The organism is Aliiglaciecola litoralis (genome assembly GCF_039523355.1).
GTDB classification, from domain to species: domain Bacteria; phylum Pseudomonadota; class Gammaproteobacteria; order Enterobacterales; family Alteromonadaceae; genus Aliiglaciecola; species Aliiglaciecola litoralis.
The window spans coordinates 1-230,686 of the sequence record NZ_BAAAFD010000008.1 but is presented as its reverse complement, the minus strand read 5'-3'; the positions used below and the strand labels follow the sequence as shown (position 1 = coordinate 230,686).

The 230,686-nt window shown below is 43.7% G+C and carries 195 protein-coding genes, 3 tRNA genes and 1 pseudogene (1 of these 199 cut by a window edge); 99 read left to right on the top strand and 100 right to left on the bottom strand.

Annotation, left to right across the window (positions count from 1 at the left end; genetic code table 11):
* The 12 genes from ABD036_RS14255 to ABD036_RS14200 all read right to left on the bottom strand — a co-directional run.
* Positions 1-1,510: the 5' portion of a hypothetical protein gene (locus ABD036_RS14255; protein ID WP_343861042.1), read on the bottom strand. It extends 479 nt beyond the left edge of the window; only the first 1,510 of its 1,989 coding nucleotides appear in the window; the start codon lies at positions 1,508-1,510; its stop codon lies off the left edge, out of view.
* On the bottom strand, positions 1,507-3,831 hold the full coding sequence (locus ABD036_RS14250) for a hypothetical protein (RefSeq protein WP_343861040.1): 2,325 nt from the start codon (positions 3,829-3,831) through the stop codon (positions 1,507-1,509). Before ABD036_RS14250 ends, ABD036_RS14255 begins: the two co-directional genes overlap by 4 nt.
* Positions 3,828-4,973 carry a BatA domain-containing protein gene (locus ABD036_RS14245; protein WP_343861038.1) on the bottom strand — a complete coding sequence of 382 codons (1,146 nt, stop codon included), beginning with the start codon at positions 4,971-4,973 and terminating at the stop codon, positions 3,828-3,830. The genes ABD036_RS14250 and ABD036_RS14245 overlap by 4 nt, the downstream gene beginning before the upstream one ends.
* A gap of 30 nt (positions 4,974-5,003) precedes the next feature.
* Positions 5,004-5,906: a DUF58 domain-containing protein gene (locus ABD036_RS14240; RefSeq protein WP_343861036.1), complete on the bottom strand. Its 903-nt coding sequence runs from the start codon at positions 5,904-5,906 to the stop codon at positions 5,004-5,006.
* A gap of 14 nt (positions 5,907-5,920) precedes the next feature.
* On the bottom strand, positions 5,921-6,946 hold the full coding sequence (locus tag ABD036_RS14235; protein ID WP_343861034.1) for an AAA family ATPase: 1,026 nt from the start codon (positions 6,944-6,946) through the stop codon (positions 5,921-5,923).
* 27 nt (positions 6,947-6,973) lie between these two features.
* The gene (locus ABD036_RS14230) at positions 6,974-7,624 is read right to left on the bottom strand and encodes a DUF4159 domain-containing protein (protein ID WP_343861071.1); all 651 of its coding nucleotides are present in this window, start codon (positions 7,622-7,624) and stop codon (positions 6,974-6,976) included.
* Between the two features lie 115 nt (positions 7,625-7,739).
* A complete protein-coding gene (locus ABD036_RS14225) occupies positions 7,740-9,074 on the bottom strand; it encodes a TldD/PmbA family protein (protein WP_343861032.1) in 1,335 nt (444 codons plus the stop codon).
* A 31-nt stretch (positions 9,075-9,105) separates the two neighbouring features.
* The gene (locus ABD036_RS14220; protein WP_343861030.1) at positions 9,106-10,734 is read right to left on the bottom strand and encodes a TldD/PmbA family protein; all 1,629 of its coding nucleotides are present in this window, start codon (positions 10,732-10,734) and stop codon (positions 9,106-9,108) included.
* Between the two features lie 278 nt (positions 10,735-11,012).
* A complete protein-coding gene (locus ABD036_RS14215) occupies positions 11,013-12,170 on the bottom strand; it encodes a retropepsin-like aspartic protease family protein (protein WP_343861028.1) in 1,158 nt (385 codons plus the stop codon).
* A gap of 1 nt (position 12,171) precedes the next feature.
* Positions 12,172-12,678, bottom strand: a complete 507-nt coding sequence (locus ABD036_RS14210; RefSeq protein ID WP_343861026.1) for an acyl-CoA thioesterase — start codon at positions 12,676-12,678, stop codon at positions 12,172-12,174.
* Between the two features lie 2 nt (positions 12,679-12,680).
* Entirely contained in the window at positions 12,681-13,379 is a 699-nt protein-coding gene (locus ABD036_RS14205) for an FFLEELY motif protein (RefSeq protein WP_343861024.1), read from the bottom strand.
* Positions 13,380-13,385: 6 nt separating this feature from the next.
* The gene (locus tag ABD036_RS14200; protein ID WP_343861022.1) at positions 13,386-14,108 is read right to left on the bottom strand and encodes a sugar-binding protein; all 723 of its coding nucleotides are present in this window, start codon (positions 14,106-14,108) and stop codon (positions 13,386-13,388) included.
* Between the two features lie 209 nt (positions 14,109-14,317).
* Here ABD036_RS14200 and ABD036_RS14195 point away from each other — a divergent pair, with 209 nt between their 5' ends.
* The 6 genes from ABD036_RS14195 to ABD036_RS14170 all read left to right on the top strand — a co-directional run bounded on the left by ABD036_RS14195 (position 14,318) and on the right by ABD036_RS14170 (position 18,767).
* Entirely contained in the window at positions 14,318-14,881 is a 564-nt protein-coding gene (locus ABD036_RS14195; RefSeq protein ID WP_343861020.1) for an elongation factor P hydroxylase, read from the top strand.
* Positions 14,878-16,017, top strand: a complete 1,140-nt coding sequence (locus ABD036_RS14190; RefSeq protein ID WP_343861018.1) for an ATP-NAD kinase family protein — start codon at positions 14,878-14,880, stop codon at positions 16,015-16,017. The genes ABD036_RS14195 and ABD036_RS14190 overlap by 4 nt, the downstream gene beginning before the upstream one ends.
* A 3-nt stretch (positions 16,018-16,020) precedes the next feature.
* Complete coding sequence (locus ABD036_RS14185) at positions 16,021-16,329, top strand: YfcL family protein (protein ID WP_343861016.1); 309 nt, start codon at positions 16,021-16,023, stop codon at positions 16,327-16,329.
* A gap of 311 nt (positions 16,330-16,640) precedes the next feature.
* Positions 16,641-17,258, top strand: coding sequence for a FlgO family outer membrane protein (locus tag ABD036_RS14180; RefSeq protein ID WP_343861014.1), 618 nt, complete (start codon positions 16,641-16,643; stop codon positions 17,256-17,258).
* A 13-nt stretch (positions 17,259-17,271) separates the two neighbouring features.
* The gene (locus ABD036_RS14175) at positions 17,272-18,024 is read left to right on the top strand and encodes a FlgO family outer membrane protein (RefSeq protein WP_343861012.1); all 753 of its coding nucleotides are present in this window, start codon (positions 17,272-17,274) and stop codon (positions 18,022-18,024) included.
* Between the two features lie 86 nt (positions 18,025-18,110).
* Positions 18,111-18,767 carry a FlgO family outer membrane protein gene (locus ABD036_RS14170; RefSeq protein WP_343861010.1) on the top strand — a complete coding sequence of 219 codons (657 nt, stop codon included), beginning with the start codon at positions 18,111-18,113 and terminating at the stop codon, positions 18,765-18,767.
* A 73-nt stretch (positions 18,768-18,840) separates the two neighbouring features.
* On the opposite strand, the gene mnmC is transcribed toward ABD036_RS14170, so the two are convergent.
* The gene (gene mnmC, locus ABD036_RS14165) at positions 18,841-20,841 is read right to left on the bottom strand and encodes a bifunctional tRNA (5-methylaminomethyl-2-thiouridine)(34)-methyltransferase MnmC2/FAD-dependent 5-carboxymethylaminomethyl-2-thiouridine(34) oxidoreductase MnmC1 (RefSeq protein WP_343861008.1); all 2,001 of its coding nucleotides are present in this window, start codon (positions 20,839-20,841) and stop codon (positions 18,841-18,843) included.
* A gap of 502 nt (positions 20,842-21,343) precedes the next feature.
* Between mnmC and fabB the strand changes: the two genes are divergently transcribed.
* Both fabB and ABD036_RS14155 read left to right on the top strand, forming a co-directional pair.
* Positions 21,344-22,558, top strand: coding sequence for a beta-ketoacyl-ACP synthase I (gene fabB / locus ABD036_RS14160; protein ID WP_343861006.1), 1,215 nt, complete (start codon positions 21,344-21,346; stop codon positions 22,556-22,558).
* A gap of 283 nt (positions 22,559-22,841) precedes the next feature.
* Complete coding sequence (locus ABD036_RS14155; protein ID WP_343861005.1) at positions 22,842-23,597, top strand: class II aldolase/adducin family protein; 756 nt, start codon at positions 22,842-22,844, stop codon at positions 23,595-23,597.
* A gap of 6 nt (positions 23,598-23,603) precedes the next feature.
* Here ABD036_RS14155 and ABD036_RS14150 read toward each other — a convergent pair whose 3' ends face one another.
* Positions 23,604-24,806 (bottom strand): hypothetical protein, encoded by a 1,203-nt coding sequence (locus tag ABD036_RS14150; RefSeq protein ID WP_343861003.1) that lies wholly within the window; start codon positions 24,804-24,806, stop codon positions 23,604-23,606.
* A gap of 236 nt (positions 24,807-25,042) precedes the next feature.
* Here ABD036_RS14150 and ABD036_RS14145 point away from each other — a divergent pair, with 236 nt between their 5' ends.
* The 7 genes from ABD036_RS14145 to ABD036_RS14115 all read left to right on the top strand — a co-directional run bounded on the left by ABD036_RS14145 (position 25,043) and on the right by ABD036_RS14115 (position 38,406).
* Positions 25,043-26,185, top strand: a complete 1,143-nt coding sequence (locus ABD036_RS14145; RefSeq protein WP_343861001.1) for a 4-phosphoerythronate dehydrogenase — start codon at positions 25,043-25,045, stop codon at positions 26,183-26,185.
* Between the two features lie 97 nt (positions 26,186-26,282).
* On the top strand, positions 26,283-27,299 hold the full coding sequence (locus ABD036_RS14140) for an aspartate-semialdehyde dehydrogenase (RefSeq protein ID WP_343860999.1): 1,017 nt from the start codon (positions 26,283-26,285) through the stop codon (positions 27,297-27,299).
* Positions 27,300-27,627: 328 nt separating this feature from the next.
* On the top strand, positions 27,628-31,293 hold the full coding sequence (locus tag ABD036_RS14135) for a FimV/HubP family polar landmark protein (protein ID WP_343860997.1): 3,666 nt from the start codon (positions 27,628-27,630) through the stop codon (positions 31,291-31,293).
* Positions 31,294-32,271: 978 nt separating this feature from the next.
* On the top strand, positions 32,272-32,694 hold the full coding sequence (locus ABD036_RS14130) for a BLUF domain-containing protein (RefSeq protein WP_343860995.1): 423 nt from the start codon (positions 32,272-32,274) through the stop codon (positions 32,692-32,694).
* 53 nt (positions 32,695-32,747) lie between these two features.
* On the top strand, positions 32,748-36,077 hold the full coding sequence (locus ABD036_RS14125) for an ATP-binding protein (RefSeq protein WP_343860994.1): 3,330 nt from the start codon (positions 32,748-32,750) through the stop codon (positions 36,075-36,077).
* Positions 36,074-36,958: a GGDEF domain-containing response regulator gene (locus ABD036_RS14120; protein ID WP_343860993.1), complete on the top strand. Its 885-nt coding sequence runs from the start codon at positions 36,074-36,076 to the stop codon at positions 36,956-36,958. The genes ABD036_RS14125 and ABD036_RS14120 overlap by 4 nt, the downstream gene beginning before the upstream one ends.
* Positions 36,959-37,929: 971 nt before the next feature.
* Positions 37,930-38,406 carry a hypothetical protein gene (locus tag ABD036_RS14115; RefSeq protein ID WP_343860991.1) on the top strand — a complete coding sequence of 159 codons (477 nt, stop codon included), beginning with the start codon at positions 37,930-37,932 and terminating at the stop codon, positions 38,404-38,406.
* A 7-nt stretch (positions 38,407-38,413) separates the two neighbouring features.
* Here the strand turns inward: ABD036_RS14115 and ABD036_RS14110 are convergent, their stop codons facing one another.
* Positions 38,414-39,562: a serine hydrolase domain-containing protein gene (locus ABD036_RS14110; RefSeq protein ID WP_343860989.1), complete on the bottom strand. Its 1,149-nt coding sequence runs from the start codon at positions 39,560-39,562 to the stop codon at positions 38,414-38,416.
* Positions 39,563-39,717: 155 nt separating this feature from the next.
* Between ABD036_RS14110 and truA the strand changes: the two genes are divergently transcribed.
* The 6 genes from truA (at position 39,718) to purF (ending at position 45,652) form a co-directional block, all read left to right on the top strand.
* Positions 39,718-40,515, top strand: coding sequence for a tRNA pseudouridine(38-40) synthase TruA (gene truA / locus ABD036_RS14105; RefSeq protein ID WP_343860987.1), 798 nt, complete (start codon positions 39,718-39,720; stop codon positions 40,513-40,515).
* A gap of 165 nt (positions 40,516-40,680) precedes the next feature.
* On the top strand, positions 40,681-41,529 hold the full coding sequence (gene accD, locus ABD036_RS14100) for an acetyl-CoA carboxylase, carboxyltransferase subunit beta (RefSeq protein ID WP_343860985.1): 849 nt from the start codon (positions 40,681-40,683) through the stop codon (positions 41,527-41,529).
* Positions 41,530-42,810, top strand: a complete 1,281-nt coding sequence (gene folC / locus ABD036_RS14095) for a bifunctional tetrahydrofolate synthase/dihydrofolate synthase (protein WP_343860983.1) — start codon at positions 41,530-41,532, stop codon at positions 42,808-42,810.
* 67 nt (positions 42,811-42,877) lie between these two features.
* Positions 42,878-43,540, top strand: a complete 663-nt coding sequence (locus ABD036_RS14090) for an SPOR domain-containing protein (RefSeq protein WP_343860981.1) — start codon at positions 42,878-42,880, stop codon at positions 43,538-43,540.
* 75 nt (positions 43,541-43,615) lie between these two features.
* Positions 43,616-44,107, top strand: coding sequence for a CvpA family protein (locus ABD036_RS14085; RefSeq protein WP_343860979.1), 492 nt, complete (start codon positions 43,616-43,618; stop codon positions 44,105-44,107).
* 9 nt (positions 44,108-44,116) lie between these two features.
* Positions 44,117-45,652 carry an amidophosphoribosyltransferase gene (gene purF, locus ABD036_RS14080; RefSeq protein ID WP_343860977.1) on the top strand — a complete coding sequence of 512 codons (1,536 nt, stop codon included), beginning with the start codon at positions 44,117-44,119 and terminating at the stop codon, positions 45,650-45,652.
* A gap of 31 nt (positions 45,653-45,683) precedes the next feature.
* Here purF and rnt read toward each other — a convergent pair whose 3' ends face one another.
* The gene (gene rnt, locus ABD036_RS14075; RefSeq protein WP_343860975.1) at positions 45,684-46,307 is read right to left on the bottom strand and encodes a ribonuclease T; all 624 of its coding nucleotides are present in this window, start codon (positions 46,305-46,307) and stop codon (positions 45,684-45,686) included.
* Between the two features lie 200 nt (positions 46,308-46,507).
* On the opposite strand from rnt, the gene ABD036_RS14070 reads away from it, so the two are divergent.
* Positions 46,508-47,368 carry a flagellar protein MotY gene (locus ABD036_RS14070; RefSeq protein WP_343860973.1) on the top strand — a complete coding sequence of 287 codons (861 nt, stop codon included), beginning with the start codon at positions 46,508-46,510 and terminating at the stop codon, positions 47,366-47,368.
* A 23-nt stretch (positions 47,369-47,391) separates the two neighbouring features.
* On the opposite strand, the gene glpQ is transcribed toward ABD036_RS14070, so the two are convergent.
* Both glpQ and ABD036_RS14060 read right to left on the bottom strand, forming a co-directional pair.
* Positions 47,392-48,411, bottom strand: coding sequence for a glycerophosphodiester phosphodiesterase (glpQ, locus tag ABD036_RS14065; protein ID WP_343860971.1), 1,020 nt, complete (start codon positions 48,409-48,411; stop codon positions 47,392-47,394).
* A gap of 328 nt (positions 48,412-48,739) precedes the next feature.
* The gene (locus tag ABD036_RS14060; protein ID WP_343860969.1) at positions 48,740-49,069 is read right to left on the bottom strand and encodes a hypothetical protein; all 330 of its coding nucleotides are present in this window, start codon (positions 49,067-49,069) and stop codon (positions 48,740-48,742) included.
* Between the two features lie 177 nt (positions 49,070-49,246).
* On the opposite strand from ABD036_RS14060, the gene ABD036_RS14055 reads away from it, so the two are divergent.
* Positions 49,247-51,316 carry a glycoside hydrolase family 97 protein gene (locus tag ABD036_RS14055; protein ID WP_343860967.1) on the top strand — a complete coding sequence of 690 codons (2,070 nt, stop codon included), beginning with the start codon at positions 49,247-49,249 and terminating at the stop codon, positions 51,314-51,316.
* 151 nt (positions 51,317-51,467) lie between these two features.
* On the opposite strand, the gene ABD036_RS14050 is transcribed toward ABD036_RS14055, so the two are convergent.
* Both ABD036_RS14050 and ABD036_RS14045 read right to left on the bottom strand, forming a co-directional pair.
* Positions 51,468-51,848, bottom strand: a complete 381-nt coding sequence (locus ABD036_RS14050) for a heme NO-binding domain-containing protein (protein WP_343860965.1) — start codon at positions 51,846-51,848, stop codon at positions 51,468-51,470.
* Positions 51,849-52,255: 407 nt separating this feature from the next.
* The gene (locus tag ABD036_RS14045; protein ID WP_343860963.1) at positions 52,256-54,085 is read right to left on the bottom strand and encodes a winged helix-turn-helix domain-containing protein; all 1,830 of its coding nucleotides are present in this window, start codon (positions 54,083-54,085) and stop codon (positions 52,256-52,258) included.
* Between the two features lie 248 nt (positions 54,086-54,333).
* On the opposite strand from ABD036_RS14045, the gene ABD036_RS14040 reads away from it, so the two are divergent.
* On the top strand, positions 54,334-54,732 hold the full coding sequence (locus ABD036_RS14040; protein WP_343860961.1) for a hypothetical protein: 399 nt from the start codon (positions 54,334-54,336) through the stop codon (positions 54,730-54,732).
* Between the two features lie 104 nt (positions 54,733-54,836).
* On the top strand, positions 54,837-55,448 hold the full coding sequence (locus ABD036_RS14035; protein ID WP_343860959.1) for a hypothetical protein: 612 nt from the start codon (positions 54,837-54,839) through the stop codon (positions 55,446-55,448).
* Positions 55,449-55,520: 72 nt separating this feature from the next.
* Here ABD036_RS14035 and ABD036_RS14030 read toward each other — a convergent pair whose 3' ends face one another.
* The gene (locus ABD036_RS14030) at positions 55,521-56,921 is read right to left on the bottom strand and encodes a M20/M25/M40 family metallo-hydrolase (protein WP_343860957.1); all 1,401 of its coding nucleotides are present in this window, start codon (positions 56,919-56,921) and stop codon (positions 55,521-55,523) included.
* Between the two features lie 866 nt (positions 56,922-57,787).
* Here ABD036_RS14030 and ABD036_RS14025 point away from each other — a divergent pair.
* The 4 genes from ABD036_RS14025 (at position 57,788) to ABD036_RS14010 (ending at position 63,095) form a co-directional block, all read left to right on the top strand.
* Complete coding sequence (locus ABD036_RS14025; protein WP_343860955.1) at positions 57,788-59,416, top strand: Calx-beta domain-containing protein; 1,629 nt, start codon at positions 57,788-57,790, stop codon at positions 59,414-59,416.
* A gap of 560 nt (positions 59,417-59,976) precedes the next feature.
* Positions 59,977-60,465: a GNAT family N-acetyltransferase gene (locus tag ABD036_RS14020; RefSeq protein ID WP_343860953.1), complete on the top strand. Its 489-nt coding sequence runs from the start codon at positions 59,977-59,979 to the stop codon at positions 60,463-60,465.
* Positions 60,466-60,953: 488 nt separating this feature from the next.
* Positions 60,954-61,907, top strand: a complete 954-nt coding sequence (locus tag ABD036_RS14015) for a GlxA family transcriptional regulator (RefSeq protein ID WP_343860951.1) — start codon at positions 60,954-60,956, stop codon at positions 61,905-61,907.
* Positions 61,908-61,919: 12 nt separating this feature from the next.
* A complete protein-coding gene (locus ABD036_RS14010; RefSeq protein ID WP_343860949.1) occupies positions 61,920-63,095 on the top strand; it encodes a hypothetical protein in 1,176 nt (391 codons plus the stop codon).
* Between the two features lie 52 nt (positions 63,096-63,147).
* On the opposite strand, the pseudogene ABD036_RS14005 reads toward ABD036_RS14010, so the two are convergent.
* Positions 63,148-63,396, bottom strand: a pseudogene (locus ABD036_RS14005) (endonuclease III); the annotation flags it as partial.
* An 826-nt stretch (positions 63,397-64,222) separates the two neighbouring features.
* Between ABD036_RS14005 and ABD036_RS14000 the strand changes: the two are divergent.
* Positions 64,223-67,387: a PAS domain-containing protein gene (locus tag ABD036_RS14000; RefSeq protein WP_343860947.1), complete on the top strand. Its 3,165-nt coding sequence runs from the start codon at positions 64,223-64,225 to the stop codon at positions 67,385-67,387.
* A gap of 304 nt (positions 67,388-67,691) precedes the next feature.
* On the opposite strand, the gene nth is transcribed toward ABD036_RS14000, so the two are convergent.
* The 9 genes from nth to ABD036_RS13955 all read right to left on the bottom strand — a co-directional run bounded on the left by nth (position 67,692) and on the right by ABD036_RS13955 (position 74,691).
* Positions 67,692-68,324: an endonuclease III gene (nth, locus tag ABD036_RS13995; protein WP_343860945.1), complete on the bottom strand. Its 633-nt coding sequence runs from the start codon at positions 68,322-68,324 to the stop codon at positions 67,692-67,694.
* 28 nt (positions 68,325-68,352) lie between these two features.
* Positions 68,353-69,051 carry an electron transport complex subunit E gene (locus ABD036_RS13990; RefSeq protein WP_343860943.1) on the bottom strand — a complete coding sequence of 233 codons (699 nt, stop codon included), beginning with the start codon at positions 69,049-69,051 and terminating at the stop codon, positions 68,353-68,355.
* Positions 69,052-69,714, bottom strand: a complete 663-nt coding sequence (rsxG, locus tag ABD036_RS13985; RefSeq protein ID WP_343860941.1) for an electron transport complex subunit RsxG — start codon at positions 69,712-69,714, stop codon at positions 69,052-69,054.
* 2 nt (positions 69,715-69,716) lie between these two features.
* Entirely contained in the window at positions 69,717-70,829 is a 1,113-nt protein-coding gene (gene rsxD / locus ABD036_RS13980) for an electron transport complex subunit RsxD (protein WP_343860939.1), read from the bottom strand.
* A gap of 6 nt (positions 70,830-70,835) precedes the next feature.
* Positions 70,836-73,160 (bottom strand): electron transport complex subunit RsxC, encoded by a 2,325-nt coding sequence (gene rsxC / locus ABD036_RS13975; protein ID WP_343860937.1) that lies wholly within the window; start codon positions 73,158-73,160, stop codon positions 70,836-70,838.
* Between the two features lie 12 nt (positions 73,161-73,172).
* Complete coding sequence (gene rsxB / locus ABD036_RS13970) at positions 73,173-73,727, bottom strand: electron transport complex subunit RsxB (protein WP_343860935.1); 555 nt, start codon at positions 73,725-73,727, stop codon at positions 73,173-73,175.
* Positions 73,727-74,308, bottom strand: coding sequence for an electron transport complex subunit RsxA (gene rsxA / locus ABD036_RS13965; RefSeq protein ID WP_343860933.1), 582 nt, complete (start codon positions 74,306-74,308; stop codon positions 73,727-73,729). The genes rsxB and rsxA overlap by 1 nt, the downstream gene beginning before the upstream one ends.
* 208 nt (positions 74,309-74,516) lie before the next feature.
* Positions 74,517-74,593: transfer RNA gene (locus tag ABD036_RS13960), tRNA-Asn, on the bottom strand.
* A 21-nt stretch (positions 74,594-74,614) separates the two neighbouring features.
* Positions 74,615-74,691 (bottom strand) — tRNA-Asn (locus tag ABD036_RS13955).
* A 1,104-nt stretch (positions 74,692-75,795) separates the two neighbouring features.
* On the opposite strand from ABD036_RS13955, the gene ABD036_RS13950 reads away from it, so the two are divergent.
* The 3 genes from ABD036_RS13950 to ABD036_RS13940 all read left to right on the top strand — a co-directional run bounded on the left by ABD036_RS13950 (position 75,796) and on the right by ABD036_RS13940 (position 80,241).
* Positions 75,796-77,181, top strand: a complete 1,386-nt coding sequence (locus ABD036_RS13950) for an MATE family efflux transporter (RefSeq protein ID WP_425542578.1) — start codon at positions 75,796-75,798, stop codon at positions 77,179-77,181.
* 3 nt (positions 77,182-77,184) lie between these two features.
* Entirely contained in the window at positions 77,185-79,203 is a 2,019-nt protein-coding gene (gene uvrB / locus ABD036_RS13945) for an excinuclease ABC subunit UvrB (RefSeq protein ID WP_343860931.1), read from the top strand.
* Between the two features lie 114 nt (positions 79,204-79,317).
* A complete protein-coding gene (locus tag ABD036_RS13940; protein ID WP_343860929.1) occupies positions 79,318-80,241 on the top strand; it encodes a LysR family transcriptional regulator in 924 nt (307 codons plus the stop codon).
* Between the two features lie 91 nt (positions 80,242-80,332).
* Here ABD036_RS13940 and ABD036_RS13935 read toward each other — a convergent pair whose 3' ends face one another.
* Complete coding sequence (locus tag ABD036_RS13935) at positions 80,333-81,970, bottom strand: M28 family metallopeptidase (protein ID WP_343860927.1); 1,638 nt, start codon at positions 81,968-81,970, stop codon at positions 80,333-80,335.
* A 72-nt stretch (positions 81,971-82,042) separates the two neighbouring features.
* Here ABD036_RS13935 and ABD036_RS13930 point away from each other — a divergent pair, with 72 nt between their 5' ends.
* Positions 82,043-82,918 (top strand): DUF3025 domain-containing protein, encoded by an 876-nt coding sequence (locus ABD036_RS13930; protein ID WP_343860925.1) that lies wholly within the window; start codon positions 82,043-82,045, stop codon positions 82,916-82,918.
* Here the strand turns inward: ABD036_RS13930 and ABD036_RS13925 are convergent.
* A complete protein-coding gene (locus ABD036_RS13925; protein ID WP_343860923.1) occupies positions 82,845-83,564 on the bottom strand; it encodes a YIP1 family protein in 720 nt (239 codons plus the stop codon). The genes ABD036_RS13930 and ABD036_RS13925 overlap by 74 nt on opposite strands.
* Before the next feature lie 205 nt (positions 83,565-83,769).
* On the opposite strand from ABD036_RS13925, the gene ABD036_RS13920 reads away from it, so the two are divergent.
* Both ABD036_RS13920 and ABD036_RS13915 read left to right on the top strand, forming a co-directional pair.
* Positions 83,770-84,549, top strand: a complete 780-nt coding sequence (locus ABD036_RS13920; RefSeq protein WP_343860921.1) for an ABC transporter ATP-binding protein — start codon at positions 83,770-83,772, stop codon at positions 84,547-84,549.
* Between the two features lies 1 nt (position 84,550).
* The gene (locus ABD036_RS13915) at positions 84,551-85,744 is read left to right on the top strand and encodes an ABC transporter permease (RefSeq protein ID WP_343860919.1); all 1,194 of its coding nucleotides are present in this window, start codon (positions 84,551-84,553) and stop codon (positions 85,742-85,744) included.
* A 76-nt stretch (positions 85,745-85,820) separates the two neighbouring features.
* On the opposite strand, the gene ABD036_RS13910 is transcribed toward ABD036_RS13915, so the two are convergent.
* From ABD036_RS13910 to putP, 6 genes are all read right to left on the bottom strand, one after another.
* Entirely contained in the window at positions 85,821-87,548 is a 1,728-nt protein-coding gene (locus ABD036_RS13910; protein ID WP_343860918.1) for an SLC13 family permease, read from the bottom strand.
* Positions 87,549-87,570: 22 nt separating this feature from the next.
* Positions 87,571-88,980, bottom strand: coding sequence for a sulfate adenylyltransferase subunit CysN (gene cysN / locus ABD036_RS13905; RefSeq protein WP_343860916.1), 1,410 nt, complete (start codon positions 88,978-88,980; stop codon positions 87,571-87,573).
* A 3-nt stretch (positions 88,981-88,983) separates the two neighbouring features.
* Positions 88,984-89,772 carry a 3'(2'),5'-bisphosphate nucleotidase CysQ gene (gene cysQ / locus ABD036_RS13900; protein ID WP_343860914.1) on the bottom strand — a complete coding sequence of 263 codons (789 nt, stop codon included), beginning with the start codon at positions 89,770-89,772 and terminating at the stop codon, positions 88,984-88,986.
* Positions 89,765-90,367, bottom strand: coding sequence for an adenylyl-sulfate kinase (gene cysC, locus ABD036_RS13895; protein ID WP_343860912.1), 603 nt, complete (start codon positions 90,365-90,367; stop codon positions 89,765-89,767). Before cysC ends, cysQ begins: the two co-directional genes overlap by 8 nt.
* A complete protein-coding gene (cysD, locus tag ABD036_RS13890) occupies positions 90,367-91,281 on the bottom strand; it encodes a sulfate adenylyltransferase subunit CysD (protein ID WP_343860910.1) in 915 nt (304 codons plus the stop codon). Before cysD ends, cysC begins: the two co-directional genes overlap by 1 nt.
* A 175-nt stretch (positions 91,282-91,456) precedes the next feature.
* Complete coding sequence (gene putP, locus ABD036_RS13885) at positions 91,457-92,962, bottom strand: sodium/proline symporter PutP (protein ID WP_343860908.1); 1,506 nt, start codon at positions 92,960-92,962, stop codon at positions 91,457-91,459.
* 113 nt (positions 92,963-93,075) lie between these two features.
* Here putP and ABD036_RS13880 point away from each other — a divergent pair, with 113 nt between their 5' ends.
* Positions 93,076-93,546 carry a GNAT family N-acetyltransferase gene (locus ABD036_RS13880; RefSeq protein WP_343860906.1) on the top strand — a complete coding sequence of 157 codons (471 nt, stop codon included), beginning with the start codon at positions 93,076-93,078 and terminating at the stop codon, positions 93,544-93,546.
* 160 nt (positions 93,547-93,706) lie between these two features.
* Here ABD036_RS13880 and ABD036_RS13875 read toward each other — a convergent pair whose 3' ends face one another.
* The 7 genes from ABD036_RS13875 to ABD036_RS13845 all read right to left on the bottom strand — a co-directional run bounded on the left by ABD036_RS13875 (position 93,707) and on the right by ABD036_RS13845 (position 102,514).
* A complete protein-coding gene (locus ABD036_RS13875) occupies positions 93,707-96,622 on the bottom strand; it encodes a prolyl oligopeptidase family serine peptidase (RefSeq protein ID WP_343860904.1) in 2,916 nt (971 codons plus the stop codon).
* Complete coding sequence (locus tag ABD036_RS13870; RefSeq protein WP_343860903.1) at positions 96,619-97,185, bottom strand: hypothetical protein; 567 nt, start codon at positions 97,183-97,185, stop codon at positions 96,619-96,621. Before ABD036_RS13870 ends, ABD036_RS13875 begins: the two co-directional genes overlap by 4 nt.
* Positions 97,186-97,459: 274 nt before the next feature.
* Positions 97,460-98,551, bottom strand: a complete 1,092-nt coding sequence (gene ychF, locus ABD036_RS13865) for a redox-regulated ATPase YchF (RefSeq protein ID WP_343860901.1) — start codon at positions 98,549-98,551, stop codon at positions 97,460-97,462.
* Between the two features lie 50 nt (positions 98,552-98,601).
* Positions 98,602-99,186, bottom strand: a complete 585-nt coding sequence (gene pth, locus ABD036_RS13860) for an aminoacyl-tRNA hydrolase (protein ID WP_343860899.1) — start codon at positions 99,184-99,186, stop codon at positions 98,602-98,604.
* Positions 99,187-99,191: 5 nt separating this feature from the next.
* On the bottom strand, positions 99,192-99,860 hold the full coding sequence (locus tag ABD036_RS13855; protein WP_343860897.1) for a 50S ribosomal protein L25/general stress protein Ctc: 669 nt from the start codon (positions 99,858-99,860) through the stop codon (positions 99,192-99,194).
* A gap of 322 nt (positions 99,861-100,182) precedes the next feature.
* Positions 100,183-100,566 carry a hypothetical protein gene (locus ABD036_RS13850; protein ID WP_343860895.1) on the bottom strand — a complete coding sequence of 128 codons (384 nt, stop codon included), beginning with the start codon at positions 100,564-100,566 and terminating at the stop codon, positions 100,183-100,185.
* 187 nt (positions 100,567-100,753) lie between these two features.
* Positions 100,754-102,514 carry a beta propeller repeat protein gene (locus ABD036_RS13845; protein ID WP_343860893.1) on the bottom strand — a complete coding sequence of 587 codons (1,761 nt, stop codon included), beginning with the start codon at positions 102,512-102,514 and terminating at the stop codon, positions 100,754-100,756.
* Positions 102,515-102,613: 99 nt separating this feature from the next.
* Here ABD036_RS13845 and ABD036_RS13840 point away from each other — a divergent pair, with 99 nt between their 5' ends.
* Together ABD036_RS13840 and ABD036_RS13835 are read left to right on the top strand one after the other, a co-directional pair.
* Entirely contained in the window at positions 102,614-103,222 is a 609-nt protein-coding gene (locus ABD036_RS13840) for a hypothetical protein (protein WP_343860891.1), read from the top strand.
* The gene (locus tag ABD036_RS13835; protein ID WP_343860889.1) at positions 103,219-105,195 is read left to right on the top strand and encodes an alpha/beta hydrolase family protein; all 1,977 of its coding nucleotides are present in this window, start codon (positions 103,219-103,221) and stop codon (positions 105,193-105,195) included. Before ABD036_RS13840 ends, ABD036_RS13835 begins: the two co-directional genes overlap by 4 nt.
* 111 nt (positions 105,196-105,306) lie before the next feature.
* On the opposite strand, the gene ABD036_RS13830 is transcribed toward ABD036_RS13835, so the two are convergent.
* Positions 105,307-106,614: a class II fumarate hydratase gene (locus tag ABD036_RS13830; RefSeq protein ID WP_343860887.1), complete on the bottom strand. Its 1,308-nt coding sequence runs from the start codon at positions 106,612-106,614 to the stop codon at positions 105,307-105,309.
* A 487-nt stretch (positions 106,615-107,101) separates the two neighbouring features.
* Here ABD036_RS13830 and ABD036_RS13825 point away from each other — a divergent pair, with 487 nt between their 5' ends.
* Positions 107,102-108,334 carry a Vgb family protein gene (locus ABD036_RS13825; RefSeq protein WP_343860886.1) on the top strand — a complete coding sequence of 411 codons (1,233 nt, stop codon included), beginning with the start codon at positions 107,102-107,104 and terminating at the stop codon, positions 108,332-108,334.
* Between the two features lie 142 nt (positions 108,335-108,476).
* Here the strand turns inward: ABD036_RS13825 and ABD036_RS13820 are convergent, their stop codons facing one another.
* The 3 genes from ABD036_RS13820 to lolB form a co-directional block, all read right to left on the bottom strand.
* Positions 108,477-109,424, bottom strand: a complete 948-nt coding sequence (locus ABD036_RS13820) for a ribose-phosphate pyrophosphokinase (RefSeq protein ID WP_343860884.1) — start codon at positions 109,422-109,424, stop codon at positions 108,477-108,479.
* Between the two features lie 103 nt (positions 109,425-109,527).
* The gene (gene ispE / locus ABD036_RS13815) at positions 109,528-110,427 is read right to left on the bottom strand and encodes a 4-(cytidine 5'-diphospho)-2-C-methyl-D-erythritol kinase (protein ID WP_343860882.1); all 900 of its coding nucleotides are present in this window, start codon (positions 110,425-110,427) and stop codon (positions 109,528-109,530) included.
* Positions 110,412-111,014: a lipoprotein insertase outer membrane protein LolB gene (gene lolB, locus ABD036_RS13810; RefSeq protein ID WP_343860880.1), complete on the bottom strand. Its 603-nt coding sequence runs from the start codon at positions 111,012-111,014 to the stop codon at positions 110,412-110,414. The genes ispE and lolB overlap by 16 nt, the downstream gene beginning before the upstream one ends.
* Before the next feature lie 128 nt (positions 111,015-111,142).
* Between lolB and hemA the strand changes: the two genes are divergently transcribed.
* From hemA to kdsA, 7 genes are all read left to right on the top strand, one after another.
* Positions 111,143-112,417, top strand: coding sequence for a glutamyl-tRNA reductase (gene hemA, locus ABD036_RS13805; protein WP_343860878.1), 1,275 nt, complete (start codon positions 111,143-111,145; stop codon positions 112,415-112,417).
* Between the two features lie 15 nt (positions 112,418-112,432).
* Positions 112,433-113,521 (top strand): peptide chain release factor 1, encoded by a 1,089-nt coding sequence (prfA, locus tag ABD036_RS13800; protein WP_343860876.1) that lies wholly within the window; start codon positions 112,433-112,435, stop codon positions 113,519-113,521.
* A gap of 5 nt (positions 113,522-113,526) precedes the next feature.
* Positions 113,527-114,375 (top strand): peptide chain release factor N(5)-glutamine methyltransferase, encoded by an 849-nt coding sequence (gene prmC / locus ABD036_RS13795; protein WP_343860874.1) that lies wholly within the window; start codon positions 113,527-113,529, stop codon positions 114,373-114,375.
* A 103-nt stretch (positions 114,376-114,478) separates the two neighbouring features.
* Positions 114,479-116,044 carry a DUF3369 domain-containing protein gene (locus tag ABD036_RS13790; RefSeq protein ID WP_343860872.1) on the top strand — a complete coding sequence of 522 codons (1,566 nt, stop codon included), beginning with the start codon at positions 114,479-114,481 and terminating at the stop codon, positions 116,042-116,044.
* Between the two features lie 223 nt (positions 116,045-116,267).
* Positions 116,268-116,645, top strand: coding sequence for a SirB2 family protein (locus ABD036_RS13785; RefSeq protein ID WP_343860870.1), 378 nt, complete (start codon positions 116,268-116,270; stop codon positions 116,643-116,645).
* A gap of 85 nt (positions 116,646-116,730) precedes the next feature.
* A complete protein-coding gene (locus ABD036_RS13780) occupies positions 116,731-117,546 on the top strand; it encodes a SirB1 family protein (RefSeq protein ID WP_343860868.1) in 816 nt (271 codons plus the stop codon).
* A 156-nt stretch (positions 117,547-117,702) separates the two neighbouring features.
* Entirely contained in the window at positions 117,703-118,554 is an 852-nt protein-coding gene (gene kdsA, locus ABD036_RS13775) for a 3-deoxy-8-phosphooctulonate synthase (protein ID WP_343860866.1), read from the top strand.
* Positions 118,555-118,648: 94 nt separating this feature from the next.
* Here the strand turns inward: kdsA and ABD036_RS13770 are convergent, their stop codons facing one another.
* Positions 118,649-118,915: a hypothetical protein gene (locus ABD036_RS13770; RefSeq protein ID WP_343860864.1), complete on the bottom strand. Its 267-nt coding sequence runs from the start codon at positions 118,913-118,915 to the stop codon at positions 118,649-118,651.
* A 237-nt stretch (positions 118,916-119,152) separates the two neighbouring features.
* Here ABD036_RS13770 and ABD036_RS13765 point away from each other — a divergent pair, with 237 nt between their 5' ends.
* Genes ABD036_RS13765 through rlmM form a run of 4 tightly spaced genes read left to right on the top strand, consistent with a single transcriptional unit; the run spans position 119,153 to position 122,090 of the window.
* Positions 119,153-120,058 (top strand): transcriptional regulator GcvA, encoded by a 906-nt coding sequence (locus ABD036_RS13765; RefSeq protein WP_343860862.1) that lies wholly within the window; start codon positions 119,153-119,155, stop codon positions 120,056-120,058.
* The gene (locus tag ABD036_RS13760; protein WP_343860860.1) at positions 120,042-120,659 is read left to right on the top strand and encodes an alpha/beta family hydrolase; all 618 of its coding nucleotides are present in this window, start codon (positions 120,042-120,044) and stop codon (positions 120,657-120,659) included. The genes ABD036_RS13765 and ABD036_RS13760 overlap by 17 nt, the downstream gene beginning before the upstream one ends.
* Positions 120,656-121,027 carry a DUF423 domain-containing protein gene (locus tag ABD036_RS13755; RefSeq protein WP_343860858.1) on the top strand — a complete coding sequence of 124 codons (372 nt, stop codon included), beginning with the start codon at positions 120,656-120,658 and terminating at the stop codon, positions 121,025-121,027. The genes ABD036_RS13760 and ABD036_RS13755 overlap by 4 nt, the downstream gene beginning before the upstream one ends.
* Positions 121,017-122,090 (top strand): 23S rRNA (cytidine(2498)-2'-O)-methyltransferase RlmM, encoded by a 1,074-nt coding sequence (gene rlmM, locus ABD036_RS13750; protein ID WP_343861067.1) that lies wholly within the window; start codon positions 121,017-121,019, stop codon positions 122,088-122,090. The genes ABD036_RS13755 and rlmM overlap by 11 nt, the downstream gene beginning before the upstream one ends.
* 57 nt (positions 122,091-122,147) lie before the next feature.
* On the opposite strand, the gene ABD036_RS13745 is transcribed toward rlmM, so the two are convergent.
* From ABD036_RS13745 to ABD036_RS13735, 3 genes are read right to left on the bottom strand one after another with little or no spacing between them, the layout of a single operon-like run.
* Positions 122,148-124,136 (bottom strand): transglutaminase TgpA family protein, encoded by a 1,989-nt coding sequence (locus ABD036_RS13745; protein WP_343860856.1) that lies wholly within the window; start codon positions 124,134-124,136, stop codon positions 122,148-122,150.
* Positions 124,137-124,169: 33 nt separating this feature from the next.
* Positions 124,170-125,141: a DUF58 domain-containing protein gene (locus ABD036_RS13740; protein WP_343860854.1), complete on the bottom strand. Its 972-nt coding sequence runs from the start codon at positions 125,139-125,141 to the stop codon at positions 124,170-124,172.
* A gap of 1 nt (position 125,142) precedes the next feature.
* Complete coding sequence (locus ABD036_RS13735) at positions 125,143-126,060, bottom strand: AAA family ATPase (RefSeq protein ID WP_343860852.1); 918 nt, start codon at positions 126,058-126,060, stop codon at positions 125,143-125,145.
* Between the two features lie 210 nt (positions 126,061-126,270).
* Between ABD036_RS13735 and seqA the strand changes: the two genes are divergently transcribed.
* The 7 genes from seqA (at position 126,271) to ABD036_RS13700 (ending at position 135,020) form a co-directional block, all read left to right on the top strand.
* Positions 126,271-126,864 (top strand): replication initiation negative regulator SeqA, encoded by a 594-nt coding sequence (gene seqA, locus ABD036_RS13730; protein ID WP_343860850.1) that lies wholly within the window; start codon positions 126,271-126,273, stop codon positions 126,862-126,864.
* Between the two features lie 269 nt (positions 126,865-127,133).
* Positions 127,134-128,786: a phosphoglucomutase (alpha-D-glucose-1,6-bisphosphate-dependent) gene (pgm, locus tag ABD036_RS13725; protein ID WP_343860848.1), complete on the top strand. Its 1,653-nt coding sequence runs from the start codon at positions 127,134-127,136 to the stop codon at positions 128,784-128,786.
* Positions 128,787-128,977: 191 nt separating this feature from the next.
* Positions 128,978-131,464 (top strand): glycogen/starch/alpha-glucan phosphorylase, encoded by a 2,487-nt coding sequence (locus tag ABD036_RS13720; protein ID WP_343860846.1) that lies wholly within the window; start codon positions 128,978-128,980, stop codon positions 131,462-131,464.
* A 158-nt stretch (positions 131,465-131,622) separates the two neighbouring features.
* Entirely contained in the window at positions 131,623-132,936 is a 1,314-nt protein-coding gene (locus ABD036_RS13715) for a putative bifunctional diguanylate cyclase/phosphodiesterase (RefSeq protein ID WP_343860844.1), read from the top strand.
* A gap of 302 nt (positions 132,937-133,238) precedes the next feature.
* Positions 133,239-134,264, top strand: coding sequence for a succinylglutamate desuccinylase (gene astE / locus ABD036_RS13710; RefSeq protein ID WP_343860842.1), 1,026 nt, complete (start codon positions 133,239-133,241; stop codon positions 134,262-134,264).
* Positions 134,265-134,274: 10 nt separating this feature from the next.
* The gene (locus tag ABD036_RS13705) at positions 134,275-134,700 is read left to right on the top strand and encodes an HIT domain-containing protein (protein WP_343860840.1); all 426 of its coding nucleotides are present in this window, start codon (positions 134,275-134,277) and stop codon (positions 134,698-134,700) included.
* Positions 134,694-135,020, top strand: a complete 327-nt coding sequence (locus ABD036_RS13700) for a heavy metal-binding domain-containing protein (protein ID WP_343860838.1) — start codon at positions 134,694-134,696, stop codon at positions 135,018-135,020. Before ABD036_RS13705 ends, ABD036_RS13700 begins: the two co-directional genes overlap by 7 nt.
* Before the next feature lie 270 nt (positions 135,021-135,290).
* Here the strand turns inward: ABD036_RS13700 and ABD036_RS13695 are convergent, their stop codons facing one another.
* Together ABD036_RS13695 and ABD036_RS13690 are read right to left on the bottom strand one after the other, a co-directional pair.
* Positions 135,291-135,788, bottom strand: a complete 498-nt coding sequence (locus ABD036_RS13695) for a DUF2244 domain-containing protein (protein WP_343860836.1) — start codon at positions 135,786-135,788, stop codon at positions 135,291-135,293.
* Between the two features lie 273 nt (positions 135,789-136,061).
* Positions 136,062-137,227, bottom strand: a protein-coding gene (locus ABD036_RS13690; protein ID WP_343860834.1) for an IS3 family transposase whose coding sequence is annotated in 2 segments (ribosomal slippage) — positions 136,062-136,960 and positions 136,960-137,227 — 1,167 coding nt in all. Because the reading frame shifts where the segments join, the coding sequence is not laid out codon by codon here.
* A gap of 303 nt (positions 137,228-137,530) precedes the next feature.
* Between ABD036_RS13690 and ABD036_RS13685 the strand changes: the two genes are divergently transcribed.
* From ABD036_RS13685 to ABD036_RS13675, 3 genes are read left to right on the top strand one after another with little or no spacing between them, the layout of a single operon-like run.
* Complete coding sequence (locus tag ABD036_RS13685; RefSeq protein WP_343860833.1) at positions 137,531-138,361, top strand: sulfite exporter TauE/SafE family protein; 831 nt, start codon at positions 137,531-137,533, stop codon at positions 138,359-138,361.
* A 46-nt stretch (positions 138,362-138,407) separates the two neighbouring features.
* On the top strand, positions 138,408-139,235 hold the full coding sequence (gene fdhD / locus ABD036_RS13680) for a formate dehydrogenase accessory sulfurtransferase FdhD (RefSeq protein ID WP_343860832.1): 828 nt from the start codon (positions 138,408-138,410) through the stop codon (positions 139,233-139,235).
* Between the two features lie 30 nt (positions 139,236-139,265).
* On the top strand, positions 139,266-141,557 hold the full coding sequence (locus ABD036_RS13675) for an FdhF/YdeP family oxidoreductase (protein ID WP_343860830.1): 2,292 nt from the start codon (positions 139,266-139,268) through the stop codon (positions 141,555-141,557).
* A gap of 186 nt (positions 141,558-141,743) precedes the next feature.
* Here the strand turns inward: ABD036_RS13675 and ABD036_RS13670 are convergent, their stop codons facing one another.
* The 12 genes from ABD036_RS13670 to ABD036_RS13615 all read right to left on the bottom strand — a co-directional run bounded on the left by ABD036_RS13670 (position 141,744) and on the right by ABD036_RS13615 (position 149,979).
* Positions 141,744-142,142, bottom strand: coding sequence for a hypothetical protein (locus ABD036_RS13670; RefSeq protein ID WP_343860828.1), 399 nt, complete (start codon positions 142,140-142,142; stop codon positions 141,744-141,746).
* 136 nt (positions 142,143-142,278) lie between these two features.
* Positions 142,279-142,401, bottom strand: a complete 123-nt coding sequence (locus ABD036_RS13665; RefSeq protein ID WP_343860826.1) for a hypothetical protein — start codon at positions 142,399-142,401, stop codon at positions 142,279-142,281.
* Positions 142,402-142,550: 149 nt separating this feature from the next.
* Positions 142,551-144,230, bottom strand: coding sequence for a Na(+)/H(+) antiporter subunit D (locus ABD036_RS13660; protein ID WP_343860824.1), 1,680 nt, complete (start codon positions 144,228-144,230; stop codon positions 142,551-142,553).
* The gene (locus ABD036_RS13655; RefSeq protein ID WP_343860823.1) at positions 144,230-144,544 is read right to left on the bottom strand and encodes a hypothetical protein; all 315 of its coding nucleotides are present in this window, start codon (positions 144,542-144,544) and stop codon (positions 144,230-144,232) included. The genes ABD036_RS13660 and ABD036_RS13655 overlap by 1 nt, the downstream gene beginning before the upstream one ends.
* Before the next feature lie 16 nt (positions 144,545-144,560).
* A complete protein-coding gene (locus ABD036_RS13650) occupies positions 144,561-146,039 on the bottom strand; it encodes a monovalent cation/H+ antiporter subunit D family protein (RefSeq protein WP_343860821.1) in 1,479 nt (492 codons plus the stop codon).
* Complete coding sequence (locus ABD036_RS13645) at positions 146,036-147,547, bottom strand: monovalent cation/H+ antiporter subunit D family protein (protein WP_343860819.1); 1,512 nt, start codon at positions 147,545-147,547, stop codon at positions 146,036-146,038. The genes ABD036_RS13650 and ABD036_RS13645 overlap by 4 nt, the downstream gene beginning before the upstream one ends.
* Positions 147,544-147,903, bottom strand: coding sequence for a cation:proton antiporter subunit C (locus ABD036_RS13640; protein ID WP_343860817.1), 360 nt, complete (start codon positions 147,901-147,903; stop codon positions 147,544-147,546). The genes ABD036_RS13645 and ABD036_RS13640 overlap by 4 nt, the downstream gene beginning before the upstream one ends.
* Positions 147,900-148,322 (bottom strand): Na(+)/H(+) antiporter subunit B, encoded by a 423-nt coding sequence (locus ABD036_RS13635; RefSeq protein ID WP_343860815.1) that lies wholly within the window; start codon positions 148,320-148,322, stop codon positions 147,900-147,902. The genes ABD036_RS13640 and ABD036_RS13635 overlap by 4 nt, the downstream gene beginning before the upstream one ends.
* Positions 148,315-148,872, bottom strand: coding sequence for a DUF4040 domain-containing protein (locus ABD036_RS13630; RefSeq protein ID WP_343860813.1), 558 nt, complete (start codon positions 148,870-148,872; stop codon positions 148,315-148,317). The genes ABD036_RS13635 and ABD036_RS13630 overlap by 8 nt, the downstream gene beginning before the upstream one ends.
* Positions 148,869-149,213 (bottom strand): monovalent cation/H(+) antiporter subunit G, encoded by a 345-nt coding sequence (mnhG, locus tag ABD036_RS13625; RefSeq protein ID WP_343860811.1) that lies wholly within the window; start codon positions 149,211-149,213, stop codon positions 148,869-148,871. Before mnhG ends, ABD036_RS13630 begins: the two co-directional genes overlap by 4 nt.
* Positions 149,213-149,527, bottom strand: a complete 315-nt coding sequence (locus tag ABD036_RS13620) for an MrpF/PhaF family protein (RefSeq protein ID WP_343860809.1) — start codon at positions 149,525-149,527, stop codon at positions 149,213-149,215. Before ABD036_RS13620 ends, mnhG begins: the two co-directional genes overlap by 1 nt.
* Entirely contained in the window at positions 149,524-149,979 is a 456-nt protein-coding gene (locus ABD036_RS13615) for a Na+/H+ antiporter subunit E (protein ID WP_343860807.1), read from the bottom strand. Before ABD036_RS13615 ends, ABD036_RS13620 begins: the two co-directional genes overlap by 4 nt.
* A gap of 297 nt (positions 149,980-150,276) precedes the next feature.
* Between ABD036_RS13615 and yoaA the strand changes: the two genes are divergently transcribed.
* The 12 genes from yoaA to ABD036_RS13555 all read left to right on the top strand — a co-directional run bounded on the left by yoaA (position 150,277) and on the right by ABD036_RS13555 (position 162,257).
* A complete protein-coding gene (gene yoaA / locus ABD036_RS13610; protein ID WP_343860805.1) occupies positions 150,277-152,238 on the top strand; it encodes a DNA repair helicase YoaA in 1,962 nt (653 codons plus the stop codon).
* A complete protein-coding gene (tsaB, locus tag ABD036_RS13605; RefSeq protein WP_343860803.1) occupies positions 152,235-152,918 on the top strand; it encodes a tRNA (adenosine(37)-N6)-threonylcarbamoyltransferase complex dimerization subunit type 1 TsaB in 684 nt (227 codons plus the stop codon). Before yoaA ends, tsaB begins: the two co-directional genes overlap by 4 nt.
* A gap of 148 nt (positions 152,919-153,066) precedes the next feature.
* Positions 153,067-153,390, top strand: coding sequence for a hypothetical protein (locus tag ABD036_RS13600; protein WP_343860801.1), 324 nt, complete (start codon positions 153,067-153,069; stop codon positions 153,388-153,390).
* A 127-nt stretch (positions 153,391-153,517) separates the two neighbouring features.
* A complete protein-coding gene (locus ABD036_RS13595) occupies positions 153,518-154,180 on the top strand; it encodes a Slp family lipoprotein (RefSeq protein WP_343860799.1) in 663 nt (220 codons plus the stop codon).
* Between the two features lie 153 nt (positions 154,181-154,333).
* Complete coding sequence (locus tag ABD036_RS13590; protein WP_343860797.1) at positions 154,334-155,188, top strand: alpha/beta fold hydrolase; 855 nt, start codon at positions 154,334-154,336, stop codon at positions 155,186-155,188.
* A 193-nt stretch (positions 155,189-155,381) separates the two neighbouring features.
* Positions 155,382-157,043, top strand: a complete 1,662-nt coding sequence (fadD, locus tag ABD036_RS13585) for a long-chain-fatty-acid--CoA ligase FadD (protein WP_343860795.1) — start codon at positions 155,382-155,384, stop codon at positions 157,041-157,043.
* A 75-nt stretch (positions 157,044-157,118) separates the two neighbouring features.
* Positions 157,119-158,267, top strand: coding sequence for a ribonuclease D (rnd, locus tag ABD036_RS13580; protein ID WP_343860793.1), 1,149 nt, complete (start codon positions 157,119-157,121; stop codon positions 158,265-158,267).
* A complete protein-coding gene (locus ABD036_RS13575; RefSeq protein ID WP_343860791.1) occupies positions 158,267-158,569 on the top strand; it encodes a YcgL domain-containing protein in 303 nt (100 codons plus the stop codon). The genes rnd and ABD036_RS13575 overlap by 1 nt, the downstream gene beginning before the upstream one ends.
* On the top strand, positions 158,566-159,579 hold the full coding sequence (locus ABD036_RS13570) for a lytic murein transglycosylase (RefSeq protein ID WP_343860789.1): 1,014 nt from the start codon (positions 158,566-158,568) through the stop codon (positions 159,577-159,579). Before ABD036_RS13575 ends, ABD036_RS13570 begins: the two co-directional genes overlap by 4 nt.
* A 1-nt stretch (position 159,580) precedes the next feature.
* Positions 159,581-160,264 carry a fumarylacetoacetate hydrolase family protein gene (locus ABD036_RS13565; RefSeq protein ID WP_343860788.1) on the top strand — a complete coding sequence of 228 codons (684 nt, stop codon included), beginning with the start codon at positions 159,581-159,583 and terminating at the stop codon, positions 160,262-160,264.
* Positions 160,254-160,736 (top strand): YcgN family cysteine cluster protein, encoded by a 483-nt coding sequence (locus ABD036_RS13560; RefSeq protein WP_343860786.1) that lies wholly within the window; start codon positions 160,254-160,256, stop codon positions 160,734-160,736. Before ABD036_RS13565 ends, ABD036_RS13560 begins: the two co-directional genes overlap by 11 nt.
* A 327-nt stretch (positions 160,737-161,063) precedes the next feature.
* Positions 161,064-162,257, top strand: coding sequence for an FAD-dependent oxidoreductase (locus ABD036_RS13555; RefSeq protein ID WP_343860784.1), 1,194 nt, complete (start codon positions 161,064-161,066; stop codon positions 162,255-162,257).
* A gap of 333 nt (positions 162,258-162,590) precedes the next feature.
* Here ABD036_RS13555 and ABD036_RS13550 read toward each other — a convergent pair whose 3' ends face one another.
* Positions 162,591-163,571, bottom strand: a complete 981-nt coding sequence (locus ABD036_RS13550) for a transposase (RefSeq protein ID WP_343860783.1) — start codon at positions 163,569-163,571, stop codon at positions 162,591-162,593.
* A 301-nt stretch (positions 163,572-163,872) separates the two neighbouring features.
* Here ABD036_RS13550 and ABD036_RS13545 point away from each other — a divergent pair, with 301 nt between their 5' ends.
* Positions 163,873-164,742: a S1 family peptidase gene (locus tag ABD036_RS13545; protein WP_343860781.1), complete on the top strand. Its 870-nt coding sequence runs from the start codon at positions 163,873-163,875 to the stop codon at positions 164,740-164,742.
* A 189-nt stretch (positions 164,743-164,931) separates the two neighbouring features.
* Here the strand turns inward: ABD036_RS13545 and dsbB are convergent, their stop codons facing one another.
* Together dsbB and nhaB are read right to left on the bottom strand one after the other, a co-directional pair.
* Complete coding sequence (dsbB, locus tag ABD036_RS13540) at positions 164,932-165,456, bottom strand: disulfide bond formation protein DsbB (protein ID WP_343860779.1); 525 nt, start codon at positions 165,454-165,456, stop codon at positions 164,932-164,934.
* A 17-nt stretch (positions 165,457-165,473) separates the two neighbouring features.
* On the bottom strand, positions 165,474-167,057 hold the full coding sequence (gene nhaB, locus ABD036_RS13535; protein WP_343860777.1) for a sodium/proton antiporter NhaB: 1,584 nt from the start codon (positions 167,055-167,057) through the stop codon (positions 165,474-165,476).
* Between the two features lie 261 nt (positions 167,058-167,318).
* On the opposite strand from nhaB, the gene fadR reads away from it, so the two are divergent.
* The 4 genes from fadR to ABD036_RS13515 all read left to right on the top strand — a co-directional run bounded on the left by fadR (position 167,319) and on the right by ABD036_RS13515 (position 170,317).
* Positions 167,319-168,029 carry a fatty acid metabolism transcriptional regulator FadR gene (gene fadR / locus ABD036_RS13530; protein ID WP_343860775.1) on the top strand — a complete coding sequence of 237 codons (711 nt, stop codon included), beginning with the start codon at positions 167,319-167,321 and terminating at the stop codon, positions 168,027-168,029.
* Between the two features lie 187 nt (positions 168,030-168,216).
* Positions 168,217-168,570 carry a phasin family protein gene (locus ABD036_RS13525; protein WP_343860773.1) on the top strand — a complete coding sequence of 118 codons (354 nt, stop codon included), beginning with the start codon at positions 168,217-168,219 and terminating at the stop codon, positions 168,568-168,570.
* 80 nt (positions 168,571-168,650) lie between these two features.
* The gene (locus ABD036_RS13520) at positions 168,651-169,205 is read left to right on the top strand and encodes a hypothetical protein (RefSeq protein WP_343860771.1); all 555 of its coding nucleotides are present in this window, start codon (positions 168,651-168,653) and stop codon (positions 169,203-169,205) included.
* A 359-nt stretch (positions 169,206-169,564) separates the two neighbouring features.
* Complete coding sequence (locus tag ABD036_RS13515) at positions 169,565-170,317, top strand: hypothetical protein (protein ID WP_343860769.1); 753 nt, start codon at positions 169,565-169,567, stop codon at positions 170,315-170,317.
* Positions 170,318-170,578: 261 nt separating this feature from the next.
* Here ABD036_RS13515 and ABD036_RS13510 read toward each other — a convergent pair whose 3' ends face one another.
* Positions 170,579-172,066, bottom strand: a complete 1,488-nt coding sequence (locus ABD036_RS13510) for a DUF3336 domain-containing protein (protein WP_343860767.1) — start codon at positions 172,064-172,066, stop codon at positions 170,579-170,581.
* 272 nt (positions 172,067-172,338) lie between these two features.
* Between ABD036_RS13510 and ABD036_RS13505 the strand changes: the two genes are divergently transcribed.
* Positions 172,339-173,541 carry a DUF445 domain-containing protein gene (locus ABD036_RS13505; protein ID WP_343860765.1) on the top strand — a complete coding sequence of 401 codons (1,203 nt, stop codon included), beginning with the start codon at positions 172,339-172,341 and terminating at the stop codon, positions 173,539-173,541.
* A 106-nt stretch (positions 173,542-173,647) separates the two neighbouring features.
* On the opposite strand, the gene ABD036_RS13500 is transcribed toward ABD036_RS13505, so the two are convergent.
* Positions 173,648-174,415 (bottom strand): ParA family protein, encoded by a 768-nt coding sequence (locus ABD036_RS13500; protein ID WP_343860764.1) that lies wholly within the window; start codon positions 174,413-174,415, stop codon positions 173,648-173,650.
* A gap of 89 nt (positions 174,416-174,504) precedes the next feature.
* On the opposite strand from ABD036_RS13500, the gene ABD036_RS13495 reads away from it, so the two are divergent.
* Positions 174,505-175,170, top strand: coding sequence for a TetR/AcrR family transcriptional regulator (locus ABD036_RS13495; RefSeq protein ID WP_343860762.1), 666 nt, complete (start codon positions 174,505-174,507; stop codon positions 175,168-175,170).
* A gap of 13 nt (positions 175,171-175,183) precedes the next feature.
* The gene (locus ABD036_RS13490; protein WP_343860760.1) at positions 175,184-176,662 is read left to right on the top strand and encodes a wax ester/triacylglycerol synthase domain-containing protein; all 1,479 of its coding nucleotides are present in this window, start codon (positions 175,184-175,186) and stop codon (positions 176,660-176,662) included.
* A 159-nt stretch (positions 176,663-176,821) separates the two neighbouring features.
* Here the strand turns inward: ABD036_RS13490 and ABD036_RS13485 are convergent, their stop codons facing one another.
* Positions 176,822-177,547, bottom strand: a complete 726-nt coding sequence (locus ABD036_RS13485) for a hypothetical protein (protein ID WP_343860758.1) — start codon at positions 177,545-177,547, stop codon at positions 176,822-176,824.
* A gap of 236 nt (positions 177,548-177,783) precedes the next feature.
* Here ABD036_RS13485 and ABD036_RS13480 point away from each other — a divergent pair, with 236 nt between their 5' ends.
* Entirely contained in the window at positions 177,784-179,403 is a 1,620-nt protein-coding gene (locus ABD036_RS13480; RefSeq protein WP_343860756.1) for a GMC family oxidoreductase, read from the top strand.
* 28 nt (positions 179,404-179,431) lie between these two features.
* Here ABD036_RS13480 and ABD036_RS13475 read toward each other — a convergent pair whose 3' ends face one another.
* Complete coding sequence (locus tag ABD036_RS13475; protein ID WP_343861065.1) at positions 179,432-180,040, bottom strand: TetR/AcrR family transcriptional regulator; 609 nt, start codon at positions 180,038-180,040, stop codon at positions 179,432-179,434.
* Between the two features lie 210 nt (positions 180,041-180,250).
* Here ABD036_RS13475 and ABD036_RS13470 point away from each other — a divergent pair, with 210 nt between their 5' ends.
* Together ABD036_RS13470 and ABD036_RS13465 are read left to right on the top strand one after the other, a co-directional pair.
* Positions 180,251-181,123 (top strand): crotonase/enoyl-CoA hydratase family protein, encoded by an 873-nt coding sequence (locus tag ABD036_RS13470; protein WP_343860754.1) that lies wholly within the window; start codon positions 180,251-180,253, stop codon positions 181,121-181,123.
* Between the two features lie 31 nt (positions 181,124-181,154).
* Positions 181,155-183,194 carry an FAD-dependent oxidoreductase gene (locus tag ABD036_RS13465; protein WP_343860752.1) on the top strand — a complete coding sequence of 680 codons (2,040 nt, stop codon included), beginning with the start codon at positions 181,155-181,157 and terminating at the stop codon, positions 183,192-183,194.
* A 97-nt stretch (positions 183,195-183,291) separates the two neighbouring features.
* On the opposite strand, the gene ABD036_RS13460 is transcribed toward ABD036_RS13465, so the two are convergent.
* A complete protein-coding gene (locus ABD036_RS13460) occupies positions 183,292-183,873 on the bottom strand; it encodes a superoxide dismutase (RefSeq protein WP_343860750.1) in 582 nt (193 codons plus the stop codon).
* 310 nt (positions 183,874-184,183) lie between these two features.
* Here ABD036_RS13460 and ABD036_RS13455 point away from each other — a divergent pair, with 310 nt between their 5' ends.
* Positions 184,184-184,528 carry a Grx4 family monothiol glutaredoxin gene (locus tag ABD036_RS13455; protein WP_343860748.1) on the top strand — a complete coding sequence of 115 codons (345 nt, stop codon included), beginning with the start codon at positions 184,184-184,186 and terminating at the stop codon, positions 184,526-184,528.
* A gap of 66 nt (positions 184,529-184,594) precedes the next feature.
* Here the strand turns inward: ABD036_RS13455 and ABD036_RS13450 are convergent, their stop codons facing one another.
* Positions 184,595-184,789 carry a bacterioferritin-associated ferredoxin gene (locus ABD036_RS13450; protein ID WP_343860746.1) on the bottom strand — a complete coding sequence of 65 codons (195 nt, stop codon included), beginning with the start codon at positions 184,787-184,789 and terminating at the stop codon, positions 184,595-184,597.
* A 260-nt stretch (positions 184,790-185,049) separates the two neighbouring features.
* On the opposite strand from ABD036_RS13450, the gene ABD036_RS13445 reads away from it, so the two are divergent.
* Positions 185,050-185,655: a peroxiredoxin gene (locus ABD036_RS13445; protein WP_343860744.1), complete on the top strand. Its 606-nt coding sequence runs from the start codon at positions 185,050-185,052 to the stop codon at positions 185,653-185,655.
* Between the two features lie 72 nt (positions 185,656-185,727).
* On the opposite strand, the gene ABD036_RS13440 is transcribed toward ABD036_RS13445, so the two are convergent.
* Both ABD036_RS13440 and ABD036_RS13435 read right to left on the bottom strand, forming a co-directional pair.
* A complete protein-coding gene (locus ABD036_RS13440) occupies positions 185,728-186,327 on the bottom strand; it encodes a Yip1 family protein (protein WP_343860742.1) in 600 nt (199 codons plus the stop codon).
* 139 nt (positions 186,328-186,466) lie between these two features.
* Positions 186,467-187,471 carry a YVTN family beta-propeller repeat protein gene (locus tag ABD036_RS13435; RefSeq protein WP_343860740.1) on the bottom strand — a complete coding sequence of 335 codons (1,005 nt, stop codon included), beginning with the start codon at positions 187,469-187,471 and terminating at the stop codon, positions 186,467-186,469.
* A 446-nt stretch (positions 187,472-187,917) separates the two neighbouring features.
* On the opposite strand from ABD036_RS13435, the gene ABD036_RS13430 reads away from it, so the two are divergent.
* Positions 187,918-190,260 (top strand): fatty acid cis/trans isomerase, encoded by a 2,343-nt coding sequence (locus tag ABD036_RS13430; protein WP_343860738.1) that lies wholly within the window; start codon positions 187,918-187,920, stop codon positions 190,258-190,260.
* A gap of 93 nt (positions 190,261-190,353) precedes the next feature.
* Here the strand turns inward: ABD036_RS13430 and ABD036_RS13425 are convergent, their stop codons facing one another.
* Entirely contained in the window at positions 190,354-191,106 is a 753-nt protein-coding gene (locus ABD036_RS13425; RefSeq protein WP_343860736.1) for a MauE/DoxX family redox-associated membrane protein, read from the bottom strand.
* 250 nt (positions 191,107-191,356) lie between these two features.
* On the opposite strand from ABD036_RS13425, the gene ABD036_RS13420 reads away from it, so the two are divergent.
* The gene (locus ABD036_RS13420) at positions 191,357-192,034 is read left to right on the top strand and encodes a spermine/spermidine synthase domain-containing protein (RefSeq protein ID WP_343860734.1); all 678 of its coding nucleotides are present in this window, start codon (positions 191,357-191,359) and stop codon (positions 192,032-192,034) included.
* 579 nt (positions 192,035-192,613) lie between these two features.
* A complete protein-coding gene (locus ABD036_RS13415; protein WP_425542577.1) occupies positions 192,614-194,815 on the top strand; it encodes a TonB-dependent receptor in 2,202 nt (733 codons plus the stop codon).
* Between the two features lie 167 nt (positions 194,816-194,982).
* Here ABD036_RS13415 and ABD036_RS13410 read toward each other — a convergent pair whose 3' ends face one another.
* Positions 194,983-195,864: a LysR family transcriptional regulator gene (locus ABD036_RS13410; protein WP_343860732.1), complete on the bottom strand. Its 882-nt coding sequence runs from the start codon at positions 195,862-195,864 to the stop codon at positions 194,983-194,985.
* 95 nt (positions 195,865-195,959) lie between these two features.
* Between ABD036_RS13410 and ABD036_RS13405 the strand changes: the two genes are divergently transcribed.
* Positions 195,960-196,460 (top strand): lactoylglutathione lyase family protein, encoded by a 501-nt coding sequence (locus tag ABD036_RS13405; RefSeq protein ID WP_343860730.1) that lies wholly within the window; start codon positions 195,960-195,962, stop codon positions 196,458-196,460.
* A gap of 187 nt (positions 196,461-196,647) precedes the next feature.
* On the opposite strand, the gene ABD036_RS13400 is transcribed toward ABD036_RS13405, so the two are convergent.
* Positions 196,648-197,142: a hypothetical protein gene (locus ABD036_RS13400; protein ID WP_343860728.1), complete on the bottom strand. Its 495-nt coding sequence runs from the start codon at positions 197,140-197,142 to the stop codon at positions 196,648-196,650.
* A 751-nt stretch (positions 197,143-197,893) separates the two neighbouring features.
* Here ABD036_RS13400 and miaE point away from each other — a divergent pair.
* The 3 genes from miaE to ABD036_RS13385 all read left to right on the top strand — a co-directional run bounded on the left by miaE (position 197,894) and on the right by ABD036_RS13385 (position 201,794).
* Positions 197,894-198,667, top strand: a complete 774-nt coding sequence (miaE, locus tag ABD036_RS13395) for a tRNA isopentenyl-2-thiomethyl-A-37 hydroxylase MiaE (protein WP_343860727.1) — start codon at positions 197,894-197,896, stop codon at positions 198,665-198,667.
* Positions 198,668-198,868: 201 nt separating this feature from the next.
* Complete coding sequence (locus ABD036_RS13390) at positions 198,869-199,903, top strand: hypothetical protein (protein ID WP_343860725.1); 1,035 nt, start codon at positions 198,869-198,871, stop codon at positions 199,901-199,903.
* A complete protein-coding gene (locus ABD036_RS13385) occupies positions 199,890-201,794 on the top strand; it encodes a DUF3857 domain-containing protein (protein WP_343860723.1) in 1,905 nt (634 codons plus the stop codon). Before ABD036_RS13390 ends, ABD036_RS13385 begins: the two co-directional genes overlap by 14 nt.
* Before the next feature lie 110 nt (positions 201,795-201,904).
* On the opposite strand, the gene ABD036_RS13380 is transcribed toward ABD036_RS13385, so the two are convergent.
* The 11 genes from ABD036_RS13380 to ABD036_RS13335 all read right to left on the bottom strand — a co-directional run bounded on the left by ABD036_RS13380 (position 201,905) and on the right by ABD036_RS13335 (position 212,770).
* Positions 201,905-203,983, bottom strand: coding sequence for a M13 family metallopeptidase (locus ABD036_RS13380; protein ID WP_343860721.1), 2,079 nt, complete (start codon positions 203,981-203,983; stop codon positions 201,905-201,907).
* 353 nt (positions 203,984-204,336) lie between these two features.
* Positions 204,337-204,432 (bottom strand): PEP-CTERM sorting domain-containing protein, encoded by a 96-nt coding sequence (locus ABD036_RS19180; RefSeq protein WP_425542579.1) that lies wholly within the window; start codon positions 204,430-204,432, stop codon positions 204,337-204,339.
* A gap of 111 nt (positions 204,433-204,543) precedes the next feature.
* Positions 204,544-204,948, bottom strand: coding sequence for a hypothetical protein (locus ABD036_RS13375; protein ID WP_343860719.1), 405 nt, complete (start codon positions 204,946-204,948; stop codon positions 204,544-204,546).
* A gap of 363 nt (positions 204,949-205,311) precedes the next feature.
* Positions 205,312-206,979, bottom strand: coding sequence for an ABC transporter substrate-binding protein (locus tag ABD036_RS13370; RefSeq protein ID WP_343861061.1), 1,668 nt, complete (start codon positions 206,977-206,979; stop codon positions 205,312-205,314).
* Positions 206,980-207,070: 91 nt separating this feature from the next.
* The gene (locus tag ABD036_RS13365) at positions 207,071-207,376 is read right to left on the bottom strand and encodes a DUF2160 domain-containing protein (protein WP_343860718.1); all 306 of its coding nucleotides are present in this window, start codon (positions 207,374-207,376) and stop codon (positions 207,071-207,073) included.
* A gap of 51 nt (positions 207,377-207,427) precedes the next feature.
* The gene (locus tag ABD036_RS13360; protein WP_343860716.1) at positions 207,428-208,243 is read right to left on the bottom strand and encodes a carbohydrate ABC transporter permease; all 816 of its coding nucleotides are present in this window, start codon (positions 208,241-208,243) and stop codon (positions 207,428-207,430) included.
* Positions 208,240-209,136 carry a carbohydrate ABC transporter permease gene (locus ABD036_RS13355; RefSeq protein ID WP_343860715.1) on the bottom strand — a complete coding sequence of 299 codons (897 nt, stop codon included), beginning with the start codon at positions 209,134-209,136 and terminating at the stop codon, positions 208,240-208,242. The genes ABD036_RS13360 and ABD036_RS13355 overlap by 4 nt, the downstream gene beginning before the upstream one ends.
* Complete coding sequence (locus ABD036_RS13350; RefSeq protein WP_343860713.1) at positions 209,129-210,247, bottom strand: ABC transporter ATP-binding protein; 1,119 nt, start codon at positions 210,245-210,247, stop codon at positions 209,129-209,131. The genes ABD036_RS13355 and ABD036_RS13350 overlap by 8 nt, the downstream gene beginning before the upstream one ends.
* Positions 210,247-211,368: an ABC transporter ATP-binding protein gene (locus ABD036_RS13345; RefSeq protein WP_343860711.1), complete on the bottom strand. Its 1,122-nt coding sequence runs from the start codon at positions 211,366-211,368 to the stop codon at positions 210,247-210,249. The genes ABD036_RS13350 and ABD036_RS13345 overlap by 1 nt, the downstream gene beginning before the upstream one ends.
* A gap of 129 nt (positions 211,369-211,497) precedes the next feature.
* Complete coding sequence (gene lpxH, locus ABD036_RS13340) at positions 211,498-212,232, bottom strand: UDP-2,3-diacylglucosamine diphosphatase (RefSeq protein ID WP_343860710.1); 735 nt, start codon at positions 212,230-212,232, stop codon at positions 211,498-211,500.
* A gap of 43 nt (positions 212,233-212,275) precedes the next feature.
* Complete coding sequence (locus ABD036_RS13335; RefSeq protein WP_343860709.1) at positions 212,276-212,770, bottom strand: peptidylprolyl isomerase; 495 nt, start codon at positions 212,768-212,770, stop codon at positions 212,276-212,278.
* Between the two features lie 177 nt (positions 212,771-212,947).
* Between ABD036_RS13335 and cysS the strand changes: the two genes are divergently transcribed.
* Complete coding sequence (gene cysS / locus ABD036_RS13330) at positions 212,948-214,324, top strand: cysteine--tRNA ligase (protein WP_343860708.1); 1,377 nt, start codon at positions 212,948-212,950, stop codon at positions 214,322-214,324.
* A 95-nt stretch (positions 214,325-214,419) separates the two neighbouring features.
* Here cysS and ABD036_RS13325 read toward each other — a convergent pair whose 3' ends face one another.
* The 5 genes from ABD036_RS13325 to gloB all read right to left on the bottom strand — a co-directional run bounded on the left by ABD036_RS13325 (position 214,420) and on the right by gloB (position 219,374).
* Positions 214,420-214,941 carry an EF-hand domain-containing protein gene (locus ABD036_RS13325; RefSeq protein ID WP_343860707.1) on the bottom strand — a complete coding sequence of 174 codons (522 nt, stop codon included), beginning with the start codon at positions 214,939-214,941 and terminating at the stop codon, positions 214,420-214,422.
* Positions 214,942-215,385: 444 nt separating this feature from the next.
* A complete protein-coding gene (locus ABD036_RS13320) occupies positions 215,386-215,847 on the bottom strand; it encodes a methyltransferase family protein (protein WP_343860706.1) in 462 nt (153 codons plus the stop codon).
* Complete coding sequence (locus ABD036_RS13315) at positions 215,844-216,884, bottom strand: ion transporter (protein WP_343860705.1); 1,041 nt, start codon at positions 216,882-216,884, stop codon at positions 215,844-215,846. Before ABD036_RS13315 ends, ABD036_RS13320 begins: the two co-directional genes overlap by 4 nt.
* An 8-nt stretch (positions 216,885-216,892) precedes the next feature.
* Positions 216,893-218,560 (bottom strand): LysM peptidoglycan-binding domain-containing protein, encoded by a 1,668-nt coding sequence (locus tag ABD036_RS13310; protein WP_343860704.1) that lies wholly within the window; start codon positions 218,558-218,560, stop codon positions 216,893-216,895.
* A gap of 40 nt (positions 218,561-218,600) precedes the next feature.
* Entirely contained in the window at positions 218,601-219,374 is a 774-nt protein-coding gene (gloB, locus tag ABD036_RS13305) for a hydroxyacylglutathione hydrolase (RefSeq protein ID WP_343860703.1), read from the bottom strand.
* Between the two features lie 77 nt (positions 219,375-219,451).
* Between gloB and ABD036_RS13300 the strand changes: the two genes are divergently transcribed.
* A complete protein-coding gene (locus ABD036_RS13300; RefSeq protein ID WP_343860701.1) occupies positions 219,452-220,222 on the top strand; it encodes a class I SAM-dependent methyltransferase in 771 nt (256 codons plus the stop codon).
* A gap of 114 nt (positions 220,223-220,336) precedes the next feature.
* Positions 220,337-221,410, top strand: coding sequence for a methyl-accepting chemotaxis protein (locus ABD036_RS13295; protein ID WP_343860699.1), 1,074 nt, complete (start codon positions 220,337-220,339; stop codon positions 221,408-221,410).
* Between the two features lie 208 nt (positions 221,411-221,618).
* Here the strand turns inward: ABD036_RS13295 and metG are convergent, their stop codons facing one another.
* On the bottom strand, positions 221,619-223,655 hold the full coding sequence (gene metG / locus ABD036_RS13290; RefSeq protein WP_343860697.1) for a methionine--tRNA ligase: 2,037 nt from the start codon (positions 223,653-223,655) through the stop codon (positions 221,619-221,621).
* A 199-nt stretch (positions 223,656-223,854) separates the two neighbouring features.
* On the opposite strand from metG, the gene apbC reads away from it, so the two are divergent.
* The 3 genes from apbC (at position 223,855) to ABD036_RS13275 (ending at position 225,887) form a co-directional block, all read left to right on the top strand.
* Positions 223,855-224,913: an iron-sulfur cluster carrier protein ApbC gene (gene apbC / locus ABD036_RS13285; protein WP_425542576.1), complete on the top strand. Its 1,059-nt coding sequence runs from the start codon at positions 223,855-223,857 to the stop codon at positions 224,911-224,913.
* A 145-nt stretch (positions 224,914-225,058) separates the two neighbouring features.
* A complete protein-coding gene (gene dcd / locus ABD036_RS13280) occupies positions 225,059-225,655 on the top strand; it encodes a dCTP deaminase (protein ID WP_343861058.1) in 597 nt (198 codons plus the stop codon).
* A gap of 155 nt (positions 225,656-225,810) precedes the next feature.
* A tRNA-Pro gene (locus ABD036_RS13275) sits at positions 225,811-225,887 on the top strand.
* 707 nt (positions 225,888-226,594) lie between these two features.
* Here ABD036_RS13275 and ABD036_RS13270 read toward each other — a convergent pair.
* Positions 226,595-229,714 carry a S8 family serine peptidase gene (locus tag ABD036_RS13270; protein ID WP_343860695.1) on the bottom strand — a complete coding sequence of 1,040 codons (3,120 nt, stop codon included), beginning with the start codon at positions 229,712-229,714 and terminating at the stop codon, positions 226,595-226,597.
* Between the last annotated feature and the right edge of the window lie 972 nt (positions 229,715-230,686).

Below are 230,686 nucleotides of genomic sequence, written 5' to 3'. Positions count from 1 at the left end.
GCCAAAATTGGCTGTAAAAGGTCTCCTCGCCACTTAGCTGCCATTCATAGCTATGACTGATTAAACTTACCGCAACTTGGCCTAGTCCCTTTTTCTGGCTAACAATCATAGGGGCATTTTCTTGGTTCCAAACCAGTATGTCGAACTTGTCACCTGCCTTGGGTACCTTGATTTGAGCTGCTAGATAGGGGATGGCTTTTTCACTTTGTATGCCTTGTCCTGCCATTTTTGAGCTAGTTTGAACAGCGCGGCCCTCATCAGCTCGCACGTCAAAATCAAGCCAAGCACCAACGCTATCCTCAGAACCCGATGACCTAAATAAACCCGTTTCTGCAGCAGCATTCATTAACTGCCTGTCAGCCATCAACAGCAGGCCAGCGCCTTGTTCAACGTGCTGTTGTAATTTTTGTTGCTGGGCCGATGATAAGCTTAACCAAGCGCGACCATCCATTATGATCACATCGCTTTGCACCCAATCCGCCTGGCTCGACGGATTATTTTGATGAAGGCTATCTGAGGTCTCAGGATCAGACGATGTATTGACATACTGAGTAATGAATTTGGATTGACTTATTTGTGTCACTATCGTCATGGCAGTATCAAAAGCCGTCGCCCAGTTTTTGAAATGCCGGGTTTCGAAAGAAGGGGCTGATTGGTAAATTGCCACGCTAGGCGGTGTCGGTTGCGACACCTGAAACGCTAGTGGCTCGCGGCTAATAAGCTGATTGGATTGAGCGTCTGTTAACACCAAATTATAGATCCAACGACCGCTCGCTTTGGCAATAAAGCTAAATTTAAAGGGCGCGTTTGCCGTTAATGTTTGACTACTAAGCACGGCGCCAGCAGGATCGACTAATGACAGATTGACCAGACCTTGGTTTGCATCAGACAATTGTAATTTGCCGCTCACCTGCTGCCGTTGCCCAATTGCTAACTGATTATGCCATTTCATATCTATCAGCCCAGCGCGGATTTCGCTGGGGATAAATGCTATTGCCACCGGTTGTTGAAACTTAGACCTTGCGAGGGCTTGTAAGTCCCGCAATTGTGACCCGTTTAATCCATCGCCCATGATGGTCAGTTTTTGCAAGTCATCTAAAGCGATTACGAGCTGCTCAGGCTGGTTAATGACGTGCCAATTGTCAGGTAATCTTAGCTTTTGAGTATGGTGTTTGGATGACAATGCAGCACTGAGTACAAATGTCTTTGTGTCGCCAGAGTGGTTTGCCAACACGTGTTCTATGTTCGTTCCACTAGTCAGTAAAGTCGCAGCGACAATTTTACTGCGAGTGCGATCAATCTCACTGACTAGCAATACAATACACCCAAATACCAAAAGGTTGAGTAGCCCTATCGAAACTCGCCGAGCTGCGCGTTTATCCGCTAAACGCTTAAACACATGCTGTGTTGTCCAAATAAAGCAGACCAATAACAACACTGCAAATGCCCAACGAAGCCAAACTGCCAAATCTGGTAAAAACGTGATTTCTACGCCAGCAAAGATATTCATTGTTGCTGACCTTTTTGTGTGGCGATTGTGCGCAAATATGTTTCGTATTCATGCACATCTGTCCGTGATGGCGAATAGTTCAAGCGGATCTGTGCAGGCGCGGCAATGGGGGCGGGCAATTGTCGCCACAATTCAGCATACAAATCAACCAGGCAATCTCGGCAGTCTGTAATGAGGAGACTTTGCTGTTGCTGGATTTGCTGTAATGAGGTGACGTAATGCATCATTGCGGGGCGTGTTTGCGCTTGCTTAATATAGTATTGTTTAACGCGTTCAATCTGTTGCAGGGATCCCTTGGTCAATTCCCCAGAAAATTGAAGTTCGTTGCCCGCTTGTCCCAATAAATATAATAATGCGCGAAAATCATCGAGTAGTGGATCTGTCGGAGTCGGTTTTTGCTGTTGCTGGTAATCTAAAACGTCGCTCAAGTCCCCCTGATAACGGCGCTTTTCAGAAACCGGTGGTGGTTCAAATCCTAGACGCTTTACGAACACTCGCTCTGCTTTTCGGGCTTGTTCAAGATACACCAATGCTTTTTGCTCATAGGGAAGGGCACGTTCCGGTGCCGATAGCATCAGATGCAGTTCGGCGTCCCACATATGGGCTATCGCTTGTTTCATTAAGGCTTGAGGGCTCTGGGCTCCCATCACGCCGACATCAGTATCTTCGTGATTATGTCCGTATTGAGTAATAACCTGCTGATAACCAGATTTATCGGCGACCTGTTGATTAGCGTGCTGCGGCTCGTGATCATGGTGATCCTCTGCATGTGAATTGCTACTGGTAGTGCCTGCAGCCAATTGCGGTGAATCATCAATCACAGCATCGGGATCATCATTGTGGTCGCCATCTTTGATGTGGATTTCAGGCATTTCTGGACCCGCTTCCATTTGATGACCGCCACGACCATCGTCAAACTCGTCGCCTAAATACTGACCATACTTGAGTTTGAGATCACTTTGCGAGTAGCCCAAAGAACGAGATGTTTGTGAGAACTCGTGTTCAGTGAGTAAATCTTTATCGGCAATCAGTTGTTGAGTTTCAATGATGATCTGCCGCTGACTTTTAAAATAATCGGGCATAAAATCAATGAGGACCCCGTCACTGCTAATGGCGTGTCGGTCGTCGTCAAGCCATCGAAAAATCTTTGTTTGAGAGCGACTCATTTGTGGAGTGGGCTGTTTATTATCCCAAGCTCTAACGGTGAAATAAAGCTCATCACCAGGCTCCATTTCTAGTTCACTCGCTAACCAAGACTTTTCTAACTGTAATATCTGTCCTTGTTGCTCAAACGAATCGAATTCGAAGATGTGATCACGAAATTTGACGGCTTCACCTGTGCCTTTAGCAACAGACGCAAGAATATCCACCTTCGATATAGCAAAATCGTCACTGACCTGTGCTGTTGCGACAAAGAGTGGTGTTGAGAATTTACTAAACTCTGTGATTGTGGGTTTAGGCGACAGCACGCGTACCTGCGGTGCTTGGTCACGGGTGACAGCAATGGTGTGCAATTTAGTCAGTGAGCTGGATTGATCATTAATGCTATATACCTGTGATTGGGTGACCGTTTGGCTGATTTGATACAGCTTCCCCTGTTGATGTTCAAAAGCATGTTGGCTGTTGTCTGTAAATTTCAACCATAGCTCTTCAGCAACATCGGTAGTGGATATCTGCCAGGTGACTGTCGAGCCGCTCAGTATGTTTAAATCTAAACTGGATTGGACTGTTTCTTGACGCTGAGTATAACTTGGTGGAGTTATGGTTACCGCGATATTGGTTATGCTCGGTGCAGCGCTACTCTTGGACGTGACCTGTGGCTTAACATTTACGTCATGCCAGAGTAATGGTTGCAAGGCCCGCAGAATTAGCCAGAGCCCTACAACTAACGCGCAAGCCCACAGGCTTTGCTTTGTTTGATAATGCGGTATCAAATCATGATGTTGTTGCTTGATAAGCGCACTTAGTGCCCGCCCGACTTTTTGACTTTGCAGCGAGTGCAAAATACTCGATCTTGAGTCTTGGACTAACAACTGCGCGCTATGTTCTAGCTGTGGAAATTGAATGTTCAGAAACGCCAGATAATTTTCCCGATCAAATGCTCGCCAACGCTCGCTATTGAATAGCCAAAGTAAACACATCAGCACTGTTGAACCGGCGACTAAGCCACTCATGAACCACGAATCAGTCAGTAAGTGAGAAGCAGCAAAAGCGCTCAGGGCGATAGCAATGCTGCGCCAAGTGAAAAAAACAAGGTATTGGCGTCGAGCACGAAGTACTAAGCCATCAATTTTGGCTAATAATGAATTTGTCAGACTCATACTTGTGGCTCCGAAACCTTAGGCGTATTTGCTGCGCCAAATTTTTCGCTGTACCAACGTTCTAAACAGAACAGCAATATTAACAGCATGCTTAAATACGGCAGCAAAGGCGCACCCTCAGCCGGCGCTGTTAACTGAGCCATATCAATGTCTTTTTTACCCTCATAGGCTGTTTCACTGATTTGTGCCAAGCTTAATTTAACGTGGACAGGCATGCTTAAAGGGAATTTTTCTAATAGCATTTGTGACAGCAATACCGGAAATTCAGCGGTTTTAACGGACTCGTTTATGCGTGCAATCTCAGGTGCACTGGCGACTTGTTCGAGTCTGCTTGGTAATTTAATTGTCCAGTCTGCGTCATTGCTGAGTGGGTTCGGAGGCGCTATCGACCAATCAATCATTAACTCAGGTGCGGCGACATTTTGTAACAGTGATAGTGCGTGTTGCCAATAGGGTAAATATTGGGAATCCGCTGCTGCTTGTATCACTACACTAATTGATTGTTGTTCACTGCTGCTTATCGGGGTTGGCAGGATCTCCCAATGATATTGGGCTTGCAAAGCCGGTTTAGCCCCCAGATATTCCAGAGCTGAATCGGTGGCATAAATGGTGACTTTATTCGCATTCTCAAATCGCCATGTTTGAGCTTGCAGTTGCGCCCACAAGTTTGACGCTAGATTGGCGGGAGCAACCTCTGTCCATTGATGAATTTGCTGTGCGCTTATCCAGCGCGGCTGTGGTGCCAATAATAGCGCTGAACTTCCTGCTAACGCATCAGCTAACCCATGGCGTTGTGTTTCATTAGCTTGAGACAACCAGTGTGCAGATACGGCAATCTGATTTGATTGTTGTGGATTATCGCTGTCTTTTGCTAGCCTCCCATCGGCCAATATCAGTGCTAACACGCCTAACATGCTCAGTCTGAGTAATAATAGCACCCGTTGACGCAGTTGCAGATGAGTCACCGGTTGTTGTTTGGCTAACGGCAATAACTGAGTGTGGGCAATTTTAATTAGCTGCCCTTTACTGTTGCTCAACAAGTGGATCAGCAGCGGGATCGCCATCGCTATCAATGTCATGAACAACAACGACAGGGATAGTGACATGCTCAATCCAAGTGCCGATCCTAGCCAATCAATCATGCTCGACCCTCGTTTGCGGTAGTCATATCCTTAAGCCAGTTTTTGTCGAGCACGCAGAAAATCCAATAAAGTGCTATCCATAGGGCGGTCAATATTGGCACGCAACAACTGAATATGGCTTGCAGTTAATGTGTTTTCCAACTCTAGGTTGAAGCTGTCGCGCGCAGACAAATAGTCTTTTTTGGCGTGCTGGGCCCACAAGAGCGTCTGCTTTTGTGATTCTAAGTCTTCGAAACGAATCTGACCTTTATACGGAAAATCAATTTCATCATCACATTCCAACTGTACGGCAATGACATCTGTTTTGCGGTTGGATAGACCACTGATAAAGGATACCAATTCTTGATTATGTTGATAAAAATCACTGGCGACGATTACAAGTCCTTGGCTTCGCACACTGGCAATATGGGCTCGTAAAGACTCAATATCAGGAAATTGGCCACCACTTGAGATATTGTGCAAATTTACCAGTAATCGACGCCAGTGGCGTTGTCCGGTATTCGCTGGCAAATAGGATACCGCTTGACTAGAGGCACTTAACAGCCCAACAGCGTCACCTTGATGTTGGGCTAAATAGGCGATGGTGGCGAGTAAACTTTTAGCATACTGCAGTTTATTCCAACCGCCTTGCTGCTTGGTTTTTTGGGATATTTGCAACATGGATGCACTCGCATCAAGGATCAGCCAGACCCGAATGTCACTCTCACGTTGTGCTTCGGAGACAAAGTATTTATCCGAACGAGCAAACAACTTCCAATCAATCTGCGCTAAAGGATCGCCAGGCTCATAGCTGCGATATTGATTGAACTCGACCCCAGTTCCTCGTTGTTGACTGGCATGTAAGCCATGCAGAAAGCCATGCGCGAGGGTCTTTGCAACCAGCGGCAAATCTTTAATGCGAGATAAGGTGATAGGATCAAGTAAGGATTGCATCAGGGCATTTTAAATCACAGTGGGCTGGTTGGTTTGGGTACATCTGCCAATAACGCCGAGATAATATCGTCTGTGGTTTTACCTTGCGCTTCGGCTTGGAAATTCAACAAAATACGATGTCGTAAGACCGGATGAACGATCGCCTGTATATCGTCAAGGGTAATGGCAAAACGACCGTCAAGTAAGGCATTGGCTTTGGCACACAGTACCAGAGCCTGTCCAGCTCGCGGGCCTGCACCCCACTGCACAAACTCTTGTACTTGGGCACATTGTTGCGATTGCTGGTCATTTTGGGGTTCTGTTGCCGGTCGAGTTTGTCGAACCAACTCAGTAATGTACAGAAGTAGCGGGTCTGACACAGTTACTTCTCTTACCAAAGATTGCAACATTAAGATCTCTTCCCCTTGCAGTACTTGCATGAGGTTAGTGGTCAAGGAGCCAGTGGTGCGCCTGAGGATCTCTGCTTCTTCATGTTGGTCAGGGTAGCTTACCTGCACAAACATTAAAAAGCGGTCCAGTTGCGCTTCGGGAAGGGGGTAGGTGCCAGCCTGCTCTACTGGATTTTGCGTAGCCAAAACAAAAAACGGCTTCGGTAATGCGTAGTGTTTACCGCCATAACTGATGGTTCGTTCTTGCATTGCTTCAAGCAACGCCGCTTGTGTTTTTGGTGGCGTGCGGTTAATTTCATCGGCCAACAAAATATGGGTAAATACAGGCCCTTTTTGAAATTTAAAGAAGCGGTCTCCACTGTCGTGGTCGGTTTCCAGAATTTCGGTACCGATAATGTCACTAGGCATCAAATCAGGCGTAAATTGCACACGTTTAAAATCCAATGCCAAGGTGTCTGCTAACGTGCTTACCATCAAAGTTTTTGCTAAACCGGGTACGCCCTCTAACAGGCAGTGTCCACCGGCTAAGATGCTGATCAGTAATTGACGAATTACCTGATGTTGACCAACAATCACTTTGCCAACTTCTTCTCCAACTTTACTCAGCGTTGCTAGCGTGTCTGCCAGTTGTTGTTCGCTAATGTTATGCAAAAATTATTTCCTCTAGGCTGTCAAAGTTCATGCCGTCATGGCGTAAACCACTATATTTACTGCGAATTTGGTATTGTCGACTTTGAGCCAACGTTTATTTCGAAAATCATAATCCCATTCGCAACCCAAGTCTTTATTGCTGTAAAGCACGCCAATACGGCCATCTATCTCGATTGCTTTAAGGTACTCATGAACTAAATCATCACCCCAGCCATTTAACTCACCCGAGGTGCGAGGCGGGCCATCAAATTCAAAGAAACAAGAGTAAATAGGGTGGTCATTAGGAATTTTCTGAAGTGCGTCATCACCAAATATATCGGCCATTTGCGCCTCAAAAGAAGTGGCAAACATGCCGTCAATATCATGATTACAGTCATCCACAAACACAAAGCCACCGTTCTCAACGTAGCGTTGAAAATGCTCCCGCTCTTGCTGGGTAAATTGCACTAAACGATGTCCAGCCATGTAACAAAAGGGAGCAGTCAACATGGCGGGGTCAGATAGAGGCACCACACGTTCCCGAATATCCACTCGCAAGCTGGTGTATTCAATCAAAGAATTCAGGACATTGGCAGGCATTCTCTCATCCACCTCCCAATTGCCAGACTCATAAGCAAGGCGAGTGAAATAGAAGTCGTATTTAGGATCACCCAATGCCAATGCAATGCCAGGGAGCATTGCCGCAGATGCCAGTGCACTGGAAGATTTTATAAAAGCGCGTCTGTTCACATTGGGTTCCGGTGTCGCGATAGTTTTGCAGCAAGGCTATTGTTAGCCTTGCTGCAGGTTACCATTAGACCGCGTCAGATAAACTACTAAAGGTGAAGTCTCTGATCTTCATTGGCGGGATCATATTGCCATCGATACGTTGGGGTTTACCCAAGGCTTCAATGTTATTGAGCATGATGATCGGGCTTTCATTGAAGCGGAAATTCTTGATTGGATACTTAATTTTTCCATCTTCAATATAGAAGGTACCGTCGCGGGTTAAACCAGTGTACAACAGGGTTTGTGGGTCTAATGAGCGAATATACCAAAGGCGCGTTACCAAAATGCCGCGACGGGTATTTTTGATCATGTCTTCCAACGACTCAGACCCGCCGGTCATGATCAAGTTGCCGCCTCTGGGGATATATTCCGTCTTGGTCTTCTTAGCCCAGTAGGGGCTATTGAACATATTAGTGATCACACCGTTTTTGACCCAATCAGTGCGCTTTCTAGGGTAACCATCCCATGAAAATGGCGCTGTAGGCGCGGTGGGGTCTTGCGGGTCAGAGTAAATATTGACCCGTTCATCGAACATTTTCTCACCCAGTTTATTGGTTGGGCCTTCTTCACCATCTTTGACTTTCTTACTTAAAAAGCTGCGTCCCTCATCAGCACTACGCTGATCAAAGTTACGCGCCATGTTTTCAAGCAAGGTGACGCTCGCCGCAGGCTCCAAAATCACCGTGTACTTTCCCGGCTCCAACTCTTTGCCATCTACCGAGCCCATGGCTTTTTGAATGGCGATTTGTGACGCTTTAGCGGTATCGAGTTGCGACACGTCGGTGTAATTGCGCGTGACCCAACCCGAGCCTTTGCCATCTTCGGTGCGAATGGTCACCGAAAAATCGACATTAGTAGAGGTATTGTAAGCGAACAGGCCTTTGCTATTCATAATAGCAGTAAAGGTTTCCTCATCTTCGAGAAAGCCGGAGGCAACCAATTTGTTCTTTTTCGACGGAACAATACTGGCCTCTGCTGCGGCAGCTCTATCTGCAGGCGTTACCTTGGCAGTATTGGGCGAATGCGTTTTTGATTCAAGATAGCTTTGCTTACCAAACAACGGCATGTATTCTTCGTTCTCTGGTGCTAGCTTCGCCAGCTCTTCCGAGCGACGGACCACTTTTTCCAGTGAAACATCATCAAATTCGTTAATGGTCGCTACGCCGGTGCGTTTACCAAAGGTGGACTGTACGAACAGTTCCACATCGCTTTCTTCGCCAGCAGTGGAAACGGTGTTTCTAGCATAGCGAATATTGCCAGCGGTTTTACCTTCTAGGCCAACAGCACATTCATCGGCCTTTGAGAACGCCAATACCTTGGTCAATAATTTCTTAGCAGTGTCTTGGGATATCATAGTCATGATTTTGATCTTCCTTCCAATTCTTTACTGATCACACGTTGCGCGCAGTGTTGATAACGTTAATGTTGTTAAAACGTGTGGTTGAACAGCCGTGTGATACGGCGCTGACCTGCGATGGTTGACCTTTTCCATCGAAGAAAGATCCCCCTAAGCGATAGTCGGATTTACCCGCAGTTTGCACGCAGTTGTTCCAGAACTCTTGGGTGTTTGATTGATAAGCGACATCCTCGATTTGATCAACAATTTTGCCATCTTTAATCTCATAAAACAGTTGGCCACCAAATTGGAAATTATACCGTTGTTGATCGATTGAAAACGATCCGCGGCCTGCGATGTAGATGCCTTTTTCAACATCTTTGATCACATCTTCTGCCGAGATATCTTTTTTATTGGGTCTTAAGGATACATTCGGCATCCGCTGAAATTGCACGTCGCGCCAGCTTTGAGAATAGCTGCAACCGTGAGATTCGTTTTGATCAATCATATGCACTTGGTCGCGAGTGGCTTGATAGTTGACTAAAATGCCATCTTTGATCAGATCCCATTCTTTGGTTTTGACGCCTTCATCGTCGTATCCGACATTGCCTAATGAGTAAGGTTGGGTCTTGTCGGCAAACAAGTTCACCATGTCAGAGCCATATTGGAATTTACCGCTGCGCCATTTATCTAACGTAGCGAAACTGGTACCAGCGTAATTCGCTTCATAGCCAAGTACACGGTCAAGCTCCAAAGGATGCCCAACTGATTCGTGGATAGTTAACATTAAGTGCGCAGGATCTAGCACCAAGTCATATTTGCCTGGCTCAACGGACTTAGCGGCTAATTTGGCTTTGAGCTGTTTGCCTGCTGCCGCCGCGTCTTCGACAATATCGTAGGAGTTCTTATAACCGACATTGGCACCTTGGATGCGTATTTTATCCTCTTCAAGGCCGTCTAAATACTCAAAGCCCATGCCCACTGGATTACCAAGGCCTTGACGTTGTTTGAAACCATTTTCGCCAATCGCGGTGGCATAGAACGGGGCCCACAGGCGGTGAACATCTTGATCGATATAGGAGCCTTCGGTAGAAGCGAAATATTTTTGTTCATTGACTACGAATAAGATTGAGGTGATGTAATTAGCCCCATTTTCCATCGCTGCGCTGTTGGCGCTCAGTAACAAATCGACTTTGTCTTTGATTGGTACTTGCATGGCATTTTTCTTGATTGGTGTGTTCCAACTGACCTCGCCTGTGCCTTTAACCGGTGCCAGTTTCACTGGGCTGGTTTGGAATTTAGAATTGGCCATCGCCACTTCGACTGCTTTTTCAGCTGTTTTGGCAACGCTATCTGGCGTCATATTTGAGGTGGATGCAAAGCCCCAAGTGCCGTTGGCGATAACTCTCACCCCGATACCTGCGGATTCGGTGTTGACGATGTTGTCGACTCGCGTCTCCCGAGTCGTCACAAATTGATTTAAATAACGGCCTATGCGGGCATCAGCGTAAGTTGCGCCTTTTGCTTTAGCAGCATTGAGGGCAATGTCAGCAAGCTTCTTTTTGTAAGCCACGTCCATAGGTTTGTCTAGCAGTTGTTCAGCTGAGACTGCGATGCCGGAAATGGGCAACATCAGTGAGCCAACACCGACTCCACCTAACTTAATAAAATCACGTCTTTGCATTTGTTCTTCCTCGGATTTAGGGACTAGTTCCAACTTGTACTAATTCGAAAGGTGGATCAAGACTCGTGAAACATCTTGTACCAATTTAGCAGTATCAATGTTAATCCACCATTTGAGTGAATATGGTGGATTTAGTCAATGTAAACCAACGCTCTAAATCGTAGATTCAACCATTGCACTCTATTTTATTAGGCTTAGTAAAGACTATTAATCAGTATGGATCAATTAAGACAGCGACCGCTAGGGCGACTTTAATGGGTGTTAGTCATGGCAAATATTTAGTCAGCGGTCCGATTAAGCAGTAACTCGGCATTTTGTTGGTCAATTTTAAAGTCAAATTGGCGCAACAAATTCATTCCCAGTAAACCGTCTGCATAACTGAATTCGGGCATATCTAATACGACCACCGCGATATCATCGAGTCGAAAACCGCCTAGAAACACCTGCTTGAGTTGAAACAGTGGTGCGGTTACTTGCCCACCTGCGGTATTGACCTTAAAAGAGCCTATGTATTGGCGTTGATAAGTGTTTGGCAAAGAACTGAACGTTTTCCCGGTGATCACCGTGGTGGAAGCACCCGTATCAATCATGAGGTTTAAGGTACGACGTCCTAACTTAAGGGGCGCAATAAAATGATCGCCAAGTGGTGTTAACGCGACTGCTCGTTCATATTGCAGTAATTTTTCAGGCTGCGGATCATTACTGCTCAATTTCGTTGCTGAACTTTGTGCCGCGAAAATTTGACGTATTTTAGTTGCTTCAATGTCATGTTGTGACAGCGATGCCAATACATTTTCCATTAGAAACTCTTGCCGTTGTCTTGCATATGACTCAGCCAGCGCGAGAATAATCGACTTACGATTCGGATCGAATTGCCACAAAGGCTCTAAAAACGTCGCCAGCACATCCCATGCACGGATAGATTTAAGCTTCTCAATATTGTCGTTGGTTAAATTGGTAATGGTCAGCAACACTTCACCGCGCTGCTGGGTATTGAGTGGCAGATCAAGCAAGGAATAGTAGTGGGCCAGAACTTGGTCGACATTGCTGGTGGCTTTTATCAAATAAGCCTCAAGTAATAAGTACTCGATATTTTGAGGTTGCGCTCGTAATTGTTGTTGGATCGCTTGACGGGCAATGCCGAATTCGCCCGCGGCAATCTGTTGCTTTATACGAAATATCGCCCGCGCAGTAGCAATGTCTATTTGCTCAGAATCTTGCTCCTTCTCCTCACTACCCGATATTGCCCGATTTGTGGAATGCGAGTATGCAGTGCGCTGGCTATCGTCATGATTTTCAGTATTATTCAATAAGTCACTGACTGAAAGGGGAATTAATCTGGGGCGGTTGGGCTGTTCAAGTCGCTGCCATAACATCAGGTTAACCGAAATTGAGATGCTCAAAAACACCAGTAGGCAGCATATCAGCCATTTCATGTTAGCCTCCACTTGACGTTTTAATTGTTAATGTCATTGGCTCAGCGCCACAATCATCCTTATCCAACGAAGCGCGACAGTAGGGTTGGGCAAATTCCTTGGGCATGCGTTTGGGTTTGCCCGTTGATAATGCAATGCACACGAAATCGGTTCTAGCGGTGAGCATAGTGCGTTGGTCAGAGCGACGAATATACTGAAATTGGCGCGACAATTTTAGTCGAGAATCGCATTCGATTATCCAAGTAGCACACAGAAGTTCGTCTCCAAGTATTGCCGCTGCGTGATAATCAATCACGTGTTTACTAATTGCCATCCCTCGGTCTAATTGTTGATAGGTTTTAATATCAAGCCCCAAAGCATTGGAATGCGACCAAGCCACTTTTTCTAATTGCGCCACATAGGCAACGTTATTGACATGATTGTAATGATCAATGTGGTCGGCGGTGATTTGCCATTGCACAATATGTGGATCTGGCAATAACCATGGCAATTCAAGGTCAATAGACATAGCTAATCGATTTCCGGCAGTGGGTTTTCATCATTTTGCGCAAACAAGCCCTCCATGAGCTGCCTTTCTCGGGTCACAATGGGGCCAATGAAATCATCCACATTGCCCAGTCGTTTAAACGATTTGTAACCTGTTTCTAAGAAACTATGCAGGCTTTCAACTCCCGCTACTTTGGCTGGTTTACGCGATAACATCAACAATGCGGAGATGCCCTTAATTTTCACTACATCAGCGAGATCTTCGCCTAAGCCTTCCAGCAACCTTAATTGTTGTTCACGCTGTGCTCTATTGTCACACAAGCGATAGGCCTGCGCGTAGGTCTCTCGAGTGACGGGTTTTCCCACCAAATGTTCGGTTAAGTTTAAATCCATCTCGTGGGAGAGGCTATTTAATTGCAGTGCAGCCTCTAAAGACTGCAAGGCTTGGTTAGGTAAGAGTTTCGCCATTTTGGGTACGACTCGGGCGATTTCTTGATCCCGTTGACTAAAGTCTTTGGGCCCGTACAACTCATCAATAAAAAACTCCATCGCTGGTCGGAATCGCTTGCTCTGCCATAAATCTTGATAAGTGGCCAATAGACGCTTGGTTTGCCAATCTTGCAAAACTCGTAATGCGTCAACCAAGCCTAATGCCTGGGTTTTATGATGTAGTTTCTCAGCGTGTTGCAGGTGAGAAATAATCAGTTCAAGTGTGCTTGGCATGGTTTTCTATTCTCTCAACGTTATGGTGTCAAAGACACTGGCATCGATCCAGCCGCGATTTTTATCACCTGCAAGCGGGACAATGTCTTTAGAATTAATAAAATGTTCACGAAACTCGGAGCCGTCGTTATCACAGTAGGCCAACATAAAACCCAGTTTTTTATCTTTATGCAGGGTGACAGGAACCGCATCTTTATCATCTTTGAAACTGTCATCATATACGCGGATAGCCAGCTCCCATATCATATCGTAAGGTGGATTGGATTGTCGCTGCCAGCGACTGGTCACGTGGCTGTTATATAATTTGGCCGTTTTGTCGGTGGATAAGTCTACTACCTGGTTGTCGAGCGAAACGTGATAGGCAAAGGCATTAAAGTTGTATTGATGATCACCACCTGATGCATCTTCATCAATAAATACTTCTAAACAATCATCACTCCAATAGCCCTCTACAGGATTCGGATTGTTGTCGTACAAGATATTATCGGTGATTTTAGCTTGCAGATAGATCGCCTGACTATCCCATAATAGTCTATATTGCCCCGTAAAATCGGCAGGGTCGAGCTGACCACCAATAATGACCTGATTCAACGGCAACCATTTGGCTTGTTGCCATTGCTTATCCTGATTTAAGCCATCAATTAATGGCGGTGATGCGGTGTGGGATACGTCAATGGCCTGTGCTGTGATGCTCAACATTGACAGTAACGCTAAGTATATCCTTGGCATAGACGCTCCTTCATATCGAATGGGAGTAATAATTAACACAGCGATCTGTTCAAGACGGCTTATTTGTTTAATTTCACTGGAGTTCTTTATTCTTGATTTTCAAATCAGACTGTATAGCTTGTCTTAAACCTGATTTTTAAACAACTCTTGCAATCGATTTTGTTGAATTTCCCGATCAAAGTTGAGTTACCCCCTAGTAGCTAGTTACAATGCGCTTCCTTGTTTTTGTGGTTCGAGGCGCTTTAGTGCATCAATATCAAGATCTCATCAAATTGTTTGATCAATGCTTTGCTCAATCCGAGAATACGCGATTGGTGAAAGGCGATGGTGAGCCAGTTTATCTTCCCGCTAAAGGCAACGAATGCCATCAGGTGGTGTTTGCCCACGGTTACTATGCCAGTGCGCTGCACGAGATTGCCCATTGGTGTATAGCAGGCAAAGCCAGGCGCCAATTAGAAGATTACGGTTATTGGTATTGTCCTGACGGTAGAAATGCGCAGCAGCAAGCCGAGTTTGAGTTGGTTGAAGTGAAACCCCAAGCTATCGAGTGTGCGTTCAGTGAGGCCGCGGGGTTTGCCTTTAAAGTCAGTACAGATAATCTGGATGGTGTGGAGCCGGATCGCATTGCTTTTGAAACTCGTGTGCGCAACCAATTAGCGGAGTATCAAAAAAGCGGTTTCCCAGCCAGAGCCGCCCAGTTTATAGAGGCTTTAAGGCAGTTTTATGGCAGCCAAGAGTGCGCTCACAGCGCTGCCTTGCAGGTTGCAATGTGAGAGCATTTAAATTAGGACTAATCATCAATCCATTCGCTGGTATTGGTGGAGCACTGGCGCTAAAGGGCAGTGATGGAAAAGAAATTCGTGAAAAAGCCTTGGCGATGGGCGCCCAGAAAAAAGCCAATGCTAAGTCGCGTCTAGCCTTACAGCAAATCGATCAATCTGCGGGGGAAATTACTATTTTTACCGCATCCGCAGAGATGGGCGAAGACGTCAGTGTGAGTCTAGGATTTACCACTCATGTCGTGTATCACCCCAACGACAGCCAAACTGAAGCAGTCGATAGCATGCAAGCAGCAAAGGCGTTGATGGCTGAAAAGGTCGATCTGATCCTATTTGCAGGCGGAGATGGCACGGCGCGTAATATCTATGACGTGGTCGGTGATAAAATCCCCGTCTTAGGGATACCCGCTGGCTGTAAAATTCATTCGGGCGTTTATGCCATTACACCAAAATCAGCGGGGCGTGTGGTGAATATGCTGGTGGCAGGGGAGATCGTCAGTCTAAATGAAGCGGAAGTGAAAGACATCGACGAACAACGTTTTCGCGAAGGAAAAGTACACGCTAAATATTATGGAGAGATGCGCGTACCCACTGAGTTACGCTATGTTCAGGCGGTAAAAATGGGCGGTAAGGAATCGCAAGAAATGGTGCTGGCAGATATCGCTGCTTACGTGATTGAGATCATGCAAGAGCATCCACAAACCGTGTTTATAATGGGGTCAGGTTCAACGGTTGACGCCATCATGCAAGAACTTGGATTGCCTAACACACTGTTGGGAGTGGATTTGGTGCTGGATCAGCAATTGCTGTGTCAAGATGCCACTGAACAGGACATTCTGCGCCACATTGCGGACCATGAAGCCAAATTAGTGATTACGTTGATTGGGGGCCAAGGACATGTATTTGGTCGAGGAAATCAGCAGCTTAGCCCGGAAGTTATCACCAAAGTCGGGCGTGAAAATATCATTTTGGTTGCCACCAAAACAAAATTACAAGGCTTACAAGGCCGACCACTGATCAGTGACTGCGGAGACAGTCAATTAGATAGTTCTTTGGCAGGCCTTATGTCGGTTATCACAGGTTATAAAGATCAGGTGTTATATCCACTTAACAGTGAAGAGGTAAATTAATTCGTGCACGCAAATGAATTCGAGCAAAGTGTAGAGCAGATTGAGAACAAATTGGATCAAACCGTAGAGTGGGGCAGTGATGATGAATTGTTTATCTCCAGCTATTTACACGGCCATGTTTCACTGGCGGTGAGTCATGCTGAACTTTCCCAGCAAAAAACTTTAAAACAATTGGATGCCCTAGTCTCAACAAGTCTACAAGATGCCTTTGCCAATAATGAATTAGAGCTTGTCGATCAACAAAAAGTCACGCGCTTATGGTCACAGTTAATAGACCAAGCCAGCAACGACACGATAAACAACGCCAGTTAAATCTCAGACGTGTTGCACACGCCTTGCTTTTGCCGTTAATCGGTTAATGTTTGCCGCTTTTGACGATAGCTTGTCCCGTTAGGGCAACAAAACCTAGCAAGGTAAATGGAAATTACCGGTTTCTGTCGACACACACACTCCTTACGCTCATTAATGGATTGCGAAAGTATGATTGGCTTGGTTTTTGCAAAACTTTCGCAAAGTCAGTTAATTTACGCTGTTTTTTACAAACCATTAAATTGAGTTCAGGTAGTAATTCCTCTATCGGCTCAGGCGAAAGTGTCTCGGAACAGCAAGGAGTGGTATTGAAAATGCCCAAGTATTTTAGGTTAGAACTATTGGCAGTGCCTGCTTTAATCGTGGCGCTAAATGGCTGCTCATCCTTGTATTCTGAAACGCCGTTACAAACCTCAGAGCAACCGGAGCTGGAAATACCGGCTTTGGGGAATGTGGAGTACCACACTTCTCAATTGGCAAACGAACTTTTCTCTATGATCAGAGCGGATCGTGATTATCGATATGCGGTAGTGAATTTTGTGCCAGTGACATCGTTGAAATATAACCGTAACCATCAACATCCACTGATGCTGTTGGGGCACCAATTATCAGATGGCTTGATCACTGAGGCCAATCGCCGCGGATTTATCACTCAAGACTATAAGATTACAAACGATATATTAATAACCGGTGATGCTGAATATGCAATCAGTCGTGACGTTTCTAGATTAGCGCCATTGCAAAATGTGGATTTTTATATCGCAGGTACTATTACTGAACAACAGGAAGGAGCAATCGTGAATGCGCGCATTGTTCATGTAGAAAGCAAAGATGTTGTGGCCTCGGCGACAAAATTTTTTCCAGCAGAGTTGTTTTGGCAGCGAGAAAAAGTGACCACTCGAGGTGGCATGATTTATCGCACAGATACATAAAGAGGTGTCCTTCGTGACTAAGCTATTGGTTCCAACTTTATTGACTATTTTATTAACAGGGTGCGCTAACTCATCGCTGTTTAGCGGCTGGGGAGAAGAGCAAGCCCCCAGAAACAGTCAACAACACAGCGCACCTAAGATGCAAGTTGTTAATGTCATGGCCGATCCAAATGCACCGGCAATAGACTACTCGCAAGCTCAGCAACAAGCCTCAGCAAATTTGTATGGCAATGCGCCTGCCGATGCGCTTTATGGCAACGGTTCGAGTACCAATGCTCGCATGGTGACCAAACATGTGGGGGATTATGTACAGAATATGACCCAAGATTTGATTGCTAATATGGAATACCTCACTGACAAAACTCCGGTGGGCGTGACCAATTTTGCATTGATCGACAGTGACTTGCAGAGAACTAATTTACTTGGTTACCAATTATCTGAGTCGTTTATTCACGAATTACATAAATTCCGCATTCCGGTGATTGACTTCAAAGCAACTAACTATATTCGCGTCACTGAGCACGGTGATTATTTGCTGACGCGCGACTTTTTAGAGTTAACTGAAAAAGCGCCGATTGAATACATTCTGACTGGCACCTTAACCAAACATCAAGGTGGGTACTTGGTCAATGCACGGATCCTCGGGCTGAAATCCAAAGCTGTTGTTGCCACCGCCCAAATGTTGATGCCATTTTACGTGGTAGATGCGCTGTTACCGAGTGAACACAGCATGGTTGATGGTGTGAAACTCACACAAGGGGAGTGAGTAATAACATGAAACACATAGCGGCTTTGATAGCAATTCTAACCGTTCTAACACTGTTAGGAGGATGTGCAAATAGTGGACTTTCTATGTCCAAGTGGTTTTCTGCGCCAGGGGAGTCTGAGCCGGATATGCAGCCTTCAACTGAACCTGAAACTGACATTGATTCTGGCGCTCAATATCGTGAAGAATTGAAAAAGCGTATCGCGCAGCGAAAAGTGAATAGTGCGAGCCGTTCAGAGGTGATTGTATATCGACCACCTAATCGCTTGTATCAACCCGACTTCAGTCACAAGTCCCTTGCGGATTATGCCGAGCAATTGACTATGGATTTGGTCAAAAACGGACGCATGCTAAATACGCAAAGCCGAGTTGGCATTGCCTCTTTTGTCACCCTTGATCACCATTTGCAATATGCCGGCGCGCTGGGAAATCAGTTAGCTGAGTTACTTATCACCGAAGTACAAAGCTTTGGCGTGCCTGTGGTGGATTTCAAAATGACCGATAAGATTGCCGTTGGCGTTGCGGGCGATATGGTGTTTAGTCGTGACGCCAGACGTCTGGCGGCAGGGCAGAACATTGATTACGTACTATCGGGTACCTTGATTGAAAATGAAAAGGGCGTCAGAGTTAATGCCAGAGTCGTCGCAATGGAAAGCAAAGTGGTGGTTTCCAGTGCCACTTTATTAATTCCTCATTTTGTCGTGCAGGCGTTGCAACCAAGGTTCATCGCCGTTGGCGAGTAGCCTTAAGTCAATTTAGTTAATTGCTACTTGCTAACTATTAATTAAGATGGAAAAGGAATACAAAAAGCTATGCTTATCCCTCTTGTCTGCGGATCAAACTCTTAATTAAATAGCGGTTGGGATTTAACGCAGCCAACAATTGGTTATCCAACGGCAAAGCCTCTTGCACTATTTGGCTTGCGACTATCTCTGCCATCAAAGGCGCTGTGGTTAATCCTCTGGAGCCTAACCCTGCCAAAATATACAAACCATTAAGATCTTTGGCCTGCTCGTATTTATCTATTGGCAGCGCTTTATACAAGTCTTTAAATTGGGCTGTTTGCACTTCGGTGTCAAACAATGCACCCGCCACCGGTAAATGATCTGGTAATGAACAACGGATCGCGGCACGACCTGAATTATTACCCGCTAATTCTGCTGCCCATTCGGTTTTTGATAAGGCCTTTTGGTGAGTCTGTAAGTTGCTTTGCTGTTCTTGTTTTCGGTAGGCTCGGCTGGTGTCTGATTTCACGTAGGTTGAACCCAACGCATGTTGTCCATTGAACGCTGGCGTAAGATAGCCCTTATGACACAATACGGTTTTAAGCTGATCCAGTGGTGGTTGGCTGGGTAAAGACTCTACTTGTCCTCGCACTAAGTTAAAGGGTAGGTGCTGACATTGTTCAAATTGCAGGGTATCTGCACCTGTGGCAAATACTACGGCGTCAACTTGAGCCGTTGCGGTGGCATAGTCAACTTGCCAGCCACTGTTGGTGGGCTGCACTTTTTGCACATGGGCATTAAGCACAAGCTGACAGTCGCCCGTTCTTTGCGCGTAAGCGATGGTTGCTTCGACCAGCTCTGGTGGCGATATCCAGCCCCCTTTAGCAATGAGTAAGCCGTCGTAGGGCAGGGGAATACCAGCAATCTGAGTGGCGTCGTTGGGCGAAATCGGCTCTATCAAGGAATTAGGCCAAATCGCGCTACTGACTAAATTGGATTGACGCAGCGCTACTGCGTCGTTGAAAGCCAGTTGGATCACGCCACACCATTGATGACTAAAGTTAAATCCTTGCGCTAAAATTTGCTGGTAACGTCGCTGGGCGAAACCAAAAGACAGTGCTTGCAGCCGACTGGCAATGTTTGCTTGGGCATTTAACTGTGGATAAAAGCCTCCTTGTGGATTCCCCGACGCCCCTTTAGCTAACTCATTGTCTTTACATATTACGCTGACCTTGACGCCCTTTTGCACCAATGACAAGGCGAGATTGGCTGCCGCAATGCCGCCTCCTATGACCGCAACGTGTGGCGCTCGTTGCGGATCAGCTAAATTCAATCCATTGCGCTGGAAGTATCTTTGGGTGGAACGCGTGGTTGGAATATCGGCTATTTCGCCTGCCAACATTTCTCGTTTGCGCCCAAAGCCTTTTACTTTTCGAACATTGAAGCCAGCCTCTTTGAGACCTCGTTTGACCGCGCCAGCGGCGGTGAAGGTTGCAAAGGTAGCGTTGGGTTTACTTAATCTTGCAAGTTGATGAAACAACTGCGCTGTCCACATATGAGGGTTTTTGCTCGGGGCAAAGCCGTCTAAATACCACGCATCAATAAGCCCATTAGGCTGATTGTGAAGTTCAGCAAAAACCGCTGTTGCCTCGCCCATGTGTAAATCAAGTATGACTCTGCCTTGCTCAAAGACTAATCGATGACCTCCGGCTAATACGTCTGGATATGACTCGACCAGCGGGTGCGCAAATTCAGCTAATGATGGCCACGCGGCTAAAGCACGTTCTAGATCATCACGAGTTAAGGGGAATTTTTCGGTGCTGATAAAATGCAAACGTGCTTGGCAAGACGGCTGAGCGCTAAATTGCTGCCAAGTGGCAAGAAAATTTAAGCCAGTGCCAAAGCCCGTTTCACCAATGGTAAAGACGTGCTGCTTGTGAGATGTCCATCTTTGCGGTAAGTGATTTTGTTGCAAGAACACATACTGAGTTTCTGCCAAACCATTGTGATTCGAGAAATACACATCATCAAAGTCTACTGCAACTGGTGTACCTTGCTCGTTGTAATTAATGTTTGCGGGTTTGATTGTCAAGATGTCACCTGTTAAAAGAGCCTTAGTAGCGAAATTAGCTCAAAAGCTATTATTATATATTGACGGTCAAAGCGTATTTAATCTGAACTCTAGGATAATACGTGCCCCTCAATAACGCTCTTTTTACGCTTGTCTACGTTGAGTTTTCTAGCAATAGGCTGGCTATTAAATACGAAAACTCGCTTTGTTAAAGGCAAAAATTGCATCATTGAGGCATGTTTTAGAAGCTTTGTTTTTACTTATCCTCACTAACACTTTGATATAGTTACGTAATATTTATTTTCACGACACATCTTATCCCTCGGTTCAGGTTAACCAGTCAAACCTCGCATCGCGTCCGGAATAGGTCTAGACTGAACTAAATCTCGGCTGCGAAAGTCTGAAGCATTGATTAAATTCATACGTATTATCCCATTTCGCAGAAGAGCAGACCAGTTTAGTCTGCAAAATCATTACTATAGGCGGCAAAATTGTTCTACCTAGAAATTACAAAAGGTGAAATATGAGAAGAGCAGTCATAACAGGAATTGGCATCGTATCGAGTATCGGCAATAACGCCGAAGAAGTGCTAGATTCACTCAAACACGGGCGTTCAGGCATTACTTTTTCAGAAGAGTTCGCCGAGATGGGCCTACGCAGTCAGGTTTGGGGTAAAGTCGATGTTGATTTCAAAGATCATATCGATCGTAAACAACTTCGTTTTATGGGCGATGCGCCTGCCTATGCTTACATTGCTATGCAACAGGCAGTTGCTGATTCTGGATTAAGCGATGATCAAGTTTCAAATATTCGTACTGGGATCATTGCTGGCTCAGGTGGCGCTTCATCTAAGAGTCAAGTCGATGCTGCGGATATTTTACGTGAGAAAGGCGTCAAGCGAGTTGGCCCTTACATGGTGACCAAATCAATGGCTAGCACGGTTTCGGCCTGTCTTGCCACACCGTTTAAAATCAAAGGGATCAATTATTCAATCGCGTCTGCTTGTGCCACTAGTGCGCATTGTATTGGTAATGCGTTGGAATTGATCCAGTTAAACAAACAAGATGTGGTGTTTGCCGGCGGCGGTGAAGAGCTGCATTGGACATTATCTGTCCAGTTTGATGCCATGGGCGCATTGTCGTCAAAATACAATGACAATCCAAGTGTAGCCTCGCGTACCTATGATGCTGACCGTGATGGCTTTGTTAGCTCTGGCGGAGGCGGTATGGTCGTGGTAGAAGAGTTAGAACATGCTCTTGCTCGTGGCGCGAAAATCTATGCCGAAGTGGTAGGCTACGGTGCAACTTCAGATGGTGTTGATATGGTTGCACCTTCAGGCGAAGGAGCCGTGCGTTGCATGAAAATGGCGATGGAAGGGGTTGACTCTAAAATTGATTACCTCAATACCCATGGTACTTCTACTCCGGTAGGTGATGTCAAAGAATTGGCCGCTATCCAAGAAGTCTTTGGCAATGATGGTCCGGCGATTAGCTCGACCAAATCGATGACTGGCCACGCTCTTGGAGCCGCTGGTGTTAATGAAGCTATCTACAGTATTTTAATGATGGAAAACGACTTTATAGCGCCTTCTATTAATATCGATAACTTAGATGAAGCTGCAGCTGGCTTAGACGTCGTGACCGAACCTCGTGCCGCAAAACTGAATACCATCATGTCCAATAGCTTTGGTTTTGGTGGTACTAATGCCACTTTAGTACTTAAAAAGTATGAGGCATAACGCATCCATCTGAAGTTAAGAGTCACCTAACCTTTAGGTGAATGTTATCTTTAGTTAGCGTTTATTTACCTGTTAGAAAGTGAGGCCCTAGTGCCTCACTTTTTCATTACTACTGCATGGATTCTCTGCTGCGGTTAAATATCCCACAACTAATTTTACCTCAATGGGTGCGGTTCTTGGTTTTTTGACTTACTGTTATTGCTTCAAGCCTATTATTTTAATTTAACCGATGTGTTCTATTTAAAATCAGGTTAGTGAGCAAAAATGAGTTGGGAGAAGCTACATGACGATCGCTGTAAAAGATACCGTGAGTGAACGAGAGTGGCAGATGCGCGTTGATTTGGCCGCGTGTTATCGGATAGTTGCATATTATGGTTGGGACGACTTGATTTTCACCCACATCTCCGCACGGGTGCCTGGCCCGGAACATCATTTTTTAATTAACCCCTACGGTATGATGTTTGATGAAATCACCGCTTCAAACTTAGTGAAAGTTGATTTACACGGTAATATTGTCATGGATACCGAATTCAACATTAACCCAGCGGGGTTCACTATCCACAGTGCCGTTCACGAAGCGCGAGATGATGCCATCTGTGTGATGCATCTGCATACGACCGCAGGGGTTGCCATATCCACTTTAAAAGATGGACTGCAAGCCTACAGCCAGCAATCACTATTTGCGTTATCGTCTATGTCTTATCATGACTATGAGGGCGTAGCGTTAAATCCAGATGAAAAAATCAGATTGGTGAATGATTTATCTGATAAGCAATTCATGATCTTGCGTAATCATGGATTATTGACTTGTGCTAGCACTGTTGCTGATGCTTTCTTGCAGATGTTTTTACTGCAACGTTCGTGCGAAATTCAATTGCAAGCGCAAGCGACCGGACAACCTATGATCATGATCGCCGATGAAATATTGAATGGAATTCAAGCACAGGCCAAGCAAGTTACCCGTGCCGCTGGAGGCAAGCTTGCTTGGCCTGGGATTTTACGAAAACTGGATCGTGTTAATCCCGGTTACCAACTATAACAACTCTTAGTTTTCGGGAAGGTGCCGTTGAATGAGTTCTTGATGCAGCGTAATGTGCGATGCCGTTGATGTGAGGTCATACTTATTTAATTTGTATAACATCGACTTATCGATACGGTGTTTACGTAAAAATATTGCAGTTTCTTGCGGTTGAATTCGGCCTGTTTTAAACAACTGACGGTAAAATGCATATGCCCTAGCCTGAAAGAAAATATCAGCCAGTGGCGTAGTGTGATCTGCGTATCCTAGTAAATAGGGCAGGGGGTCAAAATATTCAAAGCCAATATCCTCTAAAATATGTGGCTTGAGGATTTCCTCTAACGATAATACATCCCTTAATAGATCACTGGAAAAATGATAATTTTCGATAACAGAAAGTTTATCTGAGTTGTCTTCACGCACATCTTTAAAAAGAAATAATTGCTCTTCCAGCAACTTCTTTAATTCTACGTTAACCAGGTTAATCAACAAGAACAGCGGAATGATGTTAATCCCTGCCAACACGTAGGTCATCCACTTGTCTTGTAAATCAGCCGGTTCTTCTACCACTAATGATGCAATTGCCCCGGATGTTAAGCGCCCGTATTGGCGCATTCTAGCGACTAATGGTCGCAAAGATACGTGAGTGTTACTGTGCAGGATTTCACTGATGAATCGTGGGATCAACCAGATAAATAACGAATAACCTAACTTTTTCAGTATGGCTCTGACATCATTAGTTTGGGGCAAGTTAAGTATCGGTTGAAACTCTGGATTATTCGCAAATCGTTTAATCTGTGCGACTAGCCAAGGGATAGCCTCGATTTTCTGAAATACCGCATCATTAAATTCGTTATCTTTGCCAAAACTGATGAGAATGGGCTGTAAATCTTTGAATTGTGAGCAAGTAGCAAGTAAGTCATCCTCATTTTCCAAACGGTCATTGATGCGTTTGGCAAGCAAGGTATCTAATTTCGATTTATAACCTGGGTCTGCGTAGCCAGCACATACTTGGGCTAAGCGTTGTTGTTGAGTCACCTCACTTTCTAACAAGATACGAGACACACTGATCGTTTCCGATGCCTTTTGCTCTTCTACGACAGGATTGCTCTCTATCGTATAGAACAACTTTTCGTAATCACCGCCAATCAAGTACAGATAGAAACGTCGTTCTAATTCGCTTAAAATAATCGCGTCGTTGTGCAATTCAGATTCAGTATGGGTATCCATTAACGCTAATCGCCCTCTTCATAAATGTGCTTTTGGCAAACTCTTTTAGTTGATAGGCAAAAAGATAACGCAAATAAAGCACAGATCCTAAATTAAATTTAAAAATGGACTAGAGTAAATGCTTTTCACTGAGTATAACTATCAACAGTTGAACAAAGAGAACACTACCACATGCACCTGCTAGCTTGGTTGAATATTACTAAGGTCATTCTTGCTCCTTCTACTTACGAGTACTCATGAATATTTTATACGAAGATTCGATGCCTTATGCGCAACACTATTTCCCGAAACTAGGCAACGCCCGCGCGTTTTCTAGCCATAAAATTGTTGCTGATGATCTACAGGACATCGATGTGCTGTTAGTTAGGTCAACCACAAAAGTAAATGAAGCTTTATTAAGTAAAGCGAACAAGTTGGTCTTCGTAGGCACCGCAACCGCAGGCTCTGACCACCTTGATAAAGGTTACTTAGATGCTCGGTTCATTCCATGGACGAGCGCCGCAGGTTGTAATGCCATTGCGGTAGCGGAATATGTATTGAGTTGTTTGATGCTTAGGTACGCAAACGAGCTCGACAAGTTAGTAAATAGCACCGTAGGTATCGTTGGGGCCGGTCACGTGGGTACTGCGCTCAATAAGCGCTTAACCGCCCTGGGAATTCAAACCAAGTTGTGCGATCCACCACTACAACAACAAGGTGACCCTCGTGAATTTGTATCTTTGGAACAGATTTGTCGCTGTGATGTAATCAGTCTTCATGTGCCTTTTGTTGATAATGGTCCCCATCCAACGCAACATATGTTCGACAGTGAAAGGCTTGCCATGCTTGGGCCTGAACAACTGCTTATTAATGCCTGTCGTGGTGAAGTTATTGACAATCAAGCGTTGTATCATTGTATCCAACAGGGACGCAGTCCTACCATCATGATGGATGTTTGGGAAAATGAGCCAAACATTTTATTTGATTTAATTCCATTGGTCGATGTGGCCACTGCGCATATTGCGGGACATTCATTGGAAGGTAAGGCCAGAGGAACCTTCATGCTTTACCAGCATTTATGTCAGCATTTTGGTTTAGAGGAGACGTTGACCTTTGCGAGTTGCTTACCCCATGCTACGGCATTGCAGTTCGATCATCTGCATCGACTATCCCCTATGGAGCAGGTAAGAGAGGCTATTTTTGCAACCTATAACGTTGCGCAAGACAGTATGCTATTCAAACAACAGGTGAACAGCGCGGACGCCTTTGTTTATAGCCGAAAACACTATGCTATTCGAAGAGAATTTGCTTCAGTTCCTTTAATTACTGGAAATTTTAATCCAACCGAGGCACTCTATCGCCTTGGTTTCAGGGCGTCGGAGGGATGCCCCGCCAAATAGTTAAAAGTGGGCATATACGGTTATCTAAAGTGTGATTTAACACCTTAATGTATAGCCATATTGCAATATTATTGAATGATTTTGGAGTGAAACGTTAATGTCTCGTGCTTTTGATGTTGCTGTCCTTGGGGCAACAGGTTTGGTTGGCCAGAATATGATTGAAATTCTTGAAGAAAGAGGATTTCCGGTAAACACACTTTATCCACTGGCAAGCAGTCGCTCCGCTGGGGGCAAGGTCACTTTTAAGGGCAAAGAATTGACGGTGTTAGATGCAGACACCTTTGATTGGTCAAAAGTGCAATTGGGTTTCTTCTCCGCCGGTGGCAGCGTTTCCGAAAAGTATGCCCCGTTAGCTGCAGACGCCGGTTGCGTGGTGATCGACAATACTTCGCAATTTCGCTACGAGCCTGATATTCCGTTAGTGGTTCCCGAGGTCAACGCGCATGCCTTGGCTGATTTTAGAAATCGCAACATAATTGCTAATCCAAATTGTTCAACCATTCAGATGATGGTGGCACTAAAGCCTATCCAAGATGCAGTGGGAATTGCACGAATTAATGTATCTACTTATCAATCGGTGTCAGGTGCTGGCAAGTCAGCCATGGAAGAATTGGCTAGACAAACCACGGATTTACTCAGTGGTCGTGAAATCAAACCCAAAGCATTTAATCGTCAAATTGCTTTCAATGCTATCCCGCAAATTGACGTATTCATGGATAATGATTACACCAAAGAAGAAATGAAGATGGTCTGGGAGACTCGCAAGATAATGGGCGATGAAACTATTTTGGTGAATGCTACTGCGGTCCGTGTACCGGTATTTTTCGGGCACGGAGAAGCGATTCATCTCGAGACGCATTCCCCAATTGATGCAGAAGATGTTAAACAGTTATTGTCGGCTGCGCCGGGTGTCACTTTGATGGAGAACCGAGAAGATTTCCCAACTCAGGTGGGTAACGCCAGTGGTACTGACGAAGTCTATGTTGGGCGCGTACGTAATGACATATCCCATCCAAACGGGATTAACATGTGGGTGGTGTCAGACAATGTACGCAAAGGTGCAGCGACCAATAGTGTGCAAATAGCTGAAGTGCTGATCCGCGACTATATGTAAGCTTGTTGGCAAGGAAATTCCCATCCAAGTAATAAAAAGCCAAATATATCAAGATGTTTGGCTTTTTTTATACGCTTAATTTTCCCGTTCGGCTGCCGATAATGTAGTATTGATATGGTTGTAGATCATAATTCTGTTTGGGTTTATATTTAAAGTCTCTGTAGACTTTGTTCCTAGTATTGGTTGGAATGAGTTTTGCAGTGCCTTTATTTGTCATGTTGTTGTCCGCAATCGCTAAGCAAACCAGATTGTGGCATTCAATCTCAAGACACGTGGCCTAGTCGGGGTCAAAATAATAATTATTCTTAAAGGGCGATAAGATAATCAAATGAATGTGCGACAAGGTGTTTTTTTACTCATTGCCTGTATAGGATTCTGGTCAATCAGCGCCAGCCTTGACGCACAGCAAGTGCAGATCCGAGGGCCGAAAACTGGTAGTAGCGAGCTGTCTGGGACTACTTACGGCCCAATTACGCCCGAAGATACCTTGTGGCGTATTGCAAATCGCTATCGACAGAATAAGAACTTGTCGGTCTATCAGGTTATGCAAGCCATATATGATCTCAACCCTGATGCCTTTGAAGATCAGAATTTTAACCATATCAAAGACGGGGCTATTCTTAATCTCCCTTCAGAGCGTTATGTCGCTCGAATTGATCCAAAGCAAGCACAGTTAAAAGCGGAGCAAGATGACAACAGTTGGCAGGCTTTTACCAAAGGCGAAACTAAAACGCTAGTCGTCGCTAAACCCAGTTCTACCGTCAGTAAAGAAGATTTATCCGAAACTAAGCAAGGGATTGAGCAGAAAATCACCGACTTGGATGCGGAACAGAATCGCCAGTTTATGGCAATCCGGCAGCAATTTGCCGAATCTATCGATGGCGTTCAATCGTTATTGAATGAGAATCGCAAATTAGTCGAACGTTTAGATGTGGTCGACCAAGAAATTGGCAGCTTACGTGGTCGTGTAGATGAAGAGCTGCAAGTGCAAATGGATCAAATGCTGGCACTTCAAAACGAATTGTTAGCAATTTCCAGAGAAGCTGAAATGCAGCGCGTGGCTGAAGCTAAGAAAAGTAGTTTCGATTGGCTAACCGATCCAATATTCCTCATTTTCCTATCCATATTGCTGGTTATAAGTGTGCTGGGTGCCTTTGCCATGTGGATGATTAAACGTAATCGCAGTCCTATCTCCTCAGATGAACCTGCCATGGATGCCGCTAGTGCTGCCATTATACAGCAAAGCGACGAGATGGATGATCTTGCCGATGCACTGGCAAACGAATTAAGTGATGACATCGGCAATGACCAAGATGACGATTTATTTGGCGATGAAGACCTACTCGATGATGTGCTCTCTGAAGAATTGGAAGAGTCACTCGATTCTGCCATTGATGAAGAGTTCGACTCTTTTGATGATCTAGATGATGACAGTCTCGACCCAATCATTGATGAGGCAGGTGAATCATTAGAAGACGATGGATTATTAGATCAAGATGATCTAGATAACTTATTCGACGAAGATGACGACGATCTACTCGCAGAGATTGACGGTGGCTCTGATGTCATTGAAGAAGCTCCTAATGATGCCTTAGAAGACGAAACAGTTGATCAATCGGATGATGACTTAAACAGTTTGCTTGATGAAGAAGTAGATAATTTACTTGAAGGTGAAATAGACGATCTCATTGCTGAAGACGGTGATGACCTCGACGATGGCTTTGAGCTGTCAGAAACCGATCTCGAGCAGTCTTTCGATATAGATCTTGATGAAGATACAGAGAATCCTGAAGTTGCTGCGGAACCACAAGAATTTTTAGAGAATTCAGAACCGCTTGAGGAAGCTGAGCAACCAGAGCCTGAACCAACTCCGGAACCAGTCGCTGACCCCGTAATTGATGATGAGCCCGACAAGCCAGAAATCAGTATCGACGAGTTGTTAGAGCAGCCTGAAGTTGAAATTCCTGATTCAATTATCGCCGATAACTCAGACGTAATGAACGAAGAGATGTTGCAAAATATCGATAAGGAAATCGCTAGTCAAAACCAACAAATTGATGGTCTTGCCGATGAACTTTTGAACGAAATCGAACAGCTAGAACAAATGGGCGGGATGCTGGACGAGTTTGGCGCTGATGGCGAAGACGAACCACAAAGCAATGAAAGTCAAATGGGAATTCAGGCTCTTGATGCATTGTCAGAAGATATAGATGAAGACTTATCAGATGAAAATACTGAAATTGACGATCTCGACAGCCTGTTAGCCCCTGATTTGGCAGGCGAGGATTCAACCACTGAAGAGACAAATGAAGCAGCGGATATCGATGACATTGATAACCTGTTAGAGCAAAACCAAGAGGCTGACAGTGGCTTATCTGAGCAAGTCGAAGATGAGACCGCAGATATCGATGATATTGATAGTCTGTTAGAGCAAAACCAAGAGGCTGACAGTGGCTCATCTGAGCAAGTCGAAGATGAGACCGCAGATATTGATGATATTGATAGTCTGTTAGAGCAAAACCAAGAGGCTGACAGTGGCTCATCTGAGCAAGTCGAAGATGAGACCGCAGATATTGATGATATTGATAGCCTGTTAGAGCAAAACCAAGAGGCTGACAGTGGCTTATCTGAGCAAGTCGAAGATGAGACCGCAGATATTGATGATATTGATAGTCTGTTAGAGCAAAACCAAGAGGCTGACAGTGGCTTATCTGAGCAAGTCGAAGATGAGACCGCGGATATTGATGATATTGATAGCCTGTTAGAGCAAAACCAAGAGGCTGACAGTGGCCCTACAACCGACGACTCTGATGATGTACAAGGCCAACAAGACGATCAGCAAGAGGATATGTCGGCCCAACCAAGCATTTCCAACGAGACCGTTGAGTCTTTATCAGCAGATGAGTTACTTGCAGAGCTAGAAAATGGCAACCTTGAAGAGCCTAAAGAGACGGGGGCGCACGACGCTGAGGAAGCCGAAAAAGTCGAAAGTGCCGAGGAAGATGGCTCACCCGCTGTCGATGAACAATCCATTAGCGAGTTTGAAACGTTAGATCTTAATTCGCCAATGCCAGGCGAAATAGAACAACAAGTAGAGCCTAGCGATGCGCTTGATGCTGATATTGAAGAGCTTGATAAAGCGTTACAAGAATTTGAACAAGATGTCACTGATCCAACACTTGCGTTTGACGCTAACCTCGATGAGCAAATCGATGAACAAGTCGATGAAGCTGAGAACCCTGTTGATGAACTTACCTCAGATGACGAGTTAGATAAAAATCTGTCCGAAATGGAAGGGGATATTCCCAGTATTGGTGATTTGGATAGTTTATCGGGCGATGATGACAACGAATTTGACGATGCAGATCTAGATGAAGCACTTAAGGCATTTGACGAGCAGCTAGACCCAGACGAATTGGAAAATAAAGCCAGCAAACCCACTGAGTCAGTTGATTCTGATGTGGAATTAGACGATCTGCCTGGACTCGGAGATTGGTTATCTTCCGAAGAAGCAGAAGAAGATACGTCTATAGATGAGTTGGAAAAGACCAGTTTTGACGAGCTTTTAGATAGCATTGACGAACCTGACGATACAGTCGAAGAAGAACTTGCTAAAGAGCTTGATGAGACAGGTTTGGATTTTAATGCACTGCTTAATGAACCCAGTGATAGCAAGGATGATACCGAAAACGAAGATGATTTTTTAGATGTTGATGATCTGATCAATGAAAGTATGGATGCCGAAGATAGTCCTGAGCTAGATAAAGAATTAAATCTAGATGCCGCATTGGAATCTTATGCCGGTATTGGTGATGCAGAGCCCATTGATGTTGATGGCGATAACGGTGTTGGCGCCAAACTGGATTTAGCCCAAGCATACATTGAAACCGATGACATAGAAGCAGCCACCGAATTGCTTGAAGAAATTATCAGTTCAGGTGATGAGGCTCAGCAACAAGAAGCTAAAGAGTTACTAGTATCACTAAAATCATAAGCACTTAGCTAGCAACACCATTAGACGGCTCATCGTTTGAATCTTGTCTAGTGGTGTTGACCCAGTTCAATACCGCATTAATAAATATTAACCTACGGTCACTCAAACCACCGAAATACAATGGTATCGCTGCGCTTACGCAAACCTTTTCCTGCCAATCTAACCACCTACAAATTCCCACCTCAACACCGCAAAACCAATGATATTTAACAAGGACACCCACCCGTATTTAACAAGGACACCCACTCGTATTTAACAAGGACACCCACTCGTATTTAACAAGGACACCCACCCGTATTTAACAAGGACACCCACTCGTATTTAACAAGAACACCCACTCGTATTTAACAAGGACACCCACTCGCGTATTTAACAAGGACACCCACTTGTATTTAACAAGGACACCCACTCGTATTTAACAAGGACACCCACTCGTATTTAACAAAGGCACTCATTCGAAATTAAAAATGGCATCAATTTATGGCCAAAGAATTTATCAGAACACAAAAGAATCGCAGGTCAACGCTAAAGGCACTGAAAGTCAGCAACTTACTCGACTAATACTGTGTTTGACTATAAAAAGTACTGGTTTTAAAAGTGGGTGTCCATGTTAATCATCTCTGTGTTTGACTACAAAGAGTATTGATTTTTTGGGCTTTAAAAGTGGGTGTCCATATTAATCATGTTATGTTAATAGTGTTTCATTAATAACAAAAAAACAGGTGAGCTAAGGTTTTGCATTAATATAGGGGATTTTCCCTATCTTTCTTGCTTTTATTCAAGGCTAATCTACTCATTGATAAAAGTAGCTGAGGTTAGGTTAAGAGCCTCTGATTGGTTTTTAAATAGTTCAGTGCTAAGTATCAGATTTTATTGACGAATAAGAGAACGGACTCTACATTTAAAGACTAATTCTAATTGTTTAAATTGTTGTCGGTATGACTGTGAAGCCATAAAGTCCAATAATGGTGCATTAATATGAGTGGATTAAAACATCTTTTATATACCAGCGTAGCGAAGAAAGAGCTTGAACAGCACGAACTTGAAGGATTGCTAGCACAATCTCGAGCGAATAATGCCCAAGCTGATGTTACGGGACTGTTGCTCTATCGAAACGGATGTTTTATGCAGGTTTTAGAGGGCCCAGAAAGTAAAGTTGATACTTTATACGCCTCAATAAGCGCCGATACTCGTCATAAAAATGTTTTTTTGCTTTACGAGAGTGCTATTTCTGAGCGAGATTTTGCGCAATGGTCGATGGCATTTAATGGTAATGAAAGTGAGAAGGTAGAGGGGCTATCCGACTTTTTACACCCGTTCAGATCGCAGGATGAAAAACGGATATCTGAAGGTGCAATCAAGCAATTATTAAAAAGATTTCGGCAGATTAATAAACGTTAGTAGCAATTAAGTCGCTGAATAAATTTTACGTTAAACTAGTAAAGGTGCATCAAATGGTAGTAACGCAGCGGCTAAATATGATTATACAAGTTGGACTTTATTTAGCTTTGGGGATGACCCTTACACTTGCAGCCTCAACAATGCTAGGCTGGTTAGCAAATATCCCTGCTCTAGTGCAACTTACCCCAACGTCAGTTCCCATGCAGTTTAATACCGCCTTTTGCTTTTTATGTATCACCATTTCAGCTTTATTATTCTTCCAAAAGCGACGTTGGCCAAAAGTGGTATTTGCGGCAATCGCATTCATAATCGCACTCCTTAGCATCCTACAATACGGATTAGTTGTTGATTTGAATATCGATGAATTATTCGTGGTTCATCATATTACTACGAATACGTCTCACCCTGGCAGGATGGCTCCTAACACCGCTTTGTGTTTTATTCTGTGTTCTGCAGCACAGATATTATTCGCCTACAACTTACGAAACCGATTAATCATTAACACTATCTTGATTTGTTTGACAATAGTCATGGCGCTTGGTCTGGTGTCTATTCTCGGTTATTTATTCAACCTAGAAACGACCTATGGATGGGGGACTTATACGCAAATGTCACTGCAAACGGCGATTGGCTTTGTCGCTTTTTGTGTTGGTTGGTTAGGCTTGATCGCGTTTTATAGCAAGCTTGACAACAAAGGTACTTACCGCATTCCGGTTTTTTGTGGCTTAGCGTTGTTAATTGTTACTTTGATTTTTACCAATGCCCTTAATAAACAATCCATCTCTACGGAGAGCATTATTTCTATTGTTTTTTGGTTTGGTATTCTGATGACCATTAGCGTCGTTTTCTTTATTTCCTTTTTGCAGAGTACTATTGAGCAATCGCGCAAGTGGAAAAAGCAAGAGCAAGACAAGAATAATTTCAAATCTGAACTGGAGCGCTCTCATTTAACCTTAAAGCTCGCGTCTGATGTCGCTGAATTAGGCACCTGGAGTTGGAATGTTGATACAGACGTACTTATTTGGAACGAACGTATGTTCGAAATGTACGAGACGCCTGACAGTGTCAGAGAGAGCGGATTGCTGTTTGATTATTGGTATCAGTCAGTGCACCCAGAAGATCGCGATAAAGCTGCATCAAGTTTGCAAAAAGCGGTTGAAGAAATGCAAAGCTGGCGAACCGAGTTTAGATTACTGTTTGACGGGAACCGAGTTAAATATATCAAAGCATCCGCTATTTGTGTGGTTGACCATGCCACTCAATCAACCTTGGTCATCGGTGGGAATCTAGATGTAACGCAAGAAAGAAAAATGCAGTTGGAGCTGGAAGAGAAAACCCAACAGGCTGAATTAAGTAGTTTAGCCAAAAGCCACTTCTTAGCTAACATGAGCCATGAAATTCGCACGCCAATGAATGGCATACTTGGCATAGGCGATCTTCTTGCAGTGACACGATTAGATTCCAAGCAGTCGGAATATCTTGGAATTATGATGTCTTCCGCCAATAAGTTGCTGTCGTTGCTAAATGATATTCTAGATATATCTAAAATAGAAGCGGGCGAAATGCGACTTGAAACATTGTGCGTGCCATTGGAAGAGGTGATTGGCGATACATTAAAATCCCTTGCCATAGAGGCACATAGCAAAGGGTTAGATTATCACTATATAAAAGATAATAACGTACCGGAATGGGTTTTCACCGATCCAATTCGATTAGGGCAAATACTATCAAATCTAGTCAGCAATGCGATTAAGTTTACTGAAAATGGAGAAGTCTTGGTTGCAATCAAAGCAGAACCGCAACAAGAAGATATTGGAGATACGGTAATCGTAAATTTTGAAGTGTCTGATAGTGGGATAGGACTGGATCAAGCACAAATTGAGTCAATCTTTAAACCCTTTGCTCAGGCCGATGAAAGCACAACCCGTAAGTATGGTGGGACAGGATTAGGCTTGTCCATAGTTCAGCAGATTATCAAATTGTTCAACGGCGATCTTAATGTGGAAAGTGAGCTTGGCAAAGGAACAAAAGTTACTTTTTCAATTCCAATGCATGTTGGAACTCGCAAGGATCTCAGCACGGCAATCACTACAGACTATACTTATTACGTGGAAAATTATGATAACGCTTTGAAATCTATGAATTGCTTGGTGGTCGATAGCAATGAAATCAATCGGAATTGGTTGATATCAATGTTGCATTCTTGGCAATGTAACGTCAGTGGCTGTATGGATACAAATGAGGCTTTGACGTTAGTAAAGGAAAGTATTGCAAAAAAACTTCCGTTTGATGCAATCATTATCGAACAAAAAAAGCAAAGTGATGAAGCCAACAAATGCATTAAAGACGTTAAAAAAATCTATCAGAGTAATAATATGCAAGAGGTCGCCACTATCATTGTGATGACGTCAAATAATATCTCGCAAGGCATAGAATCACCCGATTCAAACACCAACAATTATTGCTTGTTTAAGCCGATCAAACAATCTGAAGTATTTAACGCATTGATGAGTGTGCTAGGTAAAAAAGACTCAACAGCTCAGGCCCTCCAAAGTATTGGGGATGTAGGGGATAATAAACGTCTCAATGTGCTCGTAGCTGAAGATCATGTTGTAAATCAATACCTAATACGTGAAATACTCGAAAAACGTGGTCATAAGGTGACTATTGTTGAAAACGGTAGATTAGCCATAGAAGCGCTCGAAAATGATAGATACAGCGCAATAGTGATGGACGTGCAAATGCCGATTATGGATGGATTAACGGCCACCAAATTGATAAGAAAAGGAAACAACCAAGCAGATATATGCATTATCGGTTTGACCGCCAAAGCATTGAAAGAAGACAAATACATATGCTTAGAAGCGGGAATGAATCATTATTTAAGTAAGCCGACTAATCCCACTGAATTGATTACCGCACTTGAGAGTCTGAGTTTTAATAACAAGGTGAAATTAGATCTTAAAAATGTTAATCAAGTAGATGATAAGAGTGACAATAATAGCACGGCAACTTATCGAACATTGGATATTGAACGGTGTCTGCTAACTACTGGAGACGATACCGAATTGTTGCGTAAAATGCTGCAATTAACGATCGAAAATATAGAACCGATCGTTAGCAGCATTGATAGCTTGAAAGAGCAACATAACTGGCGAGAGCTAGCTAAAGCAGTGCATAAAGCTAAGGGGATGTTAGCTAATTTTTGCACCGAGGAACTGGTTACTGAATTAGAAGAATTAATTGAAAAAGCGGAAGCCAATAATATCAATTATAAAGAAATTATTGAGGACCTAAATCAAGCGACAGAGCAGATTGTCATTTTCAACCTTGAAATTGTCGATTATCTGGAAAACAACAATTGGGAAACGGTATCGCTATGAAAGTCATTGTTGCCGAAGACGATCCAGTTACGCAGTTATTGATCAGTGAAACGTTAAAAAGATGGGACTATCACGTATTAGTAGCAAAAAATGGCCTAGAAGTATTAGCGTTACTTGCCGAGCACGGCGATGTGCAATTGTTTTTACTGGATTGGCAAATGCCGGAACTTGATGGCATTGAATTGTGCAAAAAACTAAAAACCTCAAGGGGGACAAGTTGTTGCTACATTATTATGTTGACCAGCAAGAAAGCCACCGAAAACATTGTGCAGGCCTTGGATTCTGGGGCAGATGACTTTATTTCAAAGCCCTTTTCACCAGAAGAGTTGAAAGTGCGCTTAAAAGTAGGTTGTCGAATTATCGAAACTGAAAATAGCTTGTTGCATCAAGCGCACCATGATGGTCTAACGAATACATTGAATCATCGCGCTATAGTCGATGTTCTAAGTCAACTGTGGTCTCGCTCGGTGCGAGACAAGTCATCTTTGGCAGTATTGATGTTAGATATAGATTATTTTAAGCGAATTAATGACAGTTATGGTCATCAAGTAGGTGATTATGCACTCAAACATTTTTGTAAGTTAGTCAAACAAGAATTGCGCCCCTACGACTCTTTAGGTCGATATGGCGGAGAAGAATTTGCTGTTTGCTTGCCATCGACTGAAGCGGATGAGGCTATGATTGTAGCCCAGCGGATACGCACCTGTGTTGAAAGCCACCCGGTTGAGTATGATGGGCTGAATTTTACCATGACAGTCAGTATTGGTGTGTCAGTATTTAGTGAAAACCAGCAATCATATAAAGAATTGTTATTGGATGCAGACAGAGCAGTTTATGACGCTAAAAGTAAGGGAAGAAACGCGGTTGTATTTGCCAAATAGTAACAACGATAGTAGGGGGTTGCTTTTACTCGTCTATTGATGTTGAACGATGTTCCGTTTCAAGTAATCGAAATGCTTCTCGCAACCTTTCTATTACTTTGGGCTCAGTGCCAATTGAAGCCGCTAAGTCAAGTCTCGTTGCATATCGGGAAGTGGGATTTTGAATCTGAAGTCGCTTAAAGCACTGCTGGATTCACCACAATAAGCGCTAATCTAAGTCTTATTCGCTGATACGAAATCTACGCGCCCTTGGAAGTTATGCGTTGTAAGTGTCAGCAGTATCTCAAACCACAATCATATTTCTATTGCTAGAATTTAACGAGGACACCCACCCGAATTTAACGTAGACACCCACTCGAATTTAACGTGGATACCCACCCGTATTTAACGTAGACACCCACCCGAATTTAACGTGGACACCCACTCGAATTTAACGTGGACACCCACCCGTATTTAACGTGGACACCCACTCGGATTTGACGTGGACACCCTCTCGAATTTAACGTGGACACCCACCCGAATTTAACGTGGACACCCACCCGAATTTAACGTGGACACCCACCCGAATTTAACGTGGACACCCACCCGAATTTAACGTAGACACCCACCCGTATTTAGCATGGGCACCCACCCGAATTTAACGTAGACACCCACTCGAATTTAACGTGGATACCCACCCGTATTTAACGTGGACACCCACTCGAATTTAACGTGGACACCCACCCGAATTTAACGTAGACACCCACCCGTATTTAGCATGTAAACCCACTGTTCACGTGCTAATCAATTACTGTTGGTGTTTCATTCGAGGTAGTCCATTCTGGCCTATTTCAAAAATTTGATGCTGCAGGGTAGTTCACATCTTGGTAGAGTAAGATTCCAAATGAAGGGTTTCAAGCAGCTTTTTAAGCGGTGGGGTTAGTGCCCTACAAATTCTGTTTAGATGTAATGACTAAAACCGGGAAACTACAGTGATAAAACGATTAATGGTAATAATGGGCTGCGTATTGTTTTCTAATCATGTTTATAGTGTAGGTTGCGAGGATCTTGTTAAGCAACAGCTCGATGCTCAGACCCTAGCCGCAGCATTGTTTAAAAATGACAAGTCGTTGTTTGTTGTGATCACCTGTCGCCAATCAGAATTACCAATTTACACCCTGTCATATGCGCAATTGCATGATGCAAGTAAACATAAATACAATGTGCCCACTAGCAGCTTATCTCCGGTCAATTTGCCTATCAATCCCAATGGTCAGAGCAAAACTACGGGCTTTCTTGTTGCCAATAAATCTCCTAACAATAGTTATACCGTTAAATTACGATCGCGTATGGCGACAGGTGAAGCAATTGATATTAATTACACAACTCAGCTAGCCGTCGGTGAATCGGTGCAATTTAAACAGCATGACATCTTTGTCGGCATGGTACGCCTTCCCAGTAGCAGTTGAGATTTGCTTACAAACTCTGTATCACCAGTTCCATGAGCTCGCCTATTTTACTTGGTTCTAGCCATCGAGTGACTACCACTAAGTCGTTTTTTTGGTCGATCACCACAAAATTTCCACCAAACCCAGCGGCGTAAAAAATCTCTTCATTCTCCACCTTGGGCCATTTTCGAGATCCCTGATTTAGCCACCACATGTACCCATAACTTTGCTCAGCGGGTGAGGGCTGAGTAGCCATGTCTATCCACTTTTGTGAAATTAGCTGTTGGCCTCGCCAGTTCCCATCGCGAGCAAATAACAATCCGAATCGAGCTTGGTCCAGTGTGGAAACGAATACGCCTCCGCCAGAATGGCCACCGCCGGTGACCGATTGCATCTTACTTCCATCTACATTTACCCATGCATGATCATAGCCAAACCAGCGCCAGGTTGTAGAGGTCCCAATTGGATCCATTATGTGACGTTTTAACACCTTTGGCAGCGGCTCTCGCCAGATATGCAGAAGTGAATAGGCCAACAGGTTCACTCTGACGTCATTGTATTCCATAACAGAGCCGGGAGTGTTTAAAGGGCGGTTCTTCCAATCATCTATATTTCCTTGATGAGGCGGTCGATCAGCCCAGTCTTTAATACCAAACAGCTCTCCTGACCAATCCGATGATTGATTGAGTAGATGGTCCCATTGGATTTGGCCATTATGTTGACCTGAGAAAGTGCCATCCCAGACATACTTGTCGACCTTATCTTTAATATCATTGATTAGGTTCTGATCAAGCGCTAGCCCTGCAATACTAGATAAATAACTTTTGGTGACACTAAAGGCCATATCAACCCGCTCAAGATCGCCCCATTGGGCTGCGATGAACCCGTCTTTTATGATCATGCCCGCTGGACCACCGCGTTTTTTCGTTGGTCCTAGTATTTGATGAAAGGGTTCGCGTTCGAAACTTTGCAAAATTGCAATACGCAGATCCCGCGGCCCTGAATACTCGTTATCCATGGCGAACTTCACCGCTTGTTCTAACTCGCTTGGCTTTAAACCGAGCTGGCTAGCAGATTTAGATTGCCAAGATTGCTTGCTTGGAAAATAGAGGGGATCAGCGAACGAAGATGTGTTTACAATCCATTGGCAGAGTATGAAGATAATGACGTTTTTCATTGATTTTTCTCAAACAAAACAGAGAAGTGACTTTATGCCCTTTGACCTGTTTTGGTCAATGCCGGGCGCAGTAAATGTCATGTTTTCATAAACTGCTTATGAAATTTCCGCGGTTATTGATTACAATGCGTTTTTTCAATGGGAAGTAGCAAGCAGTGGAACAACAGCAAACGAATCGTATCGCATTAGGCATTGAGTATGATGGGGCGCAATACAGCGGCTGGCAACGGCAGTCCACTGCGCCCAGTGTGCAAATGCATTTAGAGCGTGCGCTGAGTATCGTTGCAAATCAGCCCATATTAGTTAAATGTGCTGGTCGAACTGATGCCGGTGTTCACGCCACTGGACAGGTAGTTCATTTCGACTCTCCGGTTTTTCGTCCTGATCGTGGTTGGACCATGGGCGTTAATGCAAATATGCCTGCCGATATCGCCGTACGTTGGGTTAAATCGGTTCCTGAGGACTTTCACGCCCGTTTCTCGGCGCAAGCAAGGCGCTATCGCTATATTATTTTTAATCACCCATTTAGACCGGCGATCATGTCTCAAGGCGTTACCCATGTGTACACAGCCTTGGATCACGAAAAAATGCATGAGGCCGCCCAGTGTTTGGTCGGGGAACACGATTTTAGTGCATTCCGTGCTTCCTTGTGTCAATCCAAATCGCCGATCCGACGTCTAGAGCATATTGAAGTAACTCGCAAAGGGCAGTACATCATGATTGACGTACAGGCCAACGCATTTGTACATCATATGGTGCGTAATATTGCCGGTAGCTTAATTGTCATAGGCTCAGGAGAACAACCTGTTGATTGGATGAACAAGCTTTTACAAGATAAAGATAGAACCCAAGCCGCGGCAACCGCAAAACCCAATGGCTTATATTTGGTGAAGGTGGTTTATCCAGAGCAATTTGAGATACCTAACACGCCGCTGGGACCCATCTTTGTGTGAGCTGGAAAGGGTAAAAACAAAGCTTCTTGGGATACTTCTTAGACCAGTTTTGTTTTCTACCTGCGAGCAAACTATGCTTTAATATCCAGATAGAGTAAATATTGTCGTGACTTAGGCGAAAATAGCAGCAGTAGCCTGCTGTTTTCTGCAATTAGGATGTGTTAAATGAGTTGGATACAAAAGATTCTGCCAAGAACCCAATCAGCCATTAAAAGTAATGTGCCTGAAGGTATTTGGACCAAGTGTGGCTCTTGTGGAGCTGTACTGTACAAGACTGAACTAGAGAAGCAGCTTGAGGTTTGTCCTAAATGTGATCATCACATGCGCATAAGCGCTCGGGCCAGATTGAATGCCTTTTTAGATCAAGGAGACAGAGTCGAAATTGGTGCTGATCTTGAGCCTCAAGACGTTCTGAAATTCAAAGACTCCAAACGTTACAAAGATCGTCTCAGCGCGGCTCAAAAAGCGACCAATGAAAAAGACGCTTTGGTCGTCATGCAAGGTAAACTAAAAGGTATGCCCATAGTTTGTTGTGCATTTGAATTCTCGTTTATGGGCGGCTCTATGGCGTCTGTAGTCGGTGCACGCTTTGTTAAGGCCGTGGAAGTCTGTTTGGAAAAGAACATGCCATTAGTTTGTTTTTCCACAAGTGGCGGCGCGCGCATGCAAGAAGCGTTGTTTTCTCTTATGCAGATGGCCAAAACCAGTGCTGCTCTAGCGCGTATGTCGAAAAAAGGCTTGCCCTATATTTCGGTACTGACTGATCCCACTATGGGCGGCGTTTCGGCAAGTTTGGCTATGCTAGGCGACATCAATATCGCCGAGCCTAAGGCGTTGATCGGTTTTGCAGGTCCACGAGTCATCGAACAAACCGTGAGAGAAACGCTTCCTGCCGGATTCCAACGCAGCGAATTTTTGGTGGAGAAGGGCGCAATTGACATGATCGTTGATCGACGAGATATTCGTGACAAAATATTTAGCGTACTTTCAAAGCTGCACCACCAACATCACTAAATGTCACAAATACCTCATAAAGAAGATCAGGATAAGCCAAATTTATCCTGGTCTTTAAACCAATGGCTTGAATATCTGTTAAGCATCCATACCCAGTCTATCGATATGGGATTGGAGCGCACTAAAGGTGTATTCGACACGCTAAAAATACATTTTGGCCAAGCCAAAGTTGTGTTGGTAGCGGGCACAAATGGTAAAGGTACAACTTGTAGAGTAGTCGAAAAAGGGCTGCTGCAGAACAATAAGACCGTTGCTGTATATAGCTCACCTCACATCACTGACTTTAAAGAGCGCTTAAGAATAAATGATAACTTGCTTAGCGATGAGCAGTTCATTAGCGCCTTTATGCAAGTTGAAAAAGCACGCGGCGATACGCCATTAACCTATTTCGAATTCACCACCTTAGCAGCAATGTACTTGATGATGAACAATCAGACAGACTTTGTACTGTTAGAAGTCGGCTTAGGTGGCCGATTAGATGCGGTCAATGTTGTCAATCCCGATATGGCTGTTATTACCAGTATAGGCTTGGATCATCAAGATTGGCTAGGTGATACCCGCGACCAAATAGCAATCGAGAAAGCGGGCGTTTTCCGTCCGCATTTACCTGTGATCATTGGTGAGCAGGATCCGCCACAAAGTTTAATCAATGAAGTGGACCGGCTCGCAGCGCAAGCAACATGGCAAGGACGTGACTTTACGTTTCAAGCTGATCAGAATAGCTGGCATTGGCACAATACAAACTGTGACTTTGACGAATTAGTTACGCCTATGATACCCATGCAAAACGTCTCCACGGGTTTAGAAGTATTGCATCGCTTAGGCATCGATTTAAACCAGCACAAAGTGAATCAGCTTATTCAGCAAACCTCGTTGCCTGGGCGATTTGAAAGAGTGTTAAGTCAGCCTGAAGTGATACTTGATGTTGCTCACAACCCTCAGGCTACTTCGCACCTAAAAGAGCGAATAAATCAATGCCAATTCAAACAGCTACGTTTGGTGTTGGCGATGTTGGCGGATAAAGATATATCAGCCAGTATTGCGCCGCTTGAAGCGCTAAATGCCACTTGGTATTTAGCATCATTGACAGTACCCAGAGGGGCCAGTAGTAAAAAATTAAAATCGCTCTTTAATGACGATCAAAAAGTGATAGACTTTGAAACTGTTTCTGATGCACTCAACCGTGCGATAAAAGAGGCTGATCCGCAAGATCTTATTGTCGTGTTCGGCTCGTTTTTCACGGTATGCCAGGCCAAGGAAGCCTTGACTCACCTACGCTAATAGGCAATTTGTCTGGTGATAAAGTGTAGAGTAAATTGAAATTGACAGCTTATGAGAGGGTGTGTGTTTGTCTTCAGCGCTTAAAAATCGATTGGTTGGAACTATCATTATTGTTGCATTGGCAGTGATTTTTCTTCCTGATATTTTGGATGGTAAAAAACAAACCAACCAAGAGCAATTTGTCTCCTTGCCAGAACAGCCGCTCACCGCCGCTATTATTGATGCGCCTGAGTTCCCCGTCGAGCAAGTAAAACAAGAAGTGGATAGTAAGCCCGAAATCGTGCCTGATGTGGCTGAAGATGATTTTGACATGTCAGAATCAACACCAGCACAGACAAACAAAGTCACCGAAGATCAGCAACAAACAGCCTCACCCATCGAATCTCATTCCGTTGCCAGCGAAAAAGCGCAGCAAGTTGATCGACAAGTTTCTGATCCTGCCATTACCGAATCAAGGTCAAGCACCTTGGATGAAAGTTTGCTGGAAGAGGCAGGATGGGTAGTACAATTAGGTGTATTCAGACACCAAAAGAATGTTCGAGAATTGCTTACCAAATTGCGAAAAGCTGGCTATCGAGCATTTAGCCGGCCAGTAAAAACCAGTAGCGGTGAATTGACTAAAGTCTTCGTCGGACCTGATTTAGAAAAAGAATCACTACAAAAAGCGATACCTCATTTGCGCGAGATAACCAAACTTCAAGGTAGAATTACGCCATTCACTGTGAAATGAGTGGTAGAAAAATCTTCTATCTCTGGTAGAATGCGCGCGATTTTATTAACCCAATAGCAGTGTGACTGTGTCATTATGAATTGGATAGACTTCACCATCCTTGGTGTTATCGCCGTCTCTACCGTCATTAGTTTGATCCGTGGATTTATCAAAGAAGCCATTTCCTTGGCGATTTGGTTTGCCGCCTTCTTTATCGCTAGCCAATTCTATCCTTACCTTGCTGTTTACATGACAAAATTCGATGACCAAATGGTCAAAAATGGCGTGTCTATCGCCGTGCTATTTGTGTGTACGCTTGTCCTTGGCGGGCTGGTTAATTATCTCATCGCGCGCTTGGTGCAATTTACCGGATTGACCGGAACAGACCGCGCCTTAGGCTCTGTGTTTGGTGTGATACGCGGCGTGCTCATTGTCAGCGCTGCATTATTTTTCTTGGACACCTTTACCCCGTCGGCAAGCTCAGCGTGGTGGACACAATCGATTCTTATTCCAGAATTCACTCCGATCATCGAGTGGTTCTTTAGTTTTATTCAAGATAACTCCAGTTTTATAACACCGAATGAGTAGGTAAATAGCATGTGTGGTATTGTCGGAATCGTTGGGAAAAGCGCAGTAAACCAAGCTCTTTACGATGCATTAACTGTACTCCAGCATCGTGGGCAAGATGCCGCAGGGATCATGACCATTGATGATGGTATGTTTCATTTGCGCAAAGCCAATGGTCTAGTGAGAGATGTTTTTCATAATCGTCATATGCAAAGACTGACAGGAAATTTGGGGATCGGGCATGCTCGATATCCCACCGCAGGGACGTCTAGTTCAGCAGAAGCGCAACCCTTTTATGTGAATTCGCCCTTTGGTATTGCCTTTGCTCATAATGGTAACTTAACCAATGCCCATGATTTACAAGACGAAGTGTTTCGAATTGCTCGTCGACACATCAATACGACTTCCGACTCTGAGCTGTTACTGAATATTTTTGCCCATGAATTACAAAACTGTGCAGGTTTAACGTTGACGCCTGAAGAAGTGTTCACCGCAGTTGCCAATGTGCATAGCAAGATCCGAGGTGCCTATGCGGTTGTGGCAGCCATTATCGGCAACGGCATGGTCGCTTTTCGAGACCCTTTTGGTATTCGTCCTCTTGCACTAGGTAAACGCAAAACTGAAATGGGTGACGAGTATATGGTGGCCTCAGAAAGTGTTGCCCTAGATGCGGTTGGTTTCACTTTTATACGAGATGTGGCTCCGGGTGAAGCTGTGTACGTCACAGAGGCAGGCGAGCTGCACACGCAGCAATGTGCGCAGAATCCAATGAACGCGCCTTGTATTTTCGAATTCGTATATTTTGCGCGTCCAGATTCGTTCATCGATGGTATTTCGGTTTATGCATCACGAGTCAATATGGGCAAAAAGTTAGGCCAGAAAATCGCTAGAGAATGGGCCGACCTTGATATTGATGTGGTGATCCCAATTCCTGAAACTTCCATGGATGTAGCGTTGCAAATAGCCATTGAGCTGGATTTGCCCTATCGACAGGGTTATGTAAAGAACCGCTATATTGGTCGCACCTTCATTATGCCGGGTCAAACCATGCGACGTAAATCTGTGCGCCGTAAACTCAATGCGATCAAGTCTGAATTTAAGGGCAAAAATGTATTGCTGGTTGACGATTCCATCGTCCGTGGCACAACCTCTGAGCAAATTATTGAAATGGCCCGAGAGTCAGGTGCGAAGAAAGTCTATTTCGCCTCAGCAGCGCCGGAAATCCGCTTTCCAAACGTGTATGGCATTGATATGCCAAGTGCCAACGAGTTAATCGCTTATGGCCGTGATATTGAAGAAATTAGCGAACTGATAAAAGCGGATGGCTTAATTTTCCAAGATATCGAAGATTTGGTTGATGCGGTTAGTCTCGAAAACCCTTCTATTAAGCGTTTTGAGACGTCGGTTTTTGATGGCGATTACATTACCGGTGATGTTGATCAAGCCTACTTAGAGCGCATCGACAGTGCTCGCTCAGAGTGCGCTAAAAATGCGGTTATTCAAACTGAGTTAAGTAACCTTGAAATGCACAATATGGATTCTGATGCGGTGGATGTAGACATCTAACGGCGCTGCTTAGGCTGGCTGTGACCTTCGATTAGTTAGTCCAGCCACCCAAGGCTTTCCAGCGGTTGACCATATAGCAAAACAGCTCAGCGGTTTTTTGAGTATCATAAAGTGCGGAGTGCGCTTCGCGCTGATCAAATTCAATTTGGGCCGCTTCACAGGCTTTCACCAATACTGTTTGTCCTAGTGTTAAACCCGCTAAACTCGTGGTGTCAAATGACACAAAAGGATGAAAGGGCGCACGCTTGATTTTGCTGCGTTCCACTGCTGCATTGACAAAACCCTGATCAAAAGAGGCATTATGCGCCACAATGACAGAGCGCTGACAATCTGCAGCCTTCTGACTCTTTCTGATTTGCTTACATAAATCTTTCATCGCTTCAGTTTCATCAATTGCCCCACGCAGGGCGCAATAAGGATCAATACCATTAAACTCAAGGGCAGCCTGCTCTAAGTTTGCCCCTTCAAATGGTTCGATGTGGTAGTGAAACGTCTGATCGATTTGTAGATCGCCATTCCCATCCATCTTTAATGTAACCGCTGCTAATTCGAGTAGCGCATCGGCTTGCGCATTAAAACCCGCCGTTTCGACGTCAATAACGACCGGGAAATAGCCACGAAATCGTTGACTTAAAAGAGGTGGAGATTGTGACATGAGTGCCTTGCGAACTGCCAGAATAGCTGCGTATTATGGCAATTTTTAGGCGCCTCTTCCAGTTGCATTCGTGCCATAAGCGATAATGTCGCAAAAACAAGCTGCAACAAAGCTTGGTCGGCTGCTAGAATAGCTAAATATTTTTGTGATTTTGTCGATATGCTTAAAAGAGCATTTAATACTGTGGAATGACTGTTGATATGAAAAAGTGCGTGATTGCCATCAGTATGGCTATTAGTTTCTCTGCTGCAGGGGGATTGAGACATTATTCTTCCTCGGTGGAAGCATCTGATTGGCAGCTCATTGAAAAGTCTCGCTTACAATGCACTTTAAGCCACCAACTCCCCGGTTACGGTGAAGCCATGTTCACCAGTTTAGCATCTAAGCAACTCAATATGGAATTTGAGTTAGACATGTTTAAATTACCGCGAAATTACGCTGTAGCTGCCGTTTACTCAGTGCCACCAGCATGGATGCCGGGTCAGATGCAACGTGAAATTGCACAGATGCCGATCCGTAAGCAATACAATGGCGACCTTCCTGAAAAAGCGGCTTGGACCATGTTGTCTGAACTTGAAAAGGGCTATTGGCCAACCTTGTATTATCAAGACTGGTACAGTGATTTTGATAAAATTGCAGTGGCACTCAACGCCAGTAACTTTTCTCGCCCCTACACTGAATTTGCCCAATGTGTAGCCAACTTACTGCCGTTTAGTTTTGAGGATATTTCTTATACGGTGCTCAGTTACCAAAGTAACAGCATTGACCTGACTAAATATTCGAAGAAACGATTGCAGATGATCGGCGAGTATCTAAAAGAAGATACCGACTTAGATTTGATTTTATTGGACGGTTATACCGATAGCTACGGCGGAAGTTGGAACAACAAACAACTTTCTATTCGACGGGCGGTTGAGATAAAAACCTTTTTCAGTGATATGGGCGTTGACCCATCTCGAATTGAAGTTACCGGGCATGGTGAACGCCGTCATGTTGCACCTAATGACAATAAAATGTCACGCGCGAAAAACCGTCGAGTGGTGATCAGGATGGCGAAGTAGACTTCGCCTTTTATATTTCCAGTTTAGAATTCGCTCGGTGACTTAACAGATGGACTTGGTTTGGCCTTTAAATAATCTACTACCACGTCGGTGAAATCACTAAACACCCCGTCTACTTGTAATCCTTCAAACAAAATATCGAGAGTGGCCTGACTGTTTAACCCTTGAGGGAGTTGATCGACCCTGAAGGTGTATGGATGAATAAGTAACCCTTGCTGCTTCGCGTGTTTGGTTAAGTCTGTTGGTTGCAGTGTGTTTAGGTCAAACAATTGTGGTAACCAAGGACCTATGCCTTGTGCTACCCGTGCAATCTCTTTTAATCCCTCAATTGTCTTGAGTCTATCGTAATTGGTGCTGGACTCGTTCCAATCATTTTCGGCAATGAGTTGTACCAGCTTTACCTTGGCCCCAAGCTCGTTACGTAACCTTTGGGTTTCGGTAAAATCAAAACATTGTACAAACAGGTTGCTATCCGCGCGATCCAACTGATATTTGCGTAATAGTTCAAGCACAACCTTGCTGATATCGGCACCTTGTTGACGATGCCAAGCTGGCGATTTAATTTCCGGATACCATCCCACCTGTTTGCCAAATTGACGATTTAATTGCATCACAAGGTTTATATGTTGTTCCAAGGTACTAATTTTAAACGGCGACAAGCCTTGGTATCGGTTTGCATACACCTGATGACCTTGTGGATCAGTGCGCTCATGTTTTTGCAATTGCTGGAGCTCTGCCAAGGTAAAATCAATCGCATAAAAGCGATTATCGGCACGATGTCGGTTGGGAAAAACGCTTTCAACATTAGTGACAGACTCAAGGTGGATATCATGTAACACAATGGGCACGTGATCTTTGCTAAGCACAATATCTTGCTCAATAAAATCGGCCCCTTGGGCATAGGCTAAAATAGCCGCTTCAAGCGTGTGTTCAGGCAAATAGCCCGATGCCCCTCGGTGGGCAATGACAACAGGTTTAGCCAAGCAAAGTGAACTCAATAGTGAGCTTAGGAGAATGAAACAACAAACAGAAATCCGATTCATACTAGTGTCCATTAAAACGATTGTGACGAAAGTACCGGATTTTAGTGCAAGATGACAGTCTGTCGTGCCCTTTAATTGAAGGTCTGAGAAAAACCGGTTTGTTAGTCGATGTTCAAGTTAAAAAATCTGAACAGGCGGGAAAACCAGTTCTGAAGTGTCTGGTAAAACGTTCGCCTCTGCCCAACCAAAACACTTACGATCGCTGTTTTACTTGTATTGCCAGAGTCATCAATGACGACTAACTGAAATTGATACTCGCCCGATCGCAGCAAGCCTTTTACTTCCAGTGTCGGGTGGCAAGTGGTAAACGGCTTACCTAACGTTAATCTTATGGGGTTTTTATCAGCGTCCATACGAATTTAGTCAGTTTGCCTCCGATGTCGATAGAACGTCTACCACTTAATGAAAAGTCCTCGGCAAACCCCACTCGATTCGGTGCATCAATCACCGCGGTAGGGGCTTTATCGTCAGCAATGGTGATTCTAACTGTCGCTGGCGCTGAATTGTTTCCTGAATCGTCAGTAACCACTAACTGAAATTCGTAGGTGCCGGTTGAAAGTGGGTTTTCACTCTCAACGTCAATAGTGAGTAGCGAGTCCGGTGCACTGGCCGAAATTGCCTGATTAATCACAAGATCGCTGGATTTTATGGTTGGCATAATGGCATCACAAGTAAACAGGTGTGTCTTTTAGATTAGTCAAGGTTGTTAATGTCTGCAAACAAGGCGGTTTAACTCATGACTGCTCTGATCTGCCTTAAACGTTTAAGGATTGTCTTTATTTTTATTAACAAGTGTTTAATACTCACCTCACATTATGCACAAAGGAGAGCTGTCATGCGTTTGCCCATTTCACTTGTCTCATTCATTATCCTTGGGTTAAGTACGGTTATACACGCTGCTGAAATCTTAGTTGAGTCACCGGATAAATCCATCAAACTGGTTTTTACCGATCACAATGATCTGGCGCAGTATAAGGTTGTTTATAACGGCAATGACATCATCAAACCGAGCAAACTTGGCTTTATTTTTGTTAATGCGCCTTCCTTTTATAAGGATTTCAAATTATCAGAGGTAAGCCGTAACGCGGTTGATCTAACTTGGCAGCAACCTTGGGGAGAGCAGCGCTTAATCCGCGATAACCACAACGAAGTCGTGGTGAAATTTACTCATACTAAAGATACAGACTTAAGCTTTAATGTTCGCGCTAGAGTGTTTGATGACGGTGTCGGCTTTCGCTATGAAGTAGCCCATCAAGGTGATATTGCCATCACCCGTGAATTAACGGAGTTCTATTTGCCCGACTCACATGAGGCTAAAGCCTATTGGATCCCAGGGCAAGGCAGAGAGCGCTACGAGTACTTATACAATCAAACCCCGCTAAATCAAGTGAATAAAGCACATACTCCGATGACGATTGAGTATCCCAATGGTGTGCATGTGGCAATCCATGAGGCCGCTTTAATTGATTACGCAGGCATGAGCTTGACCAAACAAGAAATGGGCAAATTGACTGCCGATTTAGCTCCCCGTGCCGATGGGGTTTCAGTTCGCAAAAAAGGCGACTTCAACACCCCTTGGCGCACTATTACTATTGGCGATAGTGCGGTTGATCTGATCAACTCCTATATCGCTTTAAACTTAAATGAACCGAATAAACTGGGTGATGTAAGTTGGGTCAATCCGGGCAAGTACATCGGCATATGGTGGGGGATGCACATTGATAAACTGTCTTGGGGATCCGGTAAAAAGCATGGAGCAACCACAGAACGCACAATGGCATACATGGACTTTGCCGCCAAACATGGTTTTGATGGGGTATTGGTAGAAGGCTGGAATGTTGGATGGGATGGTGATTGGATTGCCAACTCAGAGTTATTCTCGTTTACCCAAAGCTATCCAGATTTTGATATTGAAAAAGTCACTGACTATGGCAAAAAGATCGGAGTGAAGCTGATAGGCCACCACGAAACCTCTGGTGGAATAACAAACTATGAAGCTCAGATGGAGGATGGTTTCGCGCTCTATCAAAAAGTGGGCGTTGAACAAATCAAAACCGGCTATGTTGCCCATGGTCAAAATTTAAAACGCCGAGATGAAAAGGGCATCATGAGGTACGAATTCACTGACAGTCAGGATGTGGTGAATCACTTTATTCACAATGTCAGTACTGCGGCCAAGTATCACTTGTCGATAAACACTCATGAGTCTGTCAAAGATACGGGCTTGCGCAGAACTTACCCTAATTGGATCTCTCGAGAAAGCGCAAGAGGTCAAGAATATAACTCTGGTTGGGCGCCGCCCAATCCACCTAACCATATTCCTGTATTAGCCTTTACTCGCATGTTGGCCGGTCCCATGGACTTTACCCCGGGTATATTCGATCTGAGTTACAAGCGTGATCATTCAGGTGGTCCAGAGTGGGGAAACAGTGAATATTTACGACCATTGAGTACCATTGCACGGCAATTGGCACAGTATGTGGTCATTTATAGTCCGATTCAGATGGCTGCTGATTTACCTGAAAATTATGAGAATAATTTGGCGCCTTTTCAATTTATCAAAGATGTTCCTACTGATTGGGAGCTGACTAAAGCACTGCAAGGTGAAGTAGGGCAGTTTGTCGTTATCGCTAGAAAAGAAAAACAGCATCGTCATTATTCGGGGCAGGATTGGTATTTAGGTGCCATCACTAATGAAGATGCGCGAGTTATCGAACTGACACTGGATTTTCTCGATGAAAATGCCAGCTATCAAGCACAAATCTATCGTGATGGAGATAAAGCAGACTATAAGACCAACCCTTATGACATCATTATTGAGAATAAAGACGTTAAGAAAGGCGATAAACTCTCTTTAAAACTGGCAGCTGCTGGCGGAGTCGCGGTTCGATTTAAAAAGCGTTAATAAAACAAAAGGAGCGGGAGAATTTTCACGCAAGCCAAAAGGGCGGTGGAAAAGTTAGGCTGACATTTCCACCGCTCTTTATTTTGAATTGTTTTAGATGCACGCTTTAAGGCGACACCGACCCTGTAACAGACCTATTGCCTGGTAAGCTTTATGCTAATTTTAACAGCTTCTTTGCCCTCAAGGTCGCCAGTTCTTTACTGACCATTCCCGTTCGTTCATAGAGCTGCAGGCAACCTTTAATCAAAACAACCGCCAGATCTTCGAAATGCCGTGATGACAAATAATACATTACCAAAGTCGAGTCATCTGGTGGGTGATGATAGAAACGCGGTAGTTCCGCGTCTGGGTATAGCTTTCTCACCTCAACCTGAATATAGGGATCAATGTTTTTCAAAAACTCAAAGGAGTGGGTAATGTGTTCAAAAAAAGCCGGATACATTAAGCTAAATCTAGCGAATAAATGTTGCCCAAAAGCTTCCAACAAAACTGCTACTGGCAAATTAACTTGCTGACATAAACTACTCGCCATGCGCACTATTTCTTGATGGTCATAAATTCCTACCGAAGTATAGGATCCACCATTAGGTAATTGCTCTGCTCAACTACGTTATCTAGCACATCGGCACAGAAGACTTGCTCGACCATGTCCATGAATTGAGTAAATACGATTCCTTTCACGCTTATTTTCTTCTTTCTAGCGCTTTTTTTGATAAAAAATCCTAAACTCGTTTGCTAGTATCGGATTGGAGCTCCATCAGAATATCGATTAACCATTCAGGATATCAATTTCTTACTTGTCAGGTATAAATCCTGGGGCCGGTTTTCTATTGCGCTGATAAAGGTTATGTTTTGAAGGTCTTCAATTTCGAGGTGAATGTCATAGTCGTGTGCGTGGCACAAGTCGAAAAGAACACTAGGTTTAACCCTAAATTCCACTTAGAAGTATTGTTTTTTAAAGGCTAAATGTTTCTGTTTAGCCAGGGCTAATAATTCCTGAAACTCTGGCTCGCCTCGCACCGAGTCGAAAAAAAACGGTATGCTTTGCAATAAAGGATAATTAAAGTAGCCATTATTTATTGCCCTGCGAAGCAGTTTAAAACAACCTTGTTTGTCACCTAAGGCTGCGTAATAACGCGCATATATATAACTGGCTTCTGCATCATTCATCACTGCTGCTTCCTGCTCCCTTACTTTCTGTAACCCCGTTTCATAATCGCCAGTCATAATCGCCTTTAGTATGACGGCGTCGCCATACCACATACCAATAGGGTTAAGTGTAATTCTATGCTCCGCCAATGCTAGGGCCTCATCCATTCTGCCCATTTGCATAAGTATCGTATTCTTAAAGCTTAACGTATCGGGGCTTTGTGGAAAATGATTAAACACAGCTAAGGCCTGCTCGTATTGTTCGGCGGCCTGATAAGACATCATAATACTGCGGAATCTCGGGTTGTTTGGGTCTATCGCTAATGCTAACTCCATTTCGCTGATAGCTTCTTGTACCATACCTGCAAAACGATAGCTGTATCCCAGTGAAAAGTGGGCTTGGGCGTCGCGTGGATTTAAGGCGATCAATTGTCTCGATAATTCGATGGCTTTACCTGTTTCACCCGTTTCGGTGTAGATATTGGCCAGCCCACTGAGGGCGTTTCTCGACTCGGGATTTAAGCTTAGCGCCTTTTTATACAACGCAATGGCTTTGTGTTTGGAAACATTTTGCTTCAAGTTGAATAACGCTAAATAATTCGTTCTGTAAGCTAACTCCACATAGCTTGGTGCAAAGTCACTATCTAACTCAATGCTTTTTTCCAACATGGCAATGGCTCGCTTGCCGCCTTCAACCGTGATGGGGTAGGCTATCGCTTGCAGGTAAAAATCATAGGCCTTGGCACTGGCCGGTATGTCTTTATTCATAGGCAAGGTTTCAGTTGATGAGAGTTGCAGGTTTAATTGGCCAACCACGGTTTTCACAATCTGTGTATGTAACCCAAAGGCGTCGCCAGATGCACTTTGGATAGTTTCTCGCCAGATTAAATTGTTACCGGCTACTTCGATAAGCTCAACATTGATACGAATAGCGTCATTAAGCTGAACATAATTGCCAGTCAACACATATTCAACATTGAGCTCTTTACCCACCTTGATAGGATCGATGATTTGCATCTCATATTTTCTAACAGAAGAAGACGCTCTTACAGTGACTTGCTCAAGATAGGCTATGTTGCCAATAATTTGGTCAGCAATGGCAAAGCCTAAATAATTGGATAGCGGATCTGCCTTAACATTATTAAAAGGCAATACGGCGATTCTTAAGGAGGGGGTGACGTCTGGATCAGGATTCACCAGATGAATAGTTAGTCCGCCTAGCAGCACTATGCACAGCATGATAATTGCGGTGTATAGCAAACCCTTGTGTCGGTTTGTGGGAGGGGCGGAAATACTTTTAGCTGGGCTGGCTATTTCCTGGGTGTCGGCAATAAATTGATAGCCTCTGCCTCGCAACGTCGCGATCACCGATTGCTCGTGGCCATTATCTCCAAGTATCTTTCGAGCACTATTGATATGATTACTTAAGCTTGTGTCACAGACCACTTGGCCTTGCCATACGCTGTCAAATAACTCCTCTCGCGTCACAGTGCGGTGGCGATTTTTGATCAAATACACCAGAAGATCAAAAACCTTAGGTTCGATAGCCAAAGCTTTATCTTCAGAGCATAACTTGAATTGCACAGTATCAATTTCAAATCCGTTAAAAAGATATCGCACTGAATGTCCTTTACCCTGTTTTTTTGGGCTGCTCTGTAGTGCTGTCAGCTAATTGTAGTAATTAACACTATAGCCATTATCAAATAATTAGCTAATCGTTATCTAATCTTCATGTGTTATTCCGCGAAAATTCCATACTGGTTACCAGTGCTACTGAACAGGAAATTGTTTGGTTCACCTTGGGCCTATACAGGCAATTTATTTTCTATCAGTAATATTTGAAAAAGCGATTTAAAAGGAGTTTTACCATGAAAAAATTCACATCATTATCAGTCATCTTATTGTGTACTTCGATTAGTACATACGCAGCTGAGTACGAGTTCATCGCAGGTGATAGCTCAATTGAAACCAAGACTTGTATCGCGGCGGTAACTAACGATACTGAAGCTATGATCAGTAATTTGAAAATGCTTGGTCGAAGAGGCACGTCATTATCTTATCGTTCATTTGTTAATAGCTTTTGGTGTAATGATCAATATATTGGCAATTTCGCCAAAACCTATCACGCCGAAAATTCGCTTGCCTATTTAGATAAATATACCAATAAGTGGAATAAGAAACGTCAATCCAATATCACGATTAAAGACCTCGCCAGTAAACCCACTTCAGAGGAAGACACCATTGTTGTACTCGTTAGTAGTCGATAAGTGAGTACAACTACGAAGGGGCGTCTGCCCGGTACTTAAGGCTGATGGCACATGTTGTCGCTCTAAAAATAATTTTTAATGCGTTTTTAAAAGGAAATTACACCATGAAAAAGGGTAGTTCGTTATCCATATTATCGATATTAGTGTGTTGTTCATTTAACACTTTTGCAGGCCCGGGAAATACAATGGAACGTGCCGATGTATTTGGCCAGGGGTTAGCCGGCCCAGTTATTGCTGTTGAAGGCGCGCGATTGGTTCGCAAGAAAAACCAGCTGCTGATAAATGTCAGAGTGCCCACCCCAGCACCTGGTTCCTACAGCTACCCACCAGGCAATTCTTGGAATAATGATGCAATCCAAGGTAAACCGGAAGCGTTTTCCTTGTGGGCATTTATTTTCAACGATCCTTCAGCATGTGTGGGAGGCGGTCCGGGTATATGTACAGGGGCGGATGCCAGAAATGGCACACCGGGAGCAGGTGCATTCAACGTAGCAGGACATTTAGTGGCTGGAAGAGTATTGCAACTGAGTGGTAATGTGACCTTTTCCAGCTCGCCTTTTGGTGGCGCGCCCTTGACCGATCCACTCACTGCAGAGGTGCACTTAGCCATTGCGCCTCATGGGGCACTGCAGCCGGAAACCATGCCAAACCAAATCCAAACACCCATAGGCGGCCCAGACTATTGGTGGTTAGCCACTTTTCCACCGGTTGACTGAGTGACAATATGCCCTATCAATGGTGATAGGGCACGTCCATTTAGAAGTGAATTGTTTGCCGTAGTGCGCTTTTTAAGGTTTCAGCTCAACGTCTGAATCGGCAATCAAATAAATGCTTGCTGCATAGGCTGCAATGTTTTGTGCCAACTCAGCGGGATTTATCTTATCCAGCGTATCGTCAGGGGTATGGTGCAAATCAAAATAGTCGTGACCGTTTTGATTTAAACGAATTGTGGGGACGCCTTTGGCGGCCATTGGAATGATATCCGGTCCACCACCAGGTGCGTCTGAACGGCCTCTGACAATACCCAATGGAGATAAAATTTTAGCAATTTCATCGATTAACAACGTGGCTTGTGGATTGACGTTCGATTCCAATTGCCAAATAGTTTGGGCCCCAAAATCTGATTCTGTGGCCAGCACGTGATTCGTTAAATTAGCTTCATGTTGCTTCGCGTAAGCAAACGCGCCTAATAGTCCCACCTCTTCTGCGCCGAACATCACCACGCGAATAGTGCGTTTGGGGCGCTTGGGTAGTTTTGCAATCAACGCAGCGGCGGCGGTGGTGATCGCAATACCTGCACCATCATCTACCGCGCCAGTGCCTAGATCCCAGCTATCTAAATGACCACCAATCAGGACAATTTCCTCGGGTTTTTCACTGCCAATCAAATCTAATACAACGTTTCCACTGCTGACATCGCCTTGCCATTTTGACTCTGAATGCAGTGATATGGTCAGCGGTGTATCTAAGTTGTGTAAGCGACGAAGGTGATCGGCGTCCGGATTTGAAATCGCGATCACAGGGATGCTTGCCCACTTATCACCGTCTTTGCTCATCATTCCACTATGCGGAAACCGATGAGAGTCAGATCCAACCGAGCGCACAACCAATCCAAGAGCGCCGCCGCGCTGTGCATGTTGCCAACCAATTCTGCGGCGCTGATTTGCTTGGCCATATCCTGCGCCCGTTTGACTTTTCACCATGAGATCGCCATCGACGAACGCGATTTTACCTTTTAACGCGCCGTCTTTAACATCTGCCAAAGCGTGGATATCTCTGAAATAAACTATGTCAGCTGTGATCTTCTCTTGGGTAGGCGCTGCGCCGCCAAGGGCTGTGCCGTATAATTCTTGTTGGTAAGGCGAAGTCAGGGCGATATGCAGCTTGCCTCTTTGCCAGAACGGCATGGTAAATTCTTCAATCTGGGCTTTGTCAAAACCCAAACGCTTGCCTAGTTCGACACCCCAATCTCTGGCACGGGCTTCAGCTTCAGAGCCGCCTAGACGAGGACCAATCTCGGTGGTCAATGACGTTACTATTTCCATGCCAAGCTTGCTCTCAAGTGCGGTTTGCATGAGTTGCGTGGCAGTTTGCTTTTGCGCATTGCTCAAAGGCGTTTGCGTCGCCAATAACTGAACACTAAAAATACTCAACATTGCGCCAAGGGCAAGGCAATTGCGTAGTTGCATGGTTTCTCCGATAGGTAAAGGGGTTAAAGGATTGGTCTTCAGACTAGTGCATGTGTTTAAACACAAGCGAGTTCAACAATTATTCGCCTATGATAACTAAAAGGTAACCGTAATTCGACAGGCGAATTGATAATTTACACAGTAGCCATTCGATAGTTTTTTCATTCTAGTGCTAATGGGCTTTATCGTTATACCCCCACAAATAATCTAAAATACGGGCATCACATCTAGGGTGTGCGATGCGCGTTTCCCATCCGTGCGAAACCCGCTTTAGACTCACATCTTGAATAAATGTTATCGATATTTCTTCTAGCATATTTCTTAATAACGATGTTGGAGACCGAGCCTCCAACCGTTGTTTGCTGTGTTAGATTGATCCATAGAATTTCTATTGCTCAGCAATTTTGATTGAGCTCTGCAAGTCGAGCCCTAGACTATTTAGTTTTTTTAAAATCCAGCTCACACAATGTGAAGCCTTAGACCTTGCCATTCATCCCTAGGGTAAAGTTTAACCCTGACGTGAAATGGAATTCTTCTGATGTCATTTCAAAAGTAACGATTAGTTCATCTCGAAACTTCAATTAACCCTACATGAAATGATGGCGCGATTTCTGCTTGAGTGCTTCCTAGTAACGAATAAATGGGTTCGCTCTGTTGGTATTAGAAGGCGTTGCTACCCCATAGTGGTTTACAAAAGTCAATGTGAGCGATTTACAGTTAGCGCTAGGGTAAATGCTATTTATCAAGTAGTTATTAAGCTTTTTTTAACCATGGAACAGCGTCAATTTTTATCCTCCGAATATTTTACGTTCAGTAAGATTCACCGGAAACCTCGGATTAACTTGTAAATGAAAAAAGGCAGTATTATGAACAAATTTTTGTATACGACGTTAGCCTGTGCGGCTTTAGTTTCTGGCAATGCAATGGCAATCCAGTCAGGTGGCAATTCAAGCGTAGGTGTCGCGAACTCATCCCATTCGCCAGTATTGTCTATTCCTAATTTCCCTAGCAATACGAAGCAAATAACCACTAACATTCTATTTTATTACACGCCTGCCGCGCTTGAAAGACTAGGTGGTATAGATGAATTGCACGCTTATATTGACACCTCATTGCAATACGCTAATCAGTACATGACGGTCAATAATATTAGCCTTGAGAGGCGCCTTTCTGCGGTTATTCCCTATCCCGGCAACCTCGACGAGTCAGAAGTGAGTATTAGCGTAGCGGCCAATTATGTGCGTGAAAATAAGGAAGCACTAGAGAGTGAATACAATGCGTCATATTACGCCGTCATAGTCGGTTCCATACCAGAAGGTATCGCAGGATTGGCTTCGTTAGGCGGTTCAGTTTCGTACTTTACACCTCACTACGGTGAAAATCTGGAATACAGTACCTTGGCCCATATGCTTGGTCATAACGACGGTCTGCTCCATGACGTTGCCGGTAATGAACCTTATCCAACAATGGGCGGCTGGGTCTGTGGTTCCGTGGCTAGTATGATGGCTACCGAGGTGGTAAAAAGAAATGAATTTTTCATGTCTTCTCCTGAAGTTATCAATAATGAAACCGGTGAGCAGTGTGGCGATGCAGAAGTAGCTGACGTTCGCACATATTATTATGACGCCATTGAGAGTGACCGCTTTATACAAGCAGAAACGCCATTTAATAATTATATCGCGCCATTACCGGCTGCGGGTGAAATAACTTACTCCTTAACCGCTGATACCTTTAATGAAGAGAGCGGCTCAATTTCTGTCATTGTTAACTGGGCTGACGTCGGACCTTCTGGAGGCACCGCTGAGATATACACAAAGTCAGGCACTGCCGATCGCAATGACTTCCAGTTCGAAAATCAACGTATAAAACTAAGCACCTCAAGTGGAAGCTCGGTTTATGAAATAATTCTTGTGGATGACACTGAAATTGAAAGTGTTGAGACGTTTGAACTTGGTTTACGGTATCCAGTTGGGGTGAATATTGGCACCCAACCTACTGAAATATCTATCGTTTCAGAAGATACTGAGGACGATTCAGTCGGTTCGCCCGAAAAAGGCGATGTGCAAATTTCTGGCACCTTGCGTGTTTCCGAAGGTCAAACCGTTACACTACCTTTAGTAAGAACCGGCGGTTCTACTGGGGAGTTGGTCGTGAATCTGTCAATAACTGATAGCACCACAACCAGTGACGATTATACCATCAGTGCAACACAAGTGACCTTTTTAGAGGGTGAAAAAAACAAGGAAGTTGTTCTCACTGCGGTCGAAGATTCTACCGTTGAGGATAGCGAAACCTTCACCGTGGCTATTTCGAGCACAGCTGACGGCTCAAATGTTAGTGGCAGCGTGGAAGTGACTATCGTCGACAATGATGAACTTGTGATACTTCCTCCACCATCACAGAAAAAAGGCAGTGGTGGAGGAGGAAGTATCGGCTTGTATGCACTGCTATTAGGTTTTGTCGGCATCATAAGGCGCAAACAACTACGTCGATAGTCCCACAGCAGATACATGTTTATAAAGGTTCACCCAACGGTGAACCTTTTTTGTTTATTGGCATAGATAGGTGCAAACTTTTAGTGTCATTCAGTACCATTTATCTTACGGTTTGGTTTGTACAAGCTCACATCATTCGCCCAAAAAAAAAGCTGTGTTAGCCTTAAACGTGGCCCGAAACTATTCGAGCCATGCAGGAGTCGATAATTGCGCAAGTCTTTTGCTCATCTAATCATTAACTTGAAGTGAAACGACCGTGAATAAATCACTTATATTAGTGGTTCGGCTCATTCCCCCGATCCTGTAAAAATTGCAAAGCCTTGTATAATTTATACAGGTTTACAACGCGATTTTGGCTGTTGATCGAAGTTCATGACCTATCTCCCTAATTTAAAAACACTAAAAAATGAGCCATGTTTGTTCATGCTAGTCTTCAATTTGATTTAGTATTAAACGAACTAGTTACGGCTTTGCTGGAAGCTAACCCACGAAAAGTGCGGAGACAGACATTCCACCAAAGGTCATTGTGTCTATGCACTCAAAGAGACAGAAGTATAAATATGAATATCAGAGAAGCGACTAAAGAAGATTGGGATTTAATCTGGCCTATTTTTCATGAAATAGTTAACGCTGGCCAGACTTACGCTTATGACACTAATACAACTAAAGATCAGGCAAAGAAAATATGGTCAGAAGCCCCAAATAAGACATTCGTATTTGAAGAAGGTGGCGCGATTCTAGGTACGTATTATTTAAAAACTAATCAAGCTGGCCCTGGAAGTCACGTTTGCAATTGCGGATATATGGTTTCTTCGCAAGCAAGAGGCCGAGGTTTGGCAACGTCAATGTGTCAGCATTCTCAAAAAATGGCACTAGAGCTTGGTTATAAAGCCATGCAATTTAATTTTGTCGCATCCAGCAATGAAGGCGCAGTACGATTATGGAATAAACTTGGTTTTGATACCGTAGGGATTTTACCTAAAGCGTTTAATCATCCTATACAAGGTTACATAGACGCTTTGGTAATGTACAAATGGTTGCAAACATAACGAGGTCAATTTTTAAAACCAACAAGTTGCCTTTTATGAAAACCGAAAGGTAACGCTATTTAGTTTAATCTTTAAACTCACAAAAGCCTTCAATATTACGTGCATCACATCGGAGTTTTGCTCAAGTACAGCATACCGCCTAAGACATACCTGCTATGTATACACATCTAAAAATAATTAAGCCATTTCAGCTTATTCGTCTCTGCTTCGCTTGGTCGGCGGTTTTGTTAATGACTACTCTGACACGATTTAAACCTTGAATATTATGAAGGTTATAACATTTATTAGGCAGTCAATATCTGCACTGCGTGAAAGATAATCAACTGCGTAATATTTAATTAGTTCCAAGATTTACGCGTCCAGTGCATTACATTCCGTGTTTCATCTTAGGTTAGTTTAATGTGGCAGTATTGGTTGCTTGAGTGTCATTTAAGACTTGGTTGATTAGGTTTATAATCATCAACGGTTTGAAATACGAGATATCTTTGATGAAGAAAACGATTTGTTTTTTAGTTTACGATGATATGGAGCTTCTGGATTTAGCGGGTGCCCAATCTGCTTTTCATGAAGCCAATCAATTACGAAAGGGAAGCTATGAAATACTAGTCGTTGGTTTCGATAGTAGGCCAATAATTTGTGAGTCTGGAATTCAACTGACTCCCGATATGTCATTAAAAGAAGTCGATAATTGTCATACGCTTGTCATTCCTGGAGGAAAAGGCGCCAGAAGTAGCGAAATTACTGGGTCGCAAATAACTTACCTAAGGTCGTTAATGTCTAAATGCAAACGTTTGGTGTCAATCTGCACAGGTGCATTTTTAACCGCTAGAGCAGGGTTACCCGAAAATACAACGGTGACCACACACTGGGCGTTTATAAATGAGATGGCAACTCAATACCCCGCATTGAATGTTGATAACGAAAAAATCTATGTTCAGGATGGTCGATATTGGTCATCTGCGGGCGTCACCTCAGGGATTGACTTAACCCTAAGACTCATTGAATTAGACTTGGGGAAAAGTGTTTCTCATCAAGTGGCAAAGTACCTCGTGATTTATTCGAGACGTTCAGGAAATCAAAAGCAATATTCTGACGCTTTAAATATGCAAGCGCCTAAAACAAAACGAATGGATGCAATCAATGATTGGATAAAAAATCACGTTAGCGAAGATATCACAGTAAGGGATTTGGCAAACTTAGTTCATTTGAGTGAACGGCAGTGCCATAGAATGTTTTTGCAGGAAACGAAAATCTCACCAGCACAATATATTGAAAGATACCGAATGCAATTAGCGACTGAGTACTTAGTGACATCGGAAAAGGATATTAAGATCATTGCTTGTAGCCTTGGCTATAAGACCAATAATGGCTTCAACCGTGCCTTTGAACGTAATTTTTCAGTCAGTCCTACAGCGTACAGAAACGCCTTTGTATCGCAATAACCGGCTAAGTTGATGAGAATCTTAACGTTATTATTAATTATCTTATTCTCGCCAAGCAATTTGGCAAACAACACCGAAACCATAGTTGGCGAAGAAAAATTAACTAGTGGCAAAAGTGAAACGCTGTTCAATGTGCCAAATAAGCCTGTTTTAAATAGCACCTCGACTAAATACGTATGTCAACTTTGTCCGCATGTTACAAGCATCTATAACACCAAGGTGTACGAGCATGATGGTAAATGCCCTGTTTGTAATATGAATCTTATTGAGTTGCACGAGCCCTCAGTTAGTCCTGATATTAAATTGCATACAGGCTCTGGAAATTACTTTATTGCTGGCGGGAAAGGTAACCCTCATAAATTAATCAATATTTTCTATCATAAACCCAAACACTTTGGTCCTAGCTCTAGCGTGTTGATTGTTGTTCCTGGGGCGGGAAGAAATGCTTGGAGCTATAGAGATAGCTGGATTGAAGCATCTGAAAAATACAATGTTTTAATATTGTCTCCCGCTTATGCAGAAGTTGATTATGGGTTTGGCGATTATCATTTAGGGCGCACAGTTTCTAGCTTTACTTTTACTAATCAACTTGCGATGGAAGTGGGTAAAAAAACAGGTAAGTATTATTTTAGTGATGATGAATTGGCGTTTGATATCAACAACAATTCTGATACTTGGATTTTCAACGACTTTGACCGAATATTCGAACAAGCTATCGAATCGTTGGCAACTAAACAAACGCGCTATGATATTTTTGGGCATTCAGCAGGTGGTCAAATTCTTCATAGACTAGCTATATTTAAGCCTATGTCGAAAGTGAACAGAATATTAGCTTCTAATTCAGGCTCTTATACCATTGCAAACTATGAACATAGACTTCCATTTGGCTTACGAGATAGTCAAATAACAGAGCAGCATCTGCATCGTAGTTTTGCCTCTCATCTTGTTCTACTTATCGGTGAGCTAGATAATGAGGAAGAAACAAGTGGGAGCATGTTACATACTCCAATAGTTGATAAACAAGGGCAGGGGAGATTGTCTAGAAGTCAGTATTTTTATCAAAAAGGGAAGCAACAAGCGTCAGATATTGGCGCAAATTTCAATTGGAAAATCGAAGTGGTTCAAGGCGTGGGACACAACTACAAAGACATGGGGAAAGCGGCCGCAATATATCTTTATGCGGATTAACTATTTTTAGATTAATTGAAAAATGCTCAAATCAAAGGAAGCAACAAAGAATCTATTCAGTTTTATCTTTAAACTCACACAAGTCTTCGATGATGCATGAACCAAAACGTGGTTTGCGGGCGATGCAGGTATAACGTCCATGTAATATCAACCAGTGATGTACATCCACTTTAAATTCGGCAGGGACTACTTTCAGTAGTTTTTGCTCTACTTGGTCGACGTTTTTGCCCATCGCGAGTTTAGTACGGCTACTTACTCGGAATATTTGGGGGTCCACGGCTATGGTTGGCCAGCCAAAAGACAATTAAGATAGATATGAAAGAAGTAATTAATTCTTTGTCTGCCTTGTGCCCATAAACGGTCATAGGTTAACTCACAGGGACGTTTCAAATAACAAACTAAGCAGACATTTAACGTTATATTACCATTTAAATAGCTGTTTGAGCGGTTTAAATCAATCAAACGCCAACTCGGATATTATTGAGCCTTCTCAGTAATATCCTCTATGAAAGGTAATTTAGTGTTCAAGGTGCCTTCTAACTAAATGTTTATTTAGTAGGTTGCGCAAATTAAAAGTAATTAGAAGCCCGCATGTTGCTGAGACGTCTAAATTTTTTGCGTGTTGAACTTTTTTTATTGTTGCATCACACATAGATGATGTTGGTTATTTAGCCGGATTTGGTCATAAATCACTTGATGCAAGGTCGCATGGCGAATCATTTATGTCATTGCGCTTTGATAAATTGCATGGAAATGGCTTATACATACTAGATTAGCCAGAGGCTCTACTTTCACCAACACGTCAACTGGCTGCTCTTGCTGCAATTCATGAGCTTGTTAATGATGAGTCGCAGTTCATAATTGCAACGCATTCGCTAATTCTCTTGCATATCCAAATGCTAAGACTCTAAAATTTAGTGAATCTGGTATATTAGAAATCACATATGAAGAAACAGAGCACTACATATTGACAAGAGATTTCCTCAATAATTATCCATGTAGAAATGAGCAGTTGTTGAGTGATGACTAATTCGTCTAACAATTGTGTTAAACACGTTTGCTGCGCTCACTGGACTGCCGCGCAAATGCTCGGCAGTCGTTTACACTGGCGTTAAGGGTAGGACCAATTGACAAAAGAAACACCACTATTTTTGGCTGGCGGCGGGGCAATGGGCGCGCGGTTGCGGGCTTTTGCTTGGGAACAGACGCCCCTAGGTGCATCGACGGTCTGGCCGTCGTCACTAAAGACGTTGGTTGGAATCATGTTGGCGTCAAACCAACCGATGTTTGTAGCGTGGGGTCCCACGCGCACTCTTATCTATAATGACTACTACGCGGAGATCCTCGGAAACAAGCATCCAGATGCGCTTGGCCGGGATTTCTTAGAAGTCTGGTACGAGATCCGGGAGCAACTCCAGCCGATAGTATCTTCTGCCCTGAGAGGCGAGCCCGTGCAGATGCGGGACATCCCGTTGATGGTGCAGCGGCACGGCTATCCGGAACAGACTCATTTTTCCTTCTTCTATTCTCCGGTGCGAGGCGACGGTTTGGAAGTCGAGGGTTTGTTCTGCGCTTGCACGGAGATCACCGCCCAGGTGCTGGCGGAGCAACGGTTAGCCGAAAGCGAGGCCCGGCATCGCGACGTGCTGAACAACATGGACGAGGCATTTCTGCTACTGGGATCCGATTTCCGCGTGCTGGAAACTAATGATGCCGCTTCGTGCCTGATTAAGACGGAGGGCGATATGGTGGGAAAAGATTTCGGAGCCTTGTTCTCGGAAGGCGGGCTGGCTTCAGTCTACTCAATGTGCCAACGGGTCAGTGCCAGTGGTATGCCGGAGCAGCTCGATTATTCCCACGTATCAGCTGAACAAGAATTGCGCTGGTTTGAAGCGCGCGCCTATAAGGTCGACGCGGGTCTGGCCGTGTTCGTTCGCGATATCACTGAGCATAAGAAAGTGGCTGCAGATGCAGCGGACGCGGCAGAACGCGTGCAACTGGCGCTGGACGCGGGCGCCATCGTTGGGACCTGGGTATGGACGATCCCGGACAATCGTTTCATCGCAGACGCCCGTTTCGCTGCCAGTTTTGGACTCGAAGAGGAGCAGTGCAAGTCGGGCCTTCCACTGGAATACGTTATGGAATCCATCCACGCTGATGATCGTGCCAAGGTCACAATGGCGATCGAAGAGGTGATGAGTCGGGGGGGCGCATACCGATGCGAATACAGGGTCTCGCAGAGGGACGGATGCTTCCGATGGGTCGAAGCCAACGGCCGAGTGGAGCATGACGCCGCCGGCAGGGCGGTCCGCTTCCCTGGCGTACTGCTAGACATCGAGGAGCGGCGACGCATGGAATCCGAACGCGACCAGGCCGGCACATTGCTACGTATGTTTACCGATGCGGTACCCGGAGTGGTCTATGCCAAGGATCGTGACGGTCGGTTCGTTGTTGCCAATCACGGAGTCGCGGAACTACTGGGATTGCCCCCGGAGAAGTTCCTGGGTCTTACGGATGGTGATGTGCTCGCGGACAGCGCTCAAAGCGCGGCGATAATGGCGACCGACAAGCGCATCATGGATTCAGGTGTTGGGGAACAAATCGAGGAAGACGTCATGCTGTCCGATGGAACCCCGGCCATCTGGTTATCGACTAAGGCACCGTGGCGTGATGAAAACGGGAACATTCTTGGTTTAATCGGTTCATCCGTCGATATTACGGATCGTAAACGCATGGAGAACGAATTGCGCGTGTCTGAACAACGTTTTGCATTGGCCATGGATGTGGCCCAATTCGGTACTTGGGTCTGGGAGCCGCACTCCGGCGATGTCCACATGGACTTGCGATGTCGCCAGATTGTCGGTGTTGATACCGATGAAGAGGTGGTGACGTTGGACGTCCTTTCCCAGCGCATCCATACCGAGGACTGGCCACGGGTTGAGGCTGCCCTCCAACATGCGCTCCAACCCGGTTCCGGTGGCAGCTATAGCGAGGAGTTCCGATGGATCCATGCCGATGGTCAGGTGGTGTGGACGATGGCGCGCGGGCAGGTATTGTTCGAAAGCGATCTGCCTAATGCCAGACCATTGTCGATGATCGGAACGGTACTCGATATCACAGAGCGCCGGCGGATGGTCGAGAGTCTTGAACAGGCGGATCGCCGCAAGGACGAATTCCTCGCCATGCTCGCGCACGAGCTACGCAACCCTCTCGCGCCCATCGCGACAGCGGCCAGCTTGCTGGACATGGTGCCTATGGATGATGAAGCGAGCGTGCGGCAGATTGGGGGAGTCATCACGCGGCAGGTCTCGCATATGACCGAGCTTGTGGATGACCTTCTGGACGTCTCGCGGGTGACGCGGGGCCAAGTGGAAGTTGCGCGTGAGCCAGTGGACATCCGCTCGGTAATGGACGCTGCAGTGGAGCAGGCTCAGCCCTTGATCGCTGAGCGAGGGCATGTACTGACCACGCAATTCCCTGATGCGGCGCTAGTTATCGGCGACCGCCACAGGCTAGTTCAGGTGGTGGCGAATCTGCTCAACAATGCTGCGAAGTACACGCCAGCTAACGGTCGGCTGCAAATGTCGATACAGGTCCAAAATGAACAGGTGCAGCTGCGTGTCACTGACAACGGCATTGGTATGGACGACGCACTGTTGCCAACGGTGTTCGAGCTGTTCTCGCAGGGGAAGCGCACCCCGGACCGCTCCCAAGGTGGCCTAGGAATAGGCTTGGCTTTAGCGCGCAGTATCGTGGAGCAGCATGGTGGGACTCTCGAGGCCACAAGCCTTGGCCCCAATCTGGGCAGTACATTCACGATGACGTTGCCATTGGCGGCAACTCAGGAGATGCTAGTACAAGCGCCATCTGCCACCACTGGTGCGAGTACAGCATTGAAAATACTGGTGGTCGACGACAACCGGGATGCGGCGGAGGTACTCGCTGTCCTGCTGGATGCACTGGGCCATGACGTGGAAATCGCCTTCGATGGTGCTGGCGCTGTGGCCATCGCGCGGACCGAACCACGTTGGGACGCGTTTATCCTAGACATTGGCCTACCCGACATGACGGGGTATGAACTCGCGCGGCAACTCAAGATAGCTGCGGATTGTTCAACCTACATCGCGTTGACAGGCTATAACCAATCCCGCGATCGACAGAAGTCAAAGGCCGCGGGGTTTGATCATCACCTGGCTAAGCCCGCTGACTTCGGTCGGTTGCAGGAAATCCTGAATGGGATCGACTCCATAGAGCTTGAAAACAGTAAAGAGATACAAGTGACTAGATGCTAGAAACTAATAAAAAACCAAAACCAAAGCCAAATAAAAATGTAGGCTGAGCTTGACCGGTCATACCTGTTTCTGCTTCATCATACCTTGTGCCCGCCTCGTCATTCCGGCGGTCTTTTAACCGGAATCGATTTTATTTAGTCGCTAAGGGATCTCTGCTAAATGCATGCAAGGATGACAAAAAGCAACAAGCCTACAGCCTTTATTTAAAGTCGTTGTTTCTGTGACGGGATCAGTTGTTTGAAAACTGCAACGACCGCTACTCTATTTGGGGAATTACGGCAATTCTCTCAAAGCAGCCTAATATTTATTCTGTCTTATCCTTAAACTCACACAAGTCTTCGATGATGCACGAACCGCAACGTGGTTTGCGGGCAATACAGGTATAGCGGCCGTGCAGGATGAGCCAGTGGTGCACGTCCAGTTTAAACTCTGCTGGTACGACTTTTAAAAGTTTCTGTTCAACTTGATCGACGTTTTTACCCATGGCGAGTTTAGTGCGGTTTGAGACGCGAAAGATATGGGTATCCACCGCTATGGTAGGCCAGCCAAAGGCGGTATTGAGTACCACATTTGCGGTTTTGCGACCGACGCCGGGCAGGGCTTCTAAAGCTTCTCTGTTTTCGGGGACTTGTGAGTTATGTTGATCAATTAATATCTTGCAGGTTTTGATCACGTTCTCTGCTTTGGCATTAAACAGTCCAATGGTTTTGATATATTCCTTTAATCCATCCACGCCTAGAGCGTAAATCGCTTCTGGCGTATTGGCCACAGGATAGAGTTTGTCGGTGGCTTTGTTGACCCCCACATCGGTTGCTTGGGCCGAGAGTATGACGGCAATGAGTAGTTCAAATGGCGATGAATAATTGAGCTCAGTTTTAGGGTTTGGGTTGTCCGCTTGTAATCGAGCGAGCATTTCACGGCGTTTTTGCTTATTCATGTTTGACGTCTTTACACTTGTTTATAGGTTAACTTTCAGTGGTTACCCGAGCACGCTGAACTATTTTGTCTTTTTCTGGTTGAACGACCCATGATTCGACGCGTTTATCTAAGGCGTTTTTGAACGCGATAAGAAACCCCATTCCTAAGAAAGCACCGGGTGGTAAAATCGCCAGTAAAAACGGATTCTCGGTTTCAAAGACGGTAATGGTTAACACGCTTGCCCATTCACCAAACAGCAAATTGGCGCCAGACAATAAGGTGCCACTGCCAAGTAATTCACGCATACCGCCTAGGATCATCAATACGATGGTAAAACCTAGCCCCATCATTAAGCCATCAAAGGCTGCATATTTTACCGGGTTTTTAGACGCATATGCCTCGGCACGACCAATGATGGCGCAGTTGGTGACAATCAATGGAATAAAGATCCCTAGCGCTTCATACAAGCTAAAGGTGTAGGCATTCATTAACAATTGCACTACGGTCACGAAACCGGCGATCACCATCACAAAAATGGGAATGCGGATTTCGTTAGGCACCCAATTACGTACTAAGGATACTGTGCAGTTAGAGCCAATGAGTACCAAGGTAGTGGCGAGTCCTAATCCCAAGCCGTTGATGACCGTCATCGTCACAGCTAACAGCGGACATAGCCCGAGCAACTGCACAATTGCAGGATTGTTTTTCCATAGACCCTGCCAACTTAGCTCTTGATATTGGTTCATTTAGTCTACCTCTTCAACATGGGCGTCAGTGATGTCGAGCTCGCAAGATGATGCTGATTCAAATAGTGCTTGTTGTTCCTGCTTGACATAAAGCACCGCATTTCTAACGGCTTTAACCACTGCGCGTGGCGTGATAGTGGCGCCGGTAAATTGATCGAACTGACCGCCGTCTTTTTTCACCTGCCATTGGTCACTGTTTTCGGTTGTCACTGTTTCACCTGAAAAGCTTAAAATCCAATCGTTCACACGTAATTCAATTTTATCACCCAATCCTGGCGTTTCTTTGTGATCCAGTACTCGCACACCTGTCACTGAGCCATCCAACTTGGTCCCAACTATGATGGCTATTTTGCCACTGTAACCATTAGGTGCAATGGCCTCTATGGCGACAACAGAAGGTTGTCCGTTTTGCCAACCAAGATAGGCGCGTTGTGGCTCATTTGTACCTAACAAGTCGCTGTTGCTGGTTAATACACAGCTATGTTGAATATCGTTATCAAAGCTATTTTTAGGGATAATCGCACTCAAAATAGACAGACGTTTTTGTATCTGCTGTTGGGCAATGGTGTCTTTGGTACCTGAAAATGTCACGGCTATTATTGCCGTTGTCGCCAGTGCAAATCCGGCAAGAATTAATCCATTTTTAAGCATGCTGTTTTTCATGGTTAACTCCGGCCGTCCGTTTTGGCACCTTTACGACGCTTGGCGATGATGGTTTTTTTATGTTCGGTATTATGGCCATAAGTGCGTGGACGAGTGTAATAATCGATGAGAGGAACGGCCATGTTCATGATTAACACCGCAAAAGCAATAGCGTCAGGATATCCGCCCCAGGTTCTAATAATATAAACCCATGCGCCAATACCGAAACCAAAAATGATTCTTCCTTTATTCGTGGTAGAGGCAGAAACAGGATCGGTAGCAATGAAGAACGCGCCCATCATTAAGCCGCCGCTCAATAAATGAAACAATGGACTGGCATACAGCCCATCGTCCATCAAATAGAAAAACAAGGATACCGATGCAATACCCCCCATCAGACCGAATGGAATATGCCAATTGATGACTTTTGTTTTGAGTAAATAGATGCCGCCGAGCAAGTAAGCCAAGTTTATCCATAACCAGCCTACGCCTAAACCATGGGCGAATACCGAGGACTGCATAGCTTCAGTGACCGTTAATCCTTGTGATACACCGGTTTTAATTGCATCCAATGGGGTTGCCATGGTGTAGCCATCGATGTGGGTGCGCAATTGTTCGATACTGTACCCATCAGCACTAAAGCCAGTAAAGATAATGCTAACAGAATCAGCGAAAGTCTGAGGGAACTGGCTAAGTGATTGGGGGATTGCCCAAGTCGACATTTGTACTGGGAATGAGACCAGCAGCATGACGTAAGCCGCCATCGCTGGATTGAATAAGTTGAATCCCAAGCCGCCATACAGCTGTTTTACAACGGCAATTGCAAAAAAGCTGCCAATCACGGTGATCCACCATGGTGCGAAGGGCGGAATACTGATAGCAATTAAGAAGGCCGTTAACAACGCGCTGCAATCTTTGATTGCCACTTCAAAATTCTTTTTACGCATCTCCAATATGGCTGCTTCAGTGACAATGACCGTTGCTGAGGCGATGGCGAAATGGATAACCGCTCCCCAACCAAAGAACCAGGTTTGCAGTGCTAATCCTGGAATGCCGGCGTAGATAACTAAGCGCATCACCTGTCCTGTGGTGCGTTTAACGCGCTGATGAGGAGAACTCGCTATTTTAAAACTCATTGGCAATTATGTCTCATCTTGGTTATTTGGCTTTTGCTTGGCCATTTTACTTTTTGCTTGTGCACGTTTTGCTTTTGCCGCTAGATTTTTCTCGCGGGCTTTGGCCACCGCAGCTTCAACTTTTTGTTTGCGGATCTCAGCGGCACTTTGCGCTGGTGCGCTGTCCTCCGTCGTTGCAGCATTACTGCGACGCTTGGCTGGTTTTTCCACCTGTTGTTTAGTCGTTTCGCTGTTTTTATTTGCAGATGCTGGTACTTTGGGCTCGACCGAATCGGTGGTAGTCGTTTGGGGAGTCGCAGCATCATCAGATGAGGTCTGTTTTGCCGCTTGGCGTTTGGCTTTCGCTTTGGCTACCGCTTGCGCAATTTTTTGTTTTTTCAGTTGTTCAGCAGAGACTGTCTCAGTGGCAGAAGAATGCTCAGTTTCTGACGCTTGCGACGCTGAATCCGCGTCGATCTTGCTGTTTTCAGTGTTAGTTGCTTGCGGCGACGGCGCTTGCGCTTCACCTTGGGCTTTTTTAATGGCTTCACGTTTGGCTTTAGCTTTGGCAATTGCCACGGCCACTTTTTCTTGTTTTACCGAGGGGGCAGTCGTTGACTGCTGCTCAGGTTGTTGAGCCTGCGAGGCGGCTTTAGCGGCTTCTCTTTTGGCTTTTGCTCTGGCGATAGCCGCGGCTACTTTGTCTTGTTTTTCGCTAGGTGCAGATGTTGATGCAAGCTCACTCGTCGATTGGCTTTGCTGAGATTCTTCTACAAGCGAGGCGCTAGATTGCTGACCTTGCTTTTTCGCCTTAGCCCGCGCCAAAGCTGCGGCAATCTTATCTTTGGCATCATTGCCTTTTTCACTCATAGCCTGCTTGCGAGCTTCGGCTGCTCTGGCATGTTTTTCTTCACGCTCTTTTTGTTCGCGCTCCAGACGTTCTTTACGGGCTTCAAATCGGAGTCTTGCTTTATCTGCCTGATCTTTTTCGTGCTCTTGGGCTCGAATATCTGCTTTAGCAACGCGATAGTAATGTACCAGCGGAATTTCACTTGGACAGACGTATGCGCAGGCGCCACATTCGATGCAGTCAAACAGGTTGTATTCCTGGCTCTTATCGTATTCTTTGGCTTTGCTATGCCAAAATAATTGTTGTGGCAATAAACTGGCCGGACAGGCATCTGCACAGGCACTACAACGAATACAGGGCTGTTCCGTGGATGATGCTTCAACCTCATGTGCTGCAGGGGCAAGGATACAGTTGGTTATTTTTACCACAGGCACAGCCTGGTCGAGTATTTCAAAGCCCATCATAGGGCCACCCATGATCAGTTTGGGTTCGCGCTGTTTGTGCTCTCGATAATGACCGATTTCCAGTAAATGCGATATAGGTGTACCGATTGGGGCCCACACATTTTGTGGTCGTTTAAAGGCTTCGCCAGTTAATGTCACCACCCGTTGGATCAGCGGTTTTCCACTGAAAATAGCGTCAGCAATGGCAAAGCAGGTACCGACATTTTGCATAATGACACCCACATCAATGGGCAAGCCATTACCAGGCACTTCTCGATTGGTGAGCACTTGGATGAGTTGCTTCTCGCCACCAGCTGGATATTTAGTCGGTATGGCCACTACCCGATATTTAGCATTTTCCTGACACGCTAATTGCATCGCTTGTATGGCTTCGGGTTTATTGTTTTCAATGCCGATAATGACCAGTTTTGGAGACAGTAAATGAACTAATACATCAATGCCCTGACGGATCTGCCAAGCGTGCTCACGCATCAAGCGGTCGTCGGAGGTGATATAAGGTTCGCACTCGACACCATTAATGATCAGAAATTCAACATTTTTCTTTGGCGAGGCTTTGATATGGGTAGGAAAACCTGCGCCCCCCATACCGCTTATCCCAGCATTACAAATGGCCTCAATGATCTTAGTTTTGGGTTTTTGCTGATAATCTAAAATAGGTGATAGTGGCGCCCAAGTTTCAAACTCATCGGTGCTAATTTCGATGGTTAATTCGGCAATGCCTGAAGGGTGAGCAGAGACATGCTTACTAATATTTGAAACGACGCCTGAGGTAGGTGCATGTACGGGAACGGCAAAGGGATTGGTACTTTTTGTCAGCGCCTGACCCTTCAATACACGATCACCTTGCTTGACGACGATGCTGCCTTCCACACCAATATGTTGTTTAACGGTGACATATAACTTGCTCGCCATAGGAATAGTGGCGATTGGCTGCTGATTAGACATACTCTTAAGCTCAGGGGGATGCACTCCTCCTGGGAAGTCCCAAAGTCGGTCTTGGTTTAATCTCGCAACAATGTCATCGTACTGGCTATACACTCAGATCCCTACTTAGCTGACTTGTTTAACTGGAATAGACGCTCTTTGCCAGCGCCACGAGTTGGTTGTTTCTGATACGGGTAACATATCGATACAGTCCACAGGGCAGGGATCAACACACAAATCGCAACCGGTACATTCATCTTCGATAACGGTGTGCATTTGCTTCGCTGCGCCAATGATGGCATCCACAGGACAGGCTTGGATACACTTAGTGCAGCCAATGCATTCATCTTCACGAATAAAGGCCACTTTTTTAATATCTTCTTGGCCGTGTGCGGCGTCTAATGGTTTTGCCTCTACGCCCATAAGATCAGCCAGTTGCTTGATTGTTGCTTCACCGCCAGGGGGACATTTATTGATGTCGTCGCCATTTGCAATGGCCTGAGCATAGGGCTTACAGCCTGGGTATCCACACTGACCACATTGGGTTTGCGGTAAAATTTCGTCTATTTGTTCGACCAAGGGATCGCTTTCTACTTTAAAGCGAATTGCGGCGTAACCTAAGATTGCGCCAAAAATCAGCGCCATGACACCAATAGCGAGTAATGCAGCTAATACCGTCATTAAAACTTCACCAAACCGCTAAAGCCCATAAATGCCAAAGACATTAAACCGGCCGTAATCATGGCAATCGATGCGCCTTTAAAGGGGGCTGGTACATTGGCCGCCGCAAGTCTTTCACGCATTGCGGAGAACAACACTAGCACTAATGAAAAGCCAGCCGCAGCGCCAAAGCCATAGATCACCGATTCAACAAAATTGTGCTGCTGATTTACATTTAATAAGGCCACGCCAAGTACCGCACAGTTAGTGGTGATAAGGGGCAGGAAAATACCTAATAAACGGTACAGGGTAGGGCTGGTTTTATGCACGACCATCTCAGTGAATTGCACCACGACAGCTATCACTAAAATGAAACTTAAGGTTCGCAAATAGCCAATACCCAACGGCTGCAACACATAGTGCTCAACTAAATAACTGGTGAGAGAGGCTAAGGTCAGCACAAAGGTTGTCGCCATCGACATACCTATAGCGGTTTCCAGACGGCTAGAGACGCCCATAAACGGGCAAAGGCCCAAAAATTGGACCAAAACGAAGTTGTTAACCAGCACTGTGCCTATCAATAACACCAAAAATTCAGTCATGGAAAAAAGAAAACGCCTAACATTGCGGGGACCTGTTTATTATCTCTGTTTATAAGACGATTAACAACTTGATATTTATCAATATAATGGGAATAGAGTTTAATCACTGACGAATCGTCAAACTAGGCCGGCTTAGTATCTTAAATAACGGCTTAATATAAATTGATTGAAGAGGAAAACGTGAACACATTGGAGCTCAAAGTAGATTTGGCTCCCCCTCCCCGATTTGAACGGGGGACCTGCGGATTAACAGTCCGTCGCTCTAACCAACTGAGCTAAGGGGGAATCAAATTGTACTGTTGAAGTTGGCTCCCCCTCCCCGATTTGAACGGGGGACCTGCGGATTAACAGTCCGTCGCTCTAACCAACTGAGCTAAGGGGGACCAGGAATTCAACGGAGGCGAATATTAATGAGCATCGACCTCCGTGTCAACATAATATCTGAGCTTTTTTCGGGAATCAGACTAATTGCCCAAATATGCAGCAAACAAAGCGTATAAAGGTCAGCTTAATGTGACTTTAGCAGCGTTAATTTTAAGCAAATGGCCAAACTAGGTTTTCGTGTTGCCAAGACGGGGTAGGAATAATCCCCGTTGAGAGGGGATTAATTTTAGCCATGTAAAAATTGGTCAGGCCAGACAAAAAAGATGCCACAATTATTCGATTCATTAATAACGAAAAGTAAGCATGACTATATCAATTTGTTATAAAAATTATGTTGATCACTGTGTGTCTGAACAGTGTTTCATTAAACTGAAACAAAAGATTAGCGTGCGTAGGGTTAGTACAGACTTACCTAATTTTTAGTCATCTAACTGTAACCTAGCGTTGTTATTGATGTTAGTCCAGTTATCCACTGTTCCTGTGGATAAGTCTGTGAGTAAAGACTTAAATAATCTCATTCAAATTTGCAATGTTAAGTCAATAAAACTCTGTAAAAATCGCCAAATAATATAAATATTATTATAAAACAACAAGATAGAATGTTTCGGGTGAAAAGCGCTCGACTTTGAGTAATATACTTACCGCGGAGACGCTTAGCTGTGTGTACTTTCGCAAAGCCCCGTGGTTTATGGCTTTAACATCTTGAAATTTGACATTTTATTAACATTTTAATTGGGTTGGTAATAGTGACTCATTTGATTGCAATTAAATGTAAATAAAACTAAAAAGTAGAATTTCAGCTGAGGTTAAATAAAAAAGATTTAATTTGCTGTTAAAAAATATCGATCTCAAGTTGGCATCGATATTAATTTAACCTGAACTGAAGGATAAGATGTGTCGAGCAACTAAATATTACATGTGTATTTCCTCGCGTGAGTGAGGTTGATTTACTGCTGAATACTTATATGCACTTTTATCGGCTTTGTAGAAGCATCAGATTGTTTTAAACTAGTCCGTTTATATGTATGGCATTCCAAATCGGCATAGTGTTATTAACTAATGTCGCATATCATGTCTAATTGGCCAAAAAGAGATAGTCCTAAGTGAGTCAAGCAGCACCGACAAGATCAAACAACGACCTATTGAATGGTCCTATTTCAGACACATTGAAACGCATGACGCTGCCAATGATCCTTGGCATGATCATGTTAATGACCTTTGGGCTGGTCGACACTTTTTTCGTCAGTTTATTAGGTACCGATGAATTGGCCGCGATCAGTTTCACCTTTCCTGTGACCTTTACCCTGATCAGTTTGAATATTGGACTGGGAATTGGCGCTTCTGCCACTATTGGTCGATATCTTGGCTCCGGGCAAAGCCATCTCGCCAAAGAGTATGCAACAGGCGCATTGATGTTAGCTTTTGTATTGGTGGGGATCTTGGCGCTAACCGGTGCCTTTACCATAGAGCCGATTTTCAAGCTGTTAGGCGCTACCGATGATTTACTGCCTTACATCCGTGATTATATGCTGGTGTGGTATGGCGCGGGTGTTTTTCTGGCCATTCCTATGGTGGGGAACAGTGTTTTGCGCGCTGCAGGTGACACCAAAACACCTAGCATGATTATGGCCAGTGGTGGTTTTATTAATGCTGTACTTGATCCTATATTAATCTTTGGTTGGGGACCCATCCCCGCCATGGGCATTCAAGGCGCAGCGCTTGCTACGGCGATAGCGTGGGGGCTAAGCTTGATTTATATCCTGTATTTACTCGGTGTAAAGCGCAAGCTGATGCTTCCCAGATTGCTGACATGGAGTGAGTTAAAGCTGACCAGTGGCGGTGTGTTACGCATTGGTTTACCTGCGGCGGGTGCGAATATGTTGACGCCTATTGCCGCTGGCGTGATAACTGCGATTATTGCTGGATATGGCCCTGAAGCCGTTGCTGCATGGGGAGTAGGGAGTCGATTAGAATCAATCGCCTGTATTTTGATCTTGTCGCTATCGATGTCGTTACCGCCATTTATTAGTCAAAACTACGGTGCAAATAAAATCGACAGGGTGCGGCAAAGCTATTTGTTATCGCTAAAATTCGTAGTGGTTATTCAATTGATCATTTATCTGTTGTTGTGGCTGCTGGCACCCTACATTGCGGCCATTTTTGCCGAAGAGCAACGGGTCGCTGATTTGATCATTTTATTCTTATATATCGTACCCCTAGGGTATGGTTTACAAGGCATCGTAATTTTAACCAATTCGTCATTCAATGCCATGCATCAACCCCTGTCTGCGCTTACCTTGAGTATCATCAGGCTATTTGTATTCTTGGTGCCGCTAGCTTATTTGGGGAGCCAATTGGATGACATCAAAGGTTTGTTTTGGGGAACTGTGGTAGCTAATCTGTGCACCGCAAGCGTAGCATTTGCTTGGTTTATGCGGCGCAGCCGAAGCAATAGTATTGAACAAAGCCAAATGAAAAAGGGATCCTAAGTAGTGAGTAGAGCGTTTGAATTAGCGTCTTCGTATGAACCTGCGGGTGATCAGCCTAAGGCAATTGAAACCTTGGTCGACAATCTTGAAAGTGGCTTGGCAAGTCAAACCCTGCTAGGGGTAACCGGCTCGGGTAAAACCTTCACCATGGCCAATGTTATTAAACAAGTTCAACGGCCCACGCTTATTCTGGCCCACAATAAAACGCTTGCCGCTCAATTGTATGGCGAAATGAAAGATTTTTTCCCTAACAATGCCGTTGAGTACTTTGTGTCTTATTACGATTATTATCAGCCAGAAGCGTACGTGCCCAGCACAGACACCTTTATTGAAAAAGACTCTTCGATTAACGATCATATTGAGCAGATGCGCTTGTCTGCCACTAAATCATTAATGGAGCGCAGAGACGTTATTATTGTCTCTAGTGTGTCGGCGATTTATGGACTAGGCGATCCAGAGTCCTATATGAAAATGCTGTTGCATTTGCGCCAAGGCGACTTGATGGATCAACGGGCGATTTTGCGTCGCTTGGCAGAATTGCAATACAAGCGTAATGACTTATCTTTTGAACGCGGTACGTTTCGGGTGCGCGGTGATGTGATAGACATATTTCCCGCGGACTCAGAAAAACAAGGGGTGCGTGTTGAATTATTCGATGAAGAGATCGATGCTATTCGTTTGTTCGATCCCCTCACTGGTGTGGTTGAACAGACGGTCACACGGGCCACTGTTTTTCCTAAAACCCATTATGTCACGCCACGTGAAAAGATTCTGGCGGCCATTGAAGATATTAAAGTTGAGCTAAAAGGACGCAAAGAACAGCTCAAATCCGTCAATAAGTTGATCGAAGAGCAGCGCATCGTGCAGCGCACCCAGTTCGATATCGAAATGATGCAGGAGCTAGGCTATTGCTCTGGTATTGAGAACTACTCTCGGTATCTATCAGGCCGCGCGCCAGGCGAGCCACCGCCTACCTTGCTGGATTACTTTCCTGCTGACGGTTTATTGTTTATCGACGAATCTCACGTCACTGTGTCCCAAATAGGCGCTATGTACAAAGGTGACCGTTCCCGTAAAGAAACCTTAGTAGAATTCGGCTTTCGATTACCCTCGGCGCTGGACAATCGACCATTAAAATTTGAAGAGTTCGAACAAATCTCGCCACAGACCATTTATGTTTCAGCGACACCAGGTAAATATGAACTTGAAAAATCCGGTGATGAAATCATTGAGCAAGTAGTCAGGCCGACTGGCTTAATCGACCCTGAGTTAGAAGTGCGGCCTGTGGCCACTCAAGTCGATGATGTGATGTCAGAAATTCATAAGCGAACCGCGGTTAACGAACGAGTCATAGTAACTACCTTGACCAAACGCATGGCTGAAGATCTCAGTGATTACTTAGATGAGCATGGGATCAAAGTACGCTATTTGCACTCAGACATAGACACTGTTGAGCGGATCGAAATTATTCGTGATTTACGCTTGGGTAAATTCGATGTACTGGTGGGGATCAACTTGCTTCGAGAGGGACTCGATATGCCCGAAGTCTCTTTGGTTGCGATCCTCGACGCGGATAAAGAAGGCTTTCTGCGTTCAGATCGATCGCTTATTCAAACCATAGGTCGTGCGGCACGTAATATAAACGGTAAAGCGATTTTATATGCTGACCGCATCACCGGTTCGATGCAACGCGCGATGGATGAAACCGAACGACGCCGCGACAAACAGCGCGCGCACAACCTCAAACACGGCATTTCGCCAGTGCAGTTATCGAAACCAATTACCGATATTATGGACTTAGGTGATGGCAGTAGCGTCGATGTTGGCGGTAAGGTCAAATTACGCAAGGTCGCAGAAGCGAATAAAAAATATAAAGCCATGTCTGCTACTCAAATAATGACAAAAATTACCGAGTTAGAAAAACAGATGTTCACTGCCGCCAGAGAATTAGAATTTGAAAAAGCAGCGTCGATTAGAGATGAGATAGAGCAATTACGCGAGCAAAGTGTCAAGTTATCCTAAAATAGGATTGTTAATAAAGGATTAATTTAACTTCAATTAATCGTTGTAATAGCAGCGCGGCTTGCCTACTATAGCTATAGAGTATCAATATCCATACCTTAACGTGGTGTTTCTATGTTAAATCGCTTACAAGAATCAGACATAAAATTGTTGCGGGTTTTCTATGCCGTTGCCTCGTGCAACGGATTTACTGCAGCTGAGCCTGTGCTTCGCATGCAACGACCTAATATCAGTGCGGCAATTAAAAAGCTCGAAGAGCGACTCGATCTGGTGTTATGTCATCGCGGTCGTGGTGGCTTTCAAATGACCAAAGAAGGTGAAGTGGTTTTCCAAGAAACCAAGCGAATCTTCAACGCATTTGATAACTTCGTATTCAACCTTAAAAGTTTACATGATGACTACTCGGGTCATATTACCCTAGTACTCATGGCCGGTTTACCTTTGTCTATGCATCTTGCGGTGAGTAAAGCCGTTAAGAGCACGATGAAAAAGTTCGATGATATTCACGTTAATATTCAAACCCGACTTTACAATGAAGTTGAGCATGTTGCCTTGTCAGGTGAGTGCCATTTGGTTGTCTCTACCTACGATATGGTAAAACCTGAGTCCGTGACTTTTCACACGGTGGGGCATACCTGCAAAGGACGCTTATATTGTGCGCCGTCTCATCCATTGGCGAAATATCGAGACGACTTGCCTAGCTCAGTGAAAATAGAAGACTATGCTGCCATTGGTATCAGTGGACTCTCGTCTGCCAACTATATTCATGAAGAAAGTCGACTAGCCATTCAAACCTTCTCAGACTCATTTGATGCCTGTATGTCGGCGATTATGACCGGCGAATACGTGGGCCTACTGCCAGATTATATGATCAAAGAGCAAGGCGCTGGACTTGGATTAGTGCCAGTGGGTGGCGGGAATTGGTTCGAATTTGAGCACGAGTTATTTGTGATGAATGGCAAAAACACTCGCCTCAATCCCGTATTGCGCCATTGCATTAAAGAATTGAGTTACTTTATTAAAGAAAGTCAGCGTTAAATTGGGTTACTTCACTGTAAGCTGCTAACAAGCGCTTTATGCTAAAACAAAAATGCCAGCAAATTATGCTGGCATTTTTTATGTGCGTCTTTTATGGACGCTGAAACTCGCTGGTTGGATTCCAAGCCGGCCAGTCATCTGACATGCTAATAGTATAGCCGACATCAAATAACATTTGGGTGTCTTGCTTAACCCCAGAGAAATCCCAATTCTCACGGAACTGATCACACACCTGATGGTAGCAGGCGCGGATAGCAACTGCTGCGCGCTTACGATAGTCAGCTGTAGCGTCATCAAAAGCGATTGCTCCGCCTTTTGCATACAATGCTGGTACGCCAAATTTAGCGAAACTGAAGTGATCAGAGCGATAATAATAGCCTGCTTGTGGTTTGTCTTCTTGGGTTAAAAAGCGCCCTTGCTTTTGCACTGCAGCATCTAAGTAACCTTCTAACTCCGACTTGCCCATGCCAATCACGGCAACGTCTTTGGTTTTACCCAGCACGTTCATCGCATCCATATTGATATTAGCAACGGTTTTGTCCAATGGAATAAGGGGATGCTCAGCATAGTATTTAGAGCCTAACAGGCCTTGTTCTTCGGCGGTCACCACCAAAAAGGTAATTGAGCGCTGTGGTCTGACGTTGAGATTGGCAAATGCTTTAGCCATCACCAGCGCGGCAGCGGTGCCGGTGGCATTGTCATGAGCACCGTTGTAAATTTGGTCACCTTTTTTCGTGGTGTCTCTACCCAAATGATCCCAATGCGCCGTATAGATAATATGTTCATCCGCTTGCGCTGCACCAGGTAAGGTTGCGATCACATTGTTACTAACAGATTTTTTCATTTGACTGGTGATTGAAATGGACGCTTTACTATTCAGCGGCACGGAATAGGGACCTTGCAGCGCTTTTTGCTTTTCAGCAGCAAAATCAAGTCCCGCAGAGGCAAACACTTTTTGCGCTGCATCAAGACTTATCCAGCCTTCTACGGCAACTCTGTCGGCATTGCCATTTTTGCTGACTAAGCTGTACTGTGCACCGCTCCAGCTATTGGCAACCACTGACCAGCCATACGAAGCAGGTTCAGTTTCGTGAACGATAATCGCGGCTTCAGCACCTTGGCGACTGGCTTCTTCATATTTATAACTCCAGCGCCCATAATAGGTCATGGTTTTGCCTTGAAACTTTCCGCTATCGGGAGCTTCAAAACCAGGATCATTAACTAAGATCACCACTGTTTTGCCTTTGACATCTAAGCCTTCGTAATCATTCCAATCGTACTCAGGTGCATTAACACCGTAGCCGACAAACACAATGTCAGAATCATTTAGATTCACTTGTGGGGTTTCACGCTTGGATGACGCAACCATGTTTTCTTTGTAGGTAAACTGATGCTCTCCCATGGTCAACACCATATTGGGATCTGCCGTGACTTCCATGAGTTCAACCGCTTGCAAGTAGCTATTACCATTGCCTGGCTGATAGCCAAGCGCTTTAAAGTTGTTGACCAGATACTCGAGAGTCTTGGTTTCCCCGGCAGTGGTGGGAGAGCGTCCTTCAAATTCGTCTGATGCCAATGTCTTGGTATGGCGTTTCAAGTCGTCTTCACTGATGTTTTGATACACATCAGCGTAGTTACTTACTTGCTTAGTATCATTAGGTAGCTGCGAGCAGCCGCTAAATACGAAAGCACACAAAGAGAGGGGTAAAAAAGCACGAGTTATTTGCATATTATTGCTCTTGTTATTACATTTGCGCCCAGTATAGAAAATCTGTTCGCGATGCACTAGGGTCTGTTGTAAATGAATTCAAATGGTTCGACATTGAAAGCGAAAACTCAAGCAAGTGAAATATGGGCTTGTCGACGAGATTTGCCACCTTTTACTGAACTTGAGCAGATGTTCAGGTTATCTGAGTTTGACAATATCTTGAATGCGGACACGCTCAATTTACTAAAAAATAAGGTAAATCCGGATTGTCATTTTGACTTTGTTTGTCAGTCTGATTTGGGTGAAATCGAACTCTATTACGAAGACGTTATTTTTACCCATTCGCAGATACCCACGCGCGCCAATTCTTGGCATGATCTATTCAATGGATTAATTTGGTTACAATTCCCCAAGACCAAAGCCTTGTTGAACCGCTGGCATATGGAAGACATTCAGCTTCATGGTTTAACTCCCAGAACGCAACGACGAAATCAAATTACCCATTTTGATGAATGTGGGGTGATCGTTGTCTGCGATGAGCAAGCGCGTGTTGATGCTCTTAGAGAACACCAATTTAAGTCGATATTGTTTGAAAAGCGCCAGAGATGGGACAAAGATATTCAGGCGATGGTATTTGGCCATGCCAATTATGAGATGTTATTGCAGCCTTATATCGGTTTAACCGGCAAATGGCTGCATATAAAACCCTGTAATGGCTACTTTGAAATGTCAAAACTTCAACAGCTTCAATACATTGATAAGGTGCTATGTCAGCAACTTATCGATAATGGCGCATTTTGTAACAGCTGTCGTTTATCACCGCTGCCGCTGCTAGGTATTCCGGGTTGGTGGCCGGAAAATGAACAATCACAGTTCTATGACAATGTGGACTACTTTAGGCCGAAGCCCAATAAAAAGACAAAAATATTGAAGAGCCAACTATCAGTATGTAGGGAACAAATAGAATGAGGTAAATGCGCAGGATGGAAAGGCGCGTCCATTGTTTTAAGCCGGTTATCATAAAGTAAAAGCTGAGGAATAATTCAACTCGGAACTGGTCTGCTAACCCAACCCATTTAGAGGTTTCGTTGAGACCCAGCCAATATCCCAATGATAACGGCTGTAGTCCGTACAGTGACGTTTGGTTATCGTCTTTTATTAGGATCATCAGTAGCATCACCACACCGGTAATGAAAACCGGTAAAAAGGTCCACCAAACAAACCCATACCAGTCAGTGAAGCCATTGATATTTTCCTCATCCACTTTGGTCATCATATTCAAATAACCTGCAATGATCGCGGCTAACAACACATAGCCTAAACAGTAAGCAAACATATTCGAATACATATACACCGACTGCGAGCGCAAACTTACTAGCACTGCTTCTTTTTCTGCAGGGCTGACGTCACCCGCTGTGAAGGCCACATAGAATTCTCGATACCAGTCAAAATCGACAAACTGAAAATACGCGTAAGTTGGCAACAACACGCCTAACATGACAATAAAAAATGGGATCCACGACCAGTTATGATGCTTATCTACTGCCGCAAAAACCGTTTTTGGATTAAACCAAATGTGCAAACACGCCTGAAAAGGATTTGAAATGCCATTCATATAAACCGTACCCTTATATTTTGTTATTCTAAATGACTGGGCTTACTGGTATGAAACCGGCCTAGTGCAAGTTAAGCTTGTCCGCTACTGGTAAAATTCAAACAACCGTATTCAACCACAATCATGATACATTTGGAAATATGTGTAATAAATCCAGTACCTTATACACTAAAGAAACTAACATTCAGCGATATGGATAAATCCAATGATAGAAATTAAGCAGTTAGGCAAAAAATTTGAGGTGGAAAATCCTAAAAAGCTAAGTGAGCAAGAAAAGAAAGATCCACGTTTAAAAGGACGCTTTTTTCACTCGGTAACCAATGTGTCTTTTTCTGTAGATGATGGCCAAGTGTTGGGGCTACTTGGACCCAATGGTGCGGGTAAAACTACCACGTTACGGGTACTTTCTACTGCGCTACAAGCTGACTCAGGCGAGGTGGTTATTAATGGTATCAATGTGCTAAAAAATCCATTGCAAGCCCGCAAAAAAATAGGCTTTTTATCGGGTTCAACGGGATTATATGGCAGATTAACGGGGCGGGAAAATATCCGCTATTTTGGACAACTGCACGGTATGAGTAAAATACAAATTGATCTGCGTATTGCGGCATTATCCGAGATGTTAGAAATGGACACCTTTTTAGATCGTCGCTGCGAAAACTTTTCGACCGGTATGAAACAAAAGACCGCCATCGCACGTGCGGTTGTCCATCAACCCGAGGTGGTTATTTTGGACGAGCCAACCACAGGATTAGACATAATGGCGACGCAAACAGTGATGAATTTTATTCAAGATCTAAAGACTCAGCGTGTGCCCGTGATCTTCTCAACGCATCATTTGGATGAGGTATCAAAACTGTGCGATCGAGTTGCGGTGATTGATAAAGGGATCAGCAAATTTGACGACAGCATAGACGTATTTAATCAGTTGGCCAATGGCGATCCCAATGCGGCGTTTCTGGATATTATTAACGGAGGGCAATAACATGTGGTTGGTTTTTTTTAAGGAATTAAAAGAGTTATTACGTGACCGAAAAACCCTCTTTTTCATGATTGCGCTGCCGATACTGATCTTTCCCCTGATCATAGGTGGGGTGGTGTACTTTACCGATAAAGCGGTAAAAGAAGCGCAATCGGAAACACTGGATTACGCCATTGTCGGAAGTCAATTTGCGCCCGATTTGGCAGAGAAGCTCAATGCGCTATCTGATCTTAATCTGGTCGTGGTTCCGATCAATGACAACCATCAGCAATTGATCGCTGCGGATACGGTAGACTTCATCATTGAGATACCGGCAAATTACTCCGAGCATATTTTACAATCCGGTCAGGCTACGATTAATGTGTATCTCAATGACGCAAGGATTAACAAAGTCGTTGCCAGAGTCGAGGGAATTATTAAAGAGCAGACTAACGTATTACGCCAGACTGCTTTTGAGAGCCTGCACCTTAATTCCGACCAAGGTGCCGCGCTGATTACGCCCATTGTATTAAATAAAATTGATACCGCTAATCAGCGTGAGAGCCTAGGTGAAAAATTGGGCGGAATGATACCTTACATGATTTTCATTTTGTGTTTGCAAGGAGCAATGTTCCCTGCCGGTGATCTTGGCGCAGGGGAAAAAGAACGAGGTACTTTGGAAACCTTATTGATCTCGCCTATCGAGCGTTACAAACTGGTGCTTGGTAAGTTCTTTACGGTCGCTGCCGCTGGAATAACCACTGCATTGATTACAGTTGCCAGTATGGCATTGTGGGGCACTTTATTGAGCAAGGGCATGGCAGTGGAGTTCGTGGTTACTTTTATGTCATCCATTGGTGCCTTGGACTTTGTGTTGATTTTTCTGATGCTGATCCCTGTGGTGGCTATTTTCGCTTCGATTTTATTAAGCCTGTCGATCTATGCCAAAAGCTACAAAGAAGCGCAGAGCTATATGGGTACCTTGGTCATTCTCGTTATTATCCCTATCATCTTCGCTTTATTGCCTAATGCCGAACTCAAAGGCGGCTGGGCGTGGGTGCCTCTGACGAATGTAGCGCTCGCAATAAAAGAATTAGTTAAGGGCACAATGGACTATTACCAGTTATTCGCTATTTTTGGCTCAACGGCGTTAATTGCAGGCGCGCTTATTGCTTTTTGTATCCACTGGTTTAATAAAGAAAAGGTGTTATTCCGGTAAGAACCTAACAAAGCGTCTAATTTTAGTTAACTAGATCAAGCGACGGCATGCCGTCGCTTTTTTGTGGTTTGCAGCATTAAAAATCGTAATTGTACTTCAATAACATCAATACAATGCTGGAGTAAGTTAAGGATATCAGCCAGCCAAACTTCACAAAGTGTTTGAACTGATAATTAGCGGCGTTATACACCAATAGATTGGTTTGATAGCCATAAGGTGACATAAAGCTTGCGCTAGCAGCAAAGGCAACCGCCAAAGCAAAGGGCATCAACGGGACCTCGAGCATTTGTACTAAGCCCAGCGCAAAGGGAAACATTAATGCTGCAGCCGCGTTGTTGGTAACAAGCTCGGTGAGCATCAGGGTTAATAGGTAGACAACCAATAACGCGATAAAAGGACTCACATCGCTTAGAATAGGCTTTAACAATTGAGTCATCTCACCGATAACGCCAGAGGTTTGCAATGCGGTAGCTAGACTTAGCGCACCAACAATCACAATCACTAAATTTAACGGCACGTTGCGCTTTACTTCACCATTGGTGGTAACGCCCGAGACTACCAATGCCGCCATGAAAAACACTAATCCAGTGGCAAGATCAATCAAAGAGAGGGCCGCTAAGACTATGGTAAGTGCAAAGCCACCTACGGTGATCCATTCTTGCTTCTTGTTAAGTTTAGTGGCAATACGCAGCTCTGATAAGATAAAAAAGTTTTTGACCAGATTATGCCGCTGAACAAAATCTTGACCGGTGGCAAGCAATAAAAAGTCGCCCGATTGCAGTTTTATTTCACCAAGCTTTCCAGATAATTCTTCACCATCACGGCGAATGGCCACGACCGCCGCGTCAAATAGTGCTCGAAACCCCAATGTTTTAAGGGTTTTACCAATGATAGGCGCACGGTTTGAAATGATCACTTCAGTAAGGTTGTCACGCAACAAACCGTCAGTTTCGGCGAACAACTTAAGGCCTTTAATGTGTCCTAAACTGTCAACATTTTGCACGTTTCCAGAAAATATCAATTTATCATTTTGCATAATAATCATGTCTGGTGTTACTGGCGTGAGCAATCGACCATCGCGCACAATTTCAACCAGAAACAATTCATGCAAATTACGCAGATGATTATCTTCCACTGATTTTCCGATCAACTCAGAATCTTCCATCACTTTGGCTTCGATAAAATAACGATGGAATTGTCCTTTGCGTGTTTCGATTGCTGGAAGCAAAGGCGTAAGTAGGAACATTAATAGGCCGCAACTTAATCCGGCAATGAGTCCATAGAGCGTGAAGTCCCAAAATTGAAAACCAGGGTGGCCCTGTTCAATCATAAAACTGTCAACAATCAAGTTAGTGGAGGTGCCGATGAGTGTCACCGTGCCGCCTAGAATGGCGGAATAAGATAGTGGGATAAGTAATCGAGAAGCCGGGTGATGTTGGTTTTGACTTATCGGACCTATCAGGCTGGCCACCACCGCCGTGTTGTTTAGCAATGCAGAAGCGCTAAAGGTCAATCCAAATAAACGCCAATAACTGGTTTTAAAGCTAGGCGAAATCAGTTTGCGGCCCAAGCGTTTTATTAACGACGTTTTATCTACCGCATTGCTGACTAACAACAATAGAATCAGTGTTAACAAGCCTTGGTTGGTGAGATTATGGGCAACTTCAAAAAAGCTGATTTGACCAAATAATATGAGCGCTAAAACAGCCGCGGCAAACACCGTGGAAGGGCGCTTATCTGTGAAGATAAGCATCCCTATGGTGATGAAGAAGATACCGATAACCAGTACTTGATTGAGGTCCACAGGCAACCCTATTGTTTAGCCTTTACAGCTTAGTAATATCCGCGGCGTTCCAATGTGGGAAGTGTTTTCTCACTAACGCGTTAAACTCTAGTTCAAATTCTGAAAAATTCGAGGTTGAGTGGCTGTCTTTGTTTTGCTCAATGATCATACCAGCACCCACAGTGCCATTGGTCACTCTATCGATAATAATAAAGGCCCCTGTCGCTCTGTTTTTGGCGTAAGGATCACAGGCTACCGATTGGGTTAGTTTGATATTACCCACCGCTATTTCATTCAAATTAAGGTGAACCGCCTGCTTTTTCTCCATAGTATTCACATCAATCAAATGCTCAATATTGGAAACCGAGCCAGGCACATTCTTGGTCGCAAATTTAAATCCGTATTGCTTGTTCGGGATCAAGGCTTCTTCCGCCATCCACACTAGGTGACTTTTGAAGTTGCTGCCATGCAAGGGCAAGTTATCTGATTTGACAATCATGTCGCCACGGGAAATGTCGATTTCATCTTCCAGTGTTAAGGTGGTCGTGAGTGGGGCATGGGCAGATTCAGCTTCCCCTTCGAAATTCACAATCGATTTTACTTTCGATTGTTTTCCCGAAGGTAGGGTGGTGACTTTATCGCCCTTTTCGATGATGCCAGATACCACAGTACCGGCAAAACCTCGGAAATTTAGGTTCGGGCGATTGACATACTGCACCGGAAAACGGAAATCTTCCAGATTGAGATCTTTGGCAATTTCAATGTTTTCCAAGGTCGTCATCAAAGTCTCGCCCACATACCAAGGTGTGTTTTCGCTTTTGTTAACCACGTTGTCGCCGTCTAATGCCGACATAGGGATAAATTGAATATTAGGAATATCCAGTTGTTTAGAAAACTCTAAATAATCTTGTTTTATTTGCTCGAACACCTGTTGGCTGTGATCCATCAGATCCATTTTATTGACCGCAACTATGACATGCTTAATACCCAGTAGTGACACGAGGAAAGAATGTCGACGGGTTTGGGTTTTGACGCCACTGCGGGCATCAACCAATATGATAGCTAATTGACAGGTCGATGCGCCTGTTACCATGTTGCGGGTATATTGCTCATGCCCCGGGGTATCGGCAATGATGAATTTACGCTTGTCAGTTGAGAAGTAACGATAGGCAACATCAATGGTGATACCTTGTTCACGCTCTGATTGCAGTCCATCTACTAACAGTGCTAAATCCACTTTCTCGCCGGTAGTACCGACTTTTTTACTGTCTTTGGTAATCGCCGCTAATTGATCTTCATAGATCATCTTCGAGTCGTGCAACAAGCGTCCTATCAGGGTGCTTTTACCATCATCAACACTGCCGCAGGTTAAAAAGCGCAACAGATCCTTTTTTTCATGCTGGTCTAAGTAAGACAATATGTCTTGCTGCAATAATGTGTTTTCGTTGTTCATGGGTTAGCAACTCACCAAAAAATAAGGGTTTAATATGGATTCTTTCTGATTGTATCTCAATGGCACAGCATCAGAATCGAGTGCGCTGTCAAGGCCATCTATGATGGTCACCTTGCCACCTGATGCTTCCACCACTGCTTGTGCTGCTGCGGTGTCCCACTCGGATGTCGGCCCAAGTCTTGGATAAAGATGCGCTTTACCTTCGGCTACAAGGCATAGTTTCAGTGAACTGCCCATGGCGACCAATTCAGTTTCGCCATCAAGTTCTGCCAATAAGGTTTGGATCTCTGGGCTTTGATGTGAGCGACTGCCCACCACCTTCCAAGACTCAGGCGCTTGGTGCACTTTGGGTGAGATTTTAGTTGTTTGTTGGTTGTCAATTTTGTAAGCGCCGAGTCCAGAGACACCAACGTAAGTGTGTTTCAGTACAGGTGCGTAGACCACACCTAAAATGGGTATGCCTTGACTTATAAGCGCAATGTTAACGGTAAATTCACCATTCTTTTTAACGAACTCTTTGGTGCCATCTAGCGGATCAACTAACCAGTAGTCACTCCAACTTTGACGGGTCTGCCAATCAATATCAGCCGACTCTTCGGATAACACTGGTAAATCTGAAATTGCTTCGAGGCCTTTGACAATAATATTGTGTGCAGCTAAATCTGCGTCCGTTAGCGGGCTTGCATCAGATTTTTCATACACAGTGAAATCTTGTTTGTAAATCTCAAGGATAGCCTCGCCAGCTTCATGCGTAATGCGCACAACCTGCTGTGCCAATGCATGCTCAAACATCCGTGAGATACCCTTTTTCAATCAGCATTTCGTACAGCATCTCGGCAGATTGCTCCGGTGTTTGACCGGAGAATGTCAAATGAACCTCTGGATCCACAGGGGCTTCGTAATTTGAATCAATACCGGTAAAGTCTTTGATGTCTCCTTGACGGGCTTTTTGATACAAACCTTTAGGATCACGTTTTTCACATTCCTCTATGGGAGTGTCAACAAACACTTCAATGAATTCGTTTTCTTGCATCAAACTGCGGCAAAAATCGCGGTCGGTTTTAAACGGTGAAATAAAGGCAGTTAATACAATCAAACCAGAATCGACAAATAATTTAGCCACTTCGCTGATGCGACGAATATTCTCAACCCGATCAGAGTTACTGAACCCTAAGTCGCCACACAGGCCATGTCTAACGTTATCACCATCGAGTAAATAAGTGTGTTTACCTTCTTCCACTAACTTCTTTTCTAACAAGTTAGCGATGGTTGATTTGCCTGAGCCGCTTAAGCCGGTGAACCAAATAATGGCTGGACGCTGACTCTTAGCCTCAGCGCGACGAGCTTTATCAACTTCGTGTTGGTGCCATAAAATATTAGTAGCCATTAGAAATATCCTTCCATTTTTTTCTTCTCCATCGAACCGGAGGAGTCATGGTCAATTACTCGTCCTTGGCGCTCAGAAGTTTTAGTTAATAACATTTCTTGGATCACCTCAGGCAAAGTATCCGCTTCAGACTCAACCGCACCGGTTAATGGGTAGCAGCCCAAGGTTCTAAAGCGAACTGAACGCATTTGCGGAGTTTCACCTTCTTCCAATGGCATACGTTCATCGTCAACCATAAATAACACGCCGTCTCTTTCTACAACGGGTCTGGGTTTGGCTAAGTATAGCGACGGGATATCAATATTTTCTAGGTAAATGTATTGCCAGATATCCAGTTCGGTCCAGTTTGACATGGGGAAAACACGAATACTTTCGCCTTTGTTAATTTGTGAGTTATAAATATTCCACAATTCAGGGCGTTGATTTTTGGGATCCCAGCGATGATTTTCATCACGGAAAGAATACACCCGTTCTTTTGCACGCGACTTTTCTTCGTCGCGTCTAGCGCCACCGAAAGCGGCATCAAATTTGTACTTATTCAATGCTTGCTTCAATGCTGCCGTCTTCATGATGTCGGTGTGCTTTGAGCTGCCGTGGCTAAATGGACCTACGCCCATGTCGACACCCTCTTGGTTAATATGCACTAATAAGTCGAGATCATGCTTTTTGGCTGTTTTGTCGCGAAACTCGATCATCTCGCGAAACTTCCACGTGGTATCGACGTGCAACAAAGGGAAGGGAATTTTACCGGGAGCAAAGGCTTTACGGGCTAAATGCAATAATACCGAGGAGTCTTTGCCCACAGAATATAGCATGACAGGATTATCGAACTCTGCCGCCACTTCGCGAAATATGTGAATACTTTCCGCTTCAAGTTGCTTTAAATGGGTGACGGATGGAATGCTAGTGGTCATGTGTCGTTCCAAATTAACAAATGTTATATAAATTAGTTATATGCTTAGAATTTTATCACAATAAGATAGGGCTTTTGTATGCTATTTTTCAATAACAATGAATAAAAAGATTTAACTAACTTCCCTCATGGCTAGATCGTAATTTAGCCACAGGGAAGTGTTGGTTCAAGTCTTTCTACGGGAAGCTTTTGTCTACCTCGTCGAACGTATCCATCACACTTTGACTAGGCTGACCTGTTGCCAAACTGACACCAATGATGGCGAGCGTACTGACAATGAAGCCTGGAATAATTTCATACATCACGCTGCTAAGCGCCTCACCGCCAATAGTGAAATCGGAAAATACCCAAATCAGCACAGTTACAGCCCCTGATACCATTCCCGCGAGCGCGCCAGCAAAGGTCATGCGCTTCCAGAACAAACTAATCAGAACCAAAGGACCAAAGGCAGCGCCGAAGCCAGCCCAAGCATTACTCACCAAGGTTAAAACGCTACTATCACGATCATAAGCGAGCATAACGGCAACAAAAGCCACTAAAGCGACTGATATTCTGCCAACTAAAACAAGTTCTTTTTGGCTTGCACTTCGTCTTAAGAAGGCACCGTAAAAATCACCTGTTAGTGAGCTAGAGGTCACCAACAGTTGCGAGGATATTGTACTCATAATAGCCGCAAGAATGGCTGCGAGAAGGAATCCCCCTACATAAGGATTAAATAGCACTTGCGATAAATAAATAAAGATGGTTTCAGGATCATCAATTGAGTGCTTGGTTTTGGTGATATAAGCTAAGCCCAATAATCCCGTAGCAACCGCACCCGCTAAGGCGACTATCATCCAACTCATACCAATACGACGCGCTACTTTCATGTCACTGACATGGCGAATTGCCATAAAGCGGACAATGATATGCGGTTGCCCAAAATAGCCAAATCCCCAAGAAAGCAGGGAAATAATACCTAAAGCAGAGAGTGCTTGGCCCGTAGAGGCGTCAATCCACAAACTGGTCATGTTTTCACTCACCGACGCAATTTGCGCTGTGGCTTCATCGATGCCGCCCAGCTCAAATAGCACGACTACTGGCACTAACACTAGTGAGACAAACATGATGCACCCTTGCACGAAGTCGGTCATGCTGACGGCTAAGAAGCCACCAAACAGGGTATAGGCTACTACCACGCCTGCGGTGATATACAGGCCCGCTTCATAGGTTAAACCAAACGAAGATTCAAACAGCTTACCGCCAGCCACTACTCCGCTAGAAGTGTATAAAGTAAAGAATACGATAATGACCAACGAGGAGATAATTCTTAATAATCGAGAATTGTCGGCGAAGCGGTTTTCAAAATAATCGGGTAGGGTAATGGAGTCATTCGCCACTTCTGTGTATACCCGCAAACGGGGAGCCACGAAAATATAGTTGAGATAAGCACCAATAGTCAGTCCCACAGCTATCCAAATACTGGACAAGCCAGACACATACATTGCGCCAGGCACCCCCATTAGCATCCAACCACTCATATCGGAGGCACCAGCGGACAACGCGGTGACTTTAGGGCTGAGGTTCCTGCCACCTAACATGTACTCTGACATATCAGATGTGGATTTTTTGTAGGCATACACACCAATGCCCATCATCACGATAAAATACACAGTTAAGGAGACCAGCGTACCTAATTCCATTGAATATCCTTAGTTTTTATTATTTTTGAAGCTAACGCATTGAATTAATTTGCGTTACGATTGATAACACTATGCTAACAAGCTAATCCAACGCTTACCAGTTGAGTTCTAACATGCCGACACGAATTTATACTTATTCCGAGCTAAATACTGACCTTTTGTACGCTATTTTGCGCCTCAGGCAACAGGTATTTGTGATTGAACAACAAAGTATCTATGACGATCTGGACAACTTAGATCAGCACGCCCTGCATCTTTGTTGGTACAACGACGCACCACAAAACCTAACTGGCTACATCAGGCTACGCTTATTGAAGACTGATAACACCTTAAAAATTGAGCGGGTGGTTGTGGCTCTCTCACAGCGAGGTAACAAAGTCGCCCAAGGCATGATGGAAGTTGCGCTGCAACGCGCAAAGGAGCTAGGTGTGACTAAGGTCAAGTTATCAGCACAGTGTGAGGTAATCGGTTTCTATCGCCAGTGGGGATTCATCGAACACGGTGATGTCTATGATGATGGGGGGATAGACCATAGGGATATGGTGCTTACTTTGCCTTCAACAAAAAGCGTTTTTGCTGACTAGGTAAGCAATCATCTTCCACGTATCCTGAAAACTTGTTGTCATCACCGCAAGCTATTAGCTTGTGAATTTTCAATCTAATTCAGAGATTTTTTTGCAACCTTTTAAGTTTATTCAACTCACCTTTAGGTTTACGTTTTTATCAGGTTTCAATTACTATTTATTATGGATTGTGTTTGTCAGAAACATTAAAAGAGAGAGCTTTTAAAAAAGTGCCATCTAGCTGAAAAAATTCAACTTTATACTCAGTATCTTCATTTTTCAGCTCTGTTATTTCGATACTCGTACTTCGAATTATCCGATGATATTGTGCACTTTTAATCTTGTAACTCAGTACATTATAGTCTTTTTCACTGGCTCCTTTATAGCTCCACCTTATTATGTAATACCAAAACTGTTGCGGACCAGTTTGCAAATTAGACTCAAAACCATAACTGACACGAATTTGCGAACCAACCTTATTCGGTATTTGATAGGTCTGCTCTAAATAACGTTCTCGCGAGCTCCATCCACCTTTACCATACAAGCCGTAATTTGAAACTTTGATGGCAAATGTAGGGTCGATAGCTCCATAGCGGTTTGTGACAAAGTTTGTGATTTCTTGTTGTGCAAGTCCGTTGAACTTATTCTCCATAATAATTTTAGCTGTAGTCTTAAGCCGAAAAGTTCCACTTAAATTAATTGGCTGATTTGGTAATCTGGTAGTTAAATCCATGTCTTTTTCTAAAAGAGATAAGCATTCCTGACTATTTTGTGTTGTACCTATTCCGAGACATTTTGCTTCTGCTAAATGCAGAATTGCCTCGTCGTACCCTTGCTCTACTGCAAGTTCCATGTAGTTTGCGACAGCCGCAAGATCTGACTCTGCTGAATCGCTTGATTTATAGCGATTTGCAAGTACAAAGCTTGCTTTTCCATAACCATTCTCGCTAGCTATTTGATAATATTCTTGTGCTTTAGCTAAATCTTTTTCTAAGTGGATACCTTGTTCATGATAAACCCCAATGTTGAAATTAGCGCGAGGGTGACCAAGCTCTGAACTCTTTTTATAATAGTTAAATCCACGCACGCTGTCTTTTTTAACAACACGATCAAATGTGAATACATCTCCCAAAATAGCCAGTTCATTTGCGATAATAGCGACATCAGCATTAGCCTTTTCCGATGAAAGGTTTAAGTGTTTGTGTAAAAACTCACTGATATATACGTTTTGATGTTGTTCACCGTAAAATGTGCGTTGTCCGTGTCCTACACCGTAATAAAACATAGTATCAACGTTCTTGTCATACAGATTCAGCATATATTTAAGCCTATTACTCTGTTCTATGCCGCTAATATCATCAGCATACCCGGCAATGAGTAGTAGAGGAGCCTTGATTTTGTCGACTAGGTATATAGGTGAATCTTCCTGTGTTAACGCTGCATCACTTCCTACAATTTCGGTTATTGATTCTCTGTAGCTTTCGGTAACTTTGTAATTACTGGAATTAAACAATAAAGGAAGATCGTAGATTCCATACATAGCAATAATACACTGATAGAATTCAGGATCTTTTATTGCAAGCATAGTTGCCGAATAGCCACCATAGCTTGAACCTATGGAGCAGGCTTTTTGATAACTGTATTTTTGCCTTGCGGTTTCAACGATTAATCCAATATCCTTTTCGATTTGTCGCCCAAACTGCCCCTTACCTTGACCCAAAAAGTTTTTTCCAAACCCTGATGAACCAGTAAAATTGACTCGTAGAATAGAAAATCCACGGTTTGCTAAATATTGGATTTGAGGGTCAAAGTGGTCGTAGTCTCGCACTCCAATTGGGCCTCCGTGAGGCATAACTAATAGAGTCTGATTGGAGTTGTTTACTGGACGTGTTAAAAGTCCTTCTACTTCAAAACCTAAATCATTGGTGCTATGAAGTGTTTCAGTAGGTGCAAGTCTGTATTTTTCTAAATCTGGTAGCACAGATCCCAGTTTTAAGGTGGTGTCGGTTGTGCCATCTACGTAATAGTAAACACCTGGAAAATTTGAAGCAGTGACTAAGTATATATAACGGTCGGTTTCCTCGTTGGCAGCAACTAAATAAACTTGTTTTTCAGCGTCAAAATGTTCGATTGATATGGATTTTTTATGGTTTTTTTCGGAAAAGTATTCAGTGTGCAAGCGACTATTCCTAAAATAAGAAACTGATGACAACTTGCCAGTTTCAGGCGAGACCGTAGCGGCTTGTAGATCGTACTTTTCATGCTCGTAAAGCAATTTGCCGAGGGTCTGGGTAGCAGGGAAAAATTCGTAAGCTGCAACCAAGTCTGTTTCTTTATTGGTAAGCACCAAAAATTTATCTTGTCCAATTAAAGCGACTGGCTCAAAACGATAATCGTTATCTCTCCAAGCGTAAAATTTTTGCCAGTTCTCAGTCCCTTTTCTAAGATAATGCAGCAATAGTTCTCCCTTTTTTTCTGAAAAGGTAACAGCAAACCAAGTTTCAGTTTGACGATCAAAATAATAATGTAATGCATCATCCAAATGCAGCTTTAGCCTATTGTTTTTTGCAAACCTTTGGTTGAGCAAATCATCGGTTGTTAAAGTGTAAATCTTTAAGTCGATATTATCTCCAGCGCCTTCGTCTCGCATAAATAAAAATCTGTCAGTTTGATCAGGAAGCGAATTTAACAGTAAGCCACTTGCAGCTATATACTTAAAATTGTTGTCCGCTGTATTGCCCTGTTTGGGCAAGCTCACGAATCCTTTCATCAAATCGCCAGTGCGCTTCGCTGTTTCCTCTCTAAAGGTTAAATAGATGGTGTCGTTATCTATCCAGTCATATGACTTTAATACAAATGATGAATCTACATGCAATAGCTTTGTAGTTACATCTGTAGATGGTTCAAATAACCGAAGTTCAGAATGTCCTTGTGGCATTAATTGATAATAAGCTACTTGCTGGCCATCAGGACTAAGGGTGTACAAAGCAACTTCAGGCGCTTGAAATAATTTTTCAATTGGGATGAGATTGGCGAGTAGTTGATGACTAAAAAATAGTCCTAAAAAAAACATTCCAGTTCGATTAATAATTCTCATTGGGAAGCTTTCTTACTAACGTTATCGACAAGAGAAAAAAAGTTATCTTCTCCAGGCCCAGCATAGATAATTTTCCGAGATTGCAATATATTCTGAAACTTATCTTCCATAAACTCCAAGGCCATTGAAGCGTTATTAACTAATTCAAACCGCGGAGTTTTATCAAACCAGCCGACGTTGTGCGCATATACCTCACCAATATAATTGATGGCACCCGGTTTAATGCGAAAACTCCAATATTCATTATTAAATTCAGCTACACGAAAGTTACTAATAACAATTTTATCGAGAGTGTAATTTCCTGCTTCTACATTCAGCAAAATATAATTTGTGCCTTGGCGGAGATCTTTTGACGTCAGTTTCAGACTCGCTTCTCCTGAGATATGCAACTCTTGCAAAGTGGAGGATGTATCAATTGCCATCAGCAAATACCCTGTATCGGAGATTTTTGCTGGTTCAATGATATCTGAGTCTTCTGTTAATGTCGTAACCGTTTGGGCACAACCAACAATAGAGGCTAGGATAAATAAGAATATTACCGTTCTAATAAAAGATTTTTTCATAGGGCAAATATCGGGTTAGTGATTAGATGGTTACCACACACGGCAGCCAAAAAGCACAATTCACAAGAATAAAGGGGAGTAAAAGCTGGATTAATTACACAGTGGTCCAAAAGTTATTCCCTTAACATTCATAAAGCGCCAGTGCTAAGTTAACTGTTAAAAGCAACTTGAGTCAACATCCATCTTCTAGCTTAGCTAAAAAAGGTCGGAGTGAATTAACTTTCCATTAATTCACTCCGACCTTTTGTGTATCGTTATTAAATTTAGCGTTTAATTAAACGTTAAAACGGAAGTGGATAACGTCGCCATCCTTAACGATGTAGTCTTTGCCTTCTAAGCGCCACTTACCGGCGTCTTTAGCACCTTGCTCACCGTTGAACTCGATGTAGTGATCGTAGCCGACGATTTCGGCGCGGATGAAGCCTTTTTCGAAATCAGTGTGAATTTTACCAGCAGCTTGTGGGGCAGTTGAGCCTTCTGGGAAGGTCCAGGCTCTAACTTCTTTTACGCCCGCTGTGAAGTATGTTTGCAGGGTTAGCAAGCTGTAACCGGCGCGGATCACGCGGTTAAGACCGGGTTCTTCTAATCCCATGTCTTCCATGAACTCAGCGCGCTCGTCGTCATCTAGCTCGGCAATTTCAGATTCGATTTCTGCGCAAACCGCAACGACTACCGCATTTTCTTGTTCGGCAATGCGTTTGACTTCATCAAGATAAGGATTGTTTTCAAAGCCATCTTCGTTGACGTTAGCCACGTACATTGTTGGCTTAAGGGTCAACATATTCATGTAGCTGATGGCGGCCAATTCTTCTTTTTCCAAAGCTACAGAACGTACCATATTGCCTTCGTCTAACGCGGGCTTGATTTTTTCTAAGACTTTCAATTCAAACTTGGCATCGGCATCGCCACTCTTAGCTTTTTTACCTACCCGTAACAAGGCTTTCTCGACCGTTTCTAGATCAGATAAGGCAAGCTCTGTATTGATAACTTCGATATCGTCTTTGGGGCTGACACGGCCAGCAACATGTACAATATTGTCATTTTCAAAACAACGTACAACATGACCAATGGCGTCGGTTTCGCGAATGTTAGCCAAAAACTTGTTGCCTAGACCTTCACCTTTAGATGCGCCAGCCACTAAGCCTGCAATATCTACAAACTCCATGGTCGTTGGAATGACCCGCTGTGGATTAACGATAGCGGCCAATGCCGTCAAGCGCTCGTCTGGAACAGGAACTACGCCAGTATTGGGCTCTATGGTACAGAAAGGGAAGTTAGCCGCCTCAATACCCGCTTTAGTTAGTGCATTAAAAAGGGTTGATTTACCCACATTTGGTAAGCCTACAATGCCGCATTTAAAGCCCATTGGTGTTTCCTTAAAAGTCTGTCTATCGCGTTACGCGAGAGATTGTTAATTTATTCTGGTTTAAAAGCATGAAGTCTATTCATGGCTTTCTTTAAGTCGTTTTTGAGCAAAATCTCTGTGCAGCGCATAGCTTCGTCGATGGCTGCATCTATGCGTTGCTGATCGTCAGCTGACGCTTTACCCAACACATGACCTGTCACTCGGCTCTTATCGCCAGGGTGTCCAATGCCAATGCGCAGGCGTAGGAAGTCTTTGTTATTGGCCATCTTATCGACAATATCGCGAATGCCGTTTTGGCTGGAACTGCCGCCAATTTTAAACTTTGCAATCCCCGGCGGTAAATCCAGTTCATCAAATGCAATCAGCATGTTTTCAACTGGAATTCGATAAAAATTGGCCATGGCACTGACAGCTTGACCGCTGCGATTCATAAAGGTGGTGGGAATTAACAGTCGGATATCGTGACCAGCAATGGTTGCCCGTCCAGTATATCCATAAAACTTATTGTCGAGTTTGAGTTGGCAGTTGTGACGTTGTGCAAGTGCTGCAACAAACCATGCACCTGCATTGTGGCGAGTATTGTGATATTCGGGGCCTGGATTACCCAGGCCCGCAATAAGCTGAATATCAGACAAACAGCTTATTCCTTAGCTGCGTCTTCTTTTGAATCAGCTTCAGAGGCTTTTTCTGCATCTTCAGCTTCTTCTAGATCTTCTGCGCTAGGACCTTTAGCCGCTTTAACAGTAACTACTGCTAAATCGTGGTCTTCGCCTTTTTCCAATTCTACTAACACAACGCCTTTTGGCACTGTTAGATCTGAAAGGTGAACAGTTTGACCTAATTCAACATTTAACAAATCAACTTCGATAAACTCAGGAAGTGATGCTGGCAAACAGGTAATTTCAACATCATTCATGTGATGCTCTGCGTGACCGCCATCTACCTTAATAGATTTAGCTTTAGTTTCGTTAATGAAGTGAAGAGGGACGTTAGTCGTTACTTCAACGTTCTTATCTACACGAAGAAAATCAACGTGCAAAATCTTTGGCTTGAACGGGTGACGTTGCATATCTTTAACAAGCGCATCTACTTTCTTGCCACCGATGTTGATGGTAATAATTTGACTGTAGAAAGCTTCAAATTCTTGCGCTTGCAACAATTTGTTATGTGCCAAAGTGATTGAAACTGGCTCTTTATCAGAACCGTAAAGGATAGCAGGAACTTTATCTTCACGACGTAGGCGGCGGCTCGCACCTTTCCCTAGGTCAGTACGGATTTCTGCATCCAAATTGAAAATTGCATCAGACATTATTTAACTCCAAATTATAAAATGTGTGTAAATACTTGCGACCAGTATCTACCTGTTTGTAGGCAACAAGCCCACAACCCCATAAAAAACGGGCGGCGAAGTCTACCATTTGGCTATAACCTAAACAAGCGTAAAGTTGGAGATTGAGTCATTTAGCTGCAACATTTTGTTCCGATGGGAAAACGAGTCTAGATTGGACTCGACAAATCTCATCCAGAGCTCAGGCGAATTTATAATTAGGTGATTGCTTAGGCCGATTGTGCGCGCTGGCCAATTGCCATTTACGCGCACATATACCAAATGTCATTGTGCAGTATGTTACTTAATATTCGTTTTGTTGACGCACATTGGAACTGTCGATCTCATCAGCCTCAACCACTTTAAGTACTTCGCCATATTGCTGGAAAGTCAGCATGTCTTTTAAAACATGACCCTTTACTTGAACTTTCATGCCGTGTTTGAGTAATGTTTTGTCCATTCCTCGGGGCATGTATTTTTTACCATCATCACTATCCAGCGCAAAAAAACCACCTTCAAGCTCTTTGTAAACGATAGTGCCGGTGACTGTGATCATTTCGACTGTATCCTGTTGTTGTTTTGCAGGGGTTAAATCAGTTACTTTTTCAGGGTTATTTTGTGCGTTTACCTTTTCGCCAGCGCAGCCAAATAAGGTCAGCGAGAGTGCGATATATAATAGTTGTTTCATGATAATTCCTTTGTGCGTTAAGGCGAGTCCCATTCAATCACGAAGACGCTGATATTACGAGGGCTGTGCCAGTAAACCATGACATTCGTGAGTAAATATTAAGTAAAGATGCTATTTGCGTATGCAGGGCACCGAGTTTATCTAAACTACAATGCCCATGTTGGTACAATTAACACTTACTTTTCGATTAAAATGCTTGTTGTTGTCTTATATGCTGCCAGCTTTGACCATGATCAGTAGATTCATAAAAATCTGTGGTGGCGCCATCACAGGACAACAGAATGCGCGATTTTACTTGGCCGATGATAGTCGTACAGTACTCTTTAGGTAGCGTTAGCTCACTGACTTTCCAATTTTGACCGCCGTTGTCGGTTATCAGTATTTTGGTTTCTGTAGAGCGTTGCCCAGACCAAAACGAATAATCCGAAAAGCTGACAATTGCCAAGCCATTTTGTGCGTCCCAGAACCAAGGCGACGATAAAAACGAGAATCGATCCGATTGTGGTTTGGTCGGTTTGCGTCCTTCAAAACATTGTACACCGCCACGTATTTCTGAGCCGTCTTTACAATATCTCACCCGTGGATCTAACTTTTGCCACTGGTCATTGTCGCTGGCACGAACATAGTAGGTCGGTGTACCAGACCAAGACCAAAATCCGGCTTGCTCGATTCCCAATGTCATTGCACCGGCATCTAAAATAACGTCCATTTGGGTTTCTTCATCCGCGGGACCCATTTTCCAAGTATCTGGATTGTAGCTATAGGTTTCGATTTTACCTGACTCAAATGCCGACCATTGGCCATCAATATAAGAGGATACATTGATACGCTTTTGTGCTCCGGCATCTGACAGCCATACCGAATCAATCCTTCTTGGTTTGCGTTTGGATGAACTGGCGGCCCGATTTTTGGGCACTTCTTGTGGTTCTGCGTTAGCCCATTCATCTACGTAGTTATACTGGTTAATGGTTTGAGGTTGAGATAAGTTTTGCTTATCAAAGCGCGCAACAACGACTTGTTCTTCTTCGCTGTAGACAACATCAAATTGATTTTCCTGATAAAAACCAACATGGTGCACACTGGCTTTTGCAGGTATCTGAATTGCGTGCCATTCGCCATTGGCAGGTTGATAAAATAAAGCGCCTTCATGACCACCAACTAAACGATCGCCCGATTGATTCTGTGCAAAGGACGACAGTGATAAATCAGTGTCTACCGCCAAGGTTTCAAAACCATTGTTGGTATCGTAGCGTAAGATCACACCTAATTTACTGAGCATATAGATACTGCCATCTGGGGCAGCAATAATATCTGTAAAATCGATAGGATTTTGTGCAATTGAGGCATACATTAAAAATCGTTGCTCGTCACGCTCGTCAGCATCCCAAGTCAATACGTCTTGATGTTGTTCAGCTAAGTTCGGAAAATAATTTTCTAAAATAGTCCCTTGTGCGGTTTCAGGAACGCGCACCAATATGTCTGTGTAACGGTCATCTAGGGGCTTAGGGTAATAGACCATGGTGCCCAAATCAGTGACTTTGCCAGCCTCAACCTTAAAAGTCCCAAACTCTGGGTCGCTGCCTGTGCCGCGGCTAAAATAAAATTCACCTCTGAAAATAAAAGATCGCACACTGCTGATGGAATACTCACCTGGTTTAAGCGATACCGCGAATACACTGGCGCCGCCTACTGGACGGTCTTCAGCGTAAGCTAAAACAGTCTTAACTTCTTTTGACGCATTTACCTCTTTAGGTGCGATAAACAGTTGGTTGAAAGGCAATTTATAGCTGGTGGCATTGACTACACGGGCCAATAAAATACCTTCTTGTTGGTTCACATTGGATTGTTCACTTAGTCGTGGAGCAACATTTACAGTAGACGCACAGCCATTTAACAACACTACTGAGAACAACGTGCTGATGAAAATCAGTAAACTAGGACGGTTCATAGGATTCCTTTTTATTCTTATTAAGCGCGCATTATAAAGTTGGTTTCAGCGCTATGCCACTGCTATTATTGCCAGCTTAATGTGAAAAAAGGAAGCAGTATGTTACGCAGTTATATTTTGATAGCTGGCGCGCTTGGGATGTTAATTTCACCCATGCTAAATGCACAATCTACTTGGCTGACCCGAAATAGTTTGACCCTCCCGACTAACAAACAAAAGGATTACGGTATCGGTGTTATTTTTGTTGAGTTGAATCAACATAACGTCAGTGCCATTGTCCAGCGCGTGGACGAAGACAGCGTAGCAAAAAGTATCACCAATAAAGACGCGCTAGACTTGGAAGGCAAGCCTATAAAATTAGACTTCACCGGTACAACGGGTTTTGTCACGGTCAACTTACCTGAAGGGCTGTACCAAATCACACAAGTGGATGTGCCGCATTTTGATTTACCCTTTAAGGTCAGTACTGACAACAGTGATATTTGGCGTTTTCGAGTGAAGCCCGGACATATAAATTATCTGGGATTGCTCGAGGTGGGGGCGGTGCGCGCCAAAGATAATGTCAATGTTGCATGGTTGAATCGATTTGCTACACATTTGGATGAACTGCTTGCTGCAATCAACGCCTCGACAATCGAATGGCCTTTGGCTCATGGTGTTGGCTATCAAGATGACTTTTCTTTGTTATTGGAGCAACCGATAAAATGAAAATAATCATCTTGGGCATGATATTGGCAAGTGTTGCCAGCAATGTTAACGCGAATAAGTTACTTGACCCCTTGTTCGCCGACCCGTCTACTCAGTCAGTTAGACTCTCACCCGATGGAGAGCGCTATGTGGTCGCAGAAATGCGACCTGAAAAAACCACAATGCGGGTATACCAAAGTGCCTCTCAAACCGTCAATAAACAATATGATCTGGCTCGTTTATTTGATGAAAATACCGTATTAAGAGACATGCAGTGGCTGGATAATCGACACATTGCCACTATGTTATTGGATAAAGTTCAAACCAAAACTGCGTTAGCTGAAAGCAATGCGCAACTAAAATTGATCATCTTTGATATTGAGTCGAGTGACGCGGATCCTGTCATGTATCAAGTGTCTACACCAGGCTATTTGGTTGATGGCGCTCCCGATGAACAAGGTGCTTTTTATTTTTCTCGTAGTGCGCATAAGTCAAAAATCTACCGTATCGAAATAAGTAAGCTGCTGCGTGTCGATCAAAAGCGTACCAAACTGACTCGCGTAGACGGTGGTCAGTTTGTCGAAAGCAACGTGATTGCCAATGCGGATGGTTATGCCCTTCGCTGGTTTTTCCAGAAATCTGGTCAACCTGCTGCAGTGCTGCTGCGCACTGAAATTGATAAAGTCAGCCTTGCTGTTTATAAGTCGGCTTCAAACGAACCTGCAGCAGTACCTGAAGAGGTAACCTCATGGAAATTGTCTGAGCTCAATAAGAAAGAAAAAAGTAAGCAGGACGAACCATTTTTTATTCCTATTGCTATGGCAAGTGAGACGGGTAAATTCTACAGCGTGGATGTCAATGAGCCTCAGGCCTTTAGCCTGTATTTGGTTGATTTCAAACAGCAGCAAAATGAACTGGTATTTACTTCTCCAGGCCAACCCATCGTTGATTTGATCTTCGCTAAAAATCGCAAGGCGGTAGGCGTAATGGTGGTAGAGCAGGGACTCTATAAAGAAAGTTACTTTGATGGTCAACCATCACTTTTGAATACCGAAATTCTGCAAGTCGTGACCGCTTCAAGTCTGGATGGCAAAACCCAAATTGTCTATCAAGAATCTCATAATCAACCAGGCCGGTACGTTTTACATCAAGACAAGAAAGCACCGGTTAAGTTATTCAATCAATACACACGGTTACCGGATTCATTGCCCTCACGTCAGGTTGTTGGAACGGTTAAAGTGGACGAGTTTGATATCCCGTATATTTTGACCTTACCTCAATCCGCCAGCAAGTCTGCACCCGTGCCCTTGATTGTAATGCCCCATGGTGGACCCTTTGATGTGTATGACAGTTCCTATTTTAGTGCCGATGCGCAATTTTTTGCGGCCAATAATTTTGCCTTGTTAAGAGTTAATTTTAGGGGCTCAGGAGGCTATGGTCTGCAGCACAAAGAAGCAGGCAAAAAGCAATGGGGTGACAAAATGTTACTCGATATCCTCAGTGCTACCCAACTAGTTCAGCAGCGAGCAGATATAAGGTCCAGTCAAACCTGTTTGGTGGGTATGAGTTATGGTGGCTATGCTGCGTTAATGCTTGGCATACAACACCCTAAGATATTCACTTGTGCAGCAAGTGTGGCAGGTGTTACCGATATTAATCTATTTATAAAAAGTCCCTATTTGAGTCCTGAGCAACAAGAATGGATAACCGAGCATGTAGGGGACAGTAATAGTGATTACGCTAAATTGAAATCCATTTCACCTGTTTATAATATCAATCGACTTAGCATTCCTTTGCTATTGATCCATGGTGCAAAAGACCAAGTTGTGAATGTAGAAAACGGCTTCAGAATAAAGCGCTTGCTTGAACAAGCAAAAATCCCCTTCGAATGGCGATTGTATCCTGAGGCTGGGCATGATTTTAGTGAAGATGATCAACTTGTACGACTCTACACGGACATTCTCACCTTCGTGCAACAGCATGTGAGTAACTAAGGCCCATTCAAGAAGAACGATGCGCAAGCAAGGGAAGAGACTTGCGCATATGTGTTGGAGCTAGATTCCCGGGTTGATAAAATTTAGTGGTGTTTGGATCACATGCAATCCTTACACTAGATTGTTAGGATCTAACAGCCTAGTAAGTTCCTGATGGTCGATGTCGGTCATTTCTTTTGCTACCTCAAGTATTTGGCGATTGGTTTTGTATGCGTGTTTGGCAATTTTCGCTGCTGCCTGGTAACCAATTAGGCTATTTAAAGACGTCACTAATATTGGGTTGTACGCTAAGGTTTCCTGCAGCTTTTTTTCATTGACTTGAAATTGAGACACCACTTTTTCGCCCAATAGCCGTGCACTATTTGACAGTATCTCAAGGCTTTGCAGTAAATTGTAGGCAATTACCGGTAAGTAGGTATTCAATTGAAAATTCCCACCTTGTCCTGAAATCGCGATAGTCGCATCATTCCCCATTACCTGCGCACAAACCATGCATACAGCCTCGGGTATTACAGGATTGACTTTACCAGGCATGATACTGCTGCCAGCCTGTAATTCAGGTAAGGCTATTTCGCCAAGACCGGCGAGAGGACCGCTGTTTTGCCATCTTAAATCATTGCTTATTTTCATTAATGAGACGGCGAGTGTTTTTAAATGTCCACTCAGCTCTACCGCGGTATCTTGAGCGCTTATGGCTTCGAACAAATTGTCATTGGTAGTGAAATTTATCCCCGTTAAGTCACTCAGTATGTTGCAGGCTGCGTTAGCAAAGTCATCGCCGCTATTTAAACCCGTTCCTATGGCGGACCCACCCAACGCCAACTTACCTAGCCGCTCATAACAGGACTCAATGCGGGCTATATTATTGGTTATCTGTTTGTTCCAACCACTGAGTTCTTGCCCCATGGACATCGGCAGTGCATCCATTAGGTGGGTTCGTCCGGTTTTTATGGTTGTTTGCAGAGATTCTGCGCGAGATTTAAGTGTTTCACTTAACCCCTGTAACGAGGGGATCAAGCTGTTTTTTGTTTTTAAGTAGGCACTTAAGTGGATTGCACTGGGAATCGTATCATTGGAACTCTGGCTCATGTTGGCCTGATCGTTCGGGTGAACATCCAGCCCATAAAGGTCTTTGCACAACTGACTTATCACCTCATTCATGTTCATGTTGGTGCTAGTGCCAGAGCCAGTTTGAAAAATATCGACGACAAATTCTTGGTCATATTGACCATCCGCTATAAGCGTTGCGGCTTTACTGATGCCGTCAGCAATCTCTGGTTCAAGTTTACCTAGCTTGCTATTGGCTATGGCACAGGCATACTTGATTTTGGCGAGACTATGAATAAACTCAGCGGGCATAATCAGACCGCTAATCGGGAAGTTATCTAACGCCTTTTTGGTTTCTTTTCCGTATAGCATTACGTTCTCCAACTCTTAATAAAATGTCATCGATAAAGCAAAAACTCTTAGCAAACAGGCTTCGCAAAAACATCGAAAACCACCGACTTCTTAACCCTGCGCTTTTGCCAAAGTAGGTGTATGAATAGCAATCTAGAGGCTGCAAACGTGGTTTTCCATGGTGCCTGTTAATAAAGGTCCGCTGTTTTTCATGCTTACACTGTGTCCACTTTGATTTTTGTTTAACCCTAATGAATTTTCACTAAGTATAGACAAAGCAAAAAATTGATATAAACGGGCAAGAGGCGTGCAATCATATTCAAGGTGAATTACCTCAATGTGCTGGTTTTAAATTCATATTATTGGTTATTTTGCGAACTGAAATAATACCGTCACGTTACAATCGTTTATACTTATCCTACAGTTCAGTTACTTAGCCAGTAGTCTCAGCTTATGTACAACTTGCACAATCGCTTGTGAGCTCATTACGGCGCGAAGGAGACAAATAATGCGAACTAATTTTAGATTACTGCTTTGTTTGAGCATGTTGTTATCGTTAAGCTCGAACAACGCAAATGCCACACCTAATGGCTTGCCAGAAGGGGCAGGTCAATCACTGGTTCAGTCATATTGTGTCGCTTGTCACCAAACAAATCGCATATCATTTAGCTCAGGCTATGATCGTGACGACTGGCAAGCGCTTATTGCGACTATGATCGAAATTGAGGATGAAAAACAAAAGAATCTGCTGGTGGATTATTTAGCGCAGCACTTTGGGCCAAATGACAAGCGCAGTCCTAAGTTAGTTGCCGGCAATGCAACTATCAGTTTCAAAGAGTGGGTCACACCGACACTGGGACAGCGCTCTCGCGATCCGGTTGAAGCACCTGATGGCAATATCTGGTGGGCTGGTCAATGGGGAAATTTAATCGGTAACATTAATCCTCAAACGGGCGAAATGCGCGAATATCCGCTACCTACCGGTGCCATGCCTCATTCTGTGACGCCCGATAAAATGGGGAATATTTGGTATACCGGTAATAAAAACGGCACGGTGGGGATGCTTGATCCCAAATCTGAGAAAATGACAACGTACGATATGCCCGATCTGCAAGCCAGAGATCCACATACTGCAGTGTTCGATAAACAAGGAGTAATGTGGTTTACCTTGCAGCACAGCAACAAGTTGGGTCGCCTTGATCCCGCCACAGGGGATATTAAATTGGTTAGTTTGCCGACTCCAAATTCACGGCCCTATGGGATAAAATTAGATGCACACGATAGACCATGGATAGCCTGTAATGGCAGTAACTGTCTGGTAGAAGTCGATCCTAAGACAATGGCATTGCGTGAGTATAAGTTGCCAAATAGCCAAACCAAAGTTCGCCGTTTGGATTTCGATGAGCAAGGCATGCTTTGGTATGTTAATTCAAGCCTAGGTAGGTTGGGACGCTTCAACCCTATCACCAAAGAAGTGAAAGAATGGCCTTCGCCCAGCGGTGCACGCTCTCATCCCTATGCCATTGCCGCTGTCGGCGACGCAATTTGGTATAATGAATCGGCAATGCGTCCCGATGCACTGGTCAAGTTTGACCCGAAAACAGAGACTTTCCAGAGTTGGGCTATCCCCTCAGGTAGCGTCTATTCGGGAATTGTGCGACATATGCGTGCAACCTCTGATGGCAAATTACTTATTCATCAAAGCGCCACCAATCGGATTATTCAGGTGACAATCGATTAATTGCAAACTTTTTGAAGCCGTTTGAATGGGGAGCATTAAGCGAGCCTTTCAACATCGCACCTTATGAAATGGAAAGCCGCTAATGCTCAAACAAAAATGCACAACCGAAGTTGTGCATTTTTATCTAGTTACTAGTTGCTCACTAGTACTCAAACATTGCCGAAATTGATTCTTCGTTACTTACCCGACGAATGGCTTCGGCAAGCATGTTAGACAAGGTGAGTTGTTTAACGGTACTGAGGCCTTTAATTTCTTCGCTAAGGGGAATACTGTCGGTCACAATAATTTCATCAATCACTGAATTCTTGATGTTTTCCACTGCATTGCCTGAGAAAATTGCGTGAGTGGCATAAGCATAAACATTTTTAGCACCATGGGCTTTCAAAGCTTCTGCCGCTTTTGCCAGCGTGCCGCCAGTATCAATCATGTCATCCACAATGATACAATCGCGACCTTTAACGTCACCGATAATATGCATGACCTGAGCAACGTTCGCTTTAGGACGGCGTTTGTCAATGATCGCTAAATCAGTATCGTTCATCAGTTTTGCCATGGCGCGGGCGCGCACAACACCACCGATATCAGGTGATACCACTACCGGATTTTCGAAGTCTCGACGGCGCATATCATCCAATAAAATCGGCGTGCCAAATGCGTTATCCACGGGAACATCGAAGAACCCTTGGATTTGCTCGGCATGCAAGTCGATGGTTAATACGCGATCAACCCCCACATTGGAGAGGAAGTCGGCCACGACTTTGGCGGTAATAGGTACACGAGCAGAACGCACACGGCGATCTTGACGTGCGTAACCGAAATAAGGAATAACGGCGGTAATGCGACCTGCTGATGCCCGTCTAAGGGCGTCTATCATGACAATCAGTTCCATCAGATTGTCATTAGTCGGTGCGCAAGTAGATTGGATAATAAAAACGTCCGATCCACGGACGTTTTCATGAATTTCGACGCTAATTTCGCCGTCACTGAAACGGCCAACACTTGCTTGGCCTAATTTGGTATAAAGTCTGTCTGCGACTTTCTGGGCGAGATCTGGCACTGCGTTACCAGCGAATAGCTTCATGTCAGGCACAAGAAAATTCCTCGGTGCGATAGATTAAAAGGCAACAAATGCGCATTGTGCGCGCCTCGGCTTTAAAGTTAAACACATATTACTCAATCTTACGCTGCCATGTTTAATTATCATGCAGTTTTAGCGACGCTTCTGACTTTGCTAACGCTGCATGCAAAGGGGATTCATTGACCCCTTTGGTGATAAACGCCTGACAATCATTTGGCAGCTTGTTTTTTACTTTTTCAGCTTCTTCCATGTTGTCAAAAACAGAGAACAAACACGCTCCCGTTCCGGTCATCCTCGACGGCGCGTATTCTAACAAGTCATGTAATAAATTTGCAACTTTAGGATAGCGTTCACACACCAGTTTTTGGCAATCATTTCGAGTTTCGGAAAAAATATAATCTTGCCAGGCAATTTTTGCTGAGTCGCGCACCAGATCAGGGGCGCTAAAAACCTCAGCGGTCGACACATGACAATTTGGGAAAGCCACTAAATAGATCTGCGAAGCGAGATTTACTGGTGTGATTTTCTCGCCAACGCCTTCGGCAAATGCGGTTTTGCCGTGCACGAAGATGGGCACGTCTGCGCCCAGTTGTAACCCTAGCTCAGCTAATTGTTGTAGTGATAAGTTGGTTTTCCATAAATGATTGAGCACCAATAAGGCGGTAGCGGCATTAGAAGAACCACCACCGATGCCACCGCCCATAGGCAATACTTTGTGCAACCAAATTTTAGCGCCTAATGGGCATTGAGTATGCTGCTGCAGCAACGTGGCCGCACGTACAATTAAATTGTCTTGGGCCGGCACAGAGTCCAAGTCAGTGCACATCTCAATCTGTCCAGACGGGGTCACTTCAAAGGCCAATTGGTCGCCAAAATCAAGGATTTGGAACAGTGACTGTAATAGATGATAGCCGCGCTGGTCACGACCCGTAATGTGCAAAAATAAATTTAACTTGGCAGGGCTAGGCCACCAAGTCAGGTCTGTGGGTTGTTCAAATGTTAGGTTAATTGCCATGCACTTATTTTAATTTTTATTTGATTATTTGGATCGCCGGAGTTAGTTAACACAATATCATGGGGTAACCAAACATCGCCAACTTGTTTATATCGGGAGTATTGCAAAGTCCAAGGCGCACAAGCGCGGCACTTTGCTGTTAATGAGCTTAGCAGTCCATTGTCATCAAAAACCACATTGTCGCTGCGTGTGTATTGGCCTTTTATCCACAGAGCCAATTTATCGACCGGTATATTCCAGCCGGTGACCTGCAAAATCAATGATGATGCATCAATGTCAGTATAAATCTGCTCATCAGCCTCAAGTTGAGCAAATCCGGGCTGGTTTTGCATGGTCATTATGGTAGTGCCTATAAAGGTGGTTAAGGTTAAGTCAAATTCTTTATTTTTCTGGCGCCACCGCATGTAGGCACTGACTTTTTCTTCCGTGCTTTTAAACGCTAATCGACCTTTTACTTGCCACTGGCTGATAGCGGATAATCGCTGCTGATGTAGCTTGCTGTCGACGCTTTGATTTTCACGCACAGGAGTGGCACATCCTCCGATAAACAATGCACTGAAAAATAACACCACCAAGAGTTTCTTCATAAAACCGATTTTACCGCCTCTTTTTATTGCTAAGTATAGGAACACAGAAAGTTAGACACTTTCAATAGTTTTGGCTTTTGCGTACAATGCCGCACCGAATGATACTGAATAGATTCCGCCCTTTCTGAATGACATTAGTTGCCGTAGGTATAAACCACAAAACCGCTCCCGTTGAACTGCGTGAGAAAGTAGCCTTTCCAGCAGAGTCTATGGTCGAAGCGTTGGCGTCCTTGCGTCAGGCGGTTAGTGCCGACGAAAGTGTGATTGTCTCTACCTGCAATCGTACCGAAATCTATGTTTCGGTTGAAGAGTTTCAATCCATGGCGTTGGTAAGTTGGATGGCGAAATATCATGGTATCGATCCTGCTTCACTGCAGCACAATATCTATACTTTTGAAGATCAGCATGCGGTGAATCATATCATGCGAGTGGCAAGTGGTTTAGATTCCCTTGTGCTGGGTGAGCCTCAAATTCTTGGCCAAGTTAAACAAGCCTACACCAGTGCAAAACACTCGGGCGCGATTAACACGCAATTTGAGCGTTTGTTCCAAAATACCTTCTCAGTAGCTAAGAAAGTGCGAAGTGAAACTGAAATTGGTGCCAATGCGGTGTCGGTTGCGTTTGCCTCGGTGCAACTGGCTAAGCAAATATTTTCTTCATTAGAAAAAACCCGAGTACTGCTCATTGGTGCCGGTGAAACTATCGAGCTGGTGGCCAAGCATTTACGTGACAGTGGAGTCAAAGGGCTAACCGTCGCGAATCGCACGTTATCTCGTGCGCAGGAGCTAGCCGAGCAAATTGATGCCAAGGTGATCACGCTGGCGCAAATTCCTAGCGTGTTACCAGAGTCAGATATTGTGATCAGTTCTACCGCTAGCACCTTGCCAATTATTGGCAAAGGCATGGTCGAAAGTGCGCTTAAAAATCGCAAACATAAGCCTATCTTTTTTGTCGATTTAGCCGTTCCTAGAGATATAGAAAACGAGGTCGGCGAGCTCGATGATGCCTACTTGTACAGTGTCGATGACTTGCAGCATATCGTTGAGCAAAACATGGCTAGTCGCCAAAATGCGGCAAAACAAGCAGAACAGATCATTGCCCATAGCACCAATGACTATATGAATTGGAAGAAGTCGTTGCAGTCGATTGATTCGTTAAAAACGTTTCGTCGACAGAATCACCAAGTGAAGCAAAAACTTCAGCAACGGGCAATTAGCCAATTAGCAGAAGGCAAAGATCCACAAGAAGTCGTGATAGAATTATCCAATAAACTGACCAATGCGCTGTTGCATGCGCCGACTAAAGCATTAAGTCGAGCTGCTGCAGAGCAAGACAAACATAGATTATCCGTGATCATCGATACCTTGGGTCTCGATTTAGATCAGGATGAAGACAAAGAATAACACCACAGGAAAACCATGAAAGCTTCAGTTGTCAGCAAATTAGAGTCCCTTATTGAACGCTTTGAAGAAGTTCAAGCGCTTCTGAGCAATGCCGAGGTCATCGCTGATCAGGAAAAATTCCGCGCATTGTCGCGAGAATATTCTCAGTTAGAGAATGTTGTGGCTGCATTTAAAGAACATCAACAAGCGCAACAAGATCTTGATTCGGCGCAGGAGATGATGCAGGAAGACGACGCTGAGATGCGTGAAATGGCCCAAGAAGAATACAAACAAGCCAAAGCGGACATTGAACGCCTTGAAAACGATCTGCAAATTTTGCTATTGCCAAAAGATCCTAACGACAACAGTAACTGCTTTTTAGAAATTCGCGCTGGGGCAGGTGGGGACGAGGCCGCTATCTTTGCTGGCGATCTATTTAGAATGTACAGTCGCTTTGCTGAAACCCAAGGTTGGAAATTAGAAGTCGTGAATGCCAGTGAAGGTGAACATGGTGGTTATAAAGAAATTGTCGCCAATATCATTGGTGAGGGTGCATATGGCGTGATGAAGTTTGAATCTGGCGGTCACCGCGTTCAACGGGTACCGGAAACTGAATCCCAAGGTCGAATTCACACTTCCGCTTGTACAGTGGCCGTACTCGCTGAGATCCCAGAATCTGAAGCTATTGCCATTAATCCTGCTGACCTGCGAGTGGATACTTACAGAGCATCAGGTGCGGGTGGTCAGCACGTTAACAAAACGGATTCCGCCATTCGTTTAACTCACATCCCAACCGGAGTGGTCGTGGAATGTCAGGACGAACGCTCTCAGCACAAGAACCGCGCCAAAGCCATGTCGGTGCTGCAGTCTCGATTAAATCAAATCGAAGAGGAAAAGCGTACTGCCGAAGAAGCTTCTACTCGGCGTCTTTTGGTGGGCAGCGGTGATCGCTCAGAACGCATTCGAACCTATAACTTTCCTCAAGGCAGGGTAACTGACCATCGCATTAATTTGACCTTGTACAAACTTGATGACGTGATTGCGGGTGACGTTAATGCCTTATTAGAACCGATTCGCCAAGAGCATCAGGCGGATCTGTTGGCATCATTATCTGACGATCACTAACTACATTGTTAAATTTACAATCTTCTATCGCCCAATTACTCAATTGGGCTTATCAACAACTCGATGGGGGTGAAAGCCCTAAGTTGGACGCCCGTGTCTTATTGAGTCATTGTTTGCAGAAAAACACCACCTATTTGCTCACTTGGCCTGAAAAAATACCGTCACCAGAGCAAGTAAATCAGTTTCAACAATTGGTACTGCAACGTCAAACGGGTCGTCCAGTGGCGTATTTGATTGGCTATCGAGACTTTTGGACACTGCAACTAGAAGTATCTGAAAATACGCTGATCCCAAGACCAGAAACCGAGCTTATGATAGAGCTCGCGTTGCAATTGCCACTGCCTGAGCAAGCGAAGGTGCTTGATCTTGGCACTGGCACTGGCGCTATCGCCCTGTCATTGGCTAAAGAAAACCCCGCATGGTCAGTCACTGCCGTTGATGTTGTTGATGAAGCTGTTGATTTGGCTAAACGTAATGCAAAGAGCAATGGCATTGCGGACGTAGAATTTTTCCAAAGTGACTGGTTTACCCAGTTAGGCAGCACAAAATTCGATCTCATTGTCAGCAATCCTCCTTACGTTGAAGCGAACAGCGAGTATCTTGATGAAGGTGATGTTAGATTTGAGCCAAAATCGGCACTGACCTCCGGAGTCGATGGCATGGATGACATTAAGCACATTGTAGCCACCGCGCCAACGTATTTAAACAAGGGCGGATGGCTAATGATCGAACATGGATTTCAGCAATCCGAATTAGTCGCGGAAACCTTTCGGCATCATCATTTTTCAGATATCCTTCATCATCAGGATCTTAACGGTGCTCTTAGGATCACTCAGGCAAAATCGTCAAAATAACCTTAGGTCCAGTTCAACCTTCTGACTACAAACGAGTTTTTTAAGTGGTGAATTTAAAATCTTAGTGGTAGATTGGTCCGATATTATGACGAGGGGTAGCCGCATGTCTGACACGTTTCTTTTTGCCGAAGATACGGATGAACCTGAATGTGAACAAAAAGGTACGTGGAAAGTTCTTATTGTTGATGATGAACCTGAGGTTCATTCGGTCACGCGACTTGCATTAAGCGACTTCTCGTTTCAAGGTAAAGGCCTCTCTTTTATCAGCGCCCACAGCGGTGAAGAAGCAAAAAAGCTGTTTCATCAACATAACGACATCGCGATTGTCCTGCTCGATGTTGTGATGGAAACCGATGAAGCAGGTTTAGAAGTGGCGCAATATGTGCGTGATGATCTATGTAATTATTTTACTCGCATTATTTTGCGAACGGGCCAGCCAGGTCAAGCGCCGGAACGTGACGTTATCGTCAACTATGATATCAACGATTATAAATCTAAAACTGAACTCACCGCACAAAAGTTATTTACGGTAGTGATTGCTTCACTACGCTCCTATCGAGATATCACTGTCATTGAAGAAAACCGAAAAGGCCTAGAGAAAATCATTTCGGCGTCTGCAGACTTGTTTACGATCCGTTCACTTGAAAATTTTATTGAAGGGATTATCCAACAATTATCATCACTGTTAGGTGGTACACAAGATGCGGCCTACATAACCAGCGCCGTTGCAGCACCAAGGCCCTTTGATACCTCTGAGCCAGACGAGTTTTACGTATTCACGGGTAAAGGCGAGTACCAAGGTCGAGAAGGCGCCTTGTTACAAGATGTCGTAAAAGGCGACGAGCTCAAAGCATGTCAAAAAGCATTAGCTGAAAAATCGATGATTTATGGTGAAGAATATGTTGTCGCTTATTGCCAAAGCAAAAACGCCTATGGCTCGATACTTTATCTGTCAGGCATGCCGCGTAAACTCAACTCGTTAGATAAAAAGTTGTTAAAGATTTTCAGTCAAAACGTACAGATTGCGTTTGATAATGTGCTCTTAACCAAAGAAATCGAAGATACTCAACGCGAGATCATTGAACGCCTTGGCCAAGCAATGGAAAAAAGCTTTAGCGTAGGTAAACACATCGAACGCATGATTGAAACCTGTGAGATTTTAGCTAAAGCATATGGACTCAGTGAAGCGGAAGTAGAAATGTTGACCCTCGCGGTACCATTGCACGATGTGGGCAAGCTTAAAGTCCCTACAAACATTATTCGTAAACCCGGACCCTTGTCAGAGCAAGAGCGAGAAGTCGCCAAAACGCACGCCGAAGTGGGTTACGAACTGCTTAAAGGTTCACGACGTCTGATCATACAAAATGCAGCAATGATAGCCCGTGATCATCACGAGCATTGGGACGGCAATGGTTATCCTCGAGGACTTAAAGGTGGTCGAATTCATATCTTTAGTCGTATCACTGCTATTGCAGATGTGTATGACGCGTTGCGCAGCAAATTATTTCATAAAGAAGCCTGGCCGCTAGAAAAAGTGCTTGAGGTGTTTAAACAACAACGAGGTAAGCAATTTGATCCCAAATTGGTTGATCTATTGTTAGAAAACATCAACAAGATTGAAGCCGTGCAACAGAAGTTTCCTGATCCAATTGATATCCGCTTATTGTGACCAAAACCACTCGCAGCTGATTTAGGCTTAGTCTGCTAAATTTGCTGCATATTAACAAAATTTAGTGTTGCATCAGCAGCTTAACATATAACGCTAAAATGCTTCTCGATTTGGTGCCTGTGCTAGGCTACAGTAGCGCCCAATGACTCGGTCGCTAGCTGGTATTTGCCGCTTAGATGACCATTCCAATGTGCCGTCAAAATAACAATAACAGGGACATCCGATGTACATTTTTACTAAACACCTTCATATGACCGCGGTCGTGTTGACCATTTTATTTTTCATCGTACGCTTTTTCTGGCTAATGCGTGGATCAGACATGTTGATGAAAAAGTGGGTGAAAATTTCCCCTCATATCATCGATACTATTTTGTTAGCTTCTGCCGTCGCATTGTGTTTCTTGGTGCCATGGAATCCACTGCAGCACCCTTGGTTGTGGCAAAAAATTCTCTTAGTCGTGATTTATATTTTGATGGGGTTCTATGTTCTCAAAAGAGCAAACTCCACCGCGGCACGCTGGACCGGTTTTGCCGTTGGCATGGTTTGCTTGGCATTAGCCGGGAAAATGGCCGTGACTAAGCAGGCGTTGTTTTTGCTATAAATAGCTAATTGAGTGAATTGAAATGTTAAGCTTTAGGTATCCTGTTCCGATAACAGAGAATAACATCAAACTTCTCGAGGCGAATGTGACCGCGCTACATCAGGCTATTGTAGATCAGAACACGTTATTGGCAGGTTTGCTGGTCACTAGGCAGTTCACCACTGCCACGGACGTATCATCTTACCTAGATATGATTGACAGTTTGGCCGAAGACGTTAAAGCGTCAATGGACATGCAATTAGATGAGTCACTGCGATTCAAACAGTTCAGTCGGTTCTTTTATACACAACTTGCATTTAGCAGTAACGAGAATGACTTTTTCGATTCCAAATACTGTTTGCTCGACAAGGTGATTGATTATCGAACCGGGATACCTGTCACCTTGGCCATCGTGTTTAGCGCTATTGCACAGCGTTTAGGATTTGATGTTACCGGGGTCAATTTTCCAGGGCACTTTTTGATCCGTTATTGTAATGCAGATAAACGCACCATTTTCATTGATCCATTGACAGGAAAAATATTGGACTGGCAAGAACTAGAGCGTTTGTATCTGAGTATTGTCGGTGATTCGGACGACGATGAGATGCCAGCGGGTGTGCTAGATTGTGCTTCCACCGAAGAAATAGTTGTGCGCATGCTACACAATTTAAAAGCGTCCTTTATTCGTGAAGAGAAATATCAAAATGCCCTAAGAGCCGTTGATTTGTTGATAGGTTTGTCACCAAACGATCCTTATGAGCGCCGCGACCGAGGTTTTTTACTGCACCAATTAGAATGTCCTCAAGTGGCTAAAGCAGACTATCAGTTTTTTATTGAACACTGTCCACAAGACCCATCCGCGCAATTACTAAAGTTGCAAATGCGTCATTGGGATAGCATGAGTCGAGTCATCCTTCACTAATTTAGCGTTAATTTCTGTTTCAACTATACAGCCATTTGCCATAATCATTAAACGTCTTCATGTGGCTGACTTTTTTTGGCGATCATAACTATTTGAAATTAAATACGGTTTGCTATTTAATCGTCATCAATTATCTCGAGATCAGGTTATTTTAATATGAAAAATCAGCAAGAAATTACCATCGGTGACATCACTGTTGCCAATCACAACCCCTTTGTGCTGTTTGGTGGCATGAACGTACTTGAGTCTCGTGATCTTGCCATGCGCATCGCGGAACACTACAAAGAAGTAACTACGCGCCTTGACATCCCTTTTGTGTTTAAAGCCTCATTCGATAAAGCTAATCGCTCATCGGTTAATTCGTATCGCGGCCCGGGTATGGAAGAAGGGTTAAAGATTTTTGCCGAGATTAAGCAGCAGTTTGATGTGCCATTGATTACCGATGTGCATGAAACCTTTCAAGCACAACCGGTTGCTGACGTTGTTGATGTGATCCAATTGCCCGCATTTTTGGCTCGTCAAACGGATTTAGTCGTCGCGATGGCAAAAACGGGCGCCGTTATCAATGTCAAAAAGCCACAATTCTTAGCGGCTCATGAAATGCGCCATATCATCGCCAAATTTATGGAAGCGGGCAATGACAAGATTATCTTGTGTGAACGTGGCAGCAGTTTCGGTTATAACAATTTGGTTGTCGATATGTTGGGCATGGATGAAATGAAATCCTATGCCCCTGTTATTTTTGATGCAACACATGCATTGCAAAAACCTGGTGGTCGATCTGACTCCGCAGATGGTCGTCGCGCCCAAGCAGCTCAACTTGCTCGTAGTGGCATGGCGCTTGGATTAGCCGGTTTGTTCATTGAGGCTCATCCAGATCCCAATCAGGCTAAATGCGATGGTCCCTGTGCACTCAAATTAGATAAGCTTGAGCCCTATTTAGCGCAAATGAAAGCACTTGATCAATTGATTAAGAGTCTTCCTGCACTGGATACCAGCGCTAATTAAGCTGAGCTTGAGATAACGCGAGCCAGTTCACACATATAAAGGCTGATGCTGATTATGTCTGACCATCGCGGTATCACTCAAACTAGGTGAGAAGCTAGTCTGCGATGATTAACGCTGGGCTATTCTCACCTTTATCAAGTTGAACTTGATGATCTTCAGAATGCGTGGCAGTAAAGATATCTGCTAACAGTACGTCACTATCGACGAAACGGGTTTCGTTCGTAATGTCAGCAAGATTCTCAAGCAATCCCTGTTGAATGTTTGCTGAAATCACCGTTAGGTCGATTGGGTTATCGTTGGCATACACTGCAGTATTGTTGGTTAACAGCAATACTAAACCCAATGCTATTGTAGTTTTCATAATTTCCTCTTAGTTTAATTAATATAAAATATTCAATTCTTTGATGGTTGATTAACAACCAGTGAGTAATTAACAATTTGTTTTAAAAGAATAAATATTTCACTTCGAGTATAGTAACGGCTTGTGCTAGAACCGTAAAATGACATTAAATATATACTGTCATTAGAAAAGCTAATGATTGTGTTGGGGTTTTACGTTATGCTTCGAATCAATACTAAGATAATCAGGGACTAATGCGTGAATCGCCGACTGCCACCACTAAATGCTCTGCGCGCCTTTGAAGTCGCTGCTCGTCATTTAAGTTTTACCAAGGCGGCAGATGAGCTGTTCGTGACTCAAGCTGCGGTGAGTCATCAGATAAAAAGTTTAGAAGACTTTTTATCAATTAAATTATTTTTACGTAAGAATCGTACTTTATTGCTCACGGAACAAGGACAAGGCTATTACCTTGAATTAAAAGCATTGTTCGAGTCTTTGCATTTAGCAACTGAAAAACTGTTGGCCACTGGCGATAAAGGAGCCATTACTGTGGCTGTTCCGCCGAGTTTTGCAATTCAGTGGTTGGTGCCTCGTATCCACCAGTTCAGCCAAAATCACCCAGATATTGATGTGCGTATCAAAGCCGTTGATTTCGATGATGGATTCTTAGAAGAAGATGTTGACGTTGCTGTGTATTATGGCAGAGGTAAATGGTCTGGCTTGATCGCAGATAAATTACATACCGAGTACCTTACGCCTGTTTGTTCTCCCATGTTATTTGACGGTAGCAAGCCACTGGATAATTTAACTGATCTAAAACACCATCGCCTACTGCACGATTCCACCCGAGAGAGTTGGAAAACCTGGATCCGTAATTTTCATGTGCCAGGCGTGAACGTGGAACAAGGGCCGATATTTAGTCACACCATGATGGTGCTACAAGCGGCAGCTTTAGGGCAGGGGATAGCATTGGCAAATAGTGTGTTGGCTAGACCGGAATTACTCTCGGGCAGATTAGTCTGCCCATTTGAAGAACGGCTCATCAGTAAAAGTAGTTATTATTTGGTTTGCCATCAATCTCAAGCTGAATTAGGTAAAATTGCTACCTTCAGACATTGGTTGTTGGAACAAGTTAGAGGGGATCTCGATGAAGACGATCATTGATTGTCCGGACTCTCCATTTGCGCAGCTGATATTAGCCCATGGCGCAGGGGCCGATAAACACAGCGAGTTTATGAACACCATGGCGTCACTGTTGTGTAAAAGGGGCGTTAAGGTCATTCGTTTCGATTTTCCATACATGTTGGCAGCAAGAGAAAAGCAAAAGCGCCAACCGCCTAATAGAATGCCTATCTTAATTGATGACTTTATAGATAGGGTGAATGACGCCGATACATCCTTACCTTTGTTCGTTGGGGGGAAATCAATGGGCGGCAGAGTTGCGACTATGCTGCCGCTAGAAAAGCAAGGCAAAGGAGTGATCTGTTTAGGCTATCCATTTCACCCGCCACGCAAACCTGAAAAACACCGAACCGAGCATCTGTTAGTCTCAGAAATTGCTACACTTATAGTGCAGGGGGAGCGGGATACTTTCGGAAATAGAGAGCGCATTGCGCAATATGCCCTTTCCAATGCTATTGAAGTTAAATTTTTAATCGCTGCCGACCACAGTTTTGTGCCACTGAAATCAAGCGGCTTAACATTGGAACAGCATATGGATGCTGCGGCTAACCACATAGTTGAATTTATGCAAGGACAGTTATGAAGTTTTTATTGAGCTTCACGGCGGTAAGCGGCAGTTTATCGGTTATTCTCGGTGCCTTTGGTGCTCATGCGTTGAAAGATACGCTTAGCGCAGAATCGTTAGGCTATTTTCATACAGCGGTCGAGTATCAGCTGATCCACACTGTGGCCATTTTGGTCTTTGTCGCCTTTTATCGTTCTTGGCGAAACGAATGGTTAATTTGGGGCGCGCGCTCAATGGCCGCCGGCATCGTCTTTTTCAGCGGTAGCTTGTATGTGCTTGCGCTAACGACACTCAAGTGGGTTGGTCCTATCACCCCGCTAGGAGGGCTGTTCTTTATTGCCGGTTGGATTTGTTTGCTAGTGGCTGCATATGAATATGAACACTAGTGCATTACTGCTGTATTGCAGAGCAGGATTTGAAGCCGATTTAGGTACAGAGATTGTGCAAAAAGCGGCGGATTTGGGCATATACGGTTATCCAAGCTTCAGTAAACAGTCGGGGTTTGTGCTGTTTAACTGTCATCAAGTCGACGATGCTCCGCGACTTGTTAAGTCTATTCCGCTGACAGACTTAGTGTTTGCTAGGCAAATGCTGGTGTGTGGTGCGCCTATCGAGTTTGAAAACCTTGAAGATAGAATCGGCACTATTTTAGCGGAGTTAGACGATGCCCCCCTATTTGGCGATGTCTGTGTTGAGCATCCTGATACGACAGAGGGAAGAGCGTTGTCTAAGTTGTGTCGCAAAATCACCGTTCCTTTGCGTCAGGCTTTAAGAAAGTCCAAACAGCTGACTAGCAAAGAAAACCTTAAAAAGCCGAGTTTACACGTGTTTTTTTCCAGCGGCAGTAACGCCATCATTGGTTACTCTGATCCGTCTAATCGTAGCCCGCACCCCCTTGGTATACTGCGGCTTAAGTTTCCGAGCGATGCGCCCAGTCGCTCTACCTTAAAGCTTGATGAGGCGATTCAATTATTCATCCCGCAAAATGAAATGTCACAAAGGCTAGCACCTAGTATGCAGGCGGTTGACCTGGGCTCGTGTCCCGGAGGTTGGACTTATCAGTTGGTTAAACGCGGCCTATTTGTGCATGCTGTGGATAATGGCGCCATGGATGCAGCGTTAATGGAAACTGGGCAGGTCACCTATTATGCTGAGGATGGATTCAAATTTACGCCGCGTAAAAAGCAAGTGACATGGTTGGTTTGCGATATGATCGAACAGCCCCAACGAGTGGCGCAATTAATGGCCAATTGGTTAGCCAAAGGGTGGTGTAAAGAAACGATTTTTAATCTTAAATTACCAATGAAGCAGCGGTTTGAGTCGGTTCAACAGGCCAAGCAAATTGTTGATAAGACGTTGCAGCAACATCAAATGCGATATCAATGGCAAGCCAAACACCTTTACCATGATCGAGAAGAAGTGACTGTGCACATCCGCATTCTCAACTAATGGGCAATGACCAACGATAAAATCCAATTGATACTATGGCTCTTGAAACCAGTTATCTCATCGGACAATTTTTTTAGTTGCTTTTTTTAACTGCTGCCAGTCAGACTTCACTTTCGTAATCAATGCTGCGCGTTGTTCAGGCTTCAAATTCTGATAATGATATTGAATAAATTGCGACGTTATTCGCGCAAAGGGTTTATTGATTGAAGGGGGCGCTTTGACACTGACAGTTTGGGCAAACTCCTGCGGCCCTTGATGGCGCAGGCGCTGGATATTTAATTTCTGCAATAACACCTCAGCCCGTAGATAATACTGAGTCATCATATCGGTCTGATAACCGCGTAAAGCTCGCCAGAAGAAAGTGAGTAGCAAGAGCGCAATGATCCCCATCACACTGAGTCCAAATAATGCTAAGCGTTGTGGGGTCAACTTTCCGATTAACGATTTTATCAGATCTTGTTGGGTTTGTTTGTCGAATCCGATGATCCACTTGGTCCAAAGAAAATCGAGATCGGCAAGCATGAAGCGAAGTTCCGTTAGCCAGGCAACACCGTTAAATCGGTTGAGCAAAAAGGGCGAATCAATTAGCTCACTAGCATCAGCAATCGCTGCCCGTAATCCGTAGATAACACGGTCGGGGGCGACCACAGCCGTTGGGTCGTAACGTTGCCAACCGAGTTCCGAGTGCCAAGCTTCTACCCACGCATGGGCGTCATATTGATAGACACTGAGATACGCATTTTCACGCATCTCACCGCCTTGATAACCGGTTACCATCCTTGCGGGGATTCCACCTAATCTCAATGCATAAGCCATCGCGCTGGCATAGTGGGAGCAAAAACCGGACTGTTGATCAAATAGAAATTGATCGACCGGTTGATCCTGCATGAGCGGTGGCGTTAAGGTGTATTCGAAAGGTTGGTTTTTAAAATTAGCTAATACTGCCTGAATAAAAGCTGAATCATTTGGGTTGGCTTTTCGTAGTTCACGCACCCAACTTTGGGTTCTTGGATTTCCTTGGCTTGGTAATTGCTGGTTAATACGATTATCCACGCTAAACAAGGATTGATTCAACGGCGTGTTTAAATAGGATTTGACGCTGTATTGAAAATTGCTCATCAACGGAGAACGGCTGATGAGTTGATAGTCATGTCCTTGCCATATTTTTTTTGCTGTTGCCGGATCATTGGCGACTGCCACATCAATGGCATACAGCCACCGTTGATGCGTGGGTTCAGCAATGACGTTATAACTTAAATAGGGACCAACAACAGAAGGTGTGAAAGCTTTGTTAGATTGTTGATATTGTCTTCGCACTGATTTGCGCAGTGGTGACACTCGCCACGTTTTGCCATCAAAATCTTCCAATACCATCGCCCGCCAATAGCGTTCCTGATTTGTTGGAATACGACCATCAAAGGTAACGCGAAACGCCAGTTCCGAGCTTTGAGAAAGACTGGCGATATCGCCAGGTGTGACTTGTTCTGCTAATCCTGTTTTATGGGACTTAGATGAAGGCATTTGCCACAGCGGCCCAACTTGCGGCATGACGATAAACAACAGCCCGCATATTGGTGCAGCTTGTGCACTCATCAGTGCAATATGCTTGCTGTTAGTTTGGATTGAACGAGCTGGGCTATTTTGACATGCTAAAGACAACATCAACAGCATGGTTAAGGCAAGATAAAAAACACTAAAACCAATCCCTTGTTGGAAGATAAAGCCGCAGCCAATTAAAAAGCCGCAACTAGTCACGAGTTGGTAATAGTCTTTGTTTGAGCGTAATAGCATGAGTTTCAACGCACAGGCCAATACTAATAGGTTTAGCATGCCCAGCAACACACCGAGTTGAAAGCTAAAATAGGCTAATACGATTGCGCTGAGTAGCGCTAACAAGTTTAAAGTGCGAACCGATGGAGCATGCTTTTGTAATTGCAGATACAGTGCAAGCCGCATTATCACCGCACAGACAACTAAAATAATGATCCAACTCATCACCGGCTCTAGCAAACTGAGACTGACACATAAAAAAGTCGCGGTTAGCACCAAGTGTCCGTGATTTTTTGCCACCCTAAACATTTAGTTTGAACTCTGCATTGGAGCGCGATATTGCGCGAGTGCGGACAGACATCTATGTTGGTGTTCAATGCCACTGTCTAGGGCTATCTTTTGTGAGCCTAAATCCAGTCCAAACGCTTGGTTAGTGCGAGTGAGCTCAATGACCTGATAGCAAAGTTGTGACAGTTTTATTTCTATGTCATTGGCGGGGACGCTAGCTAAGGTTAACCAGCCAGATGAACCGCTTTGATTGCTAAACTGTTTGGAAATCATGCCTTGTCCTTTTGCCACCTGCTTCCATGCCACATGATGAAGTGGCTCACCTTGTTTATAAGGTGCTAGACTATCGAAGTCATCGTGTCCACGCTGAACGTGTTGAGAGGTGTTTGGCTGGTTATCATCGTTAAGCTGTGACTGCAAAGTAACGCTACAGATGAGGGGAGTTGGATAGATCAATATGTCAGAGCTAAATTGCAGGTGCGTCCAGCAACGAAACAAACCCAGCGGATAGGTGCTACTAAAGGTCACTCTTGAAAGCGTTAACGGTCCCCTTTTTTCACACAGTAATGCCAGATAGATAGGATTGCTATAGTCGTCTAAGTCAGCCGTAACACTGTCTTTGTGTTGCCAAAAATGCAAACTGATCAAGCCGTGTGCAGGCTCTTTTGTGTGATTTATCCAGATCGGAAGTTGGATGGTATCCTTGGCAAAGCAATTCTGCACTTTTCCTAGCTGAATATCCAATTTGGCAAAGTTTAAATAGGCGACGAATAAATTTAATAAAAATAGCGAAATTAAGAAGTAACACAAAATCGTCATCAGGTTATTTTGGTAATTACTGCCTAAAAGAAAGAGTCCTATACACAAAATCAAATACAACCCACCAAATCGAGATGGGAAGATAAATATATTTTTATAGCCCAAGGTAAAATGACGGGCTGCTGGGATACGTTTATCCAACCAGGTGGACAGGCGTCGTTGCCAAATTTTCATGTTAAGCGGCCAGAGGGTCGATCGCTTCTAATAATCGCGTACTCAAGCTTGTTTGACCATTAAAGTCGGCCATCGATGAACGCATTCTATGTTCGGCTACAGCAGGTAATATTGCTTGAATGTCTTCAGGTACCACATAGTCACGACCATGCACTAAGGCCCAAGCTTTTGACGCTTTGGCCAATGCCTTGCTCGCACGTGGCGATAATGGATTTGGGAACCCTTCTTGTTCACGGCTATGGGTCACCAATTTAAGAATATAATCAAGAATGTTATCGGAGGCATGTACATCGGCGACTTGAGTTTGCAGCTTGTTAAATTCAGATAACGACATCACAGGTTCAATAGCCTTTGATTGACCTTTGTCAGCATGCAACAACATCTGTTTTTCTGCTTGCCAATCCGGATAGCCTAATTGAACACGCATTAAAAACCGGTCTAGTTGAGATTCAGGTAACGGGTAGGTACCTGATTGATGCATTGGATTTTGGGTGCCAATGACGAAAAAAGGTGAGGGCAAGGGTCGTGTTTCACCGTCAAGACTCACTTGCTTTTCTTCCATCGCTTCTAGCAATGCACTTTGGGTTTTGGGGCTAGCGCGGTTGATTTCATCGGCTAATACCAATTGGCTAAAAATAGGGCCTGGGTGAAATTGAAAAGACTGTTTAACCGTATCATAGATATTCAGACCTAACATATCAGCGGGCAACAGATCAGAGGTAAATTGTATTCGTGAAAAATTCAATCCTAAGGATTCTGCGAGGGCGTGCGATAGTGTGGTCTTACCCATGCCAGGTAAGTCTTCTATCAAAAGATGGCCATCGGCGATCAAACAGGTTAACGCCAATTTAATTTGTTGATTTTTGCCAATGACTTTACCAGCGATTTGATTAATTACTTGTTGGATCTTTTGCTGCATAGTTCGTCAACCTTTGGTGAATAACTTAATCTTAGACCATCTGTGAAGGGCTGTAAGCTCAAGCAACAATACACAGGTATGTAAATTTACCCAAGCCATTCGTTTCATTGAAAAAACCAGTTTGTTATAGATAAGACAATTTTTTACTGAAAAAACTGCTCTGTTGGTTTTATAATGAGGTACCCAAAGAGCAGTTGAAAAAATGGAACAATGAAAACAATTACGGTCGATGATGAGCTCTACGCTTTTATTGCCTCTCAAACTAAGCATATTGGTGAGAGTGCCTCAGACATACTACGTCGGATCTTGATCGAAGAACTGGGCCTTAAGCGTGGGGGTAACACTCATGTGGACGTTACCAAACCTAAGCAAGTGACCAAAGCGGTTCGTGAGATCAACAAAATTAAAAAGCCCACTAACAAGTCAGAGATTGCCAAGGATGAGGGCAACGTCGTAGATGCGGGAACGTTGTTTAATCTACTTAAGCATGAAAAATATCAACAACCGATGAGCAAAGTAGAGCGATTTCTACTCATGCTGGGTGCTTTGCATCAAACGCATCCTACTCGTTTTGATGTGGTTTTAGAGATAAAAGGTAAGGGACGTTTGTACTTTGCCCAAGACAAAGATACATTACTTAAAAGCGGCAGCAGCACCAACCCTAAATCTATTCCTGGATCACCGTTTTGGGTAGTAACCAATAACAATACTGACAAAAAGTGCAGCATGCTGCTACAAACTGCAGAGTTGTTAGGATATTCAAAAAGTAACGTAGAGCGTTTGAGTAAGTTGTTTAACGCCTAGAACGCAAATATGACTAAACCTGAACTGATCGATAAGATGTGAAGCGCAATTAAATTTTACATAAAGATTTCAAATTGCTAATGAGAATAAGTAAAAGCGAATCTTCTGAAACACACATCAATGATGCTATTTTTGCGATTATCATGGCGAGTTTTCGTACCTAATAGCTGGCTTATTGTTAGAAAGCTCAACGCAGATAAGCGTAAAAAAGGCATTATTGAAAGACACTTATTGTCCTTCAGTTCAGGATACTTACAAAAGGGATCATCATGGCACTTCATCCACAAGCTGGTAAGCCAGCGTCAGTAGAACAACTTGTTAATGTGGCGCGTTTAATCAGCGCTTATTATACCAATCAACCTGATATCAATGATCCCGCACAAGCCGTCGCGTTTGGTACCTCCGGACACAGAGGGAGTGCCTTTTTATATAGTTTTACTGAGATCCACATTGCTGCTATTTGCCAAGCGTTAGCCGAATATCGTGTGGCCAATGGCACTAATGGCCCGATGTTTATCGGTATGGATACGCATGCTTTATCCGAGCCGGCATTTATTACCGCAGTTGAAGTGCTTAGCGCAAATGAGATAACCCTGTTTGTGCAACAAGGGCGCGGTTACACTCCAACGCCGGTGATTTCTCACGCTATCCTAAATTTCAACCGTGGTAAGTCATCGGGTTTAGCAGATGGTGTGGTGATCACGCCATCGCACAATCCGCCAGAAGACGGTGGTTTTAAATATAATCCGACTCATGGTGGTCCGGCTGATAGTGATGCCACCAACTGGATCCAAACGCGTGCTAACGAAATCATTCAGCAAGGCAGTGTGGCGGTTAAAAGAAGAGATTTTGATCAAGCGATGAAATCCCAATGGGTCAAAGAGATTGACCTTAGCGAGCAGTATATCAATGAGCTAGATCAAGTTGTTGATATGCAAAAAATCGCCGCTGCTGGACTGCGCCTAGGTACAGATCCTCTTGGCGGGGCAGGGCTAGGTTATTGGGACAAGATAGCGGATAAATACAATATAAATATTAAGGTTGTGAATAACCGTGTCGATCATCAGTTTGGCTTTATGCGTCGAGATAAGGACGGCAAAATCCGTATGGATTGCTCTTCACCGTATGCCATGGCTGGGCTGATTGATCTTAAAGACGACTTTGACGTCGCTTTTGGTAACGACCCTGATTTTGATCGTCATGGCATAGTGACTAAGAGCGCGGGCTTGATGAATCCTAATCACTATCTGGCTGTGGCAATTGATTACCTATATCAACACCGCAGCGATTGGGGAAAAGAGTTAAAAATCGGTAAAACCTTAGTATCCAGTAGCATAATCGACCGCGTGGCTAAATCAATGGGCCGTGAATTATGTGAAATGCCGGTTGGTTTTAAATGGTTTGTGCAAGGTATGTTACACGGAGACATCGGTTTTGCCGGTGAAGAAAGCGCCGGAGGCATTTTCTTGCGCAAGAATGGGCAGCCTTGGGCAACCGACAAAGATGGGATAATCTTATGTTTACTAGCGGCTGAAATCACTGCTGTTACAGGCAAAGATCCCGCAGAACATTACCAGCGCCTTACCCAGCAGTTTGGCTCACCCTGTTACAAACGCATAGATGTTGCAGCAAGCCATCAACAAAAACAGATCCTCAGTAAACTCGACGCTACTGATATCACATCAACACAGTTAGCGGGTGAAACTATCAACAATATTCAAACTCATGCACCTGGCAATAATGCCGCTATAGGCGGTGTTAAAGTGAGTACCGAAAATGGTTGGTTTGCTGCACGTCCCTCGGGTACCGAAAATGTATATAAAATATATGCTGAAAGCTTTAACGGTGAACAGCACTTAACAGAGCTATTAAATGAAGCGCAAACGTTAGTGGATGATGTGTTTAAACAGCGAAATGTTTAATAGTTGAAACCATGCTGTTAATTAAATGTTAAAAAAGGCCAAAAAATTTATGTGCATACGAATTCAGTGGTTAATTTAACAATTATTTAACAGTATCGATGCGATTTTCCTGCTAAAACTACGCTAAGAAAAAAATCTGAAATTGGATCACTCCCAAAAATTTCAGAATGGCAACTGTAGGAATTTCCGATATGGCTAAAACAACTGTTAAGAAAAAGGCCTTAATTGCGCCTGAAGCGCTAGATAAGAGCACTATCAAAGACGCTATCGTACGTCATCTCCATTGTACGCTTGGTACCGATGAAAATAAGGCTAATAATCACGCTTGGTGGAAAGCGGCTTGCGCAGCTGTACAGGAGCAAGTCTTAGAGCGATTACGCCGTACTCAAAAATCTCATTATTTAAACGATACTCGCGCGGTACATTACTTTTCCGCTGAATTCTTGATGGGACGTTTAATGTCAAACAACCTGCATAATTTAGGCTTGTTTGAAGTGACTGATCAGGCCCTCAAAGAATTAGGGGTTAACCTCACTGATATCATGGAAGAAGAGCCAGATATGGCCCTTGGAAACGGTGGTTTGGGACGCTTAGCCGCTTGTTTTATTGACTCTCTCGCGACTATGGATTTACCGGCTGTTGGCTACGGTATTCATTATGAGCACGGTTTATTTAGACAAGAAATCAAAAATGGCGCGCAAATAGAGCGCCCAGATAGCTGGAGAGATTACGGAAATCCTTGGGAGATCTGTCGACCTGAATCTATTCAGGAAGTTTCTCTTTATGGCTATGTCGAAACCAAATACGGCGACAACGGTCGAATTCAAAAAGAATGGCATCCAGGCTCTATCGTTAAAGGGATCCCATGGGATATCCCAATTGTTGGTTTTGGTGGCAAGACCGTCAACGTATTGCGTTTGTGGGAAAGCCAAGCTTCCAGTTATTTCAATTGGGATGTATTTAATGCCGGCGGTTACGTCGATGCACAAAGCGAAAATGTGCAATGCGAGACCATCTCAAAAGTCTTGTACCCCAATGATGAAACCGAGGCCGGTAAAGAGCTACGTCTAATTCAACAATATTTCTTCTGTGCCTGCTCGTTGAAGGACATTATTCGACGCTATAAGCGTGCTCACGGTGACGATTGGAGTCGATTCTCTGATCAAGTCGTGATCCAATTGAATGATACGCATCCGGCAATCGCGATCCCTGAATTAATGCGGATCTTGGTAGACCGCGCAGAATTAGATTGGGATGACGCGTGGGCAATTTGTAATAAAACATTTGCTTATACCAATCACACTTTATTGCCTGAAGCACTTGAAAAGTGGCCTGCGCGTATGATTGAAAAGATCCTGCCGCGCCATTTAGAAATTATTTATGAAATCAATCACAGGTTTATGGCCGAAGTTGAGAAAAAGTGGCCAGGTGATAACAAAATCAAACAAAAGCTGTCTATCATCGAAGAAGGCAATGACAAAATGGTGCGCATGGGCAACTTGTCAGTGATTGGTGCCTTCGCAGTTAATGGCGTGGCAGAAATTCATTCCAAGCTGGTTAAGCAAAACTTATTCCCTGAATTTGACCAACTATGGCCAAACAAGCTAACCAATGTTACTAACGGTATTACTCCAAGACGTTGGCTTAAGGCGTGTAATCCATCGTTATCCGCGTTGATTGATAAGAAAATCGGTGACGATTGGCCGATGCACCTCGATAAATTGAAGAACTTAGAAAAATTTGCCGATGAAGCCAAGTTCCAAAAAGACTTCATGAAAATCAAACATCAAAACAAAGTTGCCTTTACCAAACAGGTCAAAGCATTAACCGGTATTGATATTGATCCTAAAGCAATTTTTGATATACAGATCAAGCGTTTGCACGAGTACAAACGTCAGCATCTCAACTTGCTGCACATCATGGCCTTGTACCGTCGCATTTTGGAAAACCCAGATTATGATATGCACCCACGGGTGTTTATCTTTGGCGCCAAGGCTGCACCAGGTTACAAATTGGCGAAAGATATTATTTATGCGATCAACCAAGTCGCAGAGCGGATTAATAATGATCCTCGGGTAAACAAAAAGCTAAAAGTGGTATTCTTGCCCAATTACCGCGTGAGCTTGGCGGAGAAAATGATCCCCGCAGCGGATGTTTCCGAGCAGATCTCTACTGCCGGTAAAGAAGCGTCAGGAACGGGTAACATGAAGTTATCTCTCAACGGTGCATTGACGATAGGAACGCTAGATGGTGCTAATATCGAAATAGCCGAAGAAGTGGGGGATGAAAACATCTTTATATTTGGACTAACGGTTGAACAAGTTCATGACTTGCATGCCAAAGGCTACAACCCATATGACTATTATTATAAAAATGCCGAGCTAAAAGCGATACTAGATTGGCTTGAGACTGATTACTTCACACCGGGTAAACCTGGGGCATTGGCATCAATAAAACACAGTTTGCTGGATGGCGGTGATCCTTATCTAGTGTTGGCTGATTATGAGTCATACTCTGAAGCACATAAGGAAGTAGATAAGGCCTACCGTGACAGTAAAAACTGGGCGCGTATGGCTATTCTCAATACGGCGCGTATGGGTAAATTTACCTCAGACCGTTCTATCGCAGATTATGTAGAGCGCATCTGGAAATTGAGCCCTTGCCAAGTTGAGAGTTAGATACAAGGTTTAGCAACAAATAGCTGAATTTATGATCTTAACTAGGTTTAAATTCACTTTATCAAGCCCAAATGTCTATTTGGGCTTTTCTTTATGGTCGTTAACCGTATAGAATCATAGTCGTTGTCTAATAAAACGCCTTAAAAGATAAATAAAAAATGGGTGAAGTACACCAATCCCTAGCCACAATTCCAAATCGTTATGCGTTTTTAGATCGCATAGATAAAGCAGTCAAAGAAGATAATAAACTGTCTTTGATGCTGATTGACGTCGTGCGTTTTTCCGACGTCAGCAGTTCGCTTGGGTATCAAGTGGGCGACATCATTTTGCTGGCAATCGCTAATCGCATTCGCAAACTATTTGGCTATGACATTTTGTTAGGCCGTATTAGTGGTGATATCTTTGGTTTGATCTTACCGGGGCGTCATGGCGAACGACAACTCCGACATCATTTCAATCATCTAGTAGAACACTTCAAAACACCTATTGCCTTTGATGGTCATGCATTTATCGCGGATTTTAATGTTGGGGCAGTGGCAAATTCTCCTGAAAATAGTGACACAATTAAATTGCTCGCCATTGCCGAAGCTGCACTCAAGCAGGCGAAAGAAAATAAATACGAAAACCTACACATTCTGAGCATGACAGAAAAAGCACGTGGTGGCCGTTCTCTGGCACTTAAGGCTGATTTAAAACGGGCTTTTTTGAATGATGAATTGGAGATTTATTTTCAACCTAAAGTTGATCTAAACACGCTTGATATAGTTGGCGCTGAATGTTTGTTGCGTTGGAATCACCCGTTGGATGGCGTGTTATTTCCCGGGGCCCTGATTGAAGCTGCTGAATCTTACAATATGATGAATGAGCTAGGTTACTGGACCTTAGAGCAAGCTTTCAAAAGTGCAGTGCAGTTTAAGAAGCAAGGACTAGACATTATACTGTCGGTCAATATGTCGCCAACCCAGTTGTATGATTTTAAGTTTATTCCAAATTTACAAGCACTTAGAGATAAGTATGAAATTGACTTGTCGTTAATGGAGTTAGAGCTCACCGAAGATGTTGCTTTATCCAATTCATTAATGGTTAAACGACAACTCTCCGAAGCCCGAGCATTGGGCATGAAGATTTCAGTCGACGATTTTGGTAAAGGCTACTCTAATCTTGCTTATATTCGTGACTTAGCAATAGATACGATCAAAATTGATAAAACCTTTGTGATGGGGTTAGAAAACAATACGGTTAATTTGGCGGTCATTCAAGCCGCTCAATTAATTGGTAATGCATTGAAATGTGAAATCGTAGCAGAGGGCATTGAGACCTTAGGACAAATGCATATGCTTCGAGAAATTGGTATCCTTTGTGGTCAAGGTTTTCTGTTTTCACAAGCCATTCCAGAGTTAGAATTTATTCAGTTGTGCAGCACAGATTTGGCAGTGGGTACGTCGCAGGCATATTTATCCCGCAAAGCCTGAATAACCTGAACTCTAGATAATAAGCGCCCCTCAATAACGCCCTTTTTACGCTTATCCGCGTTGAGTTTTCTAGTAATAGGCCCGCTATTACGTATGAAAACTCGCCTTGCTAATCGCAAAAATTGCATCATTGATGCGTGTTTTTATAGTTTCGTTTTTACTTACCTTCACTAACACTATGAAATAAGCATTTAATATTTAGTTGCTCGACACCTCTTATCCTTCAGTTCAGGTTAGATAGCAACTCGTCAAATCTTCAAGTTTTTGCTATCCTTTAGCAAACCAATAATAAAAGAAGTCCTATGCCAACAGAGCAACTTATCGCCTCAGGCCAGTTTTTACACTTGTCTCGTTTTGACCCCCAGCAATTTGATACGCCTGTCGACTTTACCTTAAAAAATGGAACTCAAGTTCATATTTCCAGTCCTGGCATTATTCGCTTCGATCCACCAAGTACGACGACCCGTTCATTGGTCTTTTCTTGTGGTGTGCATGGCAATGAAACTGCACCAATAGAGATTTGTGACGCGATAGCGGCTCAGCTTCTCACCGGTAAGTTACAAGTAAAACAACGGGTTTTATTTTTATTTGCCAACTTACCAGCAATGGATATCGCCGAACGATTTGTGGAAGAAAATATGAATCGCTTGTTTAGTGGTGCTCATTCACAAGGACAGGGGATCAATAATCAAGAGCGAGAGCGGGCAAAAGAATTAGAGTTGGCCGTGGCGCAATTTTTTAACGATGAAACCACGACTCACGAACGCATTCATTATGACTTGCACACCGCGATCCGCGCATCAAAAAATGAAAAATTTGCGGTTTATCCTTTTTTACATGACAAACCTCGAAATAAACAACAGTTAGCTATTTTACATGCCTGCGGAGTCAGTACGATCTTATTGTCAGAAAGTCCAACGACCACATTCAGCTATTATTCGACTAATCAATTTGGCGCTCATGGCTTTACTGTTGAACTAGGCAAAGTGCAGCCCTTTGGTCAAAATGATATGGCAAAGTTTCAAAAGGTGCGGGATACCATGATAAGACTCATTACCGAGTTAGATCCAGATTTCTCTGCTTTTAATCCAGAAGAAATGGATATCTACCGTGTTAACCAAGTGATCAATAAACACTTCGATGATTTTAAACTCCACTTTGCCGATGATCTGCCTAACTTTACGGACTTCGCAAAAGGTCAGGTGATTGCCTCTGAAACGGACACTACCTATAAATGTGAATATGATGGAGAAGCTATCGTTTTCCCTAATGCAAACGTAGCTATAGGGCAACGTGCTCTGCTCACTGTGGTCCCCACCAAAATTTAAAGGTTTTAGTATGCACAATAGTGATTTTCAATTGGCTGCTGCGCTCGATAACGACTGCTTTCATGTGTGTGACTTACCGCTCAGTAAAATATTGCTGATGAATGACAGTCAATATCCGTGGTTTATACAAGTGCCAAGGATTAACAATGTCAGTGAAATTATCGAATTGAGCGATTGTCAGCAAAGCCAGCTTTGGTACGAATCTAAGATACTGAGTGAAGCAATCGGCGAGCTGTTTAATCCTGATAAACTGAATATGGGGGCATTGGGAAATGTCGTTTCTCAATTACATATTCATCATATCGCTCGCTATCATTCGGACGTTGCATGGCCTAAGCCTGTTTGGGGCCAGGCTCCAGCAGTGCCTTATCAACAAGACAAGCAACTCAGTATTATCACGCAAATGTGCAGCACACTACAGGAGAAGTTATGTTAGTCACCACCACTAATAATTTAGAAGGGAAAACCATTGAGCAGTATTATGGGATCGTTGTTGGCGAGGCGGTAATGGGCGCCAACGTTTTTAAGGATATCTTTGCTTCTATCCGCGATATTGTTGGCGGTCGATCAGGGTCGTATGAGCAAGAGCTTACCAAAGCTAGAAAAATTGCGTTTATGGAGCTCACTGATGAGGCTCGTTTAATGGGCGGAAACGCGGTCATTGGTGTAGACATCGATTATGAAGTAGTCGGTCCTAAAGGCAGTATGTTAATGGTGAGTATTTGTGGTACGGCGGTAAAATATCGAGAGGATTGAGTGACTTGGTAACTAACTTAAGTAACCTGAACACGGGGTAATAAGTGCCCCTCAATAACGCTCTTTTTACGCTTATCTGCGTTGAGTTTTCTAGCAATTGGCCAGCTAATACGTACGAAAACTCGCCTTGATAATCGCGAAAATTGCATCATTGATGTGTGTTTTAGAAGGTTTGAATTTAGTTATCATGACTAACATTTTGAAATCGTTAAGTAATACTTAATTGCTAGACACATCTTATCCTTCGGTTCAGGTTAAGTAAGGCAATATTTATTGCTTCCACCATTTATTACTGATTTCCATTAGACCAGCTTGTTTGAATACCGTTCTGGCTAAATGACAATCCTGTTGGTTGAGGAACTCTCCTAAAGGTATGCTGATCCTATCGTCTGTTAATACCATCTTGGGGCGGTCGAATTGAGTTTCGGCTTCGACCACATTCACGTGTGTCGCAGTACGCACAAATTGCCAACGAAAATACGGTTGTTTGATCCCACATTCAAAGGTAATTGATTTAGGGGTAATGGTTAGCACTTGCTTAGAGTGACAATACAAACTGACTCGATACATCAATAGTGCAAGTAATCCCACTTCGAAACCGGCAAATGGAAGTATTAGCCAAGCCCCAGCGATAGACCAAGCGGTTGCAATCAATAAGACAACCGTACTTATCACGCAAATTAATATTTTCACTTCTTTCCAGCTCGCAGAACGATTCGGCGATAATTCAATTCGCGTGCTGTGAGCATTGGCTTGTGCAAAAACCATGTGACGATAATTCTCCAAGGCACTCAATAAGAGTATGTTTTATGTATGACTATAGACGGCAAATTCATGTTGTCCAAATTTGCTCATCACTGTTCAATAACTATTAGTTATCCGCTGTGACGATTCAGGTAAATATTGATAAAAAACGGTGGGTGTCCATGTTATTTGAGGTGGGTGTCCATGCTAGTTGTGGTGGGTGTCCACGTTAATTGTGGTGGGTGTCCACGTTAATTGCGGTGGGTGTCCACGTTAGTTGTGGTGGGTGTGTAGTGGTCAACTAAATCCGGACACCATTTTAGCTAATTTTTCTGCTTTAGCAGGTGGTAGCCCATTGTTAAATTGGTGTGGCCTTTCCCAGTTATAATAATTCATCAGGTAGTAACCCACATCTCGTTTTGCTTCGTTTATCGAACAGTAACCGGTTGAAGGTACCCATTCAGATTTTAGACTTCTAAATACTCTTTCCATTGGGCTGTTGTCCCAACAGTTACCGCGTCGACTCATACTTTGTGTTATTCGGTAGCGCCAAAGCCTCTGTCGGAATTTACGAGCACCATATTGTGAACCTTGGTCGCTATGGAACATAACATGCTGTGGCTTTCCCCTATGCTCATAGGCCATATCCAAAGCTCTGGCGGCTAACTCTGTGTCCGGTCGATTCGACAAGCTCCACCCAATCACACGTCGAGTAAATAAGTCGATAACCACCGCGGCATAATGCCATGAACCTCCTGTCCAAATGTAGGTGATATCTCCACACCAGACCTGGTTTGGCTGTTCCACATCAAACTGACGAGCCAATAAGTTTGGAATGTCCGGCCGTTCAACTTGTACGTTTTTGTAAGCGTGCTTACCAGGCTGCTTACTCATCAGTCCTTGCTCTTTCATGAGCCGACTCGCTTTGAACCGCCCCATGACAACGCCCTCATCGCGAAGCATTGCAACAATGGTGCGTGAGCCCGCTGACTGACGACTTTTGTCGAAAAGGCGCTTCACTCTAGCTCGCAAGATGCGCCTTTTAGTTTTGATAAGTCTTTGACGTTTATTACGTTCGTAATAACTACTAACGCCTACTCCCATCGCCGAACAGACCAATTCCGTTGACTCATGCTCTCTCAATCGATCTATCAACGTGTAGATTTCAGTTCGTCTGACATCAAGAGAGCGGTAGCCTTTTTTAATATCGATTTTTCTCGTTCCAACCTATTAACGCGAGCCTCTAGCTCTTGAATACGTTGCTGGTCTGTAGTTAATGCTTTGGACTTAGGCGTTGTACCACCTCGCTCCAATTCCAATTGTTGCACCCAACTACGCAGCGTATTCTCATGGACATCAACTGTACGGGATGCCTCGGCATAGTTATAACCTTGATCGAGAACTAAACTCGCGGCATCGTGTTTAAATTCCGGACTGAATGACCGGCGACTTCTTTTTACCATTGAACACCTCGTTTATCAGTGTAATGTTACCACTTAAAACGGTATTCGGGTTTAGTCTGCCACTACAGTGTCCACGTTAATTGCGGTGGGTGTCCAGGTTATTTCGTTATTTGTTGCGGGGGAAGCCATTGGTATTGTTAGTTATTTTATATATGATGATCCAACAGAGTTATTTATCATTATCTAGATCACATTTTGTCTTTTTTGACCTTCCTACTTGGTCGTTAATACAGTACTTCAGGTTTTACATTGCTTAAATTTACTTCGCTTCATGTTAGGCTTTTTTTGTTTATTGCTTGGTTGATGCTCCTGTTTTTTTATATCGCCGATCCGTTATTATTACTGATTGAATATGGTGCATTTACTTTGCTTGGGATCCTCGGAGCGATTTTTGCCAACGCCACAGGCGCGGGTGGTGGTGTGGTCTTTGTGCCGTTTTTTAATCAGCTTAATTTTGACTCCAGTACCACAGTGGCAACTAGTTTCGCAATCCAATGCTGTGGCATGACCGCTGGCGCAGTTACTTGGTGGGCATTTTATCGGAAAAACCAAATTCACAACCCCGACTGGCGTGAAGTGTCTCGAGCTTTAACTCTGACAGTGCCTTTTTCAATTGTTGGGATAATTGTCGCGCAAACCGTACAATTTTCTCAAGGTGGAGTGGGGGAAGCTGACCAATTGCATTTTGCATTTGGTATTTTCTCTATTTTGTTGGCATTTGCTATATTTGCGAGCTTGCCTTTGCTCAACAACGCACAATTTACTCAAGCATTTTCCAAAACTGATATCCTTGTTTTACCTGTGGTGTCTTTGTTCGGCGGTGTTATTACGGCTTACCTTTCTATTGGTGTCGGTGAGCTTATCGCAGTTTACTTGATAATGCGCCGATTCAACGTGACTTTTGCCATCGCCGTCGCAGTAATTCTCAGTGCATTTTCAGTTTGGGCGAGCATTGGTTTTCATGCGTTGATACTCAATTCCGTGTATTGGCCTGTGGTAATGTTTGCTGGCGCTGGAGCTATTATTGGGGGAGTATTGGCCAAATACGTGGTGTTATACTTTACCGCCAAACATCTAAAGATATTTTTTGCGGGTTGGATATTTTTATTGGGCATGAGCGCGTTGCCATTTTGAACTCATTACTGATAGAGCCGGTAGTGGAAATTGATAGGAGACAAGTGTGAAAGCGATTCGTACCTTTAACGTTAAAACCTATCGGCAATCCACTCAATCTCATCTAGATAAGGTAGCTGTTGAAGAGCCATTGGAGATTTGGTTGAAGCGTTACAGCTCTGCCTCATGCTCAGAAACTCAGCACTTAAGTACTACTATGCGTACGCCAGGTCACGATATTGAATTGGTATCTGGATGGTTGCATTCTCTCAATTTAATCCAAATGTCAGACATTCAAAGTATCCTTCATACGGGTGTTGAAACATTGAAACAGCAATACAGCAATCGAATTATGATCACGCTCAAACTCGGTGTTGATGTGGATGTTTCTTGTTTACAACGTGCGCAGTATGCCAATTCTAGCTGCGGCGTTTGCGGTCAACAGAGTATCGAATGGATGTGCGACGATCTAGTACCAATTGATGATTCTGCACGTATCAGTTTATCCAGTAACACCATCAAACAGTTGAGTGCCCAACTGGGTCAAAATCAACCACTATTTAGCGCTACAGGAGGGATGCATGGCGCGGCCTTAGTCAATCAAGCTGGTATCATTTATAGTGTATTTGAGGACGTAGGCAGGCACAATGCGCTGGATAAATTGGTAGGAGCAAATTTGCAACTACTGCCTGGTCTATTTGGCGTTGTTTTGAGCGGTAGAGTGAGTTTTGAAATGGTTCAAAAAGCGGCCAGAGCTGGGATCAGTATGATTGTTGCAATGGGAGCGCCAACCAGTCTAGCGATAGAGCTATGTCAAGAGTGTGATATTACGTTGATCGGTTTTTTACAATCCGACCGCTTCAATGTTTATCACGGTTGGGAATACATAAATTAACCTAATATCACGACAAGCAGGATACATTTTATGGCCAAGTCTTCGATAGACGCGAAATCAATTAGCATACAGCAACCTAAAGATTGGGCGGCTGGCGTTCCTGCAGTCGTGTCAGCGTATAAGAATGTCAGTGCCAAAGTGGGTCCCATCAAAGGGACTAGGCTGCTGAGCCATCTAAACCAAATTGAAGGCTTTGATTGTCCCGGATGCGCTTGGCCCGATCCCTTGGGCAAACGAGCCACATTCGAGTTTTGTGAAAATGGCGCCAAAGCCGTTGCCGATGAAGCCACCTTAAAACGAGTTACTTCGGCATTTTTTAAACGCCATAGCGTGGCGCAACTTAAGGAAAAAACAGACAAATGGCTAAATGAGCAAGGGCGGTTAACTCAGCCAATGGTGCTTGATAAAGAGGCTACACATTACCAACCCATCTCATGGTCAGATGCCTATAAATTGATCGCCAAGCATTTACAGGCACTTGAAACACCTCATCAGGCGGCTTTTTATACATCGGGTAGAACCAGTAACGAAGCGGCATTTTTGTATCAGTTATGGGTGCGTGTGCTGGGCACTAATAATTTGCCTGATTGTTCCAATATGTGCCATGAGTCAAGCGGTGTTGGCTTAACGCAAACCATTGGCGTCGGCAAAGGCACAGTTTCGCTTGATGATATTGAACACACAGATGCTTTGTTTATCTTTGGTCAAAACCCTGGCTCTAATCATCCGCGCATGCTCACCTCACTGCAAGCCGCAAAACGACAAGGTGCGACTATTGTCTCGATCAATCCACTGGATGAGACAGGACTAAAACGATTCAAAAATCCGCAAGAAGTAGAAGGGGTGTTAGGTCAAGGTACGGCGCTCAGAGATCTTCATTTACCGATTAAAATCAACGGTGACATGGCCTTTCTTAAAGGCCTCTGCCGTTGTCTTATTGAACGTGACTCACCTCAAACACCGGTGTTGGATCATGAATTCATCGCGACTTATTGTGATGGGTTTGAAGCCTTCAAACAGGATATTCTTAATAGCGATTGGCAGCAAATTGAGGTGCAATCTGGGTTGAGTAAAAGTCAAATTGAACAGGCTGCAGACGTAGCCTGTGCTTCAAAACGCATCATTTGTTGCTGGGCGATGGGCATGACCCAACACAAAGATTCGGTGGCTAATATTCAACTGATGACCAACTTTCTTATGTTGCAAGGTAATCTCGGTAGGCAAGGAGCCGGTGTATGTCCCGTGAGAGGCCACAGTAACGTGCAGGGCGACCGGACCATGGGAATATGGGAAAAGCCCACTGATGCTTTGCTAGATGCTTTACAGCAGGAGTTTAACTTCGTCCCGCCTCGAGATCACGGTGTCGATACGGTGGATTCTATCCATGGTATGTTGAAGGGCACGATACGTGTGTTTTTCGCGTTAGGCGGCAATTTTTTTAGAGCAACACCAGATCATGATAAAACGGCCCAGGCCTTGTCTAAATGTGAATTGACCGTGCAAGTTTCAACCAAATTGAATCGCTCACACCTGTTAACGGGTAAACAGGCTTTAATTCTGCCAACGCTAGGGCGCACTGAAATTGACACCCAAGCCACAGGCGTACAAACCATAACCGTTGAAAATTCCATGGGCGTTGTACAAACCTCTCACGGTAAAATTCCGCCGGCATCTTCTTCATTGAAAAGTGAAGTGGCGATCATTGCTGAATTAGCTCATGTTGTATCTCCTAATGTACACATAAATTGGTTGTCTTTACGTGTTGACTATTCACGAATTCGTCAACATATAGCCGCAGTGATCCCGGGGTTTGAGAATTTTAACCATAGGATCGATACCGATGGCGAGTTTGTGCTACCAAATCCGGTGAGAGATCAGCGCAACTTTAACACCAATACCGGTAAAGCAAATTTTATTGTTCAAACAGATACCCATCGCACATTAGCCAATGATGAACTATTACTGATGACCATACGAAGCCATGATCAGTTTAATACCACTGTGTATACTGATGACGATCGGTATCGCGGTGTGTTTGGCAGCAGGGAAGTGATTTTCATGAATCAGCATGATATTCGTCAAATGGGCCTCAACAGCGGAGACAAAGTTGATATTATGAGTCAAGTTGGTAAGGGGACGGATCGGGAAAAACGCTTGTTCGGATTCAGAATCATAGAGTATCAAATTCCACAAGGCTGTGCGGCGGCCTATTATCCAGAGACTAATAATTTAGTTGCCTTGGAGCAAGTGGCGGATAAGAGTAATACGCCCGCTTATAAATCGATTGTAGTAACAATAGAGCCATCATTACAGGCCCAATGATAAGCCACCTTCCCCTGAGCTTAATATGGCGCTAGCGTCACCTTATTTGAACTGAAACGCCGTTAATTAATACTCATCTACTTGCACGCTAAAGGATATATTATGCTAAATGAATGGAAATTAAGCATAAAAAAAGACAGCAAAGGTGCTGTCTTTTATGTGTATCAAATTAGCGACAAGAGTGTATTAGCAATCTGATTCGTCGCCACCTGTCTTTTTCTTCATTTCGATACAAGCCTGCTTCATTTTTTCTTTGCTTGCTTCTTTCAGGTCAGCAGATTTTTCTTTCGCTGCATCCATCATGTCCTCAGCTTTATCTTCAGCGGCGTCCATCATGTCCTCAGCTTTATCTTCAGCAGCGTCCATCATATCTTCCGTTTTTTCCTCTGTTGCCTCCATTAACTCGCTGGCTTTTTGCTTAGCTGCGTCTGTCATCTCACCGGCTTTTTCGCCAGCGGCTTCAAGTTTAGCGGCAGCTTTTACCTTTGCCTCTTCTGCTGATTCTTTCTGGGCGTCAGAGCAACCGGCCATACCAAGTGTAGACAGCAATACCGCAAGAGCTAAAGTGTGTTTGATATTTTTCATAACGATTCCTTTTTTAATTGTGATTTAGTGATGTAATTCGTTGCGAAGCGATTTAACAACGCTTACGGTAACAAATACCAAAACTCCCACGTAGCACAGCGTTGCAATACTCGCAGATACAATCATATTTGGTATGCTACTTTTGCTCAACGTTGCCGTAATAAGCAAAGCTAACCCGATTAATAACCAAAACATCATCATCATACTCCTTAAGGTGATTGAGCCACTGCATTTCTTCTCTGTTATTCAGTGGAATCATGGGTTTATTACCATGATTCAAGACAATGCGAAAATCATTCCAAAATTGTATGTTATTGATATTTATGAGTAATATTTGTAACCGAAAGGTTTGGAAGTAAAAAAACAGTACAAGATGTCTGCAATCACAGACACCTTGCGTTTTGTTTTCTATAAATTACGAGAAATGTAGCCTAACAGTAGCATTATTGCCAATATGGCGGCCATTCTTCTGGTCAACTGCGCAGTCGAATAAGCCGATGATTCGCTCACTTTGGGCAAGCCTGCAATGAGTTGTCCAACGTAGGCGTTACTATCATCTCTAAGTTGACCTAAACGCATCGCAATCCTTGAGCCAATAGCAGGCATCATTCTACGATATAGCCATTCCATATCGATGTTGACCGAGCGTAATTCAGGTGGGTATAAGCCTTTCTTGTTGAGCCATACAAATGCCAGTGCAGAGAAGAACAGTAACTGCAGTTGCGTCAGTGTATGTGTGATGTCGTAGGGTACATATTCATTTTCCCATGGCAGTAAGGCGTACATCACATCAGGGTAACTTCCAATAACGATACACAATACCGAAGCGATAAACATCGCTGCAAGCATATTATTAGGTGCTTCTTTTGGTCTAAGCCCTGAGTCATGTGCAAAAAATGCAAAGAAAGGGATTTTGATGCCGGCATGATGGAATACACCCGCAGAAGCAAATAGTAACATCAGCCACAGATATTCGTGACCGGCTTCTATCATTGCCGCCATCACCATACTTTTACTGACAAAACCACTAAATAGCGGAAAGGCAGAAATCGATGCCGCACCCACGATACAGAAAATGGTCGTTTTCGGCATGGTCTTGTGCAGGCCTCCGAGGTCAGAGCCCATTACATGACCAACCCGATACAAAACGGCGCCCATTGTCATAAACAATAAGCCTTTAAAGATAACGTCATTAAACGCGTGCGCGACGGCGCCGTTAAGCGCTAATTCGGTACCAATGCCAATGCCGCAAACCATAAAACCAAGCTGGTTAATCAAGCTGTAGGCCAACACTTTACGCAGATCATTTTCTATTACCGCATAGAAAATGGGGAAACAGGTCATGGCTGCACCTATGTACACCAGTAAGCTTTCACCAGGAAAAGTTTTAGCTAGCGCAAATATCGCTACCTTGGTGGTAAAGGCCGACAGAAAAACGGCGCCAGTGGGGGTCGCCTCTGGATAACCATCGGTAAGCCAGGTATGTAAGAATGGAAACGCACATTTAATGCCCAAGGCGAAGAAGATAAGCCATGAGGCCATGCTCCCAAGCCCTATGTAGGTAAACTCAAAAGAGCCGGTTTGATGGTAATGTAACAGTGTTCCAGCTAATAACAGCACACCTGAAAGCACTTGAAATATCAGATAACGAATACCAGCGGCATTGGCTTTTTCTGTCCGTCTTGCCCAAATAAGCCATACTGATGTAAGCGCTAATAATTCCCAGAATATAAATAAACCGAGTAAATCACCACAAAAGACCGCGCCCAACGCGCTGCCGGCATACAGTAATCCTGCAGTTTGCTGTAATTTATCTTTAACATGTAAAGAGTAAGTAATGGCAATCAACGCTGCGATATGAAACAAGTAGCCAAACATCAAGCTGAGTTTATCAACATGCATGAGCTGTAGCTCAAACTCTAGCATTGGCATGCTCACCCAATCTCCCGGAGTGGCAGCAAAAAATAGGTTCAAGCCACCCCAAATTGGCAAGAGTAGGGCAAAGTAGCGGGCCTTGTTAGGCAACAATGGCAGTAATATAGCCCCAATAAAAAAGGGTATAAAAGGAGGAAGATTAGTAATCCACATCAGTTGTCACCCTCTTTCGCTTCAGGTACTTCGGCTTCTGTTGGTTCGTAATAGTCTTCATCTCGCATCAAAAACTTACGCATTTCTTTGGCAATCACCACCAACACCACACAGGCGACAAAGCCATAAATGGCGTAAAACGCGGGGATTTTTTCAAAATCGGTATAGATATGTCGATGAACCACAAAATCAAGGATCACCAACAGTGCGCAAAGGGCATAAAACACCCTGAGGATGATGGTAACATTACGCTCTTTATCAAAAAAACCAGGGGCTTCATTTGACGTATCGTGTTGCTGTTTTGGATCAGACAAATTCAACTCCTTAGTCTTATAGAACCAATGTTGCCGCTTTGGCAAGTGCATAAAAAGGTTCGGGATAGAAAAACAGATAAACACACACCACTGCCGGTATGGCCAAGCCAATCAGTATTGGCAATGGTGCTTCTTTGATGCCGGTATCGCTGTCTTCTGGCAGGCGACCAAAAAATGCTTTAACAGGGATAATTGCCAAATACGCAATATTTAGCAATGAACTGACCATTAAGGTAATTAGCAATGCCCAGCGAGTGCCTTCCGGTCCACTAAAGTCCAGAGTCCCTAGCGCTAAATACCATTTACTCCACATGCCTCCAAAGGGAGGCAGGCCTATAATGCTCAAGGTTCCAATTAAAAACACTGTGAAGGTGAATGGCATTTTACGACCTAAGCCACTTAATTCACTGACTTTGGTTTTATGCGCGGTAACTAAAATAGCGCCTGCGGCGAAAAACAGACTTATTTTAGCAAACGCATGCATTGCAATGTGCATCGCGCTACCCAGTAGCCCCATGGAGTTGGCTAACATGGCTCCCAGCACAATATAACTGAGTTGGCTGATGGTAGAGTAGGCCAGTCGCTCTTTTAGGTTATCACGGGTCATTGCAATCAATGAGCCAAACAATATGGTCAACATGGGGAACCAGATCAGCCAATGTGTTGCACCTGACTCTACCAAAGTTTCTGGGCCAAAGATAAGCAGTGTGACTTTTAAGATGGCGAACACGCCTGCCTTAACAACCGCCACCGCGTGCAGTAGCGCACTCACCGGAGTAGGAGCCACCATAGCGGCAGGCAACCACTTGTGCATTGGCATTACCGCGGCTTTACCAATACCAAAAATAAACAACGCATACAGAGGTGCTATCCAATGCATGGGGACGTGCCCAGCAATGATGCCACCGGTTTGAAATTCTAAGGTGCCGGTGAAGTGCCAGACAATCAACATACCAGGTAAAAATAGGCCAATTGAAGACCCCATCAAGATACCAAGATAAATTCGACCGCTGCGTTTGGCTTTATCGTTGCCTGAGTGAGTGACCAGTGGATAAGTGGAAAGAGTCAGGATTTCGTAAAACAAAAACAGGGTAAATAAATTATCGGCGAAGGCAATTGCCATTACCGCAGAGATGGCGATGGCAAAAAGCGCATAAAACCGTGTTTGGTGAGTTTCGTGATGAGCTCGCATATAGCCGCTGGCATAAATACTGGTCACTAACCATAAACTACTGGCGATTAGCGCAAACATCATTCCCAAGTGATTTATCGCAAAGGCGATAGTGATCCCTTTAAAGGGTTCAGCTAACACTATGCGCTGTGGCGCAGCATCTAATAGTTGGTTATATAACGCTATCACCACAATCAAAAGGCCAGTAGAGACTAATAAGGTAACCACTTCGCGAACGTTAGGGGTTCGGTCTAGCCGACTAATAACTAGAGCACCAAAAAGCGGTAATACAATTGCGCTTAACATCAATACGACATTACTCATCGCTGACCTCCGTCTGCGGCGAACAATATCTCAACAGCCGATTGAGCTGTACTCATTGTCAAATCGGTATTTATTCCAAAGTACACACACATTAACGCTAACATCCATAATGCGGCGCTCATCGTTAGTGGTGAGCGGCCAAACTCTTCACTGCCAGATTGCACGCCGTGAACTCGTATTTTTTCTCGCTGCTGGAAATACAACACTTCGATGAGTTTCCATACATACACAATGGCTAACAGTGAGCCAATAAGGATGATAATCACCATGGTCCAATGTTGCTGTTCAATTGCCGCTTGCAACAATTGCCATTTACTCACAAAACCGACAGTGCCAGGTACACCGATAAGACTCAAAGCGGCAATTATCATAGCAGCGAAGGTGTAAGGCATTTCACGACCCAGCCCTTTGATATTTTCGAACGTAGCCGTTTTAACCCGATATATAAATAGGCCAGCTGCCATAAACAACGCCGCTTTCATTAATGCATGATTAAACAGATGCAAAAGGCTTGCGGTTAATCCTGCCTTGGTAAGAAAACCAATACCCATGATCATGTAGCCAATTTGAGCGACACTGGAGTAGGCTAGCATTTTGCGCATGCCGGTTTGATTAATGGCACGCAATGAACCGTACAGAATTGCCACGCCACCCATCACAATTAACACCTCAGGTAACAAGGTGTTTACCACATATTCGTATGAGAAAACGTGGAACAGACTGCGAATAATCACGTATATAGCTACCTTGGTTGCGGTAGCCGATAGGAAGATACTGACGACAGATGGGGCGTAGCTGTATGCGTTTGGAAGCCATAAATGTAACGGATATATGGCTGCTTTTAGCGCCATTCCAACAATAATCAATGCAAAAGCGGTATGCACTAACTGTACGTCTTGAGATTCAAGCAACTTGACTGATAAATCGGCCATGTTCAAGGTGCCTGTCGCAGCAAAGGCAAGACCCACACCAATCAGGAAGAAGGTGGCGCCTAAGGTACCAAGTACTAAATAATGAAATGACGCAGTCAGTGCTTTTCGATTCGAGCCCATTGCGATCAAGGCATAAGACGCTAACGAAGAAATTTCAAGGAAAACGAATAGGTTAAAAATATCGCCGGTTAAACAAATACCAAGCAAACCTAAAAAGCACAGCTGAAAGGTGGCGTAAAATAATGCAATTTGAGTGGCGTCAATTTCATTCTCGACAGAACGCTTGGCATACAGGCTAGTAGCAACGCCAATACCAGATACGATCAGAGCGACCAAGGCATTAAGCGAATCGATTCGATACTCTATGCCCCAGGGAGGAGCCCATCCGCCAAGTTCATAATGGATCACCTGACCGCTAGACACATCAAGCAGTAACATGACTGACATCACCAGACACAAAGAAGTGACTATTAAGGTTATGTACCAAGCTAGATTAGCTCGATTTAGCATGGCTGTAATCGGAGCGCTTAAAAGTGGTAATACTACCAGCAAGACACTGAGATGCTGGTCAATCATACTTCACTATCCATTTTTTCAAGTTCATCCTCTTCAACTGTCCCGTAGGCTTCTTGTATTCTGACAATCAATGCAAAGCCTAAAGCGGTGGTAGCAACGCCCACGACAATGGCCGTCAGCATCAACACTTGTGGCAGTGGATTGGAATATTCGGTGAATCCCTCAGCCACAATCGGAGCCGTGCCGCCGGTGACTTTACCCAAACTGATATACAACAAGATCACCCCGGTTTGAAACACGCTCAACCCTGCCATCTTTTTGATTAAATTGGGTTTACTCATCATGGTGTATAACCCGATCATCATCAGTAAAATAATGATCCAATAATTTATATGACCTAGAATATAATCCATCATTGTGCTCGTGTTCTTCTGGCAAAGGTAAAGAAAATCAATAGCATAGTTGCCGCAACTGTTAAGCCAACGCCTAATTCAATAACAATGATGCCTAAGTGTTGACCGCTTTGTGCGGTTTTGCCTAGTACACTGTAATTGAGATATTCACCACCCAAAAACATTGACGCGACACCGGTGCCTGCATAGATCAAAACGCCCAGCGACGCGGTTGCTATTAGTGCTTTGTCAGGCAGCACTTTGGCGGCCGCATCGAGGCCAAAAACCAAGGCATACAACAACACTGCGGAGCTAAAAATAACACCTGCTTGGAAACCGCCACCAGGGCTATAGTCACCATGAAATTGGACATACAATGCAAACAGAATAATCACCGGTATCAGCGCTTTGGCCATGACCTTGAGGATCAGATTATCACCCACCTTGGACCCCTTTTATTCTTAGTTTTTGGTTACGACGCAGTAATAACAAAATACCAAAGCCAGCGGTCAGTACCACAGTGACTTCGCCTAATGTATCAAATCCACGATAAGAGGCGAGGACGGCAGTGACCAAATTTGGTACACCGGTCTCTTCTTGTCCCTGCTCAATAAATCGTTTAGCGATGTGTGTGTGTGCAGGGGCGTTACCATCGCCTAAATTCGACATGTCGTGAGTGCCATACAACAACAAGCTGCCGGTTGCCAATACGATCAGTAAAGGAATATAAGCTACGCGCTTTTGTTTCTTTTCATGGGTAACTCGGGTCACGGCTAAGGTTGCGAGCATTAACACCGTGGCAATCCCAGTGCCAACAGCCGCTTCGGTAAAGGCCACATCGGGCGCATCAAGCACCATAAACACGCTGGCTACAAGTAAACTGTACAAGCCGAACAACATAGATACCGCAAGTAAGTTACGCACGTGTAAAATGGACACCGCCATGATGACCAGGAACACCAGTAATACAATGTCGATTATAAGGTTGATCATGCTTGGCCCTCATCGTTTGACCCACAGACCAGTTCTTTGCCTTTGTCGGTGGGTTTTAATCCCCAATTCCACGCATTATTGCCTAATGAAAAAGATGCCGTGGGGCTGGTGAAAAACAAAAAGAAGAAAACCAGAATAAGTTTTACGGTAACTAAGCTAATACCAGCTTGAAACGCCAAGCCGGTAAGCACCAGAAAACTACATAACGTATCGGTTACACCAACGGCATGCAGTCGAGAGTAAAAATCGCCAAGGCGATGCATTCCGATACCGCCAATAATCCCAAGCGTACAGCCTAGCGCCAAAAACGCACCGGTTAGAATATCTGCTACTAAGTCCATTATTGGTTGCCCTCCGTTTGGGAGTCAATCGGCTCTGGGGGATGATTGTGGGCATAATGTTTATTGCGTTGCACTAGCCTTAGCGCGGCAACTACACCGATGAAATTGAGTAATGAATACAGCAGTGCAATATCCAGTACATCAGGACGGCCGCTAATCGAGGCAAATACAGCCACTAACAATACCGCTTTGGTACCAAACATATTGACCGCCAGAATCCGATCGAAAACAGTTGGCCCTAAAAGCGCGCGAGCTAACGCTAAAGCCATAGTTACCATAATCGCCAGCGCTGCTGCTGATAATACCGTGCTCATTGTTGCATATCCGTGTTGTTGTTTTCGTAAAGTGGAATAAGAGGTTCCATATCGCCGTTTAACAAATCTTGTGCTCCTTGCTTACTGATAGTGTGCACGTATAGATAACCATCCTCAATGTGCAAACTAGCCGAACCGGGCGTTAAGGTTATTGCATTGGCGTAAATGACTTTGGTCAGATCGGAACATTGATTCAGTTTTAGCTTGATTAATTGCGGCTCTGTCGGTCTAAAGCCGAGTATGCGAAGCGCCACGTCAATATTTGCAGTGAATACCTTTCCGGCCAGCAAAACCCAAAATTTAATAAGCTTGGCTGAAATATGGATAGGGTGACTCTCATGGTCAATGGCATCCATTCTCTTCGACATATACAAGGTGAAAAGTACAGATACAACCCCTAAGCTGATGAGCAACGCATTATAATGCCCCGACAACAGCAGCCAAAGAGCCATCAAACTTGTGCCTAGGCTGATATATAATTTCAAATTAATCCACCCCAAATCGTTAATATTTTTTAACTTCTATTAACAATAATTTTTAACATATGCCTACCTTAGATGATTTCATAGTGTCTCGCCAAGTGCTTTCGATACTAACCGCTTAAAAAACAGACATGTCGAGGGGGAATTTAGCTTCCTGAACTAACATTAGCCATTACTTTTTGGCATACTTAGCTCAATCTAATCTTTTAATCTGTCTCATACTGGTCCGCCGTATTTCAATTTGGCATGGGCGAAAAGGCGAACTGAATGTCAAAGGTGTCCGCACTATTTTCCGAACAAGGTGTCTTGTCTAAAGCGATCGCGGGATTTAGCCCAAGAAAAGCTCAGGTAGATATGTCACTGGCTATTGAAAAAAGTATTACCAGCAAACAGCCCCTGATAGTGGAAGCGGGGACAGGGACGGGTAAAACCTTTGCTTATTTGGCGCCTGCCATGCTTAGCAATAAAAAAGCAATAATATCTACGGGTACAAAAAACCTTCAAGAACAGCTATTTCATCGCGATTTACCGCTATTAAAAAAAGCCCTTAAAAGTAACCGCCATGCAGCTTTGCTCAAAGGTCGTTCCAATTATTTATGCTTGCATCGTATGTCACAACACAGCGGCAATAGCACGCTACTTGAAAGGCAAACCTTGGATGAATTAACCCAAGTACGTCAATGGGCCTCTACGACTCAATCTGGAGATATTGGTGAGCTGAAATCATTGGCTGAAGATGCCAGAGTGCTGCCGTTAGTCACCTCCACTGTGGATAATTGCCTTGGCCGTGATTGCCCAGATTACGAAGAGTGTTACTTAGTCAAAGCGCGTAACAAGGCCATGGATGCAGACATAGTGGTAGTAAACCACCATTTGTTTTTCGCTGATATGGCGCTCAAAGATACCGGTTTTGGCGAATTGATACCCGAGGCCGATGTGGTGGTATTTGATGAAGCTCATCAAATCCCCGACATTGCCAGTGAATATTTTGGTGAGGCGCTATCTAGCAGACAAATCCATGATCTTGCCCGCGACATCGAAATAATTAAACGTACGGTGTTAAAAGATGCAGACCAATTAGTTAAAGTCGCCGAAAAGTGTCGATTGGTGGCGGCGGACTTACGCATTTTGTTTCCAGTTACGCCGGAGCGCGGCAACTGGCGGGTGATGCTCAATCGGCCAGAGATCCAATCTCAATTGAGTAAGCTGGACGAATCGCTCAGTGTCTTGTACGAAGTGATTAAGATCCATTTAGGTAGAGACAAAGAGCTCGATACCTTGTTTGAGCGTGTCACTCATGCAAAAACCAAACTGGCAGTGCTGACCGATACCAAACAAACCGGTGTCAGTTTATGGTACGAAACGACGCCTAAACACATCGTTTTGCATCTTACGCCACTGAGTATTGCCAAACGGTTTGCCGATTTTATCGAAGAGCCTAAGCGTACTTGGATATTTACTTCGGCGACCTTGATGGTAGATGGCGGCTTTAATCACTTCCAACGATTAATGGGCCTAGATAATGCCGCTACTTTGGCGTTAGACAGTCCGTTTGATTATGCTAAGCAAGCAGTATTGTGTGTCCCTCGCTATTTGCCAGAGCCGAGCAGTTGGGATATGAAACAAACCTTACTCGAAGTGGCGATAAAATTGATTGAAGCCAGTCGAGGCCGCTGCTTTTTATTGTTTACGTCTCATGCCATGTTAAAAGAGATTGCTGAGAAATTAGCCGATAAAATCGACAATCCATTGTTAGTTCAAGGGACCACGACCAAACGTGCCTTACTAGATGAATACATGAATAACAAAAATGCCGTGCTACTGGGTACTGGGGCATTTTGGGAAGGCGTCGATGTCAGAGGCGACGATTTGACCTGTGTCATGATCGACAAATTGCCGTTTGCCGCACCCGATGATCCTTTATTGCAGGCGCGCATCGAAGACTGCCGCAAATCTGGAGCCAATCCCTTCGCGCAAATTCAAATACCCCAAGCAGTGATTTCACTTAAACAGGGTGCTGGCAGACTGATCCGAGATGAAACCGATGCTGGTGTATTAGTAATATGTGATAATCGACTGATTACTAAAGAGTATGGTAAAACCTTTTTGGCCAGTTTGCCGCCGATGAAACGAACTCGCAACTTAGACTTGGCGGTGGCGTTTTTGGACGAACTGTATCAACAAAAAAGGCCAAGCCAAAATAAACCAAAACAGAGTGAAAATGCATGAAGTTGTTAGCCATTGATACCGCCACCGAGGCGTGTTCTGCCGCGCTGAGTGTGGACAGCAAAGTTGATTCGCGTTTTGAGGTGTGTCCTCAGCAGCATAGCCAAAAACTCCTTCCAATGGTGGATGATTTACTCAAGTCCAATAGGTTAAGGATACAAGAACTCGATTACTTGGTATTCGGTCGTGGTCCTGGCAGCTTTACTGGCGTGAGAATAGCGACTGGATTGATCCAAGGGTTGTCTCTTGGTATCGAGCGTCCTGTCGCGGCCGTGTCGACGTTGGCCGCTATGGCTCAACAGGCGTTTGAAACCCTTACGGTCAAACGTGTTGCAGTGGCCATTGATGCTCGAATGGATGAAGTGTACTTTGCTCAATATGAATGTATCGATGGGGTGGCAAACTTGATCGGCGAAGAAGCCGTGCTTAAACCTAATCAGGTACTTGATCTTATCGACCAAGACATTGAACTGCTGTGCGGTACCGGCTGGCAAGCATACTCTGAGTTTGACGCTTTAGTGAAGCAATATTGCGCGCCTACTGTTTTATATCCTAATGCCATTTACATGGTTGCCATTGCCAAAGCATTGATTGCAAGCGGTGACGTTTGTAATGCTGAGCAGATAAAACCCGTGTACTTGAGAGATACAGTCACGTGGAAAAAACTGCCAGGTAGAGAATAAGTCGAATAAATACGGCCCCACACACCAAGCTTTACGTGGTTAAAGAACCGGCCCTTGCAGAGGGAATTATATTTGAATGAGTAATTGTGCACGAAAATTGCTACACCTTTGGGTTGTTTAAACATAAGAGTTTCAGAGAATCGACTGAGTGGAAATTGAATCATCGTTAGTTGCTGCCCAAAACCAGCTAACGTTTAATCCAACGGCTCCTGATCCCCAACGCCAGGCGGTGGATAAGGAGCAGCAAAACCAGCGACGCAACACTGAATTGCCGCGTCAACAGGTTGTCGCGCGCCAAAATAAACCAGAGTCGTATGAAAAGGCCGAGCAATTTCGACAACAACAGCAACAACAAAATGGTCAATCTGTCGATCTTCGATCTCGTCAAGCTATTGATGCTTATCAAACCCTAGCGAATGCGCAGCAGCGTAATGAGATTCAATCATTATTAGGCATCGACACGTACGTATAGCGAAACAAAACGTGAACTTTGTTGTGGTTTTTCCGGTCTTATTTACAATACATTCAACGCTAATACCGTTACCTAAGGAATAATCTGTGGTAGCGTTTAAACAAATACGTAGTAAAGAGGGATGAAAATGCGAATTAAGTTTTTTGCCGTGTTAATGGCATTCTTGTTAGCTGGCTGCGCAGCGGTACCAGAGAGTATCAAAGTGGATGAACAAGCTCAGTTGATTAGCTACCAAGAGGCGTTTGTTAGTCCTCAAGCCAATGCCGATAAGACCGTGCGTTGGGGAGGTGTGATAGCGCGCGTGAAGAATTTACCCGAAGCAACCATGATAGAAATGGTGCATTACAATTTGCGCTCTTATGGCCGTCCAATAGTATCGAATCAAAGTGTAGGGCGCTTTAGAGTTTATGTTGATGGGTTTCTCGACCCAATGGTGTTTGAGCGAGGACGAGTGGTGACCTTCGCTGGAAGTTTTGTTGGCGTTGAAGAAGGTACAATTGGTGAACATAATTATGTGTTTCCAACTATGAAATCTGCGGGCTACCACCTATGGAAAGACATAGATCAGGTCGAAATTAGTACCATTCAATTTTGGCCCTATCAATCGCATTATGGTTATGGTTGGCCGTATCGGCCAGTGCATCAAAGAGTCATTATTCGCAATAGTCCCAGCAACCAACCGTCGGGTGGATCAACATCTCCGACGCGACAACCAACAAGGCCTGTTGCGGGGGATTCGTCTCGACAAAGCTCCGGCGGCAATGTGTCTGGAAATCAAAAAGAACATTAAGCTCACTGATGGCGTGCTGACTGGTGCGATTATCACTGGATGAAATGTCCTAATATCACGGCAGAAAATTTCCGGAAGTGGCAATTAAATGGTAAAAAGCGGCAATGTTATGCCGCTTTTTTTGTGGCGATAAAAATTCAAGGGATGCTTTTCATGCACGACGTTAAATTTTCGTTAGCCAACAAACAAGTAGCAGGTCTTAGTAACGGGCAGACCAACAAACCCTTGATAATCGCCTTGCATGGGTGGTTGGATAATGCCTGTAGTTTTGTACCTTTGGCCAAGTATTTAAATGACTATCATCTAATAGCACTTGACTTCGCAGGGCACGGTTTGTCCTCGCATCGCAGTCCGGATGCTCATTATCATCAAATTGACTTCGTTCACGATTTACATGAGTTGGTAGTAAATCAAGGCTTTGAGTCGTTTATTTTGCTCGGGCATTCGATGGGCGGGATTGTCGGATCAATGTATGCCAGTTGCTTTCCTGAAAGAGTCAGCCACTACATTACCATTGAGTCTTTTGGGCCCTTGACCAAATCAGCCCAAAGCAGCCCAATACAAATGCGTGAATCGATCGAAAGTCGGCTCAAATTACAAGCACGTGAAGCAAAGCATCCTCAAAGTTTTGATGCGGTGGTGAAAGCGCGGGCAAAAGCCGGGGATCTTAGCTTAGAAGCCGCGGAACTATTGGTTAATCGCAATATTTACGAACTGGATGGCGAGTTACGTTTTCGCACCGACAGGCGACTAAGAACCTTATCTTCGCTGCGTGTTACGGATGAGCAAGCGGAACACTTTATGCGCAACATTACATCACCCACCTTGGCTATTATGGGAACCAAAGGTTATGAAATGATGCGTGAAAAAATTAAACAGCGCTTATCCTGGATACCAAATCTAACGCATAAAAGCAGTGAAGGAGGTCATCACGTACATATGGACAATCCTGAAACGATCGCAGAAATTATGCTGCATTATTTAGAACAGCACCCAGCTTCAAGATGAAAATAATCTACAATAAATATGTCAGTCATTTAACTTTTTAGTGCTATTGGTTAACATAATGACAATTGCTATGTCATTATATGTTTTCACCTTAGCTAGTGATATGGTTAATCGACCTTGCTGAGAAGCGTTGGTCTCAAGCAATATATTCACAACAAACAGATATTAATAAAAATAAGCCCATGGAGGCAAAGTGGAAAAAGTCTGGTTAGAGCATTATGATCCTCGCGTTCCCGCCGAAATAAATCCAGATCGCTATTCATCAGTGGTCGACATTTTTGAACAGTCTATAAAGACCTACGCCGATAATGTGGCATTTATTAATATGGGCCACAGCATCACGTTCGCTGAACTTGATAAAATGTCAGCGCAATTTGCAGCCTATTTGCAAGATCTTGGGCTTAAAAAAGGCGATCCCGTTGCTATCATGATGCCTAATGTGATCCAATATCCTATTGCCATGTTTGGTATTTTGCGAGCTGGTATGTCGGTGGTTAACGTTAATCCGCTATACACCGCAAGAGAATTGAAGCATCAGCTCAACGACTCCAATACCCAAGCTATAGTCATCGTTGAAAACTTCGCAAGCACTTTGGCAGGGGTCATTGATGACACGCCGGTGAAAAAAGTATTAACCACCCAAATTGCCGACATGTTGCCAGCTCCTAAACGTTGGCTAATGAATTTTGTGATAAAGCACGTGAAAAAGATGGTGCCGGATTTTGAGATTAAAGGGGCTGAAACCTTTTTATCAGCGTTGAAAAAAGGCGCCAGCTTGAATTATCAGCGACCTGAAATCACCAATGATGATATTGCCTTCTTACAATACACCGGTGGCACTACGGGGGTATCTAAGGGGGCCATGCTCACACACCGCAATATGGTGGCAAACCTTGAGCAAGTATCCACTATTTTGGAAACTGTTATTGAACCAGGTAAAGAATTGGTTGTCACTGCTTTGCCGCTTTATCATATTTTTGCCCTGCAAGGTAATTGCTTAACCTTCGTAAAGTTCGGCTGTCCTAGCTTGTTGATCACCAATCCAAGGGATATGGAAGGATTTGTGAAAGACATGGCCAGTCATCCTTTTACGGTCATTACCGGTGTGAATACCCTTTTTAACGGCTTGCTCAATACGCCAGGATTTAAAGAGTTAGATTTTACTAATTTTAAATTTGCCCTCGGTGGTGGTATGGCAGTACAGCGACCCGTGGCTGAAAAGTGGGAAGCGGTAACAGGCAAAGTGTTATTAGAAGGATACGGACTGACAGAGTGTAGTCCCGTAGTGACGGTTAACCCGCCACAGCTTAAAAGTTATAAAGGATCAATCGGTATGCCAGTCTCATCCACCGATATTAAATTGTGTGATGATGATGGCAATGAAGTGGCTCCAGGTGAACCTGGAGAAATGTATGTCAAAGGTCCTCAGGTAATGAAAGGGTATCTGAACCGTCCAGAGGCCACTGCAGAGATGATGCAGGATGGCTGGTTAGCTACCGGAGATATTGCTACCGTTGATGAGCAGGGCTACTTTTACATTGTCGACCGTAAAAAGGACATGATCTTGGTGTCGGGCTTTAACGTCTTTCCCAACGAGCTGGAAGAAGTGGCCGCGATGCATGAAGATGTCATTGAAGTGGCCGCAATTGGCGTTCCAAATGAGACCTCAGGTGAGGCGGTTAAATTGTTTGTGGTGAGAAAATCAGAGTCTTTAACTGAAAAAGATCTGATCAATCATTGCCGCCAGCATTTAACCGGCTATAAGGTACCAAAATTTGTTGAGTTTAGGGACGAGCTTCCAAAGACAAATGTTGGTAAGATACTGCGCAAAGAGTTGCGCGACGAAGCAAAGTGATTTAACTCACTTTTCGACGATTTCAAAAAGCCGGCTCATGTCGGTTTTTTATTTTCCAGGTAATCTAATTTTTTGATGCAATATAATCTAGTTACGACTCAACAAGCACTTAACGAATTTTGTGAACAAGCAAGACAACAACCCGCCATCGCCGTAGATACTGAATTTGTTCGAACCCGTACTTTGTATCCACGTTTAGGTTTAATTCAACTTTATGACGGTATTTCCTTGGTGTTGGTCGACCCTTTAGCGATCGAAGATATGGCACCTTTAGTTGAACTCTTGGCAGATGAAAATGTGGTCAAAGTCATGCATTCTTGCTCAGAGGATTTAGAAACCTTCTGGCACAGTCTTAACGTAATCCCCTCGCCAGTTTTCGATACCCAATTTGCGGCCTGTTTGTTGGATATGGGAGCAAGCTTAGGGTACGCCAACTTAATTGAACTGATGTTACAGGTGAGTTTGGATAAAGGCGAATCTCGCACAGATTGGATTGCCAGACCTTTAACTGAACAACAGTGTGAGTACGCGGCAAACGATGTACTGTATTTATTGCAAGTTTATCCCCAATTGAGCGAACAAATTGATCAATTAGAACGACGCCAGTGGATATTTGATGAAATGCAGCAACTGGCTAGAAAAAAGACCGTACAACTTCCTGCTGAAATGGCTTACCTAACAATTAAAAACAACTGGAAACTGCACGGTTTGTCACTGTACGTGCTTAAGTGTTTGGCTAAGTGGCGGCTCGAACAAGCTCGTCAACGGGATATGGCGCTGAACTTTGTGGTTCGCGAATCAAACTTAATTGAAGTAGCGCGCGTTTTGCCTACCCATAAAGGGGCAATTTTTGCCATTGATGGTATGACACCACAAGAGGCCAGAATTCATGGAGATACACTTGTTGATATTGTGAATGAGGCTAAAAAAGCGCCTCAAGAGGTTTACCCACAAGCGATATCAAGGCTGATGGAGCGTCCACGATTTAAAAAGGCCGCTGCAGAAATTCGTTCTTTATGTCAAAACAAAGCGGAGCAACTTGCCATTCCCGTAGAAGTGCTGGGCTCGAAAAAGCAAATTCAGCAATGTCTCAAATATCACTGGAATATACAGGATGAAACGCATGAAATGGGCTTAGTTCCTGATCTGCTCAGTGGCTGGCGCAAACAAATATTAGGTGATGAGCTAAATAATATATTACGTAAATATGCGGATGAAAACTGATGTTAGTATACGTTTATAAAAGTCCTAAAAAACAAGACACCTATTTGTATCTTCCCAGAAAAAATGACTTCACAGAGCTTCCGGACGCATTATTGAAGATGTTTGGTGCACCCAAGTTCTTAACTATTTTAGCCACCCAAAAGCATCAACAAATTGGCATGGTTGATAAACAGCGGTTGATGGACGAGCTAACTGAAAAAGGTTTCTATTTGCAATTGCCACCGCCGGTTGAAAATTTGCTAAAGCAACACTTGCAAGACAATGCAAAAGGGCAAATCGACACTAACAAAGAGGATAAATGATAATGCTAAGGTTGCGTCTAGGTACATTTGCAGTGTGTTGCTGGCTATCATTATTCAGCGTCTGTATCGAAGCCCAAGAAAAACAAAATGCGTCACCTAAATTATCTTTTGCTGAATATCTGCAGACAATTAAACAAGAAGCTCTGGAAAAAGGCTTTTCAGTTGAGCTGGTGGATCGTGCGTTTAAAGACGTCGAGTATTATCAACGGGCAGTGAAAGCCGACAAAAATCAACCGGAACGAAAAATTACCCTTGATACTTACCTGAAAACTCGCGTACCTGATTGGAAAGTAGCGCAAGCCGTCAAGCTGTATCGACAACATCAACCCTTGCTACAGCAGGTTGCCGACGCCTATGGTGTGCAACCGCGCTTTATTGTTGCGCTGTGGGGCAATGAGAGTAACTTCGGTAAGATCATGGGCAAGTTTCCAGTACTCTCAGCGTTAACTACGTTGGCCTATGACGGTAGGCGAGAAGCCTTTTTCAAAAAGCAATTATTTGCGGCTTTGCGTATTCTTGAGCAAGGGCATGTCGACCCTGCTGCGTTTTTGGGATCTTGGGCTGGCGCAATGGGGCAAAGTCAGTTTATGCCAAGCTCTTTCTTAACCTATGCGGTGGACTTTGACGGCGATGGTAAAAAGGATATTTGGTCTAATCCCGCAGACGTGTTTGCATCGATTGCAAACTATCTAAAGCAAGAAGGTTGGAATGGTGAGCAAACTTGGGGACGACAAGTACGACTTCCTGAGCAATTCAATACCGAACTCAGTGGCTTAGATAAATCGAAAATGCAGCCTGTATCGGCTTGGCAGCAATTAGGCGTGCGCAAATATGACGGCACTGACTTACCTAGTGTCGACCTTCGCGCATCGCTGATCATGCCTGATGGCCTAGCAGGGCGAATTTACTTGGTATACGGTAATTTTCATACCTTGATGCGATGGAATCGCTCTACTTATTTTGGTACGGCAGTGAGTTATCTCGCTGATCGTATTAAGAAAGGAAGCTAATATGCTGTATTTTCATCGCGATCATGCTGACAACCCGATTGATTTACCCGTAGGTAAAGTGGTGTGTGTCGGTAGAAATTATGTGGATCATATTCAAGAATTAAATAACGAGCTCCCCGATCAACCACTGTTGTTTATGAAACCCGCGACCAGCTTGTGTAATTTGAATCAGCCCTTGACCTTACCCAAAGCGAAAGGCAGTTGCCATAATGAACTAGAAGTGGCGATTTTGTTGTCCTCATCATTAAGCTGTGCAACACCTGAGCAAGCGCAAACAGCCATTTGGGGAGTAGGGCTGGGGCTAGATTTAACCTTGCGAGATCTGCAAAACGAGCTTAAACAAAAAGGCTTACCATGGGAGCGAGCTAAGGCATTTGACGGCGCTTGCCCCATGTCTGGTTTTTTACCTTACCAACAGCTGCATGGCTTAGCCGATTTGCAGTTTCGCTTGAGTGTCAATGATATTGCTCGTCAATCAGGCAATACCGGATTGATGATTTGGGACGCCATTACTTTGTTATGTGAAATTAGCCAGGTATTTACGTTAATGCCTGGTGATATCGTAATGACGGGCACACCTAAAGGGGTTGGCCCGATTATTCCGGGTGACAAACTCGACATTGAATTGATGTCTCACTTCAGTGTTACTACACAGATTAAACAGGACGCAAGCCATGTCGCTTAACGATAAATTCTGGGAAACCAAAACACTCGAGCAGATGGATAGCGAAGAATGGGAAGCGGTGTGTGATGGCTGTGCCAAGTGCTGTTTACACAAATTCATCGATGAAGATTCGTTGTCAGAGGAAACTAATACTGAGCAACTGCACTACAGCAACGTAGTGTGTAGCTTACTCAATACCAAAACCTGCAACTGCACTCAATACGCAGATCGCAGTACCCTTGTGCCAGAGTGCGTCACCCTGACTAAGGCGAATCTCAATAACATTGATTTCATGCCGCCAAGTTGCAGTTATCGCCGCTTGCGCGAGGGTAGGGGATTACCCTCATGGCACCCTCTGCTAAACGGCGGTAAAAAGTCCGAAATGCACAAAGCCGGCATGTCGGTTAGAGGCAAAACCGTGTTTGATAAAGACGTGGATTTAGCTGATTTTGAAGATCACATCGTCATTTGGCCGTTACAGGATTTGGATTAGGAATAGGCCTAGTTAAGTTATTTTGATGGCCAAGGAATTGTGTTGGTTTGATTCGGAAGGCTTTTTTTAATGGCTTCTGTGTGCCATCAGCTGACGCCAAGCTTGGCAGCTTCGACGGTCGGCTTAACGTCCAAATCAGAATTGTGTTAACAGATTTCTGACTGTCCGCTTTCGCCCCCAATCCTGAAATAGACATGTTGTTTATGGATGACAGCAATTCGCTCATACACGACTCTTTAGGTGAAACTTATGATTTTATTTTAGTTATTATTCAAACACTTTATAGGTAGAATTTGAAGTTCAAAACTAGATAAGGAAGTAACTGTATTGGAAAGTTTAGCCATAGTGGGCGGAGGGATAGGCGGACTAGCATCAGCAATACTCCTTTCGAAAAAAGGGTACAAAGTTACTATCTATGACAAGGCTAAAAGTCCTCAACCTGTGGGAGCAGGTTTCCTACTTCAACCTCCTGGGCAAGCAGTACTTCATAAGCTAGGAATTTTAGACAAAGTCCTAGAGCAAGCAGTCCCGATCGTTGGTTTACAATCTAAAACTCTATCAGGGCGGTCCTTGCTTGATCTCCAGTATTCTAGACTCAAAGGCTCTCCTCGCAATGGTCTAGGCGTTCAAAGGAGCACCATTTACCAAGCTTTGCTTGATGAAGCATTGAGCTCTAGCTTAGTTAACATGAATTGGGATAGTAATGTTGAAGAGTGCATTACAAAAGGAGATGTTGTTTCTGTAGTTTGCAACGAAACCAAGGTCGATTATGACTTGTGCGTTTTGTCCTCTGGTTCAAATAGCACAATGGCCAACAAATACTTTAAAGATAGAATTCATCGTCCTTATGGCTGGGGCTGTCTTTGGACGACATTTGAACTACCTGGAACTCTTGCTCCAAATATTCTTCATCAACGGTGTGAAAGTTCTAAAAAAATGATGGGCATACTGCCAGTACGTAAAAGTGGAGAAAAGTATGAGGCAGCTCTTTATTGGAGTATGAAGTCTGCTGATATTGAGAAGCTAAAACGATCTGATTTTCCTGCTTTAAAAAACGAGATTATGCAGTTTTGGCCTGATGCTAAAAACTCACTTGAACACCTAGGTTTTGACGACTTCATTGCTGCAAGCTATAACGACAATTGGATACCAAAACCCTTCAAAGGCAGGATAGTTGCTATTGGCGATATATCTCATGCTACAAGTCCCCAACTAGGGCAAGGGTGTACTATGGCATTGCTAGATGCATGGTCATTGGCCAAGCACTTAAGCAAAGAAGATGATAGTTTAGAGAGCTCTCTTGAAGAGTGGTGGAACACTAGAAAATATCAATTATCTTATGTACGCCAATTAAGTAAGTTTTTGACGCCCTTATTTCAGTCTGAGAGCAAATTATGTGAGGTGTTTCGCGACTGGTTAATGGCTCCAGTTGGACGCTTGCCAGTTTTCGACAACGTCCAGCTCAAAACCTTAGCGTCAGACGTGCTGCTGCGAGGAGCAAGTATTGAGCTTGAAGAATAGGAAGGTCTTAACAGGAAGTTCTTCCCAATGCCCGCTTATTGGAAAATTAGACGAGACTACAGACTAATAGTGACCGTCGGCTCATCGCTCGTACCTGCCTGACGCCAGATTGGCAATAGAATAAAAACCAAGACACCCACCTTTAACATATAATCTAATGTTACCTAGATTTATAAAAATTCGTGGCGTTTGTTAGTCTTAAAACGCACTTAAATTAGCGGTTTACATATTTAGTTTTAGATTAATGCTGAAAATCGGCTTAATTCTCAAATGGCAGGCAGCCGGATTTAGCAACTTTGGGTTGATGAGGGTTTATTTGGGAGTGGATTGTTTCTAAGCGTGTTGCAATAAGGCTCTTGCCTTTGCCATCCCTCGTATGCGTTGATGTTTGGTGTGCTGTTTGAATTGTTGAAGCATGTGTTCATTGCCTACAGCGGTGTAGAAGTGTTGTTCAAACTCGGTCGTTAGGGTTAACCACTGCTCTGCATTAAGACCAAGACTGTTTAGAATGGAGCTGTGTTGCGGCTTGATATGACCGGCTTTATCCTGACGAATACACTTGCCCGTGCTCTCAATCAGTTCACAGTAATCAATTAGGCTATACGCGATACCATTGGGCATGTCTTTTTTGTGATTGCCTATAAACCGCATTAAGGTGCGGGGTTGTTCACCTTTGATAAGCGCATGGATACGCCTTTGAATGCTGGTGTGTCTTGAGGTTTCAGGAGTGCTGTCCATGTTGGCTCGAATAGGGTTTAAGTCGACATAGGCCATACAGGCTACTAGCGCACTTTCATCTAGCAAGGCTTGGGATTTAAAGCGTCCTTCCCAAAACCGCCCCGTACAGTCATCTTCTTTGTTCGCCTCACGGGCGATGTGCTCGTTCAGATTGCGCATCAGCCAACTGATGTCGTATAAGCGTTGACGGTAAATAGTGACCGTTTGCTCCAGACTTACAAGCTCAGCATCACTGAGCGGCTCGCCTTTATGATATTGTTGACTCAACAAGGTGCCTTGATACAACTGATGCCAACGCCTAATCACCTCAGTCATCGACCAGCTATCCGCGGTTTCTTTATCCACACACAGCACCACATGGGTATGATTACTCATCACCGCATACGCACAAATATCAATGGCGAACACTGACGCTAAAAATAACAAACGTTTCTCTACCCACGCCCGGCGATGTTCAAAGCTTTGTCCCGTGAAAGAATCTTTACCACACAAAAAAGAGCGACGAACACAGCGTGAAACACAGTGGTAGTAAGGAGTATCAATTAAACTGATTTGGTTTTTACGTGGTTGGGGCATAACAGACCATCCTTGGTTGTTTGGTTACCCTAAACTTAGAACAAAATGGCTGTTTAACCATTCTTAATGTGGGTGTCTCAGTAAAACTAGACTTTAGTTTTGCTATTTTTGAAGTGGGTGTCTCGATTACGTCTCGATTACGCTCTATGAGCGGCCATTGTGCACATAGTACACCCGCTTTTTAAATATAGATCTTAATTCATTCATATTTACTTTTTTATAAATTATTACATTTTAAAACCAACTGCTTTGGCGTTTTGTGTCAGTCTAGAATTATCGAAAGCGACTTAAGAATACAAAAATGCAAAACAACTCTAAGTTGAAGAGGTTAAACGTTTGTTTGATAACGGCCGGTATGCTGACAACTCCAGCTTCAGCGATTGTAATTCGTCATGATAAACCAGCAGAGCAATACTTGGCCTCTAAACCTGATTTCCCAGCGCTGGCGACATTTTACAATATAGGCGTTCATGGCACTTTAATTGCTCCGGAATGGGTACTCACCGCAGCCCACACGGTGTTTTGTCTGAATCATGGCCAGACAATTCAGGTGGGCGATGAATTGGTTGAGGTGCAGGCGCGTTATAGCTACCCGTCTTATCAGTTAGGTAAACAAAATGACTTAGCCCTGATTAAACTGGCAAATCCGGTGCTGAGTGTAGAACCTGCAAAGTTATACCGCCAACAGGATGAACGTAATCAGGTACTTTGGTTTATCGGCAGTGGTGGAACAGGCACAGGATTGACTGGAGAAACGATCAGTTACAAAGAAAATAAAGGCGTACTACGAAAAGCACAGAATAAAGTTGTAGCAGTAACAAAATCCGATTTGAGATTCGTATTTGAACCTGGTCAACACGGGCTAGAACTTGAAGGAGTATCTGGCAACGGTGACAGTGGTGGTCCGGCCTATCTGAAAAAAGAAGATGGGTATTATTTGCTTGGGGTTAGTTCCAGAGTAGATTCATGGTTTAAAGATGTTGGGGAGTACGGCGTTAAAGAACTGTACACTAGGGTATCCAGTCATGTTAATTGGATCGATCAGGTGATAGCCGCCGATAATAACGCAAGAGCTAAATTAAGTTCGTCGGACGGCTTCTTGCAACCGGGAATGACAACTGAGAATCTGCCGGGCATTTGTGCATCGATAAATTTAAAAACGCAGTCGTGATAAAAGGGGGCGTATCCAAATTTGCGCTGCGGTTCAACGCTCCATATCTAAAGCAAACTACCAAGCTGCCCGCCAATATCCGTTCCTTGCTCGTACCTGCCCTACGCCAGATTGGCAATAGAGGATAGCAGCGACCAGTTAATGAATTATCTCAATTATCTAAACCCATCCTCGATCACCCGTCGACAGTTAAAAACTGCGGCGGGTAAACAAGCGACAAAATAGTACAGCGGCAAAACTTAACGCGTAAGCTGCAAAAATCACGATCATCCATTGTGGCATGCTCAAGCTAAGAAACTGCCAATCTATGTTACCGCAATCACCTGTGGCGGCGAATATATTCGGTAACCACTGGTGCAATGGCATAAAAGAGGGGAAATTAGGCACAATTTCGCAGGCAGCAAAAAATGGATTGGACGCCATTTGCAAATCAACATGCTCGATGGCAATGAATAATCCCCAAATAGACGAAATTCCCCAACCAATAAAACCAATCAGTCGTGTGAACAGCGTATTTTTAAGCAGTGGGATCAGTGCCGCTAACAGTACGCCAAACACCGCTGTGCGCTGGTAAATACACATGATACAAGGTTCAAGGTGCATACCGTATTGGGAATACAATGCCACTGTTTCTAAGATCACAGCCGACAAGAATAAGGTACTCCACGCCCATTTCTGCTCAGCTAAATCGCCAAGTTTTATAAATACATTCATTCTAAGTCGACTCCTGATTAATGCGCATTTTCGCTAATAACTTCAGTGGCGCTGTGATGATTAATTAAGTTCATGTCATATAAGACTTCTGTTAATTCGTATAATCCAAAATAAGTGGCGGCAAGGCCAACTAACGTCAACACGATAGTGTAGGGCAGGGCCATATAAACCATAGTGCCGTAGGATAACCGCAACAACGGGGCAATTGCCGAGGTTAACAAGAATAAAAAGGCTGCTTGGCCATTTGGTGTTGCCACACTAGGTAGGTTAGTACCGGTATTGATAGCAACCGCTAGCATGTCGAATTGATCGCGAGTAATTTGGCCATTTTGCAATGCTTTGGTCACTTCAGAGATATACACCGAGCCAACGAATACATTGTCACTGACCATGGATAGCGCGCCATTGGCTAGATAGAACATCACCATCTGGGTTTTACCTTCGTACGTTAGCACCCAATTAATCACCGGAGTGAACAGTCCTTGGTCGACTATCACGGCTACCACGCCGAAAAATACGCATAAAAGCGCGGTAAAGGGCAACGCCTCTTCGAATGCTTTTCCTAACGAATGCTCTTCAATAACGCCACTCATAGTGGTAGCCAATACGATAACGGATAAACCGATCAAGCCCACTTCGGCCAAATGTCCCGCTAATCCAACAATTAACCATAGCCCAATCAATGCTTGTGCTATTAAGCGAGCGGAATCCCGCTTGGTGCGCTGCTCGTCCATGTGGGTGTTGTAATCACTTAGGATCTCTCTGACTACCGGAGGCAATTTCGCGCCATAGCTAAACCAACACAGTTTTTCCAACAAATAGGCAGTTATCAAACCAGCGAAAAATACAGGGATGGTGATAGGTGACATTCGAATAAAGAATTCGCCAAAATCCCAGCCTGCTTTATCCGCAATAATTAAATTCTGTGGCTCACCGACCATGGTCATCACACCACCTAAAGCCGTTCCAACAGCGGCGTGCATCATTAGATTACGCAGAAAAGCACGGAAGTTTTCTAGGTCATCGCGACTGGGTTGGGTGACATCTTCGTCGGTAGAGTGGTCGTGATCATGGTGAAAGTCTTTCCCTGAGGCGACTTTGTGATAGATGCTATAGAAACCCATGCCAACCGCAATAATGACTGCGATAACGGTTAATGCATCTAAAAAAGCAGATAAAAACGCAGACGCAGCAATAAATGCCAGTGATAGGGCCCGCTTATTTTTAACTTTAATCAACAACTTGGTGAACAGATAGAGCAAGAGCTCTTTCATGAAGTAGATGCCAGCAACCATAAACACCAACAGCAGCACCACACTGATATTGGCTTTTATTTCCATGTACATGTGTTCTGACGACGTCATGCCGATGAACAAGGCTTCTATGAGCAACAGCCCGCCAGGCTGCAGGGGGTAACACTTTAGTGCCATTGCAAGGGTGAATATAAACTCTAATACCAACATCCAACCTGCTAAGTACGGATCAACGAAATGGAAAAGCAGTGGATTGAGGATCAGAAACCCGACAATCACCTGTTTGTACCAATCTGGTGCATGGCCCAAAAAGTTCTTGTAAAAAGCCTGAGACATTGATAGTTGCATAGCCTGTGTCCTTGTTTTTACTGTTTCAGTATAGTCAGTAATTAAAAGCCTCTCTTTTAAGAGGTACGTGCCAAAATTGCAAGGTAAATCTGTGTATTATCAGCCTTTTGCTTGGCATTTGAGCAATATACTACATCTTAACTCGCGGCAACTAAGTTCTATTATTTTGCAACTTGTTAAAGTTTCATTGTTCCATCTAAAATTCCTCTGGTACAATCAGTTACAAACTTGAGCCAAAACGTATAATAAGAGAGCTGTTGCATGATTTACAAGGCACAAAGCCCGGCAGGATTTGCAGAAGAGTATATCGTTGAATCGATATGGAGCGGACGTTTTCCTCCTGGTACTATATTGCCCGCAGAACGTGAGTTGTCAGAACTCATCGGGGTTACGCGGACGACCTTACGTGAAGTGCTACAAAGATTAGCTCGTGATGGCTGGCTGACAATTCAGCACGGCAAACCAACTAAGGTTAATAATTTTTGGGAAACCTCAGGGTTAAACATCTTGGAAACGTTAGCGCGCCTTGATCAAGATGGTATATCTGAATTGGTCGATCATCTATTAGCGGCCAGAACAAACTTAAGTGCGGTCTTCATCCGTGGCGCTATCAAGAATAATCCTGAGAAGGTTAAACAGATCCTCAAAGGTTACAATGATATCCCCGAAGATGGCGCAGCATTCGCCTTATTTGATTATCAAATTAATCATGACATGGCATTTGCCTCAGGTAATAAAGTCTATGTCTTGATGATGAATGGCTTTCGAGGATTGTATTCGCGAATTGGTGGATATTATTTTTCGAATCAAAAATCCCGAGACTTATCGCGTAACTATTACCAGCAATTAATGGGACTTGCCGAAAAAGGAGATTTTGCAGGTGTTGCTAACGTTATTCGCACTTACGGTATTGAGTCAGGTAAAATTTGGCAAGAAATACGTAATGAAATGCCCAAAGATCTCGTAGATTAAGCATTAAGAACACAATACTAGATTGAGCGAAATTTATTTTTAGCCTTTCGTTCAATCTATATTTCTATTTATATCAATAAGTTATTCCATTCCTCCAAACTATTTCAATTTTATTGTCTATTTAGTATGCGGTTTCTAATTTAGATCGGTAATCTTCTCCACAGTCAACACAGCGAGGAAATTATTCATGACTAAATTAGACACTATCAAAGGTAAAGTTTCAGAAGCAGAAGAATTCGCACGTAAAATCTGGTTAGCAGGTTTAGGTGCTTACGGTAAAAGCTTTGACGAAGCGCAAGGCCAATACGACAAGTTAACTGCAGAAGCAGGTAAAGTATTCGAAGATCTTGTAGAGAAAGGCGAATCACTTGAAACTGAAGCTAAAGCAAAAATCAAATCAAAAACTAACGTAGAAGAGCGTGTTGCTGAAGTACGTAAGAAGCTTGGTCTGGATAAAGCTAGCTCAGAAGACAAAGTTGAAGAATTGTCTGCAAAGATCGATGCGTTAACTGACGCTGTAGCGAAACTAGCTGCTAAATAAGATTATTCGCCCAGCCAGTAATAGTTACTTCGCTGGGCGTTTGTTTCTAAAGTAAATAGAGAACCGTTGTTGGAGGACTTATGAAAGCAGCAAAAACAGTCGAACAGGCAAGTCGTAAATCTTGGTTAGCAAGTGTAGGCGTCTGTGGCGAAAGTGTGGAAAAGTCCACTGATGCACTGGACAAATTTTATGTTGACAGTAATGCTTTGATTCAAGACCTGATAACGCGTGGCGAATCTGTTGAAGCTCAGCTTAAAGCTAAACTAAATATTAACCTCAAGGGGAAAGCGATGTTTGAAGACAAAATTGCGATGCTCAAAGCCAAATTTGGCTTGCAGAGTGACAGTCGAGATATCCAACTTGAAAAATTATCAACGAAAGTTGATAACCTGATTGAAGTTGTTGCCAAGCTAGCTCAGCAAAAAGCAGCTGAAAAATCGACAGTTAAGCCTGCAACCAAAACCACGACGGCAAAAGCTCCGGCAAAATCTGCAGCGAAAACGGCAAGCGCATCTACTGCAAAGTCAACGGCTAAGACACCGGCTACGACTAAAAAAGCGGCTACTGCCAAAGCGCCTGCAACGCCTCGCACTCGCAAAACAGCTGCAAAAAAGCCGGCTGCTAACAAAGATTAATTCCAGGTTTAAGCTGTCCGCATAATTCGTTGGTTTTAGCAGTGCTAATGAATTATTCGAGTTAAGTTGTACTGGAATCAATCCAATTCATTTTCGTAACGATGTTGAATTGGCGCAGGTAAAAGAAATACTAGCAGGAAGCTAGAAGTTGTTTTCTAAATGGAAAATGAATTTTAAAGCGTCTTTTTTAAAGGCGCTTTTTTGTGCCCGCAGATTACTTCACTTGTTGTTGCCCATGTTTTATATCAAGGTCGTCGTTATACCTTTTAAGTTTAACCTCTTATCATGTTAATTTTCTGTTAAATGCTTACGCTTCCATGTAGTCTATTTGCAAGTATTTAGTCTTTTAACTTTATTACATGCTGAATTTACGTGCTTATTTATCGTTGGCCTCTGCAATATTTGTCTACTTGATGCCATGTGCATACATACAAGCAGCTGAGACAGTATCGATCGCGATTAATTCTATTCCTGGATTATTGGATGAGTCTGACCCTGAAGCACCGTATTCGAAACTGTTAGACCGCCTGTTCAATATGAACACACAACCAGTAAAGATTGAATATTTCCCCGGTTCCAGAGCAAGCATGATTTTCCGCGACCAAAAAGTAGATTGCATGTTTCCTGCTAGCAAAAAAGTACAACTTGATAGCAGCCTTGATATTGAAAGTGCCGCACTCAACACAGCTGGTGCCTTTTTTTTTTCCAGGCAGCCTTTCGATCAAGAAGCATTACTAACGCTTGAAACCCCGCGATATCGAATTGCTTATCGAAGGGGAAATACGTTTGGCGGCACATTACATCGCCTACAGCGACATACATTAATTGAAGTAAATAGTGATAGCCAAAGTTTCGGGTTGTTAAACAGCGGTCGTGTGGAATTTGTGCTGGGTTACTTACCTGATGTTAGGGGTTTCTTGACGCTTGAAGATGGCAGTTCGCTGTACTATTTTCCAGACAAACTATTCTATTCGCAAAACGACAGTTTTTTATGCCACAGTAATGAGACGACGATCAGATTTATCGAGGAAGTAAATGAGCATCTGGCTACCTTAATTCTTACAGGAGAATTGGCTGCGATCTTAGGTGATAATTATTTTACGTTGCAATAATGAGGTTGTGACTAAGGTTTACTCTAAACCCCTCGAATAGCTTACTCAGTATTGCGTGAGTTTAGACTAGCAAGTTCAGCACTTCACCGGTTGCTATCATCTGTTTTAAGCCTAACGTTTGACCTCAAACAAAAAGCCGACTCATAAAGCCGACTCATAAAGTCGGCTTCTATCATGCTCATATTAGAATGGCCGTTTTCTGTAAAAAGTAGCGGTCAGCGCTCTCGATAACCTATCCAAGGTTAAACGAAACGCCTTGCTTTAAGCCGATTTTTGATCTGGCACTGCCCGCAAGCCATTGTGTTGCGTTAACACGCGCTCTTCTCTGGCTTTGAGTAATTTTAAATACTTCGAAAAGGTCTTACTGATTTGGGTGTCGCGCTTTATTAAATCAATTTGTGACCAAGTGGCTCGCTCGGCATTACGGATCAATTTTTCAATACTGCGCAGTGAAGGATTAGCGAGAATATGCTTTAAGCTAGCGAAACCGCGTTTCGGTAATATATTAATATCGCCCACATATTGCTGGTCAATTATAGAACGTATCTTATGGATACCCAACTTGGCACCTTTATTCGAAATAGCACCTTCAAGTACGTCAAAGGCATAAATACTGTTTAATTTGGTGATATTTGCCATGTGTCGCCATGTTAAGGCAAATAACCCACGGGTATCTTTTTTGTCGCGAGATAAAAAGGGGACCGCAATGGGGTTAGTTTGGCTCACAATGCTGTGATTTACGCCGTATAATCTTGCGAGTTGTTTGAACGGCATGTCTGCCATCAATGAACCATCGGCAAATCGTCGATTGGGGATATAAGGCACAATATCACCCGCTTGATTTTTTGCCTTAAGCTGCACTGGAGAAAAGACTAATGGGATGGCACAAGACGCCCTTACGGCTTGTGTAATCACTGCATTAGGTGAGGTCTTGGCGTTCAATAAGCGTGAATACTGGTGCAGGTCCGAAGGGGATACGGTTACCGTGACGTGCTTTCCGGTTTTCTTATAGGCTTCTTCAAAGGTCGTTACGTCAAACAATTCAATTAGCGCGTTTTCTAAATTGGTACTGTCAAGCAGGCTATTTCTGCCAAAACCTTGCCACAGTCGCCATTGGCTGAACTTTTCATAGATATTTTGCGGCTCTAATGCTTCGATTAACTCATCATTAGTGCGGGTTGCAATTAAACTGGCAATAATAGAGCCTGCGCTAGCACCGGATATTACATCGGGCAGTAAATCGTGTTCCGATAGTGATTTGACAACGCCACCATGGAAAAAGCCTAAACCGGCACCACCGCTGAGCATCAAGCAACTTTGACCAAAGGCATGGGCGGTTTCGTCAAAGAACGATAATTTTTCGTAAAAATCGATTTCAGATTCATCTGCGTGATAAATAAAATCTAATGACTCACAGACTTGATCAATGAATTCTTGGATTAAATGCTTGGTACCGATCTTAGATTGGTTTTTAAGCGCAGCGTTAGCTATGTTACCCAGATTGCCATGGATACCTTCGTGCAGGATTGACATCAACCCCAAAGCATCGCCTCGCGAACGCGCCAGTTTAATGCGCTGGACCCGTTTTCTGATCAAGCGATAATCGTACTCTTTGCAGGCATCCTTTGCTTTCCACTCTTCTGCACCAGACAATTCATCATGGGCTTCACAGGCTTCTTTGTATTCTTCATAAGTCTCTGCGTGTTTTATCACAGCATCGAGTTCGGCAAGCTTTGTGCGGTTTGTCATAGGTACCACTTCTATTAAATTTACTGCTATACCCTATAAATAAGGTAAAAATTTAGAAAACGCTACCCAGTATCGGTTATTTTACAATTAAATAAACGCAAAAATTGACAATCGACAATAACACCTTGTTCTTACAATCTTTTTAATTGGGTATCTTGATGGTGGATATAGTGGCAAAATGGAGCAAATTAGATTGACCATTCTAATCCTAAAGTTTAGCCTGACACTAACTTAGCCACTAAATCAATAAAATAAAGGCATCCGCGCTAATTATGCAATGGATTTTAGAAAATTACCTGCTGCTGCTTATCCCTTTTACCAGCGGGATTGTGGGTTATGTTACCAACTACTTAGCAGTAAAAATGATGTTTTACCCTATCGAGTTTATCGGGATCCGACCTATTTTCGGTTGGCAGGGATTGATTCCAATGAAACGTCGTGAAATGGCCGAGATTGAAGTCGAGCTGGTGCTTGGTAAATTGCTTAGCGTGCAAGAACTAACGGAACGCCTTGATCCGCAAATGCTCACCGCTTCCATTGAACGACGACTGAAACAGGTATTGCGAAAAATTGTCAATCAAGTCATGCAAGAGTCGGCTCCGCAGCTTTGGGCAAGTTTGCCGGTGCAGGCGAAAAACCTTGTTTACAAGCGGGTAGAAGCTGATATTCCCAATGTTGTGCATAAGATGGTCGATGATTTTAAACACAACGTTGATGAAATTATCGACATCAAAGAGTTGGTTGTGGGCCACCTAGTCAACGAACCTGAGCTTATCAACGAAATATTTTTGAAAGCAGGCGAGAAAGAATTTCCGTTTATCGAAAAGTCGGGCTTGTATTTTGGATTCTTATTCGGTTTACCTACAATGGTGTTTTGGTACTTTTACCAAGCATGGTGGATATTGCCGTTAGGTGGCCTTGCTGTTGGTTATCTGACAAACTGGATTGCGATCAAAATCATTTTTGAACCTAAACATCCGATTAAAATTTTTGGGTTTACTATCCAAGGTATGTTTTTAAAGCGCCAAAAAGAGGTATCTGAAGTGTATTCAGATATCATTGAGCGCAAACTCATTAACGCTAAAAATATCACTGATATTGTATTGAATGGATCAGGATCAGCTCAGTTATTAGAAATTATTGAGCTGCATGTTAACGACGCCATTGAACGATACGTTGCCATCGCACAACCTTATTTTGCATTGGGAGTGGGGTCAGAAAAATACTATCGAATGAAAGAACTGGCGGTTCAACAGATTTTCGACAGCTCAGATAAGTACCTGCATTACGCTCACGAATACGCCGATGGTGCATTGCGCGTGGGAGAAGACTTATGCGCACGTATGCAGTTGTTGTCACCAGAAGAATTTGAAGGGGTACTACGACCTGCTTATCAAGCCGATGAATGGAAGTTGATTGTGGTCGGTGCCATATTAGGCATGATCGCCGGTTTTATGCAGTTATATATTGTGTAGTTAGCCAACGACCTGCGCTTGTAGAGCTCATTCATCCCCGCATTGTTATAGAACGGGGACGTTCGCTACAAGCATAAATTCCAAACACGGTCTCTGCTATATTCCGTTAACCCTTTTCAAGAATGTCGAATATTCCAACCAAGGATTTGGTCAGTTTATGATTGGGCGCCATCTTAATTAACGGTAGCTTTGCTTGATGTGATTCGCGCATCTTTACCGACTGAGAAACGTATTCTGGCAGGACAGGGTAATTTTCCGCTATTAGTTCAGATACGATTTGTTTCGGTAAGTTCGCATTACTCATAAATTGATTGGCAATGATCCCTTCCACTTCAAGCTCTGCATTATGGTCTTCACGAATTTCGGCTATTTTCTGCTGTAAACTATAAAGTCCTTGACGGGCAAAGTCGTCGCAATCAATCGGGATTAAACAGCGCTGTGCAGCGATTAAGGCTGACATACTGTAAAAGTTGAGTGCAGGGGCGGTATCGATATAAATGCGGTCGTATTCATCACTGAGGCTTTGTAGAGCCTCTTTGAGCTTGTATATCTTGTGTCTACTGTCGAGTTCACTTTCTAATTCTGCAAGTCGTTCAGATCCTGCGATGATATCCAAATTTTCTATTTTGGTCGCTTGGCAAAAATCCTTAGCTGGTCTTCTATGCAAATGGAATGTGATTGTCTGTTCGAACAAATCAGCAATGCTGTTTGCGCCTTTGAGTTGCATGGCATCAAGATAAGCAGTGCTATTGCATTGGGTATCTAAGTCGATTAACAGCGTTTTTAGACCATTGTGCGCTGATATTGCCGCTAGGTTTACTGTTAAGCTGGATTTCCCGACGCCCCCTTTTTTATTGAACAACACTCTTATCACATGATTTACCTTAAACTTGTACAATTAATTCGCGATATGAAATGATAAGCAAAATTCCGCAAGTTATCGACAACCCATGGTTTTTATTTATGAAAACAGCTGAAAAAATATTGGTCGTCTCTCTCGATTTGTTTAATCAACGGGGTGAGAGTAATGTCAGTAGTGTCGATATTGCCCTTGAATTGGATATTAGTCCGGGCAACCTGTACTACCATTTTAAAGGTAAAGAGATCATTGTCGCTGCTTTGTTTGATTTGTATAAAGAACAGATGGACAAAGTGTTAACCTCAGCGCTGCGCGAAACACTGACTATCGAAGATTTCTTTTACTTTTTATATTTAGTGTTGGAGAAGGGGCATTTATTTCAATTTCTATATCATAATCAAGCTAACCTAGCCGAGAACCATCCCGGCGTGGCCAAATCCTTCAAAAAGCATCTTCGTGCTCAAGAAGCCTGTATCGAAAAGTTGCTAAGCCATTTCATCGCTAATGGTAGTATTAAAGCCAGTGCTGTGCAGAGTCTGCAAATTGTTGAAATTATTGGCTTAGTATTTACTCAGTCGGCTAACTATTATGCCCTTAAAGGGCAAAGTATTAATGATGAAACACATCTGTATAAAGGACTTGCCATTATACTGTTTGCGGTTTTACCCTACATCAATCTTCCGCAAGGGGAATTGCACCAGCTTCAAGAAGCAATCGCCACTCATTCATTAGTCAGTGGCCTTGTTGACGAGGCTCCGAGAACAAGTTGAAGGAAAGTGTACTTTGAGTAAAAAAATAACGTTTCTCGACAAAACATTCTGGCTAACAGAGTCTGAAGACAATCCCAAGCATGTCGCCAGTTTGCAATTGCTCGAAATGCCCGAAGGTGCCCCGGCTGAATATGTCGACAATTTGTGTGAAGAAATGCGCAAATTTGATCAAGCTAGCAGTCCATTTAACGGTAAAGTGAAAACATTCCTAGGGTATCCCACGGGTCTTGAAGAGGTTGATAAATTGGATATGAATTATCACGTGCAAATGCACGAGATAGATTCATTAGAAGATAGAACCAATCTACATAAATTGATCGCTGGCTTTCACGAGACTTGGCTAGATCGCGACAAGCCATTATGGCAATACCATTTCATTAAAGATAAATCGGGCAAACAGTTCGCCATTTATGCCAAAGTGCATCACATGTATGGTGACGGTGCGACCTTAATACGTTGGTTTCAGGCCGGGTACTTGCCAGTAAAAACCACCGATGAGTTTGTGCCTGTTTGGGCGGTAGAACGTAAATCCCGTCCCCGTAGAAGTCCTAATTTATTTAAATCTTTGATGGTCGGGTTGTTTGAATTTGTCATGGTCGTTTTCGATCTTTTGTATATTTTCTTACGATTGCTGCTCAAACTGACGCGTATCAACCCAACCTATATGCCGATTCCATTTTCAGGCACTAAAACTTTACTTACTGGCCAAGTTAAAAAGGGGCGGGTAGTGTCCACTGTCGATTTGGACTTTGGCAGGGTTAAGGCACTAAGCAAGCGTGCTCGCGCTTCCGCCAATGAGATTTTGTTATGTTGTTTCGACATAGGAGTGCATCGATTTCTAAAAGATCATGGGCACACCTTTAAAAAAGCGTTATACACCAATATGCCGATTAACCTACGTAAACCCGGCGAGCAAACCGGTGGTAACAAAATAGCCATTGTGCCAGTTAGATTGGCGCACGGAAAAAATGATCCTTATTTAAGACTCCGTCAAATCATTGAAAACCATCGTATTGTGAAAGGCGCAGCCAAGCGCTCACGCCCTGCAACTTTCAGTTATTACACCTTGCTGATCCAGTCTTATGCGATTTTATTTGAGATGCTCAGGTTGTCTGATTTTGTGCGGCCTATTGCTAACATATTGATTTCTAATGTACCTGGGCCATCAGAGCAGCGTTACTTAAAAGACAGCAAACTATTAGCCTGTTATCCCATCTCTACTATGACCCCTGGCGGTGGTGTGAATATCACGCTAATTACTTACAATGGCGTGGCTAACGTGGGTATTGTATGTTGCAACAAAAACGTCAAATCGTTAGAGACACTCTCGACCTATTTTGTTGAAGCCTTTGATATGCTCGAAAACTGTATCGATGATCCGTCGCTCAATATCGATGATATAGGTGAAACTGTGCGTGGTAGGAACTTATCTATAATCGATGAGGAGGTCCACCACGAAGAACCTGTATCTGAGCACAATAGCAAAGTCTAATTTAGACGCTATTTACGTAGGATTTATGTTTAGATGTTGTTCAACGATTAGTGTTTGCTTAATAGCGTTTTGAACAGCGACCTGTAAAAAAGGGCGGGTTGGATATTTCGATAATCCAAACACAGCTTGATCCACTTTGACCTTTTTTAAACTGTTCGGTTAGAACTTAAATCGCACGCAGCGATCTTCGACAACCACTTTTTCACCAAACTGTCGAAACAGCGCTTGTTGCCAGTCATGTTTGTCTAATTCAAAGACGAACTCTGGGTCATGCTTGAGCTCATCGATTAACTTGATCAGCTGAGGCTGGTGGTAATCCAACACTTTCTGTTTACTGCCAGATAAATACATGCGCAAATAATCACTGGCGGCATCTGAGCTACCTGCCGTCATGATCCCCATTGCCGATTTAAAGGTGCCGGTAATTAAATTTTGCACGCCTTTTGGAAGCACCATATTAAGCAATTGTTTAGAATCATTTATGACGGCATATTGGTCGTTTATCAAGTGGATTGACTTTAGCTCTAACTCGCCAATAGACACAGTATTATGCTGTTTGTCATAGGCAGGCGTTAAACTAAGAATCACTAATACATGCGCTCGATACAGTGGGTTACCAATGGCGTCTATATCTAAACTTGAGTGCAACTGTACCTCTATGTGAGATGATTTGCGCGGAATATCGACACTCGCTTCGCTGATGGTGAACAACCCTTTTCCTACCGGCACATCAATTTGCATACTTTGTGGAAAAAAGGGTTTCACCAACTCATTAAGTTCACTAATGCTGTAATCAACGTGCGTCAGTTTCCCCAGTTTGATCATCCATTTGGCGACCAGTCTGTTGAGTTTTTCTGACCAATGTGCGGGAAGTGAAAATGCCACGTATGCAATCATTACTTGTTGAGTTAAAACGATGCCGCTCAGTGTGGCGTTGGCTGCGGTGCCTTGTCAAGTAGCGCGGCATTCTTTCAGTGTACATAAAAGTAACACCGCATATTATTTTTTGATACACTCACTGGTATGACATCAGAGCAGTTTCCCTGTATATCCGTACTCTCAAGGGTATTGGTATGCGATTCAGTAACTTAAGTTCACACAACGAGCAGTAAAGAGAACAGATGCACGATTTCACCCAAACTCAATTTGATTTCATTGTCGTTGGAGCCGGTTCAGCCGGAGCTACTTTGGCGGCCCGTTTGTCGGAAAATCCCAACGTCAGCGTTTGTTTGCTCGAAGCGGGTGGCAAAGATAATAATCCATTGATCCACATTCCATTTGGTTTATCACTACTGTCTCGTGTAGAAGGGGTCGGTTGGAAATATGATACTGCACCACAAACTGAACTGGAAAATCGCGAAATGCATTGGCCACGAGGTAAAACCCTTGGCGGCTCGAGTTCGATTAATGCCATGTGTTACATTCGTGGCGATCATAAAGATTATGACGATTGGCATGCTCAAGGCGCCACAGGATGGGATTGGCAATCAGTAAAACCCTATTTTATAAAATCGGAGAATCAGCAACAGGGTGCAAGCGATGAACACGGTGATAGTGGATTGCTAAGTGTGAGTGATTTACGCCATGTAAATCCGTTGTCAGAATCTTTTGTCAAAGCAGCCGAAGAAGTGGGACTCAATACCGTTACTGATTTTAATCAAGTGGAACGCGAGGGGTTGGGCTTTTACCAGGTGACTCAGTTGGACGGGCAGCGCTGTTCAGCTGCTAAAGGTTATTTATTGCCAGCTTTAGAGCGTAAAAACCTGACCGTAATCACCCACGCCCAAGTGCAGCGCGTGTTGATTAAAGACGGTCAAGCTGTCGGTGTTTCATTACAAATTAAAGGCAATGCGGTTGAATTGCATGCATCAAAAGAAGTCATTCTCAGCGGCGGGGCAATCAATAGTCCGCAACTGTTAATGTTGTCAGGTATTGGGCCCAAAGCGCACCTTCAAGAGCATGGCATTGATTGCATCGTTGATTTGCCAGGAGTCGGACAAAACCTGCAAGATCATTTGGACGCCATTGTCCAACATAGGTGTAAGGCAAGGCAAGGGTACGCAGTGGCCCTAGGGGCGTTGCCAATGTACATTAAAGGTGCATTTCAATATCTGTTTGGTCGAAAAGGCATGCTGTCTTCAAATATTGCAGAAGCTGGCGGCTTTGCTAAAACCAAATACGCCACTGACCGTCCTGATATCCAGTACCATTTTTTACCGGCTATATTACTAAATCATGGTAGAAGCACGGCGTTTGGCTATGGCTACGGTGTGCATGTATGTTGCTTATATCCCAAAAGTCGCGGTGAAATCAGATTAGGGTCGGCCGATCCCATGGCTCCTGCTGTGATTGATCCCAAATACCTAACGCATCAAGATGATATCAATGTGATGATTGATGGTGTGCGCAAGGCCCGAGAGATACTCGCAGCCAAAGAATTTGAGCAATATCAGTCGCGGGAAATCGGTCCAGGGCCTGAAGCGCAAAGTGATGAGCAAATCTTAGCCTTTATTCGCAAGCGTTCAGAAACCATCTATCACCCGATTGGAACCTGTAAAATAGGTGCGGCTGATGATCCGATGGCCGTGGTAGATACAGAATTAAGAGTGAGAGGAGTGCAGGGATTACGTGTAGTCGATGCCTCTGTAATGCCAAGCTTAATTGGCGGCAATACCAACGCCCCCACGATCATGATTGCGGAACGTGCCGCCGACATGCTCAAACAAGACTATCAACTATAACACCAATGACCCTGTGTCGCTTTAAGGCTTAATCCGTCACAAATAGCGACACAGCAGTTTCGCACATCTCATCAATATGACTGGCATCGGCGTAGATGCCATCAATTAATAACCTGGCAATGCCGTGTAGTGTGCCCCATGTCACTTGCGCTAGGCGCAAAGTGTCAAGGTGTTGTGGCATCAACCCTTGCTGTTGCCATAAACGAGTCATATCCACCTGACGTTGAAAACTTGGGTATGCCACCGCCTTCAATGGCTCTGTAGCTGCCTTTTGTTTCCAAATTGTTCGACCAAACATCAAATCATAAAGCTCAGGGTTGTCAGCTGCGTACTTAATGTAATCGAAAACAAATTGACGAAACTTTTGCTTATGGGTCAGGTCACCTTGAGCAAAAATCTGCTGAGTTTGTTGTTGCCAATTTTCAAAACCCTGTTCGGCGATAGCACAAAGTAATTCGTTTTTATCTTTAAAATGGTGGTAGGGCGCCGTTCTAGAGACACCCACCTGATCGGCCAATTTTCGCAATGACAACCCCTCAATCCCGCATGACGTTAGCATGCTGGTTGCTGTGCTTAGCAAACTGGCGCGTAAATCACCGTGATGATATGTAGCTTTGCTAGGTGGCGCAGTCGACATTTGTTCCTCTGATATTTCCAATGTTTGGCAATTCATGCACCTTAACATAGATCTTGACACCGTCAACTTCAGGCTTTATCTTGACGTTGTCTAGATGGTGTTAATGCAATATTACTTGTGCTTATGACATCGGATTAAACAATTAAACTGCCAGAATTCCACAGACATGCTTAACTTAGACAGAGTCTATTTTTAGCTAGGAGAGTTCCCTTGGAAAATACCGAACAAACTTTAAACTTTGAGCATCTAACGACGCTAAATGTGTCGATTGAGAATCACATTGCGCATATCCAGTTGTGTCGCCCTGAGCAGTTAAACAGCATGATCCCGGCTTTTTGGAGCGAACTTCCAGAGGTCGTGCAGGCCATTGATTTTTACTCAGCTGCCCGCGTGATTGTGATTTCATCTACGGGTAAGCACTTTAGTGCGGGCATGGATTTGTCGGTATTTGCCCAAATGGCTGAAGATTTCAGAGGTGAACCAGCTCGACGCGCAGAGAAAATGCGCCGCTCGGTATTGCAATTACAAGATTCCTTCAATGCCTTGGAGCAAAGCCGTATTCCCGTTTTAGCTGCCGTACATGGCGGTGTGATAGGCGGTGCGGTAGATATGATTTGCGCTGCGGATAGTCGCTATTGCACCGAAGATGCTTTTTTCACCATCAAGGAAACCGAGATTGGCATGACCGCCGATGTAGGTACGTTACAGCGTTTGCCTCATCTTATCCCACAAGGACTGGTTCGAGAGTTAGCCTATACCGGCCGCAACTGGTCCGCTAAAGAAGCACTTTCTCAAGGTTTCGTTAATCAAGTTTTTGAAGATCAGCAAAGTATGCTGAAAGCTGTCTTTGTGATTGCCCAGACCATCGCAATGCATTCCCCAATGGCGGTGGCCGGTTGTAAAGAAATGCTCAATTACAGCCGTGATCATTCAGTACAAGATAGTTTGAACTATATGGCAACTTGGCAAGCTGGGATGTTTCAATTGCCGGATATACAAGAGTCAATGAAAGCGGCCAAAGAGCAACGACTTCCTGAATACAAGGCGTTGCTGCAAATGCACCCGATGATGAAAACGAAATAAATACAAAATAGCTAAATAGGAACGTTTTTAGATGACAGCTGAATTAAAAGTCACCTCTGCATACCCACATCTTTTTCGTCCGTTGGACTTGGGTTTTACCACCCTCAAAAATCGGGTATTAATGGGCTCGATGCATACTGGATTAGAAGAAGCGCCCGATGGTCATACTCGAATGGCGGTGTTCTTTGCTGAACGAGCAAGGGGAGGGGTTGGACTCATTGTCACCGGTGGTATTGGACCCAATGATGAAGGCGCTACTCATGCAAAAACCAATCGCTTAGACTCTGATGAACGTGTGGCCCAGCATAAAGTGATCACCGATGCGGTGCATGCTGAAGACGGCAAAATTTGTATGCAGATATTGCATACCGGACGTTATGCTTACAATCCTAATTTAGTCGCTCCGTCGGCCGTGCAGGCGCCAATTAATCCCTTTAAGCCCAAAGAATTGGATGAAGCCGGGATCCAAAAGCAGATTGACGACTTTGTGTTTACTGCCAAACAAGCTCAGAAAGCCGGTTATGATGGCGTCGAAATTATGGGCTCTGAGGGCTATTTTTTAAATCAATTTATTGCTGCTAGAACCAATTTCCGCGACGACCAATGGGGCGGTGAATATCAAAATCGCATCCGCTTGCCAATCGAAGTGGTGCGTCGAGTTAGGGAAGCAGTAGGTGAAAAATTCATTATTATTTATCGCTTATCCATGCTTGATCTTGTTGAAGGTGGCTCAACTTACAACGAAGTCGTCGAATTGGGTTTAGAGATTGAAAAAGCCGGTGCAACTATTATCAATACTGGGATTGGTTGGCATGAAGCGCGCATTCCTACAATAGCGACTAAGGTTCCCAGAGCTGCATTCACCTGGGTTACAGCCAAGTTTAGACAAGCGTTGAATATCCCCGTTATTACCTCAAATCGTATTAATACGCCTGAAGTCGCAGAAGAAGTGTTGGCCCGTGGTGATGCCGATATGGTATCCATGGCTCGCCCATTTCTGGCTGACGCTGAGTTTGTAAAAAAGGCGTTCGAGGATCGTGCTGATGAGATCAATACCTGTATTGGTTGCAACCAAGCGTGCCTAGATCATGTGTTTGAAAATAAAAACGCGAGCTGTTTAGTCAACCCTCGAGCATGTCACGAAACCGAACTGAATATAGTGGCCGCAAATGATCTCAAAAAAATGGCCGTGGTAGGCGCCGGTCCAGCCGGATTGGCAGCTGCGGTATCTTTAGCTCAGCGTGGTCATAAAGTGACCTTATTTGACTCAGCCAATGAGATTGGAGGCCAATTCAATATTGCCAAGCAAATACCCGGCAAAGAAGAGTTCAATGAAACCTTGCGATACTTTTCACGTCAACTTGAACTGCACCATATTGATGTGCGTCTCAACACCCGTGTGAACACCGAATTGCTTAACCAAAGTGATTTTGATGAAGTGATCATTGCTACCGGTATCATGCCCAGAATCCCCACTATTGAAGGTATTGATCATCCCAAAGTCATGAGCTATCTCGATGTGATCAGAGAAAAACGCGAGGTGGGTCAAAAAGTGGCCGTGATTGGTGCTGGCGGCATTGGTTTTGATGTTTGTGAGTACCTGGCTCATGCTGGTGAGTCTACCAGTTTAAATATTCCTGCTTTTATGAAAGAGTGGGGGATTGATATGACCTTCAACTCACGGGGGGGAATTGAGGGCATGCAACCACAACCGACAGCCTCAGGTAGAGAGATATTTTTATTACAGCGTAAGTCGAGCAAAGTCGGAGCGAATCTTGGTAAAACCACAGGTTGGGCTCATCGAGTGGGCTTACTCGCCCGTGGTGTAAATATGCTCGCGGGAGTGGAATACTTAAAAATTGACGACCTAGGACTGCATATTAAGGTCAATGATGAGGTTCAAATATTGGACGTCGATAATATTGTTGTGTGCGCAGGTCAAGATCCACTTAAATCACTCTCAAACGGCCTGAATAAACCGTTTCATTTAATTGGAGGCGCGGATGTGGCGGCAGAATTAGATGCTAAACGTGCCATTGACCAAGGTACACGACTGGCCGCGACACTTTAAGCGAGCAAGTACTAAGATTAATTAAATGCGCGGTTAAAACACATAAAAAAACCAGCCAAAGATGGCTGGTTTTTTTGATTTAGAAATGGGTTACATCTTAAGCGAAGTTAGATGCCGCAAATTCCCAATTCACTAGTGACCAGAAACCTTTCAAATAGTCTGGACGCACGTTACGGTAGTCAATGTAGTAAGCGTGTTCCCACAAATCTACTGTCATTAGCGGTGTTAAGTTACTGTCAGTCAAGGGAGTGGCAGCATTACTGGTATTAACAATATCCAAGCTTCCATCAGCCGTTTTTACCAGCCATGTCCAGCTAGAGCCAAAGTTGTTGACTGCTTTGTCATTAAACGCTGCTTTGAACTCGTCAAACGAGCCCCATTTTGCATTAATCGCATCAGCTAAAGCGCCAGTGGGTGCTCCGCCGCCATTGGGGCTAAGGCTGTTCCAGTAAAAAGTATGGTTCCAAATTTGCGCTGCGTTGTTAAATACACCGCCATCAGATTGCTTAACTACGTCTTCAAGGCTCATATCAGCCATAGCCGTACCTTCTACTAAACCATTGAGTTTAGTGACATAGGTTTGGTGGTGTTTGCCGTAGTGAAATTCTAACGTCTCAGCAGAGATATGTGGTTCAAGAGCGTTCTTTTCATAAGGTAACGGGGGTAGTTCAAATGCCATGTTAGGTCTCCATTTATTAAGCAATAACAATTTGTTGGTTTTCGTGGCTAAATGCTAGCGTGAAAAACCAGAATGTAAAGCCAGCAGTGCCAATTTTCCATTCTAAAAATTTATCTGTTTACTAGAGGTGGGGATAGCTTTACATATTTCAACCCACCGCAATAAATACTGATACTTAATATCAAAGATCACCCTCCAGCGCATTTACGTATGCATTATGCTAAAAATGTTTAAGCAGATTTGGCAAGGGTGCCTTGAAATAGGTACACTTATACCCATATCCTTTGCAACCTAATTTGAGAGTATTAAAATGGAAACTGTAGATAAAATTAAACAACAAATTGCTGAAAACCCTATCCTGTTATACATGAAAGGGTCACCGAAACTGCCGAGCTGCGGCTTCTCATCACAAGCATCACAAGCACTGATGGGTTGTGGAGAGCAATTTGCTTATGTTGATATTCTACAAAATCCAGATATCAGAGCTGAACTTCCTAAATATGCTGATTGGCCAACGTTCCCACAACTTTGGGTAGACGGTGAGTTAGTTGGCGGATGTGACATTATCATGGAAATGTTTCAACAAGGTGAATTGCAGCCACTGATCAAAGAAACGGCTCAAAAGTACGCTGACAAAGACGATTCTGCCGAGTAATCTCGGCTTTTATTTCAAACACAAAAAAAGGAGCTATTAGCTCCTTTTTTGATAACTCACTAGTCACTAACTCACTTCTTTAAAAAGCGATTCGTCAATGATTGTCATATCGATGATGTCTTGCGCCATCTGAATGCAACGGCCACACTGACTGCCAACACCTAGCTTGGTGCGCAATTCTCGTGTACTACCCACACCATCTTCACGCACTGCGCGCTTGATCGCTTTGTCGGTAATGCCATGACACAAACATACATACATATTTCATTCACCTCAATCTTGATGCAAATGATAATAGTTGTTATTTAGATCAAGATCAAGCGTTATTTTGCGTGTTAATTGACCAATGCGATTGAAAAACGTAGGCGCTTGAACCGTTCAAATATTTTGTGAGATAAAAATTTTTAATTTACTCTTGGGTTTCACCAAACAGGTCTTATATTCTTTACGTATCTATTTTTTGAATTACAATCATTCGAGCATTTGAAAGAGAATGCTTCAACTATATAACGGAGAAAATGATGAGTGTACTAGTTGGTCGTCCAGCACCCGATTTCACGGCAGCTGCAGTGTTAGGAAGCGGTGAAATTGTCGATACTTTTACGTTAAGTGAAAACATCAAAGGCAAGAAAGCGGTGTTGTTCTTTTATCCATTGGATTTCACTTTTGTTTGCCCTTCAGAGCTAATTGCGTTTGATAAGCGTTATGAAGAATTCAAAAAACGTGGTGTTGAAGTGATCGGTGTATCTATTGATTCTCAGTTTAGCCACAATGCATGGCGTAACACTCCGGTAAATCAAGGTGGTATCGGTCCAGTTAAATATACCTTGGTTGCGGACACCAAGCATGAAATCTGTCAAGCATACGATGTTGAACATCCTGCAGATGGTGTTGCCTTCCGTGGTTCATTTTTGATTGATGCCGAAGGTAATGTACGTCACCAAGTGGTTAACGATCTGCCACTAGGTCGTAACGTTGACGAAATGTTGCGTATGGTTGACGCGTTGAACTTCCATGAAGAGCACGGCGAAGTCTGCCCAGCTGGTTGGCAGGAAGGTTCTAAAGGGATGGATGCCTCTCCAGAAGGCGTGGCTAAATATTTATCTGAAAACTCAGATTCTCTATAAATTTAGCGCATTAAAAAAGCCGCTTCAGTTGATGAAGCGGCTTTTTTGTTTATAACAGTAATTAAAGCTGAACTAGTGGGTAAACACCGGGTCACCGATAACGCTCCATAATAAAACCGTACCCACCATCAATACTACTAATAGGATCAGGCCAGCGGTTACCACTGAGCTTGAATAGATAAAACCTTTGTCTTCTGGAATATGCAACATGATAGGGACGCCGGAATAAAGCAAATAAATGGAATATGACACACCAATAAAGGCCACCGACATAACAAACCACAATGCAGGATAAAAAGCAGCAAAACCGCACATAAATAACGGTGTAGCGGTATAGGCTGCTAGCTCTAGTGATTGCGTATAGGTAGGTTCAGAATCGAACACTTTAGCTAGTTCGTGCATGATGATCGCTAAAAATATCACACCCGCCATTAATCCAAAGTAAGTTCCGATACCTAACGATAAGGCGGATTGTTGGCCTAACTTAATGACTTCACCGACACCAATGCTCCAACCTAAATGTGCTGAAGCGTAGTAACTCATTACTGCAGGGATAAGGGCAATAATGCATATATGACTTAAGCTATAAAAATAACTTTCATGTTGTCTATCAATGGCATGCCATTCTTCTTTGGGGTGAGTGTAGATTCCCCACAAGTGATTTAATATCACAATACTACTCCTATGATGGCTTTTTAAACGAATTTAAAATACTGCTAATAACTTTATTACACAATATTAACAACAGTGTCTTGTAGAGTGCTCATCAGGTCAACTAGTTTGTGTGATTAAACACCTGAGCGGTTATTTTTTAATCGCGCTTCAAGATAAATGGTGAATAGCCAATCCCATCAGGACCGTCGCCCGTTGGTAAGGTAAACAATACTTTGCCGCTTGGAATATCCACCGCTATCACATTATTCTGTTGGTAAAGTGATAAAAACAGAGTCTTACCATCGGGATGGAACGAGACACCTTTGGGACCAGCATTATTGGCAAGTTCAATGCGCTTTAGGCGTTTTAGTGTTTCCGCATCAAAGATATCTAAGGTGTTTTGACGGTAGTCGGGCACAACTGCGTATTGTTGATTTTGATTGAGCAAAATTCGATAAGGAAAGGTGTATCCATCGAACTGGCTGATCATTTTGTCAGAATCAAGGTCAAATACGCTAACCAAACCATCTTTGTTACTCCCTACCCACAAACGTGTGCCCGCATCATTGACCGTAATGGCTTCTGGCGTTTCGGGCATTGGAATAATGTGGCTCAAGGTGGCTGTTTGTGCATCTAAGACAGACACGCTATTTGATCCCATGTTAGTGGTATAGATAACATCCGCTGTTTTTGAAAGAGCCACCATGTGAGACCCTTGTTGTGTGGTATCAATCCCAGTTAGGATGTTACCTGTGTGGATATTGACTATGACGGCGCTGTCTGAGCCTTCTGATGACACCGCAACATGTGTTTGAGCATCTAAAAACAAAATACCATGGGGGCGGGGGTAATTTGCTAACGAGATAGTGCGCACTACTTTGGCATTTTCAACATCGATTACCGTCAAGCTATTGCCTCCCACGTAATCAGTAGTTACCGCCCATTTGCCGTCTTGCGTGATGGCCAGCTCATGAGGGCCTTTGCCAGTTGGCAATGTTTTGACAATCTCACGAGAAGATAAATCGATGAAGCTAACCGTGTCTGCCCCTTTATTAACCACTAACACTGTACCGACATAATGTTCGTCTGCTACTGAGATAAAGGCGGTAAAAAGAAGACTAACCAGTACTACGATTCGAATGGATTTAAATGTAAGTGTCATATGATGTTCATTCTCAGGTTATGGTGATGCCATTACTTCGCCGTTAAATGGCTGCAAATACGGGTTAGTGTAGACCGATTCCAAGCTATTAATAAAGTAGCAAACAAGCTGTATTTGACCGTTAGTCAATTTACATAAGCTGATTTTGTTTGAGTCAAGGTTACAATATACTCAGCCCAATAAATTTACGTAATGAAAATCCGTTTTATTTGGAACCGCGTACTAACCATAAACAGTAACTCAGATTAACCGCTTGTTTCGAAAAATGTGACTGCTATGATGTGTTTTAACACTCTCTAGTCACCATGCCCATCAGTTGGATACTCAGTTTTTGGTTTGCATTAGACTCTTTAAACTCGTTATCAGCGAAAACTTTTAGGCCCCTAAGCGGCACATGATTCGGTTGAAAACACGTATGCTAAATACTTAGGTCGTTTGGGCTTTATATGCAAATCAAACTCGTAACTACTATTCTGGTCATCATGCTATTGTTGCTGAGCGTCGGTACTTTTCATTATTTCTCAACCGCTAAACCAACAGTTACTGATCCCGTAGTGATGGCAGCTCCAAGTGCAACCATTGATTATGCGCTCTCTGTGAAACCAGTTATTGAGCAGCGATGCGTCGTTTGCCATGCCTGTTATGATGCGCCTTGTCAGTTAAAGTTAGGTTCGTACGAGGGCATAACTCGTGGTGCCAATACCGAACGTGTTTACGATGGCGAACGGCTAATTGCAGCCAATCTGACGCGCTTATTTGAAGATGCTCATAGTGTTTCTCAATGGCGTGAAAAATCATTCTTTCCGGTGGTAGCCGATGTACCAAGTTCGCCAACGGCGAACAGTCAAGCGAGCGTACTATCTGGCATGCTGTCACTGAAAAAAGACCACCCGTTACCGGCACAAAAAAAATTGTCAGATAAATTTGAGCTGGGATTAAATCGTCAGTATCAGTGCCCTACGGTAGACGAATTTGAAGACTACAAAGCGGATTATCCACTTTGGGGAATGCCTTATGGATTGCCCGCACTTGAGGGAGCACAACATCAAACACTCACTCAGTGGGTTGCCGAGGGCGCTAAAGGAAGTGATGACCGCTTGTTAACTCCTGAAATAGTAGAGCGAATTGCGCAATGGGAGATTTTCTTCAACCAGCCTGCCAAAAAAGCTCAGTTGATGAGTCGATATCTATTTGAACATTTGTTTTTAGTGCATTTGCATTTTGACCAACAACAGCCCGAGCAATACTTTAAGTTGGTTCGCTCAAAGACACCGCCAGGGCAAGAAGTGGAAGGAATTTACACTAGAAGACCTTTTGATGATCCTAAAGTGGAGCGCGTTTATTATCGTATAATCCCAGTAAAGCAAAGCATCGTGCACAAAGCGCATATGCCACTAAGCTTAAACGGACAGCGCAAAGCGCGCTGGTCAGCATGGTTCTTAGAGGCTGATTATCAAGTTGATGAGATGCCGTCATACCATCCAGAGAAAGCATCCAATCCTTTTATCACCTTTGCCGCCATTCCAGTGCAGTCTCGATACAAATATATGCTCGATGAATCGCAAAACACCATAATGCAGTTTATCAAAGGTCCGGTTTGTCGAGGCCAATTGGCGTTAAATGTGATTAACGATCACTTTTGGGTAGTGTTTGCCGAGCCAGAGCTTAAATTAGTTGAAAATGACAATGGCTTTATGCAACAAGCTTTACAGAGGATCAGATTACCGGCTGAAAAGCAGAGCACCGCGCTGCCAACATCGTGGATAAGCTATGCGGCAATGGAACGAGACTATCTTCACGCCAAGTCAATGTTTATAAAACGACATATTCAAGATAAGGTGCCAATCACATTGGACTTGCTATGGGATGGAGAAGGCGAGAACGATAATTTGGCATTGACTGTGTTTAGGCATAATGACGCTGCCACAGTAGTAAAAGGGTTAATTGGCGATGAACCGCAAACTGCTTGGGTGTTAACTTACCCATTATTTGAGCGGATCCACTACTTATTGGTTGCTGGTTACGATGTTTACGGCAATGTTGGACATCAGCTAAACAGCCGGATGTATATGGATTTTTTACGCATGGAAGGGGAGTTTAATTTTTTGTCATTTCTTCCCCAAGCAGCTCAAGAACAAGTGAGAGACAAATGGTATCGAGGCTCGGTTAGCGAAGTTCAACAATACGTTTATAAAGCCAATGAACATAAGATTAAAACCGATATGGTTTACAAAACTGATCGCCCACTTAAGGAGCTTTATCAGCGATTGAAAAAGCGCGTCGCCCCTGTTGCCAGCCAACAACATGATTTGACTAATGGATTTACTGAGAAACAAGTAGTGCGTGCCTTGGGACAGATAAATTCGCTACGAGGTAAAGGTTTGGCGAAATTACCTAACTCAATCATTATCAAGCTATATGAAGAGGATTCAGAAAAACAATATTTCTATACAATGTTACGACACAGTGCGCATAGTAACATCTCGCATTTATTTGGTGAGCAGGATCGTCGCCTGCCCGACGAAGACACCGTGACCATTGCCCCAGGTTTTATGACGTCACACCCTAACGCGTTTATGCAAGTTTCGACCAAGCAGTTAGAAGCGTTTGCTCAAGCGATAGCAAGGCTTAACTCAGAGCAAGATTATGAAATGCTTATGGATAATTTCGGGGTGCGCAGGACATCTGCGGAATTCTGGTCGTTTGCTGACAATATGCACACTTTCTTTAAACAGCATTACCCCGTGGAATACGGTTTACTAGACTTTAACCGATTGGAAAACCGCTAAACGGTTTCGTTTTTATACTTTAATTTGTATTGCTAATTCTAAAAGAGTGCTTATTTCAAAAAGGACCCTTTAGTATTTTGCCTAACAATGAAATTATCCCATCTGATTGGCGATCATCCAAACACCTGCGGCAATCATAAATAGGTTTTCAGTTAGCGAGACGAAACCTAGCGGTACATTGCTGTCACCTCCCACACAGGCACATTTGAGCTCGCGTTTGTCAATGTAAACGGCTTTGAATACGGAAACCGCGCCGACGATACCGATGAATAAAGATACTGGCCCCACGATATACCCAGACAGTCCGGCTAACATGCCAATGCCAGCAAATGCCTCTGCAAATGGATAAACATAGGCATATCTGAGGTAGCGCATTGCAATCAAATCATAGGTAATAAATGAATTGGAGAAACTATAGAGATCTTGTAACTTTTGAATCGCTAATATGGTCATACTAAATGCAACAAATAACTCAATGGTCGAGATTAAATTTGAGGCAGTAAAAATTGTCGGGGAAGAAGCATAAACAGTGGCAATTGCCATAAGCAAGGCGACTGCAAATATGCTCAATACTGGCGTATAAGTGGTACCAGTTTGGCCCGCTTTATCCATACCAAAAAAGTCTCTAAGATCGTCATAACCTCCCACTCGCTGTCCATCAATAAACGTCTGTGGTGTGGTTTTAACATCATGTTCTTGCTTAAACTCATCGGTTTCTTGTCGTGAGCGCAATTTGTGATCTTCTACCTCAAATCCTTTGCGTTGTAATAGATTTTTAGAGCGCAATCCATAAGGACAGATGTGATGTTCTGTGTGCATTCGGACAAGTTTTGCAGTTTGCTTCATTCTTTACTCCTTTATGTATAGCTTGAAAATTCTATCTCCTAACATAATCACAGTAAGTTTTTGTGTGCACAAGCCTATCGATTTTTCTAATGCTATTTGTAGCAATTGGAGCAATCCAATCTGACTTGCAGAGTTTTATCATACCATGACTAAACAATATGGATTAGTGTGCAACCTTCAAGGCCCATATATGCTAGTCTGCACCTTCATCTGCGTTTTCGATTAATTGGTTCTTTCAATAGGTAGTTTTATGATCCCTTGGGTCCACTTAGGTACGGCACAAATTCCTAACAATGGCGGCGAGTTAAAATTTTCACAACGAGGTGATGAGTTTTCGATTCGGCTATCTGGTATTCGCGGTGAACTCATGAATAGTCGCGTATTTAACTCAGAAAAAGAATTAGCACAACTCGGTTGTGCTTATATAAAGTCGACTGCAAATGCGCAGGTATTAGTCGGCGGACTGGGCATGGGATACACTTTAGCGGAAACCCTTAAAGTGGTGAATGACAGTGCGCAAGTCACAGTTGCAGAATTGATCCCAGAAGTGGTGAAGTGGAATCAAGGACCATTAGGTGACTGCGCTAAAAATCCACTAAAAGATCCTCGCACGCAAGTTCATATAGGCGACGTCAAAGAATTATTAGTAACGCGACAACCCACTTTCGATGCGATATTACTTGATGTTGATAATGGTCCCGAGGGGCTCACTCATGCGGACAATAATTGGATCTATTCTGTATCAGGACTAGAGGATATATATCAAACCTTACGTCCTAATGGCATGCTGGCTATTTGGTCTGCCGGACCGGATTATCTATTTTCAGTCAGATTGAAAAATGCCGGATATGACGTTGATACACGAGTAGTGAGAGCGCGCAAAGGTAAGGGGAGTCATCACACTATTTTCCTTGCGAGAAAAAAATAATCACCATCAGTTCATCATGAAAATACTCCGGTAACACACATTGTAGACATTCAAATAACCATGCCTGTCCATGCTAATCAATTATGCCAATAACCATGCCTGTCCATGCTAATCAATTATGCCTGTCCATGCTAATTAACCATGCCTGTCCACGTTAATCAATCATGCCTGTCCATGCTAATTAATCATGCCTGTCTACGTTAATTAACCATGCCTGTCCACGCTAATTAATCATGCCTATCCATGCTAATTAATCATGCCTGTCCATGCTAATTAATCATGCCTGTCTACGTTAATTAACCATGCCTGTCCACGCTAATTAACCATGCCTGTCCACGCTAATTAATCATGCCTGTCCAGGTTAATTAATCATGCCTGTCCATGCTATGCATTTCATTCGACTATGTTTGAATATTTTGTGCCTGAATGGTGAGTTTTTGGTCGGATTAGGTCATTTTTATCGATTTGTCGCAGCAAAGTTGACACTTTACGCTTGGTAACTGTATATAATTGGTCTTGTATAAGAATATAAATGACTCTTACACCATTCTCAGTGTGAGAGCGCTTAGGAAAACACACATGTCAAAACAAAAAATCCAAATTAAACACTCAAGTCGTGGCAAATTGACAGTACTTAGCACTGCAATTGCTTTTGCTATGTCTGGTCAAGTATTTGCACAAAATCAAGAACCTGAAGAAAAAGCACTCGATATCGAAAGCATAACGGTAACGGCTGCCAAACGGTCACAAGTGATCTATGAAGTACCTATTGCGATCAGCGCATTTAATGGCGATGCATTAGCCGCTCAAGGCATAACAGACTTAACCGATGTGGGTAAGTTTGTACCAAACTTAAACGTCACAGGATTTTCTGCTGGTCATACGTCCTCTGCGAATCCGTTTATTCGCGGCATTGGTTTACAAGATCACCTGATCACTACAGATCCTGGTGTTAGTGTCTATGTTGATGGCGTGTACTTAGGACGCCAAGTTGGTCAAAACTGGAACCTTAATAATATAGAACGTATTGAAGTGCTGCGCGGACCTCAAGGAACACTCTACGGTCGTAACTCCATCGGTGGTGCAATTAATATCATTACCAAACAACCTGATGAAGTAGCTGTGACCAAAATTGGCGTTGAAGTGGGTACTCGTGGACGCACCAAAGCCGATTTATTCGTAAATCGTGAGTTAACCGATTCCTTGTCTTTTAACTTCAACGCCGGTTACAACGCGCGGGATGGCTTAGGCGACTTTATCAATGTGCAAGATGCAGAATATGATGTTGGTGAAACGAAAGAGTTTTATGGCCGCTTGTCAGTCAGATACGTAAGCAGTGATGATTTTAGCCTAGTCTTAACTGCCGACCACAATGACGGCGAGGGTGGCTTGCGTCCTTATCAAACCTTGATTGATGAAGTACCTACAGGTGCGTATTACACTGGCATGCGGTTTGGCTCTCCAACACCGACTGGACCTTTACGTAATTCTGATACCACCGAAGACCCTTATGATAGTGCCACTGGCTCTAAAGAAGTTACTACTGTTAGCAACCAAGCCTCTGGGATCTCGTTGACCGCAGATTGGAATTGGTCTGATACCTTATCTTCGCGCGCGATTGTGAGTCGTCGCACCTCAGAATATAAGGCCGGTCTAGATGATGACGGAACTAACTTCTTCCTTGATCAGTTCCCTGAAATTGGTGAAGCGGATCAAACCTCAATTGAATTTCAATTAAATGGTTATATTGGCGAAGTCGACTTTGTTTCTGGGCTTTACTGGTTCAAAGAAGAAGGCAGTAATTTACAAGCAGAAGGTTCTGCGTTTAACGCGGGTCCTAACTTGTTGGATCTCGATCAAGAAACCACCAGTCAGGCAATTTTCGCCAATGTGGGTTATGACGTGAATGATGACCTGCGCGTTTCGGGCGGGTTGCGTTATTCGAAAGATGAGAAAAAAGCGTCAGCTGATGTTGGTATCGGCCCGGTATTCGCGCAAGACAGCTGGAATGAAGTGTCTTTCGATTTATCGGCTAACTATACGCTCGAAAATAACATGAATGTCTACGCTAGTATTCAAAATGGTTATCAGTCCGGTCAGTTTCCGGCGCGTCCATATTGCTTATTTGGCGATATTACCTGTTTCGTGGCATCTGAAAATATCACAGCGATCAACTACGAAGTTGGCTTAAAAGGCATGGTCACTAGTACCTTCAGCATGAGTGTTGCTTTGTTTAATACTGAATTTGATGATTTGCCTTATCAAGTAAGTACAACGGCAGAAGGCGGCTTTAACACTACCAACCTCGTTGTGTCACAAACCTCTCGTGGGGTTGAATGGGAAAGTACCTGGAAAGCCACTGAAAGCTTTACGCTGCATACCAGCTTTGGTTACATAGACGTCGATGTTGATGAGCAAAATGGGGTAAAACCTGTTGCGCCACTGACGCCTGAGTTAACGGCCTCTATCAGTCCAAGTTACGAAGTGGAACTGGACAATGGCGGCAGTATCGTCGCTCGGGTTGACTATTCGTTCCGCGGAGAAATGTACGGTGAACCTACCGCTGATCCAGGTCGTCAAACCTTGATTGACAGTCGTGAATTAGTCAACTTTACTGTTTCCTATTCACCAGCAAGCGAAGATTGGACGTTGTCACTTTACGGCCGCAACGTATTTGATGAACGTTATGACAACGCTCGTCTGAATACTGGAGATTATATCTTACAAATTCTCAGCAACGATGCGAGTGAATTTGGATTGCGCTACAGAATGACGTTTTAAAACCTAACTAATGTCATCCAATTAAGTTAAACACGGCTCTTGGGGTATTTTCGCCCTAAGGGCCGTGTTTGTTTGAGTCTTATCTAGCTAGCAGTTCAATTAACCAATCCGTTTTATATCGCGACCATGTCCTAATAACAAAGCCCCTCTTAGTACTTACATTCTTTTTAAAACGTGTTTTGTAGATGTTTGTTGATCTCCGACTTCATGAATTTAACTCGGTTTAACAATACCGAACCTTTGTTGACACACACATACACATTTTCACTCACGGGTATGTGTAATTTATGGATCCTGATCGCATGTTGCGGATGGTAGGCTTTAGCTGCATTTAATGGCAAAACGGTAAATCCTAAACCCTTAGCAACAGGCGCCAAAATCAAGCTAATTTGATTTGAAAATCCCTTGTGAGAAAACTGTTCAATATGCTCAAAAGCGTCAAAATTTGCGGCCAATAATTGTCCACCATGATGAGTTGCATCCGGGTGCGCGATAAAGCCCAATTCAATTAACGTTTGCCAATTAACCGATTTAACGCGACTAGGGGTTACTAATACCAGTGGCTCTTGCGCTATTTTTTCGACTAATAAGTGATTACTGTTGCTCAACCGTGTGATTAAGCCTAAATCTATTTGATTCTCTTCTAACTGTTGCTCAATCGTGTGATTTGGTGCAAATCTATAGTCTATAGATAAGTCTTGATATTGTTGTTGTAAATCAAGTAAGTGTGGGTAAAGAGACAAACCGATACTGCCTGGCGAGGCGATTTTCACTAAGCCAACGTGATCATCATCTTGCGATATTATCGTGCCTAATTGCTCAATCGAGCGCAAAAGAACTTGGCCTTTTTGATGAAGCTGATGGCCCTTACTTGTTAAATAAAACGATTTTCCCTCTCTAACAAGCAATTGGCTATTTAGCTGTTGCTCTAATTTCTTAATATGTTGACTAACGCCAGACTGAGTCATGAATAATTTTTCAGCGGTTCGGGTGAAATGTCCAACGTCAGCCAGCGCACAAAATGTCTTCAGCCATACTGGATTTATCATTACAAAAAATACTCAAATAAATAAACAATGATAATTATACGTTTTATATCCTAAGGCTTATACTTTGTCCAATGATTAAACAGAGGAGCAAATCAATGAGTAATACTTACCCAAGAACGTTTTCACACATCGGCATTTCTGTTCCAGATCTAGAAGCTGCAGTAAAGTTTTATACTGAAGTGCTAGGTTGGTACTTAATAATGAAACCCACTGAAATAACCGAAGATGACTCTGCCATCGGTGAAATGTGTACCGATGTGTTTGGTGCAGGATGGCAGCATTTTCGCATCGCTCACTTGTCAACAGGCGATAGAGTAGGGGTTGAGCTATTTGAATTTAGAAATCAGCAGAACCCTGAGGACAATTTTGAGTATTGGAAAACCGGTGTATTTCACTTTTGTGTGCAAGATCCTAATGTTGAGGAGTTGGCCGAAAAAATTGTGGCCGCGGGTGGTAAAAAGCGTATGAAAGCCCCGCGATATTATTATCCGGGTGAAAAGCCTTATCGAATGATTTACATGGAAGACCCCTTTGGAAACATTTTGGAAATTTATAGCCATAGTTATGAGTTGACCTATTCTGACGGGGCTTATTGAACGAGATAACCTGCTTAAGTTGACTCATGGTTCAAAAGTGAGATTTTGACCTCTAAACATCTTTAGAAGGGGTAGATGACCAGAAGGTAGCATGGAGGTTTATGCAAAAACTAAAAACGCCAATTACAATAAAGTAATTGGCGTGACTAGGTATTAAACAATAACAAGGATGTTATTAGGGTGTTTACTAAGCAGTAGCTACTTTCTCTGCACCAGCATCATCCAATGCATCCTTGATTTTATCTTTGTTGTCGCTGTTATATTTTACGCCAACAAGGATAGACCCTTTCTCGATAGCATCTTCATAATACTTGATTTCATGCTCAGGAATGAAAGCACCAATGATTGCACCGATTGTTCCTCCGGCTGCAGCACCCGCTCCGCCTGCGGTAAGGGCTGCAACAATAGGACCACTAGCAAGCAAGCCTGCGCCACCGGTAGCAACTGCACCTACGGCAGTAAATCCAGCAATCACAGCTGCAAGTATACCGGTTGATGCTGCGCCTACAGCGCCACCCTCAGCGGCTTTTGTGCCTTCATCAACAGCAAAATCTTCCTTACTATACGAATTGTTCGCAATCACGCTAATATCGTCATGTTTTACGCCTAAGGCCTCTAGACGATAGATCGCAACTGTTGCTTTTGAAGAGTTTTCAAATAAACCAGTAATTACGTCGCTCATAATTTCTCCTTGTGGTTAATAGAAAGTTGAATTTTATTGGTAAACACTATCTGAAATAGCAATCACTATGCCTACTTAAAAAAAGACGATGGTTTTTAATGGTAACTATCTGTTTAATATGATTATTTCATGTTTGGCTAGGTAGGTAAGAATTTTAATATTTGAACTGAACTGAGACTCAAATGATAAAAAGAAGAAATTTTTTCGCCTCCATAGGAAAGATTTTCAAACCGCAATTTACGGAACAAACATACGTATAAATATTGGTCTTTGTATGCTTGCAATCGTTTTGTGTAAATTGTGCATCCTAGATGCAGGATGAAATGAAAAAATTATTAAGACACCCATATCAAATGCAAAATACTCTATTTGCTCAAATGAGCTCATTCGCTTTAATAATGCTACATAAATTTGTCTCATTATTTATTAGTGACCTTTGTAGAAAATCAGTGTACTCAACTGTTGAAGCAAGCTAATTGTTTTGCGAGCATGGTGTTTGTTTGGGCGACCTCATTTGCTATTGGTCGATTATCCCACCTGAAAGCGATCGCTAACGTGTGGGTATCTAAATCCTATCAATTACTGCTGACGTCTTTAGAAATAGTCGCTGTTACTTTAAGTTATTAGACAGGTCTGGAAGATAGGTTAAACTTGAATGCAAAAAATTCCCCAACTTGCTCAGTAAAAGAAGTATGATCTCAATGTGAATCGTCTATCCAACAAGAATAATCAAAAACACTAGCGTTGTAGAATGAAAACTGAATCCCTTTTAACACCTATCAACCAATTCCTTCAATGCCCAACCCCACAAAGCTGGATTGACGAGGCCGTTAAGCCTGAAAATCTACCCACTTTGTTGGTTGATCATGCCAACTGTGAACTAAAAGCAGCTCAGACCGCGATGCTATTGTTGCGCCGCTACGCCGTAGATAAAGACAGCGGTGATGCGCTGCTAGCCTGGCTCAAACCGTTTGAAGATTTTGTTTATCGCAAAGTCGGTGACGGCAATTTCAATGATCACACTAATTTATCTAAAAAGCTGATCAGCAAGTCCAATTTCGAACATGGTGACGAGCTTATTGCCAAAATGGTAATGTTGATAAAAGAAGAACTCCATCATTTTCAGCAAGTGTGGGAGATAATGCAAAGTAGAGGCATTGAATATGCAAATTTAACGGCGTCACGATACGCTCGGGGTATGATGAAACATGTGCGTACTCATGAACCGGCAAAGCTTACGGATACCTTGATTTGCGGAGCCTATATTGAAGCGCGCTCGTGTGAACGTTTTGCCAAATTGGCACCCTATTTAGACGCTGAATTAGAAAAGTTCTATATTTCTTTGTTACGCTCCGAAGCCCGTCATTTTCAAGATTATCTCGCTTTGGCGCAAACCATCAGCACAACTAATATTACCGAACGTGTGACATTTTTTGGTGAACAAGAAGCAAGATTAATAAGCAGTGCAGATGGCGAGTTTCGTTTTCACAGTGGTGCTAAAATAGTCGCTCTCATTGAGGGCTAAAATATTGGCAAGGTTTAGAATTGGGTGACCGCTTGGTTGCCAGTATGTTGGCATTATTAATACCTCATTAAATCATCATTTTTTCACACATACCATGCGAGAAAATGGCAATTTAAATTAGCCTAGTAAATAGGTACACTAGCCTTTGTTGTGATTTATATACTTCCTGTTGGTGGTATTTGCAGTAAAAGGAATTATCCAGTGTCATCTCCAGTTCGTTTTCGCCCAGCGCGCTCCCCTTTATTAGAGTTTATTCTACACTTTAGCACCTTAGGTATTTATAGCTGTTTCTGGTTTTATTATGTGGTGCGAGAATTTAAATATATTACCCAGCGTTCTTTGACACCTTTTATGTGGTTTTTTGTGCCTTGGTTTTTTCTAGCTCAATTACTTGCTCTCCCCACTTGGTTCAATGAATTACAGACCACCGAAAAGCAACTTAGACTTAAACCTAAATGGCCTTCTGTAGTAAATGTTCTTTGGGCAGCCAGTTTTATTTGCGCCACTTTATTTTTATTAGTTGCTCAATATGTTGAGTTCCCAGAAATATACTGGCTCAGTGTATTGATTTTCACTGCAACGCTAATGTCATTACTGCAGTTGCGCATTAATCCTATTCGAGAAACAGTTCAGGATGTTGAATTTATCAGTAGATATAAGGGCTTTTCATTTTTTGAATGGTGTTACTTATTTTTGAGTGTGCCTTTCATACTGTTTATCGTATATACGATTTTATCCACGGCATCCATACTCACGGATATCGAGGCGGTAGAGGCTGATTCTGAATATGTTGATACTGAGAAAGCGTACAAAGTGGCAGTGTCACAGACGCAATGGAAACGGGTGAAAATAGGTACTTACTCTGATGGTACGGCTTTGGAGGAGCTTAAAGGCCCTGCCAATGACATGTATTTCTTAATTTTTAACAATGGTGAAAACCAAACCCTCAATTCAATGGCGCAATGGCGTATTTCACAAGTTTATGATGAGGTAAGTAACCCTCAGTGCACAGAACAACGAGAATATGTACCATCAACTTTAAATGTTAAAGCAGAAGTGGTGTGCACCGGCACTGTTTTAGGCGACTCCATTTTGATCACTTCAACGCTGCTGTCCATTGATGGTGAAATTTACGAAATGTACGGAAACTTCAGTGCCGTGAAATACACATTTGAACAATATAAGAACGAGTTTTTAACAATGGCAAAAGGATTTGGAGCGTATGATGAAAACTAGGCTGGCTTTATTGTGTTTGTGTTTACTGATATTCGTGACAAAGTGTTGGGCGGCCAGCTTCGTTGAAAATCGCCACGATAAGCAAATGATGGTTGAGTTAATAGGACAAAAAGGCGAACTGACATCCCTCGATCAAAATTCATTGACCAAACTTTTTTATCATGTGGACGTTGCAGTCCTGAACAAATCCGTTGAAGTGAAGACCACGATTGGTTGGTATTATCCAAATAAAGAAATCGTTCAGGATGACGGTGTTGAGAGCCTTAGTTTTAACCAACATACGGATGAGATTGTGATCACGAACGCCGGGGTTATGTCTCCCAAAGGCGAGTTTTCATGGTTACGAGAGGGTGATGTCAATGTGATTGATTCTGACACGATCAACGTTTTCAGCGAAAGCAAAAACCTGATTGTGTCTTATCCCAAATTACAAGCTGGTAGCGTCTCTGTGATTGAGTACATCCGTAAAACGGATCTCAATAAACTCGAAGGTACTTGGTCGCGAATATTCTATCCACAAAATTTAACGGACACCTTATCCTTCAAACTCAACGTCAATTGGCAGGCAGAGAAACCGTTGCAATATTTCAATGCCAGTCCCGATGTGACTTGTCAAGAGAGTACTAGGTCACTCACGTGTAAGGGCGCATTAATTAAAGCCTTAGATAGTGACGACAACTTCCACTATCGCGACCGATTACAAAATATTGTGTTGACCCAAGCTACATCATGGCAACAGGTAAAAGGCATAGTATTAAACGGATTCAATAAAGCACGCAGTGAAAATCAAGGTATCAATGAAGTCATGTCCGAATTGGTTAACACTGATATGGGCCTAGCTCAAAAAATTACTGCCATTCATGAATTTGTTGCGCGAGATGTCCGCTATGTTTCAATGTCAGAGGCCGGGCATGCAATTACACCGCATAATGTCAGCACAACACTTGATAGGCGTTTTGGCGACTGCAAAGACAAGTCAGCGCTGTTGTTGGAGATGCTTGAAAATATTGGCGTTGAGGCCTATCCCGTATTAATTGCAACTCAACGAGAGATGCCAGAGGCGGTAAAAGTGCCATCGACCGGTTATTTTAATCACGTTGTTGTGTGTTTTGATTATCAAAATACACAACACTGTATCGATGCCACCGATGCATATACCGATTGGTCCGTGGTGTCAGATTGGGTGCAAGGTAAGGTTTCACTTGCTTTGCACAATGCCCCTAAACCTGAGACATTACAAAAGGCCAAATATCGTTGGAAGTTAAACGCAAAAATTGATATTCAACTGTTAGAGACTGGCGGGCAAATTGAGAAACAGACGGTGGCTTTTGTGGGAGAATATGCCAGTGCGGTTAGACAGCAAATTGCTGGAGCCACTAAAAAAGAGCGCAGAGAGTGGTTAGAAGAAGTCTATCACGATGTGGTAAATGAGGAGGCCACACCGACTTTCCAAGTTAACGGTTTGCATACGTTACCCTCTGATGTCGTAGTGGAGTCAGAAGTTGAATACGACCCCTATTTTGATCCTAGTGAAGGTATTGTTCTGACTGAATTTTCACCTTGGATATCATCGGAAATTGAGCAGTTTGAGTTTGAAAATACTACCTATAGTGAGGTTTTTGATGGTTTTAAGATTGTCAGTGAGATGATTATTCGATTTCCCGATATTTGGTCGGCGCAAAGTCTACCGGCAGATCTAAATTTAGTGACTGAGTATGGTAGTTTGACTCGTGAAGCTAAGCGAAATGGAACAAATACCATTATTGTGAAAACTGTGGCAGAAATGCCAGCTCGAGTGATTAGTGTGCAAGAGGCCGAGCAATTCAACGCGATTTTAGCGTCTTTTAAAAACAACTCATCGGTAGAATATACCGCCAATAAAGTAGAGTAAGGTAAAACCCCACTATCAGATAAATAGCTACTCAATTTAAGTTAGAGCAATTAAAGTCATAAAAAAAGCAGGCTTAGCCTGCTTTTTATTCATAGATTAGACTCAGTCAATTACCAAATTCTAACGCGCTCTTCTGGTGCTAAATATAGTTCATCACCTTCTTTAACATCAAACGCATCATACCAAGCGTCATGATTACGCGGAGCCAGAGCGCGGAAGCGACCAGGTGCGTGGGTACCGGCTTTAAGCTGAGACAACATGCTTTGTTCTGTGCGCTTTTCACGCCACACCTGAGCCCAAGCTAGGAAGAAGCGCTGATCGCCAGTAGTGCCGTCGATGATGGGAGCTTCCTTACCATTTAAACTCAGTTTGTAGGCATGATAGGCCATCGCCAAACCACCCACATCACCGATGTTCTCACCTAAACTGTTACGGCCATTGACGAAGTTACCTTCGATGGGCTCATAGGCGCTGTATTGTGCAGCTAACGCATCCGCTTTGGCTTCAAATGCGGCTCTATCTTCGTCAGTCCACCAATTTTTTTGAATTCCATTGGCATCTGACTTAGAACCTTGATCATCGAATCCGTGACCCATTTCATGACCAATGACTGCACCAATACCGCCGTAATTGACTGCGGGGTCGGCATTTGGATCAAAAAACGGTGGTTGTAAAATCGCGGCGGGGAATACAATTTCGTTGAACGAACTGTTGTAATAGGCGTTGACGCGTTGCGGCGCCATACCCCAACGCTCGCGATCGGTTTTTTGTAGCTCTTTTGATACGCTGTCTTCACGGAAAAATTGGCGCATGCGTACTACATTACCAACTAGGTCATTGTCTTTAATTTCCAGCCCATCAAAGCTTTGCCATACATCAGGGTAACCAATTTTAGGGTTAAAAGACGCGAGTTTTTGTTGTGCGTTAACTTTGGTTTCTGCACCCATCCAGTCAAGACTTTCAATACGCTGTCCTAGGGCTTTGCGTAGGTTTTTAACCAAGTCAGCCATTTGTTCTTTGGAGCTGGCAGGGAAGTGTTTTTCTACGTAGGTTTTACCAATGGCAAAGCCTAACGACTGAGTTCCTGACATTTCAGAGATAGCACGTTTCCACCTTGGTCTCGGCTCTTGTTGACCGCGTAAGGTTTTGCCGTAGAAATCAAAGTTTGCGTTGAAGATGTCATCAGACAACAATCCAGCATGATTAGAAATAGTGTGGTAAGTCATATAGTCTTTCCACACATCAAGGGATTCAGTATTGATTACGTCAATCACATCTTTAATTGGCTCAGGTTGAGATACGTTTAAATGGGGGATCTGATAGCCTGTTTCTGCAAAATAAGTGTCCCAGTTAAAACCAGGATAGGCCGCAGCCAAGTTCTCACGTTCAATTTGATTCAAGGTAAGATCACGATCTCGACGCTTTTCTCGTGGCCACTGCGCTTGGGCTATTTTTGTTTCCAAAGCCAAAATTTGTTGCGCTTTGTCTGCGGCATTTTCGACGTTCGCAAAACCTAACATTTGCTCTATATGATTAAGGTAGTCTTCACGAATTTTACTAAAACGTTCGGAGTCTTCTAAGTAATATGAGCGATCAGGCATACCTAATCCTGACACCGCAATCGACATTTGGTACTGATCGGGATCTAAACGGTTAAACCACATGCCGCCAGCGATAGGGCTAACTGAGCCATCTAACCAAGCGCGACCAAACGCTTTGGTTAACGCTTGCTTAGAGTCAATTTTATTAATCTTTTCAAGCACCGGATTAATTGGGGTGATCCCTTTTGCATTAATTGCTTCTACATCCATAAACGCGGCGTAGAAATCGGCAATTTTTTGCTGTTCTTCATTCAAATCAGTTGCAGTGCTTATCTCATCGATGATGGCTTTTATCTGAGTTTCACTGCGCTCGGCAAGTTTATCAAAAGCACCGTATCGGGTTTTATCACTGGGCATTTCGAAATTTTTATACCATGTTCCGCCAGCGTAATTGAAAAAATCATCACCCGGACGCACGGATTCGTCTCTAGCGTCAAGTTCGACACCAAAGCTACCTAGCTCTGCCTTAGCCTGTGTCGCTACTGGCGCTACTTTTTTGGACGCATTTTGTGTTTGTTCTGAAGACTGGCTGCACGCACCTAATAAAAATACCGAAGCAATACTTGCGGCAAGTAATGTTGTTTTCATAAATTCTCTAATTATTGTTTACTGTTGCTTACTACAAACGTATTCAACTTTAAAAAAGTCCATTTATTCGTTTAATTTACGGATATTTGAGATATCACTTTATTTTTGCGAGTACACAGTAACCAAGCTAGCGATGAATGAACAGGTTATTGCGATAAAAGGCGGAGAATTTAGGTGTAAATACTTAGGAAAATTGGACATGTGCAGTTGTATTGCATTAAATCGTCAGAATATGACTGAGCTCTGGCAATCGTTTACATCCTTTGAACGGTGCTGGTGTTTTCTAGAATGGCATCTTAACTGAAAAAGCAGCGGCTATTAGCCACTGCTTAAAAGTTTTACCGAATGCTAAATTAACTTTTACGGCGTAGTCGTAAGCCACGTAAACCGAAGCTTAAAATGGCCAGTGAAGTTGGCTCTGGAACATCAACACCTTCAACATAACTAATTCTTTGGTCTGTGAAAAAAGTGCTGAATTCTATAATGTTTGACGCATTTTGAATGGTATTATCGGTTGCTGTTGAGGAAATGAAATCTAGGTTAACCTCAACACGATCAAATTATAATCCTGCTGTAAAGATGTGACCTTGTGCGCCAATATGAACACTCCCTTGGTTTAAACTCATATCAATATCCTGATCAACTAACACGTTGTCTAGGAAAAAATTCGTAGTTACGTCTGAAACTCTATTACCTGAGTCAAATATTAAAAAAGAGGCATATATGCCTGTATTAAAGGTGTTAGTGACATTCCAATAATCATTACCAGCGGCATGAATATCCAATACATAAGAGTCACCAGCTACTAATGTAGTTCCCGCAATAGGATCTGATCCTGCGTCGATGCTTGCAGAGGTGCCATCATAGGTAATATCGAAGTTATATATTGCGGCGGCGTTGACATAACTAGTAGCTAGGATCAGAGTCGCTAGCATAAGGGTACCTTGCTTCATAAACTTGTACATTGTGGGATTCCAATAAATTAACTAAACGTAAACTACAACCAGTTAAGTAAGTTAAGTGCCAACTAAAATTATCATTTAAAATCAAATGGATAATTGGCGCGCTGTGATAGTGTATGACGTAAATGTTAATATTCCAGACACCTTTCTGTATGAAAATTAACCGGTTGAGATTTTGATATTGTTACGTTTGACATGATAATAGGGCTTGGAGAGTATATGTAAAATTGCTTCTGATGCTCATCATAGGTTGGTTAAGTGATGTTTATGATTCAATGGGTTCAAATAAATAGACATTAGTGAACAAGGTCATTTGTCCACTAATGTTTTTAGACAGTAAAAAGCAGAATTATCTTTGAGAGGCGACTACTCCGACTGCCAGCTTTTCAGTAACTCCTCATATGCTACGGTCTGGCCTTGGGGCTTTTCGTTGGCCAATTTTGCCTTGGGTGCACCGGGTTGATTTAACCAATACTCGGCAGATTGTGGTTTATTTAATTTTGGCCCACACTCACCTTGAACCTTGGCACGCTCTAAACGCTGCATAACACGGTCCTGTGCTTTGGCTAAGCCATCCAGCGCTTGCTGAGGCGTACTTTCACCACTGGTCACTTCAGCAATAAACTTCCACCATAATTGCGCCAGTTTTGGATAATCCGGTACATTGGTGCCCGTCGGGGTCCATTGTTTACGGGCTGGGCTGCGGTAAAATTCGACCAGTCCGCCGAGCTTAGGTGCCGCATCGGTCATTTGCTGTGAGTTGATATCGGACTCACGGATAGGCGTTAAACCCACCAAGGTCTTTTTCAATGACACGGTTTTCGATACGGTAAATTGAGCATATAGCCACGCCGCTAATCGTTGTTTCTGCTCAGTGGAATTAAAAAATGTCCAAGCGCCAGTGTCTTGATAACCCAGTTTCATGCCTTCTTGCCAGTAGGGGCCTTTGGGCGAGGGGGCCATTCTCCATTTTGGGGTGCCGTCGGCGTTGACCACGGGAAGGCCCGGCGAATTCATGCTGGCGGTAAAGGCGGTATACCAAAAAATTTGCTGCGCAATGTTACCTTGGGCTGGCACTGGACCGGCTTCAGAGAACGTCATGCCTTGTGCTTCCGGTGGCGCATAGTCGCGCAACCAGTCTACGTATTTTTGCGTGGCATAGACCGCCGCCGGTCCATTGGTGGCCCCGCCGCGTTCAACACTAGAGCCCACTGGACGACATCCTTCTACCCGAATGCCCCATTCATCAACCGGCAGTCCGTTAGGAATACCTTTGTCGCCAGCGCCTGCCATTGAAAACCAAGCATCGGTAAAGCGCCAGCCCAGTGACGGATCTTTTTTGCCATAGTCCATGTGTCCGTAAACGGTTTCACCATCGATAGTTTTCACATGCTTACTGAAAAACTCGGCAATGTCTTCATAGGCGGACCAGTTCACCGGCACACCTAACTCATAACCGTAGCGCTGCTTAAATTGCGCTTTTAGATCCTCACGGGCAAACCAATCGGCTCTAAACCAATACAAGTTAGCGAACTGCTGATCGGGTAACTGGTAGACTTTTCCATCAGGTCCGGTGGTAAAACTCAGGCCGATAAAGTCGTCCAAATCCAAGGTTGGTAATGTGAAGGCTTTGCCATCTCCCGCCATCATGTCGGTGATCGACACCACTTTGCCATAACGAAAATGAGTGCCAATTAAGTCTGAATCGTTGATGTAAGCATCGTAAATGCTGCGGCCGGATTGCATTTGGGTTTGCAGTTTTTCAACTACATCGCCTTCTTGGATCAGATCATGGGTTACTTCAATACCGGTGATCTCGGTAAAGGCTTTGGCCAATACATTAGACTCATACTCGTGCGTGGCAATGGTTTCTGAAGCGACGGATATTTTAACTCCCTCAAATGACTTAGCAGCTTCTATAAACCACTGCATTTCCTGCAATTGCTGCTCGGGAGAAAGGGTCGAGTCAGTAAATTCGGTCTCAATCCAGCGCTTGGCCGCTTGCTCGTCGGCATAAGCGAGGTGCGCACTCATTGAGAGTAGACAGCCGCCCAGCACAATCGGTTTTATCATTCGCATTATCTTCATGATGTCATCCTTAATTGAAATATGTGATGCGCCAAAGTCATCCCCAGCGCAAAGTCATCAGTAATAAAACAACTGAGATCGCCAGTGCAACCCAGATGCTCCAATCAGTAGCTCCCACTACCGCTAAATGAATAAATCCGCTAGCTAGCAAACTGATAAACAATCGGTCGCCACGGGTAGTCGCTATGGGCAAAAAGCCTTTACGTTGTGCACAAGGACGCTTCATTTCCCAAATTGTCATCACCAGCAATATGGTCCCGATCCCAATAAAAAATAGCGCAGTGGGCTGAGTCCATGCCATCCAGCCGAATAGCGACACTGTGGTGTTCATGTCACCTTGCATAATGGCTCCCGATTAAATCGTTGCAGGAAATGGGGATACGAAACAACATTTTCACACTCTTCCCAAGGCAAAGCCTTTGGCCAGATGATTGCGCACAAACCAGATGACTAAAATGCCCGGAATAATGGTTAACACACCAGCTGCGGCTAATAGCCCCCAGTCAATGCCAGCAGCACCGACTGTGCGGGTCATGATTGCTGATATGGGTTTGGCTTCGACTGAGGTAAGTGTGCGCGCCAACAGAAGTTCAACCCAAGAAAACATGAAACTGAAAAATGCTGTGACACCAATACCAGAGCGGATCATCGGCGTAAAAATTTTCACGAAGAAGTGACCAAAACTATAACCATCAATGAAGGCGGTTTCGTCGATTTCTTTAGGCACGCCCGACATAAAGCCTTCTAATATCCACACCGCCAGCGGAATGCTAAACAAGCAGTGGGCGAGGGCGACGGCGAGGTGGGTGTCAAACAATCCCACAGACGAGTACAACTGGAAAAACGGCAGTAAAAACACCGCCGGCGGAGCCATACGATTACTGAGTAACCAAAAGAACAGATGCTTATCGCCAATAAATTTATAGCGACTAAAGGCATAAGCGGCAGGTAAGGCCACGGTCAAGGTGATAAGGGTGTTCATTAGCACATAAATCATCGAGTTGATGTAGCCCATATACCATGAGGGATCGGTGAATATAGTGTGATAATTGTCAAAGGTAAAAGTTTGCGGCCAAAAGGTCAGCTGACCGAGGATCTCTTGGTTCGTTTTAAACGACATGATCACCAACCAATAGATAGGCAACAAAATAAAACCGAGATAAAACATCAACCCTAGCGTATTTTTCAGCGGCGTTTTATGCGCTTTCATCGGCTATGGTCCTGCGGTGAGTGCTCGTGGCTTTCGTTTTCATAGGTCAAGCTGGTAAAGAATATCCAAGAAACTAGTAACACAATCATGAAGTAAATTAGCGAAAACGCCGCGGCTGGCCCTAAGTCAAATTGTCCCACTGCCATTTGGGTAAGGGATTGACTCAAAAATGTGGTGGCGTTACCTGGTCCGCCACCGGTTAATACAAAAGGTTCGGTATAGATCATAAAGCTGTCCATGAAACGCAATAACACGGCAATCACCAATACTGACTTTAGTCGTGGCAATTGAATATAGCGAAACACCGCCCATCGTGAGGCACGATCAATCTGAGCTGCCTGATAATAGGCATGGGGGATGGCTCTAAGTCCCGAGTAACACAATAGTGCAACCAGCGGAGTCCAATGCCAGACATCCATCAATAACACGGTTAGCCAAGCATCAAGACTGTTAGCGGTGTAATTATACTCGATGCCAAGAGCATTCACTGTCCAACCAAACAAACCAATATCACCTCGGGCAAACACTTGCCAAATAGTGCCCACTACATTCCAAGGGATTAGTAACGGTAGCGCTAATAGGATCAGCACCAAAGAGGTCTTCCAATTCGCTGTTTTTGGCATTAGCAACGCAATGCATATACCGAGTGGCATTTCGATGGCCAACACACTAAAAGAAAATATAAATTGGCGCAGTAGTGAGTCGTGTAGGCGCGTGTCTCTAAGAACTTCTTGGTACCATTCCACGCCCACAAAATAGGCGGTATTTTGGTCAAAAATATCTTGCACTGAATAGTTCACCACCGTCATCAGCGGGATGATTGCAGAAAAGGCCACTAGTGCGAACATGGGCAACACCAATAGCCATGCTTTGTTGTTGTGCGTTTTAACCATATCCACCTTGCCGTGTTTTGTCTGCCGCCAGTGATTCAGGTTCAATTAAATATTCATCAACGTATAACCGCAGGTAGGTTTGGGGCAACTCAAAGTGCACTTGCGTAGGGTCACAGAACTGATTTTCACCGATACGAATATGCCAGCGCTGCTGCATAAACTGCACAGTGACAATTTGATGATCACCCAGTTGTTCAATGAATTCCACTTCAGCGCTATAACTTGTATCCGTAGGTTGCTCGACAATTCGAATATGTTCGGGGCGAATTCCCAATTTGATGTTCCCGCTACCACACTCGGCTAAGGTGTCTAGCCAACTGGCCTTTAAAGAAAAGCGGGTATTTTGCTGGGACAGGGCCTCACCTTTTAGATTAACTGCTATGAAGTTCATTCCTGGGCTACCAATAAAATAGCCAACAAAGGTGTGGTTGGGTTTATCAAACAAAGATTGCGGCGTGCCAAATTGAACAATTTTACCTTGATACATCACGGCTATTTCGTCAGCAAAAGTGGCGGCTTCTAACTGATCATGGGTGACGTACACCATGGTGATATTGAGTCTTTCGTGGATTTCCTTGAGTTTGCGCCGCAGTTTCCACTTTAAGTGCGGGTCAATTACGGTGAGCGGCTCATCGAACAATATTGCTGAGACGTCATCTCGGACTAACCCTCGGCCCATAGAAATTTTTTGTTTATCATCGGCGCTAAGGCTTTTGGCTTTTCTATCTAAGTTGTTGGTCAGATCGAGTAAGGCGGCAATTTGGTCAACTTTACGTTTTATTTGGGGTTTGTCCATACGCATATTTTCAAGTGGGAAAGCGAGGTTTTCCCGCACTGTCATGGCGTCGTAGACGACTGGGAATTGGAACACCTGAGCGATATTACGTTGTTGTGGAGTTAGCTTATTGACGCAAACATCATCAAACAATACTTCGCCGTTTGACGGTTCTAATAACCCAGAAATAATATTCAATAATGTACTTTTTCCGCAGCCGGAAGGGCCTAGAAGGGCGTAAGCTCCCCCTTGCTGCCATACATGGTCTAGAGACTGCAACGCGTAGTTTATTCCGTCATAACTGTGTGCTAATTGACGTAGGGTAATACTGGCCATTAGCTTGCCTGCTGGGTGTTAGATAGGTGAATAGACTCAGGCCAACAGACTGACGAGCCGTCTTGATCAAACACATAGATGCTGTTTAAGTTAAGAAATAAGGTGATATCAGCATCATAGTGAAAATTGTGTATGCCTTGCAGATGAACTACCCATTTGATGTCGGCGTAGCCAGGCGTTATTAGGCTGACATGCAAGTAGGTTTCTGAGGCACTTATTTCGGCTAAATCAACCTTGGCGGCTAGCGCAATCTCCTCGGCGTCTTTGTTAGTCAGCGCAATTTGGTCGGGTCTAATAGCACACTGATATGGCCCATCAGCGAGTCCGTTAGCAATTACGTTTACCAAGTTTTTGTGGTGAAAAGGAACAACCCATTTGCCATTTTCTACCTGAAGGGTAACGCGATTCATGGGCGGCTCATGATAGAGATCTGCGGCGTTAAGATTAGCGGGTTGATAATATTGGGCTAAGGCTCCACCACTTTGCAATACTTTACCTTGATGCAACAAGATGGTGGTGCCGCCCAACGCCAGCGCTTCATGCGCCTCGGTAGTGGCATAAATTGCGATGCTGTTACGCTGTTTGAATAGCGCTTTTAATTCAAAGCGCAAGCTTTCTCGGAGCTTGTAATCTAGATTGACCAAAGGCTCGTCAAACAAAATAATTTGGGCATCTTTAACCAGCGCCCTAGCCATGGCACAGCGTTGTTGTTGACCACCTGATAGGGCAACAGGAAGTCGTTGTAAAAAGTCTTCTATATGCAGTAATTCGGCAATTTCTGATACTCGCCGCGTTATCTCTGACGGTGACACTTTGGCAAGTTTTAACGGCGAGGCAATATTTTCCCAAACCGTCATGTGTGGATAATTAATGAATTGCTGATAGACCATAGACACCTGACGTTTTTGTACCGCCAAGGTCGTTATATCTTCGCCGTTTAAAACTATTTTGCCATGCGTGGGTTTGTCCAAACCGGCGATTACGCGCAACAAAGATGTTTTGCCCGCCAAGGTTCGCCCTAGCAAAACGTTAAACGCCCCTGACTCTAAGGTAAGATTTATATTGTCTAAATAGCGTTGGTTGTTGACGGTTAAGTCAATGTGATGCAATTCCAGCGACAAAGTGCAGCCCATGTAAGCAATTTGTTTTTATTAACAAAAACATAACATAAAGTGCAGGCAGTGACAGTGAATAATTTCTTATAGATATCTATAAACGCAAGCTAACCTCAAGAGGGAGTGCGTAAAGAATTAGCCTGCTAATTCGGTGCTGATCAGTTGATAATCAGTGGGCGTCACTTTGAGATAACTGCCTTGATCATACCAATCACCCAATACTATGCGTTGCGCAGGCTGGTTGTTTACTTCTAGATCATGGATTGCTGGTCTGTGGGTATGGCCGTGGATCAAACGTTGGACGCCATGTTTTTTCATGATGTTAACCACTTCAGTAGCGGTCACGTCCATGATGTCCATCGTCAGCTTTTGTTGATTCTGTTGGCTGGTTTTACGGCCGCGCTCGGCGATTTTTCGGCGGGTTGATAATGGTAGAGCCAAGACCATGCGTGGCCACCACCACCCACGCGCTTTTTTACGAAACTTTTGATAAGCCACATCTAGAGTGCACAACTCATCACCGTGCATGATCAGAGTAGGTGTGCCGTATAAATCGACTACTACTTGCTGCGCTAATAATTGCATACCAGCACGTTTAGCGAATTTATGCCGGATTAAAAAATCGCGGTTACCATGAATAAAGTATATTGGCACCCCCGCATCGGACACTTGCTTAAATAAAGCGGCAATATGTTCGTTGAATTGACTACGATCATCATCGCCAATCCAGTATTCAAACAAATCTCCCAGCACATACAATGCATCGGTGCCGGGCACAATATCACGCAAAAATGCCTCGAGACAGCCGGTGATGTCGGGTCTGTCGGCACTTAAGTGCAGATCTGCAATAAAGTAAGTACAGTTGCTCATAAAACCTTAGCAGTGACCAGAGCTTGTCTGGTCACAGTTAGCGTTATTCTACGATTTCCGCTTTTTGCAGGACAACATCTTCTAAAGGTACATCTTGGTGAGGACCGTGACGGCCAGTCTTTACCTCTTTGATTTTATTGACCACGTCCATACCGTCGGTTACCTGTGCAAAAACACAATAACCCCAACCGTCCATCGTTTCGCTGCGGTAATTTAAAAAGCTATTGTCACTGACATTGATAAAAAACTGCGCTGTAGCTGAATGCGGGTCGTTAGTGCGCGCCATGGCAAGGGTGCCAACATTGTTTGCTAAGCCATTGTTGGCTTCGTTTTGAATTGGCTCGTTGGGAGATTTTTGCTCCATACCAGGCTCAAAACCACCACCTTGGATCATGAATCCATCAATAATACGGTGAAAGATGGTGTTGTCATAAAAGCCTTCTTTCACATAATTTAGAAAGTTTTCAACCGTGTTAGGGGCTTTATCAGCAAACATCTCCAGCGTGATCACGCCATAATTCGTATGTAATTTTACCATTAAGTTATCCTGTGGATTGTTACGTTGAACGTTTGTTATAGTCAAAGGCCAAGCAGTGTAGCCTAAAGTAAAAAAAATTTCAGTAGTGATAAAATTTGGCTTATCACTAGTTTATGTCAATCCCTGACAATGCTAGACTCTGCGTTCTTTTTAACTTGAATTACGGAAGACGCCTCAATGCAAACCATATACAACACTTTAACCCGACGAAAAGAGCAATTTAAGCCTCTAGTTGATGGCAAGGTGGGCTTGTATGTGTGTGGCATTACGGTGTATGACCTTTGCCATATGGGGCATGCCCGTACGTATTTAAGCTTCGATTTGATGGTACGCTATTTGCGCCATAAAGGTTTCGAAGTTAATTACGTGCGCAACATTACTGATGTGGATGACAAAATCATTCAGCGTGCTAATGATAATGGAGAAACTGCAGCGCAATTGACCGAACGCACCATCGCTTTAATGCACGAAGATTTTGCCTCAATAAATTTATTAGAGCCTGACATTGAGCCACGTGTAACCACTCACATGGTAGAAATTATCGATGTGATCCAACGCTTAATAGATAAAAAGCATGCTTATCAAGCCGCCAGTGGCGATGTACTGTTTGATGTCAGCAGTTACCCAAACTATGGCAAGCTCAGTAAACAAGATTTAGATCAGCTAAACGCCGGTGAGCGGGTTGATGTGTCGGATGACAAAGACGATCCACTAGATTTTGTATTGTGGAAGTCGGTTAAACCCGGTGAACCCTATTGGGAGTCACCGTGGGGCAATGGTCGTCCTGGTTGGCATATCGAATGTTCGGCGATGAATAGCAAACATTTAGGCACTCACTTCGATATTCACGGTGGCGGTTCTGATCTTATCTTCCCACATCATGAAAACGAAGTGGCGCAATCATGCTGTGCTTTTGACACACCCTACGTGAATTATTGGGTGCACACCGGAATGGTGCAAGTCGATAAAGAAAAAATGTCTAAATCTTTGGGCAACTTTTTTACGCTCAGAGATGTGCTTCAGGACTATGATCCAGAGACATTGCGCTATTTCTTAATGTCCGCCCATTATCGCAGTCAATTAAGCTATTCAGAAGATAATATCAAGCAGGCCAAAGCCGCGCTGGAACGCTTATATACGTCACTACGGGATATCGAACCTAATGAGGAGGTCGATTTGCAACAAGGTGGTTATCTAGCCAGATTTGAAATGGCGATGGATGATGATTTCAATACACCTGAAGCCTTTTCGGTATTGTTCGATGTGGCTAAGGAGCTTAATAAAGCCAGTGGTCAAGCGGCCCGTGATTTGGCTGGAATTTTGAAAAAGCTGGGCGCTATTCTGGGTATTTTGCAATTACAACCAAGTGACTATTTGCAAGGTGGAGCAGGGAATAACGACGAAGTTGCTGGGATTGAAGCTTTGATCAAAGCACGTAATGACGCCAGAGCCAATAAGGATTGGGCTGCTGCGGATGCCGCCAGAGATGCTTTGAGTGCGCTAAATGTGGTGTTAGAAGATGGACCAAACGGAACCACTTGGCGAAAAGGATAATACTAAATTAGTTGGCGCGCGGTGCGAAAAACATGGTTTCAGCAAAAAACCGTCGGTAAATACCGACGGTTTTTTTTGGTCTATCTTAGTGCTGATTAATACTTGTTAGAAACCGTTACTTCCGTTCCAGACATTGTATAGTGCTCGAATTCGTCACGAGAAATACGTTTATCCGAGTTCGCATCAGCATAGCCGAAATGGTCTTTTACATTGTGATCAGAGGCTTCTGATAATGAAATGAATCCATTGTCGTCATCGTCTAAAGTTTCGAAGTTGTGCTCGATAGGATCAAGATCTTTCATCTTAGAATCTTTCGCGGAATCCGAAACCTCTTTGTTAGAAGCAACTTCACCCGTATGTCTTTGCATATAGGCATCGAATTCGCTTTTAGACAGATTGCCGTCAGCGGGGTGACCCAAAATTCCGTCGATACTTGAAAAGTGTTCCCAAATATCATCATCGTCTGCTTCTTCTTTGGAGATATATCCGTCTTCATCATTATCTAATTCAGAAAACGTACTGCTTATTTTATCTTTATTCAAGTGTTCGTGATCTCCTGCAGTAGCAGGTAGCACAAACATAGCTGCGATAAGTGATGCTAAAGTTAATTTTTTCATAATGATTCTCCTTTGATTGAATCCCTTTCATTAAATTGAGCTTCCTCTATTTGACGAAACTCTGTAAGGGGATTGAGTTCGCATAGGTATATTCAGATTGCGTGCCAATATTGAAATGCCATATAAAACAATATTTTACTTTAAAGTGGAGTGATTGCTGACCATGAAGTATGAAAATTGTGCAGGCAGAGGGACTTATTTGCACAGTATTGAAATGTTTTCCTTATACTCAAGCTAAACACTTAAGACAGATAGCTAAAAATATCGATTTACGTTCAAGTTTGATTTAAGGGTATTGGGGAGTTGAGGATGAATTTCAGTCAAACAGCAAGCTTAGTTTTCTTTTGATAAGCCTTTAGGGCGAAATTGCACCGATAATATTGGATTAAGGCTGTGAGCGATACACGATACGATTCGGACTGTCTATGGTGTTGAAACGTTGGCTTAAATCCAGCGTCTTACCGAATTTTTGTATTCTACATAAGGTTGCCCAAATAACTGCTCAACAATGCGTTCCTCGGGTTTTATTTGAAACTGCGTAATATATATAATAAAAAGCGCGACACTGACAAAGCCAATCCAAGTACCTAAGTATAAGGTAGCGCTAACAAGTAAGATCACCATGCCTAGATACATTGGGTTACGGGTAAAGCGAAATACACCATTGGTGACAAGCGTAGTTGCACTTTGAGGATCTGTAGGATCGACCGTTGTTTTAGCTCGTCTAAAGGCAACAATCCCTGCAATCAAAATGATAAATGCAATCGTAAAGCTCAATCCCACCCATATATCCAATTGCTTGACTGGTCTAAATAGTCCAATTGCATACTTTTTGGCGAGCGCACTGAGCAAAGTACATAGCATTAACACTATGGCAGGTGGAATTTTTAGCTCGAGCCATTTCAAGGAGTGACTCCTTTTTCATCAATGGTTTCAATGTCAGCACTTAATGGATCTGCTTCGCTTTTCCAGCGCTGCTGAGCTACATGAAGTTTAAGTAGTTCAATACATTCGTTAACCACCGCTAAAACCTCTTGATCTAATTGTTCATCTTCAGATGTAAAGCGTCCTAAACCATGTTCAACAAAGTCATCAATTTTCTCAGGAGTCATGTCTTTTAGTAAATTTACGATAGATTGAGTAACGATGTCGGTTATTGCTCCTTCTAAGGTCTTTTCAATTGTGCCTCCCAACACCGGCACCAATTTTAGCGTTGATATTTGTGCGTTCCTACGAACGGCTTTACCAACACTGCTATTGACATGCGAACGCACCGATTTGCCGTGTTCATCGTGCTCTATTGACTCACCAATATGGCTCATTACCGATGCCGCCCATTTGGTGATGATAGGCAGTCGAGTTACCAATACTTTTTGGCTGATGTCTTCTATTAACGGGGAGCCAGCCGCTAAATCTTTTTGTGCATCAGACAACACTTTCACCACAATACGGTCAGATAATTCTTCAACAAATACATCGTAGTAAAAGGCGATAAAACGAAACACCGCAGTACGTCGTAAGTCTATGATTTGGTATTTATGGAGTCTGTGTAAAATTGAAAAAATACGCAGAAAACGGAAAATGCGTGCCGCTCCCAACGGAATACAACCAACTAAGTCGTACCAGTGAATAAAGGGGAAAAAGTACCAGCGAAAGTAAGTTTTACGTACAACAGCGGCAATCCATCGAAGCATAAACTCGCTTAGAAATATGGCAATAAATACGAGATCGATGAGTAGAAAATTTGCATGGACAGGCGCGTAAGCAATCACCCAATCTTGAGATATCATCCCTAATGCTTGTTTAAAAAATGCAGTGGCATAAAGAGAGTCGAAAATAATCCAGATGAGGTTTATCAACAGTAGCCCAAGCATGCAAAGATCCAATAATAGCCATGGTCCCTCATGGCTTTTATCTAGGTTGCTTTTATTGAAACCTAACATGGGTTAATTTAGGTCCGCGTCACGTCAACAAACACTCGAAGCTTTTGACCCGGTTGCAGGTATTTAGATAGTTTATTTTGATTCCAACGCTTTAGATCACTTAGTTTAACCTTAAACTTGTCGGCTATTCGGGCTAATGAATCGCCTTTTTTAACCGTATACGTGAGCGTTCGCACAACCGCGTCTTTGCGCTGTTCTTCTGATACTTGATTTACCCAAATCACTAAGCTTTTGCCAGGTAGTAGTGGGTCGGTTGGTGCCATTCCATTCCACTTAGCTAAACTACGAATATTGACGTCATATTGCTTGCTTAAATCCCAAAACGTATCTCCGGATTTGACCACGTGACTTAACTGATAGGCAGCGCGTCGTTTAGATTGCGTAGAGGCAAGGCGCTGGTCTTGTGACAGTGAATATGATTCTAACGACTTTAACGATACGGGCACTAAGATGTAGTCACCTACACGGATCATATTACCGTCCATGTCATTGACCCCTTTAATGACATCAACGGTTGTATGATAGTCTTTTGATAACTTCAGCAAACTATCGCCACTTTGCACTTTATGACGCACCCAGTTAAGCCGTTTATTGGCGTCTATGTCATTCAATGCAGCGATAAAGGTGTCGGCACGTTCGACCGGTACAAGCAAGCGATGAGGCCCTTTGGGATCTGTCGCCCAACGATTGAAACCTGCATTTAAGGCATGCAGTTCTTTGAGACTTAACCCGGCAAGGTCAGCAGCCAAGGCTAAATCGATTTGCGAGTCTATGTCTATGACTTGCACAAAGGCCGTGTTTGGTATTTCTGGCCAGGCGATGGCGTCGTCTTCTGATTCCAGTAAAATGCTGCTCAGTGCTAACAGTTTAGGCACATAAGCACGCGTTTCTTTAGGTAAGTCTAAGGACCAAAAATCGGTTGGCAGGCCAGCTTTTTTGTTACGTTTGATCGACCTCATGACGCGGCCTTCACCACTATTGTACGCGGCTAATGCGTGCATCCAATTACCATCAAACATTCTATTAAGATATTTCAAGTAATCGATTGCGCCTTGAGTAGAAGCGACTACATCACGTCTGCCGTCATACCACCACGTCTGTTTCATGCCAAAGCGCTTTCCCGTGCTTGGAATAAACTGCCACATACCCGCAGCTCGCCCATGGGAATAGGCAAACGGGTCAAAAGCACTTTCAACAATGGGCAGCAAGGCGAGTTCTAACGGGAGTTGATGTTCTTCCAATTGTTCAACTATATAGTGCAGAAAAGGTTTTGCACGTTTAGCGACCCGCTCCATGTATTTGGGATGGGAAAGGTACCAATTCTTTTGACTCAAGACCCGTTCATTATCCGGTACTTCAAAACTTAGTTGATGCTTGATACGCAACCAGAGGTTTGACTGGTTTTGAGGCTGTTCCAAAGCGGGGAGCTCAACATAGTTGTCCGGCTCAACCGTAATTTCGACAATATCGGTAGGGTGAGTGACAGGAATTGTACCTTCAGAGGCTGAATCACAATCAAATAGTTCTTCAGCTAATTCGTGTTTTTCCTCACATGTCACTTGTATTTGTTGCGCAATTTGCTGCTCTTGCTCAAGCTGAGTGTCGGCTTCAGAGTTGTAGCTTATGGCTTGGCAACCCGCCAATATTGCCACTATCGCAATAGAGGATGCTCTCATGATAGCCTTAACGCCACTAAACGAGCTTGTCTGCGTAACATTAAAAATTGTCCTTCCATTTCCTGATTGCGGTAAAAACGGCTTCTTCGTTGGGTAACTGCCTTCCAACATGGTGTTCTGCATTGTGTTTAATTTCATCCTGTTGCGCGCGTAAAAATGGATTAATCGCTTTTTGTTGTTCGATAGTAGTCGGCAAAGTGGGTAACCCTTTTTCACGTTGTTGCTTTGCCCACGCCCAATACTCTTTCATTATATTATTGCTCGGCTCTAGTTGCGCTGCAAAACGCAAATTTGCCAAGGTATATTCATGGGTACAATAGACCACAGTCTGCTCTGGGAGTTGCATTATTTTTTTTAACGAATCTAACATTTGCGCAGGTGTTCCTTCAAATAAACGCCCGCATCCTGCAGAAAACAAGGTATCACCGCAGAACAACCGACTATCGCCATAAAACGCAATGTGATCGAGTGTGTGTCCAGGAACCTCTAACACATCAAACGTAAGTGACAATGTTGGAATTTCAATACGATCACCGTCAACATAATCCTGAGTTAAGTGTTTGATATTACCATATCTTGGCCCTAATACCCGAATGTCAGGATGGTGCTCTACGAGTGATGCAATGCCATTTGTGTGATCCCAATGATGATGGGTTACTAAAATACCATTTAGTTTGAGTTGATTCCGTTTACAGAAAGCCTCAACCGGTGCGGCATCACCAGGGTCTACCACCCAGCAATATAAGTCGTTATGTAAACACCAAATATAGTTATCTTCAAAAGCAGGAATAGGAAAAATCTGTAAAGCAGACATAGTGACCTTCGCTTGTTTCAGCAACCGTTTGTTGTACTATAAGAAGTTGTTGGGTGCTAAGCAATAATTAGGATCAGATGAAACCTGCATTAACTTCAAAAAAACCTCTATACCCAGCGTCTTGGGACGAATTGCCCGTTGGTCAGGGAGTGAGGCAACTTTTGCAGGACTGCGTGCTTGAATCAAGTCGTCGCTTTTTTGGGTATCACTTAGTCAAAGTTGGTTGTCTTAGTGGGGAGATTACGTTACCTACATGTACCATCAAACACATAATTAATGTAGTGAATAGCAAATGTATTTCTGAGGCCCCGTCTAGTACTGATAGTTTGTTGGTTGCGGATGCGCATAAATTACCCTTTCTAGAAAACAGTGTTGATGCTTACTTACTTGCTCATGAGCTTGATTTTTCACGAGATCCACACCAAATTTTACGTGAAGTAGATCGCACTTTAATTGCTAATGGGCATGTTATTATTGTTGGTTTCAACCCTTTTAGTCCCGCTGGCTTGTTCAGGCTTTTGCCATTGAAATCAAATAAATTAATGCGTGATGCGCGATTTTTTACCAGTGTACGGATCAAAGATTGGTTACATTTACTGGGGTTCGAAATTATCGAACAAAAGCAGTTGCTATTTTCAAGCGTGCTATTGAATCGTAAACATAAAATTTTCAGCAAATTAGAGCGGCTGTTTTGTCGTTATCTACCTATTTTTTCAAGTGTTTATGTAATTGTCGCCAAAAAGCGTGTTATTCCGCTATCCTTAATTAAGCCAAAATGGAAGGCGTCGCCTAAATTCTCTCCGGTGAGCGCAAGTATGCGCAGTTCAATGAGAAATAATAGTCAATAAATTCATAAAAAATTTGCTGTAAATGCAATTATGGTCGATAACTAGCTGTTGGGAAGCCAAAGTAATTGGTAAATGTGACCAACACATCTTGAATTAGGAAACTGGGGTCCAGTAATGTTTTTTAAGAAAGTAAACGAAGAAGACCAACGAAAAATCCGAGAACTTACCGACGACAATCAGGCATTACAAAGCCAAATTGTTAAGTTGCAGGCCCAATTGGCGGAAGCTTTAGAAGCATCAGCCCAGCAATCCACAGAAAATTCTGAAGCTCAAGTTGTTGCTGAAGTGATGCTCGACGGTCAGAAATCCTTAAGCTCTGTGAAAAATTCGCTCAGCTTAACGGCATCAACGTTAGCGGCAGAGAGTGCCAAAGTTAAAAATGCGCAGGAACTGTTTACCGGTTCTTCGGAAATGCTTGATGAAGCAGCAAGTGGCCTTACGCAGATTGACGCTATGGCAGCGAAAGGGGTAACCCATGCCGGTGAGCTTTCTGGGTTAGCTAGCAGTATCAGTAGTTTCGTTGGTGTTATCAATTCTATTGCCGAACAAACGAATCTACTTGCATTGAATGCTGCCATCGAAGCTGCGCGGGCAGGAGAAAGTGGTCGTGGGTTTGCGGTTGTTGCTGAAGAGGTTCGAAACTTGGCGATGCGTTCATCTGAATCGACTCAGGAAATTAATAATTTAGTTGAAAAAATTGAAGAGGGAACGCGCAATATTGAATCAAACATTAATGAAGTGTCGTCACAATCTAAAGAGTTAGTGACCAAAACTAGCGAAGTCAAAGATAAAGTCAGCCAAGTATTGGCTATGTCTACGTCTATGAGTAACACCATCAGCGAATCTGCTGAGCGAACATCGCTAGCCAATGCGCAAATTGATCACTTGGATATGAAACGTGCCGTTTACAATAGCTTAATCGGAAATGGAGAACGATCTGTTAATGCAATTGGCGAGGCATCTTCTTCTGATTTAACCTCTTGGATAAATTCATTGGGAGCCGAAGGTAGTTCCTCAAGCATACGCAGTGTTGAACATGCAAATCAAAAGGTCTTCGACGCAGCGCGTATGGCATTATCAGGCGCTGGAGAAAATATTGACAGCAGCGTGTTGGAAGCACTAAGTAATATGGAAAAGGCCAGCTCTGATTTGATGAGTAAAATTGACGGATTAGTGTCGGATGTTTAAGTCTTAAAAGTCATCATGCGTGTTTGGAAGCCCGTAACCCCACATTGAAAATAGATGTGAGACAGCGGGCTTTTTTGTGCGTTGCTTTTCAAAAAATTGAACTCCCCATTTATCTAATTTAATCTCAACTCGGGATAAATTCTTTATGATACAAAAACGGCACTGATAAAAGTGCCGTTTTGTTTTGCGCCTAATTCTAACTGCACATCTATTTTACTTTCATCCCTGGCTGCGCACCTTCATGAGGCTCAAGGATCCATAGATCAGAACCACCGGGGCCCGCTGCTAATACCATACCCTCTGACAATCCAAAGCGCATTTTTCGCGGCGCAAGGTTGGCGACCATTACCGTGAGTTTGCCTTCAAGATCTTCCGGTTGATAGGCCGATTTAATGCCTGCAAAGACCTGCTTTGTCTCGCCACCTAGATCTAATTGTAAGCGCAATAACTTGTCTGCACCTTCAACGTGTTCGGCTTTGGCAATTTTTGCAATTCGTAAATCGACTTTGGCGAAATCATCAAAACTAACGGTCTCAGCGATGGGATCTTTAGCTAACGGGCTGTCTGGATCTGCTGCAGGAGCGCTAACTTTAACTTCGAGGTTTTCTTTAGAGTCTTCTATTACTGCGTTTACTTTATCCATGTCTACTCGCTGCATTAACGCTTTAAATTTATTAATACTATGATCTGTAAGCGTGACTTGAGCACTGTCCCAGTTCAGAGTGTCGTTCATAAAGGCTTCGGCTTGTTCAGCTAATTTAGGTAAAACAGGTTTGAGGTACACCATTAACACTCTAAACAGATTAATCCCTAGTGAACAAACTTCATGGGTTAACTGCTCTTTGCCTTCCTCTTTGATGGTGACCCAAGGCGCTTGAGCATCAATGAATTGATTAGCCTTATCGGCAAGGGCCATTATATCGCGTATCGCTTTGTGGTATTGGCGCTTTTCATAAGCTAATGCAATGCCATCAGCTGCCTGCTGAAATTGAGCCAGTAATTCAGGTTCGATTATATTTGTCGATAGCTTGCCGTCAAATCGCTTGGTAATGAAACCGGCACAGCGACTGGCTATATTCACTACTTTACCGACTAAATCAGAATTCACTTTCTGGGCGAAATCTTCCAAGTTTAGGTCGATATCGGTCACGCCATCGCTAAGCTTTGACGCATAATAATAGCGCAGATACTCTGGATTCAAATGATCTAAGTAAGTGCGACCTTTAATAAAAGTACCGGTCGATTTCGACATTTTGGCGCCGTTAACCGTCACAAAACCATGAACGTTGACACCAGTAGGCTTGCGCAATCCGGCACCTTCGAGCATGGCTGGCCAGAATAAGCAGTGGAAATAAGTAATGTCTTTGCCAATGAAATGGTACAACTCGGCATCTGAGTCTGGGTTCCAAAAACTGTCGAAATCGATTCCGTGTTGGTTACAATAGTTTAAGAAACTGGCCATGTAACCGACAGGCGCATCTACCCACACATAAAAGAACTTGTTAGGAGCACCGGGTATTTCAAAGCCAAAGTAAGGCGCATCTCGGCTGATATCCCATTGCTGCAAGCCTTCATCAAACCATTCTTTAAGTTTGTTCGATATTTCTTCTTGAAGTGCTCCGCTAACCAGCCACTCTTTCAACATATCTTCAAATTTAGGGAGATCGAAAAAATAGTGCTCTGAATCTTTTAGTATTGGGGTTGCGCCGGAGACAACAGAGCGCGGGTTAATAACCTCCGTAGGACTGTAGGTAGAACTACACACATCACAACTGTCACCATTTTGGTTTTCAGCCTTGCAAGAAGGACAAGTACCTTTAATGAAGCGGTCCGGTAAAAACATGTTTTTTTCTGGATCGTACAATTGGCTAATGGTGCGTTTACTTATGTAGCCGGCTTTATCTAAACGATTATAAATATCTTCGCACAACTGTTTGTTTTCATCTGAATGAGTGACATAGTAGTTGTCGTACTCAATGTGAAAATCGAGCAAATCTTGGTGATGCTCGGCACGAGTTTGTGCCACCATTTGTTCTGGAGTAATTCCTAACTCTTGGGCTTTTAGCATCACAGGTGTGCCATGAGCATCGTCTGCACAGACGCTAAAACATTGATGACCGCGCATTCGTTGGAATCGGGTCCAAATGTCAGTTTGAATATGCTCCAGTAAATGGCCTAAATGTATGGAACCATTTGCATAGGGCAGAGCGCTGGTGACAAGAATTTTTCGTGGCAGATTCGGCATCGTTGTTTTTGTGTCTTGAATAGTTGAAAAAAGGACGCAAATGGTACAGAAAAGCGCGCTGATTTGCATTCTTTTTGCAAGCATTGCGTAAATCGAGGTTAAGATTATTATCAATAAACAAAGAGCGTGCTCACAGTTTGCTTAAAAAGCTTAGATGAAACACTGTCGAATTAACACTCTATGAAACAAGGAAATCCTTTTGCCAATTGCATTATCTGAAGCACATAACACAGATGAGGTGTATCAACATGCTGCTAGTTCATTGGGGATAACCCCTAAGCAGTTTGCACAATGTTGCCATGTGGAGGGCAATATATTAAAAATCACCCTACCATTTGCTTGTGAAACGCAGCATGGTGCTTTAGTTGAGTCACTTGAAACATTAGGACTGGATCGCAGTCAAATTGAGCTTCGAGTGTTAATTGATGCCAAGCAAACAAAATTGCCTAGGCTTAAGCGGGTTAAGAACATTATCGCTGTGGCGTCTGGGAAAGGGGGGGTAGGAAAATCAGCGACTAGCGTGAATTTAGCGTTCGCTTTGCAAGCGCAAGGAGCGAAAGTTGGGTTACTCGATGCTGATATTTACGGCCCCTCAGTGCCTATCATGCTGGGCAATCCACAAGCACAACCTCAAAGTGAAGATAACCGCCACATGATACCGCTTGATTGCCATGGTGTTGTAGCCAATTCCATTGGCTATCTGGTACCACCTGAAAATGCCACTATTTGGCGTGGTCCTATGGCCAGTAAAGCGCTTCAACAGATAGTTAATGAAACACTTTGGCCAGAATTGGATTACTTGATCATTGATATGCCACCTGGCACTGGAGACATCCAACTGACACTCGCTCAAATGGTACCCTTGACTGCCGCGGTTATTGTCACCACTCCGCAAGACATTGCTTTAGCAGATGCGACTAAAGGGATCGCCATGTTCAATAAAGTGGATATTCCAGTACTCGGCTTGATCGAAAATATGAGTTACTACCTGTGCCGTAAATGTGGCCATAAAGACCATGTATTTGCCAGTGGCGGGGGAGAAAAATTAGCGCAGCAACATCACATGAATTTACTCGGACAGTTGCCGTTGGATATCATGATCCGAGAACACGCTGATGGTGGTGAGCCTTTGATTATCTCACAACCGCAAAGTGAACTTTCGAATCTCTATTTACAGATTGCAATGCAAGTATCGAAGAGTTTGGCTTTTTCAATTAATTTAGCCACTGACAACAGCATTGAGATTACAACGGTTTAAAAACGATAACAGTAAGAAAAGTAAGTGTGACGTCGTTAAAAAGATTGAACATGGATTAGGCCCAGATCATAATATGGGGGCAGACGGTAAAGTTGCTTTTTTCAATAATTTTAATGATTTATCAGTTAAAAACAGGGTAAACAAAATGCGATTATGTGACAAAGATATCTACCAATATATAAAAGACGGTAAAATCGCGATTACCCCAGAGCCAGATTATTCAGAAATCAGCGGCGTGACGGTTGATATCCGGTTGGGAAATAAATTTCGAGTTTTTGAAGACCATGCTGCTCCCTATATTGATCTAAGTGGTCCCAAGGCTCAGGTTCAAGAAGCGATGAATTCCGTGATGAGTGACGAAATAGTGGTGGCTGACGACAAGTCATTCTTTTTACATCCAGGAGAACTGGCGCTGGCGGTCACATATGAATCTGTTACTTTGCCTGCCAACATAGTGGGTTGGTTGGACGGGCGTTCATCACTTGCGCGTCTTGGACTCATGGTACATGTCACTGCCCACCGAATAGACCCCGGTTGGTCAGGTAATATCGTGCTGGAATTTTATAACAGCGGTAAACTGCCGCTTGCGCTAAAACCAAAGATGAAGATTGGTGCAATCAGTTTTGAAGTATTGTCTGATTTTGCAGAAAAGCCGTATAACTCGAGAGCTGATGCGAAATACAGGGGGCAAGATGGTGCGATTGCCAGTCGTATTAGTGCCGACGATAAAGACGTGGAATAAATACATATTGAATAGGCGGGCCATTCATCCATCGATTTGGCCTCATTATTCTGTGAAGCAGCTAGGATAAATTGCATAAAGATTGCGCATTTAACCTAGCAATGCACATTTGCCGTTGCAAAGCCGAAAAATTTAAGTAAACTGCGCAGCTCGGTCGGTGTGTAGCGCAGCTTGGTAGCGCACTGTCATGGGGTGTCAGGGGTCGGAGGTTCAAATCCTCTCACACCGACCAATTAATTCCTTTCCAGACAACCCATTAACTTCTTTTCGGGGCTCTACCCCATAAACGGGCGATCAGCATTCACCTTACCTGATTGATAACACCATCCCATCCACACTGGGTCATCACTCTTATTAGATAATTTTCAAAATCTCTAAAACCATATGCTTTTCTGGATAGCCTTCATCAATATAATTAAGCAAATAGATGCAAAGACCTTAATTACGAGCCAGTTATAAACAGTTTAGATATTGCGAGGCAAAAAATATTGTTTTTCACCTCAATATAGTCATTAATTAAAAATACTTTTGCAATTTCATTCATGAATCATATTGTGGTTTACACATTTCTATTTTCTCGCTTAGTATAGTAATGTCTTCGCTTAAGTAAGCTTTTTGGAAGCCACAAAAAAACCACTCATCTTCATACAATTCAGCGATTACGGGCTCGCTGTCGATATCTCCACATTTTACCCAATAATAGCCATTTACTTTATTTTTATTTGGTCTCAAAAGTAACTCACTTATCAGTAGCGTTAAATTGATAATTCTAGTTTTAGCTTAGCTTATTTACGCATTAATGCTTTCAAAAAGAAACTTGTGCCGACAAGTTTGACAAGAAGTCACAATTGTAGTGTTACGTTTTTACCTTTTAATGTTATTCCCTATGCATAAAAAAGCCCGCTGAAAGCGGGCTTTTTACTAATTCAAAAGCAGAGATTAATTGGCTTTTACTTCGATAACGGTTAAACCGTTCTCATCACCATTTTGATCTTTATACACGACGCCACCGACATACTCGGTTCCGCCTTGCAATCCGCTCATACCAACGTAAACGCGGTTAGTGCGACCTTCTACAGCGCGAGTAGACGCTCTAACAGAGATGCCAGTTGGTGCTGATTCATCAACCGTCCAAATGTAAAGAGGTGCTTGTACGCTTTCAGCGCCATCCAAGCTCCAGCCATGCACGAAGACTAGGTATGTGTCACCAACACTTAAATCAGCTTTTGGTACAGGGTCAACTAGAACGACTTTTTCATCAGACCCGCCATTTAGACTAGTGCCTACTTGTCCACAACTAAAGCCTGTACATGCATAAACATACAAATCCAAATCTACAAATGGGCTGGCTTGATCCGCACCTGATAGACCGAATTTAGCAATACGCGTACCTTCAGGCACATTCACAAAGTAGAAGCCTAAACCAGGTTCGTTAAACGCGAAAGTGCTGTCTGGATCTTGAGCCACGGTATCAACGAATACGTCTGGCGCATCAAGTCCCATGCCTTTAGCAAAGAAGCGACCATTGTAGTTAATCTCTACTGGTAAGGTGAGCCTTGCCGCAGAACGACTAGTTTCAACGCTCACTGACGCTGGCGCATTTACACTGGGTGGAATAACGGGTTTAACCGCTATTGGGCTACGTGCACTGTGCGTGCCATCAGTCCAGGTGATTGCACCAAAGCTCCATTCGTCAATCACAGCATCGTCATTGTGAGAGAGCGTAAGGCGATATAGGCCTAATCCATTAGCGTTAAAGCCCATGGTGTCGCTTGCTACCCAAACTGGCGCGTCCCCTGACCAATCAATCACTTCAACAGTAACATCCACACCTGCTGGTGCTTCAACAGTAGCAGTGTATTCAGCTGAATTACTTACATTAGTCACATAACGAGTTACTGTTTGTGCTTCTGAAAGCTCTGCTATTGCGATTGATGCGATGTTCAGATCACTTGCATCAAGTGGATATCCCGCATTTTCAAAAGCGGCACAAGAGTACCCTGATGAACTCACAACAAAGCTTTCTTCGCCTTGACCACACAAGTAAGCCCAATAATCCCATTCGCTAGCATCGTAAACAATACCAGGCGCTACAGCTGAGTTAGGCACAACGTGACCTGCACCAAAATCGAATGGGTCAGAAGGTGTGGAACCATCTTCATCAACCACGTTTTGTCTGGCAGTCGTCATAATTGCAGACTTGATTGCAGAAGGAGACCATGCAGGGTTCACTTCTCTCACTAGAGCAGCGATACCACTAATGTGAGGCGCAGACATTGACGTACCACTTAAGTGTGCAAAGCTTTCACCAGATGAGCCATTAATGTTTGACGCTGTGGTTCCGGCCAAGATAGATACACCAGGAGCAGTGATATCTGGCTTGATAATGTCCGCAGTCGCTAAGCTTTCGCCACGCGAAGAGAAACCAGCCATTTGGTTACCAATAGAAGGCGACGTGCTTGCCGCTGGATCATTGGTCATAGTGACACTGACTTGCATTGCTTGAACATCGTCGAGCAATCTAACGCCATCTGCATTGGTGATCATCACTCCAGGAATCGTAATTCCGTCGGCTGCACCACCCATGGCAGTTGGTGTTCTGTTGTCAGAGTAAACAACGACACCGATTGCACCTTTATCTTGAGCATTTAATATTTTTTCAGAAAAAGCACAAGTTCCACGCGCTATATAGGCAATTTTACCTGCAAGAGCACCGTCGGCCATATCCAACTCAGCGCCACATGCATTTAGCGGCTCAACGGCCATCAAATCACCAGCAAGTCCTGTATCAGGAATTGGTGTGGTGATTGCACCTGGAATAGAAAACAATGTTTCATCACTACCATCATTGGACACTTCTAACGCATTACCAATTAAGGCGATTTCACCATCATAAGTAGATGCGCCAACTGTCGTTACCCAAGGTACATTGTGTGCAACGGTTTGAGCTCCTGGACCTGAGTTACCCGCAGATAATGAACCAAATACACCACCTTGAGCGGCATTAAAGAAAGCAACATGTACTGGATCGGTCTGTGCGGTACGGCTACCACTGATTGAGAAGTTGATTACATCAACCCCATCAGCGGTTGCTGCATCTATCGCGGCAACTGAATCAGCAGATGAACAACCACTGTTACCAGGAGTGCTGCCATTCCAGCACACTTTGTACGCAGCAACACGAGCTCGTGGTGCGATACCAGAAACAGTACCAACTTCAACACCGTTAATTACGGCGGTAGTATTTTCGTTACCGCCAGCAGTGGTTAGGGTATGAGTACCGTGACCGTCAGCATCACGAGGCGAGTCAAACTCACCAGGTAAAACATTTTCTGGTCCAAATCCATCATTAAAATAACGGGCGCCAATGAGTTTATTGTTACATGAGAACTCTGGGTCAGTACCTGTAACACATTCACCTGACCAATCGGGCCGTGTAGTTGCGATATCGTCATATTCGTTACCAGGAACATCATCTCTAATGCTCGCATGCTCAGGCCAAATGCCGGTATCGACAATACCGATAATCACATCTTCACCTTTAACACCCATTGAGTGCAAGCCGCCTGGATCGGTAAGCCCAAGGAATGCAGGGGTATTCGCCGTATCTAATTTTAATATTTCATTTGGCCAGATGTTTATTACGTCTGGATTACTGCGTAGTTTAGAAACTTGTGCCTCGGTAAGCACAGCAGCAAAACCGTTGAAAGAATGCTCATAGGTATAAGTTGCTTGGGTTACACCTGCGCTTGCCATAACTTGATTCTGTTTATCAGCAAGCTCTTTTCGGTAGGCCATAGAGACCAAAGAGTTTTGATCGTATTTTTCAGCGCTTACAAAACCATGTTCTTTATTAGGGATGCCACTATTACTGCTTTGAACTGCGGCAGGTTCGCCACGAAGTTGAACAATATAAGAAGTTTTGGAGCTGACCGTTTGTGGGCTAGCTGCATCCAGTGTGAGAAGACTGCGGTCTGGATTAGATAATGCTAAAGCACTATGCACAGACATCGCCAAAAAGCACCCGGTTCCGAGCACTGTTAGCTGTTTGCGTAACATAGAATTTTCCTTTGATTGATATTATATAATTATAATTATTTAGTAGACTTTGCTACTTTCGCATAGAAAACGTTTTCCAAACTTCTTTGGTCTGGTCTACGGACTATAACGCCAATCTTACTTACACACTATTATTTATTTTATTTAATGTAAGTTAGAGGTTTACACCTAAGCAACAATCGTTCCTATTGTTTATGTTGTTGTTTTATATGTGTTTTTATTCATTTAAAAACAGGTTGATTAAAATAGTGTTAAAAAACATGACACTTTCTAGTGAGAATTTGATTGTTTTTCAAACATAATCTGGTTGCTGTCTTTCGTGTATTAATTTGTCTGGAAATATTTGCATTATTACTGCGCTTTGTGCTGATTTATCCAGATTAGGCGAATATCAAAACTTAGTAGTGGTATTTGCTTCACCGTATAAATACGAAGTGTAATGTAAAGCGAATGTTTGAGGTGCTTTTTTATTAGCTACTATATATATAGCGAAAAAAAGACCTCGTAATGCCTTTATATAGATTAACAATCTGAAATCTAAAAAATTGCGATTTGCTGTTTATTAGTTACCTTAACCCACTTTTAAAAGCTGAGTTTGCTTGCGCTTCTTCTTATATGTACTAGCAATTAACGGTAGAACCACAAAAATCCAATATTTTTCTAGATTTTTCTTGACCTCTCAAACAGGGTCTGTAGAATGCGCGCTCGCTTCAGGGAGTTCTAACAAGAACATCCATTCACAAATAGTCTAAGGACGAAATTGTGACATTGCTGTAAAGCAAGTGTGAAGCGGGATGCAGCTGGTTGAAGGTTTGAAATTAATTTTAAATATTTAACGTAAAACGGTTGACAAGATTTCCAAGGCGTGTAGAATTCGCGTCCCGCTTGAGACAGACCTCTGGTTCCTCAAGCCGCTCACTAAGAGCAACGTTCTTTAACAATTTGCAACAAGACAATCTGTGTGGGCACTCA

Bases quoted from the DNA above. Each gene is read 5' to 3' on its own strand.
- fadR (WP_343860775.1), top strand. From the start codon at position 167,319: ATGATTTACAAGGCACAAAGCCCGGCAGGATTTGCAGAAGAGTATATC.
- accD (WP_343860985.1), top strand. From the start codon at position 40,681: ATGAGTTGGATACAAAAGATTCTGCCAAGAACCCAATCAGCCATTAAA.
- ABD036_RS13360 (WP_343860716.1), bottom strand. From the start codon at position 208,243: ATGAAAGCGCATAAAACGCCGCTGAAAAATACGCTAGGGTTGATGTTT.
- ABD036_RS14035 (WP_343860959.1), top strand. From the start codon at position 54,837: ATGAAAAAGGGTAGTTCGTTATCCATATTATCGATATTAGTGTGTTGT.
- astE (WP_343860842.1), top strand. From the start codon at position 133,239: ATGCCAACAGAGCAACTTATCGCCTCAGGCCAGTTTTTACACTTGTCT.
- lpxH (WP_343860710.1), bottom strand. From the start codon at position 212,232: ATGAGCAACTGTACTTACTTTATTGCAGATCTGCACTTAAGTGCCGAC.
- ABD036_RS13785 (WP_343860870.1), top strand. From the start codon at position 116,268: ATGTACATTTTTACTAAACACCTTCATATGACCGCGGTCGTGTTGACC.
- ABD036_RS13840 (WP_343860891.1), top strand. From the start codon at position 102,614: ATGTTACGCAGTTATATTTTGATAGCTGGCGCGCTTGGGATGTTAATT.
- ABD036_RS13700 (WP_343860838.1), top strand. From the start codon at position 134,694: ATGTTAGTCACCACCACTAATAATTTAGAAGGGAAAACCATTGAGCAG.
- ABD036_RS13495 (WP_343860762.1), top strand. From the start codon at position 174,505: ATGAAAACAGCTGAAAAAATATTGGTCGTCTCTCTCGATTTGTTTAAT.
- ABD036_RS13425 (WP_343860736.1), bottom strand. From the start codon at position 191,106: ATGAAGCAAACTGCAAAACTTGTCCGAATGCACACAGAACATCACATC.
- ABD036_RS14240 (WP_343861036.1), bottom strand. From the start codon at position 5,906: ATGCAATCCTTACTTGATCCTATCACCTTATCTCGCATTAAAGATTTG.
- ABD036_RS14145 (WP_343861001.1), top strand. From the start codon at position 25,043: ATGAATATTTTATACGAAGATTCGATGCCTTATGCGCAACACTATTTC.
- ABD036_RS13315 (WP_343860705.1), bottom strand. From the start codon at position 216,884: ATGTTAGGTTTCAATAAAAGCAACCTAGATAAAAGCCATGAGGGACCA.
- ABD036_RS14085 (WP_343860979.1), top strand. From the start codon at position 43,616: ATGAATTGGATAGACTTCACCATCCTTGGTGTTATCGCCGTCTCTACC.
- ABD036_RS13675 (WP_343860830.1), top strand. From the start codon at position 139,266: ATGGCCAAGTCTTCGATAGACGCGAAATCAATTAGCATACAGCAACCT.
- ABD036_RS13670 (WP_343860828.1), bottom strand. From the start codon at position 142,142: ATGAAAAATATCAAACACACTTTAGCTCTTGCGGTATTGCTGTCTACA.
- ABD036_RS14250 (WP_343861040.1), bottom strand. From the start codon at position 3,831: ATGAGTCTGACAAATTCATTATTAGCCAAAATTGATGGCTTAGTACTT.
- ABD036_RS13385 (WP_343860723.1), top strand. From the start codon at position 199,890: ATGATGAAAACTAGGCTGGCTTTATTGTGTTTGTGTTTACTGATATTC.
- ABD036_RS13685 (WP_343860833.1), top strand. From the start codon at position 137,531: ATGCTCCTGTTTTTTTATATCGCCGATCCGTTATTATTACTGATTGAA.
- ychF (WP_343860901.1), bottom strand. From the start codon at position 98,551: ATGGGCTTTAAATGCGGCATTGTAGGCTTACCAAATGTGGGTAAATCA.
- ABD036_RS13915 (WP_343860919.1), top strand. From the start codon at position 84,551: ATGTGGTTGGTTTTTTTTAAGGAATTAAAAGAGTTATTACGTGACCGA.
- fabB (WP_343861006.1), top strand. From the start codon at position 21,344: ATGAGAAGAGCAGTCATAACAGGAATTGGCATCGTATCGAGTATCGGC.
- ABD036_RS13930 (WP_343860925.1), top strand. From the start codon at position 82,043: ATGAATTCAAATGGTTCGACATTGAAAGCGAAAACTCAAGCAAGTGAA.
- ABD036_RS13740 (WP_343860854.1), bottom strand. From the start codon at position 125,141: ATGAAAATTTGGCAACGACGCCTGTCCACCTGGTTGGATAAACGTATC.
- kdsA (WP_343860866.1), top strand. From the start codon at position 117,703: ATGAAAAATCAGCAAGAAATTACCATCGGTGACATCACTGTTGCCAAT.
- ABD036_RS13350 (WP_343860713.1), bottom strand. From the start codon at position 210,247: ATGGCCAGTATTACCCTACGTCAATTAGCACACAGTTATGACGGAATA.
- ABD036_RS14180 (WP_343861014.1), top strand. From the start codon at position 16,641: ATGCCCAAGTATTTTAGGTTAGAACTATTGGCAGTGCCTGCTTTAATC.
- ABD036_RS13355 (WP_343860715.1), bottom strand. From the start codon at position 209,136: ATGGTTAAAACGCACAACAACAAAGCATGGCTATTGGTGTTGCCCATG.
- ABD036_RS13875 (WP_343860904.1), bottom strand. From the start codon at position 96,622: ATGAGAATTATTAATCGAACTGGAATGTTTTTTTTAGGACTATTTTTT.
- yoaA (WP_343860805.1), top strand. From the start codon at position 150,277: ATGTCAAAGGTGTCCGCACTATTTTCCGAACAAGGTGTCTTGTCTAAA.
- ABD036_RS14120 (WP_343860993.1), top strand. From the start codon at position 36,074: ATGAAAGTCATTGTTGCCGAAGACGATCCAGTTACGCAGTTATTGATC.
- tsaB (WP_343860803.1), top strand. From the start codon at position 152,235: ATGAAGTTGTTAGCCATTGATACCGCCACCGAGGCGTGTTCTGCCGCG.
- rnd (WP_343860793.1), top strand. From the start codon at position 157,119: ATGCAATATAATCTAGTTACGACTCAACAAGCACTTAACGAATTTTGT.
- ABD036_RS13560 (WP_343860786.1), top strand. From the start codon at position 160,254: ATGTCGCTTAACGATAAATTCTGGGAAACCAAAACACTCGAGCAGATG.
- rnt (WP_343860975.1), bottom strand. From the start codon at position 46,307: ATGTCACAATCTCCACCTCTTTTAAGTCAACGATTTCGTGGCTATTTC.
- ABD036_RS13270 (WP_343860695.1), bottom strand. From the start codon at position 229,714: ATGTTACGCAAACAGCTAACAGTGCTCGGAACCGGGTGCTTTTTGGCG.
- ABD036_RS14200 (WP_343861022.1), bottom strand. From the start codon at position 14,108: ATGCCAAGGATATACTTAGCGTTACTGTCAATGTTGAGCATCACAGCA.
- ispE (WP_343860882.1), bottom strand. From the start codon at position 110,427: ATGGCAATTAACCTAACATTTGAACAACCCACAGACCTGACTTGGTGG.
- ABD036_RS13790 (WP_343860872.1), top strand. From the start codon at position 114,479: ATGTCTGACACGTTTCTTTTTGCCGAAGATACGGATGAACCTGAATGT.
- ABD036_RS14010 (WP_343860949.1), top strand. From the start codon at position 61,920: ATGAGAATCTTAACGTTATTATTAATTATCTTATTCTCGCCAAGCAAT.
- ABD036_RS13335 (WP_343860709.1), bottom strand. From the start codon at position 212,770: ATGGTAAAATTACATACGAATTATGGCGTGATCACGCTGGAGATGTTT.
- ABD036_RS13380 (WP_343860721.1), bottom strand. From the start codon at position 203,983: ATGAAAACAACATTACTTGCCGCAAGTATTGCTTCGGTATTTTTATTA.
- ABD036_RS13880 (WP_343860906.1), top strand. From the start codon at position 93,076: ATGCCGACACGAATTTATACTTATTCCGAGCTAAATACTGACCTTTTG.
- ABD036_RS13505 (WP_343860765.1), top strand. From the start codon at position 172,339: ATGCAATGGATTTTAGAAAATTACCTGCTGCTGCTTATCCCTTTTACC.
- ABD036_RS14140 (WP_343860999.1), top strand. From the start codon at position 26,283: ATGTCTCGTGCTTTTGATGTTGCTGTCCTTGGGGCAACAGGTTTGGTT.
- cysS (WP_343860708.1), top strand. From the start codon at position 212,948: ATGCAAACCATATACAACACTTTAACCCGACGAAAAGAGCAATTTAAG.
- ABD036_RS13405 (WP_343860730.1), top strand. From the start codon at position 195,960: ATGAGTAATACTTACCCAAGAACGTTTTCACACATCGGCATTTCTGTT.
- ABD036_RS13650 (WP_343860821.1), bottom strand. From the start codon at position 146,039: ATGAGTAATGTCGTATTGATGTTAAGCGCAATTGTATTACCGCTTTTT.
- ABD036_RS13475 (WP_343861065.1), bottom strand. From the start codon at position 180,040: ATGTCGACTGCGCCACCTAGCAAAGCTACATATCATCACGGTGATTTA.
- ABD036_RS13415 (WP_425542577.1), top strand. From the start codon at position 192,614: ATGTCAAAACAAAAAATCCAAATTAAACACTCAAGTCGTGGCAAATTG.
- ABD036_RS13715 (WP_343860844.1), top strand. From the start codon at position 131,623: ATGGGTGAAGTACACCAATCCCTAGCCACAATTCCAAATCGTTATGCG.
- cysD (WP_343860910.1), bottom strand. From the start codon at position 91,281: ATGACCACTAGCATTCCATCCGTCACCCATTTAAAGCAACTTGAAGCG.
- ABD036_RS14205 (WP_343861024.1), bottom strand. From the start codon at position 13,379: ATGCCAAGCACACTTGAACTGATTATTTCTCACCTGCAACACGCTGAG.
- prfA (WP_343860876.1), top strand. From the start codon at position 112,433: ATGAAAGCTTCAGTTGTCAGCAAATTAGAGTCCCTTATTGAACGCTTT.
- ABD036_RS13410 (WP_343860732.1), bottom strand. From the start codon at position 195,864: ATGATAAATCCAGTATGGCTGAAGACATTTTGTGCGCTGGCTGACGTT.
- ABD036_RS13850 (WP_343860895.1), bottom strand. From the start codon at position 100,566: ATGAAACAACTATTATATATCGCACTCTCGCTGACCTTATTTGGCTGC.
- ABD036_RS13365 (WP_343860718.1), bottom strand. From the start codon at position 207,376: ATGCAAGGTGACATGAACACCACAGTGTCGCTATTCGGCTGGATGGCA.
- ABD036_RS14025 (WP_343860955.1), top strand. From the start codon at position 57,788: ATGAACAAATTTTTGTATACGACGTTAGCCTGTGCGGCTTTAGTTTCT.
- dsbB (WP_343860779.1), bottom strand. From the start codon at position 165,456: ATGAATGTATTTATAAAACTTGGCGATTTAGCTGAGCAGAAATGGGCG.
- ABD036_RS14015 (WP_343860951.1), top strand. From the start codon at position 60,954: ATGAAGAAAACGATTTGTTTTTTAGTTTACGATGATATGGAGCTTCTG.
- ABD036_RS14230 (WP_343861071.1), bottom strand. From the start codon at position 7,624: ATGCTCCCTGGCATTGCATTGGCATTGGGTGATCCTAAATACGACTTC.
- ABD036_RS13870 (WP_343860903.1), bottom strand. From the start codon at position 97,185: ATGAAAAAATCTTTTATTAGAACGGTAATATTCTTATTTATCCTAGCC.
- ABD036_RS14225 (WP_343861032.1), bottom strand. From the start codon at position 9,074: ATGACTATGATATCCCAAGACACTGCTAAGAAATTATTGACCAAGGTA.
- purF (WP_343860977.1), top strand. From the start codon at position 44,117: ATGTGTGGTATTGTCGGAATCGTTGGGAAAAGCGCAGTAAACCAAGCT.
- glpQ (WP_343860971.1), bottom strand. From the start codon at position 48,411: ATGAATCGGATTTCTGTTTGTTGTTTCATTCTCCTAAGCTCACTATTG.
- ABD036_RS13550 (WP_343860783.1), bottom strand. From the start codon at position 163,571: ATGCCCCAACCACGTAAAAACCAAATCAGTTTAATTGATACTCCTTAC.
- ABD036_RS13645 (WP_343860819.1), bottom strand. From the start codon at position 147,547: ATGATTGACCAGCATCTCAGTGTCTTGCTGGTAGTATTACCACTTTTA.
- ABD036_RS13295 (WP_343860699.1), top strand. From the start codon at position 220,337: ATGTTTTTTAAGAAAGTAAACGAAGAAGACCAACGAAAAATCCGAGAA.
- ABD036_RS13515 (WP_343860769.1), top strand. From the start codon at position 169,565: ATGCTGAATTTACGTGCTTATTTATCGTTGGCCTCTGCAATATTTGTC.
- ABD036_RS13430 (WP_343860738.1), top strand. From the start codon at position 187,918: ATGCAAATCAAACTCGTAACTACTATTCTGGTCATCATGCTATTGTTG.
- ABD036_RS13310 (WP_343860704.1), bottom strand. From the start codon at position 218,560: ATGAGAGCATCCTCTATTGCGATAGTGGCAATATTGGCGGGTTGCCAA.
- cysQ (WP_343860914.1), bottom strand. From the start codon at position 89,772: ATGTTTGAGCATGCATTGGCACAGCAGGTTGTGCGCATTACGCATGAA.
- ABD036_RS13630 (WP_343860813.1), bottom strand. From the start codon at position 148,872: ATGATCAACCTTATAATCGACATTGTATTACTGGTGTTCCTGGTCATC.
- ABD036_RS14170 (WP_343861010.1), top strand. From the start codon at position 18,111: ATGTCCAAGTGGTTTTCTGCGCCAGGGGAGTCTGAGCCGGATATGCAG.
- ABD036_RS13640 (WP_343860817.1), bottom strand. From the start codon at position 147,903: ATGATGGATTATATTCTAGGTCATATAAATTATTGGATCATTATTTTA.
- ABD036_RS13770 (WP_343860864.1), bottom strand. From the start codon at position 118,915: ATGAAAACTACAATAGCATTGGGTTTAGTATTGCTGTTAACCAACAAT.
- ABD036_RS13370 (WP_343861061.1), bottom strand. From the start codon at position 206,979: ATGAGTGCGCACCTCGCTTATGCCGACGAGCAAGCGGCCAAGCGCTGG.
- ABD036_RS13830 (WP_343860887.1), bottom strand. From the start codon at position 106,614: ATGCTATACGGAAAAGAAACCAAAAAGGCGTTAGATAACTTCCCGATT.
- ABD036_RS13615 (WP_343860807.1), bottom strand. From the start codon at position 149,979: ATGGCTCTTTGGCTGCTGTTGTCGGGGCATTATAATGCGTTGCTCATC.
- ABD036_RS13705 (WP_343860840.1), top strand. From the start codon at position 134,275: ATGCACAATAGTGATTTTCAATTGGCTGCTGCGCTCGATAACGACTGC.
- ABD036_RS13990 (WP_343860943.1), bottom strand. From the start codon at position 69,051: ATGAACCAATATCAAGAGCTAAGTTGGCAGGGTCTATGGAAAAACAAT.
- mnhG (WP_343860811.1), bottom strand. From the start codon at position 149,213: ATGGACTTAGTAGCAGATATTCTAACCGGTGCGTTTTTGGCGCTAGGC.
- cysC (WP_343860912.1), bottom strand. From the start codon at position 90,367: ATGGCTACTAATATTTTATGGCACCAACACGAAGTTGATAAAGCTCGT.
- ABD036_RS14125 (WP_343860994.1), top strand. From the start codon at position 32,748: ATGGTAGTAACGCAGCGGCTAAATATGATTATACAAGTTGGACTTTAT.
- ABD036_RS13520 (WP_343860771.1), top strand. From the start codon at position 168,651: ATGAAAGCAGCAAAAACAGTCGAACAGGCAAGTCGTAAATCTTGGTTA.
- ABD036_RS14070 (WP_343860973.1), top strand. From the start codon at position 46,508: ATGAAAAAGTGCGTGATTGCCATCAGTATGGCTATTAGTTTCTCTGCT.
- ABD036_RS14040 (WP_343860961.1), top strand. From the start codon at position 54,334: ATGAAAAAATTCACATCATTATCAGTCATCTTATTGTGTACTTCGATT.
- miaE (WP_343860727.1), top strand. From the start codon at position 197,894: ATGAAAACTGAATCCCTTTTAACACCTATCAACCAATTCCTTCAATGC.
- ABD036_RS13595 (WP_343860799.1), top strand. From the start codon at position 153,518: ATGCGAATTAAGTTTTTTGCCGTGTTAATGGCATTCTTGTTAGCTGGC.
- ABD036_RS13620 (WP_343860809.1), bottom strand. From the start codon at position 149,527: ATGAGCACGGTATTATCAGCAGCAGCGCTGGCGATTATGGTAACTATG.
- ABD036_RS13920 (WP_343860921.1), top strand. From the start codon at position 83,770: ATGATAGAAATTAAGCAGTTAGGCAAAAAATTTGAGGTGGAAAATCCT.
- ABD036_RS13845 (WP_343860893.1), bottom strand. From the start codon at position 102,514: ATGAACCGTCCTAGTTTACTGATTTTCATCAGCACGTTGTTCTCAGTA.
- gloB (WP_343860703.1), bottom strand. From the start codon at position 219,374: ATGTCTGCTTTACAGATTTTTCCTATTCCTGCTTTTGAAGATAACTAT.
- ABD036_RS13375 (WP_343860719.1), bottom strand. From the start codon at position 204,948: ATGTACAAGTTTATGAAGCAAGGTACCCTTATGCTAGCGACTCTGATC.
- ABD036_RS14055 (WP_343860967.1), top strand. From the start codon at position 49,247: ATGCGTTTGCCCATTTCACTTGTCTCATTCATTATCCTTGGGTTAAGT.
- ABD036_RS13735 (WP_343860852.1), bottom strand. From the start codon at position 126,060: ATGCAGCAAAAGATCCAACAAGTAATTAATCAAATCGCTGGTAAAGTC.
- ABD036_RS13545 (WP_343860781.1), top strand. From the start codon at position 163,873: ATGCAAAACAACTCTAAGTTGAAGAGGTTAAACGTTTGTTTGATAACG.
- ABD036_RS14030 (WP_343860957.1), bottom strand. From the start codon at position 56,921: ATGCAACTACGCAATTGCCTTGCCCTTGGCGCAATGTTGAGTATTTTT.
- ABD036_RS13755 (WP_343860858.1), top strand. From the start codon at position 120,656: ATGAAGTTTTTATTGAGCTTCACGGCGGTAAGCGGCAGTTTATCGGTT.
- ABD036_RS14195 (WP_343861020.1), top strand. From the start codon at position 14,318: ATGCGCTTCCTTGTTTTTGTGGTTCGAGGCGCTTTAGTGCATCAATAT.
- rlmM (WP_343861067.1), top strand. From the start codon at position 121,017: ATGAACACTAGTGCATTACTGCTGTATTGCAGAGCAGGATTTGAAGCC.
- ABD036_RS13435 (WP_343860740.1), bottom strand. From the start codon at position 187,471: ATGACACTTACATTTAAATCCATTCGAATCGTAGTACTGGTTAGTCTT.
- metG (WP_343860697.1), bottom strand. From the start codon at position 223,655: ATGCCGAATCTGCCACGAAAAATTCTTGTCACCAGCGCTCTGCCCTAT.
- lolB (WP_343860880.1), bottom strand. From the start codon at position 111,014: ATGAAGAAACTCTTGGTGGTGTTATTTTTCAGTGCATTGTTTATCGGA.
- ABD036_RS13325 (WP_343860707.1), bottom strand. From the start codon at position 214,941: ATGAAAAAATTAACTTTAGCATCACTTATCGCAGCTATGTTTGTGCTA.
- ABD036_RS13455 (WP_343860748.1), top strand. From the start codon at position 184,184: ATGGAAACTGTAGATAAAATTAAACAACAAATTGCTGAAAACCCTATC.
- ABD036_RS13445 (WP_343860744.1), top strand. From the start codon at position 185,050: ATGAGTGTACTAGTTGGTCGTCCAGCACCCGATTTCACGGCAGCTGCA.
- ABD036_RS14210 (WP_343861026.1), bottom strand. From the start codon at position 12,678: ATGTCTATTGACCTTGAATTGCCATGGTTATTGCCAGATCCACATATT.
- ABD036_RS13465 (WP_343860752.1), top strand. From the start codon at position 181,155: ATGACAGCTGAATTAAAAGTCACCTCTGCATACCCACATCTTTTTCGT.
- ABD036_RS13835 (WP_343860889.1), top strand. From the start codon at position 103,219: ATGAAAATAATCATCTTGGGCATGATATTGGCAAGTGTTGCCAGCAAT.
- ABD036_RS14220 (WP_343861030.1), bottom strand. From the start codon at position 10,734: ATGCAAAGACGTGATTTTATTAAGTTAGGTGGAGTCGGTGTTGGCTCA.
- nth (WP_343860945.1), bottom strand. From the start codon at position 68,324: ATGAATAAGCAAAAACGCCGTGAAATGCTCGCTCGATTACAAGCGGAC.
- ABD036_RS13525 (WP_343860773.1), top strand. From the start codon at position 168,217: ATGACTAAATTAGACACTATCAAAGGTAAAGTTTCAGAAGCAGAAGAA.
- ABD036_RS14110 (WP_343860989.1), bottom strand. From the start codon at position 39,562: ATGAAAAACGTCATTATCTTCATACTCTGCCAATGGATTGTAAACACA.
- ABD036_RS14135 (WP_343860997.1), top strand. From the start codon at position 27,628: ATGAATGTGCGACAAGGTGTTTTTTTACTCATTGCCTGTATAGGATTC.
- ABD036_RS13935 (WP_343860927.1), bottom strand. From the start codon at position 81,970: ATGCAAATAACTCGTGCTTTTTTACCCCTCTCTTTGTGTGCTTTCGTA.
- ABD036_RS13510 (WP_343860767.1), bottom strand. From the start codon at position 172,066: ATGACAAACCGCACAAAGCTTGCCGAACTCGATGCTGTGATAAAACAC.
- rsxB (WP_343860935.1), bottom strand. From the start codon at position 73,727: ATGACGGTATTAGCTGCATTACTCGCTATTGGTGTCATGGCGCTGATT.
- rsxG (WP_343860941.1), bottom strand. From the start codon at position 69,714: ATGAAAAACAGCATGCTTAAAAATGGATTAATTCTTGCCGGATTTGCA.
- rsxD (WP_343860939.1), bottom strand. From the start codon at position 70,829: ATGAGTTTTAAAATAGCGAGTTCTCCTCATCAGCGCGTTAAACGCACC.
- dcd (WP_343861058.1), top strand. From the start codon at position 225,059: ATGCGATTATGTGACAAAGATATCTACCAATATATAAAAGACGGTAAA.
- ABD036_RS13660 (WP_343860824.1), bottom strand. From the start codon at position 144,230: ATGTGGATTACTAATCTTCCTCCTTTTATACCCTTTTTTATTGGGGCT.
- ABD036_RS13400 (WP_343860728.1), bottom strand. From the start codon at position 197,142: ATGAGCGACGTAATTACTGGTTTATTTGAAAACTCTTCAAAAGCAACA.
- ABD036_RS13925 (WP_343860923.1), bottom strand. From the start codon at position 83,564: ATGAATGGCATTTCAAATCCTTTTCAGGCGTGTTTGCACATTTGGTTT.
- ABD036_RS13940 (WP_343860929.1), top strand. From the start codon at position 79,318: ATGTTAAATCGCTTACAAGAATCAGACATAAAATTGTTGCGGGTTTTC.
- folC (WP_343860983.1), top strand. From the start codon at position 41,530: ATGTCACAAATACCTCATAAAGAAGATCAGGATAAGCCAAATTTATCC.
- ABD036_RS13420 (WP_343860734.1), top strand. From the start codon at position 191,357: ATGATCCCTTGGGTCCACTTAGGTACGGCACAAATTCCTAACAATGGC.
- hemA (WP_343860878.1), top strand. From the start codon at position 111,143: ATGACATTAGTTGCCGTAGGTATAAACCACAAAACCGCTCCCGTTGAA.
- ABD036_RS13760 (WP_343860860.1), top strand. From the start codon at position 120,042: ATGAAGACGATCATTGATTGTCCGGACTCTCCATTTGCGCAGCTGATA.
- ABD036_RS14050 (WP_343860965.1), bottom strand. From the start codon at position 51,848: ATGGCGAGTAGTTTATGTCAGCAAGTTAATTTGCCAGTAGCAGTTTTG.
- ABD036_RS13565 (WP_343860788.1), top strand. From the start codon at position 159,581: ATGCTGTATTTTCATCGCGATCATGCTGACAACCCGATTGATTTACCC.
- ABD036_RS14130 (WP_343860995.1), top strand. From the start codon at position 32,272: ATGAGTGGATTAAAACATCTTTTATATACCAGCGTAGCGAAGAAAGAG.
- ABD036_RS13450 (WP_343860746.1), bottom strand. From the start codon at position 184,789: ATGTATGTATGTTTGTGTCATGGCATTACCGACAAAGCGATCAAGCGC.
- ABD036_RS14215 (WP_343861028.1), bottom strand. From the start codon at position 12,170: ATGAAATGGCTGATATGCTGCCTACTGGTGTTTTTGAGCATCTCAATT.
- ABD036_RS13825 (WP_343860886.1), top strand. From the start codon at position 107,102: ATGCGAACTAATTTTAGATTACTGCTTTGTTTGAGCATGTTGTTATCG.
- ABD036_RS13300 (WP_343860701.1), top strand. From the start codon at position 219,452: ATGAAACCTGCATTAACTTCAAAAAAACCTCTATACCCAGCGTCTTGG.
- ABD036_RS14245 (WP_343861038.1), bottom strand. From the start codon at position 4,973: ATGATTGATTGGCTAGGATCGGCACTTGGATTGAGCATGTCACTATCC.
- putP (WP_343860908.1), bottom strand. From the start codon at position 92,962: ATGGAATTAGGTACGCTGGTCTCCTTAACTGTGTATTTTATCGTGATG.
- ABD036_RS13590 (WP_343860797.1), top strand. From the start codon at position 154,334: ATGCACGACGTTAAATTTTCGTTAGCCAACAAACAAGTAGCAGGTCTT.
- cysN (WP_343860916.1), bottom strand. From the start codon at position 88,980: ATGAACAACGAAAACACATTATTGCAGCAAGACATATTGTCTTACTTA.
- ABD036_RS13720 (WP_343860846.1), top strand. From the start codon at position 128,978: ATGGCTAAAACAACTGTTAAGAAAAAGGCCTTAATTGCGCCTGAAGCG.
- ABD036_RS14020 (WP_343860953.1), top strand. From the start codon at position 59,977: ATGAATATCAGAGAAGCGACTAAAGAAGATTGGGATTTAATCTGGCCT.
- ABD036_RS13575 (WP_343860791.1), top strand. From the start codon at position 158,267: ATGTTAGTATACGTTTATAAAAGTCCTAAAAAACAAGACACCTATTTG.
- ABD036_RS13460 (WP_343860750.1), bottom strand. From the start codon at position 183,873: ATGGCATTTGAACTACCCCCGTTACCTTATGAAAAGAACGCTCTTGAA.
- ABD036_RS13570 (WP_343860789.1), top strand. From the start codon at position 158,566: ATGATAATGCTAAGGTTGCGTCTAGGTACATTTGCAGTGTGTTGCTGG.
- rsxA (WP_343860933.1), bottom strand. From the start codon at position 74,308: ATGACTGAATTTTTGGTGTTATTGATAGGCACAGTGCTGGTTAACAAC.
- seqA (WP_343860850.1), top strand. From the start codon at position 126,271: ATGAAAACAATTACGGTCGATGATGAGCTCTACGCTTTTATTGCCTCT.
- ABD036_RS13855 (WP_343860897.1), bottom strand. From the start codon at position 99,860: ATGTCTGATGCAATTTTCAATTTGGATGCAGAAATCCGTACTGACCTA.
- nhaB (WP_343860777.1), bottom strand. From the start codon at position 167,057: ATGCAACTATCAATGTCTCAGGCTTTTTACAAGAACTTTTTGGGCCAT.
- ABD036_RS13695 (WP_343860836.1), bottom strand. From the start codon at position 135,788: ATGGTTTTTGCACAAGCCAATGCTCACAGCACGCGAATTGAATTATCG.
- pgm (WP_343860848.1), top strand. From the start codon at position 127,134: ATGGCACTTCATCCACAAGCTGGTAAGCCAGCGTCAGTAGAACAACTT.
- ABD036_RS14060 (WP_343860969.1), bottom strand. From the start codon at position 49,069: ATGCCAACCATAAAATCCAGCGATCTTGTGATTAATCAGGCAATTTCG.
- ABD036_RS14155 (WP_343861005.1), top strand. From the start codon at position 22,842: ATGACGATCGCTGTAAAAGATACCGTGAGTGAACGAGAGTGGCAGATG.
- ABD036_RS13665 (WP_343860826.1), bottom strand. From the start codon at position 142,401: ATGATTCCACTGAATAACAGAGAAGAAATGCAGTGGCTCAATCACCTT.
- ABD036_RS13480 (WP_343860756.1), top strand. From the start codon at position 177,784: ATGCACGATTTCACCCAAACTCAATTTGATTTCATTGTCGTTGGAGCC.
- ABD036_RS14150 (WP_343861003.1), bottom strand. From the start codon at position 24,806: ATGGATACCCATACTGAATCTGAATTGCACAACGACGCGATTATTTTA.